We start from the raw sequence: 162,689 nt of genomic DNA, 5'->3' as shown, positions 1-162,689 counted from the left end.
CATATGGAACCGATGATGGACGGGATCACCCAGGTTTACCGGCAATACCCTGGTATGCGTGCCTTCGCGGCACGCGGCTCGATCATTTCCAGCAACGATGGCGGCACCCGCAGCGTGACGCTGGATGTGGCCGGCAAGGATCTGGCTGAGATTTATGATGTGGCAAGAACGCTGTATCGGGAAGCGGAAACCGTCTTCGACAATCCGCGCATCCAGTCCCAGCCCGCCAGCCTGTCGCTGGCCCAGCCCCTGATTGAAGTCCGCCCCATCTGGAGCCGCGCGGCCGAGGTGCGTTTCTCCACCCGGGATCTGGGTTATACCGTGGCAGCACTCACCGATGGCGCCTTCCTGGACGAGTTCTTCCTCGGCGACGACAAGGTGGATATCTACGCCTATAGCGACCGCACCGGCAGCTCGCCGTCGCTGACCACCCTGCCCGGCCTGCCGGTGCATACCCCTATTGGCGCCACTGTGCCGCTATCGTCTCTCGCTGACCTTCAGGAAACCGTGGATACCAGTGTGGTTCGCCGGGTCAATGGCCGCCGCACGGTAACGCTGAATATCATTCCGCCCCGCTCTGTGCCGTTGGAAAGCGGCGTGGCCCAGGTACGGGACATGGTGCAGCAGCTGCGTGACAACGGGGTCATTCCGGACACCATCAGCATTAGCCTGTCCGGCGCCAGCGACCAGCTGCAGGCAACACAGCAATCGCTCAGCGGTAATTATGTGGTCGCCCTGCTGCTGGTGTATCTGCTGCTGGTCGCCATTTTCAAACACTGGGGCTACCCGCTGCTGATCATGACTACCATCCCGCTGGGGATTGCCAGCGGTTTGCTGGGGCTCGCGCTGATGAATGCCGCCGGCATCAGTCAGCCCTTCGACATGATTACTATGCTGGGCTTCCTGATCCTGATGGGCACGGTGGTGAACAACCCGATCCTGATTGTTCACGAAGCCACCCTGAACATGCGTGCCGGCAGCACTGCTGCGCAGGCGGTCAGCGACGCGGTGGCATCGAGGCTGAGGCCCATTGCCATGACTACCATCACCACGGTGTGCGGCCTCGCCCCGCTGGTGCTGATCCCCGGCGAAGGCACCGAACTTTACCGTGGCGTGGGCGCCATCGTGTTGTTCGGCCTGCTCGGCACCGCCATCGTTACCGTTACTTTCCTGGCTTGCCTGACGGCGCTGATTTTTGGCCTGTCCCGCAATTCTTCTGCGTAGATTCAAAAATATCCCCGCTTTCCGTTGACCTCACCCCATAAATTGCCCACAAAGAGAGTGTGCATTTAGACACAAAAGGGGTGGGGCAAAATGTCCTGCCTGGAAGTGCCGTGTCGCTATCGCTATTTCGCTTAGTCCGAAATAGTATAGCGATATTCCCGTACGATATTTGCGGAGATTGTCCGCAGAGGGTGCGGGCGCCCAGGCTTGCCGATCAAGGCGTGAGCAACAGTCAGCGCGGCTTGATCTGCATCAAAAAGGACCGCGTTTGTGCCTGTTACAGTCAGCTCGCACAAAAATCGGAAGGAAACGCACATGGAAAATGCTGTTGCTTCGCCGGATTACAACTACAAGGTTGTTCGGCAATTCACAGTTATGTCTGTGGTTTGGGGGATCGTTGGTATGGCTGTGGGGGTGTTTATCGCCGCCCAGCTCGCCTGGCCTGCCCTGAACTTCAATATCCCCTGGTTGAGCTTCGGGCGTTTGCGGCCCCTGCACACCAATGCGGTCATTTTTGCCTTCGGCGGCTCAGCCCTCATGGGCACCTCCTACTATGTGGTTCAGCGCACCTGTAGCGCGGTCCTGGCGTTTCCCAAACTGGCGGCATTCAGCTTCTGGGGCTGGCAGGTGGTGATTGTTGCCGCTGCCATTACGCTTCCCATGGGCTTTACCTCCACCAAGGAATACGCCGAGCTGGAATGGCCCATCGACATCCTGATCACGCTGGTCTGGCTGGCCTACGCTGCGGTGTTTTTTGCCACCATCGCCAAGCGCAGGACCTCCCACATTTATGTGGCCAACTGGTTCTACGGCGCCTTTATCATTGCCATCGCGTTGCTGCATGTGGTGAACAACCTGGCGGTACCGGTTTCCCTGATGAAGTCCTATTCCGCCTATAGCGGCGCCATCGATGCCATGGTGCAGTGGTGGTACGGCCATAACGCGGTGGGCTTTTTCCTGACTGCCGGTTTCCTCGGCATGATGTACTACTACGTGCCCGTTCAGGCCCAACGGCCGGTGTATTCCTACCGCCTTTCCATTGTGCACTTCTGGGCGCTGATCGCGGTTTACATGTGGGCAGGGCCGCACCACCTGCACTACTCCTCCCTGCCCGACTGGGCTCAATCCCTGGGCATGGTGTTCTCCATCGTGCTGCTGGCCCCCAGCTGGGGCGGCATGATCAACGGCATGATGACCCTTTCCGGGGCCTGGCATAAGCTGCGCACCGACCCGATCATCCGCTTTATGATCGTGGCGTTGTCCTTCTATGGCATGAGCACGTTTGAAGGCCCGATGATGGCTATCAAGACGGTGAATGCGCTCAGCCACAACACCGACTGGACCATCGGCCACGTACACGCCGGTGCCCTGGGTTGGGTTGCCATGATCACCATCGGGGCGACCTATGTGATGGTGCCGCGCCTGTTCGAGCGCAAGCAGATGTACTCCATTTCCTGGATCAACACCCACTTCTGGCTCAGCACCATTGGTACGGTTCTCTACATCGCCTCCATGTGGGTGTCCGGCATTATGCAGGGGCTCATGTGGCGCGCGGTTAACACCGACGGCACCCTCACCTATAACTTCGTGCAGGAGCTGGTCGAGCGGCACCCGTTCTACATCATTCGTTTGCTGGGCGGGATTATCTTCCTGAGCGGCATGATCCTGATGGCCGTCAATGTCTATAAAACCGTCCGTGCCGAACGCGACTGCCACGGTGAAGACAACGTGCAGCAGGCTGACTGAGGAGAACGACATGTCTAACGCTCATGAAGTAGTAGAAAAGAATGTCGGCCTCATGATTGTGCTGACACTGATCGCCGTCAGTTTCGGCGGGCTCGCAGAAATCGTGCCGCTGTTCTGGCAGAAAGCGACCACCGAGCCGCTGGAAACCCTGGAACCCTACACCGCGCTGGAGATGGAAGGCCGGGATATTTATATCCGCGAAGGTTGCCATGTATGCCACACCCAGATGGTGCGGCCGCTGCGCGCGGAAACGGAACGTTTCGGGGCGTATTCCGTAGCCGGCGAAGATGTGTGGGAGCATCCCTTCCTGTGGGGCTCCAAGCGTACCGGGCCAGATCTGGCCCGGGTGGGCCTGCGACCAATCACCGAGCAATGGCACCGCGAGCACCTGCGCGATCCTCGCCAGGTGGTGCCCGAATCCAATATGCCCGCCTATCCCTGGCTGCAGGAAACCCCGGTGGATTGGGATCTGACCGAGCGCAAACTGTTGGTATTCAAGAATGCCTTTGGTGTTCCCTATACCGATGAAGACATCGCCGAGCAGATGAGCAAGGTCAACGGCGAGTGGGCCAGCGCCACCGAAGAAGATGCATTGGTGGCCTATCTGCTGTCACTGGGTCAGGAACGCAAGGAGGCTGTGCAATGAGCTATCACGCCCTGTTTACCCTGGTGTTCTTCCTGGCATTTGTTGCCATGGCGGCGTGGGTGTATCGCCCCAGTCGCAAAAAGGATTACGAAAAGCTCGGCTATATCGCGCTGGATGCGGACGAGCGAACAGCCGGCAACCTGCACAAGGGGGACGAGCAATGAGTGACTTCTGGAGTTGGTTCATTATCGTCATCGTCGTTATCAACCTGCTGGGTTGCGGCGGCCTGCTGCTGTGGAATAACCAGATTTCTGCAGAGGAAGCCGCCAAGGAAACCACGGGCCACAGCTTCGACGGCATTCAGGAGCGTAACGCTCCCCTGCCCCGTTGGTGGCTGTTCCTGTTTATCGGCACGCTGATTTTCTCTGCGGTATATCTGGTGCTGTACCCGGGCTTTGGGAAGTTCGACGGGGTGCTGGGCTGGACCAGCGATAACCAGTACCAGAAAGAAGTGGCCGTGATGGAAAAAAGCACCGGACCGCTGTTCGAGCAATATGGGCAGGTGGCCATCGAGGAGCTGGTGGAATACCCGGAAGCGTTGGCAGTAGGCGGCCGTCTGTTCGCGAACAACTGCGCCATTTGCCATGGCTCCGATGCCCGTGGCGCCAAAGGCTACCCCAATCTGGCGGATGACGACTGGCTGTACGGTGGCGAGCCGGACCAGATTGTTACCAGCATCACCAAGGGGCGCAAGGCAGCCATGCCGCCCATGGCCGCGGCCATCGGCAACACCGACGAAGCCGTACGGGACATGGCGCTGTATGTGCAAAGCCTGAGCCGCCCGGACCTGGCCAAGGACAGCCAAAAAGCCGCAGCGATTGAGCGGGCCAAACCCAAGTTCGCCATGTGCGCTGCCTGTCACGGGCAGGGCGCCAAGGGGAATATCATGATGGGGGCGCCGGATCTGACCGATACCACCTGGCTTTACGGCCCCCGCGTGGAAGATATCGAATACACCATTCGCCACGGCCGCTCGGGCCACATGCCGGCCCATGAAAACCTGCTCAGCAAAGAGCGTATTCATGTAATCGCAGCCTATGTGTACAGCCTGTCCCGGAACGCTGACACCGCGGAGTAATCCGCGGGTCAGCCCAGGTTTCGCCAGGCAAGGTGCCGCCGCCCATCATTCATAGCAGTGAAGGGATACCGGCGGCGCAAAGGTGTTAGCGGAGAGAAGTATGTCGGACCCCAAGCGCATCAAGGTCACGGATGCCACCGATGGCGGCAGCGTGAGCCTGTACAGCAAGCGCGAGCGCATTCAGGTCAAATCCGTTTCCGGGCGGTTTCAGTTTATCCGCGACGTCACCATTCTTGCGACCATGGGCCTTTACATGATCCTGCCCTGGGTGCGTTGGGACGGCCAGCAGGCGGTGCTGTTTGATTTGCCGGGCCGCCAATTCCGTATTTTTGGTGCCAGCTTCTGGCCCCAGGATTTTCTGTTGCTGTCCTGGATCCTGATCCTGGCCGCGTTTGCCCTGTTCTTTGTCACGGTACTGGCGGGCCGCGTCTATTGTGGCTACGTCTGCCCGCAGACCACCTGGACCCGTTTTTTTCAGTGGATCGAGTTCTGGTGTGAAGGTGATCGCCACAGCCGCATCAAGATGGACCAGGCGCCCTGGACACCAACCAAGATCATGCGCCGCGGCAGCAAGCATGTGCTCTGGCTGATGCTGGCCTTGCTTACCGGCATTACCTTTGTCGGCTACTTCTCACCAATTACGGATTTGACCACCCGCTTGCTCAGCTTCAGCTGGGGAGGGTGGGAGCTGTTCTGGGTGGGCTTTTTTACCGTAGCCACCTATGGCAACGCCGGGTTTATGCGCGAACAGGTATGTCTGTACATGTGCCCCTACGCCCGTTTCCAGAGCGTCATGTTCGACCGCGACACCCTGATCGTGTCTTACGACGAACAACGGGGCGAACCCCGTGGCCGTGGCGCCAAAAAACGCCAACAGGAAGATACGGTGGTGGAAAAAGGCGACTGTATCGACTGCGGCATGTGCGTTCAGGTTTGTCCCACCGGCATCGATATCCGTGATGGGCTGCAGTATGAATGCATTACCTGTGCGGCCTGCGTGGATGCCTGTGACGACGTCATGGACCACATCGGCAAGCCGCCCGGGCTGATTCGTTACACCACCGAGAACGCCCTGGAAGGATTGAAGTCGCGCATCCTGCGCCCCCGACTCATCGGCTATGGGGCCATCCTGATCCTCATGGGCGGCCTGTTCATCGGCACCCTGTACAGCCGGGTGCCCTTGCAAGTTGATGTGATTCGCGATCGAAACCAGTTGTACCGCACCGCCAGCAGTGGCGAAGTGGAGAATATTTATCGGCTGGAGATCCAGAACAAGGGCCAGCACAGCCACCGGTACGTGCTTACCATGAAAGGCCCGGATGGCCTGCGTATGAAGAACCGCACTGAATTCACCCTCGAAGGCGGCAAGAAACTGTCTTTGCCGGTGACCGTGAGCTATGACCCTTATGAGGTGGAAATGGAATCCGCGCCGATCTGGTTTACGGTAACGGCACTGGATGATCCTGACCTGGAGAAACGCCATGAATCCCGATTCATTGCCCCAGGGCGATGAGCTTCCCTGGTACCGCTACCCTTTCCTGTGGCTGGCGATCCTGCTGCCAGCCACCTCGGTGGTCGGCGGCCTGACACTGCTGTATATCGCCATCGTTAATGCCGACACACCCGTGGTAGACGAATGGTACAAGGAGGGGCGAGCCATCAACCGCTCCGTGGAGCAGGAGCGTCTTGCGGCGCGCCTGGGTATTCGCCTTGAACTGGCCCAGGTGGGTGCCGGCATTCAGGCGCGCCTTAGTAGCGAGGCGGGCATTCCCATGCCCGACACCCTGAACGTCTCCCTGCGCCACCCGACGCTCCCGGAACGGGATGTCACCCTTGCCCTGGAACATATTGAGGGCGCGCTGTACCGCAGTGATGGCACCCTCCCCCATGATGGTCGCCGTGCCGCTACGGTTACCGCCTCTGGCGATCACTGGCGCCTGTATCAGACCGTCATGGCGCAAGGCGACAACCTGACCCTGGGGAAAACCGCCGCACCATGACCGCTGCCTGCTGGCATTGCAGTAACCCGGCCCCCACGGGCGCCTTCCCCGCGCAAACGCCTGACGGCCCCCGTGATGCCTGCTGTCCGGGGTGCGCCGCAGCCATAGAAACCATTTATGGCCTGGGGCTGGATGATTACTACCTGATGCGCCAGGATGCCGCGCCACAGCCAGACGATCAGCGCCAGGCACTGGATTGCGCGCTTTTTTCTGTGCCGGAGTTAATCGACCCTCATCTCACCAGTCTTGCTGATGGCCAGCGCCTGAAACTGCAGCTGGGTGGACTCACCTGTGCTGCCTGCAGCTGGTTGATCGAAAAAACCGTCAGCCAGCAGCCCGGCGTACTGCGCAGCAGCGTCAACCTGGCCAGCATGACACTAAGCGTGGACTACCAAGGGCAAGCAGACGCCAGCCAGACCGCCAGGCGCATCCAGGCTTTGGGATACACCGTGACCCTGCCCGGCGACCCTCGCGCCCAGGCCGACGAACAACGCGCGCACAAGCAATTGCTGGGCCGACTGGCACTGGCCGGGCTGGGCGCCATGCAGGCCATGATGTACTCCACCGCCCTCTATATCGGCGTTTTCGACGGCAAAGACGCGCTTTATGAATGGGTGTTCCGGCTAGCCAGTTTCGCCGTGGCCACCCCGGTCGTGTTCTATTCCGGTTGGCCGTTTTTTCAGGGAGCCTGGCGCGGGCTCAAGCAAGCTCGCCTGACCATGGATGCCCCCATCGCACTGGCATTGCTGCTGGCCTGGGCCGGCAGCCTGGTGATGATGGCCACCGGGGGCAGGCACGTTTATTTCGATTCCGCTGCCATGTTTGTGTTCTTCTTGCTGGCCAGTCGCTGGTTGGAGCAACGTCAGCGCATGACGATCCAGCAAGCTTACCGGCGAGTCAGCGACACCCTGCCCCAGGCCGTTCGCCGCCTTGATGGGCAGCAGACTGCGCACTGGATCAGCGCCCGCCAGGTGGCCAAAGGAGATCGCCTGCAGCTGATTCAGGGCGACATTATTCCGGTGGATGGGACCCTCATCGAAGGCCGCGGCGCTTTCGACGAATCGGTACTGAATGGCGAGCCTTTGCCGGTAAACCGTGGCATCAATGACCCGGTACATGCCGGCAGCCGACTGGTTGAAGGCAATATCGTGCTGGAGGCCTCAGGGTCCGCATCATCCAGCCTGGTGGCAAAAATTGCTGAGCAGGTGGAGCACGCCCAGCACGAACGCGTGGAAGTGGTCAGAGACTGGCAACGCATCGCGCCGCTATTTACCGGTGGCATCCTGTTGCTGGCCGCCATGACCTTTATCTGGCACTGGCCCGCCGGCGCGGCCCTGGCGTTCGAGCATACCCTGGCCGTACTGGTGGTGACCTGCCCTTGCGCCCTGGCTCTTGCTGTTCCCCTGACTCTGTCATCGACGCTGGGCACTGCATTGCGCGAAGGCATCCTGGTTGCTTCCCCCCGACAGCTTCTGCGCTGCACCGCGGTGAAAGGCGTACTGTTTGATAAAACCGGCACGCTCACCGCCGGCCAGTTCCGGATTGTCGACACCGAAACCGTCAACAGTCTGCTGCCAGAACAGGACCTGCTGACGATTGCCGCCGCACTGGAGTGGAATAATCCGCACCCGCTGGCAAAGCCCTTCCAGCAATACTCCCGGCATCCCGACATCACCGCGCTGCATGCGGACCATAGCGGGGTCAGCGGAACGTTGCAGGGCGCGATATGGCGTATCACCGGTGCGCCGGATCAGGCACGTCCCGACACAACATGCCTGCAACTGCTTTGCGATAATGAAGTACAGCTTTACGTATGGCTGCAGGACCCGATTCGTCCGGAGGCTCGCGCTGTGGTGAAGAACCTTGCTGATCTCGGCATTACCTCGCGCCTGGCCAGTGGCGACAATGCACACGCGGTGAATGCGGTGGCCGATCAGCTAGGGATCGGTGAGCGACGCGCTCAACAACGCCCCGCCGAGAAGGCCGCCTGGCTCACACAACTGGAAAGCGGTGCGCCGCAAATGATGGTCGGTGACGGCATCAATGATGCCCAGGCCATGGTCGCCGCATCGGTCTCCGTTGCGACTGGAAATGCGACCAGCCTGGCGCAGCGTGCTGCCGGGCTGTTTCTGCTCCATGACACGCTCAACGCCGTTCCAGCCTTGCCCCGACTTTCCCGGCTTTGTCAGCGTACCATCCGGCAAAACCTGGCCTGGGCATTGCTTTACAATATCCTTGCCGTCCCGTTTGCTGTCAGTGGTTTGCTGCCGCCCTGGGCCGCAGCGCTGGGCATGTCAGCCAGCTCGCTTCTGGTCACATTCAACGCCACCCGGGTGACTCGATGGAAATTGTCTTCCTGCTGATACCGCTAGCCTTGCTGTTCCTGGCTGGTGCCATTGCAGCCCTCTTCTGGGCACTGCGCAAGGATCAGTTTGATGATCTGGACAATGCTGCCTGGCGAGTCGTATTCGAGGACAGGGAGCAGCGAAAACAGGCTAGAACACAGCTTCCAAAAGAACAGCACCACGCTGACAGCACAGATAGAACAGATAGCACCCAGGATTCACCATCGAGCCCTCGCGATGACCATTGAAGCCCTTGCCTCCTTGATTGCCAGTGCCGCCTTGATCGCCAGTGCAGGTTCCGTCCATTGCATTGGTATGTGCGGGGGCATCAGCAGTGCCCTGACCTTTTCCATCCCGGAATCCCGCCGCCAGGGAATCGCCCTGTGGGGCTGGCAGCTGTTATTCGGGCTGGGCCGCGTCGGCACCTACTGCGCCCTGGGCGCATTGGCAGGCCTGCTCGGCGGCGCCTTCCTGACACAACTTCCCGGCCCCTCCATGGCGGTGGGATTGATGCTGTCCGGCCTGTTGATGTTGTTGCTCAGCGCGTACCTGCTCGGTCGCGGTGGACTGCTTCAGCGCGTGGAGAAAATTGGCCAGCGACTGTGGCGGCATCTGCAACCGGTTACCCGCAAGTTGATGCCCATCGATCACCCGGCAAAAGCCCTGGGGCTGGGGGCGCTGTGGGGATTTCTGCCCTGCGGGCTGATCTATACCGCCTTGGCACTGGCGGCCACTGCAGGCTCGGCCCTGGCGGGGGCACTGGTTATGCTCTGTTTCGGTGTCATTACCGTTGTGCCAGTCGCCACCACCGGCGTGTTGGCGTCTCAACTACAGCGTTTTCGCCGCGGCGCCTGGCCCGTTCTGGCCAGCGTCCTCACCCTGTGCCTGGCGCTGGTGTTCTTCTGGCAAGCCATGAGCATGATGCAGCATGGCCATGGCGCACACGCCATGCCCTCTCATTCTGCCGCCGAGCATGACGTACAAAGGCACAATAGGCATCAGCATCACGCCCACCCTTGATCTGGATCAAATAGCGCCGCGCCGGCAGGAGGATAATCGGCCTCACACTGATGTGCGGCCGCAGGAGGCGTCCATGATTCGCTGGAATACATCACTCATTCGACAGTACGGCGGCCCCGGCCCACGCTACACATCGTATCCGCCGGCCACCAGTTTTCACGCAGACATCAGTGAAGAGGACTTCTGGCTGGCACTGGATGAAGGCAATGTGGCTCGCCGGCCGTTGTCGCTATACATGCACATCCCTTTCTGTGACAGCGTCTGCTATTACTGTGCATGCAATCGCATTGTCACCGCCAACAAGGCGCGAGGGACGGAGTATCTGCAACTGCTGAAACGCGAAATCAAACGCAAGGCCACGCGAGTCGACAAGCGACGGCCGGTAACGCAGATGCACTGGGGCGGCGGCACACCCACCTTTCTCGATGACGGGCAGCTCACCGAGCTGGTATACGACCTGGCCCGCCACTTCAATCTGCGCGATGACGAACGCAGTGACTATGCCATCGAGATCGATCCGCGCACCGTGGATCAATCCCGGCTGGGATTGCTGCGCGGGCTCGGTTTTAATCGCGTCAGCCTGGGTGTGCAGGATCTGGATCCGCGTGTGCAGAAAGCGGTAAATCGTGTCCAGCCCTATGAGCTGATCCGCGATACCATGGCATGGAGCCGTGACTTTGGTTTTCGCTCTATCAATACCGATCTGATTTACGGCCTGCCCTGGCAATCGGAATCGAGTCTGGCGCGCACGCTGGAGCGTCTGCTGCCACTTCGGCCAGACCGTATCTCTTTGTACAACTATGCCCACCTGCCTTCACGGTTCAAGGTTCAGCGTCAGATCCAGGAACAAGCCCTGCCCGGCCCGGAAGAGAAGCTCAGCATGCTCACCCGGGCCGGAAAAATGCTTCAGGAGCAAGGCTACCGCTATATCGGCATGGACCATTTTGCGCTGGAAAACGACAGCCTCTCCGTGGCACAGGAAAACGGACTGCTGCATCGCAATTTCCAGGGTTACACCCTCCACGGTGACGCCGATCTTTTGGGACTCGGCGTGAGTGCCATCAGCCAGCTCGGCAATCTGTATGCCCAGAACCACAAGACGCTGGACGACTGGGGCCGCGACTTGTCGCAGCGCCGTCTGCCGATTGAAAAAGGCTTCATTCTCAATCGCGACGACCAAATCCGGCGGGCGCTGATTATTCAGTTACTTTGTGACCTATCCGTGGACATGTCCGTATTCAGCGAAACCTGGGGAATCCATTTCCCGGATTATTTTGCGGATGCCCTGGCTGAATGGGTGACATTTGAAGCCCGGGGGCTGGTGGCAGTAGAAAAGGATCGGCTCCAGATCACCGACAGCGGCCGTCTGGTCAGTCGGGCTCTGGTGATGCCCTTTGACCGCTACACCCCACAACAGCAGCAAGCCCGGTTCAGCCGGATTATTTGACCTTTATTCTACTATTTTCACTCTATACTCTAAGAGTGACGCTTTACGCAGCGATCAACCGGAGTCTGACCGTGTCTCATCATGTTTCCTGCAACGACTGCAGCCTCAGCCCCATTTGCCTGCCCTTGGCAGTGGCCCCGGCACAACTGGATCAGCTGGATCGTATTATCCACCGAGGCCGCCCACTGAAACGCGGCGAGCACCTGTTTCGTGCCACAGACGGATTTGATTCTGTGTATGCCGTGCGCTCTGGCGCCCTGAAAACCTATGTGGTCAGCGATGAAGGAGAGGAACAGGTCACCGGGTTTTACCTGCCCGGCGAGGTGCTGGGCATGGATGGCATCAGTACCGCGCACCATGTTTCCAATGCCAAGGCGCTGGAGACCGCCACGGTGTGCGAGATTCCCTTCTCACAACTCGAAACGCTGTCCCAGCAGATCCCCTCTCTGCAGCATCATTTCTTCCGTTTGATGAGCAATGAAATTCGGGCGGATCGGGAGCTGCACATGCTGCTCGGCAAGAAAAGTGCGGATGACCGCGTGGCCTCCCTGTTGCTGTCACTGTCTGCAAGACATCAGCGCCGAGGACTGAGCGATCATCGTTTCCGTCTGCCCATGTCCCGCTACGATATCGCCAATTACCTCGGCATGGCCGTGGAAACGGTCAGCCGCATTTTTACCCGTTTCCAGCAACAGCAATGGCTTCGGGTAACCGGCCGCGATATTGAAATTCTTGATCGTGCCCGCCTGTGTGGCCAGAACCACGATCCCGCTTTGGAGTTCACACTGTGACAGCACCTGTCGTTGCGATTCTTGATCGTCATCTGAAAGCCGACCAGCCCGCCCTGAGCAAGGCGCAGCACATCGCAGCTGCGGCCGGGGCGCCGCTACAGATTATTATCAATGCGTATTCTTCCGCGATGGTGCGTGCCGTTGGCCTGGATACCGAACGCCAACAGGCGGCCCGGCAGCAGATCAGCAAAGCTTGGCACAAACGCGTCACCGCACTGCTGGGCGAAGACGCAGGAGAGATTTGTGTTCTTTGGGAAAAAGACAGCATGGATGGGTTGCGCAAGGCCATACTGGCGCTGACTCCGTCATTGGTGGTAGTGCATACCAGCGACGACAGTGCCCTGCGTCGCCACCTCTTTACCCCACGGGACTGGCAATTAATTCGCAAGGCGCCCTGCCCGGTGCTTTGCGTGCATAGCCGGGAGTGGAATGCTCCCCCTCGCATTCTTGCCGCGCTGGACCCGGGCACCGGGGAAGCCTCCGATGACCGGCTCTCTGTGCGGGTGCTGGAAGGCGCACGCCAGCAAGCCGCTCTGCTTGGCGCTGAGCTCACCGCATGCCACGTGCTCGATGAAATGGATGAAGGCCTGATTATGGTGGCGGGCGAAGCCATTCCGGACTACACCGGCAGCATGGAGAAAGTCCGCGCCTACCATCGGGATAATTTCTTTCAGTTCGGGGCCGCCCAGGGGCTGGACCAGAACCAGCTGGTGACACTGAATGGGCCCATTGCCCATAGCTTGTCCAGCTACTGCGACAAGGAAGAGGTGGATCTACTGGTGCTGGGGACCGTCCACCGCAACCTGCCGGAACGGTTACTACTCGGCTCCACTGCGGAATCCGTGATTACTCGCGCCAATGCCGATGTGCTGGTGATCAAGCCTGACGATTTCCAATCGCCCTGGCATGACAATGACGATGACCAATGACGCTCACACTAGAGAGGCTCCATGATGTCAGATAAAAAGGACTTTACCGCCCGCGCCCGTCAGCAACTTGAAGATTGGGACTATCAACTCGATCGCCTGTCGGCACGGCTGAATGATTTGCGTGATGAATGGCGCGATGAGGCCCGGGAAAAACTCAACGAAATGAAAGGCCGGCGCAGCGAGTTCGAGGAAAAACTGGAGCGGCTGGAATCCCATGGCGATGACGCCTGGGATGACATCAAGGCCGGGCTTGAAATCGCCTGGGATGGCCTGAAAACCGGTTTCCTTGCGGCCAAGAGTGAATTCGAGGACAACAAGAAACACTGAGCACATGAAAACGATGGCGCCGGCGCTCTGCCAGCGTCATCGCTCAGGCCGGTCAGGCGCCCTGCTCTGCCCGGCGAAACACCGGTTTCAGCGCGGTGGATTCCGCCTCACAATAGCGGTAGCCCGCCACATCAAATTGTTTCAGCTTGCCCGGATCTTTCAATCCTTTCCTGATAATCCAGGCCGCCATCAGCCCGCGCGCCTTCTTGGCATAAAAACTGATAACCTTGTACTTACCGTTTTTTTCGTCCTGAAAAACGGGCTCGATGATGGTGCCGGCAACGTCCTTCTTCTTGACCGATTTGAAGTACTCGTTGGACGCCAGATTCACCAGGGTATCGGTTTTGGCCGCCTTCATGTCCTTGTTCAGCAAGTCGGTAATGGTGCTGCCCCAGAAGGCATACAAATCCTTGCCGCGAACGTTATCCAGCCGTGTGCCCATTTCCAGCCGATAGGGCTGCATCAGGTCCAGTGGGCGCAGCACCCCATACAAGCCGGAGAGCATACGGAATCGCGACTGGGCATCGTTGAGCTGGTTGTCAGTGAACGATTCGATATCCAGGCCGGTATACACATCGCCCTTGAAAGCAAACGCCGCCGGGCGCGCATTTTTCTTGTTGAAGGGGCGAGTCCACAACGAAAAACGTTCTGCATTCAGATGGGCGATTTTGTCACTGACACTCATCAGGCTGCTGATATCTGCCGGCGAAAGCTGGCGTGCACGCTCAATCAGCACCTCGCTATCATCAAGCAAGCGGGGTTGCGTGGCTTTCAGTGCCGGTAATTCACTCTCGTAATCCAGCGTTTTTGCCGGCGAGACAACAATCAACATGCCCTTCTCCTTTACATATGCCTGCTGGGATTATATGAATCAGGAAAGGTCAGGTCTGCATCTGTGGAGGATAAATGCGCCTATTGCTTGTATTAACTGTGGTTATCGCGGTCTCTGCCCTGTTATGGGGGAGCTGGCAGTGGGGCCGGCGTCCGTTTTTGCTGATCGCCAGTCTGGTGCTGGCCGGATTGATCGTGCTGGCCGTCGGTGTGTGGCAAGGCGGCAAGGATGATCAGGTATATTTGCCACCCAAGGGAGTGGAACTGGCCCTTTCGGAAATTCGGGACTCGGAATCCGGCGTGCGCCTCAGCGGGACGGTTCGCAATGAAGGCACGCAGGATGTTGCCGCGCTTTCACTGCAGGCACAGGCGCTGCATTGCCAGTCAGCGGATGATTGTCAGGTCATTTATCAGCAGCCTATTACCCTGCAGATGTATCTGCCCCGGGGCAGTGAATATCAGTTTGCGGTGGTCAGCCGTCACCCGGAGGAAAAAACGCGGGTGGATCGCTGGCAACTGAGGGTGGTGGAAAAGCTGGCCTACCCGGAACAGAAATAAGGGGTGCGAGACCGGGCTGGCATGATCTGGCATGAATCGTCACAATGCGGCTTCCAAACTCCCAGGAGTCATTATGGCATCACTGATTCCCGGCCAGCTCACCCCCATCGGCGACCACGCCTGGCGGGTACTGGCGCGCAACCCGGGCATGATGACCGGGCCAGGCACCAACAGTTATTTGTTTGGCAGGGACAGCCTTACCGTTATTGACCCCGGTCCGGAGGACCAGGAGCATCTGCAGGCGCTATTGCAGGCCGCCCGCACTCTGGATAAACCGATCACCCAGGTCATCGTCACCCATACTCACCGTGACCATTCTCCGGGTGCACTGGCTCTGGTGGCCGCCACGGGCGCTCGCTGCCTGGGCCCTTCTGTGCCGGATGACGGACTGCAGGATGAAAGCTGGAATGCAGATCGACTGCTGGGTGAAGGTGATACGGTGGACTGTGGCGGCGTCAGCCTCACCGCCATTGAAACCCCGGGCCATGTGGGCAACCACCTCTGCTACCTGAGTGAACAGGGCTTGCTGTTCACCGGCGACCACCTGATTCAGGGCTCCACCGTGGTCATCGCTCCCCCTTCCGGTTCCATGCAGGCGTACTTTGCGTCACTGAGAAAACTGCAGAATCGCGGCATCACCCTGATGGCTCCAGGACACGGCGATGTCATCAGCCACCCGGAGGATACCCTTTCCCAGACCCTCGCCCATCGCCAAAAGCGCGAAGACAAGGTGGTTGGCTGCCTGACGGCAACGGCACAGCCGTTGGCGACCCTGGTAACGGCGGTGTATGACGATGTGCCGGTATTTTTGCACGGGGTGGCACAGCTTTCGCTGAGCGCGCATTTGATCAAGCTTGCCGCAGAAGGCAAGGCATCTGAAACGGCGAGTGGCTGGGCGTTGCAATCCTGACGCCCGACGCCGCGTTTTACCAAAGATCAGGACCAAAGGTCAGACCACCCGCTATAACCAGCCCTTTCGTTTGAAATACCAGTACGGTGCCATGCCGGACAGCACCATCAGCCCAATGGCCATCGGATACCCAAAACGGAAATCCAGCTCCGGCATGATCTCGAAGTTCATCCCGTAAATGCTGGCAATCATGGTGGGTGGCAGGAACACCACCGCCGCGATGGAAAAGATCTTGATGATCTGGTTCTGCTGGATGTTGATGAAGCCCTGGGCAGCATCCATCAGGAAGTTGATCTTGTCGAACAGGAAGGTGGTGTGTGACAACAGGGTATCCAGGTCGTGCTGGATTTCCGCACAGGTACGCCGGCGCACCTTGTCCGAACGCACATAGCGCTGAATAAACGAGATGGATCGTTGGGTATCCATCAGACACAGGCGGATTTTCCCGTTGGTGTCTTCCAGCTGTGCCAGGCGTTCAATGTCCTCTTCCAGCTCCCCGTTTTCCTCTTCGAGCACGCTATAGCCGACTTTTTCCAGGTCCCGGTGCACGTCTTCCAAAGCATCCGCCAGGTTTTCCACTTTCTGGTCGAGAATACTCAGCAGGATATCCAGGGGCTGCGATACCTTGACCCAGCCGCGCCGCACTCGCAGGCGCAGCAAGCGGAAATCCGGCAATCGGGAATCACGGAACGAGAGCAGCCGCCCTTCCTGTACCACAAAGGCCACCGTGGAAGTCCGGGCCCGACCTTCCGACTGGAACAGGAACAGGGAGTGAACGTGGAGTCCCTGCTCATCACTGAAAAAGCGGGCCGAGGCTTCAATTTCTTCCATGTCGTCGGAATCGGGCAGTTCCGCCTGAAGAAATTGCTGGACCAGGTTCCGCTCGTCTTCCTCGGCATCAACCAGGTCGATCCAGCTGCCGTCTTCTGCCAGCGACGGCATGATGGTGTCCACATCCTTTTCGCGCAGAACACCATTTTCGATTCGAAAGATATGCAGCATGATGTTTCCCTGATCATCCTCGCCGGCAACTGCCGACAATCTTTGTAGAGCCGCTATGTGTTTACCGACAACCGGGCCCCAGGCTCGGCGAACTGCTTCCCTTATCGACCTGAGCAGCGATGCGCAGCTGCATCGCTGGGTGGGTTTGATGGGGCCATCGCAAACAGACCGCCTGCTGGCTACGTTAAGCCAGACTCTTGATTGGCAACAACCCAAGATTACCGTGTATGGGCGGCAGCACCCAGTCCCGCGGTTAACCGCCTGGCACGGTGACACCGGGCTACGTTATCGCTATTCCGGGCATACGCATACCGCGAGAGGATGGCCTGCTGCCCTATTACCGATCAAGACAGCTGTCGAGCAAGTGACCGGCAAAACCTTCAACAGCGTCCTGGCCAATCTGTACCGTAATGGTGACGACTGCATGGGCTATCACAGCGATAACGAACCGGAGCTGGGCCATGCGCCCTGGATAGCGTCCTACAATCTAGGCGCTTGCCGGGAGCTGACTTTTCGGCCGAAAGGCCCGGGCAGTCAGCGTCAGTGCCTGAGTGTACCGCTTCATCATGACGATCTTTTGTTGATGTCGCCGGCAGTACAGGCCCACTTTGAACATGCCCTGCCCCGCCGCCGCAACCGGCCGGACCCGCGCATCAACCTTACCTTTCGGTACATTGTTCCTGAACAGAGCGCGGACATTTGAAACAGCGCCCTGCTGCACTGCAGCGTTCAGGCAAAAAACAGGTAACTCAGGAAAATGGCGCTGACCAGCCCGGCGGCATCTGCCGCCAGCCCGCACCACAGCGCATAGCGAAAATCACGGATGCCGACGCTGCCGAAATACACGGTCAATACATAAAAGGTGGTTTCCGTGGAGCCCTGCATCACCGCCGCCATCCGCCCGGCCAGCGAATCCACGCCATGGGTCTGCATCACATCCACCATGGCGGCCCGCGCTCCGGAACCGCTCAAGGGCTTAAGCAGCGCCACGGGCAGTGCATCCACAAAGCGGGTGTCCAGCCCAAGCGCGCCAACCCCGCTACGAATGCCGTCCAGAAACAAGCCCAGCACGCCCCCGGCCCGCAGCATGGCAATGGCTGTCAGCATGGCCACCAGGTAAGGAATGATTTTCACCGCAAGCGTGAAGCCCTCCTTTGCCCCCTCGACAAAGGCATCATAGCTATCCACCCCGGACCGCCAGGCGGCGATAAAGAACACACTCAACACAAGCAGAAGAATGCCATTGCCCAGCAGGCTGGCGAACGTGTTGGCGGCCTCTGCCGGGGCCAGTAACACAACGGCGCCAAGCAAACCCAGAACCGCCAGCCAGACACCCATTACCGTGAGCAATAGCGGGCTGGCCAGGGGCAGCTTTTGCACCCTGGCGGTAACAATCACGCCTACCAGGGTGGAAATGGTGGTTGCCATCAGCAAAGGCAGGTACACCAGCGCCGGGTCTTCTGCGCCTTGCTGAGCACGAAAAAGCAGTACTGTGACCGGAACCAAAGTCACCGATGACGTATTGAGCACCAGAAACATGATCTGGCTGTTGGTGGCGCTGCGCGGGGACGGGTTGTCTTTCTGGAGCGACTCCATGGCCTTGAGCCCCAGTGGCGTCGCGGCGTTATCCAGCCCCAGCATGTTGGCCGCCAGGTTCATGGACACCGGAGCGGCGGCCTCCGGGGTTCGGGCAATGCCTGGCATGACACGGGCCAGCACCGGCGTCACCCAGCCGGATATCCGATCGGCCAGCCGGCTGGCTTCCGCCAGGCGAAACAGGCCGCTCCACAGGGCCAGCACCCCGATCAAGCCCAGGCTCACTTCCACCGCCAGATCAGCAGATTCCCACAGGGCATTGATAAGGCGCCCCGGTGCCTCCATGTCCCCGGCCATGAGCTGGATCACAGCCCCGGCGATACCCGCCAGGAAAAACAGGCTGAACAGTCTGTGCAAAGTATCTCCCGTGCGCTAGGGTCATAGAATTACGCCGATAGACGGCGCCAGGCACTGCAACTTCGTGCCATCACGATAGTCTACACCGATAGCCGGCGATTCAACCCTGAATGACCGCTCCCGGGCTGTCGGCTATACTGAAAAAAACTGTTTGAGAGCCAGTATGTCATTACTCCGTAAGCTGTTCCCTCTTGCTCTTGCCCTGTTGTTGCTGGGCGGGGCAATCAAAGGCGGCGGCGCCCTTCACGACTCATCGCCGGATATTCAGGGCGACCTGAAGCCGACGGAAGAGCAACTGGAAGCGGCTGAAGAAATTGCTGACAAGCTCAAGTATCACTATCGCCAGCTCGATTTCGACGATCAGCTTTCCGAACAGGTACTGCAGCGCTACTTGAAAGACCTGGATCCCAATCGTCTGTATTTCCTGGCGTCCGACATCAAGGACTTCCAGCGCTATAACGAGATCCTGGATGACCAGCTGCGCAAGGGCCAGCTGGAAGGCGGTTATACCATTTTCAATCGCTTCCAGCAGCGCCTGGAAGAGCGCCTGACCTGGTCACTGGAAACCATCGCCAATGATCTGGATTCGCTGACCTTCGACAGCGAAGAGTCGGTAAGAGTGGACCGTGAGGATGCCCCTTGGGCCAAGGACAAGGCGGCTCTGGATGAAATCTGGCAGCGCCAGCTGAAAAATGCGGTGCTCTCCATGCGCCTCAACGATTCCAGTGCGGAAGATATCGAAACGCGGCTCACTCGTCGCTACGAAAGCCAGTTGAAGCGGATCAAACAGAATACCCCTGAGGATGTATTCCAGGTGTACATGAATGCGCTGACGCAGACATTTGATCCCCACACCACCTACTTCACCCCGCACAATTCGAAAAACTTCGACATCAGCATGAGCCGCTCACTGGAAGGCATTGGCGCGGTACTTCAATACGAAGACGGCTACACCAAGGTGGTGCGTCTGGTCCCCGGTGGCCCCGCCGCCAAAGGCGGCCAGCTAAAGCCTGCGGACCGCATCGTGGGTGTCTCCCAGGATGAAGAAGACCCGGTACCGGTAATCGGCTTGCGTCTGGATGAAGTGGTCGACCAGATTCGTGGGCCCAAGGGCACCAAGGTCAATCTGGAAATTATCCCCGCCGGCAGCCCCAGCGAGCATGACACTCGCACCATCACCATTGTGCGCAACAAGGTGGTACTGGAAGAACAGGCCGCCAAGAAAGACATCATTCACGTTGACCGTAATGGCCAGGATCTGAAACTGGGAATTATCGAAATCCCCGCGTTCTATCTGGATTTCGACGCCTACCACCGCGGCGACCCGAAATACACCAGCACCACCAGCGATGTGGCCAAACTGCTGGTCGAGCTGCGCAAGGAAAATATCGATGGCCTGGTCATCGACCTGCGTAACAACGGCGGCGGCTCGCTGCTGGAAGTAAACAAGCTGGTCAGCCTGTTTATTAATCGGGGCCCGACGGTGCAGGTTCGCGAATCCAATGGCCGGGTCAGTGTCGAAGGCGACAAATTCCCCGGCGTCCTGTTCGCCGGCCCCATGGCTGTCATGGTGAACCGCTACAGCGCCTCGGCATCAGAAATTTTTGCCGGCGCCATGCAGGACTATGGCCGCGCGCTAATCGTCGGTGACCAGACATACGGCAAAGGCACGGTGCAAACCCTGCTGGATCTCAATCATGGCAAGCTGAAGATGACCAATGCCAAGTTCTATCGGGTGTCGGGCTCCAGCAACCAGAACCTGGGCATCGTGCCGGATGTGGATTTGCCCTCTCTGGTAGACAAGGACGACGTGGGGGAAAGCTCTCTGCCCAACGCCCTGCCCTGGGATGAAATCAAATCGGCCAATTTCCAGCGTGTCACTGACCTGGTGCCTTTCCTGCCACAACTGCGTGAGCGCCATGAAGAACGCACGGATAGCGACCCGGAATTTGTCTACGTGCATTCCCTGCGCAAGCTGCTCGACGTGAACCGTAACCGAACGGAACTCTCGCTGAACGAAAAGGCGCGCACTCAAATGCAGACCGAGTTCGACAAGGAACGGCTGGCCATCGAAAACAGCCGTCGTCAGGCCCGCGATGAAGACCCCCTTGAGAGCATCAAGGAGCTGCGCACGCTGGAAGAACAGCGGGCGCTGGATCCGGAAAGCCATGACGAAGCCATGGATGAAGACCCGTACGTCCGTGAAACCGGCGAAATACTGGTGGATTACATGGATTTGCTGCGAGAAAACCAGGTCGCCCGCAAAGGCTGACTTTCGTCGCAGTGCAAACGCAAGACATAAAAAACCGGCTTCAAGGCCGGTTTTTTTATTTGCCATTATCGGCAGGTCAGCAAGTCAGGAAAGAGATCGCCTGGCATTCACGCTGTGCGCCGCTGCTATCAGGCCAGAGCCTTGAACCCCCAGCGTGCTGGGTTGTCGCCCAGTCCGGCTTTCAAGGTGCGCCGCCCCAGCTGGTGATTCAGCCCTTCCAGTGCCCGTTTGGCCGGGTCCGGCAACAAGCGCAAGCCGAAACTGGCTGTGGTGATCGCCGTCTTCACCACTCTGACGGCGGCCGAGGCAGGAATGGTGCTGTGAATATTCAGATCATCCGCCACCTGGTCACCGATCAGGTAACGGCTGAACGCCAGCAGCACATCGTAGGAAAGATTAAAGGGCGGCTTGCCGGACATGTCCTTGAGCAAGGCCTTGGCCAGGGACTCACTGTCCGGCGTGGGATCGTAGAGATGCGAGGTCAGCTGCATAGCCAGGACACTCTGCTCTTCCAGTGTGCTAGTCAGCAAGGCCTCGTTCACGCCCAGCAGATACCCGGCATAACGCCAAAAATAATGCATGGACTCATGCTCACGCCGGGAAATGGGCAATCCGAGGCGTTTAAGCCCCCGAACCACCATGAAATCAAACTCCAGCACCGTGCCGGCCATATCTTCCTGATTGATCGGCAGGTCATACTTTTCATTGTCCCAGCGCGGGTTGCTGGCCAGGAATTGCCGGACCGCCGCATGTAGCAGCCGGACTTCCATCAAGGTTCGGTGCCCCAACCCGCCGGGGCGGATGCCGTCATCCCCGACGATATTGTGCAGCATCTGCCCGGTTTCATAGATCCGCCGGGACACATCCTTCTGTAGCCGTCCGGTGGCAACCAGCACCTGGGACGGCTTGTTGTGCGCATAGCCTTCAACCAGACTGGAACACATCAGCACCAGCCCCTGCAGGGCGCCATTGCGACGATACATGCGTCGCCCCAACTCCATCTCCTCGAAATCCACCCAGCTCGGTACGGTATGGCAATGATCCAGGAAGGTCTGAAAATCGCCCCCCTCCGTTTCAGCGCGCCGCTCCACCTCATCAAGCAACCCGGACGGCCGGGTGAATTTAATCTGTGCGGCACAGCGATCCGCTAACGGGTCCTGTACCTGGCGCCAGGCATTCAGCTTCTCGTGGGAATAGCGGTCCCACCAGATGCGCTCCTGGGGGGACTGTGGGCCTTTCGCAAAACGGGTCAATTCCTGCGGCGTTGCCATGCATACCTCTTCATTGTTGTTCTATTCAGAATCCACACCAGAACTCGCGGGTTCTGAATAGAACTTAGGGCAGCGGGCAGTTGCGGTCAACACACTAAACAGCGGAATCTGTTACCCCCTCAAGAAGCGTATTGATAAGCCATCGGGGCGCATCCAGCGGAAGATCATGGCCCGCTTCAGCATGCATTTTCAGTGGCAGTTGCCAGGCGGCGGCCAGTCGCCGGGAGCAACTGGGGCTGACCAGGCGATCCCCCTGCCCGTTAACAATGATTACCGGCACAGAATCCGGCAGCGCCACCGGCGCCCTGAAGCGTATGGCAGCCAGAAGCTGGCGCAGACTGTTGCTGAGCGAGACCGGCTGCGAGGCTGCATAGTCAGCCCATTTTTCCGCCAGGGCGTGCAGAAAATCACGCTCGCGCATATTCGAGGTAATCTCAAGGATGGCTGTCTCTTTGCGCAGGGTGTCGCGGCTGAACACGGCCTCTCGCAACAATCGGCGATAATTCATGGGTCGCAAGCGCTGCCAGAAAGGGCTGAAACGACTGGCGCTGGTATTGATCAGGCCGGCAAACGCCACCTCATGGGGAGCCTGGCAAAGCCACTGCACCGCCATCATCGCCCCCAGCGACAGGGCCACCACATGATAAGGACCGCTATGCCCTTGCGCGTGCAGCTGCTCACGGGCATGGGCCACCATGGCCGCAATCCGCGTCGGGCTGCGTTCCTTCCAGAATTCGCCGTTACCGGGCAGGTCCAGCGTAATCACCGTATCCTGCGGCACCGCAGCCTGAAACTGCTCCGGGAACCCTTCCCAATGCCGCTTTTCACGAACCAGGCCTCGCAATAACACCCAGGTTCTCGCCATTTGTTATCTCCTTGGGACAATGACCCGCTTTGCAATACGGGCTAGAATGCCACCGGCTTTCAGGATGGCAAATGGAGTTTCCTCGCGACTATGGCACGTAAAACAGTAAAACGGGTTAAAACAGGTTCTGTGGAACGGCGCTTCTCAATGGCCAAAGCCGGCTTTCTGGCTGGGGCCAAGTATGCCACCGCCAGCGCAGGCACACTGTTCACCGCTAAAGACAAACGTGATGACCGGCGCAGGGAAATCTTGTCTGCCCGTGCCCAGGAGCTGGTGGAAGAGCTGGGCAGCCTGAAAGGTTCGGTGGTGAAAATTGGCCAGATGATGGCATTGTTCGGCGAACACTTCCTGCCAGAAGAGGTCACCACTGCCCTGCATACACTGGAAAACCAGACAACTGCACTGGAATGGCCAGCCATCGAGCGGCACCTCAAACGCCAGCTCGGTGAAGTTAAACTGGCTGAGCTGGAGATTGAAGAGCAACCGCTGGGGGCCGCCTCGCTGGCGCAGGTGCACAAGGCCGTGCGCAAGTCAGATGGCAAGGAACTGTGCCTGAAGATCCAGTACCCCGGCGTCGCTGACGCGATTGATTCCGACATGCGTGCGCTGGTGCGCCTGCTGAAATTGAGCCGCCTGGTGCCCATGACCGAGCAATTCAACATGTGGCTCGATGAAGTGCGCGAGATGCTCAAGCGCGAAGTGGATTATGACCTTGAGGCTCATACCACCCGCCATTTCCGTACCGCGCTGGCCGATGACACGCGTTTTGTGGTTCCGGAAATTGTTCCTGAATTCTCAACGCACAACATCATGTGCATGACCTTCGAACGCGGCATTGGCGTCAATGATCCCGCCGTGCTTGAGCTGTCCCAGACCCGCCGCAACTTTATCGGCCGCGCCATCATGGAGCTGTGCTGTCGGGAAGTGTTCGAATGGAACAAGATGCAAACGGACCCGAATTTCGGCAACTACCTGCTGCGTATTGGGGAAACCCCGGAGCAGGACCAGATCGTGCTGCTGGATTTCGGCGCCATCCGTGATTTCGACAACGAAGTGCTTGGCCCGGGCCGGGAGATGATTCGTGCCTCCTTTTACCACGATACTGACCGCCTGATCCGGGCGCTTAACGCCCTGGACTTTCTGGCCCGTAACGCCCCGCGCAAATTGCTTGAGGAATTCTCCGAACTCTGCTTCGAAGCGGTTGAAGTGTTACAGGACCCGGACCGTTTTCCGCCCCCGGCCGCCGTACTGAATGAGAATGGCGAGTACTGCTGGGGCAAGAGCAACCTGCCCAACCGCATCATGAATCGTGCCGGCCGCAACGCCCTCTCGGTGCACTTCGATGTGCCGCCCAAGGAGTTCATCTTCCTGGCCCGCAAGCTGCTTGGCGCGTACACCTTTTTGCATGTAATCGAGTCTGAGGTGCGTGGCAACACCATCCTTGAGCCCTTCATCCACATGCAGGAAGAGGACGATATCGCCCTGGTTGATCAAAAAACAATCAGCCCGGGCGGATAATCCCATGATAACGGGTGCCGATAGGCCAAAACGCTCATTTATCGGCCACTTATCGGTACGATAACCATTTGTCATTTGCCAAGCTGGCACGTGCACAATAAGGTTAGCACCCTGCTCATCGGCCGGTTCACCTGAACCGGCCGTTTTTCGAGGCTTTCAGAGGTTTCGGGTTGCCAATATCCTCCCTCCTGAATAGCCAATTATTTGCGAACCACAGACGGGGGTAACGCAGGTGATTATCGGTGTTCCCAAAGAAATCTGCCCTGGCGAGCAGCGCGTTGCTTTAACGCCTGCCAATGTCAGCGCACTGCTGAAAAAACAAGGTGTCGAGATCATCATCGAGCGCGGCGCCGGCGATATTGCCGGTTATCCGGACAGCACTTATGAAGCTGCCGGAGCCAAGCTGGTTGATCGCGATGAGGTGTTCTCTTCCGCTCAAGTTGTTCTGCAGGTGCAAACGCCTGGTAGCAACATCAAGAACGGTGACGAGGATCTGAACAAGCTGAAGGAAGGCCAGGTTCTGATCGGCATGACCGATCCGCTGGCCAACCCGCAATTTGCCCAGTCTCTGGCCGAAAAGAAAGTTTCCGGCCTGGCGCTTGAGCTGGTACCGCGTATTACCCGCGCCCAGGCAATGGATGTACTGTCTTCCATGGCCATGATCGCAGGTTACAAGTGCGTACTGCTCGCCGCGACCGAATCCCAACGCATGTTCCCCATGAACATGACCGCTGCCGGCACCATGAAGCCGTCACGCGTGTTCATCATGGGTGCGGGTGTTGCCGGCCTGCAGGCCTGTGCCACCGCCAAGCGCCTGGGGGCTGTCGTTGAAGCCTATGACGTTCGCCCTGCTGCCCGTGAACAGATCCTGTCTGTTGGCGCCAAGCCGGTCGAGCTTGATCTGGATACCGGCGAAGCGGAAGGCTCCGGCGGTTACGCCAAGGCCCAGGGCGAAGACTTCCTCAAGCGTCAGCGTGAGCTGATGACCGAAGTCGTGAAGGAAATGGACGTTATCGTCACCACCGCGGCGGTTCCCGGCGCCAAGAGCCCGATCCTGGTTACCGAAGACATGGTGAAAGCCATGAAACCCGGTTCCATCATTGTGGATCTGGCTGCTGAGCGTGGCGGCAACTGCGACCTGACCGAATCCGGCAAAACAGTAGTGAAGCACGGCGTGACCATCATCGGTCCGGAAAACGTGCCCTCCTCTGTGGCGTTCCATGCCAGCCAGATGTTTGGCAAGAACATGGAAAACCTGCTTAACCTGCTGATCGACGATAACGGCGAGCTGCAGCTGGATTTCGAAGACGAAATCGTTGCCGAAACCGTGATCAGTCACGATGGCGACGTTCCCCAAGCCCGTCTGCGCGACATTCTGGGTCTCCCCGCTCTGGCCAAGCCTGAGCCGGAAGCCGCGGAAGAAGCGTCCGACGCGGACAGCAAGGAGGAAAAGTAATGGATTTCGTAGCCCAACTTACCCTGTTTGTGCTGGCGATCTTCCTCGGTGTGGAACTGATCACCAAAGTTCCGCCGACCCTGCACACCCCGCTGATGTCCGGTTCCAACGCAATTTCCGGTATCACCGTGGTGGGCGCCTTGATTGCGGCCGGGTCTGATTCCGGCATGTTGATCAATGTGCTGGGCTTTGCCGCGGTGGTTCTGGCCACCATTAACGTGATTGGCGGCTTTATGGTCACCAATCGAATGCTGGCGATGTTCAAGAGGAAGTAAACCATGCACGTTTCTCAGAACTGGATTGATATCGCCTACTTGATCGCCGCCTGCCTGTTTGTGCTGGGCATCAAGGGGCTGACCAAGCCGAAAACAGCGGTACGCGGTAACCTGCTGGCAGCAGCCGGTATGGGCGTGGCCGCCGTGGTAACCCTGCTTAACGAGCATATCGTTACCTACGAAGTGATCATTGCCGGCGTCGTCGTCGGTGGCCTGATTGGCGCCATCATGGCCAAGAAGGTTCAGATGACCTCCATGCCGCAGATGATTGCGCTGCTCAACGGTTTTGGTGGCGGTGCCTCCTTTGCTGTTGCCTCAGCGGAATTCTTCCGTGGTTCCGCCAACGATACGGTATCCATCATCGCCACCGGCGCGGCCGTATTGATTGGTGCTGTTACCCTGACCGGTTCTCTTGTGGCATTTGCCAAGCTGCAGGAACTCATCGACGGGCAGCCCATGGGCTTCCCCGGCATGAAACTGGTTAACGCCATCCTGTTTATCGGCTCTCTCGTCGGTATCGGCTACCTGGTGGTTAACCCGGGTAACGAAATCGTGTTCTGGAGCCTGGTGGCAGCAGCCATGGTGCTCGGCCTGTTCCTGGTACTGCCGATTGGCGGTGCAGACATGCCCGTTGTGATCGCCCTGCTGAACTCCTACTCCGGTGTGGCAGCCTCTGCAGCCGGTTTTGTCATGGGCAACAGCGCCCTGATCATTACCGGTTCCCTGGTGGGCGCATCTGGCCTGATCCTGACCAGCATCATGTGTAAAGCCATGAATCGCTCTCTCACCAATGTACTCTTCGGTGTGATGGCAGAAGCCGGCGAAGCCATGGATGCGGACGAAGTCTACGCAGGCAAGGTGAAGTCCACCTCTGCTGACGAAGTGGCGATGATGTTGGAAACCGCTCGCCGCGTCGTTATTGTTCCCGGCTTTGGTCTGGCCATGGCCCAGGCGCAGCACGCTGTTCGCGAAATGGCAGACACCCTGGAAGCCGCCGGTATCGAAGTGGAATACGCGATTCACCCGGTAGCGGGCCGCATGCCTGGCCACATGAACGTATTGCTGGCCGAAGCGGAAGTACCGTACGACAAGCTCAAGGATATGGATCAGATCAACCCAACCTTCGAGCAAACCGACGTGGCTATCGTTCTGGGCGCCAACGACGTAACCAACCCCATGGCCCGCGAAGACAAAGGCAGCCCGATTTACGGCATGCCGATCCTCAACGTGGACAAGGCCAAGACCGTGGTTGTGGTAAAACGCTCTCTGAGCGCCGGTTTTGCCGGCCTGCCCAACCCGCTGTTCGCCAAGGACAACACTCTGATGTTGTTTGGCGACGGCAAAGGCGCGGTGCTGGATATCACCACCGCCCTGAAAGAAGGCTGATCCACTGCCTTCGTAAAAAAGGAGCCTTCGGGCTCCTTTTTTTATGCCGCTTCGCGGCCGCAGCACGCCCCACGCAGCACACTAACCAGGCCCTCCTCCCCCTGCTGCGCCCTAGCCAGGGCCTCAATAAAGCTCTATCGCAGAGTCGATTCTCCGGGGTAATGCTTTGCCATTTTCCACCCGGTGCGATGCTTTAGCCCACCACCATTTTGCTATCCAGTCTCGCCCACTAAACGCCACCCATAAAAAAACCCCGAACCTGAAAGGCCGGGGCTTTTGCGCTACCAGGGACGTTCTACTGAAGGGTGTAAACCACACCGACAGAGAACGTATGGTCCGTTTCCTTGGTGCCTGGCGGTACCGAGGAATTATGCTCCAGCAAATGGCGCAGGCGCAGGGCAAAGCTGGAATTAATCGCCGTGGTCAAAGACGTTTCAGCACGTGTGTCAGAGCCCTCTTCACCTACCTCGGTAGAGAAATCTTCCTTGAAGGTGGTGTTGTCACTGACGCGCAGCTCGTACTTGATACCAATACGCGCAATCGCATCTTCTTCGGAGTTATGGCAGGTCATATAGGTGTCCTGGGGCTCCAGGCACTTTACGCGATAACCCGGACCGATTTCTGCATCCAGAGTCTGCAGATCCGAATCAATCCAGCGGCGACCCACACCGATGGCATAACTGGCTTCGTAGTGATAACCCGAAAAATTATCTTTCTGGTAGGTCAGCACATTGAAGAGGTAGTTCTTGGCATCTTCGCCCAGCTTGCGGTCCAACTTGTAGGAAGCGAAGTAGTTCTCATCCGTACGGTTATATTCTTCCGTATCGGGATCCTCTTCCTTCTCGTTATTGGCGTCAGCCTTGAAGGTATGGCGCCATTTCTCGCTGTCCCGTGCCATATTAACGTTGGCATTGGTAGAGTCGGAATTGGTGTTGCCACGCTTGAACAGCAGCCCGACACCAATATCCCCTGACCATTTCGAAATTTCACTACCCTCATCAGCAGCCGCGTCTTCTGCAGCCACTGAAACCGCCGGGAGACCGGCGGCAAGCAGCATGGCAGCGATTGTCTTACTGCGCATGAATGACTCCTTAATCGTTTTTGTCGAGATGTACGTCCATCTGCGGGAACGGAATGCCAATGCCCGCTTCGTCAAAGCGGCGTTTCACGATTTCAGTGGTATCCCACAGAACCGGCCAGTAATCCGCGCTGTTTACCCAGGGACGGCACAGGAAGTTAACCGAGCTATCCGCAAGTTCGCCTACTACGATGGTCGGCTCAGGATCCTTGAGCACGCGCTCATCCGCAGCCAGAACCTCCTGCAGCACTTTCTTCACTACGGAAAGGTCCGCATCGTAAGCGACCCCAAAGACCATATCCACTCGACGAGTCGGCTTTTCCGAATAGTTGACGATGTTTCCGGACATGATTGCGCCGTTGGGCACGGTCAGAACCTTGTTGTCCGGGCTGTTCATGATCGTCGCAAAAATACGGATTTCCTTGACGGTACCGGAAGCTCCCCCTGCTTCCACGTAATGCCCCACGCGAAACGGCTTGAACATGATAAGCATGACGCCGGCCGCAAAGTTGCCCAGCGAATCTTTCAGAGCCAGGCCCACAGCCAGACCGGCAGCACCCAGAATCGCCACCAGCGAGGTTGTCTCGATACCGAGCTGATCCAGAGAAGCGATAACAACGAACACGAACAGCAGAATATGAACAATGCGGCCCAGGAAAGTGGCCACCGTCTCATCCATACGCTTGTTCAGCAGCTTTTGCACCCAGCTGCTCAGGCGGGCAACAATCCAGCTACCAATAATGAAAATAACCAGTGCCGCCGCAATGCTCCAGGCATAGGGCACCAGATTTTCATTGGCAAAGGTTTCCAGTTGGGTCAGATATTGATCCATTAAGCGTACTCCTCATCCTGTGAGCGCGAATTATGCCCGTTCCTGCGGCAAGCCCAAGCCATGCTGATGCCACCGCGCGGGATTTTACAAAGATTTCATCTGCTGGCTGCGGGAAGTGCCAGTCATCCCGTTACCAAGCATGCCCAATAATGAAACCTAATGGCCCTTATGGCCAGTCTGCAGCCGCCGACAATGCCGTTTTATCGCTATTTTCCCCGGAAAAAGCACCACATATTGGGTATCTGCGCCCTGCCCCGCTATAATGCACGCCCCAATTTCCCGCCTTTGCCGGAGCCATCGATGTCACAGAACCCGCGCGCGCAACTGACTGCCCAACTCCAGGAACGCATTCTGATTCTTGATGGCGGCATGGGCACCATGATTCAGCGCTGCCAGTTCAGTGAAGAGGAGTTCCGCGGCACCCGGTTCGCCGACTGGCCCAGTGACCTGAAAGGCAACAATGACCTGCTCAGCATGACGCAACCCGAGCGGATCAAGGCACTGCACAAGGGCTACCTGGATGCAGGCGCGGATATTATCGAGACCAACTCGTTTAATTCCACGTCCATCGCCATGGCCGATTACGACATGCAGGACCTGGCGCGGGACATCAACGTTGCGGCCGCCCGTGTCGCGCGCGAGGCCGCCGACGAAGCATCCACACCGGACAAGCCCCGCTACGTGGCCGGGGTGCTCGGCCCCACCAACCGCACCGCCAGTATCAGCCCGGACGTGAACGACCCCGGCTATCGCAATACGAACTTCGATGCACTGGTGAACGCCTATCTGGAGGCCCTGGACGGCCTGGTAGAGGGCGGCATCGACATGGTGCTGATCGAAACTATTTTCGACACCTTGAATGCCAAGGCGGCGGTCTTTGCGGTGGACCAGTACTGCTACGAGAACAATCTGGACTTACCGGTGATGGTATCCGGCACTATCACCGATGCCTCGGGCCGTACCCTCACCGGGCAAACCACCGAGGCCTTCTACAACTCCCTGCGCCACGCCCGCCCGGTCAGCTTTGGCCTGAACTGTGCGCTGGGGCCCATGGAGTTGCGTCCATATATCGAAGAGCTGTCGCGCATTTCCGAGACCTATGTATCCGCGCACCCCAACGCCGGGCTGCCCAACGAAATGGGCGAATATGACCTGGATCCGTTCACCATGGCGAAAGAAGTGCGCGGCTGGGCGGAGAAAGGCTTCCTGAATATTATCGGCGGTTGCTGCGGGACCACACCGGAGCATATCGCAGCCATGGCGGATGCCGTTGAAGGGCTCGCGCCACGCCAGCTGCCCGACATTGAAGTGGCATGCCGGCTGTCTGGCCTCGAACCCTGCACCATCACCAAGGATTCCCTGTTCGTGAATGTGGGCGAACGGACCAATGTGACAGGCTCCAAGCGGTTCCTGCGCCTGATCAAGGAAGAAGACTACGATACCGCACTGGAAGTGGCCCGCGACCAGGTGGAGAACGGCGCCCAGATCATCGATATCAACATGGATGAGGGGATGCTGGAATCCGCCGAGTGCATGGTGAAGTTCCTCAATCTGGTGGCATCCGAACCGGAAATCTCCAAAGTGCCGATCATGATCGACTCCTCCAAGTGGGAAGTGATCGAAGCCGGGCTGAAATGCATCCAGGGCAAGGGGGTGGTGAACTCCATCTCCATGAAAGAAGGCGAAGAGGCATTCCTTCATCAGGCTCGACTGCTGCGCCGCTATGGTGCCGCAGTGATCGTCATGGCTTTCGATGAGGAAGGTCAGGCCGATACCCGTGAGCGCAAGGTAGAAATCTGCACCCGTGCCTATAAATTGCTCACCGAAGAAGTGGGTTTCCCGCCGGAAGACATTATTTTCGACCCCAACATCTTCGCCATTGCCACCGGGATCGAAGAGCACAACAACTACGCCGTGGATTTCATTGAAGCGGTTGGCGACATCAAGCGCACCCTGCCCCACGCCATGATTTCCGGCGGGGTTTCCAATGTGAGTTTCTCTTTCCGGGGCAACGACACCGTTCGTGAAGCCATCCACGCCGTGTTCCTCTATTACGCCATCAAGAACGGCATGGACATGGGGATCGTCAATCCCACCATGCTGGCCATTTATGCGGACATTCCCGAAGAACTGCGCAATGCCGTGGAAGATGTGGTGCTCAACCGCCACGAAGACGGCACCGAAGTCTTGCTGGATCTTGCCGAGAAATACCGTGGTAGCGGCGGCGAGAAAGCCAAGAAGGAAGACCTGGCCTGGCGTGAATGGGCCGTCGAAAAGCGCCTTGAGCATGCCCTGGTGAAAGGCGTTGCCGACTACGTGGAAGAAGACACCGAGCTGGCCCGCCAGAATGCCGCCCGCCCGCTTCACGTCATCGAAGGCCCCTTGATGGATGGCATGAACGTGGTCGGCGACCTGTTTGGCGAAGGCAAGATGTTCCTGCCCCAGGTGGTCAAATCCGCCCGGGTCATGAAGAAAGCAGTCGCCTACCTGATGCCTTTCATGGAGAAGGAGAAGGAAGAGCTGGGCACCCAGGATGAGGCCAACGGCAAGATCCTGATGGCCACCGTGAAAGGTGATGTGCACGACATCGGCAAGAACATTGTTGGCGTGGTGCTGCAATGTAACGGCTATGACGTGGTGGATCTGGGCGTCATGGTGCCCTGCGAGACCATTCTCGAGGTGGCCAAAGAGGAAAAAGTGGACATCATTGGCCTCTCAGGGCTGATCACCCCCTCCCTGGAAGAAATGGTCCATGTGGCCAGCGAGATGCAGCGCCTGGAAATGAACCTGCCATTGATGATCGGCGGTGCGACCACCAGCCGCATTCACACCGCAGTGAAGATTGATCCGGCCTACAACGAGGCCGTGGTCCACGTGGCCGATGCCTCCCGGGCAGTCGGCGTGGCCTCCAAGCTGCTCTCCAAAACGGCCAAGGACGACTATGTCTCCGAGCTCAAGGAAACCTACGAGGCGCTGCGCGTACGGCGCAAACAACAGCAGGTGGATCGCAGCCTGATTTCCATTGATCAGGCCCGGGAGCACCGCTTCCAGCCAGACTGGCACGATTACACGCCGCCGGAGCCCAAGGTGAAAGGCCTGAAGGTGCTGGACGATTACCCACTGGATGATCTGGTGCAGCGCATCGACTGGACCCCCTTCTTCCGCGCCTGGGAGCTGGCCGGCAAATTCCCCAAGATTCTCGACGATGAAGTAGTCGGCACAGAAGCCACCAAGCTCTACCGGGATGCCCGGGACATGCTTGAGAAAATCGTTGAAGAAAAGTGGCTAACCGCCCGTGGTGTAATAGGTTTCTGGCCTGCAAACTCGGATATGGACGACATTCAGCTGTATCGTAATCCGGGTGACCAGGAGTCCTTTATGACTCTCCACCACCTGCGCCAGCAGCTGGACCGGAGCAAGAACGACAAGCCGGATTTCTGCCTGAGTGACTTTATCGCCCCCAAAGAAACCGGGCTCACCGACTGGCTGGGCGGCTTTGCGGTCACCGCCGGCATTGGTATCGACGAGCATGTCGCCCGCTTCGAAGCCGACCATGACGATTATTCCGCCATCATGCTCAAGGCACTGGCTGACCGGCTGGCGGAAGCGTTCGCCGAGCGTCTGCACGAAAAAGTGCGTAAGGACTACTGGGGCTACGCCAGCGATGAAGCACTGAGTAATCAGGACATGATCAGTGAGAAATACCGGGGCATCCGCCCTGCCCCGGGTTATCCGGCGTGCCCGGACCATACCGAGAAAGCCTTGCTGTGGCAGTTGCTGGACCCGGAAACCCATGCCGGCATGACGCTGACTGAAAGCTACGCCATGCTGCCCACTGCGGCGGTATCTGGCTGGTACTTCTCCCACCCACAGGCCAAGTACTTCGGCACCGGCAAACTGGCGAAGGATCAGATGAACGACTACGCCGCCCGCAAAGGCATGACACGCAAGGAAATCGAACGGATGGTGCCCCACCTGCTGGGCTACATGGACGAGGACTAGCCGGCTGCTGAAAAAATGCGGGAACGGCTGCCTTCTGCGCAGCCGCTCCCGCATACAGCGGCTCTTACGATCCAACCCGGTCAATCCCAATCGAAGAGAGGAGGGCCAAGCTCCTCCGCCCCCTGCTCCACGCTCCAACCGTTAAGCGCTCAATTCACTTGCTCAGCAGGGAGTTCAAAGCGCGGATCCCAATCACTGGCGTCAATCACTTCGCGATAGGCATGCCAGGTGGCATAGCCAAGCACCGGAAGCAGCACTACCAGCGCCAGGTAGGCCGTTAACAAGCCCACCAGCAGGCAAACACCAATCAGGCAAGCCCACACAAACAGCGCCGGCTTGTTGCGTAGCACCGCGTTGGTGCTGGTAATGACCCCGGTCACCATATCCGTCTTGCGATCCATGATCATGGGCAGCGAGAACGCACTGGCGGTGAAAACGATGGCGCAGAACAATGCACCCACACTGCTGCCCACCCCAAAGAACAGCAGTACATTCTCCAGATGCCACTCATTAACCGGGTAAAAGATATAAATCAGGTTGGCCGCCCGGGCCCACACCAGAAACACCACCACCAGAATCACGGTAAAGGTAAGCGCGTCGCCCATGCAGGCCCGCGCCTGCCGTAAACTCTCGAACAGGCTGGGCCTGCGCCCTTGCTGCAGCTGGATGCTGATATCGTAGAGGTTGAGCGCCAACAGCGGCCCAAGAAAGACAAAGCCGGAAAGCAGGCCCAGATACAGGCCCATATTACCGAACCACCAGGTGGCGGCACTGATCAGGTAACTGATGACGACCATGATGCCGCCATACACCAGGCTTGGCCCCGGCGCCGCCCGGAAATCCTGCCAGCCCTTGCGCAGCCAGCGCAGTGGCGCGCGGGTATCGACCGTGTGGCATGGAGCCACAAACGGGCGAGTGTCTTCTTCCTGATTCGGTGGTTGCGTCATGGAACCTGCCTCTGTGGGACAAGAACAACACGTGAGCCCTGCACTTTTCGCCTTCCAGCCTTCCCGCCTGATCGTCCTAGCTGGCGTTATCGTCATCCATAACCGGAGCGACATCAAGCTGGCCCTGGGTGGCGTCCAGGGTTGCCTGCAGATTGTCCTGCACGCTATGCATGACATCACTGGCAGACCAGATGGCAGGAATACCATAGGTTACCGCCAGGCTGGCGGCGCCGTTGGCGGGGTCCTGCTCGGCAATCACCAAGCCCGCTGCCTGCACCAGCCAGGGCAGCCATGCCGGCTCCACCTGATCCACCACCACGATATCGCCGGGCTGGATCTTGTTCAGGCACCAGGCGCTGCATACCCGCCGTATCGGCCCTTCCACAGAGCCTTTGACCAATGGCAAACCGCGCAGCAAGGGGCTGAGGCGCTGTCCGCCACCGAAACCATAGCCCACCTGATCCATCTTCCAGTCAGGCGCGCCTTGCAGGCCATCATCCAGATAACGGAGTTTACGGTCACCAATGACTTCTTTGCCGGCGCTGGCTGGCAGCTTTTGTCCCATCCACAGCTGCCAGAGCTCATCAAAATACAGGAAATAAATATCGTCCGGATGCTGCAACATGCCCTGCTCGACCGCGATAGCGCCCATGGAACGCAGCAGCTGGCGCAGCCGGTTGCCGATGGCAAAACGCAGCCCTCTAGCCGTACGCGCCATACGCAAGGCATTGGCGTCCTGCTCACTCGGTTGCGCCAGTTGCGCGTCACTGACCACACCCGGTTGCTGCAGGCTATTAAGGGTCGCGGCCTGGGCCGGGCCGTCACTTAACGGCGCATGCACGGGATCTGCCCCCGGCCGTAGCCCGGTATGCCGTACCGACTCCAGATCACCGCGGGCCAGCGCTTCCACAGCCTGCAATTCCGCAGGGGTTGTCAGCAGCGCTAGTGGTAACGGCGCGCTATAGCGTGGCAAGGCGTCGGCGAGGGTCAGGTAGGCAAGCTCGCCATCCACACGGCTGAGCGCCTCCCCCATGGCATCCAGCCGCATAAAAGCCCGCCACAGCCCTTCGCGAGTCACGTCGGGCTCTTTCCAGTGGCGCACATCCAGTGACAACTGCATCAGGGTCCAGCGATGACGCCACGGAGTCACAACGTTGCGAAGGCGCGAACGCGGGCGCGCTGGTGTTGCCTCATCATGGATCTCCAGCTGCTGCCAGGCCGGGGGCACAAAGCGGCTCGCCCCTTGGTGCTGTTGCTGGAGTTCGCGAAAAAAGGCGCAATTGGTATAGATGTGGCTGTGCTGGCGTCGATAAGGTTCGATCTTCGCCAGTCGGCTCCAGCCGGCCTGCTCAACCAACGGCTCCCAGAAAGCCGCCTTCAGCCAGCGGCCTGCCAGGGTGTACCACAACGGCGTTTCCACCTGATTGAACAGCCCCACCCCGGCACGCCGTGTCCAGGCCTCCCTGGGTTCCGGGAGCGAGCCCACCGGCAACGTCTGAAGCAGCCACAGCTGCTCGCCATCAAATACCCATTCTCCGGCCTGGGGCCGGTCAAAATTCTGTTTGAGTTTGCTGTGCAGCTGGCACAGCAGGGCTTCATCAACCTGCTGGCTCAGGGGCATCGCAGCCTGCGACGCATGCACCAGTCGGCCGCTATCATCGAAAATCAGCCGCTGACGCTCATTGCTGCCATCCACTACGCCCTCTACCACCATGTGTGGCAGATCCTGGCGTAACGGATGACGGGTGAACAGGACACCCGCCGCCTGTTGCCGCGGCAGCGCCTGAATCACCACATGATCCGGCCCTGGTTCACGATCAAAAATGCTTCGCAGTGCCGCCGCCAAGGATTCATCAGAATCCAGGTTCAACAGGCTTTCCCGGCGTGAATCCGGGTTCATAGGTCCCTGCTGGAGCACCCAATAGCGGTTATCGGTAAACATGCGCGGCAAGGCGCGCAACTGTTGCGTCAACGATGCGGCAGAACTGTCTGCCACCACGCTGCGGTCAATGCGCCAGCTGGGCGGGATTGGCAACCCCATGGCAGCCCAGCGTTGCAGATTTTCGCCACCCTCAACATCGGCAGTCAGTACTTCAATGCTCATGAGCCGTTTCTTATTGGTCGAAATGGTCTGTTATGTACGCGCACGGTTATTACATCCGCAAATGTTACAGCCGCAAACCCGGCGCAAACCGTCGCACACCCCACAGGCCCAGCCAGTAAATGGCTGGCGTGAGCAGCAATGCCCCCAGAACGATTACCGCCGCGATCCCGCCAAACAATACCGGTGCTTTCATTAGCGTACTCATCAGCGAGTCCTGCCAATAGAAAAACCATTGGTGATCAGCGGGAAAAATCCATAGATGAAACTGATAGAAAACCTGAGTCGGGCCGGCAATCAGCAACCACGCTAACACAGCCCCCACAGTGAAAACAGTAATGCCAAGCCGCCACCGCATGGGTGGCGCTTTGAGCCAGACGCAAAGCCAGGCGAGCGGCAGCCAAAGGAGCAACAGCACCCAGAAAAGCACACGCCCTGCATCGATGAAATCGGCCACATCCTGAAGGTGTTGAACCTCCGCGTTGTGCAGTAACGGGCGGGCGTTTTTCCCCGGCGGCTGGTATTCAATATCCGCCAATCCCGTACCGCTGTTATGCACCGCATCACGAATTTGCTCAAATGCCTTCCAGTGCTGCTCGGGGGGCAATTGTTCAAATCCGGATTTAAAGCGATTCTGAGGCCCGTAGATTTGTATATGTTGGGCAATATCCAGCTGCTGATACCAGAAGCGGTAGCCATAGTTCGACTGGCTGTACAACGCCCAACTCAATGTCACTGCCAACGACACGACAATGACAGCATAAAAGAACCACACTAAAGTGGCAGCGACCTGGCTTGGTTGAGCCGTTTTTTTCATAACACCCTCACAGTAATAACAGAATAATAAACAGAGGACGTAGCCACATGCGACCGCTCTTCATGTCCATGGCCCTGTTGGCGGGCTTTTTTGTGTTATCGGGTTGTACCACCACCCTGCCGCAAACTAATGCTTCTCGCACGATCCAGGCGCAGAAACAGGATTATTACCAGGTGCGCATCCCTACCCGGGATGGCAAAAAACTGGCTGCCACTGTCTATCAGCCTGAGCTTCAGGCTGGCGAAAACGCCCCGCTGATTATTGCGACTCACGGCTTTGGCGGCTTCCGCGCCAAGCGCCCCATGTCGATTTACGGCAAGTCCATCCTCACCGGTGAAGCGGCCATTGCCGCATGGAAGGCCGGTTACTGGGTAGTCTTCTACGATCAGCGAGGCTGGGGGCAATCCGATGGCCACGTACACATGATGGATCCGGACTACGAAGTCGCGGATCTGAGCAACGTGATCGACTGGTCACTGGGCCACCTTCCCGGCGTCAAACGCATGCCCGACGGCCAGCCGGCCATCGGCATGATTGGCGAATCCTACGGTGCCGGCCTGCAGACACTGGCCGCGTTTACCGAGCCTCGCCTGCAGGCACTGGTACCGCTCACCGGTTGGCACGATATGAACAGCATCGCACCAAATGGCGAATTTCGCAGCGCCTGGGGAGCGGTTTTGCTGGGCGTAGGCGGCATTAACAGCGGCTTTGATGTGGGCGTGATGTTCTCGGACCCGTGGCGCAGTGCCTTCGATGGCACCGTCAATCAGGACCTCAAAGACCTGATGTATCAACGCAGCCCTGCCGCTTTTTGTGATCAGGGCAAAGCCCCCCACGCCGATGCCCTGTTCATTCAGGGATTCACCGACACCATGTTTCCGTTCCAGCAGGCCGAACGTAATTACGAGTGCTGGCAGGAACAGGGACGAGATGCACGCATTATCGGTATGCAGGCTGGCCACGTAATGCCCTGGCCCATGCAGCAATGGCGCGGCTGGCTACCTTTCTACCAGACCGATGACATGGTGCACTGTGGTGATTACAGCGAAACGACGGTGGATACCATTGTCAACTGGTGGGACGAGAAGCTGCAGGGAGGCGAACGCCAGGTGCCGCAATACTGTATCAATGTCACCGAGGACCGGGGCATCGCCCTGGAGGAAGGGCTACCGATTAACAACACGCAGTATGTATTGCCCCGCACCAAAGTCACCGTGCCGCTGGCCGGTGCGTTCGAGTGGCTGATGGTGGGTGTGGATACCGGCACAGACTTGTTCCGTGCCATGTGGCCGGGGGCCGATCTGCGTGACATGAAACCCAACGGTGGCTTTGGGCGGCCAAAATTCGTGCCCATGTATATTGCCCGCGGGGATGACGAAGTCCTGCTCGGCAAGCCACGTATTGATCTGAACCTGGGTGGCACTTCCGGTGGGGACAGCATGCCCGTTTTTGTGGGCCTCGGCATTCAGCACGCCAATCGCCGTCGGGTCCATGTGGCCAGCGAACAGCTCACGCCGCTGCCGGAGAAAGGCATTTATGAGCTGGAGTTACCTGCGGTTAGCCAACCACTGAAAGCCGGGGACCGTGTCGGACTGGTGATCTACGGGTTTACCACGCAATTTCCGCTGAACTCTGCGTTTCTCGCGCGTAACGCCAGCGTCAAAGGGGATGTCTGGCTGCCGCTCACGCGTGAAGAGGTTCTCTCGCTAAAGCCGGATCGCTCATTCCGATAACGGCTCACTGACCGCGTAAGGCACGGCAGCACTTCGCTGCTGTGCAAACGCGCCCGCCTCCATGCCATGCAGCCCTTCGTCAAAATACAGGCTGACGGTAAACCGCAACTCCTGTGGCTCCGGCCAGCCTTGCAGGGAATACCCCAGGTTAGGCAGTTGACCGGTAAACTGTTCAGGCTCCACCCGCAGCGCCCGGTCATCTTCATAGATCAATTTTACCGGCGTCTCCAATAGTTCATCCGGCACCGTCATGGCGGTCAACAGGGAGAACTGCTTGCGGCTGTCAAACAGAATCCAGTTCTCATGCATGCTCAGCGATTGATTGGCAAAGCGCTTGTCAGCATCGTCTATTTTGCCATCCACGGTCACCGGCTTGTCCGCAAAGCCGGCGGTATAAACCCGTGCGCCGATCTGCGCATTGCCATCCACAGTCACCGCCACTTCCGGATCCTTGAGGGTGGCGCGGTACAGATCGGGAATGCGGGCAAAGGTATGCGCCTCGTAATGAGCGGCATACCGCATGGCCTGTACCTGAATCGTCATCACCGGGATACCGGCCAGCACCACCTTGGTACGTAGATGCATGACTGAGCGGATTGGGCCAAGCAAATGCCCTACCTGTTTGGGCCGCAGGTTGTGATTATCCAGCGACATGCGGGTAAAACGCGAGAGCACCCCGGCGCTCATGCGCATTTTCAGGGTGTCGATTATCGAGCCATCCCCCTGGTAGCCCTGATACCCGAGATACAACCAGTTCAATTCGTTTTCCGGCTCCACGTTCAACTCATACAGCGCCGTGCGGGTCATGCCGTTGTCGATATCGTGGGCAACGTAATAATTCTGGCTACGCTGGCGGTTGCCTTCCACCAGATAGAAATGGCAATTTCTCGCCACCGCGATATCGGCAACGATGGATCCCTGGGCTGGGCGGAGCGTAGCAGGTGCCTGCGGGCCTGCATCGGTGAGCATCATCAACAACTGGTCCGCCTTATCCAGCTGCCCGGCGTCGCCAGCCATGGCGAATTCACTTCCTTCAAACCACACCATGCCATGCTCATCCAGCTCATCGAACTGGTAAGCCACAGGCACAAAGCGCCCCTGTTCAACCCGCATGACGGAGAGTGTATCCAGCGCCTTGCCTTCAACAACGGGAAAATCCTGCCCGGAGAGTTTAACCACGCGGCCGCGATCCAGAGGATCAAATCGGCATTGCCCATGAACGGTCAGTGCCGGAATAAAAAGGCCAAGCGCCAGAAACAGGCGTAGGGTCATAGTAATGGCTGCTACCTGATTGTTTATTCTTGTGTGGCGGCGGCTATTTTTGCAGCGTCGCCCGCACCGTGGCAGTACCCGGTTTCTCACCCGGCGTCATTTCCAGATTGGTCAACTGCACGCCCTCTTGCTGGAGAGATTGCAGCCAGAGCACCGTTTGCGAGGCCACCTGATTTTCCATCTGGATTCGCACCGCGCGATTGCCGTCGGGGGAAAACCCTTTCAAGGTCAGGCCAAACTGGTCAGCGCTGCGGCTCACATTACCGGTCCAGTTGCCCGTTGGCCGCGCGGCGGAGGTATCCCCACGCCGGGCGGCAATAACGGCGCTACGGTTATCCTGGATCCACTGCAGTGTTTGCTGATTGGAGACAAAGCGCTTCTTCGCCTGATCCCGCGCGGCTACCGAAGGCGCCCAAATCAACCAGTACAGCACGACCAGAAACGCCACCGCTGCCAATACCTGAAGAATACGTTGTTCACGGGGCTCTCGGCTTTGGTACCAGTTAACCGCCTGGTCGCGCCGGTGTGCTGCCAGCTTTTTCAATTCTGCCGTATTACTCATCCTGGCTGCTCCACCTTGATACGGGCGCTGACACCCTGGGCTCCATTGCGATAGTTGGCGATCGAGGCCCTTGCCCCTTGCTGTTTCAACGCATTTTGGAGCTGTTCCAGCTGGGCGTAGTCCTTCGCCCCCACGTCCAGCAACAACGTATTGTCACGCTGGTCATACTGCAGCCGTTTGGGTTCAACCTTGATCTCTTTCAACACTTGCGCCACCGGCCCCAGAAGCGGGAAGAAGCGAGCCTGCCCACCCTCGCTGCCGCCTCCAAGGCGGGCAAGGCGCCCCTGGAACTGACGGCTCAGAGCCGTGGTGGCCTTGTCACCGGGGAATAGCTGTTCGTAAAGGCTTTTGGCATCGGCAAAGGCCGCTTCCGACGCCTGGTCATAGCGCCACTGCTGGACCCAGATTGCCACCAGCGCCAGCACAAACACTGACGCAGCCAGAATGCTGACGGGCTTCCAGGGCGCAAATGCCGTGTTGGGCCCTTTTTTCTGTTTCGGTGCATACGGACCGGTCAGCAGCTCCTGCCCCGCCCCACCCCGCAAGGCATCCAGAAATGCCGGGGTGCCGGATAAAACGGTGGCGCCGGCAAGGCTCTCGCCAAATAACGCCTGCATACCGTCACGCTGGTCGGCATCCACTACCAGACAACGGTCACGATCGGCCATCAATAACGCCTGCCCACCATCCAGCTCGGCAATCAGTGGCGCCTGGCCCTGTAGCCGCTCGGCATCCACCTGAAGCGAGCCGAGCACAGCTCCTTGTTCCGCCGCCCACTGCTTAAGCTGCACAATCAACTCACGGGCGATGGCGGTCACTTCATAGTCGTCCCCTGTTCCTTTGCGGGAGACAAACCAGAGCGACTCCGGGCTGTCCAGCATCTGCTCTTCGAGCAGATACGGCAGCACGCGCTGCAAATGGCGCGCCTGTTTGCGGGTCAGGGAAACATGGGTTAGCCGGGCAAAGGCCACGCTGATAATGACATGGAGGGTCTGGCCGGCACATTGCGCCAGCGCATCGCGCAGGCTAACGGCTTGCACATCCTCAGTTGTGCTGCGCTGCAACAGCACCGGGATTTCAAGATCCGGGTCTGTTCCCCCTGCACCGCTTAAATAAATCAGTGGAGCATCTGCCACGCTGCTGTTTCCTTTCGTTGTTATCTGCGTTGTTATCTCTGCATGAGCCGCCGGGCCAGTGTACCAAGGCGGGCATCATTCCACAGTGTCGTAACTGCCCATTGCATCTGCCGGGCCTCTACTGGGTATTGTAGAAGGGATTGCAGGCCGGTTCGAGCGGGGTCAGCAGCGGGCTTACCTGCCGGCTGAAGACATCGGTAGACGCATCATTACCGCTACGCCGACGCAAACGACTCACCAATCGGCTTAATTGACCGTCTACTTCCACGTCCACCATTACCTGGAAATATTCACTGCTTACCCCCAGAAGGTCGCTAACTGCCTGCTTTTCATCGGCGTCCAGATCGCTCAAAGGGGCAAGCTGCATCAGATCACTCACGGTTGTAATCGGCTCTTCTTCACGGGCTTTGACAATCGCCTCTGCCACGCCGGTACCTGCTACCCCGCCCAGTACCGCATCCAGCACCTGGGGCGGCGCCGTATTCACATTTAATGTAGTACCCAGCGGTAGCGCGGTAAACAGCCCCCAGACCATGCTGTCCTCGGGCTGATTGGCCACCTGGAAGCTGAGCAAGGCACGCATTTCCGATTCATGGGCCGCCGGCATGTTGGGAGTCCGGCGGTTACGGTAATCCGCGTCTTCGGCTCCCTCGACGCCGTCCACAATATTGTTGGAATCCAGCCAGTCCGCCATTTCGTTGGCCAGCCGTGACGCGTCTGTTTCCTGAGGGAAAGTCAGCTCGATGAGCCGGGTAAGCCGGTCAATCGCCTCCGGATCGCGAACAAAGGTATCGCCTTGAGCGGTAATCAACCAATTGAGGTTAAATCGACCCTGCAGATCCTGAACGCTGGCGCTGAGCATGGCATCTTCATAGGGGGTGGGCGGTAATTGCACTGCCCACTGCTCTTCCACGCAGTCATCAACCAGCGCGTTATTGTTCTGGTCATCCTGCAGGTCATCCACCAACCCCTGCTGCGCAACCACTTCTGCCGCCATGGCATATTGGTAACGTTTGTCCCATTGCAGCAGGTTGTCCGCACGGGTGAGAAAGCGGTCCTGGCGAAACAGCACCTCCACGGTAATGGTGGTCAACAGGGCCAGTAGCAGCAGCACAATCACCAGCGCCATTCCCCGCTGCCGGTGCGCACGGTTATTACGCTTGCGCCGTATCAACTCCATGGGTTCACCACGGTCCGGTAGAAGCGGTGCACGATGTCACCGTTTTCCAGTTCAATCTCCAGTTCAATACTCTTTGGCAGGCGCTGCTGCCACACGGGAACGGCGGCCATGGCCACATCCGGCCATAACTCCAGCCACTGCCATTCCCCCTGGGGCGTCAAATCCAGATAGCGGACGGTAAAACGCTCCACGTGATCTATCAGCACGTCTTCCTGATACTCAGTGGCGACGTTGGTGTCGAGCACCGGCCAGTAACGACGGAATAAAGTGCCATCTTCCAAGGTATAGACCACCCGCTGCATTTCACTGCGTTTACGAAGCCCAAAGGGGTTGGACCAGCCCAGGCGGGTGAATTCCACATAATTATCACGGCCCAGAATGGCCGGCTGCGGGTCGCCGTAGGGATCACGAACCGGGCGATTGATCAGTTGCTCGAAATCCAGGGTGAGGAATGTGACGGCCCGCTGGGTGCGCTCCATTTCATCGGCACTGTCTTTTAGCTGTTCACGACCCTGCAAGGCGCTGCCGAGAAAACTGGCGACCCACACATAGATAAACGCGAAGATGGCGATGGTGATGACCATCTCCAGCAGGGTAAAGCCCCGCTGCGCCAGGCGCCTGGAAGAAAACGGATGGAGAGCTTCCATCATCCGGACGCCGGTTTGCCGATCAGGCTCGCCAGGTGATACGCCATTTGCCCCTCGTCATCGTCCTGCATCATGCCCACCTCGATATCCACACGCCGGGTATCCGGGTAAGGGCCCTCGCTGACACGGGTATTAACCCACCATTCGCGCCCATTACGGGTCACCGTGGAGTCTGATTCACCGGTGGAGGGCCACTGTTGATACACCTGCATTTCTACCAGCTTGTCGGAGGCCACCAGAAAGCCCAGATGGGTTTCATTGATATTGGTATAGGCGCGCGCGGTGGAGCCCATGGTCTGACCAAGCACCACCATAACCAGCGCCAGAATGGAGACAGCAATCAGCACTTCCACCAGAGTAAAGCCACCCTGCCGCTTCATTCCTGCACGTCCTCGATCATTCTTGAACGCCGCTCCAACCACTCCTGTTTGTCCTGCTGGTCGTCATCGTCCTGCTCGCGGTCCGGATCGGTAATCTGCCCGAGAGCCGAAATTTGCCAGCGCTGCACCTGCTCAAGATCGTCCTGACTCTGCATGGCGAGGGTCACAGGAGACACTTCACCGCTGGGGAAAAAGAAAATCTGCGGAAACGCCTTTTCGTCCTCTCCCCCTACCTCGGACTCGCTGTTGCTGCCCTGCTGGCGCGCCTCTTCCTCGTCACCCTCGCCCACTGTGTCTTCACCCAAATCCAGCGAGGTGTCTTTCTTGACCAGGGTCTCGGCAACCTGACTGAGGCTCGCCTGTTCTTCATCAGCCAGTTCGTCCAGCTGCCACACCAACTCCAGGGACGGCGGGATCTGGCGAGGCTTGAGGGCGGTATCTTCGATAGGCAGAAAATCGGCAGCGGCGATATCGTAGGCTAGGGGCTCCCAGCCATCATGACGCAGACGTAGCGCCAGCAGTTGCCCCGAGAACAGGCTGCGCTCGTTGAGCAGGGCCAGAGTATCCTTCAACCGGGCGGATTCTTGTTCCAGCTGCCGGTCGTCAGAAGTCCAGTTGCCCTGGCTAATCACCACGGCGCTGAGCAGTGCAATCAGCCCCACCACCACCATGATTTCCAGCAGGGTGAAGCCGGACTGCAGCGTGCGGGGCAAGCGCATCTTACTGAACGTCGCGCCAATTGATGTCCGCGTCGGAGCCTTCACCGCCCTCAACACCATCGGCGCCCATGGACAGCAGATCGAACGGCCCTTCAACCCCGGGGCTGATGTAAACGTAATCGTTGTTCCAGGCATCCAGGGGGACTTTCGGCAGGTAGCCGCCATCAGGCCATTTGCGGGCTGAATTAGGGCGCTCCACCAGGCCGTTGAGGCCTTCTTCACTGGTGGGGTAACTGCCGTTATTGAACTTATAGAGGTCCAGCTGCTGGACGATCTTGCCCATATTGGCTTTAGTCAGATCCACCTTGGCGGCTTCACCCTGCCCGATCACGTTGGGCACAATCACCGCAGCCAACAGACCAATAATGGCCACCACCACCATAATTTCCAGCAGGGTAAACCCCGACATGGCACGCTTTGCTTTCATTCCTTCACCTTAACCGGCTAGTAAGTTATTCATTTGCATGATCGGCAGCATGACCGACAGGACGATCATTACAACCACCCCCGCCATCACCAGCAACATGATCGGGCCGAGCAGCCCCACCATGGTATTGATCGTGCTACTCAGTTCCCGTTCCTGATAATCCGCTGCCCGGGTCAACATATTGTCCAGTTCACCGCTGGTCTCACCGCTGGCAATCATCTGCACCAACATGGGCGGAAAGTAACCGCTGGCATCCAGAGCCCGGCTGAGGCTGCCGCCCTCGCGTACCTTGGCGGCGGCATTTTTTACCGCGTTGCGGACCGCCAGGTTGCCCACGACCTGGGCGGCAATAAACAGGGCATCCACCAGCGGCACACCGGAGCGGCCGAGAATGCCCAGAGTGCTGGCCAGCCGGGCACTGTCACCAGCGCGCAGCATGGTGCCCACCAGCGGCATATTCACTAACCGCTGATGCACCCGCAAGCGGAAACGCGGGTCACGCATGGCGCGCATGAAGACCACCACAGCCACCACGATCAACAGCACCACCAACCAGCCCCAGCCACGGGCAAAATCACTCATGGCCATGACAATACGTGTGAGCAACGGCAGCGCCTGGTCTCGCCCTTCGAACACGGCCACCAACTTGGGCACCACGAAGGTCATCATCAGCATGATGACGATGGAAGCAAACACCATGATGAAGGCGGGGTAAATCATCGCCTGGGCCACGGAACGCCCGGTGTCGTGCCGGGTTTCCAGGTAATCGGCGAGCTGTTCCAGTACCTGTTCCAAGTGACCGCTCTGCTCACCGGCGGCCACCGTGGCGCGGTACATTTCCGGAAACGCCCGGGGAAAGGATTCGAAGCTGCGTGCCAGGCTGTAGCCCTCGCGGACCTTGGCACGTACCGCGAGCATGATGCGCTCGATGCGGTCATTGGCGGCCTGCTTGGAAACCGCAGACAGGGCCTGCTCCACAGGCAGTCCGGATTTCAACAGCGTGGCCAGCTGGCGGGTAATCAGCGCCTGTTCGGCGCCATTGATCTTGCCGGAGCCGGCAAAACGGCCCATTCCCTGGCTGTTGGTATCGCTGGCTTCGTTAACCTCCAGCGGGACCCAGCCCTTGTCACGGAGTTGCTGGCGAACCTGGCGGGCACTGTCTGCTTCCAGAGTGCCTTTGTTGATTTTGCCCCTGTGATCCAGGGATCGATATTCGAATGCTGGCATGCGGCTGCTGTCCCGTCAGTCCTCGCGGGTCACCCGCAGGACCTCTTCTACACTGGTATGTCCGCCGAGCACTTTGCGCCAGCCATCCTCACGAATGCCACTGGTCAGTGTCCGGGCATGGCGGTTGAGTTCCAGCTCGCCGGCGCGGTCGTGGATCAACTGGCGCAGGGTGTCATCCACCAGCACCAGTTCGTAAATCCCGGTACGGCCCCGGTATCCCTGATTATTACAGGCTTCACAGCCATTAGGGTGATACAGCGTACAACTTTCATTGGCCGGCAGGCCCAGCATTTCCAACTCGCTGGCACTGGCCTGGTACGGGGTTTTGCAATCATCACAGAGGACTCGCACCAGCCGCTGGGCCAACGAGCCCAGCAGGGAGCTGGAGAGCAGAAACGGCTCAATCCCCATATCCTGCAAACGAGTGACCGCCCCCACCGCCGTATTGGTGTGCAGGGTAGACAGCACAAGGTGACCGGTGAGAGAGGCCTGCACCGCAATTTCAGCAGTTTCCAGATCCCGGATCTCACCCACCATGACCACATCCGGATCCTGGCGCAGAATGGCGCGCAGGCCGCGGGCAAAGGTCATATCGACCTTGGTGTTGACCTGGGTCTGACCGATCCCTTCCAGCTGATACTCAATGGGGTCTTCCACCGTCAGGATATTGCGGGAGCTGTCGTTGAGTTCGGTCAGCGAGGCATAAAGTGTGGTGGTTTTACCGGAGCCGGTCGGGCCGGTGACCAGAATAATGCCGTGGGGCTTGTGGATCAGCTCGCGCATGTGGGCATCACAGGTTTCCCCCATGCCCAGGTGGGACACCTGCAGGCGCCCGGCCTGCTTGTCCAGCAGCCGCAGCACCACCCGCTCGCCGTTACTGGCGGGCATGGTGGACACCCGTACATCCACGTCCCGGCCGCCAATGCGCAAGGAAATCCGGCCATCCTGGGGGATCCGCTTTTCAGCGATATCCATTCGCGCCATCACCTTGATCCGCGAGACCAGCAACGGTGCCAACTCCCGTTTCGGGGTCAGCACTTCACGGAGTACACCATCCACCCGCATGCGCACTACCAGGCGGCGCTCGAAGGTTTCCACATGGATATCCGAGGCATCTTCGCGAATGGCTTCCTGCAGCAAGGCATTGATCAACCGGATAATGGGCGCGTCGTCTTCCTGCTCCAGCAAATCCGAGGTTTCCGGCAGGGAATCCGCCAGGCTGGCCAGGTCAAGCCCTTCCAGATCATCCGCCGCTTCCGCCGCCGCGCCGCGCTGCTGCTCATAGGTGATCGCCATGGCTGCGGTGAAGGCGGTATCGTCCATGGGCACCAAGCGCGGCAGGCGCCCGATGTGGCGCTGCACTTCCCCCAGGGCGGCCACGGAAACATCCTGCCGGTGGCACAGCTCTTTGTGACCATCACGCTCGCGCAACAGGACACCATAGCGCCGCGCGAAGCCGTAGGGCAGCAGCGACGGAGGAAGTTCCATATTTTCCGGCGTCTCCAGATGCTCAGTCATAGCTCAGTATTTTTCCATTAGGTTCTCGACCACATCGCGGGTGACCGCATTCAGCGTCAGGAACTGAAAGCCCACTTGGTACTCGCCGGGGGCATCCAGGGTTTCAGCCCAGACCACCCGGGCATCGAAACTGACCGTATTGACCCCGGCTATCTGGTCCGGCAATACCATACCCAGCTGCAATTCTTCGCCATGGGGCAGTTCCCGACGGGAAAACAGCTTGAAGCCATCCACGCTCAGGTTCATCAAGCGCCCCACGTTACCACCGGTGCTGCGATCAAACACTACCATCTCGCGGAACAGTTTCTTGCGGGGGTTGCGGCGATGATCGCGGGCACTGTCCTTGACGCCGTTTTCGTCATCGGCGGGACGCAGCACCACCACCACGCCCGTAACGGTGCCGGCGTCATCGGTAATGGCGTTGGCACGCACCGCCAAGGCCAACAGTCCGTCTTCGTCCGCTGTGTACAGGCTGTGTTCGTTTTTCCAGCTTTCACTCTGCAGACAGGCCTCCCGCAGTGGGGAGTCATCCCAGCCCCAGCGCTGCTTGCCGGTATCATCATTGAACAACAGGTCCGCCATATCCCTGCCTACCAGGGCATCGCGGCTCTGTCGCAACAGGGCGCAGGCGGCCTCATTGCAGAAGGTGACCCTGCCCTCGGCATTGGCCCCGATCAGGGCCTCGCCCAAGGCATGCAGCAAGCGCTCGTTTTCGTCCTTGAGCCGCTTCATCTGCACCACGGCCTGTTGAAGCTTGCGGCGCTGGCGATCGAGTTCCAGGAAAACGCTGACCTTGGCTTCGAGTATTTTCTGATCAATGGGCTTGAACAGATAGTCCACCGCGCCACATTCGTAGCCCTTGAAGACATACTTCTGTTCTTTGGAAATCGCCGTGACGAAAATAATCGGAATATGGCGGGTTTTCTTGTTCTTGCGCATGAGTTCGGCCACTTCGAACCCATCCATCTCCGGCATCTGCACATCCAGCAGTACCAGCGCAAAATCGTGCTTCAGGGCGAGGGACAAGGCCTCGTTACCGGACTGGGCCATGACCAGATTTCGGCCGTCAGCATCCAGAATCGCTTCCAGCGCGATCAGGTTTTCCCTGTGATCATCCACAACCAAAATATTTTGTTTCATAGGCTTACTACCCTGCAACCTGTTCCGCCAAAAAGGGCCCGATTGCCTCAAGATCGAGTACCCTGGAAATCGCACCTGTTGTTATTGCCGCTTCGGGCATTGCGGGTGCTTCCGAGCTCACCGGTGACTGGGCGATGGTGTATCCGCCTCTACGGTGTATATATTCCATGCCTGCGGCGCCGTCTTCATTGGCCCCCGTGAGGATCACTCCCAACAAGTGGCGGCCATAAACCGCGCCGGCAGAGTAAAACAGTTCATCTATTGCTGGCCGGGAAAAGAGTACAGGCCTTCCTGTAGAGAAAGCCAGTGTCTGGTCCTCTTCCACCAACATATGGTAGCCCGGTGGCGCCACATAAACATGCCCCCCGAGGATGGGCTCCTTGTCTTCCGGGGCAACCACCGGCAGTGCGCAATACCGGGCCAACAGCCACGGCATGCGATTATCCGCGCTGGCATGCTGGTGCTGAACCAGCATAATCGGCAACGGAAAATTCTCGGGAAGCGCTGACAGGATGCGCGTATAGGCATTCAGCCCGCCCCACGACGCGCCCATTACGATTGCCCTGACTGCTCCCTTGCGAGTGCTCACGATGAGTGGCCGCTGCCCTCCTCGCCTCGGGTCTTGCCAGCTTCATAGGCAGCACGGTGTGCCTGTGCTTCTTTGAGCTTGGCCTGGAGTTCACGGCGCTGCTTGTCCAGCCCCAGGAAAAAATCCACCTTGCTCGTGAGGATCAACGGATCCAGGGGCTTGAACAGATAATCCACGGCCCCGGCCTGATACCCTTTAAAAACGTACTTCTTTTCCTTGCTAATCGCCGTCACGAAGATAATGGGAATGGTCTGGGTGTCCTTGCGCTGACGCATCAGCTCGGCCACTTCAAAACCGTCCATGCCCGGCATCTGCACGTCCAGCAGCACCAGGGAAATATCTTCCTTAAGCAGAATTTTCAGCGCCTCCTGCCCGGAGTGCGCTTTCAGGAGGGTGCGGCCCTCACCTTCGAGGACAGCCTCAAGCGACACCAGGTTGGCCGGCTGATCATCCACCAATAGCAGTTTCTGCTCAATCATCGGTTGTCTCTAGTCATGCGTGGTGTGGAAACTGCCGCTTGCGAAAGATTCGCAACGACTTGTTGATAACATCGAACGTATCTTCCTGGCCGCTGAACCGCAGGCTTTCCTTGGTTCCCAGGCACAGGTAACCGCCCATATCCAGGCTCTCGCTGAAAAGCCTGATCACTCTTTCCTGCAAAGGCCGATCAAAGTAGATCAATACATTGCGGCACAGGATAACGTGCATTTCCCCAAAGACCTGATCCGTTGCCAAGTCGTGATCGGCAAAAACGATATTGCGTTTCAGCCGCTGTTCCATGATCACGCTGTCATAACGTGCGGTGAAATAATCAGACAGGGAGTGCTTGCCACCGGCACGCCGGTAGTTATCACCATACTGTTTGACCGCCTCGATGGAGTAAATGCCCTTCTTGGCTGACGCCAACACATTCTTGTCGATGTCGGTGGCGTAGATCATGGCCCGGTCGTAGAGCCCCTCCTCTTCCAGCAAAATCGCCATGGAATAGATCTCTTCGCCGGTAGAACAACCCGCATGCCAGATCTTGATAAACGGAAACGTCTTCAGAACCGGTACCACGTCTTCGCGGAAGGCGCGGTAAAAATCCGGGTCCCGGTACATTTCCGTCACATTCACGGTCAGGTCGTTAAGCAGCGTGACGAAGAAGGGCCGGTCGCGCAGAACCTTGTCGGTCATTTCCATGATCGATGCAAAACCTGACATGGTCAGGCGATGCATGATTCGACGACGCATGGAAGCGCGGCTATAGGACCGGAAGTCGTAGCCGTACATCTGGTAGATCGCCTCAAGCAACAGGCGAATTTCGATGTCCTCGACACTGACTTCGTCATCGTCGATCGGGTATGTTTCAGCCATAACGCTATTCCGCCACGGTTCTCGTCTTTATAAAGTGACTGCGGGCACGTTTTGCGCCCACTACTTGTGCAGCCAGACCCGTAGCAACGAGGTAAGCTTTGCCATATCGATGGGCTTGGAGCAGTAATCATTGGCCCCGGCTTCGATGCACTTGGCGCGGTCGTCCTTCATCGCCTTGGCCGTCAGCGCCAACATCGGCAGCTTGCTGAAACGAGCCTGTTCACGAATCCGCCCCATGGCTTCATAGCCATCCATTTCCGGCATCATGATATCCATCAGCACAATGTCGATGGACGGATTATCATCCAGCGATTCCAGCGCCTCGCGGCCATTGTTGGCAATGCTGATGGCAAAGCCCAACTCTTCCAGTTGCGCAGACAATGCATAGATGTTCCGCATGTCGTCGTCCACCAGCAGCAATTGCTTGCCTTCGAAAATATCATCGCGGTGCTCGATGGATTCCGCAGTCGGGCGACGATTGGCCGGCAAGGTGGATTCCAGCCAGTGCAGGAACAGGGACGCTTCATTGAGCAGCCGCTCGTGAGAGCGCTCCGTCTTGAGGATGATGCGGTCCGCATACTTGCGCAGTTTCGCTTCTTCTTCGCGGGTCATGTCCTTGCCGGTATAGACCACCACGGGAACACTGTCGTAGTCGTCGCTGGCATGGAGTTTTTCCAGTAGCTCGAAACCGCTCATGTCCGGCAACGTCAAATCCAGGATCATGCAGTCGAACACGGTATTCTGCAGGGCATCCAGGGCTTGTTGACCACTGGTGGCCGCTGTGATTTCCACCCCTTTCTGGTCAAACAGCTCACGGATGCTTTCGTGCTGGATTTCACTGTCTTCCACCACCAGAAGGCGGCGCACATTGGTTTCAATCGCCCCTTCAATCTTGGCGAATGCAGAGAGAATGTCGTCCTGATTGGCCGGCTTGGTCATGAAGTCCAGCGCACCCAGTTCCAGCGCCTTCTTGCGCTCATCACGCCCGGACAGAAAGTGCACCGGGATGTCCTTGGTACGCGGGTCCGCCTTGAGTTTTTCCATGACTTCCCAGCCGTCGATACCCGGCAAACCGATATCCAGAATAATCGCGCTGGGACGGTAATGGCTGGCGTATTCCAGGCCATCCTCGCCATCGTGGCAGATATGCCCTTCCAGACCGTAATCCGACGCCAGTTCCACCAGTACCCGGGCAAATTCTTCATCGTCTTCGACGATCAGCACGGTTTTCTCGCGGACCACGAAGTCATCGTTGCCGGTATCCAGCGGGGTCATCGAGGCAGTGTGGGCTTCCGCATTGCTGCCGATACCTTCATCGGCGTGGCCGGCAGCGGCATTATTGATTTCCAGCGCATCGGCACTGCCCACGGGCAGGTAGAGCATAAAGGTAGCCCCCTGCCCTTCACCGTCGCTGTGCAGACCAATTTCCCCGCCCAGCAACCGTGCCAGTTCACGAGAAATGGTCAGCCCCAGGCCGGTACCGCCGTATTTGCGACTGGTCGTACCGTCCGCTTGCTGGAAGGCCTCGAAAATCAGCTTTTGTTTTTCATCCGCGATCCCGGTACCGGTATCGATCACCGCAAATTTCAACGTCTGCCCCGGCACCAGATGGCGTGAAGGCAGGGCTTCACTAACGTCCGGCTGTGTAATGCTCAACGTCACCGAGCCTTGCTCGGTGAATTTCAGTGCATTGGAAAGCAGGTTCTTGATGATCTGCTCAAGGCGCTGGCGGTCCGTATAGAAGTGTTCAGGCAACGTATCGCCAAGCTCGACCTTGAAATCCAGGTTGCGGCTTTCGGCCACGTGGGCAAAGTTGCGCCGGAAATGTTCGACGATTTCCGGCGGCGACAAGTCGTCGATAATGACATCCATCTTGCCTTCCTCGATCTTGGAAATATCCAGGATGTCATTGATCAGGCTAAGCAGGTCTGCCCCGGCAGAATGGATAACCTGGGCGTGTTCGACCTGTTTCTCTTCCAGATTGCCGCGCTTGTTCTGCCCCAGGGCGTTGGACAGAATCAGAATCGAGTTAAGCGGTGTGCGCAACTCGTGGCTCATGGTGGACAGGAATTCGGATTTATAGCGCGAAGACATCTCCAGCTCGCGAATCTTGTCTTCCAGCTCATGGCGTAACAGCTCGAGCTCGTCATTCTTCTGGGCCATTTCTGACTTCTGCTCGGTGAGCATGCGCGCCTGGGCCTCGAGCTCTTCATTGGTAACGCGCAGCTCTTCCTGTTGGGCCTGCAGGCTTTCTTCAGATGCCCGCAACGCCTGGGTCTGTGATTCCAGCTCTTCGTTGATGGCTTTCAGCTCTTCCTGCTGTTGTTGCAGCCGGGATTCAGACGCAGACAGCTCCATGGCCTGCTCTTCCAGGTCCTCATTGGCCTGGGCCATTTCCGTTTTTTGCCGCTCCAGAGCATCAGCCTGGGACTGCGTCTGCTCCAGCATCAGGGCCAGGCGGAAACGGCTTTGTGCACTGTGCAACGACACGGAAACGACCGCCACACACTGCTCCATAAAGGCCAGATCGTCATTGCTGAAGTCACGGAATGCACCGATTTCCAGCACCCCTTTCACTTCGTCTTCATGAACAATGGGCATCACCATGACATTGCGTGGCTGGCCGGCACCGGTGCCGGAAGCAATGCTGATGTAATCATCCGGCACTTGCTCCAGCAGAATGCTCTTGCGCTCCAGGGCGCACTGCCCCACCAGGGATTCCCCCAGACGAAACTCATTGGCCAGATGCTTACGCCGCTGCATGGCATAGGAGCTGCTCAGGCTGAGCAGCTCGGTGTCAGGGTCATAGCTGTAAAATGCGCCCACCTGCGCCTCAACCACCGGCACCAGGAAACTCAGCATGTTGTTACCGAGCTGTTCGAATCCCATCTCCCCGCGCATGCGGTTATTCAGTTCGGCCAGATGATTCTTCACCGTTTCCTGGCGCCGGTCTTCCGTATGCCGAGCCACCAGCGCATCACGCATTTTACGAATAGCATGCAGCAAGTGACCGGTTTCATCCCGGCCACCCTTCTCAATACGGGTATCCCATTTGCCATTGGCAATGTTATCCGCGGCATCAACAGCGCCTTCCAGAGGCAGCGTAATGGCCCGGGTAACACGCAAAGCGATCAGCGCCAACAAGGTAAAGGCCACCAACCCCAGGAACAGCCCGATTTTCTGGGTGCCCAGGTTATCCGAACGGCTTTTGTTCAGGGTTTCGCGAAACGCTTCGTAGCGCTGCTGCTCGAACGCCTTCTGATTGCCCTCGTAGGTGTCCTGCAGCTCTCTTACGTGTGCGATGCGCTGGTACAGATCATCCGAGGTGCCGTTATTGGTGATCAAGTTACGGGCCAGCGCAGTGGCCTCGTTGATATAGGCGGTAAAATTGCGGCGCAATTCTTCCACGCCAGCGGAAAGCGTTGGGTCGGTCCGGCGGATGTCTGCCAGCCGTTGCTCAAACGCCGAGGCTCTGGACTGCGCCTCTTCAAGCAGATCCGGATCAGCCTGGGTAATCGCCGCGATATAAGACTCGCTGATGGCGATAAAATCCACATTGTTGGCATTGATCAATTCCAGAACCGGAAAGTCCTGACTTTCAATCCGCTTGAGATGATCAATATTGGTTTCGGCGATGTAGAAGCTGTAGGCCGCGTAGACCACAAACAGCACGATCCCCAGCCCGGCTACAGACAAAATCTTCAGCCGCACGGACAGGTTCTGGAACCAGTTCATTCAGATAGCCCTCATGCCTTTTCCGGCTTGTTGTTATCCAGGCCCCTTTGCAGGGCTAAGACTAAAGTGTGAGGCTACCAGAAACTGACAGAAAGCGGCAATAAATCACATGAATACCGCAGGCTAGAAAGTTGATTTTTCAGGGATAAAACAGGCCAAATCGATAAACCAAGCGCAATAAAATGCAATAGCAGGAGCACAAAGCTTATTGCGGTCAGGCACTTAACAGGCTGCTGAAAAACCGGGCTATCCGACGGACCAGCACAATGGACTCGCAGGCAAAAATACCAGCATGGTGCGATAAGAGGAGAGAAAGAGGAAGTTGGTGCGGGTAGCCGGACTTGAACCGGCATGACCTAATGGTCGACAGATTTTAAGTCTGTTGTGTCTACCAATTTCACCATACCCGCAGGAAGATCATCGTGCGCGTTAAGCGTGAAATAAAAACAGGGACAGGTTAAGCGACTGTTTCTATTTATCTTTCTGTTGAAATGACGACATCGAGCTGTGCCTGTCACTTCATCGCCCGTGTGGGTCGGTAATTGGAGGCGCGGGTCGGAATCGAACCGGCGTTAACGGAGTTGCAGTCCGCTGCATGACCACTCTGCCACCGCGCCATTTAACTGTTTTACCAAGAAAAAACCTCGGCATAACCGAGGCTTTCAAAATCTTGGAGCGGGAAACGAGATTCGAACTCGCGACCCCAACCTTGGCAAGGTTGTGCTCTACCAGCTGAGCTATTCCCGCTTTTTCCACAGCGGAGACACTGCTCCGTTGCGGGAAAGAATTCTACTCATCACCCCCCGGGTGTCAACCCGGCACCGGGTGTTTTTTCTGACTTTTCAGGACTTTGACTGACTTTTGAGCAATTGCGGTGCTGCAGCGCGAAGATACGAGCCCATGGACCACAAAGTGAATGCCGTGGCCAGATACAGCAAGCCATAGCTGAGCCACAGCCATGGATTCATGATGATGTCGCCGTCCGCAGTAAAGTCCGGTTTTTGCGCCAACAGCAAGGTAATCGCCGTCATCTGGGTCACTGTCTTGATCTTGCCCAGCTGGCTGACCGCCACTTTTGCCCGCTCACCGAGCTCCGCCATCCACTCACGCAGTGCCGATACCGTAATTTCCCGGGACACAATCACCATGGCCGGCACCGCCAACCAGGCGGTGGCATGAACCTGCACCAACATCACCAAGGCCACACCCACTATCAGCTTGTCTGCCACCGGGTCAAGAAAGGCACCAAAAGGACTGGTCTGATTGAGCTTGCGCGCCAGATAACCGTCCAGCCAGTCAGTAAGCCCAGCCGCGAGAAACAACAGGGCCGCGCAGACATCACTCCACTGAAACGGCAGGTAGAACACCAGCACCAGCACGGGAATTGCCAGCACCCGAATCAGGGTGAGGATATTCGGCAAATTCAGGATGGGGTGCACTTTCTGCATAGGGAGGAACTACCGGCCATGAAAATAAGCCACCAGTATAGCGGAAAGCCGGCTATGACTCATTTCCGATTTTCAGATTAAAAACTGAACACGCTATTGATGAAACCAGTCGTACAATGTCTGCGCCATCTGGGCATTGATTCCCGGCACCCGGGCCAGCTCGCTGGCGGATGCATTGCGCATCTGCTTCAGGCCGCCAAAGTGGGTCAGCAATGCCTTGCGGCGTTTGGGGCCGATACCAGGAATTTCATCCAGCGTGGATTGCTTGCGTGCCTTGCCACGGCGGGCACGGTGACCGGTCAGGGCAAACCGGTGCGCTTCATCGCGAACCTGCTGCAAAAGATGCAGTGCGGAATCCGCCGGGCCGGGGACCATTTCTTTCCCGCAGGGAAGATAGAGCGCTTCGAACCCAGGCCGTCGACTGGGGCCCTTGCCGATCCCCATTACCCGCACCCGGGCTTGCAGGTCCAGCTCCTGAATAACCTTCCAGCCTCGCTGCATTTGCCCCTTGCCGCCGTCGATAAGGAGAAGATCCGGCAACCGGCCCTGTTCTTTCAGCACGCGCTGATAACGGCGCCGAATGGCTTCTTCCAGAGCCTCGTAATCGTCCCCGCCCGCTGCAGGGTTCACATTGAAATGCCGATACTCCTGTTTGCGGGCGCCCTGCTGGTCAAACACCACGCAGGAAGCCACCGCTTTCTCGCCTTGCGTATGGCTGATGTCGAAACACTCAATGCGCCGTACCGGCTCGCTGCTTTCCAGTAATGTTTCCAGGGCCAGAAAGCGGGCCTCCATATGCTCGCGGGCAGCAAGCTCGGCCGCCATGGACTGCTGGGCATTGGTTTGTGCCATGGCGATCCAGGCGGCACGATCACTGCGCACCCGCCAGGCCAACCGGACTTTCTTGCCCCACTGACTTTCCAGTGCCTGCTGCAGGGCATCGGCCCCGGGAATCTCCATGCTCAGCAAGATTTCCTGCGGTTTGACCGGATCTTCCCGGTCGCCCAGATAATATTGGGAAAGAAAGGCCTCGAGAATTTCGCTGCGGTCTTCCTCGCCCCGGGTATCCGGCCGAAAGGTGCGGTGGCCCAGAATGCGGCCATCACGAATCATCAGCACTTCGATCACGGCCAGGCCATGCCGGGTTTCAATGGCAACCACGTCCAGATCGCCCTGCCCGGTTTCCGCGTACTGCTTTTGCTGCACGGATTGAATGGCTGCCAGCTGATCCCGCAGGATCGCAGCTTTCTCGAATTCCAGCGCCAGCGAGGCCGCCTCCATGTCGGCGCTCAGCTGTTCCACCACTTCCCGGCTGCGCCCATCCAGAAAGTCCGCTGCCATCTTCACCTGGCGCGCATAATCGGCTTCACTCACCAGCCCTACGCACGGGGCCGTACAACGATTGATCTGGTGCTGGAGACACGGGCGGGTGCGGTTGCGGAAGTAGCTGTCACTGCAGTTGCGAACCCGGAACACTTTCTCGATCAGGGACAGGGCTTCCCGCACCGCACCGCCACTGGGGTACGGACCGAAGTACTGGCTGCCAGCCCGGCGTGTACCGCGATGAAAGGTGACGCGGGGAAAACGGTCGGCGCTGGTGATACGGATATACGGGTAGGATTTGTCGTCGCGCAGAAGAATGTTGTAAGGGGGTTTCAACTCCTTGATCAGCGACTGCTCCAGCAGCAGCGCTTCCGCCTCACTGCCGGTCACCGTTGTCTGGATATCACGAATTCGCCCGACCAGTGCCCGGGTTTTCGCACTGGATACATTCTTCTGGAAGTAGCTGTTCAGGCGGGCCTGAAGGTTGCGCGCCTTGCCCACATACAAAACACCCCCGTCCCCGTCCAGCATGCGATAAACGCCGGGTTTGCGAGCACAGTGAGCAAGGAAGTGTTTGGCGTCGAAATCTGGCAAGGGGAACATCTCAAAACAGGTTAAACAGAAAGTGTATCAGTCCTGCCCTGATGATTTCCCCCTGCAGCGAACTGGCAATCAGGAAGCCGTGTTTTCTACCGCATCGAGCATGCCGTGACGCACGGCCAGTAACGCCATTTCCACATCGCTGGTCACACCCAGCTTGTCGAAAATACGGTACCGGTAGGTATTCACGGTTTTCGGCGACAGGCAAAGCTTGTCTGCCACATCCTGCACCTTGTGACAGTTCACGATCATCATCATGATTTGCAGTTCGCGCTCGGAGAGCATATCCAGCAACGAACCTTCATCACCGGTATAGGGCTTGAGCGCCATGGCCTGGGCGATTTCCGGGCTGATATAACGCTGCCCGGTGGCGACCACCTTGATGGCGCGCACCATTTCTTCCAGATCGGCACCCTTGGTCATGTAACCTGCAGCACCGGCTTTCATCAGGCGGGACGGAAACGGCTCTTCCTCGCACATGGTCACAGCGATAACGCGGACACCCTCGTCAACGCGCAACAATTTACGGGTGGCTTCAAGGCCACCAATTCCCGGCATCTTCAGGTCCATCAGCACCACTTCAGGTGCCAGCTCCCTGGCCATTTGCACGGCCAACTCGCCTGAATTCGCCTCGCCGACAACGCGCAGGCCCTCCACTTCGCCCAGCATGCGAGCAATGCCGGTACGGACCAGATCATGGTCGTCCACTACCAATACTTTGATCATTACTGCGTCCCCCGGGTAGTTCCTTTACCCGTTAATGTTCTGTTTTTCTGTTGATTTGTAGGCACAAGAATACCGCTTGTCCACAGGCATGCATAGGGCGCCGTTAACAAACGATGGCACATTGTGCACGCCCCAGGCTGCGCATTACGCTTGCGCTATTAGCCTTTAGTCGCGTTGACCGGTCAGTCAAAAAAGCGAACCATATAGACACCATCGCCAGTATTCAGCTGGCCGCTGATCGACGCTGCTAACGACATAGTCAACAATGACAAAAGGCAACCCATGAGCGCAATCATTTTGCTCCTGCTGGGGCTGGGTGGCATGGCCGCCGGCTACTTCGTCTACTCCCGTTTTATTGCATCGCGCATCTACAAGCTGGACCCGAATTTCCGCACCCCTGCCCACGAGTATGAAGACGGCGTGGATTTCGTGCCCACCAACCGGTATGTGCTGTGGGGCCACCATTTCACCTCCGTGGCGGGTGCGGCACCGATTGTCGGCCCGGCCATTGCCGTTATCTGGGGCTGGCTACCCGCCTTTCTCTGGGTGGTCTTCGGCACCATCTTCTTTGCCGGTGTGCACGACAGTGGCGCTCTGTGGGCCAGTGTCCGCAACCGGGCGAAATCTGTCGGCGCGCTCACCGGCGAGGTCGTCGGCCGCCGTGCACGCACCGTCTTCATGATTGTTATCTTTCTGGTGTTATTGATGGTGAACGCGGTATTTGGCGTCGTGATCGCCAAACTGCTCATTAATAACCCCGGCGCGGTCGTCCCGGTGTGGGGCGCCATTGCTGTGGCACTGGTGATTGGCCAGCTCATCTATCGCCGGGTAATTGGCCTTGGCCTGGTATCTGTACTGGGTGTGGCCGCGCTGTACAGCCTGATTTACGTGGGCCCCATGGTGCCCGTGACCCTGCCCGATCAGGTCATGGGGCTTTCTGCAAACGCCAGCTGGATACTGATGCTGTTTGCGTATGCTGCGGTGGCCTCACTGCTTCCCGTCTGGATGCTCTTGCAGCCCCGCGACTACATCAACGGCCTGCAATTGTTCGTCGGGCTGATCCTGCTTTACGGTGCTGTCCTGCTCGGCAACCCCCAGGTTGTCGCGCCGATGATCAACAGTGACGTTCCTGCCGGCACACCTTCCTTGTTACCGCTTCTGTTTGTCACCATCGCTTGCGGCGCCATCTCCGGCTTCCATGGTCTGGTCGCCTCCGGCACCAGCTCCAAGCAGCTGGACACGGAAACCGATGCCCGCTTCGTGGGGTATTTCGGTGCTGTGGGCGAAGGCGCACTGGCACTGGCAGCCATCATTGCCGCCACCGCCGGTTTTGCCTCCCTGGCAGACTGGCAGGCGGTATACACGGCCTTTGGTCAAGGCAGCCTGACCGCCTTTGTGGATGGTGGCGCCAATATTCTTGCCAATGGCATGGGTATGGATGTGGGCGTTGCCGCCACCCTGCTCACCGTGATGGCGGCCCTGTTTGCCGGCACCACCATGGACACCGGCCTGCGCCTGCAGCGTTATATTTTCCAGGAATGGGGCGAAATCTATCAGCAAAAATGGATGACGCGGCCTCTGCCTGCCACCCTGCTGGCGGTAGTTAGCTGCCTGCTGCTCGCATTCGGGGCCGGTGGCGCCGATGGCTCCGGCGGCCTGCTTATCTGGCCGTTGTTCGGCACCACCAACCAATTGCTTGCCGGGCTGACTCTGCTGGTGATTACCATCATGCTGGTTAAGCGGGGGCGCCCGGCCATTTATACCCTGGCGCCACTGGTTTTCCTGCTGGTGATGACCCTGTTTGCCCTGTTGATGCAGCTGAAAAGTTTCTATGAAAAACAGGACTGGTTCCTGCTCGGGCTCGACCTTGTTGTCTTGGTGGCGGCCCTTCTGGTTACGCTGGAGTGCACCGCCGCCCTCAAGCGCGCCTTCAAGGCACCGCCGGAGCCTCTGTAATGGCAACGCCGACACAATGGCTCAAACGCATCAGCGATCTCGGGGCGCAGTATTACAATGCGCCCTATCGAGCCGCCATTGCCCGTGCCAAACGGGATGAAGAGGACCTGTTCATGCTGCTGGTATTCTCAGAAATGATGGGTGTTCCCAACCCGGCAGCCTGGAGCACACTGGAATTGCAGCCCCTGCTAATGGAGCGCTTTCATGAGTGGCACACCCGCATGGGCATGGAGCGCTCCCCCCTTGATCACTTTCGCTGCTGCTGATGGCTGACACCGACACCGCCGCACAGCCTGTGCTTGATCTGGATGCCCTGCTCGCCTCCCGTACCCTGCTTATGGTGGGCGGCAAGGGCGGCGTGGGCAAAACCACCACGGCCTCGGCCCTGGCCATCCGCGCCGCCGACCAGGGCCGCAAGGTGCTGCTGGTCTCCACCGATCCGGCCCACAGCCTGGCGGACGCCTTTAACCGCCCCATCGGCAATTCCCCCACCTGCCTGGCGCCGGGGCTGACGGCTCTGGAGCTGGACCCGGATGACGAAGTGGAGGCCTACCTGGACCGGGTCAGTGCCCAGATGCGCCGCTTTGCCACTCCAGACCAATTCCGTGAGCTGGACAAACAGTTACGCCTCAGCCGTCAGTCCCCCGGTGCGCAGGAAGCCGCGTTGCTGGAGCGCATCTCACGGTTAATCGATGTCGACAGCCGCGACTACGACCTGTTGATCTTCGACACCGCGCCCACCGGTCACACCCTGCGGCTGCTAAGCCTGCCGGAGGTCATGGCGGCCTGGACCCAGGGCCTGCTGCGTCACAGCGACAAGGCCCGCAAACTGGGCCAGGTGCTCGGTCATCTAACACCGGACAAGAGCGTGGACAGCCCCCTGCAAGATCCCACCGACCACGCCACCGCAGGCCTGGACTCACGCAGCCAGGAAGTGGCCGATACACTGATCGCCCGTCAGCGATTGTTCCACCGCGCCCGCCGCCAGCTGTCCGACCCTGTGCAAACCGCTTTTGTCTTTGTGCTGACCCCTGAACGGCTGCCTATTCTCGAGACGCAACGCGCCGTTGCCTCCCTGACAGAAAATGGCATCCCGGTGGCGGGAGCCGTGGTTAACCGAGTACTGCCGGATGCCGCAGACAGCGCGTTTTTCGCAGCCCGCCATGCACGTCAGCAACGGCACATGGAAGAGCTGGCACACGCTTTGGGCGCGCTGCCTCGCAAGGACTTGCCACTGCAGGAAGATGACATTCAGGGACTGGAGGCGATCCGGGCATTTGCAGGATTGCTCGGCAATGGGGATCACTGAGCTTCAGCCACAAGCGTATTGCTTGCGTGTTACGTGAACCGTGTCGCGACTGCAGAGCGGCACAAAAAAAGCCCGCACTCATCGAGTGCGGGCTTTTTGTTTGGCGGAGGGGGTGGGATTTGAACCCACGGACGGTCTCCCGTCGCCGGTTTTCAAGACCGGTGCATTCGGCCACTCTGCCACCCCTCCAAGGTGGCAGCAATAATACATGAGCAATAAGGCCAGTCAACGTCGAAGCCACAATACCGCGCACGACTGGTTGAGTTTTGATCGCTGAGCGGACCCGTTCAGCTCAATCGGAATAACGACGGAAGATGCGTTGCTTGGCGCGCTCGTATTGCGCCTGGTTGATAGCCCCTTCCTGCATCAGCCGGCGGTGCTCTGCCACTTCTGCCGCCAGACGTTCTTTCCTGTCGGGCAAAAGGGCCCAGGCTCGCTCTCCCCGTAGCTGCAGCGCGCCAACCACCTTTGCGAAACGCCTTCTGTCTCCACGCTGATCAAACAGGTCGAACATCACCACCCGCCCGTTACGGGTATAGAACAGCAGGCGTCGGGAGGAGCCCCGCAGGCAAATACCGAGCCCCAGCAAGGACACTCCCAGCGCTGCCAGCGCGGCAGCGGTCTGCCCCACGGCTAACAGGAGCCCGGCAACAATGAGCGCCAGCAGGGCAACACTCAAGGACCGCCAGGCAATTTCACGATAAGCACTCGGCGAGCCCGCCAGAAACGCCAGATTGATGACCCGCGTTACTTCACGCCGCCCCCGCTGCTCCGTCCATTCAAGATAGCGGCCATTGAACAGGACGATCCGACGGTGTCGGCCCAGCAGCCGGTTTTTCTGTTCAAAAACCAGCTCACGGCGGCGCGATGCCAGGTCCGGCACCTGAAGCAAATCGTTGTACAACGAATGCCGATTCTGTACCGCTGCCAGCTCGATCTGCTCACTTTCAGTGGCAGCCAGCGATAATGCGCTCATAAGGCCCCCTCAGCTCAGACTCAGGCATTTTCAGTACGAAAATAGTATTACGCACTGGCCTTGCCATCCCGAGATAAGGGTCACAAAAGTGCACATCCGTCGTCGCCGTCGATCCGTGGCGGCTAACCAGGCACTTTCTCATGGCGAAAAGCCGGTTTAACGCTTGATTTTGGCCCCCTCGCCCTTATGATCACAGGAACAATTGGCAAGGATGAGTGATATCATGAATAACCCGACCAACCCCTACTCCGCACCCCACCAGCACGGCGTTGCCGTTTCCGGGGAGCGCGCGGCCCAGGTACTGAAAAACACCTATATGCTGCTGGGGCTGTCACTCGTTGTGGCAACCGGCGCGTCCTGGTTTGCCATGGCCAGCAACATCGGTTTCGTTAACGTCTGGCTGACCCTTGGTGTTTACATTGGTCTGCTGTTCGCCACCAACGCGCTGCGCAACAGCGCCTGGGGCATTCTGGCTGTCTTCGGCCTGACCGGCTGGCTGGGTTTCACCACCGGCCCGATCATTAACATGTACGCCCAGATCCCCGGCGGCATGGAGATCGTAACCACCGCTCTGGCTGGCACTGCCGGTATTTTCGTGGCCATGTCGGCCATTGCCCTGGTGACCCGCAAAGACTTCAGCTTCCTCACCAACTTCATCATGATCGGTATTCTGGTGGCGTTCGGGGCGAGCATCGCCAACATCTTCTTCGCCATCCCGGCTCTGAGCCTGGCGGTATCTGCTGCCTTTGTGCTGCTGTCTTCCCTGCTGATCATGTGGCAGACCAGCGCCATCATCCACGGCGGTGAAACCAACTACATCATGGCGACCGTGACCCTGTTCGTTTCCATCTACAACCTGTTCATGTCCCTGTTGCACCTGCTGACTGCTCTCAGCGGCAACGATTAATGCGTTTCTCGCTACTGGTCAACGCGGCGGCGGATTCCGCCGCCGCGTTGACCGCCCTGCATACTGCTCAAGCCCTTCTCGACACCCCCGATCACCAACTCCACTGCCTGTTCTTCTACCGGGATGCCGTGCATCTGGCGAACCGCCATGCCTGGACCGGTGACGGCCCCCAGGCCAGCACCGCCCAGCAGTGGCAACACTGGCTTGCCCGTCATGATGTGAATGCCGTGGTTTGTGTGGGCGCGGCCCAGCGCCGGGGCATTGTCGCCACCGACGCGGACAACACGCTGGCAGAAGGCTTCTCTCTTGCGGGACTGGGGCAATGGGCAGAGGCCCTCATCAGCAGCGACCGGGTGATCCAGTTTGGCTAACCATACCCTCTACATCGCCACCGGCAGCCACCCCTTCTCCAGCCAGTTCCAGGAGATGCTGGACATGCTGCTCACCGGTGCAGCATTTGGACAGGCCACCACCCTGTGGCTTACCCCCCCGGCTCTCGCCGTGCTAAAGCTGTGCCCCAACAACACCCTGATGCAGCTCGCAGACTTCGGTGTGCGCTGCGTGACCGAAAAACCGGGACGCGGGGAAAACACCACCGCCACACCCTGCCCGGTGAGCGCCGACCCGCTCGGGTATGATGAGCTGCTATCATTACGCACCCAATGCGATCAGATTCTGGTGTTCTGAATGTTGCACCTGCTTGGCTTTTCCCCTGACGATGACAACACGCGCCAGCGCTTCTCGGCGCTTTATACCCGTGGCGACATTTGCGTCTTCACCGATGCGGGCCTGTTACTTGCATCACAGCTGGAGCTGAAAGGAGATGGCTACCTGCTGACGCACTCATCCTTACAACTCCCGGACAGCGCCCTGCCGGTGATAGATCATGCGGGTCTGATCGCACTGATCGCCGAACACGGCCCGTGCACCAGCTGGTATTGAAACGCTTCCACGTACCATGCTTCACGCAACACGTCTTAAACCCGATGAGATGGAATCATGACTGAACATGCTTTTGCGCCTTTCGTCCGCACCCTGGGCCGCGGCAAACGCGCCCGCCGCAGCCTCACCCGTGAGGAAGCCCGTGAGGCCATGCAGGCCATCCTCGACGGAAACGTGGAAGATATTCAGCTTGGCGCTTTCCTGATGCTATTGCGGGTAAAAGAAGAAACGCCGGATGAGCTGGCAGGGTTTCTTGATGCCTGCCGACCCGCTTGCTACCAGGCCCTTGCCGAGCTGCCCCATGTGGAACTGGACTGGCCCAGCTATGCCGGCAAGAAAAAGCATCACCCCTGGTACCTGCTGGCAACAGTGCTACTGGCCACCAACGGCATCCGTACGTTTCTCCATGGCGGACCGGCGCACACACCCAATCGCGTGTATACCGATCAGCTTCTGCCGCAACTGGGCCTGCCCGTTGCGCAAACCGTCGCCGAAGCGCACGCACACCTTGAAGAACACGGGCTGGCCTACCTGCCCCTGGACCAGTTCTGCCCGGCACTGGCGCGGATGCTCACGCTGCGCTACTTCCTGGGCCTGCGCTCACCAATCAACACCCTGGCCCGCAGCCTCAACCCTGCCCAGGCACCGCTTTCCATGCAGAGCGTTTTCCACCCGGCTTATATCGAACTGCATCAAGGGGCGGCAACGCTGGCCGGTGATCGGGACCTGCTCCTGTTCAAGGGCGAAGGCGGCGAGCTGGAAATCCGCCCGGATGCCCGCACGCAAATCCAGGGGATTCGTCATGGCGAGCCACTGGAAAGTGCCGTGATCGACAGCGCCCTGCCTCGACAAACACCACCGGGCGCCCCCAGTGCAGACAGGGTCTTGAAGGTGTGGCGCGGAGAAAGCGGTGATGAGTACGGCGAACAGGCCGTTATCCATACCGTGGCCGTGGCCCTGTGGGGGCTCGACAAGGCAGACTCTCTGGAGAGTGCGCGCAAAGACGCCACAGCGCTGTGGGAAAACCGTGATAAGACACGGCTTTAACCACTGTCGGATTACGCCTTTCAGGCTCTCTGTGCCCTTGGGTAAATCTGACCTACAAAACCGTGCTCCGTAGTCGGTCGGGTTAGGCGTAGCCGTAACCCGACATTCGGCATTTACGTCCACGTCGCCGCTTACACGCACGCAAACGTCTTTCAGGGTTTGAACCAACCAAACCTGGGATGCAGGCTGACCACGCTGCCAACGATAATCAATGTCGGCGCGTGGATCTCCCGCCCTTCAATATCGTCCGGTAGCTGATTCAGGGTGCCGGTAATCACCTCCTGCAGATTGGTCGTACCCCGCGACACCAGCGCAATCGGCGTATCACCCGCACGACCATGGGCGATCAGCTGGCTGCAGATTTCCCGCAAGCCCACCAACCCCATGTAGAACACCACCGTTTCGTGTTCACCAACCAGATGCTCCCAATCCAGATCCACCGAGCCATCCTTGCGGTGCCCGGTCACGAAGCGCACAGACTGGGCGTGATCACGGTGTGTCAGTGGAATACCGGCGTAGGAAGCACAACCACTGGCGGCGGTAATGCCCGGCACCACCTGGAAGTCGATGCCCTCAGCCACGATCAGGTCAATTTCTTCGCCACCCCTGCCGAAGATGAACGGGTCCCCGCCCTTCAAACGGCATACCTTCTTGCCCTGTTTAGCGTAGTGGACCAGCAGCTCGTTGATGTTGTCCTGGGGCAGCGCGTGTTTATCGCGGGCCTTGCCCACGTACACCAGCTCCGCATCCCGGCGGGCAAGATCCACGATGCCCTTGCCCACCAGGCGGTCGTACAAGACCACGTCGGCTTTCTGCAGCAGGCGCAACGCCCGGAACGTCAACAGGTCCGGGTCACCGGGGCCCGCCCCAACCAGGTAGACCTCACCCCGACTCAGGCTGGCCGCATCGGCGGATTCGATGGCAGCGGCCAGCATGGCTTCCGCTTCGCTGTCCTTCCCTGCCAGCACCTTCTCCACCACCGGGCTATCCAGGGTCTGTTCCCAGAACAGACGCCGGGCGCCGATATTGTCGAGCTTTTCCTTGAGCGGCTGACGGAAACGGGCCATCAGATCCGCCAGGCGCCCCCAGCGAGCCGGCAGCGAGGACTCCAGCTGGGCCCGCAGTTTCCGGGCCAGCACCGGCGAGGCGCCGGAGGAGCTGATACTGATCAGCACCGGAGAACGATCCACGATGGCAGGAAAGATGAAATCGCCCAGCGACGGATCGTCGACTACATTGACGGGCAAACCGCGCTGTTGCGCCTGGCTGGCAATGTCGGCATTGGTACTGCGATCGTCCGTGGCACAAATGACCAGCGCGGCCCCATCCAGATCCGTGCTCGCAAACGCACGATCAATACAGGCGCCGCCACTCTGCGCCACAATAGCGCGCAATTCATCGCACACTTGCGGGGCAACCACATTCACTACCGCACCCGAACGGTGCAGAAGGCGCCCTTTACGCAGCGCCACTTCGCCGCCGCCAGCCAGCAGAGCCACTTTGCCCTGCAAACGCCAACTGATCGGTAAAAATTCCATGCTTGCTCCCAGTAAACGCCGGACGCCGGATGCATGACGCTAACGGCAGGAAGCCCGCGCTGCGGGCTGCCGTATAACAAACGTGCAACGCAACATCGCCGTTGTCTGCGCCAGAACAGCCTTACTTCAGGCGTTCCAGACCTCTCATGTAGGGACGCAATGCCTCCGGCACGGTCACGGAACCATCTTCGTTTTGATAGTTCTCCAGAATCGCCACCAGCGTACGCCCTACTGCCAGGGCAGACCCATTCAAAGTGTGTACCAGTTCTGGCTTGCCGGTTTCCGGATTGCGCCAGCGGGCTTGCATGCGGCGCGACTGGTAATCCTGAAAGTTGGAGCAGGAAGAGATTTCCCGGTAGCGCTGCTGGCTCGGCAGCCAGACTTCGATGTCGTAGGTTTTGGACGAGGAAAAGCCCAAATCTCCGCCACACAGGATCACCACCCGGTAAGGCAGATCCAGTTTTTGCAAAACCGCTTCGGCATGCCCGGTGAGCGCCTCCAGGGCCGCATCGGATTCCTCCGCACGTACCATCTGCACCAGCTCCACCTTTTCAAACTGGTGTTGGCGGATCATGCCGCGGGTGTCCTTGCCGTGGCTGCCCGCCTCGGAACGGAAACACGGCGTGTGGCAGGTGTAGCGGCGCGGCATGGTGTCCGCTTCAAGAATCTCGTCCGCCGCCAGATTGGTCACCGGCACTTCGGCGGTAGGGATCAGGTATAGCTCACGCTCCCCTTCCATCTTGAACAGGTCTTCCGCGAATTTAGGCAACTGCCCGGTGCCGCGCAGGGCTTCCGGCCCGACCAGGAACGGTACATAGACTTCCTGGTAGCCGTGCTCATCGCTGTGCATGTCGAGCATGAAATCGATCAGCGCCCGATGCATGCGAGCCAACCCGCCGCTCATCACGGAGAACCGGGCGCCGGACAGTTTGGCCGCGCGCTCAAAGTCCAGCCCGCCGTCCAGGGCTTCGCCAACATCCACGTGATCCCTGGGTTCAAACGGCAGCGTTTTCGGTGTGCCCCACTGGCGCACTTCCACGTTGTCGTCTTCGTCATTACCCGCCGGCACCGCATCTTGCGGCACATTGGGAATCCCCATCAGAAATTCACGGATTTCTTCCTGGATCGCCTTGGCGCTCGCCACTTCGCGGTCCAGCTCTGCATCGATGGTTTGCAGGGTTTCTGCAACCTGCGACTTGGCATCTTCCACCGCCATGCCGGACTTGATCAGTTCGCCCACCTGCTTGGAGGCTTTCTTGCGATCGGCCTGCAACTCCTGGGAACGGATGTCTGCCTGCTTGCGCTTGGCATCCAGCGCCGCAAACGCGTCAAGATCCAGGGTGTAACCGCGTTTGGTCAGCGCCGTTTTGATCGCTTCACCGTCCTGCCGCAGGGCACGAATATCCAGCATGTTTCTCTTGCTCCAAAATCAGAAAAAACTGAGTTAAAAGTGTAAAGTTCAAAGTTGAAACGCGAACCAAGGCTTCAGAGTCGGCACTGTTTTCAGCGCACGTCTAACCCATGCCATGAAGGGCCTAAGCGCGAAAACGGGCGTTTTTAACTCCATGTTTCCCGCGTTTCAACTTTGAACTTTAAACTTCCAACCTCCCCACATTATTCGAAAATCAGTCGACCCAGGGCCAGGCCCGCCATGCCCAGCAACAGACAGACCGTCACTGATGCCATTGCATAGCCCGCCGCCAGCGAGAAGGCCCTGGCTTCCACCATCCTCACCAGCTCAAACGAAAAGGTGGAAAAGGTTGTCAGGGCACCGAGCATGCCGGTCATCAAGGCCAGCCGCCATACATCGCCCACCGGCAGGCTCGCCATCATGATCGCCAGCAACCCGAACAGAAAGCTGCCGGCCAGGTTCACGCTGAAGGTGGCCCAGGGCCAGGCTGGCATCACCGGGACACCCACCCACAAGGTGGTGCCAAAACGCAGACAGGCGCCGATAGCACCGCCACAGGCCACCGCAATCCAGGGCAGCATGCCTCCTTCCGTGATCGCTGATACCGACATTATTTCCCCTTCCCGTAACGGGTCCAGTCGCTACTGGCATTCAGTCCACGCAGCCGGGCCAGTTTTTCTGCCACCTTGATTTCAAGCCCGCGATTCACCGGCTCATAGAGACGGGTATGCTGCAGGCTTGCCGGAAAGTAATTTTCCCCGGCCACAAAGGCCTCGGGGAAATCGTGGGCATAATGATACTCGGCACCGAAGCCTTCGTCTTTCATAAGCTGGGTGGGTGCATTACGCAGGTGCAGAGGCACCTCGTCGGTGGGCTGCTGACGGACCAGAGCGCAGGCCTGATTATAGGCGTTGTAGACCGCATTACTTTTCGGGGCAACCGCCAGATAGGCGATGGCCTGGGCGATCGCCAGCTCCCCTTCCGGGCTCCCCAATCGCTCCTGCACATCCCAGGCCTGCAGGCACAGCGTCAATGCCCGCGGGTCCGCGTTGCCGATGTCTTCACTGGCCATGCGGACCACGCGGCGGGCAAGGTAGAGCGGGTCGCAGCCACCGTCCAGCATGCGGGCAAACCAGTACAGAGCCGCATCCGGGTCGGAACCGCGCACGGATTTATGCATGGCGCTGATCTGGTCGTAAAACAGGTCGCCGCCCTTGTCAAAACGGCGCACCGCATCGCGCAGCACCTCACGCATCAATTCTGCATCAATCTTCGGAGCATCCTGATCCGCCAAATCTGCCGCGACTTCAAGCATATTCAGCAGCCGCCGGGCATCACCATCTGCGTAGTTCAGCAACAACTCCCGGGCATCAGCATCCAGCTGCATGCCGTTAAGAGCCGGATCCTGCAATGCACGGACTAGCAAACCACTGAGATCCTCAGGAGCCAATGCTCGAAGCCGATATACCCGCGCCCGTGACAACAGCGCGTTGTTGAGTTCAAAAGACGGGTTTTCGGTGGTGGCGCCGATGAAAGTGATCGTGCCTTCTTCCACGTGGGGGAGGAAGGCATCCTGCTGGGCTTTGTTGAAGCGGTGCACCTCATCCACAAACAGGACCGTGCGGCGCCCCTGCCCCAGGCGAATCTGTGCCTGCTCAACGGCGGCCCGGATATCCTTTACCCCGGACAACACCGCAGAGAGCGTGATAAACGCGGCATCCACGGTTTGCGCCATGATCAGTGCCAAGGTGGTTTTGCCGGTGCCCGGCGGGCCCCACAGAATCATGGAATGCAGCTGGCCCCGGTCCAGGGCCTGGCGCAGCGGCTTGCCCTCGCCAACCAGATGCTGCTGGCCTACATAGTCATCCAGGTGGGCAGGTCGCAGCCGCGCCGCCAGGGGCTGAGCCTGCTGGGCGGCATCGGCGGCAAAAAGATCGCTCATGGAAAACGCCTACTGGTGACCGGGCTGCGGCCGGATCATCCCGGCCGTTACCCTCGATTACTGTTGTTGCTGAATGACATCCGTGCCTTCAGGCGGCTCGAAGTGGAACAGGTCGCTGTCGATCCCGCCGTTCAGGGTCAGGCTCTTGAAGTCGATCACCGTCTGCTGGCCCAGTGCATCCTGCAGGCGCATGGACGCCGGCTCGTCGCCCTTGAAGGTCACATCCAGTTGATCGAACAGCGGGTCCTGACCTTTCGGGGTAAGCCGGTAAGTGACTTCGCCCCCCTGATTATCACGCTCGGAAATACTGAACGCCTTGGCCACATCGGCAGGCTTGCCACCAAACAACAGGGCCGGGGTCTGGCCCAGATCCTGGCTCAGCGGGCGTACCACCACCTGCTCCAGGTCCTTGTCGTAAACCCAGACGGTTTCGCCGTCGGAAGCAGCCATCTGCTCATAAGGCGTTTCGGTGAGCCAGTAAAACTGGTTCCCGCGGGCCACCTGAAAACGGCCTGTGGCTTCCTGCATGTGCGTGCCGCCCTGATCCAGTACCACCTGCTCGAACTGCCCTTTCATGGATTTGAGTGTCTGCAGGCGATCCAGCAAATCATCCGTGGCACCCGCCCATGCGGTAGAGGCCAACAGGACAGCAGGCGCCAGGCTCAACAACAACGTCTTCATTCAATCTCCTTATTTGACCGGCGGCGGCGCGATGACTTCGCGCTGACCATTGTTACCGGCCTCGGTGACCACCCCTGCCATTTCCATAGCTTCCACCAGGCGGGCGGCACGGTTATAGCCAATTTTGAGTTTCCGCTGCACAGAGGAAATGGACGCCCGCCGGGACTCGGTGACGATCGCCACCGCTTCATCGTAAAGCGGATCATTTTCGTCATCGCTGCCGTCGCCAGCGCTTTCCATGCCAGGCATCGGTGCATTGAGGTCGCTGCCACCATCGAGAATTTCTTCCAGATAATTGGGCTCGCCGCGTTTGCGCCAATCGTCACAAACCCGGTGTACCTCTTCATCTGAGACAAAGGCGCCGTGAACACGTTCCGGAACACTGGTGCCGCCGGGCAAATAAAGCATGTCGCCATGGCCCAGCAGCTGCTCCGCCCCGCCCTGATCCAGCACGGTGCGGGAATCGATTTTGGACGATACCTGGAAGCCGATACGCGACGGCACGTTGGCCTTGATCAGGCCGGTAATCACGTCCACGGACGGCCGCTGGGTGGCAAGAATCAGGTGGATCCCTGCTGCCCGTGCTTTCTGGGCGATACGCGCGATCAGCTCTTCCACCTTTTTGCCCACAATCATCATCATGTCGGCAAACTCATCGATGACGATAACGATGTAAGGCAGGTGCTCGGCCAGTGGCGCCTCCTCATCCAGATTCATGGGGTCATCCGGTTTCCACAGCGGATCCTTTAGGGGCTCGCCTTTCTTCTTGGCGTCGTCCACCTTGCGGTTATAACCGGAGATATTCCGCACCCCCATGGAGGCCATCAACCGGTAACGACGCTCCATTTCACCCACACCCCAGCGCAGCGCACCGGCCGCTTCTTTCATGTCGGTGACCACCGGGGTAAGCAAGTGCGGAATGCCATCGTAGACCGCCAGTTCCAGCATTTTGGGGTCGATCAAGATCAGGCGAACATCATCCGGGCTGGATTTAAACAGCATGGACAGCAACATGGCGTTCACGCCCACGGACTTACCGGAACCGGTGGTACCCGCCACCAGCAAGTGGGGCATTTTGGCCAGATCAGCCATCACCGGGTTACCGGAGATATCCTTGCCAAGCGCCATGGTCAGGGGCGACGGTGCCTGGTCGAACATCTGTGTGCCGACCACTTCGGTAAAGCGGATCATTTCCCGCTGCTCGTTGGGAATCTCAATCCCCACGGTGGTCTTGCCGGGAATCACTTCCACCACCCGCACGCTGATCACCGCCAGGGAACGGGCCAGATCCTTGGCCAGGTTGGTGATCTTGGAAACCTTAATACCTGCTGCCGGCTGAATCTCGAAGCGGGTAATCACCGGGCCGGGCTGCACCGCCACCACTTCCGCGTCGATATTGAAATCCTTGAGCTTGATTTCCAGCAGGCGCGACATGCCTTCCAGGGCTTCTTCAGAGTAACCGCCGGTGGATTCTTCCACCGCATCCAGCAGGCCCACAGGGGGCAGCTCACCGGACACTTCTGTGGTGAACAGTTTTTGCTGTTTTTCCTTCTGAACCCGGGCACTTTTTTCCACCGGTTTGGCCGGTTTGGCGATTTTTGGCGGGGTTCGCGTTTCTGCCTTTTTCTTCGCCTCGGTAATGACCTTGGCGCGTTTCTCGTGGGCTTCTTTCCTCTGCCGCTGCTCTTCGCGCTGGCGCTTACGCGCTTGCCACCAGGCAGGCACTTTCTCGATGGCGCCAAGCACCAGCGCGCCCAGGCCTTCAGCCAGCGCGATCCAGGACAAATCGGTAAAGATGGTCACGCCGATCAAAAACAACGCCACCATCATCAAGGTCCCACCCAGCGGGTTGAACCCGGCCAGGGAGGCATCGCCAACCTCATGGCCGAGAATGCCCCCGGCGCCTTCCGGCAGCGTATCGCCCATGGTGAAATGCATGTACGACAGTGCCGTGCCCGCCAGCATGGTCAGAATAAAACCCACCAGTCGCAGGCTGAACAACGGCCAGCTCCCCGGCAGCCCGGCATGACGCTCACGCAGCACCTTGCCGGCCCAAAAGCCCAGTAGCACCGGAAACAGGTAGGCCATATAGCCAAACAGGCCCAGCAGCAGATCGGCGCTGAACGCCCCTACCCGCCCCATGGCATTGCGGACCGCATCCACGTTGCCCACATAGGACCAGCCGGGATCGCGGCTATCGAAACTGATTAGCGCCAGCAGCAGGTAAAGGGAAAAAGCGATCAGCGCAATGACCATGCCTTCCACCAAACCGCGTTTGAGATGGCGGGAAAACCCGGACTGTCCTTGCCCGGCAACCGTTTTACTCACGCCTTGCCCCTCAATAAAGTCAAACTATTGGATAAAGAATAGCTGATAACGGATTGAAATTATTGCGATTGTAGTCAATCACAGTGAGGGCGGCCAGCTTTGCCCCTCCCGGTGTGCCCGGGCGCACGGCATTATCGCACAAAATAGCCGCAATCTGCGGCTCGCAACCCGGGCAGTCACCTCTTCCTATCGCACTAATAGCCCATGATCAGGCTTCACGACGACCCGGTTTTACGGTAGTTTTCACTGCCTTGAATGTGCAGGCTTTGCCCCCACAGTTGGACGCGCAAGGACGGACGCGGCACTACGTGCCCACCCACCTGCCCAACCTATGTATTTACTGGAGTAACACATGAGCGACGTGCAGCACCATCGGCTGATTATTCTGGGTTCCGGCCCGGCGGGTTACACTGCGGCCGTCTACGCCGCCCGTGCCAACCTCAAGCCGGTTGTGATCACCGGTATCCAGCCGGGCGGCCAGCTCACCACCACCACGGAAGTGGATAACTGGCCCGGTGATGTGGAAGGCCTGCAGGGTCCGGACCTGATGGTGCGCATGCAGCAGCACGCCGAGCGTTTCGATACGGAAATGGTCTACGACCATATCAACGACGTGGACCTGAGCAGCCGGCCGATCACCCTCAAGGGCGACAATGGCACCTACACCTGCGACGCCCTGATCATCGCCACCGGCGCCACCGCCATGTACCTGGGCCTGGAATCCGAGGAAGCCTTCATGGGCAAGGGCGTGTCTGCCTGCGCGACCTGCGACGGCTTTTTCTACAAGGGCCAGAAGGTAGCGGTTGTTGGCGGCGGCAACACCGCCGTGGAGGAAGCGCTGTACCTGTCTCACATTGCCGAACACGTGACCCTGGTACACCGCCGTGACAGCCTGCGGGCAGAAAAAATCCTGCAGGACAAGCTGCTCGCCAAAGACAATATTTCCGTGGAATGGGATCACACCCTGGAAGAAGTGCTTGGCGACGACAGCGGTGTCACCGGCATGCGCATCAAGTCCACCAAGGGTGATGGCAGCAAGGATCTGGAACTGCAAGGTGTCTTTATTGCCATCGGTCACAAGCCGAACACGGATATCTTTGCCGGCCAGCTGGACATGAAAGATGGCTACATCAAGATCGCCAGCGGCACCGAAGGCAACGCCACCGCCACCAGTGTGGAAGGGGTATTTGCGGCCGGCGACGTGGCAGACCATATCTACCGTCAGGCGGTGACCTCCGCTGGCGCTGGCTGCATGGCAGCGCTGGACGCCGAGCGTTTCCTGGACAACCTGAACGACTGACAGACCGGAGGGCCACCACATGGTGCCATGGCTGGACCCCGGGGACCCCTTCCCCGATACCCGCCTCGCCCTCACCGACCCGGACGGCCTGCTGGCTGCCGGGTCGGATCTCCACCCCCAGACCCTTCTGCGGGCGTATTCCGCCGGCATCTTCCCCTGGTACAACGCAGACACCCAGCCCATCCTCTGGTGGAGCCCGGCGCCTCGCTGCGTTATCTGGCTGAACCAGCTGCATGTCAGCCGCAGCCTGGCCCGACATCTCCGTCAGGCGGATTTCACCGTCACCCTTGATCGCGACTTCGAAACAGTCATGCGCACCTGTGCGGCCCCGCGCCAGGGCGAGCCCGGCACCTGGATCAGTGAGGAGGTGGTGGAAGCCTATTGCCGCCTGCACCAGCTTGGCTATGCCCACAGCGTGGAAATCTGGCAGAACGGCGAACTGGCTGGTGGCCTGTATGGCATTCAGCTGGGGCAGCTGTTTTTCGGTGAATCCATGGCTTCACCACAGCGCAACGGCTCCAAGGTGGCGCTGGTGGCCCTGCGCAACCTGTCCCGGGTACTGGATATTCGTCTGCTCGATGCCCAGATCGAGAACCCTCACCTCATGTCCATGGGGGCCCAGATGATCGACCGTGACGCCTTTGAAACCTGCCTTGAGGACTGGGTGCCTGCCCAGCCAGCGCCCACCCCCTGGCCAGACCGGTCGTTTGACTGGGCCGCACTGCAGGCCCTGCAAGCCGAACGCGAGTCTTTTTAGCGCCTCAGCCCTGAGCTACACTTGCACCATGACTGACTTGTCCACGCTGCGCTTTTTCCGCACACCCGCCCATAGCTGCAGCTATCTGGAAGACCGCCAGGCCTCCACCCTGTTTGTGGATCCCCAGGCTCAGCTGTCACCGGAGCTCTATAGCGAATTGAGCTTGCTGGGGTTTCGCCGCAGCGGCGATTATCTGTATCGCCCCCACTGCGACAGCTGCAATGCCTGTATCCCGGCCCGGGTGCGAGTGGACGATTTCCGCCCCCGCCGTCGCCACCGCCGCATCCTCAAGAACAACGCCGACCTGGCCGTGAATCGCGAGCCCGCCCGTTTCAGCCGCGAGCTGTACAACCTGTATGCCGCCTACATCAACGACCGCCATGGTGATGGCGACATGTATCCACCTTCGGAAGAACAGTTCACCAATTTTCTTACCTGTGAATGGGCAGATACCCATTTCTACGGGTTTCGCCAGCAAGGCAAGCTGGTCGCCGTGGCTGTCACCGACCAGCTGGGTGATGGGCTTTCTGCGGTTTATACCTTCTTTGATCCCGCCTTGCCCGAGCGCAGCCTGGGGGTAATGGCGCTGCTATGGCAGATCGAACAGTGCCAGCGGTTACAGCTTCCTTACCTCTATCTGGGCTACTGGATTCGCCAATGCCAGAAAATGAGCTACAAAAGCCAGTACCAGCCCCTGGAAATTCTCGCCAGCGGGAGCTGGAAAGAACAGACCGAACCCAGTGATTCCGGGGGTTAAGCCCTCCTCTCCACCCTTTTTCCAACTTCTTTTGCAGCCAAGGCCCTTTTACGGCACAATTGCGCGTCGCTAATAGCCGGTAACCCAAGGTATTTGTTGGATGGCGAAAGAAGAGCAAATCGAACTCGAAGGTGTCATCGTTGATACCCTGCCCAACACGATGTTTCGTGTGAAGCTGGACAACGGTCATGTAATTACGGCCCATATCTCCGGGAAGATGCGTAAGTTCTATATCCGCATCCTCACAGGGGATCGTGTAAAAGTGGAAATGTCTCCCTATGACCTCACCAAGGGACGCATCACTTTCCGGATGAAATAACCCGGAACGGCTCCGGCCGAATACACCCACAAAAAAACCCGGCATTGCCGGGTTTTTTTGTTGTCTGTGCACTGTTGTCTGAACGTAAATGAAAACGGAGCGCCTTTCCGTAAAAGAAAGCGCCCCGTCACTTCTGTTTACGCGGGCTCCGCTGTGGCCGCTTCCACGGAAAGCACCAGTTCCCCGTCTTTTTCGGTGATATTGACCTGCCCACCAGCACCGGCCAATTCGCCGAACAGCAGTTTCTCTGCCAACGGTTTCTTGATTTTTTCCTGGAGCAAACGCGCCATGGGCCGCGCCCCCATATCCTTGTCGTAACCCTTCTCGGCCAACCAGGTACGGGCCGCATCGTCCACATTCAGCACCACACCGCGCTCATCAAGCTGCGCCTGCAGCTCCACCAGGAACTTGTCGACCACACCCAGAATCACCTTGCTGGTGAGCGACTGGAACTGGATGGTGCCATCCAGGCGGTTGCGGAATTCCGGCGTGAACACCTTCTTGAGCATTTCCATGCCATCGGTGCTGTTGTCCTGCTCGGTAAAGCCGATAGAACGCTTGTTCAGCACTTCCGCGCCAGCGTTCGTGGTCATGATCAGGATCACATTGCGGAAATCCGCCTTGCGACCGTTATTGTCGGTCAGCGTGGCATTGTCCATCACCTGCAACAGGATATTGAACACTTCCGGGTGCGCCTTCTCGATTTCATCGAGCAACAGCACACAGTGCGGCGTCTTGGTAATGGCTTCGGTAAGCAAACCGCCCTGATCGAAGCCCACATAACCGGGAGGCGCGCCAATCAAACGGCTCACGGTGTGGCGTTCCATGTACTCGGACATATCGAAACGCACCAGCTCCACACCCAGCGCACGGGCCAGCTGACGGCTCACTTCCGTTTTACCCACCCCGGTGGGGCCGGCAAACATGAAGCTGCCGATGGGCTTGTGCTCGCCCTTGAGGCCCGCACGGGACAACTTGATCGCCGCCGAGATGGTATCGATGGCCTCGTCCTGGCCGAATACGGTCATCTTCAGGTCGCGCTCGAGATTACGCAGCAGCTCCTTGTCGGAGGACGACACCTGCTTGGGAGGAATGCGGGCGATTTTAGCCACCATGTCCTCAACATCGGCCTCTTCGATGGTGTGCTTGCGCAGATCTTCCGGGCGCAAACGCTGCCAGGCACCGACTTCGTCGATCACGTCGATGGCCTTGTCCGGCAGGTAACGGTCGTTGATGTAACGGGCACTCAATTCCGCCGCCGCTTTCAGCGCCGCATCCGTGTAGCTCACATCGTGGTGAGCCTCGAAACGGCTTTTCAGCCCCTTGAGAATCCCCACGGTGTCTTCCACGGACGGCTCAACCACATCGATTTTCTGGAAGCGACGAGACAGGGCCCGGTCCTTCTCGAACACGCCCCGGTATTCCTGGAACGTGGTGGACCCCATGCATTTGAGCTCACCGGATGCCAGCAGCGGCTTGAGCAGGTTCGAGGCATCCATTACCCCACCGGAGGCCGCACCGGCTCCGATGATGGTGTGAATTTCATCGATAAAGAGAATCGAGTTGGGCTCTTTTTTCAGCTCTGCCAGCAGGGATTTCAGGCGTTTCTCGAAATCGCCCCGGTACTTGGTACCGGCCAGCAACGCGCCCAGATCCAGTGAATAGACCACCGCGTCGAGCAAAGGCTCAGGCACCTGCTTTTCCACGATCATCCGCGCCAGCCCTTCGGCAATGGCGGTTTTGCCTACGCCCGGCTCACCCACCAGCAAGGGGTTGTTCTTGCGGCGGCGGCAAAGAATCTGCGCCGCCCGCTCAATTTCAAACGCACGCCCCACCAGCGGGTCGATACGATCCTCGCGGGCCATCTCGTTCAGGTTGGTGGCGTAATTATCCAGCGCGCTGGCCGGGGCGCCCTCCGCGCCCGCCTCCATGTCCTGCTCGGTCTCGATGGACGGCTCTGCATCCTGAATCTGGGAAATGCCGTGGGCAATAAAGTTAACGATATCCAGGCGATGAATGTCCTGACAGTTAAGGAAATAGACTGCCTGGCTCTCCTGCTCGTTGAAGATGGCAACCAGTACATTGGCCCCGGTCACTTCCTTCTTGCCGGAAGACTGCACACTGAACACTGCCCGCTGCAGCACCCGCTGAAAGCCCAGTGTGGGCTGGGTATCGCGCTCCGGATCGGTGTCCGGCAGCAGCGGAGTTGAATCCTCGATAAACTGGGATAACGCATCACGCAATTCATCCAGGTCTGCGGCACAGGCACGCAGGACCTCGACGGCCGCCTCGTTATCCAGCAGCGCCAGCAGCAAATGCTCCACGGTCATAAACTCATGACGGTGGCCACGTGCGTGGCGAAACGCCTCGTTAAGCGTCATTTCAAGTTCTTTGCTGAGCATAAGGCTACCTCACTGCATGGGCCCGCAAGGGCATCAGGCCTGTTCCACCTGACACATCAGCGGATGCTGATTCTCCCGGGCGTATTCCACCACTTGCGTGGCTTTTGTTTCGGCGATGTCCTGGGGATACACCCCGCACACCGCCTTTCCTTCAGTGTGAACCGTGAGCATGACGCGAGTGGCCTGCTCCCGGCCCAGATTGAAGAAGTCTTCCAGTATCTCTACCACAAAATCCATCGGCGTGTAGTCGTCATTCAACATCAACACCTTGTACATGGATGGCGGTTTCAGCTTTGGCTTGGCCTCTTCCACAGCCATGTCACCGTGCCGATCCGGGTCTGAGGGGGAATCTGCCGGCCCACCACGTAGTGTGCCTGTTTCGTCAATCATTACCGGATGCCAATTTTGCTGGTGCCAATTCATAAAGCCTCAAAACCGTTGTAACCCTGCTGGCGTCAGCAGGCAATGAAGAAATGATGGGTGGTCGGTGTTTTTTCAATCCCCTGCGGCAAATCAATTCACCGGGATGATTTCACGGGGTTGACACCCTGCTGTGCATGTTTAAAAGTTGCACAATAGACTCGGGACAGAGTTTACCGCAGCAGACCGCCCGAGGATAAAAATAAACATATTCGCCATTGGATAGGCAGAGGGAAGGACCATGGCAACGGGACGAGTAAAGTGGTTTAACAACGCCAAGGGCTACGGTTTTGTACGCCCGGACGAAGGGGGCGAAGACCTGTTCGTCCACTATTCCTACATTCAGATGGACGGCTACAAAAGCCTGAAAGCCGGGCAACCCGTGGAATACGAGGTACAACCGGCCAACAAGGGGTTCCACGCCATCAACCTGCGCGCCAACGAAGAAGCCAGTAACGAAGAAGGCGCCGCTGAAGATCAAACGACGCCTTCCTGACCCGCCCTGCCTGCTGGCGGGTTCAATAGATTCAGCCGGGCGCCTCAGGCGCCCATATGCTCAATCACCGCATTACCAAACTCTGAACACGTTAACAGCGTTGCGTCGGGCATCAGTCGCTCGAAGTCGTAGGTCACCGTTTTCGCCGCAATCGCGCCTTCCACGCCGTTGATGATCCGGTCAGCCGCATCGTTCCACCCCATGTGGCGCAGCATCATTTCCGCAGACAGAATCAACGAACCCGGGTTGACCTTGTCCTGGCCGGCGTACTTGGGCGCCGTGCCGTGTGTGGCCTCGAACAGGGACACGGAACCGCCAATGTTGGCCCCCGGCGCAATGCCGATCCCCCCTACTTCCGCTGCCAGCGCATCAGAAATGTAGTCACCGTTCAGGTTCAGGGTGGCGATCACGCTGTAATCCGCCGGGCGCATCAGGATCTGCTGCAGGAACGCATCGGCGATCACATCCTTGATGATGATTTCCTTGCCGGTATTGGGGTTTTTCATGGTCATCCAGGGCCCGCCATCCAGCAATTCAGCCCCGAAACGTTCCCCGGCAAGCTGATAGCCCCAATCCTTAAAGGCCCCCTCGGTGTACTTCATGATGTTGCCTTTGTGCACCAGAGTGACCGAATCCTTGTCATTGTCGATGGCGTACTGGATCGCCTTACGCACCAGCCGCTGTGTCCCTTCGCGGGACACCGGCTTGACGCCGATCCCACAGCCTTCCGGGAAGCGGATCTGGGTCACGCCCATTTCCTCACGCAGGAAACGGATCAGTTTGGTGGCTTCCGGGCTGTCTGCCGCCCACTCAATACCCGCATAGATATCTTCGGAGTTCTCACGGAAGATAATCATGTCAGTGAGTTCAGGATGTACAACGGGGCTGGGAACACCTTCAAAATAGCGCACCGGGCGCATACAGGTGTACAGGTCCAGCTCCTGGCGCAAAGACACGTTCAGGGAGCGAATACCACCGCCCACCGGGGTGGTCAGCGGGCCCTTGATCCCCACGGTGAATTCCCGCAAGGCTTCCAGGGTTTCCTCGGGCAGCCACTCATCAGGCCCGTATACGACCGTGGCTTTTTCCCCGGCGAACACCTCCATCCAGGTAATACCGCGCTTGGTACCGTAGGCTTTCTCGATGGCGGCGTTAACCACCTTGATCATCACTGGTGAAATGTCGACACCAATGCCATCCCCTTCGATATAAGGAATAATCGGATGATTGGGGACATTCAGGGACAGGTCCGCATTAACCGTGATTTTGTCACCGTCTGCGGGAACCGTGATCTTTTGGTATCCCATCTATACTTCTCCCTCTGAATAAAAGCGAATTCGGCCTCTGCTCGCGAGTATAGCATCGAGCCAAAGCCGGGGTGGAGCACCGGTTTGGCACTTGAGCCTATCGATTACGAGGGGCGTAATGTGGCGGAGAATGGAGGATTGAGGATTGAGGATTGAGAATGCCGGGGGGACAGGGTCCGTCAGGTGGGATCGCGGCAAGGCTTGCCAGACCACCCCTGAAGCACACATCTGCTGCGCCTTGTTGTCCGGGGAACAGCACCCGGCACCACAAGACTCAACAGCTGTACGCGTCATCAATCAGGTCAGACAGAGCCTGCCCTGCTAGAGCTTATCCAGGATACCGTTGAAGGTCGCACTGGGTCGCATGGCGGCCGAAGCCTTGCTGAAATCGGGATTATAGTAACCGCCGATATCAATGGGCGAACCTTGCACCGCCACCATTTCGTTGACGATTGTCTCTTCGTTTTCCGTCAGCGAAGCGGCAATGGCCGTGAAGGTGTCCTTCAGCTCTGCATCGTCATCCTGCGCGGCAAGAGCCTGGGCCCAGTACATGGCCACATAGAAATGGCTTACCCGGTTATCCGGCTGGCCGACTTTCCGTGACGGTGACTTGTTCTGCTCCAGATACTGCTCATTGGCCCTGTCCAGAGCGGCCGCAATCACCTTGGCCTTATTGTTCCCGTACTTCTCGCCCAGCTCCTGAATGGAAACCGACAACGCCAGGAATTCGCCGAGCGAGTCCCAGCGCAGGTGATTCTCTTCCAGGAATTGCTGCACATGCTTGGGAGCCGAACCGCCAGCACCGGTTTCGTAGAGTCCGCCGCCAGCCATCAAGGGAACGATGGACAGCATCTTGGCGCTGGTGCCGAGTTCCAGAATCGGGAACAGGTCGGTCAGGTAATCACGCAGCACGTTCCCCGTGACGGAGATGGTGTCTTTGCCGCGGATCATGCGCTCCATGGTGTAACGGATCGCCTGAACCGGAGACATGATGCGGATATCAAGGCCTTCGGTATCGTGGTCCTTGAGATATCTGCGAACCTTCCGGATCATCTGTTGATCGTGGGCCCGCTCCTTGTCCAGCCAGAAGATAGCCGGGGTGTTGCTTTGCCGGGCACGAACCACGGCCAACTTCACCCAGTCACGAATCGGCAGGTCTTTTGCCTGGCACATACGCCAGATATCACCCTGCTCCACGTCATGGGTCAGCAGCACCTGGCCATCTTCACGGACGATCCGCATGGTACCCTTGGCGCTGGCTTCAAATGTCTTATCGTGCGAGCCGTATTCCTCGGCTTTCTGGGCCATCAAGCCCACATTCGGTACCGAGCCACAGGTAACGGGATCAAAGGCGCCATGGGTTTTGCAGAAGTTGATGACTTCCTGGTAAATGGTGGCGTAGGTGCTTTCCGGGATGACCGCCTTGGTATCCTTCAGCTTGCCATCAGCGCCATACATCTTGCCGCCCTGGCGAATCATGGCCGGCATGGAAGCATCAACAATAACGTCGGAAGGTACGTGCAGGTTGGAAATGCCGCGGTCGGAATCGACCATGGCCAGTTCCGGCCGGTGCAGGTAACAGGCGCGGATCGTGGTTTCGATCTCCAGGCGCTGGGATATGGGCAATTCCTCGATCTTCTGGTAGATGTGGCTCAAACCGTTGTTCGGATTCGCACCAATCTCTTCCAGCACATCGCCATGTTTATCGAACAGTTCCTTGTAGAAACACCTTACTGCATGACCAAACACGATGGGGTGGGACACCTTCATCATGGTGGCTTTTACGTGCAGGGAGAACAGCATGCCAGTGTTCTTGGCATCTTCAATTTGCTTGTCAAAGAACTCGCTGAGCGCATTCTTGCTCATGTACATGGCATCGATGACTTCGCCATCAAGAAGCGGAAGCTCCGGCTTCTTCACCGTTACATTGCCGCTGGAATCTTCGAACTCGATGCGCACCTTGCAGGCCTTCTCTATCGTCGAGGAGGTCTCATGGGAAAAGAAGTCCCCGCCGCGCATATGCGCAACATGGGTACGTGAAGCCTGGCTCCACTCCCCCATGCTGTGCGGGTTCTTGCGTGCATAGTTTTTAACCGCGACAGGGGCGCGGCGGTCGGAGTTGCCTTCGCGAAGCACCGGGTTCACCGCAGACCCGAGAATTTTGGTGTACCGGGCCTGAATGTCTTCCTCTTCCTCGCTTTGCGGCTCATCCGGGTATTCCGGCACCGGGTAGCCATGCTCGTTAAGTTCGGCGATGGCCGCTCTGAGCTGGTGGATGGAAGCACTGATATTGGGAAGCTTGATGATGTTCGCTTCCGGATCCTGGGTCAGATCACCCAGTTCGGCCAGGGTGTCATTCACCTTCTGCTGGTCGGTCAGATATTCAGGAAAGCTGGCGAGAATGCGTGTAGCGAGGGAAATATCGCTGCTCTCAACTTCAATGCCAGCGATCGAAGTGAATTTTTCAATGATGGGTAAAAAGGAATAGGTCGCCAGCGCGGGCGCCTCGTCAGTCATGGTGTAAATAATTTTAGGCGTGGTCATAGAATTACAAGGTCCCAATTGTATTGGTAGAGCTTTCCGCCTGATATCAGTCGGCTTTTGGCCGTCAGATCAGCGGGCACCCAACAGGAGTGCTCCCTCCGAATAAAACTGTATTCTGCATAGGCTGGCGAGTATAGCACTGACCGTTTAGCCTTGTTAGGACAAGCGGTAGCAACCGCAGACCAACAACAGTCATCGATACTCACCCCATGGCGCAATTGATCTTACTTAACAAACCGTTTCAGGTCCTCTCCCAGTTCAGCGACGACCAGGGCCGGCGAACCTTGCGCGAGTGCGTGCCAGTGCCTGGCGTATACCCGGCCGGTCGACTGGACTGGGATTCTGAAGGCCTGTTGTTGCTGACCGATGACGGCGCCCTGCAGGCACGCATCAGCGATCCGCGGTTCAAGCTTCCCAAAACCTATCTGGTTCAGGTGGAAGGCAAGCCCGGGGGGCAGGAACTGCAAAAACTACGCCAAGGCATCACCCTGAAGGATGGCCCCACGCGCCCGGCCAAGGTCGAACTGATCGAGCCTCCCGCGTTATGGCCACGCAATCCGCCCGTACGCTCGCGCAAAACCGTACCGGATAGCTGGCTCAAGCTCACCATAGACGAAGGTCGAAATCGGCAGGTGCGGCGAATGACCGCAGCCATTGGCCACCCCACCCTGCGACTGGTTCGCTGGCAGATTGGCGACTGGAGCCTTGAGGCTCTCGCCCCCGGAGAATGGCGGGCTATGACGGTTCACGCGCCGAAGCCGCCTGCAGCCAGGCAGCGGCGGCCTCGTCATCGCTCTGGCGGGCCTCGACCCAAATCCAGCGGCCGTCGATAAGCTCCTTCTTCCAGAACGGCGCGCGGGTCTTCAGCAGATCCATGATAAACGCACAGGCCGCAAACGCATCCTGACGATGCGGGGCACTGACGGCCACCTGCACGATGTCATCAGCCACCACCATGGTGCCGATTCTGTGCACTACCCAGGCACCATTGAGGTGCCATTTCTGGCCAGCCTGATCGACAATGGTGCGCAACACTCCCTCCGTCATGCCTGGGTAATGCTCCAGATGCAGCGCCTCTACCCTGCCCTGCTCATCGCGCACCTGGCCACTGAACTGCACCATGGCGCCGCTGAGGCCTGCGTCGCGAAGCCAGTCGGACGGCTGCGCCGGCACCAGCGCCGTGTCCGTGACGGCCACATGAATCTTCATCCGCCGGTCACCGGTGGAAACAGGGCGACCACATCGCCATCACGGACCGCCGCCTGCTCCTGGCTGAGCACCTCATTCACCGCCACCATATAGCGGGGTGTCGCCTCCAGCGCACCGGCCACCGACGCATTGTCGTCGGCCAGCCATGCGACCAGGGCCGCCACGGTATCGACACCATCCGGCGGCGTGACCGTCAGGCTGTCACTGCCCACCCGCTCACGCAGAGCAGCAAAGAAACGTATCTCTATCACCTCAATCCTCCCGCCGGAACTGGCCACTGCGGCCACCGGACTTCTCCAGCAGGCACACGGATTCAATCACCATGCCCCGGTCCACCGCCTTGCACATATCATAGAGAGTCAGGCTGGCCACCGATGCGGCGGTCAAGGCCTCCATCTCCACGCCAGTGGTGCCTTTGAGCTTGCAGGTTGCCTGCACGCACAGCGCATCCGCTCCCTCCGGCTCGATGGTCACCGTGACGCCAGTGAGCAATAGCGGGTGGCACAGGGGGATCAGGTCCCAGGTCTTCTTTGCCGCCTGAATTCCGGCAATCCGGGCGGTGGCGAGCACATCGCCCTTGGGGTGCGCGCCACCCAGTATCATTTCCAGCGTGGCCGGCTGCATACGCACCCGCGCCTGCGCAGTGGCGGTACGCTGAGTGGTGTCCTTGTCGGTCACATCCACCATCTGGGCCCGGCCGCTGTCATCCAGGTGGGTAAATCGTTGATCTGTCATGCTCAGAGGTGTCTCCGCTCTGTTGTCTGTGGCGCCGCTGCGCTACCATTCCCGCCTTTCCAGAATTGAATGAAGCATCGCCATTAAGCCCTCGACGGCAGCCGGTGCTTCCTGTCCGGTAGGATACGCTATGAACAGCTTTGAGCCGCACATTACTGTGGCCTGCGTAGTCGAACAAGACGGCCGCTTCCTGTTTGTCCGAGAAATGAGCAAGGGCGAGGAAGTGCTGAATCAGCCCGCGGGCCATGCGGAGTTCGGCGAGAACCTGATGCAGGCCGCCTACCGCGAAACCCTGGAAGAAAGCGCCTGGCAGGTAGAAATTACCGACCTGCTCGGCTGGTATATCTTCCAGCCCCACAAGGGCGCGGGTGTCTATTACCGCACCTGCTTCGTGGCCAGACCGATCAGCCACGACCCCAGACAGAAACTCGATACCGGCATTCTCGAAGCCGAATGGCTGACCCCGGACGAGTTTCGCGCCCGTCGACACCAGCACCGTAGCGCCCTGGTGGAAAAATGCCTGGAGGATTATCTGTCCGGGCGCCGACTGCCCCTGGACAGCATTTATCAGCACCCCTGGCCTCTGCAGAGAGGATGATTTGTCATGCGTAAGGCCCCAAAAGACACTCGAGTGATCGTCGGCATGTCCGGCGGTGTGGACTCCTCCGTGGCCGCGGCCCGCCTGATCGATGCCGGTTATCAGGTCGAAGGCCTGTTCATGAAGAACTGGAACGAGGACGACGGCACCGATTACTGCACCGCCCGCGAAGACCTCCTCGATGCCATGCAGGTGGCCGGCGTGCTGGGTATCGAGCTGCACACGGCCAACTTTGCCGAGCAGTACTGGGATCGCGTGTTCGCCCACTTCCTCGCCGAATACAAGGCCGGGCGCACCCCCAACCCGGACATCCTCTGCAACAAGGAAATCAAGTTCCAGGCGTTCCTCGATCACGCCATTACTCTGGGCGCGGATTACATCGCCACCGGGCATTACTCCCAGGTCAGTCATGGCGACAAAGCGCAGCTGTTACGCGCAGTCGACACTAACAAGGACCAGACCTATTTCCTGCATGCGGTGGACTACCAGAAATTCGACCGTACTCTGTTCCCGCTGGGCGATCTGGAAAAACCGGAAGTACGCCGCATTGCCGAAGAAAAAGGCTTCGACAACCACAAGAAAAAAGACTCCACCGGCATCTGCTTTATCGGTGAGCGCCGCTTCAAGGACTTCCTTGAGCAGTACCTGCCTGCCCAGCCCGGCACCATTGAAGATGATCAAGGCAATGTTATCGGCAAACACGACGGGCTCATGTACTACACCCTGGGCCAACGCCAGGGGCTGGGCATCGGCGGCCTGGCCAGTGCCAGCGAAGCGCCTTGGTATGTGGCCGGCAAGGACCTGGAGCGCAATGTACTGCTTGCCGTTCAGGGCACCGATCACCCGTTGCTCTATAGTCGTGAACTGACCAGCGCGCCCATGCAGTGGGTTGCCCTGGAAGCCCCGGCCTTGCCGGCCCGGCTCACGGCCAAAACCCGCTACCGCCAACCCGACCAGGCCTGCACCGTCAGCGATGCCGGCGACGGTCGGGTGCATGTCATATTTGATCAACCACAACGCGCCGTCACACCCGGACAGTCCGTGGTGTTCTACGATGGCCCGGTCTGCCTGGGCGGCGCCGTCATTGAGGAAACCGCATGAGCGAACGTTTCTCGCCGGAACAACAGCAACTGCTGGCCCTGGCCGCGGTGTTCGAAGCGGCCCAGCTGGCCGATGATGTGGCCCAACGAGGGGACTGCGACCCGAAAGCCTTCGAGGGACTGATTGCCGGCGTCATGGCACTGGATGCCGACGATTTCGACAGCATCTACGCCCATCCCGCCCTGCTCCGCGAAGGCGTCAGCCTGCTCAACCGCAGCCTGAACAAGGAGTCCCGTGGCGCCAACCTGCGCCCGCTCAACTACGGCCTGGCCCTGCTCCACCTGGCCGGCAAGCTGCGCAAGAATGAGGACACCGTAAGCATTCTGCGCAACCGCCTGCTGGCCCTGAGCGGCCAGCAAGCGCACTTTGACAAATTCTCCGATGACGCGTTTTGCCACCGCATTGCCGGTATCTATGTGGATACCCTGGGCACCTTTCGATTCCGCATTCAGGTCAAGGGCGACCCAGCCCATCTGCAGGACGACGACAAGGCCGCCCGCATCCGCGCCCTGTTCCTGGCCGGGGTGCGCGCTGCCTTCCTTTGGCACCAGCTGGGCGGGCGTCGCTGGCACCTCCTGTTCCATCGTAAACGCCTTCTCTCACTTATTGATTCCATTGATATCAATAATTTATAAGCGATTTCTAAAGTTACACATAGCTTAACTTTCAGCGGTCACCAGCAGCGGCGCAGTTTGCGGAATTTTGCTGTATGATTGCGCCGCCTTTGGAATGTACGTGTACGTACCTACTTGGACGATATTCGGGAGCCTGACATGTCCAGCCTTACCTCTTTGACTGCCATTTCACCGGTAGACGGTCGTTACGCCAGCAAAGTCGATGCACTGCGAAACACCACCAGTGAATACGGCCTGATTCGCTTCCGCGTCCATGTGGAAGTCAGCTGGCTGGAACAGCTGGCCCACGACAAGAACATCCCGGAAGTCCCCTTGATGAGTGGTCAAGCCGCCTGGAACCTGCGCGGCGTCACCCGTGATTTCGAAGTCCAGCATGCCGAGCGCATCAAGGCCATCGAAGCCACCACCAACCACGACGTAAAAGCCGTGGAATATTTCATCAAGGAACAGATGGCTGAACACGACGAACTGGCCAACATGAGCGAGTTCGTCCATTTCGCCTGCACCAGCGAAGACATCAACAACCTGTCCTACTCGCTGATGCTCAAGGAAGCCCGTGAACTCCTGCTGCCAAAGATGGACCAGGTGATCAGCGCCATCCGCAAGCAGGCCCACGCCCAGGCCGACCAGCCCATGCTGTCGCGCACCCATGGCCAGTCCGCCTCCCCCACCACCGTGGGCAAGGAAATGGCCAACGTGGTCGCTCGCCTGCAACGCCAGCGCGACCAGTTCGCCGCAGTGGAACTGCTCGGCAAGATCAACGGCGCCGTGGGCAACTACAACGCGCACCTCTCAGCCTACCCGGATGTGGACTGGGAAGCCTTTGCACGCCGTTTCGTGGAAGGCCTGGGGCTCACCTTCAACCCCTTCACCACACAGATCGAACCCCACGACTGCATCGCCGAGTACTTCCACGCCCTGATGCGCTTCAACACCATCCTGCTGGACTTTGACCGTGACGTCTGGGGCTACATCTCCCTGGGTTACTTCAAGCAGCGCACCGTGGAAGGCGAAGTGGGCTCCTCCACCATGCCGCACAAGGTCAACCCCATCGACTTCGAGAACTCCGAAGGCAACCTGGGCCTGGCCAACGCCATCATGGATCACCTGGCCGCCAAACTGCCCATGTCCCGCTGGCAGCGCGACCTCACTGACTCCACCGTGCTGCGTAACGTGGGCGTCGGCCTGGCGCACAGCCTGATTGCCTTTGAAGCCAGCCTGAAAGGCATCAGCAAGCTGGAAGTGAACCCGGCCCGCCTGGACGAAGACCTGGAGGCCGCCTGGGAAGTGCTGGCCGAACCCATCCAGACCGTCATGCGCCGCTATGGTATCGAGAAGCCCTACGAGAAACTCAAGGCGCTGACCCGCGGCAAGGACGGCATCAATCAGGACACCCTGACCGCCTTCATCAATGATCTGGCGATCCCCGATGAAGCCAAGGAAATCCTGCTGGCCATGACCCCGGCCACCTATGTGGGCAATGCCGCCCAGCAAGCCCGCAGCATCTGATGCCCTCAGCCCCCCCGCTGCCTGCCTTGACGCTGCCGCGCTTCATTCTCCCCATGAAACCGGCAGCGTTTTTGCGTGAGCATTGGCAGAAAAAGGCCCTGCTCATGCCCGGTGCCGCCCGTGGGCTGGACCAGCCTGACGCCAACACCCTGGCCGGACTGGCACTGGAAGAGTCCGTGGAAGCACGCATTATCACTGGCGCCGGCAACGGCCCCTGGTCGGTGTTGCAAAGCCCCCTCGCCGATGATGTCTTCGAAACCCTGGGCGAGGAAAACTGGACGTTACTGGTCCAGTCCGTGGACCACTTCCTCACTGAAACCTCACTGCTGCTGGACGACTTCGCCTTCCTGCCCAACTGGCGGGTGGAAGACATCATGATCAGCTATGCCGCCAAAGGGGGCAGTGTCGGCCCACACTTCGACCGTTATGACGTCTTCCTGATTCAGGCCGCCGGCCACCGCCGCTGGCAGATTGGCGACGTGTGTGACGAGAGCACGCCCCGCCTGCCCACCGATGAGCTGAAACTGCTGGCCGAGATGCCCGTGCGCGAAGAGTTCGTCGCCGGCCCCGGCGACGTGCTCTACCTGCCCCCCGGCGTGGCCCACCACGGCGTTGCCGAAGACAGCGACTGCATAACCTGGTCGGTGGGTTTTCGCGCTCCGGACTACCAGATGCTGATGGCAGAAATTGCCGGCGAATGCCTGGCCGAGTCCGACAGCCAGCTATTCACCGATCCGGACCGGGAGGTCACGTCCGACCCCACCGTGCTGGCCGATGCAGACCGTCAACAGCTGATTCGGGGCGCCCTGGACCTGCTCCAGCCAGACGCCATCGAACGGGCGGTTTATCGCTGGCTCTCCACCCCCCGACTGGATGGCCTTGAATTTGCGATAGATGATCACCATATTCGCGAACGCGACAGCGACGTGGCGCTGGTTCGCCACGGCAGCGTGCGCCTGCTCATGCAGGGCAAACTGGCCTGGCTCAACGGCGACAGCCACACGCTAACAGAACAACAACGCCCGCTGGTGCAGTTATTGGCCAGCAAAAGACGCTACCGGGAAAGCGAGCTGGACGCCGTCATGACGCCCACCGCAAGAGAACTGCTCCATGAATGGATTGAACAGGGCTACTTCGCCCAACTGTAACGAGACCCCTATGGCTATCAGCATTATCGAAACCCGTTGGGACGAACACGAAGCCGCCCTGCGTGGTCTCCGCCAGAACGTTTTTATCAACGAGCAACACGTGCCGGAAGAGCTGGAATGGGATGGCGAAGACAGCGCCGCCATTCACTTTCTCGCGCTGGACGCCGAACAGCAGCCCGTGGGTTGTATTCGCCTGCTGCCCACCGGCCAGATCAGCCGCCTGTGTGTGCTTTCCGAACAACGCAACAATGGTGTCGGCAGCTCGCTACTGGTGGCCGCTGAAGAAACCGCCCGGGCCAATGGCATGGAAGAGATCTTCCTGCACGCCCAGACCCACGCCACCAGCTTCTATGAAGCTGCAGGCTTCTCCGTCTCCGGCGGCATTTTCATGGATGCCAACATCCCCCACCGGCAAATGTTCAAGCCGCTGATCTAGCCCATGCAGCTGGTCATTGGCGACGACGACACCCTGCACCACCCGGACCGTCACCACGCCGGCCGCTCGCTGGCCACGCTGATCGGCGCCAGCCGCCGCAGCCTCTGGCTGCGGGTTCCCACGCTGGATGCGCTCACCGACAACGCCGAGGTGTGCAGCGCCATCAAGCGCCTTGCCCTGAGCAGCGCCCGGGCCGATATCCGCATTCTGTTTGATCACCTGGACAGTGCGGTGCGCAACGGCCATCGATTGATTCATCTGTCACGGCGCCTGCCCTCAAGAATCACCCTGCGCCAGACCCAGAAAGACGACAACGATACCCAGCTGTGCTTTGCCATCGCCGACGGCACTGGCCTGTTTGAAGCCAGCGGCTGGCCCCAGCCCGCACTACTGGATCTGTGCGGGCACCGGCTCCCGCGTGCGCCGCGGCTGGGCAAACAGTTTCAGGAACATTGGGAACGCGCCGGCGGATCACCGGAGCTGCGTGAGCTTAGGCTTTGAATGTCGGATTACGGCTACGCCTAATACGACCTACTTGAAAGGTCGTTTTTTGTAGGTCGAATTAGCCTGAAAGGCGTAATCCGACAGTCTTTCAATCCCTCGCCAGGCTTGCGGTCAACTGCCAGACGGTTTGCCCGCTGGCCAGATACTTCTCTTCGAAATCCGTAGCGGCCTCCCCGTCTACCGCTAACGGCGCCAGCACCGCATCAATCTCACTGATTGCCAGCGCCGCTTGAACCTCCTCAAGATAAACCGGCCAGTTGCTGCGCAACTCAAGTTCACCGCCCAGCGCCAGCACGGAGGGCCACACCGGGTGCCCCTGCCAGCGCCGCTTCAGGTGGGCGCTTTTCGGCCAGGGATTCGGGTAAAGGATCTGATGCCGGGCAAGTTGCCACTCGGCCTGCTCCATCAGGCGCCATAACCCGGTGCAGTCCGCACGCAGGAACAGCAGATTATCCGGCGGCTGCAGCCAACGGCGGCCGCCTCGCTCCAGCCGGTTGGCCGATTGATCGACACCAATCACCAGCGCCTCCGGGCACGTCTGCGCCAGCAGCACGGAGGAGCGCCCCGTGCCACAACCGGAATCCAGCATCAGAGGGCGATCTGCCCCTTGGTCAGCGCGCCAGGCCCGGGCCTGCTCGAAGGCAGTACGGTCGTGGTCGGCGATGGGAGCCCGCCAGGCCGACGCCAGGTGACGGCGCACCACTTTTTCCAGATCGACATGGACACCCGACTGATTCGAGCTGACCGCACGGCTATTGGCAAACATGGCATTCCTGACTGGCGAAGCGACTGACGGGACGCACATTGTAGGCATGGTGGGCGCCAGTGCCAGCCCCTGGCAGAATTTGACCGCCACCACCCTACTGGCGGGCCGTTGCGGGCAGCGCTACTGTAGAGAGAGTCGGAACCCCGAACCACCGACCTCTGCGAGGACACCATGCGCCTGTGCCTGACACTGCTTATCATCATGCTTTCCCTTCCCGGCCTGTCTGCGGCTGACGATATGAGCATTCATGTGCTGGAGCGCCCGGACGCTCCCGCTCTGGTTCCTGTCATAGAGCCATTATTGCCGGCTGGCGGCTCCGTTCGCGCCTATCGCGGCAAGCTGATTGTGCGCACCACCGAGGCCAGCATGCAGGAGCTGCAAAGCGTTCTGGGCGGCCTTGAAGCCACACCCTCAACCCTGATCGTGCATCTGCGACGCCAACAAGGCAGCAGCAGCCAACAAGGTGGCATCGATACCAATGTCCGGGGCCGAATCGAATCCGGTCAGGCACCGGTGATTCAGGGCGAGGTGCGCATCGGCCAGCAAAGCCAGCAACAGCAGCGCCAGGATCACTACCAGATTCGTACACTCAGCGGTTACCCCGCCAATGTGAGCCAGGGCACCCTGGTCGCACTCAGCGGTGGTTATTACGGCACCACCTTCGCGCAGCTGGATCAGGGGATTCAGGTAACGCCACAACTGGCTGCGGACGGCAGCGTGGTACTGCAGATCAGCCAGCGCTTTGATCAACCGGCCAGCCACAACACCGCCCGCACCCAGCACAGCGCCACCACCTTGCGGGTCACCCCGGGCCGCTGGCAGCCCATGGGCAGCATCACCGTGACACAGAGTGGAAGCCGTCAGAGCATTGGAGGCTATCAAAACCAGCAACAAAGCATGACTTTGCCGCTGGAGGTGATGGTGGAACAAGAGTAGCAGTAGGCTCGCAGGTGAGGCCCCGATTCCTGCTGTAGGAGCGTCGCTGGCGGCGCGATTTCGGCGGATTGCTTAGAGCCCCATCATCAACCCGCTAGACAAGCCCGCACCCTCGCTGCGCGAGGTTCGCACCCTGAACGGTGCACCTACAGCGGCTTCGTAGAAAGCCCGGGGATTAGGGCTCGCCCTTCCTGCCAAGCAAAACCCACCCACAAAAAAGCCCCGGCTAGCGGGGCTTCTTTGTTGTGCTGAACGCCTTACTTGGCTTTCAGCTCACGGCGACGACGGTGCAGAACCGGCTCGGTGTAGCCGCTGGGCTGTGCGCAGCCTTCGAATACCAGCTCACAGGCCGCCTGGAAGGCAACGGAGCCGTCGAAGTCCTTGGCCATGGGCACGTAGTCCGGATCGTTGGCGTTCTGACGATCCACCACTTCCGCCATGCGTTTCATGGTTTCCAGTACCTGCTCTTTGCTGCAGATACCGTGGTGCAGCCAGTTGGCCACATGCTGGCTGGAAATCCGCAGGGTCGCGCGGTCTTCCATCAGGCCCACATCCTTGATGTCCGGCACCTTGGAGCAACCCACACCACTATCAATCCAGCGAACCACGTAACCCAGCATGCCCTGGGCGTTGTTATCCAGCTCCTGCTGGATTTCCTCGGCGGTCAGCTCGCGGGTCAGCAGCGGAATGGTGAGGATGTCGTCCAGGGACGCACGGGTGCGGCTGGCCAGCTTTTCCTGAACCTCAGCCACGTTGATTTCATGGTAGTGGGTCACGTGCAGCGTGGCGGCAGTCGGAGACGGTACCCATGCACAGTTGGCACCGGCTTTCGGGTGACCGGCCTTGTTGGCCATCATCTGCGCCATTTCGTCGGGCATGGCCCACATGCCTTTACCGATCTGGGCGTGACCTTTCAGGCCGCATTCCAGGCCGATGTCCACGTTCCAGTCTTCGTAGGCGCCAATCCACGGCAGGGCTTTCATTTCACCCTTGGGTGCCATGGGGCCCGCTTCCATGGAAGTGTGCATTTCGTCACCGGTGCGATCCAGGAAGCCGGTGTTGATGAAGATGACACGCTCCTTGGCCTGACGGATACACTCCTTCAGGTTCACAGTGGTGCGGCGCTCTTCATCCATAATGCCAATTTTCAAGGTGTTAGCAGCCAAACCTAATGCTTTTTCTACACGCTCGAACAGCTCAACCGCAAAGGCCACTTCTTCCGGACCGTGCATTTTTGGCTTCACGATATAGACGGAACCGGTACGGCTGTTGCTCACCTTGTTGATGTTCTTCAGGTCATGCATGGCGGCCAGCACGGTAACCATGCCATCCATGATGCCTTCCGGGGTTTCTTCCCCGTTATGCAGAATCGCCGGGTTGGTCATCAGGTGACCCACATTGCGAACCAGCAGCAGTGAGCGACCGTGCAGGGTCAGGGAAGAGCCGTCCAGCGCGGTGTATTCACGATCCGCATTCATGGAGCGGGTCATGGTCTTGCCGCCTTTCTGGAAGCTCTCTTCCAGGTCGCCTTTCATCAGACCGGCCCAGTTGCGGTACACCTCGACCTTGTCTTCCGCATCAACGGCGGCAACAGAGTCTTCACAATCCTGAATGGTGGTAATGGCGGATTCCAGCAGCACGTCTTTCATCTTGGCCGCGTCGTCAGCCCCGATCGGGTGGCTGGCGTCGAACTGGATTTCCGCATGTAGATTGTTGTGCTTCACCAGCACCCCGGTGGGTGCAGCGGCATCGCCCAGGTAACCCTGCAACTGGGACTCATCTTTCAGGCCGGTTTTTTCTGAACCCAGGGACACAACCAGCTTGCCGTCTTCGATGGCATAACCGGTGCTGTCCTTGTGAGAGCCGCTGGCCAGCGGGAAATAGTTGTCCAGGAAGTCACGGGCCCAGGCAATCACCTTGGCGCCACGCTTCGGGTTGTAGGCGCCGCCTTTTTCGGCACCGCCTTCGTCGGAGATCACGTCGGTGCCGTACAGGGCATCGTACAGGCTGCCCCAGCGGGCGTTTGCGGCGTTCAGGGCAAAGCGCGCGTTCTTAACCGGCACCACCAGCTGCGGGCCGGCGATGGTGGCAATTTCGGCATCCACGTTTTCAGTGGTGACGTTGAAGTCTTCGCCTTCGGGCAGCAGATAACCGATATCAGTCAGGAACTGCTTGTACTCAGCCATGTCGATGGCCTGCCCCGCACGGGCCTTGTGCCAGGCGTCGATCTGCTTCTGCAGGTCGTCGCGCTTGGCCAGCAGCGCCTTGTTCTTGGGGGCGAGGTCATTGAGGATGCTTTCCAGCTCGGCCCAGAAGTGTTCCGGGTCGACGCCGGTACCCGGCGCAATCTCATTGACTACCAGATCATGGAGTTCGGCGGCGATTTCCAGGCCACCCTTCTGAATACGATCGGTCATGGTGCTCCTACCCTTCTGGTCGAGAGAATCTTGGTTAATCGGGACGTTCGGGGAAAACCCGGCAACCGGTCGGCGTCAGCGCGCCACCGTGTGGATTATCGCGAAAGCCCGGGGAAACGGTTCAAGGCGCGTAAAGACGGGCGCCCCGAAATAAGGCGACGGCATTTTACCGGAAACGGCGCCGTGAATCATGTTTAGCGGTAAACAAAGTCTGATTTGCCGGTTTTTTGATCAGCCGAACAGATTAACCACATCCAGACGGTGAGCTTGTTCACCGCCCTGCTGCTGGCCCTGCTCCAGGTTTTCAAAGTCGAACAGGCGGGTGTCTGCCAGCTGCGAGGGGGCGATGTTCTGTACCGCAGCAAAGATATTTTCAATGCGCCCCGGCTGTTGCTTGTCCCACTGCTGCAACATGTCCTTGATCACCTGTCGCTGCAGGTTCTTCTGGGAACCGCAGAGGTTGCAGGGAATGATCGGGTACTCTTTCAGGGCGGAGAACTCGATGATGTCCTTCTCACGGCAATAGGCCAGCGGGCGGATCACCACATTGCGGTTGTCATCGCTGCGCAGCTTGGGGGGCATAGCCTTCATCTTGCCGCCGTAGAACATGTTCAGGAACAGGGTTTCAACGATGTCATCCCGGTGGTGACCGAGGGCAATCTTGTTGGCACCGATTTCCTCGGCAAACCCGTACAGGCTGCCCCGGCGCAGGCGTGAACACAGGCCGCAGGTGGTCTTTCCTTCCGGCACCTTCTCCTTGACGATGGAATAGGTGTCTTTTTCCAGAATGTGGTACGCCACGCCTTCTTTTTCCAGATACTCGGGCAGGATGTGCTCCGGGAACCCGGGTTGTTTCTGGTCCATATTCACCGCCACCAGCTCGAAATTGACCGGCGCGGAGTGCTGAAGATTGCGCAGAATCTCCAGCATGGTGTAGGAATCCTTACCGCCGGACAGACACACCATCACCTTGTCGCCCTCGCTGATCATGTTGAAATCAGCAATGGCGCGGCCCGTTTCCCGCCGCAGTTTCTTCTGCAACTTGTTAAGACGGGTACGCTTTTGGGTATCAGTGTTGTCCTGTGACATCAGGTGACCTTCATTTTGCGGATCAGTCGGCGGTACAGCGAGGGGGCCCAGCGTTTCAGGTAGATGCCCGCCCCTTCGCGGCCGGCGATGATAACCTGATCGCGGCCACGCTGCACGGCTTCGACCAGCCGTTTGGCGCATTCTTCCGGGGCCATGGCGGTCTGCTGGGCGTCATCCATGGTGCCCTGGCGACTGCCATCGGCGGTGAGCGCATTGATCGACACCTGGGTGCGAATGAACCCGGGCATCACCAGCGTCACACGGATGCCCTGATCATATTCTTCCGCCCGCAGGGACTCGAAGAAGCCATGCAAAGCGTGTTTGCTGGCGCTGTAGGCGCTACGCAGCGGTGTTGGCAGCTCCCCCACCAGGGATGTGATCACCACAAAACGTCCGCCTCCCTGCTCTTTCAGCCAGGGAAGCACGGCCTTGGTCAGCGCCACGGAGCCGAAGAAATTCACCTCCATGATCTGGCGATCCACGGACAGATCCGTGTCGGCCACCAGTGAACGCTGGGAAATCCCCCCATTGTGCACCACCTGGTCCAGCCGTCCGCAAGCCTGCCTGACCCTCTCCACGGCTGCCGCCATGGCCTCGCTCTGGCCAAGGTCCAGCGGCAGCACCACGTGCTCTTCGCTGTTCACCAGCCCACCACGCACTCGCTCCAACTCTTCTTGTCGGCGAGCGGACAGCACCAGCCTGGCGCCGCGGCGAGCATATTCCTTCGCCAAGGCTTCACCGATCCCGGAGGATGCCCCGGTAATCCAGACCACCTTGTCAGCCAGCGATTCCGCCATGAGTACTCCCTGAAACAGCCACAAAGCCTCAAGCTTAATGCCCTAGCCCAAAAACAAAAAGCGCGGCCAGGCCGCGCTTTTACTTGCACTGTGTAGCCAGGGTGGCTATTTGAGCTCTTTGGACGACAGCCCAAGCAAGTGTCTCGCCACGATCAGCTGCTGGATCTGCTGTGTGCCTTCAAAGATATCGATGATCTTCGAATCCCGGGCCAGCTTCTCCAGCAAGGTCCGTTCGGAGTAGCCCAGCTCACCACATAACGCCACACACTTGAGGGTCACATCGTTCCCCATACGTCCCGCCTTGGCTTTACACATGGAAGCTTCACGGGAATTGGGCTGGCCATTGTCGGCCATCCAGGCGGCCTTCAACGTCATCAGACGGGCCGCTTCCAGATCGGCTTCCAACCGGTAAAGCTCCAGTTCGCGGGCTGTTGAATTATAAGGTAGTTTCGAGAAATCAGCCTCAAGTCCTTCTTTTTCGAGAATTTCACGGGTTATTTCCAGCGCCGCACGCGCCACACCCAAAGCCATGGCGGCCACTTGGGGACGGGTGTTGTCGAACGTCTGCATTACCCCGCCAAAGGCTTTCTTGCGCGCCTCTTCGGTATCCCCCACTTCGGCGGAACCGAGGATGTGATCCTTGGGAATTCGGCAATTGTTGAACGCCAGCGCGGCGGTATCCGACACCCGCAAGCCCATTTTGTCTTCCACACGCACCAGCTGAACGCCGGGATTATCACGGGGGACGATAAAGGACTTGATCGCCGCCTTGCCCAGGGATTTGTCCAGCGTGGCCCAAACAACAATGGCATCGCAGCGCTGCCCGGCGGTGCAATAGATTTTCTCGCCGTTAAGCACCCATTCATCCCCATCGGCCACCGCCGTAGTCGCAACCGCAGCGGAATCGGAACCCGCGCCCGGCTCGGTAATCGCCATGGCGCAGTACAGTTTGCCGTACTTCTCCTTCTGCTCCGGGGTGCCCACCGCCATAATCGCAGCATTGCCCAGCCCGCTAGCGCCAGGGATCGACAGCATCAGCCCCACATCGCCCCAGCACATGGCTTCTACGCCCATGATACCCATCATGTTGCTACCGTTCTTGATTGCGTCGCGGGCCCCGTCTTTATTTCCGCCACTCTTTCCTTCACCGCGAGGCATGGCCGCCATCATCTGCGCCACCGGTTTCAGCTCTTCCGGGGTATCGCAGTGCTCAATGGCGTCGTACTTGCGTGCGATGGGGCGAAAAACGCCGCTAGCCAGCTGCTGGGCCATTTTCTGGGTCTGGGTGAGTTTCTCAGGCAATTCCAGATTAATCATGTTGTTCTCCTACACCATCAGGCTGCCGTGAAGCACGGCAATGCTGCGCAAGTTCCGGTACCACATTTCCAGCGGGTAATCGCGAACGAAGCCCGCTCCGCCAAACAACTGGATACCATTGGTACCAATTTCCATGGCCTTCTCCATGCACAGCAGCTGCGCCAGATAGGCCTCCTTGTGGAAATCGAGCCCCTGTTCGGCCCGGCTGGCGGCGCGCAACATCATCAGCCGCATCCCTTCGATCTCGATGGCCATGTTAGCCACCATGAATGCCACGGACTGACGCCACGCAATGGGCTCGCCAAACGCCTTGCGTTCATTCACGTAGGGGATGGCGTATTCCATCACCGCCTGGCAGCAGCCCACCGCCAACGCGCACTGGCCGATGCGAGACAGGCCCAGCAGTCGATCCAGATCAAACCCGGGCAGCCGGTCGGCCTCGGGCACGGTCACCGATTCCAGCGTCAGCGTGGCCGGCTCCGCACTGCGCAGCCCCATGTACGCTTCGGCCTGAATGGTCAGCCCCGCCGCATCTTTCGGAACGATAAAAGCAGATACCTCTCCCTTTTCCGCCGCCACCACCACAAACCACTCACACTGCTCAGCCAGGGGCACCAGGCTCTTCACCCCATTGAGCACGACTTGTCCATTGCCACTTTGTGCCGTGGTGGCTGGAGACGACGGCTCGAAAGTAGCCCGCGGTTCCGTCAGCGCGATGGCCGCGCCGGTAAAGGTTTCCGTCGCCATGGCAGGCAACCAGCGCTCCTGCTGCTCTTCGCTACCGAAATCCACCAGGGCGTTGACGGCGGCCATGGGCTGCAAGGCTGCCAGGGTATGGGAGATGTCCCCTTCGGCCAGATCTTCTACTGCCAGCGCATTGGAGAGCGGCGATCTCGGCATCCCCACACCACCCAGAGCTTCCGGCATGGGCATCAGCGCCAGGCCAAAGCCGGCGATACTGTTCAACAGTTCAGCACTCGCCTTCGCCGCGTCATCGGCGGCGCGCGATTGCGGGAACAGGGAATCGCGCACCATCTTGCGCATCCCTTCACGGGTCATGCGTTGTTCTTCGGTTAATGTCAGGTCAAAAAGCGGTGTGGACATACAAGGGCCTCATCCCGGCAAGCAAACGGTTGTTTGAACAACAGTTTGTCACTGGCTGTCTACCACCGACAATGACAGGTCTGTGACCTGCCACGATAAAAACGGTAAAGTTGAGCAAAAATACAACAACCCTTCAGTCAGGCGTTTTTTGTCCGTGTTTACACTGATACCGAAAGAGCCCCCGGAGCGCGCGGTCCGGCTAAAACGCCAAATCATGGCGATCTATTCCTATTGTTTATTGTGGGCCGGCACCTTCATTGGTGTGGAACTCACCGCTTTTGAACCCAACACACCACACCTGACCTTCTTCGCAGTGGTCTTTGCCGTTAACGGCCTGTTCTACCTGCTGATTCGCAGCGGCCTCAGCGAGCGCTTCGGGGACCCCAGCCTGACCATCCTGCAAATGGCCGTGGGCATCCTGCTGACCACCATCATTCTGCATTACTCCCGCGAACTGCGCGGCGCCATGCTGAGCATCTATTTCATGGTCATGACCTTTGGTGTGTTCGCACTGGATCGCCGACGCATGCTGCTGATGGCCGCCTTCACCCTGCTTTGCTTCACAGGGCTGCTGATTTACGAGTGGATCAATGCCCCCCAGCAAGCCATTTTCTCCTACCTGATCGGCCACTGGATCATTCTCACGCTCGGCCTGGGCTGGTTTATCTACATGGGCGGCTATATCCACAACCTGCAATTGCGGGTACGCGAACAGCGTGAACGGCTACGCGAAGCCCACGACCGCCTCAGCGCCATTGCCGTGCGCGACGACCTGACCGGCCTGTATAACCGGCGCCACTTTCTGGAACGTCTGGAAGAAGAGATGTCCCGCGCCAACCGGGAGAGCAGCCCGCTGCACCTGGCGATTATCGACCTGGACCACTTCAAACGGGTCAACGACACCTATGGCCATCACGCCGGCGACGAAGTGTTGCATCGCTTTGCGCAGCTCGCGGCCATGGGGTTGCGCAAGTCCGACCTGCTGGCCCGTTACGGCGGCGAAGAGTTCGTGGTGCTGTTCCCTCACACCAGCAGCCAGGCCTGCCTGGCCGCGCTGGAACGGTTGCGACACAGTTTTTCCGAACAGCGCTATGCCTTTGCCGAAGAATTAAGCAGCGCGTTTTCTGCCGGGCTAACGCATTACCAGCCTGGGGAAAGCGCTGAGCAATTCATAAAGCGCGCGGATAACGCCTTGTATGAAGCCAAGCACCTGGGCAGAAACCGTATCCAGCAAGCGGGCTGACCAGACCAGTACAACAGGACGGTGGAGGCGCGGCCCGTCTATCGGTATGCTTGCTCGCCACCGGGAGAAAAGCATGTCTGAGATTACCAACCCAAGTCTGAAAAACACGGTCCGCCAGCATTTCGCCAGCCTGGGGGAAGACGCGCCGACCTGGACGGAAATTCACGGCATGCTGTGTGCCCTGGCCGCAGGCCCGCAGGGCGATGACGATACCCGGGTCGACTACGCCCATGAGCTGGAAATGCCGGTCCCGGACGAGGTGGCATCCGCCCTCAACCAGCTGCGCCAACGTCTGGTGACCCAACTACTCAGCGGCGAAACAGTGAACCTGCCCTGCCTGCTCGATCCCTATCAGGAAGAAGATGGCCAGGACTTGGCCAGCTGGTGTGCCGGTTTCATGACCGGCGTCTTCGTGAACGAGTCCCTCTGGTACGAGCACGACGAGGAAACCGTCGTCAATCTGCTGTTGCCCTTCATTCTGATTTCCGGTCTTGATGAAGATGAAGAGCTGGACGCCCTGTGGGAGAACACCCAGGTCGTGCGCCAGATGGCCCTGGGCATTCCGGAGCTGATTGAAGAACTGTTTTTATGTTTTCACGGGCCGGATGAAGGCGGCGAATCCCAGGGAACCTCTGAATAACGCCTTGTCCGCTGACCCGGCCTCTTGCCCCACTGATCACCGTCGTCAGACGTAACGTGACCCAGTTCCACGCCGTACCCGTGCCAAGCCTCTAGGCTTGCAGGGTGAGCTACCGATACAAAAACCATGTAGCCACCAGAACATCATTACTAGGGGGAACGCGTGCGCGTCATTCTTTTGGCAAGTTTACTGACGCCAGTGCTGGCGATGGCTCAAACCGAATCCCAGCCTGCCTGCCCGACACTGGCCCGGGCCAGCTTCACCACTGCGGTCGAAAACCGTGAACCCATCAACACCGTCAGCCAGGTACCTGTAGATACCGCAGAGCTGCTCTTTTATACCGAAGTGCATGACGGCAGCAATCAAACGCTCTACCACCACTGGTCGCTTAATGGCGACCCCTTTGTGGATGTCACCCTGGAGATTGGTTCGGATTTCTGGCGGACCTGGTCGTCGAAAACACTTACCGGGCTGGGCATGAAAGCGGGCGACACCTGGGGCGTTTCCGTCACCGGTGCCCCGGGTTGCGAATTGGGCCACTGGCAGGTAACGCTGACAGAATCCGGCAACGCACCGGCAGCGCCAGATACCTCCACGCAGGCCACGCCCAACCGTGCCGCACCACCTTCACCGCCACCTTCACAAACAGAAAGCTCCACTAACGCCGACGATGCACAGCAAGCCGCGCCAACCGACAGTGCGCCAGTGGATCTGAGCGCGAACTTCATGGCTATCGAAGAGCTGCTGACACTCGGCGACACTCGAGGGGCGCGTTCTGCCATCAAGCGGGCGCGGGCACTGACCGGTAATGCGCAGCAGCTCGCCGACCTTGATCAAATGGACAAGGACAATCAGGCATTTGCTGAACTGAACCAGCTGATCCGTCAGCGCGACATCCCGGCCGCCCGGCAGAAACTGCAAGCCCTGATGGTCTCCGTTCCGCCGGAAAGCCCGGTGTACCCTGCCCTTCAGGGTCGTCACAAGTTGCTCGATCAGCTCAACGAAATGAACCGGGACAGCGCTGGGCTCCAGGCCGCCTCTGCCCCGTAAAGGAACGCTTCACCGTTAGCGTGAACAGCACATTGTGAACCGCTTGATTGGATCTCAGTAATGCCTCGCACTTTGCTGGACACGTAATCCGCAGCGGATCATGGGACAAGAGCCGGGATCCGCTCATCACTCCCTGTCCATCACTCAATACCGTGACGAAGCCCACAAGGAATTATTCAGAGGTTCCTTAGTCGTCTTTAAGGGAAAGGTGGCTGACATCCGGTTGCGCCGGTGGTGGCGCCTGGGTGCGCTGGCCCAGGTCTTCCCCGGGCGCCGCCATGCTCAGGTGGCTTACATCAGGGGCTGGGGGTGCAGGCGCGCGGGTTGCGTTATCCATATCCTCACCCACATCCGCCACGGAAAACGCACCAGAGAAGCCGGTACCCCCGGTACGAATGGTTCCCACGGTCTCCAGATCACCGCTGTTCTGCTCCCTGGGGCTGGCCGATACGGCTGAGTCGGAAGATTCCGTCGCCGGTGCAGGTGCTGCTGATGGCGCAGCAGCCGGCTGCGCAGGCACCGGCGGTTTCTCGCCACCGGACACAGGGCGAATGTCACATTCCGCCCCGGCCTGCTTCATCAGCGCCCGAAACTTCATGGCCGTGGCCTGATCAGCATCTTTCTTGATCACCACTGGCTGGCCGGAAAACAGTTTCTCAACCCGGGCGCTGTCCATCTTGAACAAACGCCCCAGATTGTTCTTCACCGTGGCCAGGTCAGCACCGCCGACCAGCTTCCCGGAAAACACGATATGGAAACGAGCATCACTCATGCTGTTGCGCTTCTCCCTTCAGGCAATTCAGTTTTCAGGCACAAGATTCAATCCATCTGCGCCGCACAATACTCCGCCAGCGCCGCAATGGTCCGTGACGGGTTCAGGCCCAAAGCCCGAGGCACCATGGCGCCATCCACCACATAGAGACCTGGATAGTTGAACACTTCCCCGGCATGGTTCACCACCCCCTGTTCCACAGAATCCGCCATATTGCAGCCACCCAGTGGGTGCGGTGTGACCAGATTCTTGAACCAGGTCCAGGTAGCGGGTGTCATCGGGTTGCCCCCAGTGGCTGCCGTCAACGACAAATGCCGATCGGCCAACCCCTGTACTGCCTTTTCTGCCTTGCGGTAATCCCACTTGAGCTTCAGGCGATCACGCTTCCATGGCCAGTACCAGCGCCGGCCCAGAGAAAAGGTACCACCGGGATCATCCATGGCCTGGCCAAACCAGGGCATCATTTTGCCAAAGGGATTACTGCTGTCGCCATATTTCAGCATGGCCGCACCCAGCCGGCTGCCGGCAAACCGGGATTGCTTGCCTAGGCGCTCCAGCCAGCTACCAAGAATATCCGGCAATCCACCGTCTTCCACAAAATACCGGGCGCCATTGTCCGAGCCATCCAGGTAATCGATGGCGCTGGTGATGGTCGGGCCCCGCGTAGGTGAAATCTGACGATCTTCATAGAAAGCCGCCGTGGCAAAATCGCCATTACTGCTCCAGTTATGCCCGAGCTTACGGCTGAGTTTCGGCAGCGTCTTGAACTGATCCCGGCAGCGCAGTAACAGTTCGGTGGACCCCATGGAGCCAGCAGCCACGATCACCTTGTCAGCCCGGAAACCACGCCAGCCCCGCGCATCCAGATCCATGGCCTGCACTTCATAGCCCCCCGAGGCCAGCGGCCGAATCGTGCGCACGTGATGCAACGGACGAATCTGCGCACCAGCACTTTCCGCCGCCGCCAGATAATTGAGATCCAGGGTATTCTTGGCTTTCACCGGGCAACCCAGATCGCAATTGCCGCAATGGGTGCAAGTGCCCTGCTCTTTGCCCTGGGCGTTGACCCAGCTTTTACTATGGCGGTAATCGAACGAATCGTCGTTTTCCGCGCGCCACTCTGGATCAAACGTAATCGCCTGGGGTACCACGGTGAAACGGTCCCCGGCGCCGACCGCCTCCGCCGCTTCTTTCATCAGGTGGGTGCGTGGCGTCCACTGGCTCGTCGGCAATGTCTGCACATTGAGCATCACGCCAGTGATGTCGTAATAGGGTTTCAGGGTGGCGTAATCAATCGCCTCAGGCCAACCCTGCTCGAAGGCCTCGGGTTTGGCTTCAATACTGACGTTGGCATAAATCAGCGAGCCGCCGCCAACCCCGGATCCCATGGCAATACTCATGTCACCGAAATTGCGAAAATCAATCCAGCCGTTTTGTTTTTCCGGCTCATCTTCATCCCAAAGCCAGTCTGTCTGGGAAACGGACGGGTAATCACCAGGCAACCAGCGCCTGCCCCGCTCCAGCACCACCACCTTGCTTCCCTTCTCGGCCAGTCGGCATGCCATCACAGCGCCCCCGAAGCCACTGCCGATGACCAGCACATCCACCTTTTCCATGTCGTCCCCAGTGTTTTTCTGCTTTTTGTTGTCGGCTCCCCGAGCGTCCAACTCTCTTCTTACACTACTTTTTGCACTATTTTTTGCACTATAAATTTAAGCGCCAATCCTGTCCATTTACACCGCTTTCCAGTAACCTGACCACCATCTTTGCCGGCCCACAGCAGCATCCATGGAACAGATCGATTTCGTTACTATTGAAGAGAAAAAGCGCCCTCGCAAGCGGGCTGCTGCCCCGAAAAAGGTGGCCAGCGCGTCGCGGCAGGCAACCGCGCGGCAAGGCGCTGTTCGTGAAGGCTACCGGCGTCTCACCGCGGACATTCCCGCCGATTTACACAAGCGCCTGAAAATGCAGGCACTGATGGAAGACCGTTCTGTCACCGAGTTGATCGTGCAAGCGGCAGAGAGCTTTCTGCGTAACCGCGACTGATTTCCCCCACCGTTTCCTTCGTCCCCATCCGTCCTTTTCACGCATAGCACTTACGCTGTCATTGAAGCGTCACCGCGCTGTCATTCATTCGCACCCTTGTGGCGACACCCTTGGCGGAAACCGTCTAAGGAGCTAGCTCATGGCTGCAGATCTGTTTCTGCTCGTCTGTGCCCTGCTGTTCGGGCTTGGATTTCGTCAATTGTTCCGCCACCTTCCCGAGGAACGCTGGCAATTTGTCGCGTCCCTGCCCTTGAAGAAAAACGGTGACGGTTCCTGGCAGGGCCTGAATCTCACCTTCTATGGTTTATTTACCGGCCTGGCCGGCGGGTTCGGCGTCGCCACGTTCATTCTTCTTACTGCCGCCGTCGGTGTTTCACTGATGACCACCGTACTCCTGACCCTTGGGGTACTCGCCATTTGCCTGCCAGCAGCCAAGATTATCGCCACAGTGGTAGAGAAAAATCGACACGGCTTTACCGTCGGCGGCGCCAGTTTCGTGGGTATTATCATTGCACCCATATCCCTGTGGCTGGCGGACAAGGCCAGCCAGCACTGGTGGGACACGCCGCTGCCCACTCTGCCCATGCTGGCAGCCATGTCCATCGCCTACGTGATGGGGGAAGGGATCGGTCGACTGGCCTGTATCAGTTTCGGCTGCTGTTACGGTAAAGCGCTCAACGATGCACCCACCTGGGCCCGGCGCATGTTTGCCACGCTCAACCATGTCTTTATCGGCAAAACCAAAAAAATCGCCTTTGCCGGGGAAATGGAAGCCGTCAAGGTCATTCCCATTCAGGCGGTGACCTGCGTGCTCTACACGGCGCTGGCATTGTTATGCAGCGCCCTCTTCTTCCACCAGTTATTTGCCCTGGCCTTTGCTCTGAGCCTGGTGGGCAGCCAGCTTTGGCGAGTGTATTCGGAAACACTGCGGGCGGATTACCGTGGGGGCAGCAAGCTGTTCTCGGTCTATCAGCTGATGGCATTGCTCGCCGCACTGTACGGTGTGGCTATCAGCATCGCCCTGCCCGCACATAGTGATTTACAGCCGTTACTCCACGCAGGGCTAGGCGCACTGTGGACGCCGGGAGTCATCCTGTGTCTGCAGTTGATTACGGTTGTCATGTTTTTCTTCTCGGGCACCAGCACCATCACCACCGGCGAGCTACGATTCGGGTTGGCCGCTGACTGGCGTAGCCAGGCCGGCTGCGACGGTGAGCATCACCAGCATGACAAGAAAGACACGGGGCAGCCATCAGGCCCCGCGCCCCTCGGCGCCACCCTGCGCAGTTCTACACCAGCGCCACGGCCTTGATCTGGGCATAGACGTCGGCACCGGGAAACAGGGAAAGCTGACGAGCAGAACGCCCGGAAATCCGGGCCAGAATGCACTGCCCGGCCAGGGCAAGCTGCACCAGGCATTGCCCGGGCCCCACCTCACGCAAGCCGACCACCCGGGCCGGCAGAATATTGAGAATACTGCTGTCGCCCGGCGCACTCAGGCAAAGGCTCACATCCCGGGCGGCAATGCGCAGCCGCACAGATTCACCGGCAACCAGCGGCTGCTCAACAGGCAGCCACAGCGTGGCATCCCCCACCGTAATGCCCTGCAAATGATCCTCGCCAGCATAGTCCGCAACCAGGCCAGCCAACAGAGCGGTGGCGTCCGCGCGTTGAGCCAGGGAGCCATCCAGCCGCGACAGCTCCTGGCTGGCTGACCCCTGGGCAATAATGCGGCCACGCTCCATCAGCCAGACCTGATCCGACAGGCGCAGCAGCTCATCCATGTTGTGGGTCACGTACAGCACCGGCACGGTGCGCGCGGCCAGGGCAATCAGATCCAGAAGTTCACGCTTGTGTGCCTCATCCAGGGCCGACAACGGCTCATCGAGCAGCAGCAGTTGCGGCGCCCCCAGCAAGGCCCGCGCCAGCGCCACCCGCTGGCTTTCCCCGCCAGACAAGCCCTCCACCCGCCGGGCCAGTAGCGGGCCAATGCCCGTCTGTTCAATCACCTGCGCTTGCTGGCCCGCCGGGCTCTGGCGACGTCGGGCCACATAGTCCAGATTGCCCTGCACGGTAAGGTGCCGAAACAGGGTGGGCTGCTGAAACAGCATGCCAATGGGCCGCTGCCACGGCGCCAGCTCCACGTCTGCCGACAGCCACGTCTGGTCGGCAAAGCTAATCACGCCATCGCAATGGTCCAGCCCGGCCACCATGCGAAGCAACGAACTCTTGCCAGCCCCGGAAGGCCCAAACAACACCGTGACCCCGCGGGGCTGCAGCGTCGCCTCCACCTGCAATCGAAAACTGCCCCGCTGGCCCTGTACTGACAGCTCCAGACTCATGGCATGGCCCCCAGATTTGGCCGGCGACGCTGCCAGCGGAACAGTCCCCACAGCAGCAATAGCGACAGGCCCAACAACACTGCCGCAAGCCGATGGGCGCTGACATAATCGCCGGCTTCCACATGCTCATACAGGGCCACAGAGGCCACCCGGGTTTCCCCGGACAGGCTGCCGCCGATCATCAACACCACGCCGAACTCGCCCAGGGTATGCGCAAAACCCAAAATGGCTGCGCTGGCATACCCCTCCCGGCACTGGGGAAGCACCAGGGAGAAAAACCGGTCACGGGGCCGCGCGCCGGCAACCGCGGCCATATCCAGTTGTTGTGAATCAATGGCAGAAAACGCGTTTTTCAACGGTTGCAGAACGAAAGGCAGCGAATACAGCACAGAGCCGATCACCAGTCCGGTAAAGGTAAACGCCAGTGAACGTTGCGCGAATACCTCTGCCAGCCACCCCCCCGGCCCATTCGGGCCCAGTCCGATCAACAGGTAAAACCCCAATACCGAAGGGGGCAGCACCAGTGGCAATGCCAACACCGCCTCCAGCAGAGCCTGACCGGGCAAACGCCGGCGGGCCAGCCACCAGGCCAGCGGCGTGCAAAGCGCCATGAGCAGCACAGTGGTTAACAGCGCCAGCTGAATACTGACGCCCAGAGCAAGCCAGTCTCCCTCAGAAAGCATCGTCAGGCACCCGGTAACCCGCCTGGTCGATCAACGTCTGCGCCTGGGGGCTGAACAGGAAGTCGTAAAAACGCTGCGCGGTGGCATTGGCGCCAAGCAGTCCACCCTGCTGAACAATGGGGGCATACCAGTCCGCCGGCACACGCCACTGGCTTCCGCCCTGCTGCTGTACCTGGCTCAGGGCCACGAAGGCCGCCGCGGCTGCCCCGCTATGGGCAAAGTGATAGCTCTGCCCCACATTCTCTGCGGTTACCTGTTTGACGGCCACGGGCAGATTCACCCGCGCCAGGACCGCTTCCGCCGCCACGCCATAGGGAGCGGTACGCGCATTCGCCAGCGCCAATGGCTGCACATTACCCTGACGCAAACTCTCGGGCCCCAACGGAACGCCACGGGTCGGCGTCCACAGCACCAGAATGCCCTGGGCATAGGTGCGGATCGACGCCGGGAGTAACAAGCCTTCTTGCGCCAGTTCAGCGGGGCGACGCTGGTCGGCCGCGAGGAAGATATCGTAAGGGGCGCCCTGGCGAATTTGTGCCGCCAGTTTGCCGGTGGAGGCCACGGTCACGCCGATCCGGTCATCCGGGTGGCCCTTCGTGTACAGCGTGATCAGTTGTTTGAGCGTTTGTGCAAAGTTGGCGGCCACCGCCACCTGGGCGTTGCCGGCCAACACCGGGGCGCTGAGCACACTCATCAAAAGAAAAACCAGAATCCGCATCAAGCACTCCGCCAACACACCGGGAATCGCCCAGTCTAAGTCAGCCGTGAAGCACTGTCAGGAAGATTTACGCGGGTTCTGCCCACGATGCTGGCGGCCACGGGCCCGGGCCAGTTCAATCTGTTTCTGCCGTTCCGCAAAGCGTTGCTTCTGTTCGGGGGAGGATTCGTCGTAGCACTTCGGGCAGGACACCCCAAGCTGGAATTGTTCGCTGCGTTTGTCTTCATCACTGATTGGCCGACGGCAGGCGTGACACTGATCAAATTCACCGGGGTTCAGATCGTGGTCTACGGTCACCCGCTCATCAAACACAAAACACTCCCCTTCCCACAGAGAGTCTTCCTTGGGCATTTCTTCCAGGTATTTGAGAATGCCGCCTTTCAGGTGGTACACCTCCTCAAAGCCCTGCTCTTTCAGGTACGCCGTGGACTTCTCGCAGCGGATGCCACCGGTGCAGAACATGGCCACTTTCTTGTGCCTTGCCGGGTCCAGGGTTTCCTTCACGTACTCCGGAAATTCCCGAAAGGTACGCGTTTCCGGGTTGATGGCCCCCTTGAACGTGCCCACTTCCACTTCATAGTCGTTACGGGTATCGATCAACACAGTATCGGGATCGGAAATTACCGTATTCCACTCTTCCGGCGACAGGTAGGTGCCCACGGTGCGGGTCGGATCGATACCTTCCACGCCCATGGTGACAATCTCTTTCTTCAGCTTCACCTTGGTGCGCAAGAACGGGTGTTCGTCGTGAAAGGATTCCTTGTGCTCCAGTGCCGCCAGCCGCTCGTCCTGTTTCAGCCAGCCCAACACCGTATCCACGCCCGCCCGCGGGCCGGAGATGGTGCCGTTAATGCCTTCATCCGCGAGCAACAAGGTGCCACGCACATCATTGTCATGCATCAGGTCCAGCAAGGGTTGCTGCAGTTGTTCAAACCCGTGCAGGCGAACAAACTTGTACAGGGCTGCAACGACAATGCTGTCCGGGGTTTCCACCCGATGCTGGGTACTCACTGTTTCTCTCCCGCTGTGTTCTTTCCCGCCGTCATCTGCGGATCGTGTTTACTGCCACCCAGGCAATCCGGTGACGCCAGTATCTCGCCCCCTTTTGCCTGCCATTCCGCCGGAGTGTGGGTATGCAATGCCAGTGCATGCACCGGGCCTTCCAGCTCCTCAGCCAGAATCTTGTACAGCATCTGGTGGCGACGTACCGGCATCATGCCGGCAAAAACATCGCTGACCAGTACCAGCTTGAAATGCGTTTCCGAGTTTGGCGGCACGCTGTGCTTGTGGCTTTCATTTTCCAGCGCGAAATGTGCCACAGGCACGGCCTCGAAAACCTTGCGCTCGATCAATGTCGCTACACTCATGGTCCACCTCACACATAAAACCGGGCCGGAGCCGTTCGAAAAAACACGGGAATGGGCTGATTATACCAGTTGCATCAGGGCGTAACGCCCCGTGCGGGGCGCGTATTCTACGGGGTTTGCGAGCACAGAGAAAATAAGCGGCCAGCGCCGGTATTAAACCGCAGGGATAATCTCCTGCCAGAGCCGCTCACCGGCCTCATCCAGCAAGGCCGCCCGGGGCTCTCCCGGCCCCAGCTGACAAACCTGACGGTCGTTCTGCCAGCCATCCCAACCGGGTGAATCCCCACGGGCAAAGGCGCCCCAGGCATCCTGCACCTGCCGGGACAGCGCCCGCGCTTCATCGGTGCCACCGGTAAAATACATGCCTGCTGGCGTATCAGTAACGCCGAACACAAAAGGCACATCCACCACATGGCAGGCCCCCAGAGGGATGCCGAAGGGCGCGCTTTGCCAGGTGAACTGGAAGCCCCAGCACTGGGCGTTGTGGCGGCTCTGTGCATCAAGCAGCCGAACCGTGGGCACCCGGAACAGGCGATCCGACTCCATGGCCGACAGAAAGTCCAGCCGGCTGCGGCGGCTATCCGGCGTCACCGTCGTCTGATAATAATCCAGTGCCCGGGCACCATTGCCCGGCAGTGCCCGTTCAAAGCGCCGCAGGATTTCGTCGTCGTCGATCTGCTGCAGCGTATCCATGGTGGTCGTGCCCGCGAGCACCCCGGCATACTGAAAAAAATGGAATTCATCACGGCAGACACCGGCCAGCAAGCGCTTATCCGCGGCGGCACCAGCGGCAATCGCCTCGATCGGCAGAGCCGGCAGCAAGTCACCGTCGACCATGGGCAGAAAGTTCATGGCAAACTGCGGCGTGGTTGTGCGTAGCCCGCGATCGACCAGCACCTTGACGGCGGCGTTCTGGGCCTTGATCCAGCTCTTGTTATCGGCACTGCCCAGTTTCTCGGCTGCACTGCCAGCCCCCGGCAGTGCCTCCACAAAGGCGTCGGTCACCTTGCGCACCTGATCCGGGGCGAGCACAAAATCGGCAGCACCAGACTGGGTGATCGCGCTGTGGAACAGCTCTTTCGCCTGGGGACAGGCCAACAGCGCGCCGACACTGAAGCCCCCGGCAGACTCACCGAAAAGCGTCACTTGCCCGCAATCACCGGCAAAGGCACCAATGTTTTCCTGCACCCATTGCAGCGCGGCCAGTTGGTCGCGCATGCCCAGGTTGGTGTCTGCATCCAGCTCCGGTGCCACCGCAGAGAAATCCGCAAACCCCATGGCGCCCAGCCGGTAGGCGGCGTTCACCACCACCACATTCTGGCTACGCGCCAGTTCGGCACCGTTATAGAGAACCTGGGATACCGAGCCCGCCAGGTAGCCGCCACCGTGGAACCACACCATCACCGGGAAAGGCCCTTCGCCGTCCGGCACCCAGATATTCAGGTACAGGCAATCCTCACTGGATTCCTGAATCCCCATCACCGGGTTTTTCATTTGCAGCGAGGGCATCGGGTAATGATCTGCCGTTTGCTCTGCTTCGCCGTCAGGCAGAGGTTGCGGCGCCTTGAAACGCAACTCGCCCAGCGGCGCCCGCGCAAACGGCACACCGCGGTATTCGGTTACGCCTTTATTGCCAAGCCCCTGATAGCGCCCCTGTCGAGTTACTGCTGTCATCCACTGCACTCCTGTTTTGCCAAGCTGAAATTAACCTGCATTAACCATAATGAACGCCACCGTGCCCACTTTATCCGCACTACATCCGCAACTACCGATTCCTGACAGACAACGCCATTTGCCAGGCGCTCAATACCCGCGCTCTACCCTAGCAAAATACATACTAATGAGTAGGCCAAACCACCTGTTTAATTGTTAGACAACATTAACAATCTTGCCTTATTAGTGACTTACACTTGTCCGCGCCCTCATAGAGGCACATTGAGGGCTTTGAAAATCCATTGCCTTTTCTAAGGAGGGAAGCCCCCATGAGCAAGACCGCAACCATCGAGCAACGCTTTAACGAACGTTATGAGCAAGTGGCCACCGAAGCCAAAGCAACGCTGGAAAAAGTGAACAACGCCGTTCGAGGTGCCTACACCCGCCTGGAAGACAACGGTAACGAACTGTTCCAGAACCTGGTCAAAGCCGGCGAAAAACGCCAGAAAGCCCAGAGCAAACCCCAGAAAAAAACCACTAAAGCCCAGCCTTCCCAGCTGGACGAAGTGCGCAGCAAAGTTGCCGCCGCACTGGGCTTGCCGACCCGCGACGAAGTCGAAGCACTGAACAAGAAGCTGGCTTCGCTGACCCGCAAGGTCAACAAACTGGCCAAAGAGTCCAAGTAAGCCCCAATCTGCCGGAGCGGCCCTGCCGCTCCCGGCACAGTACTTTCCCCGCCCCCTTTTCCTGTTTCCACTCAAACCTTGAGCCCATTCGGGCCATAAACTCGCCAACACGGTCAATAAACCAGCAATACGCACTTAACCCCACACCAAGTGTTGACTTGCCGTGCTGCGTCTCGTTATCTAAGGGATTCTGTACTGGATAACAACAACTGCGAGCTCATGCCGTCCGCTAATCTGTCAGCCTCTCTGAAGCATAAAACCGTCGCGCCTTTCTGGCTGGAATACCTGCTGGATGCCGCTTTGCGCGCCGGCGTGGACCTGAGCTATGCGCTGGTGGAGTCCGGGATCAGCAACGACGACCTGGAAGATCCCCAGTCGCGGATTTCCATGGCCATCGAAAACCCGTTACTGAAACAGGCCATCGCTGGCAGTGCAGATCCGCTATTTGGGCTGCATATGGGGGAAGGCATCCGTCCGCGCTTCATGGGCGAGCTGGGTTACGCCAGCATGTCCAGCGCCACGCTGGGGGATGCCATCGAGCTGATGATTCCCTTTATGAAAGTCACCACCGAATACGCCCAACTGCGTTTCGAGTGGCGCGAACAGGATGGCGATAAAACGCTGTGGCTCATCTGGGAAAGTGATCTGGAAGACCTGCCCACCTACCCGGCCCGGGTCGACGCCAATTTCGCCGCGGCCATCGTTTACGGCCGCTGGTTAATTGGCCAGGAACTGAACCCGGCACGCATTCTCTTCAAACACCCGCCACAGGGCGACGAAGCCGAGTACCAGCGCATTTTCCGTTGCGACGTTACCTTCGGCCAGCCGGAAAATGCCATCGTATTACCCGGCCACCTGCTGGACCTACCCCTGCGTGATGCCGACCCGGAAGTGCACAAGGTCGCCCGCTCACGCATGCAACGGGCGGTTACCCAGTACCACGCCCGCGACAACCTGCTGGAACAGGTGCGCCTGGAAATCCAGAAACGTCTGCAACAGGGCGTCCCGCAGCTGGAGCCCATTGCCGACCAGCTGGGCGTCAAACCCTGGACTCTGCGCCGCCAGCTACGCGCCGAAAACACCGACTTTTCCAGCCTGCTGGAAGATGAGCGCCGCCGCCTGGCCTGCGACTGGCTGCTGCACAGCGAACGCTCCGTGAACCAGATCGCCCTGGATTTGGGGTACTCCGAACAAAGCGCGTTCAACCGCGCCTTTAAACGCTGGTTTGATATGACGCCGGTGCAATACCGTGACAGCCAGGGCAGTCACACCTTCAACGATTGAGCCCCCCGCCACTGACGCTTGCACTGACCTAACGTCAGCCCCTGTGCAAAGCCGTTGACCAGGGTGCCGCCCAGCCGGCCCTGCAGCAGCCGTGAGGACACCGGGAGCAACCCGTAAAAGAGCGCCCCAAGCCGGGAAACCTGTTGCAGCTCCTCCCGCCAACCCGCCAATGCACGGGGATAGAAGACATCCGGCCTTTCGCCCAGTATCGCTTGTGCAGCGAGCTGACCACTAAGCACGGCTCCGTAAATCCCCTCCCCCAGCAACACTTCCGTGCAACCCGCCGCATCGCCCACAAACAACACGCGCCCATTGGCCAGCCGGGTGTGTGGTAGCCAGGTCCCCAGCGGGTAGCCCGCCACATGCTTCGCCTCAGCCCCCAGGCGCGCCTGGCAATAGCGCTGAAGCGCAGAGCGCTGCGGGGCAGCCGCCCCGTGTCGCCACACATAAAGCCCCACATTCACATGATCGCCCTTGGGAAACAGCCAGCCGTAACCACCACGGATAACACCAAAATCCAGTGTCATGGGCGGGTAGTCCCGCACGCTTTCCCGAGGCACACAGCCTTCGATGGCCATGGCACCAGCCGGGTGACGCTCCCCCAGCAGCCGGGCCACAGCACTATTGGCACCATCCGCTGCGATCAACCACGGCGCTGAAAAGACTGCCCCCTCACGGGTCTCAATGCGCACGCAGTCTGCCCGCTGCTCCAAGCCTGTCAGGCCTGCCGTCTCATGGAATACGGCGCCCTGGGCCTCCGCCTGGCAACGGCAAAACGCATCCAGCTCGGCCCGCTCCGTCATCACACAGAACGGCGTGGCGCTGCTGAGGTGACGCACCGGCGAGGACGAATGACTCACCGCCAGGGAAGTAACCGCTTCGCGCACCACCGGCGAAATGCTGAATCGGTAGCGCGCCACGGCTTTCTCGGTAACCCCGCCCGCACAAGGTTTTCCCCGTGACGGGGGGCGGGAAATCACGGCCACTCGCAACCCGGCCGCAGCCAGATCCCAGGCCGCTGCACAGCCCGCCTGACCGGCGCCGACAATCAACACATCCCAGTTCGTCATATATCTCCCCCCGATTCCGTGCGATTAGCCGCCGGGTCCTTTATAATGCGCGCCGTCCGGGACCCTGACCCACGGACCTTGTTCAGCGGTCCCCTCGGTTTCAGCCACATAAGTTCTCCCGAATTAAAGCTAGGAGATTGTTCATGAAAGCACCCGTACGCGTAGCCGTCACCGGCGCCGCTGGCCAAATCAGCTATTCCCTGCTGTTCCGCATCGCTTCCGGCGATATGCTCGGCAAAGACCAGCCCGTTATTCTGCAGCTGCTCGAAATCACCCCTGCTCTGGAAGCCCTGAACGGGGTCATCATGGAGCTGGAAGATTGCGCATTCCCGCTGGTTGCCGGCATCACCGGTACCGACGATGCCAACGTGGCCTTCAAAGACGCCGATTACGCGCTGCTGGTTGGTGCTCGTCCGCGTGGTCCAGGCATGGAGCGTAAAGACCTGCTGGAAGCTAACGCAGCCATCTTCTCCGCCCAGGGTAAAGCCATCAACGACAATGCCAGCAAAGGCATCAAGGTTCTCGTTGTCGGTAACCCGGCCAACACCAACGCCCTGATTGCCCAGCGCAACGCGCCGGACATCGATCCCCGTCAGTTTACTGCCATGACCCGCCTGGACCACAACCGCGCCATGGCGCAGCTGGCCAACAAGCTGGGCAAAACCGTCAATGACGTGAAGAAAATGCTCATCTGGGGCAACCACTCTTCCACCCAGTACCCGGATCTGCACCACTGCGAAGTGGACGGCAAAGTAGCCATCGACCAGGTCGAGCAGGACTGGTACGAAAGCGACTACATCCCGACTGTTCAACAGCGTGGTGCGGCCATCATCAAGGCCCGTGGCGCTTCCTCTGCCGCCTCTGCTGCCAACGCCGCTGTGGACCACATGCGTTCCTGGGCACTGGGCACCGACGAAGGTGACTGGGTTTCCATGGGTATCTACAGCGATGGTTCCTACGGCATCCAGGAAGGCCTGATCTACTCCTTCCCCTGCACCTGCAAGGATGGCGACTGGACTATCGTTCAGGGCCTGGAAGTCAACGACTTCTCCCGTGGCAAGATGCAAGCCACCGAGCAGGAACTGGCGGAAGAACGTGACGCCGTTTCTCACCTGCTGCCGTAAGGCTCAGGTCGGGCAATAAAAAAAGGGGCTCTCAGGAGCCCCTTTTTTGTGCCGCTACGCGGCTGCTACACAGTTTACGCAACAGGCAGCACGCGATCAGTATTCGGAATAATCCATCTGCTGCATCTGGGCCTGTTGTGAATACTGCGCATAGTTGGCCATGGTGATCGGGAACAGCACACCGAAATAGCCCACCATCAACAACAGCACAATCACGAAAGCGGCTTTTACGCCACCGGAATTGCCGACCGGAGCGGCGCCGTACTGGTTGCTGCCTACGCTACCGCGTTTGAACAACATCACCAGACCCAACACCAGGTTGGCAATCGGCACCAACATGAGCAGGCTCAACCAGCCACTGGCGTTGATGTCATTGAGACGACGCACCATGTAGCCCCAGCTCATCACCATCACACCAATGAACGCCACGGTGGCGATCAGCCCCATGATCATTGCCCCTGCGCCAATGGCACTGTCACCGGCACTCATGATGCCCGGGATCACAACTGCAGCTGCGACACCCAGCACCAGATAGAACAATAAGGTCAGACCAGCGGCATAGACGAAATAACGCATACGGCCGATCCGCCCTGACAGAGACAGGAATTTGGGTTGATAGGTGTCCTGGTTACCGGCAACAGCAACATCTGCATTGGGTGCCTGATAGGGTTGGTTCATGGGTACTCCCCCTGGGGTTCAAGGTTTAAAAAAACAATCAAAGATTAATGCGTCGCCTCTACGGCGTATGGCGTTGACCAAAGTCATCCATGGCGCGCAGCAAATCCCGGCGACTGATCTGGCCGATCAGTTTTCCGTTGTCCAGCACCGGTAACCGCCGGCGATGATCCGCGAGAAAAATTTCTGCCACATCGAGAATGGAATCCGAGCCTTCCACGGTCTGCAGATCCACACTCATATACTCTTTTACCGAACCGATTTCGGTGCCGTGGTAGCTAGCTTCCAGCGCTCCCTTGAGGCAATCGGATTCGGAAAAGACCCCCACCACACGGCCCGTATCATCCACCACCGGGCCGCCGGAAATTTGATTTTCCAGCAATACACGAATGGCTTCACTCACGGACATATCGGGGGAAAAGGTGACCAGACGGCGGCTCATGTACTCCGCCACGTGCATGGACTTGAGCATAATTCTTCCCTGTGCGGTGGTAGCCGGCATCATGCCGGCCATGGGGTGTGCTGTTCTTTATAGCAGGATTCGTGACAGGAATCGCTAATGGCTGAGGCTACACCAACGCCTTCGGCGCAGTGATAATACCGTTGTTATCGGCATAAACAAATTCACCCGGGCGGAACGTCACGCCGCCAAAGGAGATGTCGATATTCAGCTGCCCTTCGTCACGGCGAACGGATTTAATCGGCACACAGCCTTGAGTGATAACGCCGATGTCCAGTGTCGCCAGCGCATCCACGTCGCGGCAGGCACCGTAAATGATGACCCCTTCCCAGCCGTTTTTTACCGCGTTCTCCGCGATCATGTCGCCGATCAGCGCGTTGCGCAGGCTGCCACCGCCATCAACCACCAGCACCTTGCCTTTGCCATCGGTCCCCAGGTGTTCTTTCACCCGGCTGTTGTCTTCGAAGCATTTCACCGTAACGATTTCACCGCCAAAGGCAGAACGGCCACCGTAACTGAGCCAGTTAAGGCCGGTTACTACGGAAACACTGTCCGCATTATCATCACAAAGATCGCAGGTCACAAAGGTCATACTGACTCCTTCGGTTTTCTTTCAGGTTACGACCAGAGCTCAGTCCGCCCGGGTCACTTTCTCGCGGAATTTACCGGCAAAGACCAAAAAGTCCCGGTAACGCAACCGGTACAACCCTGTATCCGGGCCGACCAATGCCATGCCGACCATGGCATCCGCTACCTTGCGGCTATCCACGGGCAACCAGTGGGCATCAGTCCACCGTGTCAGGGGCTCAACAATGCGGTTGACGATGTTGCCCCAGTCTTCAGCCGGGCGCTTGTCTTCACGTGCGCCGCGCAGCAACGATGGCTGCAAAATGGCCAACAAAGGCAATTCGAGCTTAATAAGCGCACGCTCCATCTGCCCTTTTACTCGCGAATAGAAAAACGGCGAGCGGGCTTTGGCATTCACTGCCGACACCACCAGAAAGCGTTGCACGCCAGCACGACGGGCCATGTTGCCCGCCAGTACTACCAGGTCGTGATCCACATGGCGAAACGCCTGCCGGGAACCGGCCTTCTTCATGGTGCTGCCTAAACAGCAAAATACATCGTCCACCTGAAACTGTGACTGGCAGGCTTCGATATTATCGAAATCCACCTCATGTACATCCAGCTTGGGGTGCTTCACGGATAACGGTCGGCGTGTCAGAACACATACCCGTTGGTAATCATCACTGGCCAACAGGTTTTCCAGGCAATCACGACCGACCAGCCCGGTTGCCCCCAGCAGCAAGGCTTTTCTTGTCATTGTTCTTCCTCGTCTTTAGCCGGCTGCTCTGGCAGCCAGCGTCGTAACACCGTTTCCAGTGCATCCAGGTGCACCGGCTTGGCAAGAAAATCATCCATGCCCGCAGCCAGGCAACGGGCCTGAACCCCTTCCGCCGTATTGGCCGTAACCGCCACAACCGGTGTGCGCAGACTCGCCTTGTCCTGCTCGATTTCACGCAAACGCCGGGTCACTTCAAAACCGTCCATTTCCGGCATCATGCAATCCATCAACACCAGGTCGAACGGTTCCTGTTCCAGCAACGCCAGCGCGGTTTCCCCGTTACTGACGGTTTTCACCTGAAAACCCAGTTTGCTTAGCATGCCCCGGGTTACCAACTGGTTCACTTCGTTGTCTTCCACCAGCATCAGCCGGAAACGTTTGCGCCGCTGGCGCTCTTCCGGTGTCTGCAGTGGCGCATCCCCCACCGGCATTTGCCGTTGCAGGCCCACCAGCCGCGCCAGCCCCTGGCGCAATACAGTACGATGAACCGGACGCACCAGCACCACCAGGTCATGCTTATCGATAAGCTGTTGCACCGCCGCATGGCTGCGCTCTTCAATGGTCGCCAGCAACACCAGGCGCACCGGTCGCAGCGAGGGGTCTTCGAGTACATTGCGACACAGATTCAATGCCAGCTCGGGGCGCGACCAGGTATCGACAAACAACACATCGAAATCGCTTTGCTCGCGATGGCCGGCGCGCAGTGCCTGCAAGGCGTGATCGTAGCCCATGGCAGATGATGCCTGGCAATCCAGCGCTTCCAGTTCTTCCTGAATGCTGGCTACGGTACCCGAAGCGGCCCCGACAACCACCGCCTGGGCACCATCCAGTGCCCGTATCAGGCTCTGCGCTTCACGCATGTCCGGCTGCATCTGCACCGGAACCGTGAACCAGAAGGTGGAGCCCTCACCCGGGACACTCTCCGCCCCCAGGGCGCCGCCCATGGCGTCAATCAGGCCCTTGCAGACCAGCAGGCCGAAGCCGGTGTGGTGGCTGCTGTACACGTCCTGGCCATCTTCAATGAAGCGATCCTGAAACAGATGACGCAGGGTTTCCGGGTCCATACCGGCCCCCTGATCACTGACCCGCACGCGCAACACGCCGCCACTTTCCCCTTCCACGGTGAAATCCACATCCAGGCGGATCTCGCCCTGCTCACTGAACTTGATGGCGTTGCTGAACAGATTATTGAGCACCTGCATCAGACGTTCGCGATCGCCGCGGATGCGCTTGGGCAGCATGCGGTCAATCACGCAGCTCAGTTCCAGCCCGGATGACTGGGCCATGGGACCAAAGGCTTCCAGCGATTGCTCAATCGCCGCACGGAAATCAAAATAATCCGAATTGAGGGTAATGCGTCGGGAAAGGATGCGGGAATAATCCAGCACGTCATCAATCAAGGTGAGCAACAGCTTGCCACTCTGCCCTGCCACCTGCAGGTAGTCTTTCTGTTCATCGTTAAGGCGGGTGTCTTCCAGCAACGACATCATACCCATCAGGGAATTCATCGGTGTACGCAGTTCATGGGCCAGACGATACACCAGGCTGAGCTGGACTTCGGTACTGCTGCGCACCGGCTGTTTGCGATCCAGTGGCCCTCGACGCTCCCGCGTCATTGCGTGCCAGAAGGTTTCGTATTGCCCCCGATAAAGCCGGAACAGATAGAACGCATAGGAGCCGATCAGTACCGCCAGCACCCAGTCATGCAAGCTGCCGGCAAACAATAAAACCGCCAGCGTCGGCAGGAACATCAACACGATATAAGCTTGCCGAACGCGCAGCCCGGCCATCCAGGAGCTGCCCAGGGCCGTGGTCACGCCCACGTTATAAAGAATCACCACAAAGAAATTGAAGCCGGTGCCCAGCCGCCAGATTAACCAGGCCGGCAGCAGCCCCCATAACAGGGCGTGCAATGCCAGCCCCACCCCGAACAGGCGCCGCCAGCGCGCCGGGCCAGCCCCATAGAGGGCATCGAAACGCGCCACCAGCCACAGCCGATAGGCGGTAACCAACAGGACGGCGCCACCGCCTATCAGCGCTTCCAGCTCGAAGCTCTGGTAGACCTGCCCCCAGGCAAAGACAAGCGCATAAACCAGAAGGGCCGCCAGGACTCCCATCAAGGAGTTCTTGGCGGCCCCGTAATCTACGCGTTTAAGAACCTTTCGATCTTTCTTGTATGGCACTGTGTTTTGTTCCGCAGAAACTGGAAAAACCGGTTTCGCGCTACGTTAACACCGCCTCATCAGACTGGCTAGAGCCTATTGCCCACGCCTCCGGTCCGCTTGCGACGGTCCAGCGCGACCAGTAGTGGCACGAAAAAGAAGAAATCCACAATCAGCGCCATGGCGATGGTGATCGCAGACAACTGCCCCATGCTGGAATTGGGGTAAAAATGGCTGGTTCCGATCACGGCAAAGTTCGCCACCAACACCACCGATGTAGCCACCAGCGCCACACCGACAGTACGGAATGCGTACTCCACTGCCTGCTCGGTTTTGAGCCCCAATTCACGTTTGGCACGAACGTATTTGCTGAGGAAGTGCACGGTGTCATCCACCACGATCCCCAGCGTCATGCAGGCCACCACCGATACCGCCAGGCCAATCTCCCCGTTCACCAGCCCCCACAGCCCGAAGGCCATGGCCGCCGGCAACAGATTCGGCAACAGGGACAAGATGCCATAGCGCACCGAACGCAGCGCAATAACCAGCAACACCGACACGCTGATCAGCGCAATCAGCGCGCCGCTGAGCATGCTCTGGATATTGCGCATGGTGACGCGCCCAAACAGGATATCCATGCCCGTGCCTTTCGTTTGCATGGTTTGCGGCCAGTTGTCCTGCATCCAGGTTTCTACCCGGTCATTGAATTCCAGCACCGGGCGCGAGCCGATATTCTCCAGCATCACAATCACCCTGGCCTGCTCCTTGTCGATATCCAGCTGGTCTTCCAGCCCCAGCCCCTGGGGCAGCGACAGCTCATACAGCAAGGTGTACTGGGAAATCAGCTCGCGGGATTCAGGAATGCGGTACCAGGCCGGGTCACCACCATGCATGTCCCGGTTGAGTCGCTTGATCACATCCGTATAGGCAGTCGCGTACACCACCTCATCCTGCTGTTCCAGCCACACGGTCAAATCATCAATGTGCTGCAGATAGGCAGGCTCCATGGCCCCGCCGGACTCGCCGGAATGCACCGCGTAATCTATACGGTGCATGCCGGTAAGATTGTTCATGGCGAAATCATTAACCCGCCGCACTTCAAACGTCTCATCGAAGTATTCGTTGAACACATCATTGATGCGGTTAAGCCCGATACAGGCGGTCAGCACCACAACCACCACCGACATGCCCAGCAGCCAGGGTTTGAAGTGGCGGCTCAGGTGCCCGGCCAGCGCGCCCATCAGGGGCGCAAAATCCCGCTGCTTGCCGGGCTCGATACGGTGCGGCAACAACATCACCAGCGCCGGCAACAAAATCACCGAGAACACAAACGCCAGCAGCACCCCGATCAGCACCACATTCCCCAGCGCACGGAACGGTTGGGATTCGGAGAAGTTGAGGATGGCGAAGCCGATGGCCGTGGTAAAACTGGTCAGCCAGACCGGTTGCATGTTGATACGCAAACTTTCCAGCATGGCAGCCGCCCGCGCCTTGCCTTCCAGGCATTCATGGCGATAACTGGCGAGGATGTGTACTGAGTCCGCCACGGCCAGTGTCAGAATCATGGCCGGGGCCATGCCCACGATGGGCGAAAACTCGATCCCCAGCCACATGGCCACCCCCATGGCCGAGGCGATGGAAAAACCGATCACCATCACCGTCACTACCACAAACATGCCACTGCGCAGAATCAGCCACAGACACAGCAACATCACCACAAAGGCCAGCGGCAAGGTGGTGGCCATGGATTGCTCGGTGGCGTCAGCGGAAGCCTGGGAAAACACCACGGTGCCCGTGACCATAAACTCGATATCCGGGTAGCGCTCCCGGTAGGCCTGGGCCATCTCGCGGGCGGCGGCGGTAATCAGCGGGGCTTCGGTATTCCCCTCATCCATGGTCACCGTGGCCACGACACCGGCCACATGCCCCCGGTCAGAAACCAGCCGCCCGACCAGCGCCGGTTCTTTCAAGGCAATAGCGCGGGCGCGGGCAATGGCGTCCGGTGCCATTTGCTCAGCATCTTCCACCAGCGGCGCCACATACAGCTCGTCGCCTTCGACCTCGGTATGCTGAAAGTTGGTCAGGGAATCCACCCGGGTGGAATTAGGCAGCGTCCAGGCGTCGTCGGTGAGAGACTCGATCGCCTCCAGGGTTTGCGTTTCAAACACCTGATCGCTCTTCGGGTGCACCACAAACAGCACCACCTCATTGGCGGTAAAGCTGTCCTCCAGCGCCACGAACCGTTTGAAATCCGGGTTTTCCTGAGTGAAGAAAATACGCGGATCATTATTGTTGCGGAAACTCTGCAGCCCGGCGGCCATGGCCGCACACAGCGCAATACAGATAAGCAGCACCCACACCGGGTGTGCCACCACCCAACGACTCCACGTCTCTTTCATTGTTATTCCCACCGTCCCCTTACATTGAGCCCGGAGTCTAGGCACCGGTAAACATGGTGTCACGCACCAAAAAGGCCAAAACGCATACTTTACGTTAACGTAAACTTCCCCTAGGATTTCGCCATGAGCAAAAAACAGACCTACAGCATCGGCGAGCTGGCCCGGGAATTCGACGTGACCACCCGTACGATTCGCTTTTATGAAGACCAGAATCTGGTCAACCCGGCCCGCCGCGGGCAAACACGGGTCTACTCCCCCGCCGACCGGGTGACCCTGAAGCTGATCCTGCGCGGTAAACGGCTGGGTTTTTCCCTGGCCGAGTCCCGGGAATTGATTCAGATGTATCAACCCAGCGGCGATAACCGCAATCAGCTACTGGCCCTGCAAGACAAGATTCAGCAACGCCGTGACCAACTGAACCAGCAACTCAGAGATATTCAGGCACTACAGCAGGAGCTGGACGACGCCGACCAGCGCTGCGAAGACGCCCTCACCGCTTTGGAGAAACCTGACCATGTTTGACAGCAGCTTTAACTTTGATCTGGATGAAACCCTGGTGGCCCTGCGCGATAGCGTGCGCCACTTCGCCCAGAAGGAAATCGCGCCGATCGCCGCCGAGGTGGACCAGAGCAACCAGTTCCCGCTGGAGATGTGGAAGAAGCTCGGTGATTTGGGGGTTCTCGGGGTTACTGTCAGCGAAGAATACGGCGGCGCCAACATGGGCTACCTGGCCCACACCCTGGTAATGGAAGAGATCTCCCGGGCCTCTGCGTCCATTGGCCTGTCCTACGGCGCCCACTCCAACCTGTGCGTCAACCAGATCTACCTCAACGGTACCGATGCCCAGCGCGAGAAATACCTGCCCAAACTGGTCAGCGGCGACCATATCGGTGCCCTGGCCATGAGCGAGCCCGGTGCCGGTTCCGATGTGGTCAGCATGGGGCTGCGTGCCGATAAGCAAGGCGACCACTACGTGTTGAACGGCAACAAGATGTGGATCACCAATGGCCCCGACGCGCACACCTATGTGATCTACGCCAAAACCGACACCAGCGCCGGCCCGCGAGGTATCACCGCCTTTATCGTGGAGCGGGGTTTTGCCGGTTTTTCCCAGGCCCAGAAACTCGACAAGCTCGGCATGCGCGGGTCGAACACCTGCGAACTGGTATTCGAAGACTGCCACGTGCCGGAAGAAAACGTACTTGGCACCGTGGGCGAAGGCGTCAAGGTGCTGATGAGTGGCCTGGATTACGAGCGCACCGTGCTGTCCGGTGGCGCCACCGGCATCATGCAGGCCTGCATGGATGTGGTGGTGCCCTATGTCCACGAGCGTAAGCAGTTCGGCAAGGCCATCGGTGAATTCCAGCTTATGCAAGGCAAGATCGCCGACATGTACGTGATGCTCAACGCCAGCCGCAGCTACCTCTACAACGTGGCCAAGGCTTGCGACCGCGGCGAGACCAACCGCAAGGATGCCGCCGGCGTGATTCTCTACTGCGCCGAGAACGCCACCAAAATGGCACTGGAAGCGATCCAGACCCTGGGTGGCAATGGCTACATCAACGAATACCCCACCGGCCGCCTGCTGCGCGACGCCAAGCTCTATGAAATCGGCGCCGGCACCAGCGAAATCCGCCGCATGCTGATTGGCCGCGAGTTGTTTAACGAGACACGCTAACACGCCGCACGCACCACGCCTGCACGCGCCCACCAGCGTGGTCCGTGCAGGCGTGCAGCGTGTAAGCGAGGAATTCTATGCCCAAGATCAATAGCCAGATCAATCCCAACAGCCCGGACTTCCAGGCCAACCGGAAACACAACCTGCAGCTGCGTCAGCAATTGCAGGACAAGCTCGATCACATTGCCCATGGCGGTGGCGAAGCAGCCGAGCAGCGGCTTCGTGAGCGCGGCAAGCTGCCGGTACGCGAGCGCATCAATCTGTTGCTCGACCCGGGGTCCCCGTTTCTGGAAATCTCCGCCCTGGCCGCCGAAGGCGTCTACGGCGAAGACGTGCCCGCCGCCGGCTGCGTCGGCGGTATCGGCCAGGTGCAGGGTGTGGAATGCATGATCGTCGCCAATGACCCCACCGTAAAAGGCGGCAGCTACTACCCGCTCACCGTGAAAAAACACCTGCGCGCCCAGGCCATTGCTGCGGAAAACCGCCTGCCCTGTATTTACCTGGTGGATTCCGGCGGTGCCAACCTGCCCCGCCAGGACGAGGTATTCCCGGACCGCGAACACTTCGGGCGCATCTTTTTCAACATGGCCAACATGTCCGCCCGTGGCATTCCGCAGATCAGTGTGGTGCTCGGTTCCTGCACTGCCGGCGGGGCCTATGTGCCCGCCATGGCCGACGAAGTGATCATGGTGAAAGAACAGGCCACCATCTTCCTGGCCGGCCCGCCACTGGTAAAAGCGGCCACCGGCGAGGTGGTCACTGCCGAAGATCTGGGGGGTGCCAACCTGCACTGCGAACAATCCGGTGTGGCGGATCACCTGGCCGAAGACGAACCCCATGCGTTCGAGTTGGCGCGCCAATGCATCGCCCACCTGAACTGGCACAAACCGGACCAGGTAAAGCGCCTGCCCGTGCAGGCTCCGGCCTACGACCCGCAGGAGCTGTACGGTGTAATCCCCACCACCACCCGCCAGCCCATGCCTGCCCGTGAGTTGATTGCACGCATGGTCGACGGCTCGGAACTGGACGAATTCAAATCCCGTTACGGCACCACCCTGGTGTGCGGCTTTGCCCGCATCCACGGCTACCCGGTGGGCATTCTCGCTAACGACGGTGTGCTGTACTCGGAATCCGCCCAGAAAGGCGCGCACTTCATCGAGCTGTGCAACCAGCGCAAGATTCCCCTGCTGTTCCTGCAGAACATCACCGGTTTCATGGTCGGCCAGAAATACGAAGCCGAAGGCATTGCCAAGCATGGCGCCAAGATGGTCAACGCGGTGGCCTGTGCCACCGTGCCCAAGTTTACCGTTATCACCGGCGGCAGCTTTGGTGCCGGTAACTACGGCATGTGTGGCCGCGCCTATGATCCGCGCTTCATGTTCATGTGGCCCAACGCCCGCATCTCGGTAATGGGCGGCGAACAGGCCGCCAGTGTTCTTACCCAGGTAAAACAGGCCTCACTGAAGAAAAAGGGCCAGGCATGGAGCGATGAAGAGGCGGGACAATTCCAGGCGGACATGACCGAACGCTATGAAGAAATGGCGCAGCCCTGGTATGCCAGCGCCCGCCTTTGGGATGACGGCGTCATCGACCCCGCCGATACCCGCGACGTGCTGGGTCTGGCCATTTCCGCCAGCCTTAACGCACCGATTGAAGAAACACGCTACGGCGTGTTCCGGATGTGATTGAGAGACGCTTGCACGCCTCACGCTTCACGCAACACGGCTAAAGAGAGCAAGACATGAGTGTTACGACAGACATTGAAGGACACGTTGCCCGGATTACGCTGAATAACCCGGATAAGCGTAACGCCTTCGATGACATCATTATCGCCTCGCTCACCGAGGCGTTTGAAAAAGTCGGCGGCGATGACAGCGTGCGCGTTGTGGTGTTACAAGCCGCCGGCAAGCACTTTTCCGCCGGCGCGGACCTGAACTGGATGCGTGCCATGGGCAAGCTGGATGCGCAACAGAATCAGCAGGACGCCCTGCGCCTGGCCGCGCTGATGCAGGCCATTGATCAATGCGCCAAGCCGGTCATTGCCCGCGTACAAGGGGCCGCTTTTGGTGGAGCCTTGGGCTTGATCTGCGCGGCGGACATGGCCGTGGCAGCAGACAACGCCCGCTTCTGCCTCAGTGAAGTGAAACTGGGCATCGTACCTGCGGTGATCAGCCCCTACGTGGTTCGCGCCATGGGTCCGCGGCAGGCCAACCGTTATTTCATGACCGCAGAAGTGATCCCCGCTGACCGCGCACAACAGATCGGCATCGTCCACGAGGTCGTCAGCGAAGACGCTCTCGACAGCACCGTTGATGCGCTGGTGCAGTCTCTGCTCAGCGGCGGCCCGCTGGCACAGGTGGAAAGCCGTGCCTTGATTGCCCGCGTCAGTGATGGGCCCATCGACGGCGCCATGCTCAACGATACCGCCGCCCTTATCGCCCGGTTGCGTACCAGCGATGAAGGCCAGGAAGGGCTCAGCGCCTTTCTGGAAAAACGGAAACCGAATTGGATCTGACCCACTATCCGTAGGAGCGTCGCTGGCGGCGCGAAAGATTCAGCGTCGAGTTACGAGAAGCGAGTTTCGAAACACAAAACCCAAAGTTCCGGGAGTGTCAGATTTTCGCTTCTCGAAACTCGAGACTCGCAACTGACGTTAGCGCAGCTCGTACCCTGAAGGGTACAGAGCGCACTTCTGAAACAACATTGCCACCGATAATAGGCACCGCTATGGCAAAGATAAAAAAACTCCTGATCGCCAACCGCGGCGAAATTGCTCGTCGCATCATGCGCACCTGCCGCCAACAAGGCATAGCCACGGTGGCGGTCTATTCCGAACCTGATGCTACCCTGCCCCACGTAATGGAAGCGGACCAGGCCGTTTGCCTGGGGCCTGCTGCTGCCCGCGACAGCTACCTGGTCATCGACAAGGTGATTGCGGCGGCCCAGGCCACCGGGGCCGATGCCATCCACCCCGGCTACGGCTTTCTGTCCGAGAACACGGCCTTTGCTGCCGCCTGTGACCAGGCCGGCATCATCTTTGTGGGCCCCAATGCCCGCGCCATCGAAGTCATGGGCGACAAGGCCGCCGCTCGCCAGTTGATGGCAGAAAGTGGCGTGCCGGTTCTGCCCGGCTTCGATAAAGAAGGCGCCAGCGACAGCGAGCTGACCGCTGCCGCGGCAAAGGTCGGTTTCCCGCTACTGATCAAGGCCGTGGCCGGCGGCGGTGGCAAGGGCATGCGCGTGGTCAATGGTGCCGAGGAATTCGATGAAGCCCTGGCCGCCGCCCGCCGCGAAGCCAGTAACGCCTTTGGTGACGATCGGGTGCTGCTGGAGCGCTATCTGGCCACCGCCCGCCATGTGGAAGTGCAGGTGTTTGCCGATAACCATGGCAACGCTGTTCATCTGTTTGAACGCGATTGTTCGGTACAGCGCCGCCACCAGAAAATCATTGAAGAAGCGCCGGCTCCGGGTTTGGACGAGGCCACCCGCGACGCCTTCGGCCATGCCGCAGTGCAAGCCGCCAAAGCCATTGATTATCGTGGCGCCGGCACGGTGGAATTCCTTTATGCGCCTCCAGCGGCCGATAGCAACGCTGACGGCGGGCAGTTCTTTTTCATGGAAATGAATACCCGCCTGCAGGTAGAGCATCCGGTCACCGAGATGATCACCGGCGAAGACCTGGTGGCCTGGCAGCTGTCCGTGGCAGCCGGGGAACCACTGCCCAAACAGCAGGACCAGATTCAACGCCACGGCGCCGCCATGGAAGTACGTCTCTATGCGGAAAACCCGGAACAGGGCTTCCTGCCCTCCTCCGGCCTGCTCCGTCACCTGCGCTGGCCTCATGCCCAGAGCCGAGTCGATGCGGGCTACGAACAGGGCGATCGCGTGGACGAACACTACGATCCCATGATCGCCAAGCTGATCTGTCACGGCACGGACCGCAACGCCGCCCGCCAACAACTGATTCAGGCACTGGACGACCTGGAGCTGGAAGGCATCCACCATAACGCCGCCTTCCTGCGCCGGGTGCTCAACGACGCTGCCTTCGCCGAGGCCGAGCTGGATACCCGGTTGCTGGAACATCGTCCGCATTTGATGGAGGCCACCGCCGTCGACCCCGCCCTGCTGGCCCTGGCTGCGGCGCGCTTGCAGGCGCACCAGGCCACCGGTGACAGCCCCTGGCAATCCCTCAATGGCTGGCGCCCGCTGAATCAGCACCTGCGCCAAACCCGGGTGGAAGCAAACGGGGAACAATTCACCGTACGCGAAGACGGCCAGCAAGCCGCCATCGACGACCGCCGTGCTGCTGTCAGTTTTACCGTGGCGCCCGCCGGCCAACGTTTCAGCCTGCATTGGGGAACGGACAGTCTGTCGGCCCGCTTCGCCTGGCAAAATACTCACACCGTTATGCTCTTTGTGGGCGGCCAGGCCTACCCGGTCACCCTGAACCCCAGCCGTGATACTGCCCAGCATGCGGATGCTGGCGGCTTCAGTGCCCCCATGAGCGGCACCATTGTTGCCCTGCATGCAGCCCCCGGCGATAGCGTTGAAGCCGGCGATGCGGTGATTACACTGGAAGCCATGAAAATGGAGCACACCCTGCGCGCCACCGTGCCCGGCACCGTGAACGGCTTTGCCGTCGCCGCTGGCGACAGTGTCAGCGAAGGCACGGTGCTGGTGGAATTCAGTGCCCATGAAACCCACGCGAATACCGACAGCAAGGGAGAGACAGCATGAACGCCCCTCTCTGGCAGCCTGATGACAACAGTCAGCACACCCACCTGGCCGCTTTCTGGCAGCAGGCACGTAGCAACAGTGGCCTGCCCTTAACGGATTATCAGGCCCTGCATCGCTGGTCTGTGGAGCAACCCGACGCCTTCTGGCAACAGGTCTGGGATCACTGCGGTGTGGTCGGCCGGCCCGGCGATACCGTGCTGACGCCCGGCGAACGCTTTCAGGACGCCCGCTGGTTTGCCCACGGCGAACTCAATTACGCGGAAAACCTGCTCAAACGCAACGACACCCACCCTGCCGTGGTCAGCGTACTGGAAGATGGCAGCCGCAGTGTCATCAGCTATGCGCAACTGCGGGTGGCCGCCGGCAAAGTGGCCGCTCAACTCCTGGCCGCCGGCATTCAACCCGGAGACCGGGTAGCGGGCTTTATGCCCAACCGCACCGAAACCCTGATCGCTGCCCTCGGCGCCGCCTGGATCGGCGCAGTCTGGTCCTCCTGCTCCCCGGATTTCGGCGTCTCCGGGGTGCTGGACCGCTTCGGCCAGATCGAGCCCAAGGTGCTGCTGGCCTGTGATGGCTACCACTACAACGGCAAGTGGATCGACCTGGGCGAGCGCATAGACGCACTGCATGACGCCCTGAAACCGGAATTGTTGATTGTGGTGCCCGGGCGCGGCGATAGCAGCAGCGTTCCCCGGGCACTGATCTGGGGCACCTGGCTGGAGGCCGCCGGCCCTGCGCCTGACTTTATGCGCCTGCCCTTCGACCATCCGCTTTTTATTCTCTATTCCTCCGGCACAACCGGGCAGCCCAAGTGCATCGTCCATGGGGCTGGCGGCACCCTGCTTCAGCAGACCAAAGAGCTGCGCCTGCACGGAGATGTGCGCCACACCGACACCCTGTTCTACTTCACCACCTGCGGCTGGATGATGTGGAACTGGCTGATCTGCGGGCTGCACACCGGCGCTACTCTGGTGCTCTACGACGGCAACCCGGCCTACCCGGATACCGGCAGGTTGTTTGACCTGATCGACGCAGAAAAGATTACTCACTTCGGCACCAGCGCCAAGTTTGTTCAGGCGGTGGAAAAATCCGGTCTGCGCCCCAGGGACAGCCACGATCTCGGCACCCTGCGCACCCTGTTCTCCACCGGCTCGCCGCTACTCCACGAAAGCTACGACTACCTTTACCAGCAGGTAAAGCCGTCGTTACTGGTTAGCTCCATTTCCGGTGGTACCGACATTATTTCCTGCTTCGCACTGGGCAACCCGATGCTGCCGGTGTACCGCGGCGAGCTGCAGTGCCTCGGCCTGGGCATGGATGTGGCCGTATTCGATGATGACGGCGAGGCTCTTGCCGACAGTAAGGGCGAGCTGGTGTGCCGCAGTCCCTTTCCATCCTGCCCGGTGAGCTTCTGGAATGACCCGGACGGCCAGCGTTTTCACGCGGCCTATTTTGCCCGCTTTGAGGGCATCTGGGCCCATGGCGATTACGCCCAGCTGGTGCCTCATGACAGCCATCAGGGGCTGATTATCCATGGCCGCTCCGATGCAGTACTCAACCCCGGTGGGGTGCGTATCGGCACGGCAGAGATTTATCGCCAGGTGGAGACCCTGGCGGAAATCCGCGAAGCCATTGTGGTCGGGCAGCAATTCGACGGTGATGTGCGCGTGGTGTTGTTTGTGGTTCCGGCAGACGGCGTCGAACTGGATGACGCGCTTCAGGCCCGCATCCGCAAAGCCATTCGCCAGGGCGCCACGCCACGCCACGTGCCCGCAGTCATTCTGCCGGTTCCCGAAATCCCCCGTACGGTCAGCGGAAAAATCGTGGAGCTGGCGGTGCGTGAGGTGATCCACGGGCGCCCGGTTACCAACCGCAACGCCCTGTCCAATCCGCAGGCCCTGGCCCATTTTGCCCATCGCATTGAGCTAGAAACCTGACCACCCGGTCGCCGGGCCATTGACGGCCCGGCACAAAGGCGCATCATGGGCGCTGTACCGACAGCCATGACAGACCATAATGATAAAAAATACCGTCATACGAGCGCTGGCCACCGTCTTGCTGCTATGCGCTTCCCCCGCCCTCTGGGCCCAGATCATCACGCTCACCGGTGCCGACTTCAAACCGTTACTCGGCAAGCAAACCGGCCTGTATTCCTTCTTTGCCATGCAGGATGGCCGCCTCTCGCCGGTTCCCCATCAGTGGGTGCAATGGTCGAAAGAGGGCTATCCCTACTTCCAGGAAGACGACAGCACCCACCTGCTTGGTGACCCACTGCGAATCGATAGCGAAGACCGTCTGCTGCTGCGTTTTGAAGACGGCGGCCCGGCACTGAGCGGCCAGGTGTCAGAACAGGTTGTTGCCGATCTGGTGGTCACTCACAACGACCAGGAACATCATTTCTATCTGGTCAAAAACGCTTACCTGCAAAGCACCGAACGCTATGTGCAGTTCGATCCCAAAAGCATGACGATCAAAAGCACGGACTTTGCCTTGAGCATGGCGGACCAGAATTTGTTCAAGTGGAACGATTTCTATTTTCGCGGTTTCGAAGGGGAAAACGGCCAGCGCCAGAGTATCCTTGATACGCTCAAGTTACGTCTCAGCGCTGGCGTATTCGGAGAAAACAATCGCGTCACCCTGAACAACAACAACCTGGATCCGAAAGTAAAACAGATCATCAGCGGCCCATTGGCAGCCATGGTCTATGCCACCACTTCCGTCAAGGTGGCGCGGGTACCGGTACTGCGCATTCACAACTATTTCCTGGTGATGCCGCAACAGGTCGATATCCATAGCCGCTTCACCCTGCCCGGTATCGCCGACACCGTGCTGGAGCGCCCTGCGCTGGACATTTCCCTGGACGGCAACGATCTGTACGACAGCAAACTGGTTACCAGCTGGACTGGCAACCACGTTGCCATTACCGATGGCGTGCTATCCGAATCGGAAAAAGCCATGCTCGCCATGCCACTGAAAGGGAATAACTGGATCTGGTTTGGCACCGGCCGGGGCTTCGACATGCTGGCCCAACTGGCGTTCGTGAAGGGTTTCGATACCCCTGCCCGGCTGCTCTATCAGGACGATGCCAGCCAGGTGAATGAACCCGAAAGATTTGCCGGGCAATTACCCAATGTGGGCTTTTCGCTGACCGACATTCCGTTTGGTAAGGAATTTTATTTCATCACCCGAATGTACTACAGCCAGGACAGCAATGGCTTGCCGCCAGGCGTCTATGCAAAAAATCTGCTCACTGAACCAAAAGCTAGACTGTTAATGAAGTAAATGAAAAAAGCCTCTGATCCCAGAGGCTTTTTCTTTTAGTGATGGCTTAACCGGTGGTAGACCTCGTCCTTCAGCCGTATGCGGTCCTGCTTTAGCCGTTCCATCTCAGGATCCGAAATCGGGCTCTCGCGCATCTCCAGCCCCCGTATCTGTTTGTCCAGTTTGTCGTGCTCCAGAATCAGTGCCTTGAACGTGGGATCTGCGTTGGCAAGCTCGTCTATCTTCTGGTGAAAATCGGGAAATTCGTGATGAATGCTGTGATTTTCGCCCAACATGAAGGTCGCTCCTTTAATGGAAATGGCAGGCCAATCAATAGGACCGGCCCTGTTTATGCGACAAGCAGAAACGGGTCACCGTTCCCCTCAAGACTCCAAATCACCACATTTTCTGATTAGATTCAATCGCCCGTAGCCGTAAGATAAAAGTAAGCATGGCAGCACGGCCATGTTGGAGTCTGCACTACGTTGTCCCCCTGCAGTCTTGTCCTGCAGTGTTTGGTGGTAGTCGGTAAACCGTATCCATTTGCAGAACGGAGGCATGCACATGGCATTACCGAAATTAATCACCCGAGATCATCTGGAACACGGCCTGCTACGCACCAGCGACCGCTGCCACCACCCGGATGCCGGCCTGTTCGGCCCCGGCTCCGTTTGCTGGCAACTGATGCGCGAAAACCTCATGTGCCTGGCACAAGGCCGCGTATTGCTACTGGCGCTGGCAGACAGCCGCACCGCGCAATTGACCTCATCCGGAAACGACATGATCCAGCGCCTGCAACATACGCAGGTGTTCATGTTGAAACTGGTTTTCGGCAATCTGGACCAGGCGTTACTGACCCTGCAAAGCCAGCGCACCCGGCGCAAAACCCTGTTTGATGTGGAAGACAGCGACACCCTGTTATACATGCTTAGTGCGTGGATGGATTCGTGCCTGCGGGTCTACCAAAGCGTGATTGAGCCGCTTTCCACCGCCCACCAGGAACGGCTGTTTGAAGAAACCATGGTGATGGCCGAGGCACTGGGCATACCTCCACAGCGATTGCCCGCACACTGGCATGCCCATCAGCGTTGGTGGAATAAGCGGCTGGCCCGCAATGGCGCCATTCCCCGCCACCGTCGCCAGTTGGGGCATACCCTGATTCGCGAACAGGGCTACCCCGGGCGGCTCCCTTACGGGAGTTATCTTGGCCTGGCGTCTTTCCAGATTCCCGAGCACCTGCGCGAACAGTTTCGGCTGCCACAAACCGGGCTCGATGCCCATCGCAACTACCAGAAACACCTTCACCGGTTGATGGACCTGACCTGTCGGCTACCCGAGCGTCTGCGCTACCAACCGGCCTACCATGAAGCCCAGCAACGGCTCAGTGGTCGCGCCCGCGCCGATCTGCCAACCCGTTTGCTGAATCGTTGGTGGTCCGGGGAATCCGATCTGGTCAGCAGTGGCTGGTCGATTCCGAAAATCGACCGGCTCCCCAGCGCCAGTTATTGAAGCAGGAGACGCAACAGGCTTCACGCTGCACGTAACACCGCCGGCGTGTTGCTTGTTGCGTGAGGCCTGCAGCGTCTGCTTATTTAAAGCCGCGGTGTTCCTTGATCATTTCGTAGGCCTTGCTGATTTCTGCGGTTTTTTCCGTGGCCACGCGAATCATTTCTTCCGGCACGCCTTTGGCGGCCAGCTTGTCCGGGTGATGTTGGCTCATCAGCTTGCGGTAGGTTTTCTTGATCTCCTGGTTACTGGCGCTATCGGTGATACCCAGCACCTGATACGCCTGCGACAGGGACGGACGCGACGGCCCAGCGGCCTGCTGGCCACCCTGATAGGAGTGCCCGCCACGGGCGCCGGAAAACTGCGCCTGGGCCAGCAGCATATTGAGAATCTGCTGGAACTGGGCACGCGGCACGCCCAGGCCTTCGGCCACCCGTACCAGAATCGCTTCTTCGGCCGGGTCCAGTTCGCCGTCAGCCAATGCGGTTTGCAGCAAAATTTCCAGCAACACCAGAATCAGTTGCTTGCGATGTTTCACCGTTGTCGCAAACGCGGCCACGGTCTGCTCCAGGGGAAAATCGTCCTGCTTGCCCTGATTGAACAAGGCAATCGCCTGCTTGCGCTGCTCTTCGGACAGCTGCATGCGATCCATCACCGCTCTGGCCTGGGCAATTTCGTCCTCACTGACGCGGCCATCGGCCTTGGCCAGATGGCCCATGATCGTAAACGCCGTATCGAATAGCGCGGCCTGGACCTGCGACTGCTCACCGGGGCCATAGGGCCGAAACGGGTTGAAGGTCTGTACCCGTTCGGCGCCCTTGTCGAGCATATGCCCAATCAGCACGCCGATACCCAGGCCAATGGGCCCGCCCGCCAGCATGCCGAGCAGGCCAAGGATGATCTTTCCACCCCAATTGAATTGCATCACGGTTCCTGTTTGGTTGCGTTAAACCAGCCCAGGCTGGTTATTGTGTCGGCCCGGGGCCGGTACTCCGCACTCACCCAACCCGCATAATCCAGCGAGTCGATGTGAGCAAACACGGTATCAAAATGAATTTCGCCGCTGCCCGGCTCATGGCGCCCGGGATTATCGGCAAACTGAATATGTCCTATATGGGGACAAAGTTGCGAAAGAGAACGGCACAAATCCCCTTCCATGATCTGCATATGATAAAGATCGTATTGCAGGCGGATATTGTCGCGGCCCGCCGCATCGATCACCGCCATGGCCATGGCCGAGGTATCCACCAGAAAACCCGGCATATCCACCCGGGAGTTGATCGCTTCCAGTGTCAGGGTCAGCCCCTTGGCGGCGAACAGGTCCGCAGCAAAACGCAGGTTCTCCACCAGGGTTTCAAAGGCTACCTCTGCTGGCAGCGTTGCCGGTTTCAGGCCGGCCAGACAGTTTACCTGGCCGCAACCCAGCACCTCGGCATAGTCCATGGCGGTAAACACGCCTTCGCGGAATGCCTCGACCCGATCCGGCAAACACGCGATGCCGCGCTCTCCGGCATCCCAGTCCCCGGCCGGCAGATTGAACAACACCTGGGTCAGTCCGTTATCCGCCAGCAAGGATGCTAATTGGTCAGCAGGCCAGTCATACGGGAACAGGTATTCCACCCCCTTGAAGCCGGCAGCCGCCGCAGCGGCAAAGCGGTCCGGAAACGGTAACTCGGTGAACAACATGGACAGGTTGGCGGCAAAGCGTGGCATTACCCGTTCTCCTCTTTGGGATCTTCCTCCCCCGTGCCAGAGGACAAGCGAACGCCATTGAGCCTTTCCAGCTCCAGCAACAAGCCACTGTGATCAACATCGCCATGACCGCTGGCCTGCAAGGCGCGATATTGCTCGAACACCCGCTGACTGAGAGGAAGGGTCAACTCTTCAGCACGGGCCTCGTCCAGAATCATGCGCAAGTCCTTTAGCTGGATCCGCGCCGGGGCGCCGGGTTCGAAATTCCGGGCCAGCATGCGCTCGCCATGCTGCTCAAGAATCTTGCTGCCCGCAAACCCGCCCAGCAGTGCTTCACGCACTTTGTCCGGGCGTGCGCCTCCCTGGGCGGCCAGCAACAGGGCTTCTGAAACCGCGCCGATGGTAATGCCGACAATCGCCTGGTTCGCCAGCTTGGCCAGTTGACCGCTGCCCACCGGGCCAATATGCGTTGCCTTGCCCAGGGCCTGAAAAATCAGCCCTGCCCGGTCGAAGTCTTGATCACTCCCGCCCGCCATGATCGACAACGTGCCGGCTTCTGCTCCCCGGGTCCCGCCGGACACGGGCGCATCAAGATACCCCCCACCCTGTTGTGTCACCAGCGCCCCATGCCGACGCGCGGTGGCAGGCTCAATAGAGCTCATGTCGATGACCAGCGTGTCCGGGCGCAACCCGGCAATAGCACCACTCTGGTACAGCACCTGATCCACCACCGCGCCGTCTTCCAGCATGGTGATCACCACATCGGCCCCGGCCACCGCTTGCGCCGGAATGGCCGCAATGAGCGCTCGATCGGCAAACCGCTGCGCCTTGTCAGGAGTACGGTTCCATAAGGTGAGGGAAAAACCGGCATCCAGCAGTCGCGCCACCATGGGCGCACCCATCAGGCCGATGCCAAGAAAGCTGATATGAGGCATGAAATGTCCTGAACTAACGGAACGAAAAGTCTACGCGATTCACATCGGTGACTGTAGCCACGGGCTGGCCCGTCAATCAAAAAAGCCGCCCGTAGGCGGCTCTTTCAATCCGGGACACGATACCCGGAGCAACTCAGTGCTCAGGCCGACTGGCCGCGACGCCCACGCAGCCAGAAAACCACGGCCAGGATAATCGCCACTGATTGTGCGACCACACCTTGCACGGTCGGGTAGAGACCCAACCACTCGATGGTGGGCACGCCCAGGTAGAACGCACTGATCAGCCCGGCTTCCTGCAGGGCGGCAATGCCGTTGCCAAGCAGAATCACCGACAGGATCAGCAGCACAATGCTGGTCACGCGGAAGAACAGACTCAGGGGCAAACGCATGCCAATGCGGAAGACCAGGAAACACACCACCGCCAGCGCCAGAATGGCCGCCCCCATACCGTAAAACAGGTAAGGCTGAGTCGTCGCCGTCACCTGGCTCAACAGGGCCTCGTAGAACAGGATGGTCTCGAAAATTTCCCGGTACACGGAAATGAAGGACACGAAGGCCAAGACCCATATGGTGCCGCCGCCCAGGGCATTGTCCACCTTGCTCTTGATGTACCCCATCCACTTCTGGCTATTGCTGTTGCTGTGCATCCAGAAGCCCACATAAAACAGAATCAGCGCGGCCACGACACCGGCAAAGCCCTCGGTCATTTCCCGCGATGCCCCACTGAAGGTAATCAGCGTATTGGCCACATACCAGGTCAGGCCGCCGGCCACTAACGCCGTGATCCAGCCGTAGTGAATATGACGGGTCGCCTTCACCGCGTTGGCCTTGCGGGTAAACGTCAACAGGGCAGCCACCACCAGCAGGGCCTCCAGACCTTCACGGAAGAGGATGAAGAAGCTGGCAGACAGGGTTGCCGCCGGGCTCAGGCCGTCACCGGACAAGGCGTCACTGGCCCGGGCCAGGCCCTGTTGGGCTGCCGCCACCTTGTCGCTCACCTCACTGGCCTCACGATCCCGGTCGATGGCTTCACGTACCGCCATAAAGCGGGATTCCGCATTGCGCATCAGCTCGCTGTCCACCGCAGCCAGCTGCTGCTCAATCATTTCAAAACCGTCCAGATAGGCAGACAATGCCGCCGCCTTGGCGGCCTTCTTGTCACCGGCCTGATACGCCTTGTCGGCATCGGTCAGCTTGTCATGACTCAAGGCGATGAAACGGTTCTTGTTGAACAGCGCACCGGGGGTGCGGCGCAGGTACCCCAGGGCCGCATAGGCCTTCGGGCCTTGCTCCTTGAGCACATCTTCTGGAGCCTGAGCCACCAGGGTGTCCAGGGTAAGAGCGCTTTTCATGCCAGGCACGGTGCTGAAAACCTGTTCGCCCTCCTCGGCCACCTGATCGGTGACCGCCTTGGCCCCCACATAAAAAGCCAGTGCCCAGCGGTCTTCCTCACTCAAGGTATCTGCGTAGGCCGCCATGCCAGTGCCGTCGACCCCTTGGGTGATGGTGGTATGCAGCCCCAGCAGTGAACGGCCGTTATAGCGCTCCACCTCGGTAAAGTCCGTGGGCGCCGGCTCCAGCGCCACGCCAGCCGGCCCATCCCCCTTGCCTTGCGCACCGTGACAGGCCGCGCACTGACTCTGGTACAGCGCGGCCGCGTGTGCCTGGTCCGGCGCTTTTTTCGGGGACACGGGAATGCCGTACACACTCACCAGGGTCGCGCGGATAGACTGCGCCAGACCCTTGATCTCACTCTCCGCCGCTTTATCGGCCACCGCTTGATGCAGGTCACTGGCCTGGGTTTGCAGGGTCTGCTTGCCTTCAGCCTCCGGCAGTTCTGCCACCCCTTCGGCCAGCAGCACGGAGAATTCCGACATTTCGGCATATTCTGCCGGGCTGACAATCTCGCCATCCACCACAGCATTGATATAGTCCGCCCCCACATACTCGACCAGCTGGACAAGGGCTGTCTGGTTGGCGGCATGGGCAGGCAGGGAAAAACAGAAAAACGCGAGCAGGACCCCGAAGAAAGGGCGGGCCAGGAAGGTGCGCGGCATAGGCGTGAACTCGATTCAGTGCATTAAAGGCGAGTCATTATCATTTATGTTTTCGCCTGCATCAAGCCAGTCACGACTCTTAATAAAGCACGAGAGTTCCAGGATTGGGTCAACCCACGGTAAACGCCAGCACCTTGCTGATATGCGCCTGGGGCCGCCCGCTTTCCGCCTGCCAGGTGTTGAAAGCGGCCTGGGCGGCTTTCTGGTCCCGCTGGCTCGCCGGGGGTTTGTCGATAATGTTCTGCGCTTTCAGCGCGGCCACCACATCGCCGGTGGGATACCAGGTGTCGCGCCCCACCATGCGCAAAAACGCGGCACCGGAATTGCCGCCCAGCTGCTTGCCGCGCTTCTTCAGCAACAGCCACATGCCCACGGTATCGTCCGCCGGCCAGTCCGCCAGCCAGTTCCCCACACTGCCGTACTCTTCGGCCAGGTCGAGCACCAGCTGGGCGTTATGGCGGATCGCTTTCATCTTGCCCCAGTGGCGAATCAGCCGGGTGTCCTGCATGCGCTCGTCGAGCATGGAGTCCGGCATCAGCACCAGCTTCTCCGGGTCGAAACCGAAAAAGGCTTGCTCGAATGCCGGCCACTTGTTGTCCACCAGGGAATGTTTCAAGCCGGCACGAAAAATACGGCGGGTTAACGCTGACATATAAAACGCATCGTCACGGCCACGCAGAGTTTGTGCATCGGCGACGTCAGGCAGCTGTGACTGCACCGCTTTCAGTGAGCCTTTGCGGTTCACCGCCAGGGCCAGTAAATCCTTGAATGGGGTCACGCTCTACTCCGGTTTGTGCCTTTTGTATGCGGGCGTCAGATATACAGTGAAAAGGACGCATTGTAGAATCACTTCCCTGCCCTCTACGAGTCGACCTGCGGGAACTTCATGACAAGCGATCAATACCACGTCAGCAAATCCGACAAACTCAAAGGCGTATGTTACGACATTCGCGGCCCCGTGCTGCGTGAAGCGCACCGCCTGGAAGACGAAGGCCACCGGGTAATCAAGCTGAATATCGGCAACCCGGCGCCGTTCGGTTTCGAAGCCCCCGAAGAACTGCTTCAGGACGTGATCGCCAATCTGCCGGATTCTACCGGGTATTGCCATTCCAAGGGCCTGTTCCCGGCCCGCAAGGCGGTGATGCAATACACCCAGACCAAGGGCATTGAAGGCGTCACCGTGGATGACGTAATCATCGGCAACGGGGTGTCCGAGCTGATTGTCATGGCCATGCAAGCACTGCTCAACAGCGGCGATGAAGTGCTGCTGCCCGCGCCTGACTACCCGCTGTGGACGGCCTCCGTGCGGTTATCCGGCGGCACGCCGGTCCACTATTTGTGTGATGAACAGCAGGACTGGCAGCCGTCTCTGGAAGACATTCGCGCCAAGGTGAACAAGAACACCAAGGCACTGGTGATCATCAACCCGAACAACCCCACCGGTGCCAATTACGAGCCGGCCATGTTGCGCGAGCTGTTGCAGATCGCCCGCGAGAACAACCTGATCGTGTTCGCCGATGAAATCTACGACAAGATTCTCTACGACGGCGAAGAACACACCTCCATTGCGTCCATGGCCGACGACCTGCTGTTCATTACCTTTAACGGCCTGTCCAAGAACTACCGTGCTGCCGGTTTCCGTGCCGGCTGGATGGTTATCTCCGGCGCCAAGCACCGGGCGGAAAGCTATATCGAAGGGCTGGATATGCTGGCCAGCATGCGTCTGTGTGCCAACGTACCCAGCCAGCATGCCATCCAGACCGCTCTCGGTGGCTACCAGAGCATTGGTGATCTGGTGCTGCCCACCGGGCGTCTGGGACGCCAGCGTGATCTGGCCTGGGAAATGCTCGACTCGATTCCCGGCGTGAGCTGCGTGAAACCCAAATCCGCGTTGTACCTGTTCCCGAAGCTGGACCCCAAGGTCTTCCCGTTCGAAGACGATGAAGCCTTTGCGCTGGACCTGCTCCGCGAAGAAAAAGTGCTGATCGTTCAGGGCACGGCCTTCAACTGGCCCGACCCGGACCATTTCCGCGTGGTGTTCCTGCCCCGCCCGGATGATCTGGAAGATTCCATCGGCCGGATTGCCCGTTATCTTGACCGGGCACGCAAGAAGTAACGTATGACTGCGTCAGACGCTGAGCGTCTGGCGCCCCATAAGAACAATACAATGACGTCTGTTAGGTAAGCCCATGTCCCACCTGCATATCGATGATTTCACCCACGATGTGGCCCGCATTCTGATGCAGAGCTACATGAGTTTCCCTCGCCCGGGCGCCTTGTACGTGGAAGATATTATCGGCCCCACCGAGGTGGATGATGTGGGCTTGCACAGCACTCGCCACATGAGCTGCCTGGGTGCCATGCTGTGGCTCGCCGAAGAAGGCTACCTGCGTTACCAGGCCACCATTTTTCAGGAAGGTCTGGAACAGGCCGTCTTGAGCAACCGCGCCTTTGTGCTGCTCACCGCCCTCAGCGATCTACGCTTTGAAGAAACTGATCCGCAACTTCCCGCCACAGTGCAGCTGGAAAAAGCCACGGTTGCCGAACAACTGATTCAGGCGATACGTGCCCAGGATTCAGCTCGCACTACGGCGCTGGTGCGCTACCTGCTGTCGCGCAATCCGCAGCCGGTGGACAAGGATGAGTTCGCCCCGATCGGCGCCAAATAAACCGCGCCACCTTTAAATCACCGCGCACCAACGCAAAAGGCCCACACCATGTGGGCCTTTTGCTGTCGGGACATTTAGCGGGCTTCAGTGAAGCGGAGCGTTAGCGCTCCTGCGTCAACTCCAGGGTTTCCACCGTATTATCAGTCACCTCCGACTCGGTGAAACGCACAGGGCGCCACTGCAACTGGCTGTACTGCTGCGTCTGGTCACTGAAAAAAGCACTCTCAGGATCATGTGACTGGCTGTAGCTCAGGAGCATTTCCGCCTGGGGGCCTTCATCGGTGTAAGACAGCGCCATGATAAAACTGGAACCGTAATTGGGCCGATATGCCAGCTCATCCGTGCCATCACCATCTTCATCCAGCGCAAACAGCAGGCTGTCCGGTTGCGGGCGGCCAATAACATTGTTGGCAAAGTCAGAGGTGCTGCGCGACGCGGTTTTGCTCTCCGCCATATTGAACACGCCCTCATAGGAGTAGCCGCCACTGACGGGAATCCCGGCTTCACCTTCGGCTTTGATCAAATACTGGATGTCTGCCAGTGGCGCATCAAGACTAATGCCGTTATCGGTCAGTGTCTTCGCGGCCTGGGCCAAAGCAACCAGCACCGGGTCCTGCTCGGGGTTGGCCGTATCAATGGGCGCCAGGCCTGACGGCGTTGTCGCCCCGTTATCCGCATCGAAAGGTTGCGCAAACAGGCTGTCAGCCAGGCTACGGTGCCCGCTCACCCGGAACTGACGCAGGGTTTCACGCATCAGGTGAGCCCCGCGACTGGTGATGTTATAGGTTCCATCCCAGTTCACCAGCGCCTGGCAGGCTGCGGTCAAATCGTAAGCGGCCCCATCCAGCTCGGCGGTGCTGTAGCTGGTGCAACGCTGGGTCAGCTGGTTGGTCCAGTCACCGGCAAACAGCGAGCCATTATGACTCAGCGCGGTTTTCAATTCGCTAACACTGAAGTTGCCATCGGCACCGGACAGACCACTGCCAGACACGTCACTGATCATCGCCGCGTTGTAACGGGTACGTGGGCTACGCACGGTGTCTTCAGGGCCGTAAAGAACACTGTATCCTTCCAGTGGCGCCTCAAGATTGCTCAGCCAATGGCTGCTGTTGGCGTTGTACAGGTAGTCGTCGCGGGTCATTTGTGGCGCCTTGCTGAACGGCACCAGCCCCGGCGTCAGGGTATCGCCACTGTCCACCCACTCATACACAGAACTGTTGCCGGGCAGCAACACACTCCCTGCACCATCCTGCCAGATGGGTGCCAGTTGCGGGCTCTGCGATGCGGCGCGCCAGTAGCCTTCAGCCTGTGCACTCAACTGCGGCACCTGGGTGCCATCGATGTAGCTGGCCGAACCGGATTTGTCGATCATCAACGTATTCACCCAGGGGATCCCCTGGTGCTCTTCGAATGCGGCAAAGAACGCCTCACGGCTGGTCGCCTTGTCCATGGCCAGCCATTGATCCAGCATGCGGATGTTGCCGGCATTGGCATCGCGGAACGTGACAGCAGAACCACTGCTCCAGCCCAGTGAGGGTGACAGGGAAGCGAGGTTCACCATCGGCCCGAAGTGACTGTAGTAAACCGGCTGGGAATACGGCGCCAGGCTGCCATCCGGTTGTTTGACCTGAACGGTTACCTCTTTCCGGGTCATGGCACGGCTCTCGCCATCAAACAGATAGCGGGTGGGATCACTGCTATCCAGCTCAAGCTGGTAAAGGGTAAAACGTTTTGACTGGGAAACCGTGTGCGTCCAGCCCAGATGCTCGTTGAAACCGATCACCACCGCCGGCAACCCGATCAGGGTCGCCCCAGTGATATCCAGCTCGCCGGGAATGGTCAGATGATTCTGGAAAAAACGCAGTTCCCCATCCCAGGGGAAGTGCGGATTGGCCAGAAGCAAGCTGTTGGCGGACTCACTGCGCTCCGCTCCCAGGGCCCAGCCATTACTGCCGATGCCCTCCGAGGTCAGCACCTGTTTGGCGTCCAATTCCACGCTGAACGCAGCCCGGGCGCCGGCAGCTGCAGACGGCGGCTGTGCCGCAGCGATGGCACTAATGAAGTTCCGGCTACTCGCCAGGCCTGCCAGATCAAGCTGATAAGCCAACAAGTCTTTGGGTGAAATCGGCGTTACCCAGTCTGCCCCACGGCAAGGGGAAGGATAGTCTCCCTGGCTTTCTTCCAGCACCTGATTGAAGCCGGCGCTGTATCCACCCAGCATTTGTTGCGACGTGGCAGACAGCTGTGCAAACAGCTGCTCCGCCTGCGCCGGATAATCCAGCGCTTTGTAGCCGACATCACTCAACAGGTTTTGACTGCCCTGCCCCGCTCCCAGGTAACGGGATTTTTCTGATTTCAGCTTCATCAGCTGTTCAGACAAGGTACACAGGTTTTCCCGGGCCTGGGCATAACCCACCCCGTAGCCAAGGCTGGCGTAGTCTTCTGCGGTGATATGGGGGACCCCGTACTCGGTGTAGCGCACCGTTGCCTGGTAGGGAGAATCGGATTCTGTTGTTGGTGGACTTGCTTTTTCCGAGTCCTCGCTACAGCCTAATAAGAGCGCGCAGCCAAGCATGGCAATGCCAGTGCTGAATCGCATGATAGCCTCCTCGATTTGTTATCATTCTGACGATGGAAGCGTGTTATTAGACAGGACTGTTGGCGGCAGAACGCCCGCTTCGATGGACTCGAAACAAAACAATTTATTCTTTTTAATTCAAAAAGTTACAGGTTCAAATCGATCCATTCGAACGTGAGACCCCGATGAATTACTGGACTGCAGGCGCCGCTATCGTGTGCCTGAGCATCAGCTCTACCTTGCTGCTGGCCGGCTTGAGCTGGATGGTCAATCGCCAACAACATCGACTGCCACTGGCCTACTTGCTTGCACTGATTGCGCTGGCAGTTCTGCAATCGCTGGAATTTGTGTATCACTCCACAGATCTGTTCCAGCACTGGCCCTTCTTCCTGAAGCTGGCTGACCCTGTCGTGGTGATGATCCCGTTTTGCATCTATGGCTATATTCGTGCCCTGCAAGGGCAGAACGTCCTGGCCAGGTCACGGCGTCGCCGCTGGATGCACGCGTTACCGGTGCTGCTGGTGGCCGCCCTCGCGGTGCCCTTCTGGAGCCTGCCCCCGGAACAGAAAATTTACTGGATGCTGGCCGGGCGCAAGAACCATGATCTGTGGGAGCCCATCACCCTGTACGGCAACCCTTATCTGGCCATCATTGGCGCGCTGAGCCTTTTTTACTGGTGGCAGCAACGCCAACAGGGAATCCAGAGCCGCCGCAGCGCGGTGATTGAATGGGTAGGCAACCTGCAAACATTCCAGCTACTGATCGCCTTGTCCATTGCGGCCAGGCTGGCGCTGTTCTATTTGTTCGATATCCGCATTTCGCTGACCTTTGTGCTGGCACCAGCCACGGCCTACCTCACCTATTTGCTGCTGACCCGAATTAATCTTCCCGTGCAGCAAGCACCACCGCTTGCTGCTGCAACGAAAGCAACAGCGAAAGAGGTGCCGGCTTCAGCAAAAGACGAAAACAACGATGACACGCACGCCGTTTTCCAATTGCTGGAAAACGCCATGAAAGAGGGATTATTCAGAGAAAATGACCTGACCCTGGGGCGACTGGCAACACACTGCGGCGTTACCACGCATCAGGCCTCTGCAGCGATCAACCAATGTTCCGGTCACCACTTTTATGACTGGATTAACGGCTTTCGTCTTGAGGCGGCAGCACAGGCACTGACAGACACCCGACAACCCGTGACCCGGATTTGCCATGATGTCGGATTCAATGCCAAATCCACCTTCAACACTGCATTCAAACGCCGCTTCCACACCACCCCAACGGCGTATAGAAAACAGCACGATACGGCAAAAAAGGAATAACATCAGGGCGATTGTCGGGCCACGACAATCGCCCAACGCAGCCTTTCAGCTCCGGCTGATCAACGATCGCTAATCATCCCGACGATCAGACAGAATCTTGCCGCTCTTGGGATCTACCTTGAGCTCACGCTTGTTGGTGCCTTTGTACGCCTCGACCTCCAGCTGACCCCGATCAAAGGAAATCTCGGTAATCGGGGAGTACCCCTGCTCTTCAATCATTTTAGCCAATTCGGAAATGGGTTTGGCACCCTCTGGCGGCCTTTCATCGGCAAGGCTCAATGGAGACAGGCCCAGAGACGCACCGACCATCACCACAAGAAAAATCTGCTTCATCTCGCTCTCCTTCATCCATAAAGTATCACCCGGTTCACAGGCCATTACACAGATAGCATATCGCTACAGGCCTTGCTACGTACTCTGTCCCCCATCCGCAGACACATCCAGTATCGCGGGCCGCTGGTAACGGTAATGGAGCGTTTTCAGCGCGGGCTCCCTCGCTTCGTCAAAACCACTGGCGCCAGGCAAGCGGGATTGCAACTGCGCTCCCGGCAAGTTATCCGCCACACATTGCTCCAGCCAGGCATAATCCAGCCAGGGCGCATTGAGGCAGATCAGCAGATCGGCCTCCGGTGCCAATAACTTATGCAGTTTACGCAGCATTTTCGGGTAGTCCTTCTCCGCCATAAAGCTGCCTTTCTGGGCACTGGGCGGGTCAACCACAATCAGATCGTAACGCCCCAGGCTATGCAGCTTTTTCCAGCTGCGGAAAATATTGTGGGGCAAGTAATGCACCCTGGCGTCCTGGAAACCATTCAAAGCATGGTTTTGTTTGCCCAGGGTCAAGGCGGCATCGGACAGATCAATGTTCACCACAGAGCGTGCCCCTCCCGCCAACGCCGCCACGGAAAAACTGCAGGTGAAACTGAACAGGTTGAGTACCTTGCAACCCTCGGCCCGTTCACGCAGCCAGCTACGCCCCTCCGCCATGTCGGCAAAGAAGCCCAGGTTCTGGCCGCGCTGGAAATCCAGTTTGTAATCCAGCCCCTGCTCTGTGGCGACCGGCCTGTCCGGTAGCTCACCACATATCACCTGGTTCTCAGCCTTGGCATCGTACCGATGCTGGAACACCAATGTCTGACATCCCAAACCTGCCAGCGCCTCGGTAAGGCAGGCTTCCAGTTCTGCCAGCACCGCTTGCTCCTGGGGGCGGAATAGCGTGGCGACCAACACCGGGGGGAAGCGGTCTACGGTGAGCCATTCCAGAGAGGGCACGGTTTTGCCACGACCATGAAAAAGGCGATGTTTTGGCTGGGACGGTGGAACCAGATACGGGGCAAGAAGGTCTGATAACGGAGACGAGAGCATAGGGATCAATACAGGCGCAAAGGTGGACACAGCATGCTGCCGGAAAGCACAGGGTGCTTCCATTCAGCGGGTAAAGGCAGATTATAGCCCAAGCCTTGAACCCTCTGCGCCCCGCCCCCAAATAAATAATTACCTACCTGATGGAGAGTCCCCACGATGATGCGCATCGCGCTTTATCTGCTTACCAACCTGGCGGTTATTGTGGTCGCCAGCATTACCCTTAGCCTGCTTGGCGTTAACAGCTATTTCGCCCAGAGCGGCGGTGGCCTGGACCTGACCAGCCTGCTGATTTTCAGTGCGGTGTTCGGCTTTGCCGGCTCACTGATTTCACTGCTGATATCCAAGCCCATGGCCAAATGGTCCGCCAAGGTGCAGATCATCAAGGAGCCCGGCAACCAGGCGGAGCGCTGGCTGCTGGATACGGTGAAAGAGCTGTCCGACAAGGCGGGCATCAAGATGCCTGAAGTGGGCATCTTCCCGGCCCAGCAATCCAATGCCTTCGCCACCGGCTGGAACAAGAATGATGCGCTGGTGGCGGTTTCCCAGGGGCTGCTAAGCCGTTTTCGCCCCGAGGAAGTCCGCGCGGTGCTGGCCCATGAAATTGGCCACGTGGCCAACGGCGACATGGTGACCCTCAGCCTGATCCAGGGCGTGGTAAACACCTTTGTGATTTTTGCCGCCCGTGTGGTGGGTTATGTGATCGACAGCTTCCTGCGTCGTGACGGTGGCGGCGGCCTGGGCTTCGGTTACTACATCGTGGTGATCGTGGCAGAAATTATCTTCGGCATTGCCGCCAGCACCATCGTGATGAAGTTCTCCCGCTTCCGGGAATACCGGGCCGATGTGGCCGGCGCTCAACTGGCTAACCGACGCGACATGATTTCTGCCCTGCAACGGCTGAAAGCAGAGTCCAAGGTCCCCAACCAGATGCCGGATACCCTGGTGGCTTTCGGTATCAACTCTGGCGTGAAGCAAGGCCTGAAAGCCCTGTTCTCTTCGCACCCGCCGCTGGATGACCGCATCGCGGCGCTGCAGGAAAAGCGCCATGGGTGAAGGGTAAAATTGGCAGTTGATAGTGGACAATTGATAGCTCGCGCTTGAACGTTGATTGGTCCTGAAATTGAAGAGGCCGCGCCCATAGCCATGGGCGCGGCCTCTTTGCTTTTAGTTGATAACAACGCTCGTTCGTGCAGCTGTCAACTGTCCACTATCAACTCTCAATTAAGGACGCATTCGTCCCCACACGGTAAAGGATCTGATCCTCATACCCGGTCGTCACCGGCCATAACCCGCACAACTGCTTGTCCAGCGCCGCGTCGCCACTGTCCACCAGCAAGGGCCTACCCTCCAGCGTTTCCAGTTTGGTTCGCGTAGCCAGTATCTGGATATTCTCCTTTCCCAGCCGGCGAATCAGCGCAGGGCTGAATTGCTGGTTGCCACGGCCGAACAAGTGCCCCTGGCCACCAATCACGGTGATCACCGCTTTGGCCGGCGCATCGCCAATGTGCGCCAGTAACTGCCTGGCCCCCAGATCCGCGGCGACCACCTCGCCATTGCGGACCAGATCCACGCCCAGCAGCGTATTTTCCAGCCCCAGCTGCTCCATCACCACAGCCACTGTGGAGCCGGATCCCATCAGGTACCAGGTGTCGTCTTCCAGACTGTCTGCCACCCAGGCCGCCACTTCGGTAATCACCAGGTCTTCCACTTCCCGGCCGCCGCATTTCACCTGCTGCAGATAACGGGCTTCTGCCGGTACTTGCAGCTCTCCATAGTGACGGGCCTTGACCACGCCCTCGCGGAACGCGGCTTCGTCGATGTCCCGCACCTCGGCACTCTCCAGCGCCACCAGCCCCCCACCGGCCAGCTCCGCCAGCAGACTTCCCGCCGCCTCGGGATTCACCGCATACACGGCAGAGTGCATCTTGCAGCCCGCCGGTACGCCCAGCACGGGGGTGCCCAGGCCAACGGCATCCACCAAATCCCGGGCGGTGCCATCGCCACCGGCAAACAGGATCAGTTCAGCCCCGGCCGCTTTCAGTGCGGCAGCAGCGGCACGGGTGTCATCCGGGCTGCTCGGCATGGGCGACTCACCAATCACCGTGCAAGGCACCTTGGCTGCCCGGCAACTGTTCTCGCCCATGTCGCCGCCCCAGGTCACAACGGACACATTACTGACGGCTGACAGCGCCTTGAGTGCCCGGCTCATCCGGCCTGGCGCCTGGGGCGTGGCACCGCGACGCAGGGCTTCCTCACGGGTTTGCACCCCGTCGCTGCCTTTCAGCGCAACGCTGCCACCCAGGCCGGCATAAGGGTTGACCAGCACACCGAGACAAAGACCTTGATCAGCTTTCATAAAAGGGTCATATCCAGATACAAAAATAGCGTTGCTGTCACTGACAACCACTAAGTAAATTTAAAGGCCAACTGCACAGGCAGGGATGACACATGAATCTGAACAACAGCCCCTCAGCATCGCATTTCCACGGCGCGGCCATCATCGATGAGGACGGCCGGGAAATCCCCATTACCGAAGACATGATCCAGCGCGCCTGTGAGCACCTGGAAGATCAGTGGCAATACCCTACCGCGCAATACCATCGGGCTCAAAAAGTCGGCTGATAATCGCCGCCCAGGCGTCCGCGACAGGCCCGTCATGCTGCCAGTGGTGCAGTTCGTGACGGACAGGATACTGTTTACGCAGGCGATCAAAGGCCGCAGCAGGTGCCGCTTCAGCCAAGCTGTCACCCAATCGCCGGTAATCATCGTCCAGCCGATATGCTGCTTGCAGTAACGCCAACAGGTCCGCATCACTCGCCACCGACTGCCGTAACACCGGCGCATCCGCCCCAGCAGCCTCTGCCGCCGCTTCCCTGCCCGCCCACTCGCACACCGCGTCATAGAGCATCCGAGTCCCTTTGAGCTTGCCTTCCAGGCTGTAACCCGCAATATGCGGCGAGCCCATCAGCACCTGTTGATACAGCGTCGGCGGCACCGTCGGCTCTTCCTCCCACACATCCAGCACCGTTAACGGCCCGGCACCATCGGCCAGCTGCCGGGACAGCGCCGCATTGTCGATAACCGGCCCGCGACAGGTGTTAATCAGCATCTGTTGCGGCCCCAACCGGGCAAGCCGGGCCTTATCCAGCAGGTGCCAGGTGGCATCATCCCCTGTGCGGGTCAGCGGCACATGCAAGGTGATGATATCGGCATCCAGCACCTGATCCAGCGGGGCCAGGCTCACCGGCCCGGCGTAACCGGCCCGCTCCAGCAGAGGGTCACAGCCGTGCACCGTCATGCCCAGCGCTCCCAGCCAGTCCGCTACGCGACGCCCCACATTCCCCAGGCCAACCACTGCCACCCGGGTTTCCCGCGGACATCGCCCCTGGGCCGCGCACAGCAATAGCACGGATTGCAGCACATATTCCGCCACCGCACGGGCATTACAGCCCGGCGCATGGGCAAACGTAATGCCCGCCTGGGCCAGATACGCCAGATCCACGTGGTCCGTACCAATGGTGGCGGAGCCCACAAAGCGTACCCGCGAACCGGCCAGCAAGGTGGCATCCACACGGGTGACAGACCGCACCAGCAGAATCTCCGCCTCGCCCAGCTGTTCCCGGGTCAGGGTGCGGCCATCCACTCGCTCAACGGTGGCAAAGGCCTCGAAAGGCTCCAAACCGGGCATGTTGGCATCGGCGATAATGTGCATCGGTATCCTTGGGTTAAGCATCAGTATTGGAACCCGCTATTTCAGCTCCCGGCAAAGCAACCGGGCCGTATCGGTAACGGCTGAGGTATAGGGATGACCAAACAGGTTGAAGTGATTCAGCCAGTGATACAGGTCATACACCGGCCACCGTGCCCGTTGCTCCGGTGTCGGCAAATGCCCCTGGTAGCCATGATAAAACGCCTCGGGTGGTCGGCCGAACAAGTTCAGCATGGCCAGATCCACCTGCGGGTCGCCATAATAACAGGCCGGATCGAAGAACACCGGCTCTGCGCCGTCAATTTGGCCCAGATTCCCCATCCACAGGTCCCCGTGCAACAACCCACTGGCAGGTTTGCGCGGCAACCAGTTCGGCAGATGGTCGATAACCCGATGCACGGCCCGGCAGGCCGGCGCCGGCAGCCCCTTCTGCGTGGCCCATTGCAACTGTGGCTGCAGCCGCTGACGGGCAAAAAAACGGGGCCATTCGGCTTCGTCGCGGTTGTGCTGCGGCATGCCACCAATAAAGTTGTCCGCCACACCGCCATAAACTGTATTTGAGGCCCCGCGGTGAAGCCCGGCGAGGGCTTGCCCGGCAGCCCGCCACCCGGCCTGCCCCAGTGGCTCCAGCACCAGAGCTTCCAGAAACAGCACCCCGCCCGCCTCATCGGCATACCGGCCCTCTACCTGCGGCACCCGTAACCACGGCGCCAAGGCCCGCAACCCGGCTTCTTCCGCTGCCAGCAATGCGGCAGTCGGGTGCATTTTCACAAAGCAACGGCCCCCCGAATGCGTCAGCAAACCGCTATTGGCGGTGTCCCCACCCGCGCCGGATCGATACCGCATCTGCTGGTTCCAGCCTCTTGCGGACAGGGCCCGTCGCAGCACTAGTGGAAAATTCGTATCATTGCTATCCATAAACTTGACTATAGAGGCCTCCGTCGGTGGTGCTAAGGGCCAATCATGACCGATGGTTACCCTTGATTTAAGCCGTTCTTCTGATTACAACTAGGCACTAAAGAATGCCGCGTTGGCGGCCCATAACAACAAAAGAAGCGATCGCCACCCATGAAAGCATTTTTGCCCTTCTGCGGCGCCGTGTTAGTGAGCCTGTGTTCCATTGCCGGTGCGGCTGACGACGATGGCCTGTCCGAGCAGATTCGCCAACTCAAGAGCGAAGCCCTCAACCTGAATCGGGACCTCACCCTGCTGGAGCAGGAATTACTCTACGCCAGCCCGCAGACCAGCATCTTTGTCTCTGTAGACGTGGGCACGCCGATTCGCCTGGTGGACATCAATCTGACCATCGACGGTGACCATGTTGGTTACCACTTTTATTCCGACCAGGAATTCGAAGCGCTCACCAAGGGCGGCATTCAGCGCTTGTATACCGGCAACCTGACCAGTGGTCGCCATGTCATGGAAGCCACCATCACCGGCTACGACCCCCTCGGCAAGGACTACCAGAAAACCACCAGCTACAACTTTACCAAGGGCCCCGGCCGCAAAATGGTGGAAATGCAGGTGGTCGATGACCTGAATAGCCAACAACACAAATTCGAATTCCGTGAGTGGAATCAGCAATGACACGACCCCGGATGAAACGGTGGCTGTTGTGTTCACTGCTTGCGATTAATCTCTCGCCCGCCCAGGCAGCAAAAGTCGAATTCTTTGATGACATAGACACCGGCCCGCAGGTTCTCGGCGAGGAAGAGCACCGTTATCTGGCATTCGGTGAAGTCATGTATGACTACTATCGCGAAGCCAACTTCGATGCCATCAACCTTCTGCTGGTCAACCAACAGCAGCAACTTTTCAGTGAAGATACCGACTACGCCGAACTGGTCCTTGGGGATCTCTACGTCACCTACGGCCTGCCGGGCAAAGCCGAAACCATCTTCAACCGGCTGCTGGCCAAGGACATCCTCAGCCGCACCCGCGCCCAGACCTGGCTGCACAAGGCCGCCTTGCATTACCGCGAAGGCAACTACACCGACGCGGCCATGATTCTCGATGGCGAAAACATGAAAGGGCTCGAGCCGGTTGACGAAGCTCGCCGTCGCCTGATGCTGGCCAATATCTTCATGGCCGAGGGGGACTTTACCGGTGCCCTGGACTACCTCCATTCCGTGCCCCTGAATACCGATGAAGGCCGTTACGCCAGCTACAACATGGGCGTGGCGCTGATTCGGGCCGGCCATCAGGCTCAGGGCCTTGAACTGCTTAAATCCTTGCTGTCTGCAGGTGGCAGCAGCGATCAGGCGCTGGCTCTGCGTGACCGGGCCGCCCTGGCGTCGGGCCTGACAGAATTGAAAGACGGCAACCTGGAAAATGCCCGCGCCGATCTGCGCCAGGTACGTAGCGACGGGCCTTTCTCCGAAGATGCCCTGCTTGCACTCGGCCTGGCGAACTACCGCGCCGGCGACGTGAAACGCGCCCTGCCCCTGTGGCTGGAAGCGGTACGTCGCAACAGCAGCCATCCCTCCGTGCAGGAAGCGTTGATGCTGGCCCCCCGTGCCTACGAAGAGCTCGGCGGCCTGCCCCAGGCCCTGTCGGGCTATCAGTATGCTGCCACGCAATACCGCGAGGCCCTTAAGGACATTCAGCGCGCCATCGATAACATCGCCAAACCCGGCTGGTCCGAAGCCTTGCTGCCGGAGGACGAAAACGCGGCCGGCCTGCTGCCGGCCAACACCAACGACATGGCAAAAGGCGGCGAGCTGTCGTATTTATACAAGCTGTTTTCCAGCAACCATTTTGCCCAGCGTTTTGAGCACTACCGGCAAATCCAGCAGATCAAGACCATGGTTGAACACTGGCAGGAATCGCTGCCGGCCTTGCAGCAAAGCTACCAGCAACAGCGTGAGACCCTGAGCCGAAACCTGCCCCATGTTCGCGGGCAGGTTACCGGCTTGATGAGCCGCCAGGAGACGCTCAGCCAGGCCAGCGACAAGCTGGCCAGCCGTATCCCCAACTATGTGGACCTGGAAAAACCTGCCGATGTGGCCAATGCTGAACAGGCCATCATGTGGAAGAAAGTCGATGCCCTGGCCCAAGAATTCGGCCGCATCCCCGGTTCGGACCACAACAACGCCATTCGCCTGCGCCGGGTTCGCGGCCTGTTACTTTGGGATATTGCCCACCAGTCGGTGGAACAACGCGAGCAACAAGTGCAAGCTGCTACCCAATTACGCGAAGAAAGCCAGGTACTGGCACAACGTATTGCGGCGATAAGCCAACAGATCCGGGACGCCACCCTGCGTACCCGTGACGACGTAGGCCAACGCCTCGCCGCACAAGACCAGAAAATAAAACAAATAAAACACCTGACAGAAGACACCTTGCTGGCCCTGGAGCAAAACATGCAGGCCGACGCCCTCGCCCTGCTCCACACCAACCAGCAAAAGCTGGCTGACCAGTTGGCCGAGGCACATCTGGCCATTGCCCGCCTGCAGGACTCGTCTGTCTCCGGTGAGAAAAACCAGAGGAAAGGATCGTGAAACGATTTCGCCTGCACAGTCTGGCTGCAGCGATGGTGGCCTTGGGGGGCTGCGCATCCGCACCGCCAAGTGGCACCCTGGAGCAACAGGCCCGTTTCGGGGGAACCACCCTAGCGGACCTGGAAAGCACAGACATTGTCATTGAAGAGCAGCAACTGGAAAGCGCGTCCACCCAGGATGCCCTGAACAGCTACCGTCAGGCGGCTGAACTGTTCGACGATCCGCAACGCCGGGCCAAAACCCTGCGGCGCATGGCCGATCTGGCGTTGGCATCTGCCACCGAGCAGGACATGCAGATTGCCCAGCAGGAAGACGAACAGCTGGAGCAAAAAGTCGACCAGCTCGTCTACGACAACACCATGTCCCAGGTGAATACCACCGACGACACCGAGCGGAAACTGGCCCTGCTGGACCTGGCAGGCACCATGTCCCCCACGCTCGCCGACGAGGATGTGGACTACAGCACGGCGATCCAGCTGTATCAGGAGCTGCTCAACAGCACCAACGATGCCAACGAACGTGCCGAAGCCTACTATCTGCTCTCCAAGGCCTACGCCATGGATGGGGATTTGGACAAGGCCCGCAGCAGCCTGGATTCTCTGGTAGAGCAATACCCCAACAGCGAGTGGGCACTGGAATCCCAGTTCCGACGCGGCGAAATGCTGTTCTCCGAAGGCGACTACGAATACGCAGAAAAAGCCTACGCTGACGTCATCGAACGGGGCGAGCGCAATGAATTCTATAACCAGGCGTTGTACAAGCACGGCTGGAGTTACTACAAACTGGGCGAATACGAACGCGCCCAGGACAGCTTCTTTACCCTGCTGGACAACCTCAATGGCCAGGCCGTGCTGGCGGATAACACCAGCATGGAAAGCAAACTGTTCGGCGATACCCAACGGGTTGTCAGCCTCAGTTTCAGCAACCTGAACGGCGCCAAGTCAGTGAAAGCCTGGTTTGCCCGCAACGGCAACCGGGACTACGAGCCGGCGATTTACCGTACCCTCGGTGACGTCTACCTGAACCAGGAACGTTTCCGCGATGCGGCGGAAACCTACGACATGTTCGTTCAGGTGTACCCGGATTCCCGCCTGGCGCCGGAGTTTTCCACCCTGCAGATCGAGTCTTACCAGAAAGGGGGCTTCCCGACGCTGGTACTGCCGGCCAAAGAAAAATTCATCGATCACTATGGGGTGAACAGCGAGTACTGGAACCGTCACCCGGATATCCGCCAGCAATATGTGGATCTGCTCAAGGGGCATATCCTCGACCTGGCCGAATACCACCATGTGCTCGCCCAGAAATCCGGCAAGCCTGCGGACTACCAGGCGCCAGCACGCTGGTACAAGGAATACCTGGATACCCCGCCGGTCAGCGCCAATCAGGGTGACGTGAACCACCGCTACGCCGATGTGCTGTTCGCCGCCAACGACTACCCGGCTGCAATTGCGCAATTCGAGCGCACCGCCTATGGCTACCCCGAACACACCACCGGTGGCGACGCGGCCTTCTCCGGCCTGGTTGCCTATCAGAAAATTCTCGATGGCGAGCTGGAGCCGGAACAAGCAACCCTGTGGCGCCAACAGAAAATCGCCAGTGCCCAGAAGTTTGGGCAGCACTTCCCGCAACACCCGCAGGCAACCAATGTATTGCACAACACCGCTGAAGATCAGCTGGCACTGGGTGATGTAGAAGGCGCCGTGAAAACCGCCGGCATTCTGGTCAGCCGCGACCCGGCACCGGCACCGGAAATGCTCCGCTACGGCTGGGCCACCATTGCCAACGGCGAATTCGATCTGGGCCGCTTCAAAGTTTCCGAACTGGCCTACAACAAGCTTCTGCTACTGGAAGTGCCGCCGGAAAAACGCGCTGAATACCGCGAAAAACTGGCGCTCAGCATCTACCGCCAGGGCGAGCAACAACGTGATCAAGGCAACCTGGATGTGGCCGCCGCCACCTTCCTGCGGGTTGGCGAGGCGGTACCGGAAGCCGCCGTGCGCAAGAATGCCGAGTTTGACGCGGCCACCCTGTTCATCCAGCAGCAGCGCAGTGCCGATGCCATTCCGGTCCTGGAAGCCTTCCGTCAGCGTTACCCGAACGATCCGCTGACCGATACCATCCCGGACAAACTGGCGGTGGCCTACGAACAGCAAGGCAATTATACCGCCGCCGCCGGTGAGCTGACCCTGATCGCTGCCAACCATAAAGGCGAGAACGATGAGCTGGCCCGCCAGGCCATGTGGCGCGCCGCAGAAATGCAGGATCGAGCCGAGAAGCCGCAGGCGTCCATCGCGCTCTACGAGCAGTACCTGCAGGAATGGCCACAGCCCTATGATTTCCGCTCTGAAGCACAATTCAGGCTGGTGGAACTGAACCGCAAAACCGCCAACAGCGAGCGGGAAACCTACTGGTTGAAGCAGCTTGTCACCAGCTACCGGGACGCCGGCAACAATGCCGACGACCGCGTCGCCTGGCTGGCCGCCTATGCCAGCTTTACTCTGGCTGAGCCGAACTTCCAGGAGTTCAACCGCATCAAGCTTGAGCAGCCGCTGAAAACCTCTCTGGCCGCCAAGACCACGGTGATGAAAACAGCACTGGCCGATTATCAGGCCGTTGCCCAGATCGGCGTCGCCGAATACGCCACGGCCGCCAACTACAAAATCGGTGAAATGTATCGCGTGCTGGCCAGGGACCTGATCAAGTCGGAACGCCCCAACGGCATGGATGAACTGGAGCTTGAAGAGTACACCATGCTGCTTGAAGACAAGGCCCTGCCCTATGAGGATCAGGCCATCGATATTCTTATCGCCAATGCCAACCTGGTTACCGATGACATCTATGACCAGTGGGTAAAAAAGAGCTTTACCGCGTTAGCAGAGCTGATTCCCGGCCGTTATGCGAAGTTTGAACAGGTTGAGAGCTATGTCGACATTATCTATTAACGCAGCACGCGGGGCCTCCCTCCTGCTGGTACTGCTATTCGCTGGCTGCGCCATCAATCAGGGCGGCGGGCTGGACGGTACTGCCGAAGGCAACACCAGCAAATATGAACAGCAGAAGAGTGGCGGCGCCGCTGCCAACAGCGATGCGGTGCATATTCCACCCGTGCCCCACGACCCCAAAGTCGAAAAAATCGCGCAACAGGCCATGGGCGAATACGCCCGTGCCCTGCAAACCCGCATGGCAGGCAACAATGAACAGGCACTGATCATGTTCCAGTCTCTGGCCGAACGCTACCCGCAACTGTCCGGCCCGCAGCTCAACATCGGCTTGATACAGATGGAGCTGGAGGATTACGACAAGGCCCAGGCGGCCTTCGAGCAGTCCCTGGCCATCAATGATGCCAACCCCTACGCCCACAATGGGCTGGGCCTGGCCCTGCGCGAGCAAGGCGAATTCGATAACGCCCGCATTCATTATGAGCGCGCCCTGGTGCTTGACCCCAAGTATGCCCGCGCCCATTTCAACCTGGCCGTACTCGGCGAGCTGTACCTGCAGGACATGAACCTGGCGCTCAATCATTTCCGTGCCTACCAGAATCTGCAGAAACTGCCGGACGAAAACGTAGCCAACTGGATTGTCGATCTGGAGCGCCGTGCGCCAGAACAGCCCAGCCAACCGGTGGCCGAAAACGGCTCGACCCTTAACCCCGGGGAGATGAACTGATGCGAAGCCTGTTGACCCTTGCTGCACTGCTGCTGGCCACTGCCAGCCATGCCGCCGATGACTCGAGCGAACCCTCGACCAACGTTATCGGGACCCAGGAGGCACCCACGGTGCTGAACGTGGTGCCCTGGAAAGACCGTGAAGTAAAACTGGAAAAGAAGGATCCCACCTCGTCATTGCTCAACCGGGTGCTGGAGCCACTGGACCAGGAAGTGCTGATGCGTGAAATCGAGTATCACCAGCTGCTGACCCAGGAACCGGACAATGACGGCCTGTTTCTGGAATAAACGAACACCGTAAATAGCATTAGCGTGCGTGCACGCTTTTTTTCTGATAAAAACGAACACTTTGGGGAAAGGCGCCAGCACGTTCACACCAGCCGAAACGTCGCTGCGCCCAACAATAACGCTAAACAGAAACATCGCAGGAGAAGTTCATGCCCACCACCGCCGCTGCCGCCCAAAATTTGGGTGTCATTGAGACCTCTATCAAATTTATTCAGGATGGCGGGTTCTTCATGTACCCCATTCTGATTGTGTTGGCACTGGGCCTGGCCCTGTCTCTGGAACGTATCATCTACCTCCAGGCCACCAAGGCAAAAAACCAGAAGACCTGGAAAGACGTTTACCCGCTGATTGCCAAGGGCCAGTTCCGTCAGGCGCTGGACGTGGTCAGCAACAGCAACACCGGTATGGCCAAGGTAATCGGTTACGGCCTGGAACGCGCCAAATCCGCCAAGCGTCATGATGATATCGAACTGGCCATGGAAGAAGGCCTGATGGAAATCATTCCGCGCCTGGAAACCCGCACCCCCTATATCGCCACCTTCGCGAACATCGCCACCCTGCTCGGTCTGCTCGGTACCATTCTTGGTCTGATCAGTGCTTTTACCGCGGTCGCCAGTGCTGACCCGGCCCAAAAAGCCGATCTGTTGTCTGCCTCTATCTCTGTCGCCATGAACACCACGGCGTTCGGCCTGATCGCTGCGATCCCCATGCTGTTGGCTTTCGCCTTTATCAATTCCATGACCGGCAAACTGGTCGACAGCATGGAAATGGCCTCGGTGAAATTCGTTAACGTATTCCGCCAGGTTTCTGCCCAGCAAGAGCGCAAGAACGACGGCCAATAAGCCGATTTCTTGTTTTCGCTAACCTGGTGTAAGGATCTGGTATGCGTTTTCGCAGACGACGTTCGCACGACACCGAGGTGGAACTGAACATCACTGCCTTCCTGAATTTGATGGTAGTGCTGATTCCTTTTCTGCTGATCAACGCGGTCTTCGCGCAGGTATCCATCCTGCAACTCGACCTGCCCGCGGTGAATGACAGCAGCACCCCCTCGGAAGACGACGAAAAAGACAAGCTGGTGCTTGAAGTGCTGATTTACGGCAACCGCTACGAAGTGGTCGACCGCAATACCAGCGCGGTACTCAAGATTGTGAAAAACGATGGCGAGAAGCCCAATAGCACCGGCCTGCACGATTACCTTGTGCAGGTAAAAGAAAAGTTTCCCCAGGAAACCGCCATTACCCTGCTGTGTGAGGATGACACCCCCTACGAGGTGATGATCCAGACCATGGACTCCGTGCGTCTGTACAACAGCGAGGTCAACGGCCAAACCATCAAGAAAGAGTTGTTCCCGAGCATCAGCATCGGTTCAGCGCCCAAGGATCAAAGTGCCAATAACGCCGGTCAGGGAGGTGATGCATGAAGAAATCATCCCGCGCCCGCCGTATGGCCCGGCACCACGGCAAGCACAAGGCCGTTGCCACACTGAACCTGACATCCCTGATGGACATTTTCACCATCCTGCTGATCTTTCTGCTGGTGAATAACAACAATGCGGCCAAGTTGCCGGACAATCAGGATATCCAGTTACCGGAATCCATTGCCCAGGAGCTGCCCACCGAGGTGCTGACCATTCAGGTAAGCCCCGTGGACATCATTGTTGAAGGGCAAAAAATCGCCGATACCGAAACAGTCAGAAATCAGGAAGAGCGTACCGTGGCGGCGCTGGTGGAAGAATTGAATTTCCGCGCGTCACAAGGGCTGGCGATCAGTCCGGACGAAGACCGGGAAATAATGATTCTTGCCGACCGCTCGGTACCCTACTCGGTGATCAAAAAGTTGATGCGTAGCTGTATGGAAACCCCATACACACAAGTCGCCTTCGCTGTGCTGAAAGTCGCAGAGGAGGAGGAAGAATGACGCAGAAAAACAATAACAAGCTGCGCATCCTGATTGACGGCTCGCTACCCTGGGATAAACAGGAGGGGGAAGATCGACGCCTCTACGGCATCGTTATCGTTCTGCTGATTCTCTCTTTGCTGATCATGATCATGGTGAACGCGGTGACCATCGAGAAACCGGACCGCCGTGAACAGCAGAAGATTCCGGAACGCCTTGCGCAACTGGTCATGGAAAAGAAAAAAGAACCACCACCGCCTGAGCCCGAACCGGAACCCGAGCCAGAAGAGAAAAAGGAAGAACCCAAGAAAGAGGATCCCAAACCGGAGCCCAAGCCTGAGCCGAAACCCGAGCCCAAGCCCAAACCGGTACCGGAACCTCAGGAGCGACAGCAGGCCCGTGAAAAAGCACAGGCAAAGCTGGAAGAGGATCTGGGTGACTCCCTGGCCGGGCTGGACGATATCGGCCCATTGGTGAACTCTGGCAGCGACCTGCGAACCGGTGGCAGCACCACCGCCAAGGCAGAGCGTGACCTGATCGGCACCCGTGCCGGCAGCGGTTCCGGGGGCGTGGCAGTAGCGCGGGCCTCTAGCGGCGGCGGTGGCGGCGGCACCTTATCTGCCGGCACCGTGGGCAGTGGCGGCAAGCAGGTGGACAGCAAGATCGCCCAGGCCGGTGAAGCAGCCAGCACATCGCGCAAAGGCAGCGATGGCAAGAGTCGTCGTACCCAGGAGCAGTTACGCCGCGTATTTGACCGCTATGCTGGCAAGTTCAACAGCCAGTACCAGCGCGCACTGCGCAGCAACCCTGCCCTGCAAGGCACTGTGGTTCTTGCTTTGACCATCGCCCCCAGTGGCGACGTGCTGGACGTGAAGATCAAGTCCAGCCAGCTGGGTGACGACAAGCTTGAACGACGGATCCTGTTGGTGGCCCGAAAAATGAACTTTGGCGCCATGAATGTGGAAACCTGGAAAGGCGATTACAAACTGAACTTCTTCCCTAACTAAGACGCGGCACGCAACACGCCGTAGGCAACACGAAAAAGGCGGAAATGGACTCACCTCCATTTCCGCCTTTTTTCTATCATTAGCCGTGTAGCGTGTTGTCGGCTTACGGCTACGCCTAAG

Annotated in this window: 151 protein-coding genes and 4 tRNA genes; 76 read left to right on the top strand and 79 right to left on the bottom strand. The window is 59.0% G+C overall.

What is annotated here, in order from left to right; all coding sequences use genetic code 11:
* From F1529_RS14160 to F1529_RS14095, 14 genes are all read left to right on the top strand, one after another.
* A partial coding sequence (locus tag F1529_RS14160) for an efflux RND transporter permease subunit (protein WP_155137524.1) occupies positions 1-1,224 on the top strand: 1,224 nt, incomplete at its 5' end.
* A 315-nt stretch (positions 1,225-1,539) separates the two neighbouring features.
* Positions 1,540-2,970, top strand: a complete 1,431-nt coding sequence (gene ccoN, locus F1529_RS14155) for a cytochrome-c oxidase, cbb3-type subunit I (RefSeq protein ID WP_007149792.1) — start codon at positions 1,540-1,542, stop codon at positions 2,968-2,970.
* Between the two features lie 10 nt (positions 2,971-2,980).
* Entirely contained in the window at positions 2,981-3,616 is a 636-nt protein-coding gene (ccoO, locus tag F1529_RS14150; protein WP_155135575.1) for a cytochrome-c oxidase, cbb3-type subunit II, read from the top strand.
* Complete coding sequence (locus F1529_RS14145; protein ID WP_039925947.1) at positions 3,613-3,780, top strand: CcoQ/FixQ family Cbb3-type cytochrome c oxidase assembly chaperone; 168 nt, start codon at positions 3,613-3,615, stop codon at positions 3,778-3,780. Before ccoO ends, F1529_RS14145 begins: the two co-directional genes overlap by 4 nt.
* Positions 3,777-4,694, top strand: a complete 918-nt coding sequence (gene ccoP / locus F1529_RS14140; RefSeq protein WP_155135572.1) for a cytochrome-c oxidase, cbb3-type subunit III — start codon at positions 3,777-3,779, stop codon at positions 4,692-4,694. The genes F1529_RS14145 and ccoP overlap by 4 nt, the downstream gene beginning before the upstream one ends.
* A gap of 100 nt (positions 4,695-4,794) precedes the next feature.
* Positions 4,795-6,207: a cytochrome c oxidase accessory protein CcoG gene (gene ccoG, locus F1529_RS14135; RefSeq protein ID WP_155135569.1), complete on the top strand. Its 1,413-nt coding sequence runs from the start codon at positions 4,795-4,797 to the stop codon at positions 6,205-6,207.
* Positions 6,176-6,694, top strand: coding sequence for a FixH family protein (locus F1529_RS14130; protein ID WP_007151070.1), 519 nt, complete (start codon positions 6,176-6,178; stop codon positions 6,692-6,694). Before ccoG ends, F1529_RS14130 begins: the two co-directional genes overlap by 32 nt.
* Positions 6,691-9,057 (top strand): heavy metal translocating P-type ATPase, encoded by a 2,367-nt coding sequence (locus tag F1529_RS14125; RefSeq protein ID WP_155135566.1) that lies wholly within the window; start codon positions 6,691-6,693, stop codon positions 9,055-9,057. Before F1529_RS14130 ends, F1529_RS14125 begins: the two co-directional genes overlap by 4 nt.
* Positions 9,036-9,287, top strand: a complete 252-nt coding sequence (gene ccoS, locus F1529_RS14120) for a cbb3-type cytochrome oxidase assembly protein CcoS (protein WP_155135563.1) — start codon at positions 9,036-9,038, stop codon at positions 9,285-9,287. The genes F1529_RS14125 and ccoS overlap by 22 nt, the downstream gene beginning before the upstream one ends.
* On the top strand, positions 9,277-10,059 hold the full coding sequence (locus F1529_RS14115; RefSeq protein ID WP_155135560.1) for a sulfite exporter TauE/SafE family protein: 783 nt from the start codon (positions 9,277-9,279) through the stop codon (positions 10,057-10,059). Before ccoS ends, F1529_RS14115 begins: the two co-directional genes overlap by 11 nt.
* A 73-nt stretch (positions 10,060-10,132) precedes the next feature.
* Positions 10,133-11,506 carry an oxygen-independent coproporphyrinogen III oxidase gene (gene hemN / locus F1529_RS14110; RefSeq protein ID WP_155135557.1) on the top strand — a complete coding sequence of 458 codons (1,374 nt, stop codon included), beginning with the start codon at positions 10,133-10,135 and terminating at the stop codon, positions 11,504-11,506.
* 35 nt (positions 11,507-11,541) lie between these two features.
* The gene (fnr, locus tag F1529_RS14105) at positions 11,542-12,297 is read left to right on the top strand and encodes a fumarate/nitrate reduction transcriptional regulator Fnr (RefSeq protein ID WP_370457030.1); all 756 of its coding nucleotides are present in this window, start codon (positions 11,542-11,544) and stop codon (positions 12,295-12,297) included.
* A complete protein-coding gene (locus F1529_RS14100; RefSeq protein WP_370457029.1) occupies positions 12,294-13,226 on the top strand; it encodes a universal stress protein in 933 nt (310 codons plus the stop codon). Before fnr ends, F1529_RS14100 begins: the two co-directional genes overlap by 4 nt.
* A gap of 21 nt (positions 13,227-13,247) precedes the next feature.
* The gene (locus F1529_RS14095; protein ID WP_007149397.1) at positions 13,248-13,553 is read left to right on the top strand and encodes a hypothetical protein; all 306 of its coding nucleotides are present in this window, start codon (positions 13,248-13,250) and stop codon (positions 13,551-13,553) included.
* Positions 13,554-13,605: 52 nt separating this feature from the next.
* Here the strand turns inward: F1529_RS14095 and yaaA are convergent, their stop codons facing one another.
* Complete coding sequence (gene yaaA / locus F1529_RS14090) at positions 13,606-14,385, bottom strand: peroxide stress protein YaaA (RefSeq protein ID WP_155135554.1); 780 nt, start codon at positions 14,383-14,385, stop codon at positions 13,606-13,608.
* A 74-nt stretch (positions 14,386-14,459) separates the two neighbouring features.
* Between yaaA and F1529_RS14085 the strand changes: the two genes are divergently transcribed.
* Positions 14,460-14,942: a hypothetical protein gene (locus F1529_RS14085; RefSeq protein WP_155135551.1), complete on the top strand. Its 483-nt coding sequence runs from the start codon at positions 14,460-14,462 to the stop codon at positions 14,940-14,942.
* Between the two features lie 73 nt (positions 14,943-15,015).
* A complete protein-coding gene (locus F1529_RS14080) occupies positions 15,016-15,852 on the top strand; it encodes an MBL fold metallo-hydrolase (protein WP_007150739.1) in 837 nt (278 codons plus the stop codon).
* A gap of 51 nt (positions 15,853-15,903) precedes the next feature.
* Here F1529_RS14080 and corA read toward each other — a convergent pair whose 3' ends face one another.
* Positions 15,904-16,854, bottom strand: coding sequence for a magnesium/cobalt transporter CorA (gene corA, locus F1529_RS14075; protein WP_039925941.1), 951 nt, complete (start codon positions 16,852-16,854; stop codon positions 15,904-15,906).
* Between the two features lie 55 nt (positions 16,855-16,909).
* Here corA and F1529_RS14070 point away from each other — a divergent pair, with 55 nt between their 5' ends.
* Positions 16,910-17,557 carry an alpha-ketoglutarate-dependent dioxygenase AlkB gene (locus tag F1529_RS14070; protein ID WP_155135548.1) on the top strand — a complete coding sequence of 216 codons (648 nt, stop codon included), beginning with the start codon at positions 16,910-16,912 and terminating at the stop codon, positions 17,555-17,557.
* 26 nt (positions 17,558-17,583) lie between these two features.
* Here the strand turns inward: F1529_RS14070 and F1529_RS14065 are convergent, their stop codons facing one another.
* Positions 17,584-18,807 carry a nucleoside recognition domain-containing protein gene (locus F1529_RS14065; RefSeq protein ID WP_155135546.1) on the bottom strand — a complete coding sequence of 408 codons (1,224 nt, stop codon included), beginning with the start codon at positions 18,805-18,807 and terminating at the stop codon, positions 17,584-17,586.
* A gap of 163 nt (positions 18,808-18,970) precedes the next feature.
* Here F1529_RS14065 and F1529_RS14060 point away from each other — a divergent pair, with 163 nt between their 5' ends.
* The gene (locus F1529_RS14060) at positions 18,971-21,079 is read left to right on the top strand and encodes a carboxy terminal-processing peptidase (RefSeq protein ID WP_007150227.1); all 2,109 of its coding nucleotides are present in this window, start codon (positions 18,971-18,973) and stop codon (positions 21,077-21,079) included.
* Between the two features lie 128 nt (positions 21,080-21,207).
* On the opposite strand, the gene F1529_RS14055 is transcribed toward F1529_RS14060, so the two are convergent.
* On the bottom strand, positions 21,208-22,350 hold the full coding sequence (locus F1529_RS14055; RefSeq protein WP_155135544.1) for an oxygenase MpaB family protein: 1,143 nt from the start codon (positions 22,348-22,350) through the stop codon (positions 21,208-21,210).
* A 94-nt stretch (positions 22,351-22,444) separates the two neighbouring features.
* Positions 22,445-23,215 (bottom strand): alpha/beta fold hydrolase, encoded by a 771-nt coding sequence (locus tag F1529_RS14050; RefSeq protein WP_155135542.1) that lies wholly within the window; start codon positions 23,213-23,215, stop codon positions 22,445-22,447.
* 147 nt (positions 23,216-23,362) lie between these two features.
* On the opposite strand from F1529_RS14050, the gene F1529_RS14045 reads away from it, so the two are divergent.
* From F1529_RS14045 to F1529_RS14030, 4 genes are all read left to right on the top strand, one after another.
* Positions 23,363-24,733: an AarF/ABC1/UbiB kinase family protein gene (locus F1529_RS14045; RefSeq protein WP_230457802.1), complete on the top strand. Its 1,371-nt coding sequence runs from the start codon at positions 23,363-23,365 to the stop codon at positions 24,731-24,733.
* Between the two features lie 232 nt (positions 24,734-24,965).
* Complete coding sequence (locus tag F1529_RS14040; protein ID WP_007150483.1) at positions 24,966-26,189, top strand: Re/Si-specific NAD(P)(+) transhydrogenase subunit alpha; 1,224 nt, start codon at positions 24,966-24,968, stop codon at positions 26,187-26,189.
* Positions 26,189-26,464, top strand: coding sequence for an NAD(P) transhydrogenase subunit alpha (locus F1529_RS14035; RefSeq protein WP_007151153.1), 276 nt, complete (start codon positions 26,189-26,191; stop codon positions 26,462-26,464). Before F1529_RS14040 ends, F1529_RS14035 begins: the two co-directional genes overlap by 1 nt.
* Before the next feature lie 3 nt (positions 26,465-26,467).
* Positions 26,468-27,850 carry an NAD(P)(+) transhydrogenase (Re/Si-specific) subunit beta gene (locus F1529_RS14030; protein ID WP_155135538.1) on the top strand — a complete coding sequence of 461 codons (1,383 nt, stop codon included), beginning with the start codon at positions 26,468-26,470 and terminating at the stop codon, positions 27,848-27,850.
* Positions 27,851-28,145: 295 nt separating this feature from the next.
* Here F1529_RS14030 and F1529_RS14025 read toward each other — a convergent pair whose 3' ends face one another.
* The gene (locus F1529_RS14025; protein ID WP_155135536.1) at positions 28,146-28,931 is read right to left on the bottom strand and encodes a YdiY family protein; all 786 of its coding nucleotides are present in this window, start codon (positions 28,929-28,931) and stop codon (positions 28,146-28,148) included.
* Between the two features lie 10 nt (positions 28,932-28,941).
* Positions 28,942-29,760, bottom strand: coding sequence for a mechanosensitive ion channel family protein (locus F1529_RS14020; RefSeq protein WP_007148906.1), 819 nt, complete (start codon positions 29,758-29,760; stop codon positions 28,942-28,944).
* 300 nt (positions 29,761-30,060) lie between these two features.
* Here F1529_RS14020 and metH point away from each other — a divergent pair, with 300 nt between their 5' ends.
* Positions 30,061-33,762 (top strand): methionine synthase, encoded by a 3,702-nt coding sequence (gene metH / locus F1529_RS14015; RefSeq protein ID WP_155135534.1) that lies wholly within the window; start codon positions 30,061-30,063, stop codon positions 33,760-33,762.
* A 149-nt stretch (positions 33,763-33,911) separates the two neighbouring features.
* Here the strand turns inward: metH and F1529_RS14010 are convergent, their stop codons facing one another.
* From F1529_RS14010 to F1529_RS14000, 3 genes are all read right to left on the bottom strand, one after another.
* Positions 33,912-34,709, bottom strand: coding sequence for a DUF2189 domain-containing protein (locus F1529_RS14010; RefSeq protein ID WP_155135532.1), 798 nt, complete (start codon positions 34,707-34,709; stop codon positions 33,912-33,914).
* 76 nt (positions 34,710-34,785) lie between these two features.
* Positions 34,786-36,813 (bottom strand): PEP-utilizing enzyme, encoded by a 2,028-nt coding sequence (locus tag F1529_RS14005; protein ID WP_155135530.1) that lies wholly within the window; start codon positions 36,811-36,813, stop codon positions 34,786-34,788.
* A 64-nt stretch (positions 36,814-36,877) separates the two neighbouring features.
* Entirely contained in the window at positions 36,878-37,627 is a 750-nt protein-coding gene (locus F1529_RS14000) for a DUF1461 domain-containing protein (protein WP_155135528.1), read from the bottom strand.
* Positions 37,628-37,674: 47 nt separating this feature from the next.
* Between F1529_RS14000 and F1529_RS13995 the strand changes: the two genes are divergently transcribed.
* On the top strand, positions 37,675-39,360 hold the full coding sequence (locus F1529_RS13995; RefSeq protein ID WP_230457801.1) for a CocE/NonD family hydrolase: 1,686 nt from the start codon (positions 37,675-37,677) through the stop codon (positions 39,358-39,360).
* Here F1529_RS13995 and F1529_RS13990 read toward each other — a convergent pair.
* The 21 genes from F1529_RS13990 to uvrY all read right to left on the bottom strand — a co-directional run bounded on the left by F1529_RS13990 (position 39,349) and on the right by uvrY (position 59,345).
* Positions 39,349-40,632: a hypothetical protein gene (locus F1529_RS13990; protein WP_155135526.1), complete on the bottom strand. Its 1,284-nt coding sequence runs from the start codon at positions 40,630-40,632 to the stop codon at positions 39,349-39,351. The two genes, F1529_RS13995 and F1529_RS13990, sit on opposite strands and share 12 nt — an antisense overlap.
* A 43-nt stretch (positions 40,633-40,675) precedes the next feature.
* A complete protein-coding gene (gspM, locus tag F1529_RS13985; RefSeq protein ID WP_155135524.1) occupies positions 40,676-41,194 on the bottom strand; it encodes a type II secretion system protein GspM in 519 nt (172 codons plus the stop codon).
* Positions 41,191-42,330: a type II secretion system protein GspL gene (gspL, locus tag F1529_RS13980; RefSeq protein WP_370457028.1), complete on the bottom strand. Its 1,140-nt coding sequence runs from the start codon at positions 42,328-42,330 to the stop codon at positions 41,191-41,193. The genes gspM and gspL overlap by 4 nt, the downstream gene beginning before the upstream one ends.
* Before the next feature lie 118 nt (positions 42,331-42,448).
* Positions 42,449-43,510, bottom strand: a complete 1,062-nt coding sequence (gspK, locus tag F1529_RS13975) for a type II secretion system minor pseudopilin GspK (RefSeq protein ID WP_196220409.1) — start codon at positions 43,508-43,510, stop codon at positions 42,449-42,451.
* Entirely contained in the window at positions 43,501-44,160 is a 660-nt protein-coding gene (gene gspJ, locus F1529_RS13970) for a type II secretion system minor pseudopilin GspJ (RefSeq protein WP_155135522.1), read from the bottom strand. Before gspJ ends, gspK begins: the two co-directional genes overlap by 10 nt.
* Positions 44,157-44,537 carry a type II secretion system minor pseudopilin GspI gene (gspI, locus tag F1529_RS13965; protein ID WP_155135520.1) on the bottom strand — a complete coding sequence of 127 codons (381 nt, stop codon included), beginning with the start codon at positions 44,535-44,537 and terminating at the stop codon, positions 44,157-44,159. Before gspI ends, gspJ begins: the two co-directional genes overlap by 4 nt.
* Positions 44,534-45,256: a type II secretion system minor pseudopilin GspH gene (gene gspH, locus F1529_RS13960; protein ID WP_155135519.1), complete on the bottom strand. Its 723-nt coding sequence runs from the start codon at positions 45,254-45,256 to the stop codon at positions 44,534-44,536. Before gspH ends, gspI begins: the two co-directional genes overlap by 4 nt.
* 1 nt (position 45,257) lies before the next feature.
* Entirely contained in the window at positions 45,258-45,683 is a 426-nt protein-coding gene (gene gspG, locus F1529_RS13955) for a type II secretion system major pseudopilin GspG (protein WP_007149656.1), read from the bottom strand.
* A gap of 9 nt (positions 45,684-45,692) precedes the next feature.
* The gene (gene gspF, locus F1529_RS13950) at positions 45,693-46,910 is read right to left on the bottom strand and encodes a type II secretion system inner membrane protein GspF (protein WP_007148325.1); all 1,218 of its coding nucleotides are present in this window, start codon (positions 46,908-46,910) and stop codon (positions 45,693-45,695) included.
* Between the two features lie 15 nt (positions 46,911-46,925).
* Positions 46,926-48,428 (bottom strand): type II secretion system ATPase GspE, encoded by a 1,503-nt coding sequence (gene gspE, locus F1529_RS13945; RefSeq protein WP_155135517.1) that lies wholly within the window; start codon positions 48,426-48,428, stop codon positions 46,926-46,928.
* A gap of 3 nt (positions 48,429-48,431) precedes the next feature.
* The gene (locus tag F1529_RS13940) at positions 48,432-49,568 is read right to left on the bottom strand and encodes a response regulator (RefSeq protein WP_155135515.1); all 1,137 of its coding nucleotides are present in this window, start codon (positions 49,566-49,568) and stop codon (positions 48,432-48,434) included.
* A gap of 7 nt (positions 49,569-49,575) precedes the next feature.
* On the bottom strand, positions 49,576-50,121 hold the full coding sequence (locus tag F1529_RS13935; RefSeq protein WP_007149002.1) for a chemotaxis protein CheB: 546 nt from the start codon (positions 50,119-50,121) through the stop codon (positions 49,576-49,578).
* Positions 50,122-50,153: 32 nt separating this feature from the next.
* Positions 50,154-50,636 (bottom strand): two-component system response regulator, encoded by a 483-nt coding sequence (locus F1529_RS13930; protein ID WP_007149919.1) that lies wholly within the window; start codon positions 50,634-50,636, stop codon positions 50,154-50,156.
* A 13-nt stretch (positions 50,637-50,649) separates the two neighbouring features.
* Positions 50,650-51,513, bottom strand: a complete 864-nt coding sequence (locus F1529_RS13925) for a protein-glutamate O-methyltransferase CheR (RefSeq protein ID WP_007151311.1) — start codon at positions 51,511-51,513, stop codon at positions 50,650-50,652.
* A 60-nt stretch (positions 51,514-51,573) separates the two neighbouring features.
* Positions 51,574-55,248, bottom strand: a complete 3,675-nt coding sequence (locus F1529_RS13920; protein WP_155135513.1) for a response regulator — start codon at positions 55,246-55,248, stop codon at positions 51,574-51,576.
* A gap of 323 nt (positions 55,249-55,571) precedes the next feature.
* Positions 55,572-55,658 (bottom strand) — tRNA-Leu (locus tag F1529_RS13915).
* Positions 55,659-55,791: 133 nt separating this feature from the next.
* Positions 55,792-55,865: transfer RNA gene (locus F1529_RS13910), tRNA-Cys, on the bottom strand.
* Positions 55,866-55,919: 54 nt separating this feature from the next.
* Positions 55,920-55,995: transfer RNA gene (locus F1529_RS13905), tRNA-Gly, on the bottom strand.
* A gap of 95 nt (positions 55,996-56,090) precedes the next feature.
* Positions 56,091-56,696: a CDP-diacylglycerol--glycerol-3-phosphate 3-phosphatidyltransferase gene (pgsA, locus tag F1529_RS13900; protein WP_007149445.1), complete on the bottom strand. Its 606-nt coding sequence runs from the start codon at positions 56,694-56,696 to the stop codon at positions 56,091-56,093.
* Between the two features lie 93 nt (positions 56,697-56,789).
* Entirely contained in the window at positions 56,790-58,622 is a 1,833-nt protein-coding gene (gene uvrC, locus F1529_RS13895; RefSeq protein ID WP_196220408.1) for an excinuclease ABC subunit UvrC, read from the bottom strand.
* A gap of 69 nt (positions 58,623-58,691) precedes the next feature.
* A complete protein-coding gene (uvrY, locus tag F1529_RS13890; protein WP_007149235.1) occupies positions 58,692-59,345 on the bottom strand; it encodes a UvrY/SirA/GacA family response regulator transcription factor in 654 nt (217 codons plus the stop codon).
* 282 nt (positions 59,346-59,627) lie between these two features.
* Here uvrY and F1529_RS13885 point away from each other — a divergent pair, with 282 nt between their 5' ends.
* Genes F1529_RS13885 through F1529_RS13875 form a run of 3 tightly spaced genes read left to right on the top strand, consistent with a single transcriptional unit; the run spans position 59,628 to position 62,610 of the window.
* Positions 59,628-61,301: a carbon starvation protein A gene (locus F1529_RS13885; RefSeq protein ID WP_155135509.1), complete on the top strand. Its 1,674-nt coding sequence runs from the start codon at positions 59,628-59,630 to the stop codon at positions 61,299-61,301.
* Complete coding sequence (locus tag F1529_RS13880) at positions 61,301-61,567, top strand: cory-CC-star protein (RefSeq protein WP_039925920.1); 267 nt, start codon at positions 61,301-61,303, stop codon at positions 61,565-61,567. Before F1529_RS13885 ends, F1529_RS13880 begins: the two co-directional genes overlap by 1 nt.
* A complete protein-coding gene (locus tag F1529_RS13875; RefSeq protein ID WP_155135507.1) occupies positions 61,567-62,610 on the top strand; it encodes an ArsA family ATPase in 1,044 nt (347 codons plus the stop codon). Before F1529_RS13880 ends, F1529_RS13875 begins: the two co-directional genes overlap by 1 nt.
* Before the next feature lie 101 nt (positions 62,611-62,711).
* On the opposite strand, the gene F1529_RS13870 is transcribed toward F1529_RS13875, so the two are convergent.
* Positions 62,712-62,799 (bottom strand) — tRNA-Ser (locus F1529_RS13870).
* A 103-nt stretch (positions 62,800-62,902) separates the two neighbouring features.
* Positions 62,903-63,586 (bottom strand): hypothetical protein, encoded by a 684-nt coding sequence (locus tag F1529_RS13865; RefSeq protein WP_155135505.1) that lies wholly within the window; start codon positions 63,584-63,586, stop codon positions 62,903-62,905.
* A 223-nt stretch (positions 63,587-63,809) separates the two neighbouring features.
* On the opposite strand from F1529_RS13865, the gene F1529_RS13860 reads away from it, so the two are divergent.
* From F1529_RS13860 to F1529_RS13840, 5 genes are read left to right on the top strand one after another with little or no spacing between them, the layout of a single operon-like run.
* Positions 63,810-64,493: a Bax inhibitor-1/YccA family protein gene (locus F1529_RS13860; RefSeq protein ID WP_039925918.1), complete on the top strand. Its 684-nt coding sequence runs from the start codon at positions 63,810-63,812 to the stop codon at positions 64,491-64,493.
* Complete coding sequence (tusD, locus tag F1529_RS13855) at positions 64,493-64,864, top strand: sulfurtransferase complex subunit TusD (protein ID WP_155135504.1); 372 nt, start codon at positions 64,493-64,495, stop codon at positions 64,862-64,864. The genes F1529_RS13860 and tusD overlap by 1 nt, the downstream gene beginning before the upstream one ends.
* Positions 64,857-65,180: a hypothetical protein gene (locus F1529_RS13850; protein ID WP_155135503.1), complete on the top strand. Its 324-nt coding sequence runs from the start codon at positions 64,857-64,859 to the stop codon at positions 65,178-65,180. Before tusD ends, F1529_RS13850 begins: the two co-directional genes overlap by 8 nt.
* The gene (locus F1529_RS13845; RefSeq protein WP_155135501.1) at positions 65,181-65,435 is read left to right on the top strand and encodes a hypothetical protein; all 255 of its coding nucleotides are present in this window, start codon (positions 65,181-65,183) and stop codon (positions 65,433-65,435) included.
* Positions 65,436-65,492: 57 nt separating this feature from the next.
* Entirely contained in the window at positions 65,493-66,482 is a 990-nt protein-coding gene (locus tag F1529_RS13840; RefSeq protein WP_155135499.1) for a glycosyl transferase family protein, read from the top strand.
* A gap of 152 nt (positions 66,483-66,634) precedes the next feature.
* Here F1529_RS13840 and cysG read toward each other — a convergent pair whose 3' ends face one another.
* The 6 genes from cysG to F1529_RS13810 all read right to left on the bottom strand — a co-directional run bounded on the left by cysG (position 66,635) and on the right by F1529_RS13810 (position 74,382).
* Complete coding sequence (gene cysG / locus F1529_RS13835; protein ID WP_155135497.1) at positions 66,635-68,020, bottom strand: siroheme synthase CysG; 1,386 nt, start codon at positions 68,018-68,020, stop codon at positions 66,635-66,637.
* A gap of 121 nt (positions 68,021-68,141) precedes the next feature.
* A complete protein-coding gene (gene serS / locus F1529_RS13830) occupies positions 68,142-69,431 on the bottom strand; it encodes a serine--tRNA ligase (RefSeq protein WP_155135495.1) in 1,290 nt (429 codons plus the stop codon).
* A gap of 203 nt (positions 69,432-69,634) precedes the next feature.
* A complete protein-coding gene (locus F1529_RS13825; RefSeq protein WP_230457800.1) occupies positions 69,635-70,042 on the bottom strand; it encodes a CrcB family protein in 408 nt (135 codons plus the stop codon).
* On the bottom strand, positions 70,042-71,373 hold the full coding sequence (locus F1529_RS13820; RefSeq protein ID WP_155135493.1) for a replication-associated recombination protein A: 1,332 nt from the start codon (positions 71,371-71,373) through the stop codon (positions 70,042-70,044). Before F1529_RS13820 ends, F1529_RS13825 begins: the two co-directional genes overlap by 1 nt.
* Positions 71,374-71,430: 57 nt before the next feature.
* Positions 71,431-72,054 carry an outer membrane lipoprotein chaperone LolA gene (lolA, locus tag F1529_RS13815; RefSeq protein ID WP_155135491.1) on the bottom strand — a complete coding sequence of 208 codons (624 nt, stop codon included), beginning with the start codon at positions 72,052-72,054 and terminating at the stop codon, positions 71,431-71,433.
* 9 nt (positions 72,055-72,063) lie between these two features.
* On the bottom strand, positions 72,064-74,382 hold the full coding sequence (locus tag F1529_RS13810; RefSeq protein ID WP_370457027.1) for a DNA translocase FtsK: 2,319 nt from the start codon (positions 74,380-74,382) through the stop codon (positions 72,064-72,066).
* 352 nt (positions 74,383-74,734) lie between these two features.
* Here F1529_RS13810 and trxB point away from each other — a divergent pair, with 352 nt between their 5' ends.
* The 4 genes from trxB (at position 74,735) to infA (ending at position 77,515) form a co-directional block, all read left to right on the top strand.
* Complete coding sequence (trxB, locus tag F1529_RS13805; protein WP_007150681.1) at positions 74,735-75,682, top strand: thioredoxin-disulfide reductase; 948 nt, start codon at positions 74,735-74,737, stop codon at positions 75,680-75,682.
* A 19-nt stretch (positions 75,683-75,701) separates the two neighbouring features.
* Complete coding sequence (gene aat, locus F1529_RS13800; RefSeq protein ID WP_155135489.1) at positions 75,702-76,439, top strand: leucyl/phenylalanyl-tRNA--protein transferase; 738 nt, start codon at positions 75,702-75,704, stop codon at positions 76,437-76,439.
* A gap of 28 nt (positions 76,440-76,467) precedes the next feature.
* On the top strand, positions 76,468-77,196 hold the full coding sequence (locus F1529_RS13795) for an arginyltransferase (RefSeq protein WP_155135487.1): 729 nt from the start codon (positions 76,468-76,470) through the stop codon (positions 77,194-77,196).
* 100 nt (positions 77,197-77,296) lie between these two features.
* Complete coding sequence (gene infA / locus F1529_RS13790; protein ID WP_007149029.1) at positions 77,297-77,515, top strand: translation initiation factor IF-1; 219 nt, start codon at positions 77,297-77,299, stop codon at positions 77,513-77,515.
* Between the two features lie 137 nt (positions 77,516-77,652).
* Here infA and clpA read toward each other — a convergent pair whose 3' ends face one another.
* Positions 77,653-79,917 (bottom strand): ATP-dependent Clp protease ATP-binding subunit ClpA, encoded by a 2,265-nt coding sequence (gene clpA, locus F1529_RS13785; RefSeq protein WP_007150939.1) that lies wholly within the window; start codon positions 79,915-79,917, stop codon positions 77,653-77,655.
* A 33-nt stretch (positions 79,918-79,950) separates the two neighbouring features.
* Complete coding sequence (gene clpS, locus F1529_RS13780) at positions 79,951-80,307, bottom strand: ATP-dependent Clp protease adapter ClpS (protein ID WP_050760192.1); 357 nt, start codon at positions 80,305-80,307, stop codon at positions 79,951-79,953.
* Between the two features lie 271 nt (positions 80,308-80,578).
* Here clpS and F1529_RS13775 point away from each other — a divergent pair, with 271 nt between their 5' ends.
* Entirely contained in the window at positions 80,579-80,833 is a 255-nt protein-coding gene (locus tag F1529_RS13775; protein ID WP_007150688.1) for a cold-shock protein, read from the top strand.
* Between the two features lie 44 nt (positions 80,834-80,877).
* Here F1529_RS13775 and icd read toward each other — a convergent pair whose 3' ends face one another.
* Both icd and F1529_RS13765 read right to left on the bottom strand, forming a co-directional pair.
* Complete coding sequence (gene icd / locus F1529_RS13770) at positions 80,878-82,140, bottom strand: NADP-dependent isocitrate dehydrogenase (RefSeq protein ID WP_007150355.1); 1,263 nt, start codon at positions 82,138-82,140, stop codon at positions 80,878-80,880.
* 321 nt (positions 82,141-82,461) lie between these two features.
* Positions 82,462-84,684, bottom strand: a complete 2,223-nt coding sequence (locus F1529_RS13765; protein WP_155135485.1) for an NADP-dependent isocitrate dehydrogenase — start codon at positions 84,682-84,684, stop codon at positions 82,462-82,464.
* 209 nt (positions 84,685-84,893) lie between these two features.
* Between F1529_RS13765 and F1529_RS13760 the strand changes: the two genes are divergently transcribed.
* A complete protein-coding gene (locus F1529_RS13760; RefSeq protein ID WP_155135483.1) occupies positions 84,894-85,517 on the top strand; it encodes a pseudouridine synthase in 624 nt (207 codons plus the stop codon).
* Here F1529_RS13760 and F1529_RS13755 read toward each other — a convergent pair.
* From F1529_RS13755 to moaC, 3 genes are read right to left on the bottom strand one after another with little or no spacing between them, the layout of a single operon-like run.
* On the bottom strand, positions 85,420-85,893 hold the full coding sequence (locus tag F1529_RS13755) for a molybdenum cofactor biosynthesis protein MoaE (RefSeq protein ID WP_007150005.1): 474 nt from the start codon (positions 85,891-85,893) through the stop codon (positions 85,420-85,422). The genes F1529_RS13760 and F1529_RS13755 overlap by 98 nt on opposite strands.
* Positions 85,890-86,144: a molybdopterin converting factor subunit 1 gene (gene moaD, locus F1529_RS13750; protein WP_007149551.1), complete on the bottom strand. Its 255-nt coding sequence runs from the start codon at positions 86,142-86,144 to the stop codon at positions 85,890-85,892. The genes F1529_RS13755 and moaD overlap by 4 nt, the downstream gene beginning before the upstream one ends.
* Before the next feature lies 1 nt (position 86,145).
* Positions 86,146-86,628: a cyclic pyranopterin monophosphate synthase MoaC gene (gene moaC, locus F1529_RS13745; RefSeq protein ID WP_155135481.1), complete on the bottom strand. Its 483-nt coding sequence runs from the start codon at positions 86,626-86,628 to the stop codon at positions 86,146-86,148.
* 130 nt (positions 86,629-86,758) lie between these two features.
* On the opposite strand from moaC, the gene F1529_RS13740 reads away from it, so the two are divergent.
* From F1529_RS13740 to F1529_RS13710, 7 genes are all read left to right on the top strand, one after another.
* A complete protein-coding gene (locus F1529_RS13740; protein ID WP_155135479.1) occupies positions 86,759-87,226 on the top strand; it encodes an NUDIX hydrolase in 468 nt (155 codons plus the stop codon).
* A gap of 6 nt (positions 87,227-87,232) precedes the next feature.
* Complete coding sequence (gene mnmA, locus F1529_RS13735) at positions 87,233-88,327, top strand: tRNA 2-thiouridine(34) synthase MnmA (RefSeq protein WP_155135477.1); 1,095 nt, start codon at positions 87,233-87,235, stop codon at positions 88,325-88,327.
* Positions 88,324-88,962 (top strand): high frequency lysogenization protein HflD, encoded by a 639-nt coding sequence (hflD, locus tag F1529_RS13730; RefSeq protein ID WP_155135475.1) that lies wholly within the window; start codon positions 88,324-88,326, stop codon positions 88,960-88,962. The genes mnmA and hflD overlap by 4 nt, the downstream gene beginning before the upstream one ends.
* A gap of 138 nt (positions 88,963-89,100) precedes the next feature.
* Positions 89,101-90,471, top strand: coding sequence for an adenylosuccinate lyase (purB, locus tag F1529_RS13725; RefSeq protein ID WP_007149211.1), 1,371 nt, complete (start codon positions 89,101-89,103; stop codon positions 90,469-90,471).
* A complete protein-coding gene (locus F1529_RS13720) occupies positions 90,471-91,619 on the top strand; it encodes a JmjC domain-containing protein (protein ID WP_155135473.1) in 1,149 nt (382 codons plus the stop codon). Before purB ends, F1529_RS13720 begins: the two co-directional genes overlap by 1 nt.
* Before the next feature lie 10 nt (positions 91,620-91,629).
* Positions 91,630-92,055 carry a GNAT family N-acetyltransferase gene (locus tag F1529_RS13715; RefSeq protein WP_155135471.1) on the top strand — a complete coding sequence of 142 codons (426 nt, stop codon included), beginning with the start codon at positions 91,630-91,632 and terminating at the stop codon, positions 92,053-92,055.
* Between the two features lie 3 nt (positions 92,056-92,058).
* A complete protein-coding gene (locus F1529_RS13710) occupies positions 92,059-92,556 on the top strand; it encodes a hypothetical protein (protein WP_155135469.1) in 498 nt (165 codons plus the stop codon).
* A gap of 91 nt (positions 92,557-92,647) precedes the next feature.
* On the opposite strand, the gene F1529_RS13705 is transcribed toward F1529_RS13710, so the two are convergent.
* Positions 92,648-93,325, bottom strand: coding sequence for a tRNA (guanosine(46)-N(7))-methyltransferase TrmB (locus F1529_RS13705; protein ID WP_155135467.1), 678 nt, complete (start codon positions 93,323-93,325; stop codon positions 92,648-92,650).
* Positions 93,326-93,496: 171 nt separating this feature from the next.
* On the opposite strand from F1529_RS13705, the gene F1529_RS13700 reads away from it, so the two are divergent.
* The gene (locus tag F1529_RS13700) at positions 93,497-94,261 is read left to right on the top strand and encodes a hypothetical protein (protein WP_155135465.1); all 765 of its coding nucleotides are present in this window, start codon (positions 93,497-93,499) and stop codon (positions 94,259-94,261) included.
* Between the two features lie 257 nt (positions 94,262-94,518).
* On the opposite strand, the gene F1529_RS13695 is transcribed toward F1529_RS13700, so the two are convergent.
* The 5 genes from F1529_RS13695 to F1529_RS13675 all read right to left on the bottom strand — a co-directional run bounded on the left by F1529_RS13695 (position 94,519) and on the right by F1529_RS13675 (position 100,985).
* Positions 94,519-96,678 carry a malate synthase G gene (locus tag F1529_RS13695; RefSeq protein WP_155135463.1) on the bottom strand — a complete coding sequence of 720 codons (2,160 nt, stop codon included), beginning with the start codon at positions 96,676-96,678 and terminating at the stop codon, positions 94,519-94,521.
* Between the two features lie 231 nt (positions 96,679-96,909).
* Positions 96,910-97,767: a tRNA 2-thiocytidine(32) synthetase TtcA gene (gene ttcA / locus F1529_RS13690; protein ID WP_155135461.1), complete on the bottom strand. Its 858-nt coding sequence runs from the start codon at positions 97,765-97,767 to the stop codon at positions 96,910-96,912.
* Complete coding sequence (locus F1529_RS13685; protein ID WP_155135459.1) at positions 97,767-98,564, bottom strand: SDR family oxidoreductase; 798 nt, start codon at positions 98,562-98,564, stop codon at positions 97,767-97,769. The genes ttcA and F1529_RS13685 overlap by 1 nt, the downstream gene beginning before the upstream one ends.
* 105 nt (positions 98,565-98,669) lie before the next feature.
* A complete protein-coding gene (locus F1529_RS13680) occupies positions 98,670-99,881 on the bottom strand; it encodes an acyl-CoA dehydrogenase family protein (protein WP_155135457.1) in 1,212 nt (403 codons plus the stop codon).
* Between the two features lie 9 nt (positions 99,882-99,890).
* Complete coding sequence (locus F1529_RS13675) at positions 99,891-100,985, bottom strand: acyl-CoA dehydrogenase family protein (RefSeq protein WP_155135455.1); 1,095 nt, start codon at positions 100,983-100,985, stop codon at positions 99,891-99,893.
* 214 nt (positions 100,986-101,199) lie between these two features.
* Between F1529_RS13675 and F1529_RS13670 the strand changes: the two genes are divergently transcribed.
* The 3 genes from F1529_RS13670 (at position 101,200) to F1529_RS13660 (ending at position 103,918) form a co-directional block, all read left to right on the top strand.
* Positions 101,200-102,228, top strand: a complete 1,029-nt coding sequence (locus tag F1529_RS13670) for a GGDEF domain-containing protein (protein ID WP_155135453.1) — start codon at positions 101,200-101,202, stop codon at positions 102,226-102,228.
* A gap of 73 nt (positions 102,229-102,301) precedes the next feature.
* Positions 102,302-102,868 carry a YecA family protein gene (locus tag F1529_RS13665; protein WP_230457799.1) on the top strand — a complete coding sequence of 189 codons (567 nt, stop codon included), beginning with the start codon at positions 102,302-102,304 and terminating at the stop codon, positions 102,866-102,868.
* A gap of 162 nt (positions 102,869-103,030) precedes the next feature.
* On the top strand, positions 103,031-103,918 hold the full coding sequence (locus F1529_RS13660; RefSeq protein ID WP_155135451.1) for a DUF2914 domain-containing protein: 888 nt from the start codon (positions 103,031-103,033) through the stop codon (positions 103,916-103,918).
* A 187-nt stretch (positions 103,919-104,105) separates the two neighbouring features.
* Here the strand turns inward: F1529_RS13660 and F1529_RS13655 are convergent, their stop codons facing one another.
* Positions 104,106-104,690: a hypothetical protein gene (locus tag F1529_RS13655; RefSeq protein WP_155135449.1), complete on the bottom strand. Its 585-nt coding sequence runs from the start codon at positions 104,688-104,690 to the stop codon at positions 104,106-104,108.
* Positions 104,691-104,737: 47 nt separating this feature from the next.
* Positions 104,738-106,306 carry a GMC oxidoreductase gene (locus F1529_RS13650; protein ID WP_155135447.1) on the bottom strand — a complete coding sequence of 523 codons (1,569 nt, stop codon included), beginning with the start codon at positions 106,304-106,306 and terminating at the stop codon, positions 104,738-104,740.
* Between the two features lie 172 nt (positions 106,307-106,478).
* Here F1529_RS13650 and F1529_RS13645 point away from each other — a divergent pair, with 172 nt between their 5' ends.
* Together F1529_RS13645 and F1529_RS13640 are read left to right on the top strand one after the other, a co-directional pair.
* Positions 106,479-106,736: a hypothetical protein gene (locus tag F1529_RS13645; RefSeq protein WP_007148759.1), complete on the top strand. Its 258-nt coding sequence runs from the start codon at positions 106,479-106,481 to the stop codon at positions 106,734-106,736.
* Positions 106,737-106,875: 139 nt separating this feature from the next.
* On the top strand, positions 106,876-108,048 hold the full coding sequence (locus tag F1529_RS13640) for a prolipoprotein diacylglyceryl transferase family protein (RefSeq protein ID WP_155135445.1): 1,173 nt from the start codon (positions 106,876-106,878) through the stop codon (positions 108,046-108,048).
* Here F1529_RS13640 and modC read toward each other — a convergent pair.
* The 6 genes from modC to F1529_RS13610 all read right to left on the bottom strand — a co-directional run bounded on the left by modC (position 108,026) and on the right by F1529_RS13610 (position 113,520).
* Complete coding sequence (gene modC / locus F1529_RS13635; protein ID WP_155135443.1) at positions 108,026-109,078, bottom strand: molybdenum ABC transporter ATP-binding protein; 1,053 nt, start codon at positions 109,076-109,078, stop codon at positions 108,026-108,028. The two genes, F1529_RS13640 and modC, sit on opposite strands and share 23 nt — an antisense overlap.
* A complete protein-coding gene (gene modB, locus F1529_RS13630; protein WP_155135441.1) occupies positions 109,075-109,761 on the bottom strand; it encodes a molybdate ABC transporter permease subunit in 687 nt (228 codons plus the stop codon). The genes modC and modB overlap by 4 nt, the downstream gene beginning before the upstream one ends.
* Positions 109,751-110,479 (bottom strand): molybdate ABC transporter substrate-binding protein, encoded by a 729-nt coding sequence (modA, locus tag F1529_RS13625; RefSeq protein WP_155135439.1) that lies wholly within the window; start codon positions 110,477-110,479, stop codon positions 109,751-109,753. Before modA ends, modB begins: the two co-directional genes overlap by 11 nt.
* A 57-nt stretch (positions 110,480-110,536) precedes the next feature.
* Positions 110,537-111,490 (bottom strand): rhodanese-related sulfurtransferase, encoded by a 954-nt coding sequence (locus F1529_RS13620; protein WP_007150203.1) that lies wholly within the window; start codon positions 111,488-111,490, stop codon positions 110,537-110,539.
* Positions 111,487-111,846, bottom strand: a complete 360-nt coding sequence (locus F1529_RS13615) for a BolA family transcriptional regulator (RefSeq protein WP_155135437.1) — start codon at positions 111,844-111,846, stop codon at positions 111,487-111,489. Before F1529_RS13615 ends, F1529_RS13620 begins: the two co-directional genes overlap by 4 nt.
* Positions 111,847-111,999: 153 nt before the next feature.
* A complete protein-coding gene (locus F1529_RS13610; RefSeq protein WP_155135435.1) occupies positions 112,000-113,520 on the bottom strand; it encodes a carboxylesterase/lipase family protein in 1,521 nt (506 codons plus the stop codon).
* A gap of 308 nt (positions 113,521-113,828) precedes the next feature.
* Between F1529_RS13610 and F1529_RS13605 the strand changes: the two genes are divergently transcribed.
* Together F1529_RS13605 and F1529_RS13600 are read left to right on the top strand one after the other, a co-directional pair.
* The gene (locus F1529_RS13605) at positions 113,829-114,185 is read left to right on the top strand and encodes a hypothetical protein (RefSeq protein WP_007148939.1); all 357 of its coding nucleotides are present in this window, start codon (positions 113,829-113,831) and stop codon (positions 114,183-114,185) included.
* 219 nt (positions 114,186-114,404) lie between these two features.
* A complete protein-coding gene (locus F1529_RS13600; protein ID WP_155135433.1) occupies positions 114,405-115,469 on the top strand; it encodes an AraC family transcriptional regulator in 1,065 nt (354 codons plus the stop codon).
* Here the strand turns inward: F1529_RS13600 and F1529_RS13595 are convergent.
* Entirely contained in the window at positions 115,451-116,539 is a 1,089-nt protein-coding gene (locus tag F1529_RS13595; protein WP_155135431.1) for a geranylgeranyl reductase family protein, read from the bottom strand. The genes F1529_RS13600 and F1529_RS13595 overlap by 19 nt on opposite strands.
* 143 nt (positions 116,540-116,682) lie before the next feature.
* Between F1529_RS13595 and F1529_RS13590 the strand changes: the two genes are divergently transcribed.
* Positions 116,683-117,663, top strand: a complete 981-nt coding sequence (locus tag F1529_RS13590; protein ID WP_155135429.1) for a malate dehydrogenase — start codon at positions 116,683-116,685, stop codon at positions 117,661-117,663.
* Between the two features lie 96 nt (positions 117,664-117,759).
* Here the strand turns inward: F1529_RS13590 and F1529_RS13585 are convergent, their stop codons facing one another.
* From F1529_RS13585 to F1529_RS13560, 6 genes are all read right to left on the bottom strand, one after another.
* Positions 117,760-118,341 carry a DUF805 domain-containing protein gene (locus F1529_RS13585; protein ID WP_155135427.1) on the bottom strand — a complete coding sequence of 194 codons (582 nt, stop codon included), beginning with the start codon at positions 118,339-118,341 and terminating at the stop codon, positions 117,760-117,762.
* A 58-nt stretch (positions 118,342-118,399) separates the two neighbouring features.
* Positions 118,400-118,852 carry a CBS domain-containing protein gene (locus F1529_RS13580; RefSeq protein ID WP_007151151.1) on the bottom strand — a complete coding sequence of 151 codons (453 nt, stop codon included), beginning with the start codon at positions 118,850-118,852 and terminating at the stop codon, positions 118,400-118,402.
* A 55-nt stretch (positions 118,853-118,907) separates the two neighbouring features.
* Positions 118,908-119,390, bottom strand: coding sequence for a ribonuclease E activity regulator RraA (gene rraA / locus F1529_RS13575; RefSeq protein WP_007151266.1), 483 nt, complete (start codon positions 119,388-119,390; stop codon positions 118,908-118,910).
* 39 nt (positions 119,391-119,429) lie between these two features.
* Positions 119,430-120,122 carry an NAD(P)H-binding protein gene (locus F1529_RS13570; RefSeq protein WP_155135425.1) on the bottom strand — a complete coding sequence of 231 codons (693 nt, stop codon included), beginning with the start codon at positions 120,120-120,122 and terminating at the stop codon, positions 119,430-119,432.
* A complete protein-coding gene (locus F1529_RS13565) occupies positions 120,119-122,260 on the bottom strand; it encodes a response regulator (RefSeq protein ID WP_155135423.1) in 2,142 nt (713 codons plus the stop codon). Before F1529_RS13565 ends, F1529_RS13570 begins: the two co-directional genes overlap by 4 nt.
* A gap of 134 nt (positions 122,261-122,394) precedes the next feature.
* On the bottom strand, positions 122,395-124,704 hold the full coding sequence (locus tag F1529_RS13560) for an RND family transporter (RefSeq protein WP_155135421.1): 2,310 nt from the start codon (positions 124,702-124,704) through the stop codon (positions 122,395-122,397).
* Positions 124,705-124,827: 123 nt separating this feature from the next.
* Between F1529_RS13560 and F1529_RS13555 the strand changes: the two genes are divergently transcribed.
* The 7 genes from F1529_RS13555 to F1529_RS13525 all read left to right on the top strand — a co-directional run bounded on the left by F1529_RS13555 (position 124,828) and on the right by F1529_RS13525 (position 134,401).
* Entirely contained in the window at positions 124,828-125,226 is a 399-nt protein-coding gene (locus F1529_RS13555; protein WP_007149116.1) for a MerR family DNA-binding transcriptional regulator, read from the top strand.
* Complete coding sequence (locus tag F1529_RS13550) at positions 125,219-126,382, top strand: isovaleryl-CoA dehydrogenase (protein ID WP_007149972.1); 1,164 nt, start codon at positions 125,219-125,221, stop codon at positions 126,380-126,382. The genes F1529_RS13555 and F1529_RS13550 overlap by 8 nt, the downstream gene beginning before the upstream one ends.
* Positions 126,383-126,459: 77 nt before the next feature.
* On the top strand, positions 126,460-128,067 hold the full coding sequence (locus F1529_RS13545; RefSeq protein WP_155135419.1) for a carboxyl transferase domain-containing protein: 1,608 nt from the start codon (positions 126,460-126,462) through the stop codon (positions 128,065-128,067).
* A 56-nt stretch (positions 128,068-128,123) separates the two neighbouring features.
* The gene (locus F1529_RS13540) at positions 128,124-128,897 is read left to right on the top strand and encodes an enoyl-CoA hydratase/isomerase family protein (RefSeq protein WP_155135417.1); all 774 of its coding nucleotides are present in this window, start codon (positions 128,124-128,126) and stop codon (positions 128,895-128,897) included.
* 212 nt (positions 128,898-129,109) lie between these two features.
* On the top strand, positions 129,110-131,119 hold the full coding sequence (locus F1529_RS13535) for a biotin carboxylase N-terminal domain-containing protein (RefSeq protein ID WP_155135415.1): 2,010 nt from the start codon (positions 129,110-129,112) through the stop codon (positions 131,117-131,119).
* Complete coding sequence (locus F1529_RS13530; RefSeq protein WP_155135413.1) at positions 131,116-133,056, top strand: acetoacetate--CoA ligase; 1,941 nt, start codon at positions 131,116-131,118, stop codon at positions 133,054-133,056. Before F1529_RS13535 ends, F1529_RS13530 begins: the two co-directional genes overlap by 4 nt.
* A gap of 79 nt (positions 133,057-133,135) precedes the next feature.
* Positions 133,136-134,401 carry a hypothetical protein gene (locus tag F1529_RS13525; RefSeq protein WP_007151380.1) on the top strand — a complete coding sequence of 422 codons (1,266 nt, stop codon included), beginning with the start codon at positions 133,136-133,138 and terminating at the stop codon, positions 134,399-134,401.
* Positions 134,402-134,436: 35 nt separating this feature from the next.
* On the opposite strand, the gene F1529_RS13520 is transcribed toward F1529_RS13525, so the two are convergent.
* A complete protein-coding gene (locus F1529_RS13520; RefSeq protein ID WP_007149535.1) occupies positions 134,437-134,676 on the bottom strand; it encodes a YdcH family protein in 240 nt (79 codons plus the stop codon).
* Between the two features lie 268 nt (positions 134,677-134,944).
* Here F1529_RS13520 and F1529_RS13515 point away from each other — a divergent pair, with 268 nt between their 5' ends.
* Entirely contained in the window at positions 134,945-135,889 is a 945-nt protein-coding gene (locus tag F1529_RS13515) for an oxygenase MpaB family protein (protein ID WP_155135411.1), read from the top strand.
* Between the two features lie 79 nt (positions 135,890-135,968).
* On the opposite strand, the gene djlA is transcribed toward F1529_RS13515, so the two are convergent.
* The 5 genes from djlA to F1529_RS13490 form a co-directional block, all read right to left on the bottom strand.
* On the bottom strand, positions 135,969-136,811 hold the full coding sequence (gene djlA / locus F1529_RS13510; protein WP_155135409.1) for a co-chaperone DjlA: 843 nt from the start codon (positions 136,809-136,811) through the stop codon (positions 135,969-135,971).
* Complete coding sequence (gene hyi, locus F1529_RS13505; RefSeq protein ID WP_155135407.1) at positions 136,811-137,599, bottom strand: hydroxypyruvate isomerase; 789 nt, start codon at positions 137,597-137,599, stop codon at positions 136,811-136,813. The genes djlA and hyi overlap by 1 nt, the downstream gene beginning before the upstream one ends.
* Positions 137,599-138,513, bottom strand: coding sequence for an NAD(P)-dependent oxidoreductase (locus F1529_RS13500; RefSeq protein ID WP_155135405.1), 915 nt, complete (start codon positions 138,511-138,513; stop codon positions 137,599-137,601). Before F1529_RS13500 ends, hyi begins: the two co-directional genes overlap by 1 nt.
* A 140-nt stretch (positions 138,514-138,653) precedes the next feature.
* On the bottom strand, positions 138,654-140,570 hold the full coding sequence (locus tag F1529_RS13495; protein ID WP_155135403.1) for an FTR1 family protein: 1,917 nt from the start codon (positions 140,568-140,570) through the stop codon (positions 138,654-138,656).
* 109 nt (positions 140,571-140,679) lie between these two features.
* Positions 140,680-141,348 (bottom strand): DNA-3-methyladenine glycosylase I, encoded by a 669-nt coding sequence (locus F1529_RS13490; RefSeq protein WP_370457026.1) that lies wholly within the window; start codon positions 141,346-141,348, stop codon positions 140,680-140,682.
* A 108-nt stretch (positions 141,349-141,456) separates the two neighbouring features.
* Here F1529_RS13490 and F1529_RS13485 point away from each other — a divergent pair, with 108 nt between their 5' ends.
* Positions 141,457-142,686 carry a pyridoxal phosphate-dependent aminotransferase gene (locus F1529_RS13485; protein ID WP_007150857.1) on the top strand — a complete coding sequence of 410 codons (1,230 nt, stop codon included), beginning with the start codon at positions 141,457-141,459 and terminating at the stop codon, positions 142,684-142,686.
* Between the two features lie 73 nt (positions 142,687-142,759).
* On the top strand, positions 142,760-143,239 hold the full coding sequence (locus tag F1529_RS13480) for a hypothetical protein (RefSeq protein WP_155135401.1): 480 nt from the start codon (positions 142,760-142,762) through the stop codon (positions 143,237-143,239).
* Positions 143,240-143,339: 100 nt separating this feature from the next.
* Here the strand turns inward: F1529_RS13480 and F1529_RS13475 are convergent, their stop codons facing one another.
* Entirely contained in the window at positions 143,340-145,838 is a 2,499-nt protein-coding gene (locus F1529_RS13475) for a penicillin acylase family protein (RefSeq protein WP_155135399.1), read from the bottom strand.
* 164 nt (positions 145,839-146,002) lie between these two features.
* Here F1529_RS13475 and F1529_RS13470 point away from each other — a divergent pair, with 164 nt between their 5' ends.
* Entirely contained in the window at positions 146,003-147,136 is a 1,134-nt protein-coding gene (locus tag F1529_RS13470; RefSeq protein ID WP_155135397.1) for an AraC family transcriptional regulator, read from the top strand.
* 69 nt (positions 147,137-147,205) lie between these two features.
* Here F1529_RS13470 and F1529_RS13465 read toward each other — a convergent pair whose 3' ends face one another.
* Positions 147,206-147,469 carry a PepSY domain-containing protein gene (locus tag F1529_RS13465; protein ID WP_039925896.1) on the bottom strand — a complete coding sequence of 88 codons (264 nt, stop codon included), beginning with the start codon at positions 147,467-147,469 and terminating at the stop codon, positions 147,206-147,208.
* Between the two features lie 75 nt (positions 147,470-147,544).
* The gene (locus tag F1529_RS13460; protein ID WP_155137486.1) at positions 147,545-148,501 is read right to left on the bottom strand and encodes a class I SAM-dependent methyltransferase; all 957 of its coding nucleotides are present in this window, start codon (positions 148,499-148,501) and stop codon (positions 147,545-147,547) included.
* A gap of 156 nt (positions 148,502-148,657) precedes the next feature.
* On the opposite strand from F1529_RS13460, the gene htpX reads away from it, so the two are divergent.
* Positions 148,658-149,554: a protease HtpX gene (gene htpX, locus F1529_RS13455; RefSeq protein ID WP_155135393.1), complete on the top strand. Its 897-nt coding sequence runs from the start codon at positions 148,658-148,660 to the stop codon at positions 149,552-149,554.
* Between the two features lie 157 nt (positions 149,555-149,711).
* Here htpX and F1529_RS13450 read toward each other — a convergent pair whose 3' ends face one another.
* Complete coding sequence (locus F1529_RS13450) at positions 149,712-150,857, bottom strand: ATP-NAD kinase family protein (protein WP_155135391.1); 1,146 nt, start codon at positions 150,855-150,857, stop codon at positions 149,712-149,714.
* Between the two features lie 92 nt (positions 150,858-150,949).
* Here F1529_RS13450 and F1529_RS17545 point away from each other — a divergent pair, with 92 nt between their 5' ends.
* Positions 150,950-151,123: a PA1571 family protein gene (locus tag F1529_RS17545; protein ID WP_196220407.1), complete on the top strand. Its 174-nt coding sequence runs from the start codon at positions 150,950-150,952 to the stop codon at positions 151,121-151,123.
* Here F1529_RS17545 and F1529_RS13445 read toward each other — a convergent pair.
* On the bottom strand, positions 151,086-152,213 hold the full coding sequence (locus F1529_RS13445) for a 4-phosphoerythronate dehydrogenase (protein ID WP_155135389.1): 1,128 nt from the start codon (positions 152,211-152,213) through the stop codon (positions 151,086-151,088). The genes F1529_RS17545 and F1529_RS13445 overlap by 38 nt on opposite strands.
* 36 nt (positions 152,214-152,249) lie before the next feature.
* Positions 152,250-153,056 carry a fructosamine kinase family protein gene (locus tag F1529_RS13440; protein ID WP_155135387.1) on the bottom strand — a complete coding sequence of 269 codons (807 nt, stop codon included), beginning with the start codon at positions 153,054-153,056 and terminating at the stop codon, positions 152,250-152,252.
* 222 nt (positions 153,057-153,278) lie between these two features.
* Here F1529_RS13440 and F1529_RS13435 point away from each other — a divergent pair, with 222 nt between their 5' ends.
* From F1529_RS13435 to F1529_RS13395, 9 genes are all read left to right on the top strand, one after another.
* The gene (locus F1529_RS13435) at positions 153,279-153,797 is read left to right on the top strand and encodes a hypothetical protein (RefSeq protein ID WP_155135385.1); all 519 of its coding nucleotides are present in this window, start codon (positions 153,279-153,281) and stop codon (positions 153,795-153,797) included.
* Positions 153,794-155,710 (top strand): lipopolysaccharide assembly protein LapB, encoded by a 1,917-nt coding sequence (locus F1529_RS13430; RefSeq protein WP_230457798.1) that lies wholly within the window; start codon positions 153,794-153,796, stop codon positions 155,708-155,710. The genes F1529_RS13435 and F1529_RS13430 overlap by 4 nt, the downstream gene beginning before the upstream one ends.
* Positions 155,707-158,652, top strand: a complete 2,946-nt coding sequence (locus F1529_RS13425; protein ID WP_370457025.1) for a tetratricopeptide repeat protein — start codon at positions 155,707-155,709, stop codon at positions 158,650-158,652. The genes F1529_RS13430 and F1529_RS13425 overlap by 4 nt, the downstream gene beginning before the upstream one ends.
* On the top strand, positions 158,633-159,376 hold the full coding sequence (locus tag F1529_RS13420) for a tetratricopeptide repeat protein (RefSeq protein WP_230457797.1): 744 nt from the start codon (positions 158,633-158,635) through the stop codon (positions 159,374-159,376). The genes F1529_RS13425 and F1529_RS13420 overlap by 20 nt, the downstream gene beginning before the upstream one ends.
* Positions 159,376-159,663, top strand: a complete 288-nt coding sequence (locus F1529_RS13415; protein ID WP_007150639.1) for a hypothetical protein — start codon at positions 159,376-159,378, stop codon at positions 159,661-159,663. Before F1529_RS13420 ends, F1529_RS13415 begins: the two co-directional genes overlap by 1 nt.
* A 149-nt stretch (positions 159,664-159,812) precedes the next feature.
* Positions 159,813-160,505 carry a MotA/TolQ/ExbB proton channel family protein gene (locus F1529_RS13410; protein WP_007151030.1) on the top strand — a complete coding sequence of 231 codons (693 nt, stop codon included), beginning with the start codon at positions 159,813-159,815 and terminating at the stop codon, positions 160,503-160,505.
* 41 nt (positions 160,506-160,546) lie between these two features.
* Positions 160,547-161,086 (top strand): biopolymer transporter ExbD, encoded by a 540-nt coding sequence (locus tag F1529_RS13405; RefSeq protein WP_155135383.1) that lies wholly within the window; start codon positions 160,547-160,549, stop codon positions 161,084-161,086.
* Complete coding sequence (locus F1529_RS13400; protein WP_007149995.1) at positions 161,083-161,583, top strand: biopolymer transporter ExbD; 501 nt, start codon at positions 161,083-161,085, stop codon at positions 161,581-161,583. The genes F1529_RS13405 and F1529_RS13400 overlap by 4 nt, the downstream gene beginning before the upstream one ends.
* The gene (locus tag F1529_RS13395) at positions 161,580-162,569 is read left to right on the top strand and encodes a TonB family protein (protein WP_007151258.1); all 990 of its coding nucleotides are present in this window, start codon (positions 161,580-161,582) and stop codon (positions 162,567-162,569) included. The genes F1529_RS13400 and F1529_RS13395 overlap by 4 nt, the downstream gene beginning before the upstream one ends.
* Positions 162,570-162,689: the final 120 nt, after the last annotated feature.

This window comes from Alcanivorax sp. VBW004, from assembly GCF_009718865.1.
Classification (GTDB): Bacteria; Pseudomonadota; Gammaproteobacteria; order Pseudomonadales; family Alcanivoracaceae; genus Alcanivorax.
Note: the sequence above shows the minus strand (reverse complement) of the source record. Positions and strands in the feature narration are given on the sequence as shown.

Coding starts and splice junctions, on each gene's coding strand:
- F1529_RS13560 (WP_155135421.1), bottom strand. CDS start 124,704: ATGAAAGAGACGTGGAGTCGTTGGGTGGTGGCACACCCGGTGTGGGTG.
- F1529_RS13555 (WP_007149116.1), top strand. CDS start 124,828: ATGAGCAAAAAACAGACCTACAGCATCGGCGAGCTGGCCCGGGAATTC.
- ccoO (WP_155135575.1), top strand. CDS start 2,981: ATGTCTAACGCTCATGAAGTAGTAGAAAAGAATGTCGGCCTCATGATT.
- uvrY (WP_007149235.1), bottom strand. CDS start 59,345: ATGATCAAAGTATTGGTAGTGGACGACCATGATCTGGTCCGTACCGGC.
- pgsA (WP_007149445.1), bottom strand. CDS start 56,696: ATGCAGAAAGTGCACCCCATCCTGAATTTGCCGAATATCCTCACCCTG.
- F1529_RS13530 (WP_155135413.1), top strand. CDS start 131,116: ATGAACGCCCCTCTCTGGCAGCCTGATGACAACAGTCAGCACACCCAC.
- F1529_RS14055 (WP_155135544.1), bottom strand. CDS start 22,350: ATGGCAACGCCGCAGGAATTGACCCGTTTTGCGAAAGGCCCACAGTCC.
- F1529_RS13700 (WP_155135465.1), top strand. CDS start 93,497: ATGCGCCTGTGCCTGACACTGCTTATCATCATGCTTTCCCTTCCCGGC.
- F1529_RS13525 (WP_007151380.1), top strand. CDS start 133,136: ATGATAAAAAATACCGTCATACGAGCGCTGGCCACCGTCTTGCTGCTA.
- F1529_RS13935 (WP_007149002.1), bottom strand. CDS start 50,121: ATGGGCGCGTCGTGGGGCGGGCTGAATGCCTATACGCGCATCCTGTCA.
- trxB (WP_007150681.1), top strand. CDS start 74,735: ATGAGCGACGTGCAGCACCATCGGCTGATTATTCTGGGTTCCGGCCCG.
- hemN (WP_155135557.1), top strand. CDS start 10,133: ATGATTCGCTGGAATACATCACTCATTCGACAGTACGGCGGCCCCGGC.
- rraA (WP_007151266.1), bottom strand. CDS start 119,390: ATGACCTTTGTGACCTGCGATCTTTGTGATGATAATGCGGACAGTGTT.
- gspM (WP_155135524.1), bottom strand. CDS start 41,194: ATGAGTAATACGGCAGAATTGAAAAAGCTGGCAGCACACCGGCGCGAC.
- gspI (WP_155135520.1), bottom strand. CDS start 44,537: ATGAAGCGGCAGGGTGGCTTTACTCTGGTGGAAGTGCTGATTGCTGTC.
- modA (WP_155135439.1), bottom strand. CDS start 110,479: ATGCGGATTCTGGTTTTTCTTTTGATGAGTGTGCTCAGCGCCCCGGTG.
- F1529_RS13495 (WP_155135403.1), bottom strand. CDS start 140,570: ATGCCGCGCACCTTCCTGGCCCGCCCTTTCTTCGGGGTCCTGCTCGCG.
- F1529_RS13465 (WP_039925896.1), bottom strand. CDS start 147,469: ATGAAGCAGATTTTTCTTGTGGTGATGGTCGGTGCGTCTCTGGGCCTG.
- infA (WP_007149029.1), top strand. CDS start 77,297: ATGGCGAAAGAAGAGCAAATCGAACTCGAAGGTGTCATCGTTGATACC.
- F1529_RS13550 (WP_007149972.1), top strand. CDS start 125,219: ATGTTTGACAGCAGCTTTAACTTTGATCTGGATGAAACCCTGGTGGCC.
- F1529_RS13645 (WP_007148759.1), top strand. CDS start 106,479: ATGGAACAGATCGATTTCGTTACTATTGAAGAGAAAAAGCGCCCTCGC.
- F1529_RS13415 (WP_007150639.1), top strand. CDS start 159,376: ATGCGAAGCCTGTTGACCCTTGCTGCACTGCTGCTGGCCACTGCCAGC.
- F1529_RS13680 (WP_155135457.1), bottom strand. CDS start 99,881: ATGATTAATCTGGAATTGCCTGAGAAACTCACCCAGACCCAGAAAATG.
- F1529_RS13570 (WP_155135425.1), bottom strand. CDS start 120,122: ATGACAAGAAAAGCCTTGCTGCTGGGGGCAACCGGGCTGGTCGGTCGT.
- F1529_RS13710 (WP_155135469.1), top strand. CDS start 92,059: ATGCAGCTGGTCATTGGCGACGACGACACCCTGCACCACCCGGACCGT.
- ccoG (WP_155135569.1), top strand. CDS start 4,795: ATGTCGGACCCCAAGCGCATCAAGGTCACGGATGCCACCGATGGCGGC.
- corA (WP_039925941.1), bottom strand. CDS start 16,854: ATGCTGCATATCTTTCGAATCGAAAATGGTGTTCTGCGCGAAAAGGAT.
- ttcA (WP_155135461.1), bottom strand. CDS start 97,767: ATGTCACAGGACAACACTGATACCCAAAAGCGTACCCGTCTTAACAAG.
- F1529_RS13760 (WP_155135483.1), top strand. CDS start 84,894: ATGGCGCAATTGATCTTACTTAACAAACCGTTTCAGGTCCTCTCCCAG.
- F1529_RS13940 (WP_155135515.1), bottom strand. CDS start 49,568: ATGAAACAAAATATTTTGGTTGTGGATGATCACAGGGAAAACCTGATC.
- F1529_RS14085 (WP_155135551.1), top strand. CDS start 14,460: ATGCGCCTATTGCTTGTATTAACTGTGGTTATCGCGGTCTCTGCCCTG.
- F1529_RS13515 (WP_155135411.1), top strand. CDS start 134,945: ATGGCATTACCGAAATTAATCACCCGAGATCATCTGGAACACGGCCTG.
- F1529_RS14020 (WP_007148906.1), bottom strand. CDS start 29,760: ATGGATCAATATCTGACCCAACTGGAAACCTTTGCCAATGAAAATCTG.
- F1529_RS13445 (WP_155135389.1), bottom strand. CDS start 152,213: ATGCACATTATCGCCGATGCCAACATGCCCGGTTTGGAGCCTTTCGAG.
- F1529_RS13820 (WP_155135493.1), bottom strand. CDS start 71,373: ATGAGCGATCTTTTTGCCGCCGATGCCGCCCAGCAGGCTCAGCCCCTG.
- F1529_RS14130 (WP_007151070.1), top strand. CDS start 6,176: ATGAATCCCGATTCATTGCCCCAGGGCGATGAGCTTCCCTGGTACCGC.
- ccoP (WP_155135572.1), top strand. CDS start 3,777: ATGAGTGACTTCTGGAGTTGGTTCATTATCGTCATCGTCGTTATCAAC.
- lolA (WP_155135491.1), bottom strand. CDS start 72,054: ATGAAGACGTTGTTGTTGAGCCTGGCGCCTGCTGTCCTGTTGGCCTCT.
- F1529_RS13430 (WP_230457798.1), top strand. CDS start 153,794: ATGACACGACCCCGGATGAAACGGTGGCTGTTGTGTTCACTGCTTGCG.
- F1529_RS13825 (WP_230457800.1), bottom strand. CDS start 70,042: ATGTCGGTATCAGCGATCACGGAAGGAGGCATGCTGCCCTGGATTGCG.
- F1529_RS14000 (WP_155135528.1), bottom strand. CDS start 37,627: ATGAAAAAAACGGCTCAACCAAGCCAGGTCGCTGCCACTTTAGTGTGG.
- F1529_RS14145 (WP_039925947.1), top strand. CDS start 3,613: ATGAGCTATCACGCCCTGTTTACCCTGGTGTTCTTCCTGGCATTTGTT.
- gspK (WP_196220409.1), bottom strand. CDS start 43,510: ATGGAGTTGATACGGCGCAAGCGTAATAACCGTGCGCACCGGCAGCGG.
- gspF (WP_007148325.1), bottom strand. CDS start 46,910: ATGCCAGCATTCGAATATCGATCCCTGGATCACAGGGGCAAAATCAAC.
- F1529_RS13580 (WP_007151151.1), bottom strand. CDS start 118,852: ATGGCCGGCATGATGCCGGCTACCACCGCACAGGGAAGAATTATGCTC.
- F1529_RS13990 (WP_155135526.1), bottom strand. CDS start 40,632: ATGACCCTACGCCTGTTTCTGGCGCTTGGCCTTTTTATTCCGGCACTG.
- F1529_RS13470 (WP_155135397.1), top strand. CDS start 146,003: ATGAATTACTGGACTGCAGGCGCCGCTATCGTGTGCCTGAGCATCAGC.
- F1529_RS13705 (WP_155135467.1), bottom strand. CDS start 93,325: ATGTTTGCCAATAGCCGTGCGGTCAGCTCGAATCAGTCGGGTGTCCAT.
- serS (WP_155135495.1), bottom strand. CDS start 69,431: ATGCTGGATATTCGTGCCCTGCGGCAGGACGGTGAAGCGATCAAAACG.
- F1529_RS14115 (WP_155135560.1), top strand. CDS start 9,277: ATGACCATTGAAGCCCTTGCCTCCTTGATTGCCAGTGCCGCCTTGATC.
- hflD (WP_155135475.1), top strand. CDS start 88,324: ATGAGCGAACGTTTCTCGCCGGAACAACAGCAACTGCTGGCCCTGGCC.
- F1529_RS13535 (WP_155135415.1), top strand. CDS start 129,110: ATGGCAAAGATAAAAAAACTCCTGATCGCCAACCGCGGCGAAATTGCT.
- F1529_RS13715 (WP_155135471.1), top strand. CDS start 91,630: ATGGCTATCAGCATTATCGAAACCCGTTGGGACGAACACGAAGCCGCC.
- gspJ (WP_155135522.1), bottom strand. CDS start 44,160: ATGATGGAAGCTCTCCATCCGTTTTCTTCCAGGCGCCTGGCGCAGCGG.
- F1529_RS14050 (WP_155135542.1), bottom strand. CDS start 23,215: ATGGCGAGAACCTGGGTGTTATTGCGAGGCCTGGTTCGTGAAAAGCGG.
- F1529_RS13500 (WP_155135405.1), bottom strand. CDS start 138,513: ATGCCTCATATCAGCTTTCTTGGCATCGGCCTGATGGGTGCGCCCATG.
- F1529_RS13675 (WP_155135455.1), bottom strand. CDS start 100,985: ATGTCCACACCGCTTTTTGACCTGACATTAACCGAAGAACAACGCATG.
- mnmA (WP_155135477.1), top strand. CDS start 87,233: ATGCGTAAGGCCCCAAAAGACACTCGAGTGATCGTCGGCATGTCCGGC.
- F1529_RS13405 (WP_155135383.1), top strand. CDS start 160,547: ATGCGTTTTCGCAGACGACGTTCGCACGACACCGAGGTGGAACTGAAC.
- F1529_RS13585 (WP_155135427.1), bottom strand. CDS start 118,341: ATGAACCAACCCTATCAGGCACCCAATGCAGATGTTGCTGTTGCCGGT.
- F1529_RS13605 (WP_007148939.1), top strand. CDS start 113,829: ATGAGCAAGACCGCAACCATCGAGCAACGCTTTAACGAACGTTATGAG.
- F1529_RS13885 (WP_155135509.1), top strand. CDS start 59,628: ATGAGCGCAATCATTTTGCTCCTGCTGGGGCTGGGTGGCATGGCCGCC.
- tusD (WP_155135504.1), top strand. CDS start 64,493: ATGCGTTTCTCGCTACTGGTCAACGCGGCGGCGGATTCCGCCGCCGCG.
- metH (WP_155135534.1), top strand. CDS start 30,061: ATGTCACAGAACCCGCGCGCGCAACTGACTGCCCAACTCCAGGAACGC.
- F1529_RS17545 (WP_196220407.1), top strand. CDS start 150,950: ATGAATCTGAACAACAGCCCCTCAGCATCGCATTTCCACGGCGCGGCC.
- F1529_RS13995 (WP_230457801.1), top strand. CDS start 37,675: ATGCGACCGCTCTTCATGTCCATGGCCCTGTTGGCGGGCTTTTTTGTG.
- F1529_RS13395 (WP_007151258.1), top strand. CDS start 161,580: ATGACGCAGAAAAACAATAACAAGCTGCGCATCCTGATTGACGGCTCG.
- F1529_RS14060 (WP_007150227.1), top strand. CDS start 18,971: ATGTCATTACTCCGTAAGCTGTTCCCTCTTGCTCTTGCCCTGTTGTTG.
- F1529_RS13860 (WP_039925918.1), top strand. CDS start 63,810: ATGAATAACCCGACCAACCCCTACTCCGCACCCCACCAGCACGGCGTT.
- F1529_RS14030 (WP_155135538.1), top strand. CDS start 26,468: ATGCACGTTTCTCAGAACTGGATTGATATCGCCTACTTGATCGCCGCC.
- ccoS (WP_155135563.1), top strand. CDS start 9,036: ATGGAAATTGTCTTCCTGCTGATACCGCTAGCCTTGCTGTTCCTGGCT.
- F1529_RS13740 (WP_155135479.1), top strand. CDS start 86,759: ATGAACAGCTTTGAGCCGCACATTACTGTGGCCTGCGTAGTCGAACAA.
- F1529_RS13540 (WP_155135417.1), top strand. CDS start 128,124: ATGAGTGTTACGACAGACATTGAAGGACACGTTGCCCGGATTACGCTG.
- F1529_RS14005 (WP_155135530.1), bottom strand. CDS start 36,813: ATGAGCATTGAAGTACTGACTGCCGATGTTGAGGGTGGCGAAAATCTG.
- F1529_RS13925 (WP_007151311.1), bottom strand. CDS start 51,513: ATGGCTGAAACATACCCGATCGACGATGACGAAGTCAGTGTCGAGGAC.
- ccoN (WP_007149792.1), top strand. CDS start 1,540: ATGGAAAATGCTGTTGCTTCGCCGGATTACAACTACAAGGTTGTTCGG.
- uvrC (WP_196220408.1), bottom strand. CDS start 58,622: ATGTTCCCCTTGCCAGATTTCGACGCCAAACACTTCCTTGCTCACTGT.
- F1529_RS13755 (WP_007150005.1), bottom strand. CDS start 85,893: ATGAAGATTCATGTGGCCGTCACGGACACGGCGCTGGTGCCGGCGCAG.
- F1529_RS13845 (WP_155135501.1), top strand. CDS start 65,181: ATGTTGCACCTGCTTGGCTTTTCCCCTGACGATGACAACACGCGCCAG.
- F1529_RS14035 (WP_007151153.1), top strand. CDS start 26,189: ATGGATTTCGTAGCCCAACTTACCCTGTTTGTGCTGGCGATCTTCCTC.
- F1529_RS13695 (WP_155135463.1), bottom strand. CDS start 96,678: ATGACCGATCGTATTCAGAAGGGTGGCCTGGAAATCGCCGCCGAACTC.
- moaC (WP_155135481.1), bottom strand. CDS start 86,628: ATGACAGATCAACGATTTACCCACCTGGATGACAGCGGCCGGGCCCAG.
- F1529_RS13670 (WP_155135453.1), top strand. CDS start 101,200: ATGGCGATCTATTCCTATTGTTTATTGTGGGCCGGCACCTTCATTGGT.
- F1529_RS13930 (WP_007149919.1), bottom strand. CDS start 50,636: ATGATTGAGCAGAAACTGCTATTGGTGGATGATCAGCCGGCCAACCTG.
- F1529_RS13765 (WP_155135485.1), bottom strand. CDS start 84,684: ATGACCACGCCTAAAATTATTTACACCATGACTGACGAGGCGCCCGCG.
- gspH (WP_155135519.1), bottom strand. CDS start 45,256: ATGCGCTTGCCCCGCACGCTGCAGTCCGGCTTCACCCTGCTGGAAATC.
- F1529_RS13920 (WP_155135513.1), bottom strand. CDS start 55,248: ATGAACTGGTTCCAGAACCTGTCCGTGCGGCTGAAGATTTTGTCTGTA.
- F1529_RS13600 (WP_155135433.1), top strand. CDS start 114,405: ATGCCGTCCGCTAATCTGTCAGCCTCTCTGAAGCATAAAACCGTCGCG.
- F1529_RS13485 (WP_007150857.1), top strand. CDS start 141,457: ATGACAAGCGATCAATACCACGTCAGCAAATCCGACAAACTCAAAGGC.
- yaaA (WP_155135554.1), bottom strand. CDS start 14,385: ATGTTGATTGTTGTCTCGCCGGCAAAAACGCTGGATTACGAGAGTGAA.
- F1529_RS14095 (WP_007149397.1), top strand. CDS start 13,248: ATGATGTCAGATAAAAAGGACTTTACCGCCCGCGCCCGTCAGCAACTT.
- F1529_RS13665 (WP_230457799.1), top strand. CDS start 102,302: ATGTCTGAGATTACCAACCCAAGTCTGAAAAACACGGTCCGCCAGCAT.
- F1529_RS13610 (WP_155135435.1), bottom strand. CDS start 113,520: ATGACAGCAGTAACTCGACAGGGGCGCTATCAGGGGCTTGGCAATAAA.
- F1529_RS13720 (WP_155135473.1), top strand. CDS start 90,471: ATGCCCTCAGCCCCCCCGCTGCCTGCCTTGACGCTGCCGCGCTTCATT.
- F1529_RS13880 (WP_039925920.1), top strand. CDS start 61,301: ATGGCAACGCCGACACAATGGCTCAAACGCATCAGCGATCTCGGGGCG.
- djlA (WP_155135409.1), bottom strand. CDS start 136,811: ATGCAATTCAATTGGGGTGGAAAGATCATCCTTGGCCTGCTCGGCATG.
- F1529_RS13640 (WP_155135445.1), top strand. CDS start 106,876: ATGGCTGCAGATCTGTTTCTGCTCGTCTGTGCCCTGCTGTTCGGGCTT.
- cysG (WP_155135497.1), bottom strand. CDS start 68,020: ATGGAATTTTTACCGATCAGTTGGCGTTTGCAGGGCAAAGTGGCTCTG.
- F1529_RS13475 (WP_155135399.1), bottom strand. CDS start 145,838: ATGCGATTCAGCACTGGCATTGCCATGCTTGGCTGCGCGCTCTTATTA.
- F1529_RS13865 (WP_155135505.1), bottom strand. CDS start 63,586: ATGAGCGCATTATCGCTGGCTGCCACTGAAAGTGAGCAGATCGAGCTG.
- modC (WP_155135443.1), bottom strand. CDS start 109,078: ATGAGTCTGGAGCTGTCAGTACAGGGCCAGCGGGGCAGTTTTCGATTG.
- F1529_RS13775 (WP_007150688.1), top strand. CDS start 80,579: ATGGCAACGGGACGAGTAAAGTGGTTTAACAACGCCAAGGGCTACGGT.
- F1529_RS13420 (WP_230457797.1), top strand. CDS start 158,633: ATGTCGACATTATCTATTAACGCAGCACGCGGGGCCTCCCTCCTGCTG.
- modB (WP_155135441.1), bottom strand. CDS start 109,761: ATGCTTTCTGAGGGAGACTGGCTTGCTCTGGGCGTCAGTATTCAGCTG.
- F1529_RS13440 (WP_155135387.1), bottom strand. CDS start 153,056: ATGCGGTATCGATCCGGCGCGGGTGGGGACACCGCCAATAGCGGTTTG.
- htpX (WP_155135393.1), top strand. CDS start 148,658: ATGATGCGCATCGCGCTTTATCTGCTTACCAACCTGGCGGTTATTGTG.
- F1529_RS14045 (WP_230457802.1), top strand. CDS start 23,363: ATGGCCAAAGCCGGCTTTCTGGCTGGGGCCAAGTATGCCACCGCCAGC.
- clpA (WP_007150939.1), bottom strand. CDS start 79,917: ATGCTCAGCAAAGAACTTGAAATGACGCTTAACGAGGCGTTTCGCCAC.
- F1529_RS13590 (WP_155135429.1), top strand. CDS start 116,683: ATGAAAGCACCCGTACGCGTAGCCGTCACCGGCGCCGCTGGCCAAATC.
- F1529_RS13840 (WP_155135499.1), top strand. CDS start 65,493: ATGACTGAACATGCTTTTGCGCCTTTCGTCCGCACCCTGGGCCGCGGC.
- purB (WP_007149211.1), top strand. CDS start 89,101: ATGTCCAGCCTTACCTCTTTGACTGCCATTTCACCGGTAGACGGTCGT.
- F1529_RS13435 (WP_155135385.1), top strand. CDS start 153,279: ATGAAAGCATTTTTGCCCTTCTGCGGCGCCGTGTTAGTGAGCCTGTGT.
- F1529_RS13685 (WP_155135459.1), bottom strand. CDS start 98,564: ATGGCGGAATCGCTGGCTGACAAGGTGGTCTGGATTACCGGGGCATCC.
- F1529_RS13545 (WP_155135419.1), top strand. CDS start 126,460: ATGCCCAAGATCAATAGCCAGATCAATCCCAACAGCCCGGACTTCCAG.
- F1529_RS14025 (WP_155135536.1), bottom strand. CDS start 28,931: ATGCGCAGTAAGACAATCGCTGCCATGCTGCTTGCCGCCGGTCTCCCG.
- F1529_RS14010 (WP_155135532.1), bottom strand. CDS start 34,709: ATGACGCAACCACCGAATCAGGAAGAAGACACTCGCCCGTTTGTGGCT.
- icd (WP_007150355.1), bottom strand. CDS start 82,140: ATGGGATACCAAAAGATCACGGTTCCCGCAGACGGTGACAAAATCACG.
- F1529_RS13650 (WP_155135447.1), bottom strand. CDS start 106,306: ATGGAAAAGGTGGATGTGCTGGTCATCGGCAGTGGCTTCGGGGGCGCT.
- hyi (WP_155135407.1), bottom strand. CDS start 137,599: ATGCCACGCTTTGCCGCCAACCTGTCCATGTTGTTCACCGAGTTACCG.
- F1529_RS14125 (WP_155135566.1), top strand. CDS start 6,691: ATGACCGCTGCCTGCTGGCATTGCAGTAACCCGGCCCCCACGGGCGCC.
- F1529_RS13480 (WP_155135401.1), top strand. CDS start 142,760: ATGTCCCACCTGCATATCGATGATTTCACCCACGATGTGGCCCGCATT.
- F1529_RS13565 (WP_155135423.1), bottom strand. CDS start 122,260: ATGGGAGTCCTGGCGGCCCTTCTGGTTTATGCGCTTGTCTTTGCCTGG.
- F1529_RS13615 (WP_155135437.1), bottom strand. CDS start 111,846: ATGAGTGTAGCGACATTGATCGAGCGCAAGGTTTTCGAGGCCGTGCCT.
- gspE (WP_155135517.1), bottom strand. CDS start 48,428: ATGACTGAGCATCTGGAGACGCCGGAAAATATGGAACTTCCTCCGTCG.
- F1529_RS13520 (WP_007149535.1), bottom strand. CDS start 134,676: ATGTTGGGCGAAAATCACAGCATTCATCACGAATTTCCCGATTTTCAC.
- F1529_RS13875 (WP_155135507.1), top strand. CDS start 61,567: ATGGCTGACACCGACACCGCCGCACAGCCTGTGCTTGATCTGGATGCC.
- gspG (WP_007149656.1), bottom strand. CDS start 45,683: ATGAAAGCAAAGCGTGCCATGTCGGGGTTTACCCTGCTGGAAATTATG.
- F1529_RS14080 (WP_007150739.1), top strand. CDS start 15,016: ATGGCATCACTGATTCCCGGCCAGCTCACCCCCATCGGCGACCACGCC.
- F1529_RS13595 (WP_155135431.1), bottom strand. CDS start 116,539: ATGACGAACTGGGATGTGTTGATTGTCGGCGCCGGTCAGGCGGGCTGT.
- aat (WP_155135489.1), top strand. CDS start 75,702: ATGGTGCCATGGCTGGACCCCGGGGACCCCTTCCCCGATACCCGCCTC.
- F1529_RS13460 (WP_155137486.1), bottom strand. CDS start 148,501: ATGCTCTCGTCTCCGTTATCAGACCTTCTTGCCCCGTATCTGGTTCCA.
- F1529_RS13410 (WP_007151030.1), top strand. CDS start 159,813: ATGCCCACCACCGCCGCTGCCGCCCAAAATTTGGGTGTCATTGAGACC.
- F1529_RS13655 (WP_155135449.1), bottom strand. CDS start 104,690: ATGAGTGATGCTCGTTTCCATATCGTGTTTTCCGGGAAGCTGGTCGGC.
- F1529_RS13400 (WP_007149995.1), top strand. CDS start 161,083: ATGAAGAAATCATCCCGCGCCCGCCGTATGGCCCGGCACCACGGCAAG.
- F1529_RS13795 (WP_155135487.1), top strand. CDS start 76,468: ATGACTGACTTGTCCACGCTGCGCTTTTTCCGCACACCCGCCCATAGC.
- clpS (WP_050760192.1), bottom strand. CDS start 80,307: ATGATTGACGAAACAGGCACACTACGTGGTGGGCCGGCAGATTCCCCC.
- F1529_RS14070 (WP_155135548.1), top strand. CDS start 16,910: ATGTGTTTACCGACAACCGGGCCCCAGGCTCGGCGAACTGCTTCCCTT.
- F1529_RS13450 (WP_155135391.1), bottom strand. CDS start 150,857: ATGAAAGCTGATCAAGGTCTTTGTCTCGGTGTGCTGGTCAACCCTTAT.